Consider the following 230,686-nt stretch of genomic DNA (forward strand, 5'->3'; position numbering starts at 1 on the left):
GGTGAACCTCCGCCGGTTTCGCCCGACGGGGCAGCACGAGGACGAACCGGGCACCCCCGCCCGGCGCGTCTTCACACCACACCGCTCCCCCGTGCCGTTCTGCGGTCTCGGCCACCAGGCTCAGCCCCAGCCCCGATCCCGTCTTCGTACGTCCAGTGCCGTCGGCCCGGGCGAAGCGCTCGAAAATCCGCTCCCGGTCGGCCTCGGCCACTCCGGGCCCGGCATCGTCCACCACGATCTCCGCCGTCAGGCCGGTGAACCTCAACGTCACCGAGGTACAGCCACCGCCGTGCCGCTCGGCGTTGTCGACCAGGTTCATCAGGGCCCGGCCGATCGAGCGGCGATCGGCGAGCACCTCCAGGTCGTCGGGGGCCCGTTCCGGCCCGTGGTCCAGGTGCAGCAGGCTCTCCGAGCGGCCCGACTCGGCCAGCGCGAACCGGGCCAGCTCGTCCAGCCGGGTCGTGGTCAGGTCGACCGGCGAGGTACCGGCGTCCATCCGGGCCAGTTCGAGCAGGTCCTCCACGGTGTTACGCAGTCGCTGCACCTCGGTGTCGATCACGTCGAGCAGCTGGTGCGAGCGTTCGGGCAGATGCCGGCGCTGGGTGGTCAGCGCGTGCACCGACGTGGTGAGGGCGGTGAGCGGGGTACGCAGTTCGTGGCTCACGTCGGCGGTGAAACGGCTCTCCCGCTCGATCCGGCTGGCCAGTGCGTCGACCATGGCGTTGAACGACCCCACGATGCCGACCAGTTCCGGATCGCTGGTGGGAGGCAGACGAGTAGCCGTACGGCCACCGGCGATGGCCGTCGCGGTCTCGGCCACCCTGTCGAGCGGGCGCACCACGCGACCGGCGACCACCCAGCCCAGCATCGCCGCACCCACTGCGCAGACGCTGGCCACCAGCAGCATCACGGTGCGCAGAACGTCGAGGGTGTCGTCCAGTTCGTCGACCGAGGAGACCTCGAACACGGCCGCATCCACCGCGGGCAACGGTGTTCCCACCACGATCGAGCGCTGACCGCCCACGGTGGCCCAGGCGAAACCGGGCTGCCCCTCGACGACCAGAGTGCGCAGTGACAGCGGCAGATCCTGGTTGCCGGGGGCGAGAGCCGAGGAGTACCACTCCAGACCGACCCGCAAAAGGACGTATGTGCCCTCTCGGGGAGCCAGGTCACCGACCGCTTCGGCCGGGGACACGCCCGCGGTGAGAAGGCGCTCCCGCAGGACGGCGGCATCGGCGTAGGCCTGACGGGAGGCTGACTGGCGACGCTGTTCCAGCAGGTACTCCCGAGCGATCAGCAGCGTTGCCCCGGCCAGCACCATGGCCACCGCGACCGCTCCCGCCCCGAACGCCAGAGCGGTCCGCATGCGCAGGCCCGAGCGACGACGGCGGAACCGGAGGCGCCAGTTCATCCCTGGTCCAGGCGGTATCCCAGACCGCGCACGGTGACCACGATGCGAGGTGTGCCGGGATCGGGCTCGACCTTGGCCCGCAGCCGGCGGATGTGGACGTCGACGATCCGCTCGTCACCGAAGTATCCCCTGTCCCAGACCTTCTCGAGCAGCTGCTGACGGCTCAGCACCCGCCCGGAGGCCGCCGCGAGCTCGCAGAGCAGCCGGAACTCGGTGACCGTCAGGTGCACCGGGGCATCGTTGCGGCGCACCTGGCCGGCCTCGGGGTAGAGCACGATCTGGTCGCCGAGCGCGATCTGGGTACCCCCGGGGGCCTGGCGGTCGGGGGTGAGCACCCGACCGCGCCGCCGCAGAGCCCGTAGCCGGGCAGTGACCTCGCGGACCTCGAAGGGCTTGGTGACGTAGTCGTCGGCTCCGGCCTCCAGGGCAGCGACGATGTCGTAGGTGTCGCTGCGTGCACTGATCACCACGATCGGCACGTCCGACTGCTCGCGCACCCGGTGGATGAACGTGGTGCCGTCCATCCCACCGAGCATCAGGTCGACCAGCATCACCGTGAAGTCCTCACCCCGGGCGTGCTGCAGCGCCGTCTCGGCCCGCTCGAACTCCTCGACCTCGTAACCCTCGTCCTCGAGAACCAGGCGCAGCGCGAGCCGGATGCTGTGGTCGTCCTCCAGCAAGAGCAGCCGCATGGACCCATCGTGCCAGCTGGCGCCGGCGCTACCGGCCGACTGTCGGTCACCGGCGGATCGTCACGAAACCGCAAAGAAGCCGTCCACCCGTTCGCAAAACGCCTCGAGCAGGCTCGACGCGTGGTGTTCGAGGCAGGCAGGCGAACTCCCGGCCGCGCGAAGAACGGTCTCCGCGCGGTCCGGGTTCCGACTGCGCCCAGCCCCACGGCCGCCGACGGAGCCGGCCGCGAGCCCGTGTCGGTCCGGCTCGGCGAGCCGATCCGTTCCGCGGACGTCGCCGGGCTGCGGGCCGGGGTGGCGACGGCACTGCGATCCCCGTCGCCGACGGTCGTCGTCGACGTCTCCGACGTACGCCGGCTCTCCTCCACCACGGTGACCGCCCTGCTCTGGGCCCAGCGGCGCTGCCGGGCCCGGGGTGGGGCCGTCCTGCTGCGTGGACTCAGCCGGCAGGGTGAGCGCAGTCTGCGCCGCAGTGGCCTGGACCAGGTGCTGGCCCACGAACCGCAGTCCGAGGAACGGCGGCGAGCCACATGATCGATACCGTGCGCGCATCCCGGCCGTCCTACCCGTGGGCCCGGCCGGCCGGAGAGGGCTGGGAACCACTGATCCTGCAGCGGGACCCGGCCGTCGCGGTAGCTCTGCGCACCACGACCGGGCTGCGCCTGGTGGTGTGCGAGGCCCAGACCGAGGGGGATGCCGACCGGCTCCGGTCGAGGGTGCTGGACCGGGCCATGGCGGTGGCCGGTCTGTCCGAACTGGCCGAGGAGTTGCGGCGCGACCCGGACGAGGCCGCCTCTGGGGTGGCGGTGGCCGACCTGTCCGACGACGGCCTGCTCACCCTGCTCGTGCACGACGCCCCGCCGGCTCTGCTGCTGAGTCCGGGGCGGCCGGCCCGGCTGCTCGGGGACATGGGGGCACGGCGTCAGATCGGGGAGCGGCTGTCCCCGGCCGACCTGCTGATCGTGAACTCGGCCGGAGCGCTCGAGCGGCCCAGCGGTCTGCTCGGGGCGATCAGTACGCGGGTGCCGACCGGCCCGGAGATCGAGCACGTGCTCGACGCACTGGTCGCCCGGCCGGGCGCCGGCGCCACGGTCTGCCTACGCCGGCACGTCTGAGGTCTTCGGCGCCTTTCAGCCTGCGACCGGGCGGACGTCCCCGGCGAGTTCGGACGACAGGTCACCGGTCTCGCCGGCCAGGGCGGCGGGCCGGCCGAAGCGCCAGACATAGCCAATGAACGCCGCCCACACCACGAAGCCGATGGCGATGCGGGCCCAGGTCGGCAGCGGGGACGGGGTCACGAAGGCCTCTACCACGCCGGACACCAGCAGCACCACGACCAGGCCGATCGCGATCGTCACCATGGCGCGGCCCTCCTCGCCGATCGCCCGCGCCCGGCTGCGCGGTCCGGGATCGACCCAGGCCCAGAACACCTTGAGCCCGGCCCCGGCGGCCACGAACACCGCGGTCAACTCGAGCAGGCCGTGCGGGGTGATCAGGCCGAAGAACAGCCCCAGCCGGTCGTTCGCGGCCATCAGCCCGCCGGTCAGCCCGATGTTGACGGCGTTCTGGGCGAGTACCCAGAGCACGCCCACACCGGTGATGCCGAGCACGAAGCACAGCGCGGCCACCCAGGCGTTGTTGGTCCACACCTGGACGGCGAAGCCCGAGGCCGCGTTCTCGGAGTAGTAGTTCTCGAAGTCGTTCTGGACCAGCTGCTGGATCTGCTGCTCGGTTCCGACGGTGGCCTGCACCTCGGGGTTGGCCGCGACCCAGGCGCCGAACGCCACCGCGACCACGGCCGTGCCCAGCGCCGCGCCGAGCGCCCACCAGCGCGACCGGTACACCGCGGCGGGGAACGAGACCGCTGCCATCCGGGCGAACTCGCGGATCAGCGGCTCGTTGCCCCCGGCCACCGCGGTGCGGGCCCGGGCCACGGTGCCGGAGAGCCGGGCCACCACCCCGGCGTCGGGCGAGAACGAGCGCACGACGGAGAGATGGGTGGCCGCCCGCTGGTACAGGAGCACCATCTCGTCCACCTCGGCCCCGGAGAGCCGGCGCCGTTTCGTCAGCCGGTCCAGGCGGTCCCAGTCGGCCGAGTGCACCGCGACGAAGGCATCCAAGTCCACGGTTGCGAGCCTAACCGGGAAGACTGTCGTAGGCCCCACGTAGTCTGGCTCCTGTGATCACAGACCCGCTCGCCCCGCTGCCGGAAGAGTCCGGTGCCGCCGTCACCGGCCTGACCGGCGTCGACGAGCTGGACTTCTCCGACGAGCTGATCACCGGTGAGGCGGTGGTCCTGGAGCTGCGGCCGGCCTCGTTCATCACCCGGGCCCTGGCCGTCACCGCCGACGTGCTGGTCACGGTCGTCGGCATCCTGCTGCTCTACTGGCTCTTCTACGCCACCACCGGCGAGATCGACCCGGCTGCGGGCAGCGCGCTGGGCCTGGTCGCCACCCTGGCCGTGCTGATCGGCATCCCGATCCTCATCGAGACCCTGACCCGGGGCCGGTCCCTGGGCAAGTGGATGGCCGGTCTGCGGGTGGTCCGCGACGACGGCGGGCCGATCCGGGCCCGGCACGCGCTCATCCGCGGTCTTCTCGCGGTGCTGGAGATCTACTGGTCGCTGGGCGCCGTCGCGCTGGTCGTCTCGCTGCTCAACAAACGCGGCAAACGCCTGGGTGACCTGGTTGCGGGCACCTACGTGATCCGGGAACGGCAGCCCCGCCAGCTGCCCGCCGCCGTCCAGATGCCGCCCCACCTGGCCCCCTGGGTGCGCAACGCCGACCTCGGTCGCCTCCCCGACCCGCTGGCCCGCGCCTGCCGCCAGTTCCTGGCCCGCGCCGACCGCCTCGCCCCCGAGGCCCGCCAGCGCCTGGGCTGGTCCCTGGCCGGTCAGGTGGGCGAACTGGTCGCGCCCCCGCCCCCGCCCGGCACCCACCCCGAAGACTTCCTCGCCGCCGTCCTGGCCGAACGCCGCGAGCGCGACTTCGCCCGCCTCTGGCGCGAGTCCCAGCAGCGCGCCGCCCGCCGGGCCAGCCGCGCCGCGGCCAGCCCCCTGTCGGCCACAGGATTCGGCCTGCCTGACAACGACTGAGCGGGCAACGACTGAGCGGACGACGACAGAACCAGCGGAGTCCACCAGGGCCGGCCGAGGACGTCCGGCGACGCCCCGGGGTCTAGGCGTAGCACTGGTCGCCGGGGCTGCGGTTCGGGTGCCGCGCAGCCAGCGTTCGGCGTTCGGCGTTCGGCGTTCGGCGTTCGGCGTTCGGCGTTCGGCGTTCGGCGTTCGGCGGCCCAGGGTCTAGCCGTAACGCTCGTCGCCAGGGCTGCGGTTAGGGTGCCGCGCAGCTGGCTTCCGCGTCCGATGCCCCGGGATCTAGCCGTAGCGCTCGTTGCCGGGGCCGTGGTTCCGGGTGCCGCGCAGCCAGGTTCAGCGTTCGGCGGGCCTGGGATCTAGCCCCAGCACCGGTCACCAGGGCCGTGGTTCCGGGTGCCGCGCAGCCGGCTTCAGCTTTCGACGACCCGAGATCTAGCCCCAGCGCCGGTCACCAGGGCCGTGGATCCGGGAGCCGCACAGCCGGCTTCAGCTTTCGACGACCCGAGATCTAGCCCCAGCACCGGCCACCAGAGCCGTGGATCCGGAAGCCGCACAGCCGGCTTCAGCGCTCGACGACCCGAGATCTAGCCCCAGCACCGGCCACCAGAGCCGTGGATCCGGAAGCCGCACAGCCAGGCTCAGCGCTCGACAGGCCGGGATCTAGCCCCAGCACCGGCCACCAGAGCCATGGACCCGGGAGCCGCACAGCCAGGCTCAGCGCTCGACAGGCCGGGATCTAGCCCCAGCACCGGCCGCCAGGGCCGTGGTTCCGGGAGCCGCACAGCCGGCTTCAGCGCTCGACGACCCGAGATCTAGCCCCAGCACCGGTCACCAGGGCCGCGGATCCGGTTGCTGCGCAGCCGGTTCAGCGTTCGACGGCGAGGAGTGCATCGACCCCGATAGTTGCTGCTTGATCCGGTGCTGCACGCACGGGATGGTTCCCGAAATGCGGTGCTGCACGGACGCCATGGGCCCCAGGGTGCGGTGCTGCACGGACGGGATGGGCCCCAACGTGCTGTCCACGATGCGTGACGCCGGCTGGGCCGCGTCGGGGTCGCCCGCAGCCAGGTCACCGAAGAAATTGGCCTGAGCTCGGGGCGCGCTCATCAGGCCGCCCGCAGCCGCCTGAACTCCCGACCGGTGGTCGATGCGCTTCCCAGCGCGCGTCGTAGAGCGCGGACGGCCACGGCCACGAGTTCGTGGACCGACCAACCCGTCTCATCGCAGGATCCCTCTGGCCACCGCCTGCCTGGGTGTTGAGGCTTGTTCCTGCTGCTGGCTTGCCCGGGCAGGCAGACAATGGGGCAACAAAGTCGGGCTCTAGCAGGCTTTATTGCCCCGTTGTCCTAAGTCCGCCAGATCGAAGAACCCCGAGCGGGGGCCCACCCGACAAAACCGCGCCGGGCGCGCCCCCTCCCCGCGGGGAAGAGACGCGCCCGGCCAAGCCGATCCAGGTGCCGAGGCAGGATCAGTAGCGGTAGTGGTCCGGCTTGTACGGGCCCTCGACGTGCACGCCGATGTACTCGGCCTGCGCCTTGGTGAGCTCGGTGAGCTTCACGCCGAGCGCGTCCAGGTGCAGCCGCGCCACCTTCTCGTCCAGGTGCTTGGGCAGCACGTAGACCTGGGTCTCGTACTCGTCGCGCTTGGTGAACAGCTCGATCTGCGCGATCACCTGGTTGGCGAACGAGTTCGACATCACGAAGCTCGGGTGGCCGGTGGCGTTGCCCAGGTTCAGCAGGCGCCCCTCGGACAGCACGATGATCGAGCGGCCGTCGCTGAACGTCCACTCGTGGACCTGCGGCTTGATCTCGGTCTTGGTGATGCCCGGGATCTTGGCCAGGCCGGCCATGTCGATCTCGTTGTCGAAGTGGCCGATGTTGCCGACCACGGCCTTGTCCTTCATCCCCTGCATGTGCGTGGCGGTGATGACGTCGAAGTTGCCGGTCGTGGTGATGAAGAAGTCACCCTGGGCCAGCACGTCCTCCAGGGTGGTCACCTGGTAGCCGTCCATCGCCGCCTGCAGCGCGCAGATCGGGTCGACCTCGGTGACGATGACGCGGGCGCCCTGGCCGCGCAGCGACTCCGCCGCGCCCTTGCCCACGTCGCCGTAACCGCAGATCACGGCCACCTTGCCACCGATCAGGACGTCGGTGCCGCGGTTGATGCCGTCGACCAGCGAGTGACGGATGCCGTACTTGTTGTCGAACTTCGACTTGGTGACCGAGTCGTTGACGTTGATCGCCGGGAACAGCAGCGTGCCGGCCCGGTACATCTCGTACAGGCGGTGGACGCCCGTCGTCGTCTCCTCGGTGACACCCTTGATCTCGGCCGCGATCTTGGTGAAGCGGTCCGGGGTGGCGGTCAGCGAGCGGCGCAGCACCTCGAGGATGACGCCGTACTCCTCGCTGTCGTCCTCGGTGGTGGCGGGCACGGCGCCGGCCTTCTCGAACTCGACACCCTTGTGCACGAGCAGCGTCACGTCGCCGCCGTCGTCCAGGATCATGTTCGGGCCCTGGCCCTCACCCCAGTTGAGGATCTGCTCGGTGCACCACCAGTACTCCTCCAGGGTCTCGCCCTTCCAGGCGAAGACCGGCACACCCTGCGGGTTCTCGGGGGTGCCGTTGGGGCCCACGACGACCGCCGCGGCGGCGGTGTCCTGGGTGGAGAAGATGTTGCAGGAGGCCCAGCGGACCTCGGCGCCGAGCGCGGTCAGCGTCTCGATCAGCACGGCGGTCTGCACGGTCATGTGCAGGGAGCCGGTGATGCGGGCGCCGGACAGCGGCTTGCTCTCGCCGAACTCGGCGCGCAGGGCCATCAGGCCGGGCATCTCGTGCTCGGCGAGGCGGAGCTCGTGGCGGCCGGTCTCGGCCAGCGAAAGGTCGGCGACCTTGAAGTCGAACGTCATACCTTGTCCTTCGGCATCGTCGGATGCGGCTGGAAGACGGGGATCACCCGGTTGAGATCCAGTCGCAGGTGGGCGGGTCTGAGGCATGGCGGTGCAGGCCCTCGGAAATGCCGGGCAGGGTGAACCCGGTGAGAACGTGCGCCTTGCCAGACCCGGCGCGGCCCCTCTAGGCCGTCGGCATCACCTACGCCGGAACACGGTCCACGATAGCAATCAGGTCACGGTTCGCCGATCCGCCGGTCCGGTTTGGTTGTGCTCACCTGTGCTCACCGGGTCGCCCGAACAGCGGACGCGGGTGGTCACCCGGGCTGTCACCTGCGCCTGCGTCGGTCAGGACGAGGGCGAGGAGGCCGGGAAACCGTTCGTCGAACTCCGCGCGCCGCAGCCGGATGGTGCGCCGGGCGCCCTCGTCGCGCTGCTCGAGGAGTCCGGCCTCGCGCAGCACGGAGAAGTGATGGCTCAGCGTGGCCTTGCCCACGCCGACCTCCAGCGAACCGCACGGCAGTTCCCAGTCACCGGCCCGGGCCACGCAGCGCACGATCGAGAGGCGGACCGGGTCGGCCAGGGCGGTGAGCGCCGTCTCGATGCTCACGTCGTGGGGATGGACGTGCTGCGGTGGGCGCCGGCCGCCCACCCGGGGTGTCGTGGACATCGCCCCTCCCCTGGAACCGTCGCGCTGGAACCGGGGTCAGCCGGTCGGACGGCCAATCCTAGGCAGTGCGCCGTCAGGGAGCCGGGGTGACGCCGGAACGGCCGGCCTTGCTGTAGCCGGAGGCCCCCGGCCGGTGCCCGGGGGCGGGATCGGCCTCCGGCTGCAGCGGTGGCTCGGTGTACTGCCCGTAACGGGAGTGCTCGTTGGTGCCGGCGACCGCCTTGACCGCCTGGGCGGAACTGATCACCAGGGCGCCGACCAGGGCCAGCGAGGCGACGACGACGACCGTGGCGGCCAGCCGGGACCGCCGGGACCAGCGGCCGAACCAGCCGAAGCGCTGCGGCTCGGCGCCGTCGGGGTACTGCGTCCAGCGGTCCGGCCGGCGGCCCGCCAGAGGATGGTCGTGCGGCAGGACAGGTCGGAGCGTGCGGGGTGCGGGATGAGCGCGCACGACGGCCTCCTGACTCGAAGTGACAGATATCTGAACAAGGTGGGGCTGCGGAACGGCTCCGACGCTACCCACAGAACCCGAATCGACGGTCAAATGCCTGCTAGGCCAGCGTTATCGGCGTCCACATCGTTAAAGCACTCCTATGTCAACGGCTACCCAGCCACAAAGACCGACGACGTGCCCCCCTGCACCATCAGGGGGACACGTCGTCGTAGGGCCTTCTCGTCAGTTCGCCGGGACGCCGGCCGGCCCACCGGTGCCGCGAGCGATGTCGGGCTCGAGGAAGATCAGCTTGGCGGTCGGGACGGCGGCCCGGACCCGTGCCTCGGCCTCGTCGATCGCCTCGGCCACCTCCACCGCCGACTCCGTCGGCACCACCGCGATCTTCGCCGCCACCATCAGCTCCTCCGGCCCGACGTACAGCGTGCGGATGTGGATCACCCCGTGCACCCCGGCCCCGACCAGGGCGGTCTTGATCCGGTCCAGGTCCTCGGCCGAGGCCCCCTCGCCGACCAGCAGCGAAGACGTCTCCAGGGCGAGGATCACGGCCACCGCGATCAGCAGCAGACCGATCATCGCGCTGCCCACCGCGTCCCACCGGCCGTCGTGCGTGGCCAGCGTCATCCCCACGCCGAACAGGGCGAACACCAGACCGGTGAGCGCCGCCGTGTCCTCCAGCAGCACCACCGGCAGCTCCGGCGACTTGGTCTCGCGGATGAACCGCCACCAGTTGCGGCCCTCACGGTGCGGGGTGGCCTCGTGCACGGCGGTGCGCAGGCTGAACCCCTCCATCGCGATCGCCGCCACCAGCACGGCCACCGGGACCCACTGCCAGTTCTCGATCGGCTCCGGGTGGTCCCACTTGTGCCAGGCCTCGTAGAGGGCGAAGAGGCCACCCACGCTGAACAGGATCACCGACACCAGGAAGGCGAACAGGTACCGGGAACGGCCGTAGCCGAACGGGTGCTCCTCGTTCGGCTTCTTCTTCGCCCGTCGGCCACCGACCAGCAGCAGCACCTGGTTGCCGGAGTCGGCCACCGAGTGGATGCCCTCGGCCAGCATCGAGCTGGATCCGGTCAGCCCGAAGGCGACGAACTTGGTCGCGGCGATACCCAGATTGGCGGACAGTGCCGCGATGATCGCCTTGGAGCCACCCTCGGTGGACATGGTTCGTCGTTCTCCCGCCTCTACACAGCTGTGAGCGGGAGAAACGTACTACTTGCCCAGGGACACCGAATGTCGAGAGGGGTCTATTGCGTGCGGTCGCGCAGGTCGGCCACGTGTGGCGAGGTGAGCGGGTCGATCCCGCCGGCCAGCGCCATGTAGACCGAGGCGAAGTCGGTGAGCGAGACCAGGTCGGCCAGCCGCTCCAGCGGATGCCCCGGATCGGCCGCCACCTCGGTGACCCGCACCCCGGCGTCCTCGGCGGTGAGCCGGACCGCGTCGGCCGTGCGGGCCGTCTCCAGCCACGAACCGTCGGGCCGGTCGAGCGTGGGAGCCGCGTCGCGCAGCAGCAGCAACCGCATCTGCGGGCCGGCCGCCGGGATGTCGTCGAACTCCGGGTCGGCGAAGATGTCCGCCTCCGGCCGCCGGGCCAGGGGGCCGTCGAAGGTGGCGACCACGTCACCCGCGTCGTCCGGCAGGGCCCCGCGCATGGCCGGGACGCGGGCCGTGCGGGCCAGCATCGAGACCGCGCGCAGAGCCGCCACCCCGGTCACGTCGCCGTCACCGAGCACCACGGGCATGACCCCGGAGAGCTCGAGGGCCAGCGACTTGGCCGGGTTGACGAAGGCGTCGGACGAGGGCCGGTACTTGTCGGCCTGGGCGTCCAGCCGGTTCGCGACCCGCTCCAGCACCTCGGTCGAGGCGTCGGTCAGGCCCAGCTCGTGGGCCACCGCGACGACCGGCACGGTCAGCGACCACAGCGCCATCCGGGAGGCCCGGGCGGCCGGGGTCTCGTTGCGCGGGACGGCCACGTGCACCCCGCCGGTGCGCTCGGAGACCTCGGCGAGCGGCGAGCGGGGAGCACCGACCGTGAGCAACCGGCAGCCCCGGCGGGCGGCCTCGGCGGCGAGCCCGAGCGGGCCCGGGGCCCGGCCGGACATCGACACCGCCACGACCAGGTCGAGCGGCCCCACCCAGCCCGGCAGCGGCAGACCCCGCCGGACCGAGACCGGCACCGGGGCGCTGCTGCCGGCCATCAGGATCAGGATGTCGCCAACCACGGCCGAGCCGCCCAGGCTGGCCACCACGACCGCGCGCGGGCGGCCGTCGGCCACGATCTTCGCGATCTGGGCCTCGGCGGTGGCGGACAGGGCCATCCGGACCTGCGCCCCGGCCATCGCCAGGGCCCGCAGGCTGCCGGAGGGGTCGGCCGCGGCCAGGCCGTCGGGGTCGTCGAGCAGCTGTTCGTCCAGTGCCATCGCGCAGATTCTCCAGCGAAGCCGTCGGTGCAGTTCAGAAGCGGGCGGGCCGGCCCCTCACCGTGGTCAGGACCGGGTGCGGGCCTCGTCCACGAGCAGCACCGGGATGCCGTCGTCGACACGGTAGGCCAGGGAGCAGCCGGTGCACTGCAGCTCGGGCGAACCTTCGGGGCCGGTCCCCTCGGCCAGGGTGGAACGGCAGCTCGGGCAGCGCAGGATGTCCTGCAGCCAGGATTCGATAGCGGTCACCGGCTCATCCTGGCGCATCCCGTCGTCAGCTGGCGACCTCGGCCGCCCGGACCAGACCGAGCACCTCGTCGCGCAGCGCCGCCATCACCGCCGGGTCGGCGGCCTCGGAGTTCAGGCGCAGCAGCGGCTCGGTGTTGCTCGGGCGCAGGTTGAACCACCACAGACCGGGGTAGCTGCCCTCGCCGGCCGGGGCGTCGGCCTCGTGGCTGATGGTCAGGCCGTCGAGCCGGTCCACCACCACGCCCGGGCGGCTCTCGAAGGCCTTGGCCACCCGGGCGGTGGCCTCGTCCACGTCGGAGACCACCGAGTTGATCTCACCGCTGGGCGTGTACCGCTCGTACTGCGCGACCAGCCCGGACAGCGGGCCGTCCTGCTCGCCCAGGGCGGCCAGCACGTGCAGCGCGGCCAGCATGCCGGTGTCGGCGAACCAGAAGTCGCGGAAGTAGTAGTGGGCCGAGTGCTCGCCACCGAAGACCGCGTCGTGGTTGGCCATCTCGACCTTGATGAACGCGTGACCGACCCGGGTGCGCACCGCCTTCGCGGCGTTCTCGGCGATCACCTCGGGCACGGCGCGGGAGGTGATCAGGTTGTGGATCACCGTGGCCTCGCGGCCGGCGGCGCGCTCCTTGGCGATCTCCCGGGCGGCCACCAGCGCGGTGATCGCGCTCGGGCTGACCGGCTCGCCGCGCTCGTCGATCACGAAGCACCGGTCCGCGTCGCCGTCGAAGGCCAGGCCGAGGTCGGCGCCGTGGGCGGGCACGGCCTTCTGCAGGTCCAGCAGGTTGGCCGGGTCGAGCGGGTTGGCCTCGTGGTTGGGGAAGGTGCCGTCCAGCTCGAAGTACATCGGGACGATCTCGAGCGGCAGTTCGGGCAGGCCGATCGCGGCGCCGAGCACGGCCGGCACGGTCAGGCCGGCCATCCCGTTGCCCGCGTCGACCACGATCTTCAGCTTGCGGCGCGAGCCCAGCGGCACCAGGCCACGCAGGTGCTCGGCGTAGCCGCGCAGCGTGTCGCGCTCCTCGACGACCGGGCGGGCCGGCTCGTCGAGCCCCCAGGCCGGGTCGTCGAGCAGCTTCTGGGCCAGGTCGCGGATCTCGGCCAGACCGCTGTCCAGGCCGATCGGGCGGGCCCCGGCCCGGCACATCTTCATCCCGTTGTAGCTGGCCGGGTTGTGGCTGGCGGTGAGCATCACACCCGGCGCGTCGAGGGCGCCGCTGGCGTAGTAGAGGCCGTCGGTGCTGCACAGGCCGATCATCACCACCTCCCCGCCCTCACCGGTGACGCCGGCGGCGAAGGCCTGCGCCAGGGCCTCGCCCGTGTCGCGCATGTCCCGGCCGATCAGGACCCGGCCGGGCCGGCCGTCCGGGGTCGGGGAGAGCACCGCACGGGCGAACGCCGATCCCAGGGCGCGCGCGATCCGCTCGGTCAGCTGAGTGCCGACCAGGCCACGGATGTCGTTGGCTTTGACGATTTCGGTGAGCTGAGCCACCGGGGAAGGCTATCTGAGCCGCCACCGGCCTCGGGCCCGGAACGGACACGACCAGGTCTCGTTGGCGCGGTCCGACCCGTTCGGACGGGCCGGACCGCCACAAACGTCCTTTATCTAGTTCTTTCGGGCCTTGTCGAGCACGGAGGCGACGCTCAGGGCGTCCCCGCCGTGCTCCCAGGTGCGGTGCTCGCAGCGGTGGCAGGAGGTGAACTCCACCGGGGTGCCGTCGGTCAGGTTCATCGAGAGCCGGGTCACCCGGCTGCTGCCGCAGGCCTGGCACTGGATCTCGGACCGGTGCTCGCGCTGGGTCAGCGACCCCAGCGGGATCGACGGGCCCGCCGTACGGCCGCGGCGCCGGCCACGGGTCGGCGTGGTTGCTGCCGACGAGGCCGAGTCCGCTGTGGAGGCCCGGGACTGAGAAGTCATGGAGGGGAGATCCTTGCTTCGGACGACAGGGGAAGTGACCCACGCCGGGTAGTCACCCGAACGCAGGCTGCTGCGATGCTCCCTGTCATTCGGCGAGTCACACCGGCACCTTGAGTCACCGGAGTGTCCTGACATCCCACCCGGACCGGCGCCGAAGCAGCGAAATGCGGACTTCTCAGGTGAGGGGTTCGCCCAGGATCGGATCCTTCAGAACGCGCAGGTGCCCGCGCCGCCCGACCTCGACCGTGGACAGCTCGGCGTCGGCGTCGGGCGGGAGCTCACCGGCCGGCGGGCGGGCGGCCTCACGCACCGCGTCGGCCAGGGCCAGCAGGTCGTCGTGCGAGGGCGGCGGCGGGACGAACTCCCCCGGTGCGAGCCGGACGATCTCCCAGCCGCGAGGGGCGGTCAGCCGCTCGGCGTGCACCGCGCACAGGTCGTAGCAGTGCGGTTCGGCGTACGTGGCCAACGGGCCGAGCACCGCCGTGGAGTCGGAGTAGACATAGGTGAGCGTGGCGACCGCTACCCGCTGGCAAGCGGTCCGGGAACAACGGCGCACTCCACTCACGATTGAGAAGTTACTCCCTCATCAGACGCACCGGCCGCACCGGCGCGCCACCCGATTCGTGTCGTCGCCACCACCGGCTCCTGACCGGTGAGGACGCACTCATCTTGCCCGATCCGTCCCCGGACGTCACGGATGCCGAGCCCACAGATCACCGCGCGCACAAATTCCGGGCGGGTTCCGGGCGGATCAGAGGGCCGACGGACGTCCTCCAGTATCCTCAGCGGGTGGCCCGACCTCGCGTGATCCCGGATCCGGCCTCCCCCGGAGGCTCGTCCGGAGGCCGCCCGAAACGCCGTGACCGGCGTGGGCGCGGCATCCGCGGCCAGCTGCTCCCCCGCTCCGTCCCGGCCTGGAAGAGCCGCGCCGACCGTTTCGACGACCTGGTGCTCGACGCGGTGGACCACCTGTCCGCGCGTTGGGAGAAGGAACTGAGCGACGTCGAGTTCGCGGTGGAGGACGTACCCCCGAGCGACCCGTCGCCCTGGGAGCACGGCGAGATCCCCCTGGGCCGGTTCTTCCCCGCCGACGGCGCCCTGCCTCCCCGCATCGTGGTCTACCGCCGCCCGGTGGAGACCCGGGCCGCCGACGCACAGGACATCGGCGACCTGGCCCAGAGCGTGGTCGTCGAGCAGGTGGCCCACCTGCTCGACCTCACCCCCGAAGAGGTCGACCCGCGCTACAACCGCGACAGCTGATCACCGCAGGCCGACCCGGGTGTCGGCGACCGCCGTGGCCGGCACGTCGTCGGCCGAGGCCGGCTGCACCCCGAGCACGGTGATCGAGGTGCCCGACTCGTCCGTCGAGGTCGCCACCAGCGAAGCAGCCACCGGCCCGCCCTCCGGCCGGGACATCCGGAACGCCGCCGTCTTCTCCTCCAGCGGGAACGCCGAGCCCGTGCCCTTCTTCATCTCCACCTTCACCGGCTTCAGCTCGCGCCCCTCGGCATCGATCGGGGTGATCGTCAGGGCACTGTCCGGGCCCGCCGCCACCAGCGAGACCGTCGCCCGGCTGCCTGCGGGCAGCACCGAGTAGCCGCCGCGGTCGAGGGCCGGCACCGCCGGGGCCCAGCCGAACTCGGTGGCCTGGCGCCCGGGGCTGCCCAGGCGGCCGATCTGAGCCGCCGCGACCACCGGAACGTCGGCCTCCACCACCGCCGTGTAGGTACCCGACGCGATACCCGAGACCGGCACGTCCGCCACACCGCCGCCCGGAATGTTGAGCACTGCCGGAGTGGGCATCTCGGCCTCACCGGAAGAACTGAGCAGGCGCACCCGGACCACGGCCTCCTCACTGCCCGGCACCGCCACGCGAACCGAGGTGGAGCCGGGGGCCGCCGGATCGTCGGCCGTACGGGAGTATCCGTTGACCAACGAGATGCCCGGAATCAGCTGTCGTCGGGCCGGTTCGGCAGAGGGCGAGACCACGTCCACCCCACTGGGCACCAGTCCTCGCAGCCTCGAGTCGTGCATCCGCGCGACCACCTGACCGCTACGGGCCACCACGTGCACTGCCACGCGCTCCTGGTTCGGCGCGAGAGCGTCTACGAACAGCGGGGTCTGGCCGCCTGCGGGCACCACCACACCATCTCCGGAAGGCGCCTCCACCCGGCCGTCGGCCCCCAGCACAGTCACGTCCACCACCGCCGCCGAGGCCGTGGGGTTGGACAGCACCAGCCGCAGTCGCTGACCGGTCCGGGTGCCCCCACCGACCAGCCAGGCATCGCCGGAGGTCTGGTCGCAGCGACTCGCGGACAGCCCGCGCAGGTCGCCCTTGGCGGTGAGAGTCGACTGCACAGCGGCCAGTTCGGGCGCGTCGCCGGCTCGTCCGGCCTCCGCCGTCATCACGATCGGACCGAGGTTCCAGGTGGAGAGGCCGGCGACGGAAGCCTGCCCCTCCTCGTTCTCCAGTTCGACCCGGGTGCCCGGGTGCACCGAGAACCCGGTCTTGGGAACGCTTTCGCTCAGCTGCCGGATGGCGTCGAAGTTCTTCCCCTCGGCCTGCAGTTCGGCCTCGGCCTCCCCCTCGGAGGCCAGCAGCGCACTGATCAGCACACCGGCGTCCGGGCTGACCGCCTTCCCACCTTCGGGCACCACCAGCGTCTCGGGCCCCGAACAGGCCAGGGTGGGCACGGCCATCGCAGCCGGCAACCGGTTGGAGACGGTGCTGGAAACCGCACTGACGCCGATCTGCTCGGGCAGCATTGCGGCGCCGACCGCGATGCCCCCAGCCACCGCCAGCACTCCTGTCACCGAAAGTGCCCCACGTGCTCGCTGGTTCACGAACTCTCTTCCTCCCCAGAGTCGGCCGGAGCGTCGTGACCCGCTTCCCGGCCGCGCTCGCGGCCCTGCTGACGGACCGGACCGTCGGAAGTCTCCCCCTGGTCCGGGCGTGTTGCTGCGTCCCCACTTCGGGGGGCGACCGCCGCGCTATCGGCGGAACCCGCCGGATTCGGCGCGCTTTCGACCAGTGGTGAATCACCCGAATCGGCGGTGATCTCTGCGACCGCAGTCACATCCTCTGCGGCCGGCTCGTTCTCGTGAGAGGTACGAGGACCCGGCGGCAAGAGCGCCGGAGAGGTCGCCTCGGTGCCGGGCCGGGTCTCAAGCGGTTTTTGGACGTCCTCGAGCCCCGACGCCGTCGGCTCACCTTCGACTCCGGTCGGCTCCGGGTCGATTACGGACGCTTCCGACGACTCGGCCTCTACATCCTGGGTTTCGTGGTGGGCCGGCTCGGGCGAGGGCTCCACGTCCGGGTCGTCGGGCTGAACTGGCGTGGCGCCGGTTTCGCCGGACTCCAGGACCTCTTCGGCAACCGGCTCCTCGTCCTGAACGACGGTCTCAGGCGCTTCCTCCTGCGCCTGGACTGTCGGACGAGCCTCGGCCGCCAGCCGGGCCTGCACCGCCTGACGGGCCTGCACGGCCGCTGCTTCCGCCGCCAGCGCCTCGGCCGCCTGGCGGGCCGCCCGCCGACGCCGCCGCGAGGGCCGCTGCGCCATCGGATCGTCGCCGTCGGCCGCCTCTACCGCCAGACGGCGGGCCAGATCGGTCATCCGGGCCTGATGCTCAGCATAGGCCTGCGCCGGATCGGTACCACCCGACTGCCCTGACGTACGCGTCTTTTCGCCCCGACGCGGGCGATCGGCAGCGTCTCCCGGCCGCCGGACCCGGCGTCCGGTACTGACCGGCGGAGCGACCGAGGACTGCTGCGACTGCGGACGCCAGCCCTTCTGCGGAATGAGCAGACGGAGCCGACGACGCGGCAGGGGAACCGCGATCAGCAGAGCCAGGCCGAGAACGACGAGCCTGGTCAGGTTGTGGGCGCTGCCGGTGGCCGGCTCGTGCTGGACCGCCAGGGTGCCGCCCTCGGCCGGCAGTTCGAACGCCTGGGCCCAGCCCGCGTGAGTGGCCGGTTCGAGGGCGGACTCGCCGAGTGTGGCCTGCCAGCCGGAGTCTTCGCGCTCGCTGAGCACGAGCATCCGGCCGGGTTCACCACTGGGGATCTGCGCCGTGAAGTTGACGCTGGGAGCGGGCACGGTGGTGATGAGCTCGCCCTCGGAGGACAGCAGCCGGACCCGCGCCGGGCGGGTAGGGGCGGCCTCGTCGTCTTCCGTTCCCGACTCGGCCGCGGCGCCGGGGGCCAGTTCCACCCGCCACAGCACCTTGCCGCCGGAGTTGCTCACCCGGACCAGCCCTGGTGCCACGTCCAGGGCCGCCAGCGCGGCCTCGCTCGCCTCGGGATCGGCGGGGCGGCCGGTGAGCAGCAGCACCGAGCCGACGTCGAGGTCGGCGAAACGCTCGCGCTGGTCCTCGTCCGAGCCGGACAACAGCGCACCGATGGCCTTCAGCACCGGCTCGTCACCACCGGCCCGCGCAGCCAGCGCCGACGGCGTGAGCGAGGCCGCCGACTCCTGCCCGATCTGCGGACCACCGGTGCGGTAGAGCGTCCACCGCACACTGTTGGCCGCGGGCTGAATGGCCAGCGTGCGAGTGGCCGCCGGACCGTCGGCCTCGGCCGCCGCCACTGCGGGCAGCACCTCTGGATCGGTGCGGTGCACCCAGCGGTTCGGGCTCCCCGTCCAGCCGTCGGCCGCCCAGGAGGTCAGCACCAGCACGGGGGTAAGCACCGCCAGCGCGCCCATGGTGACCGCGCTCCAGTGCCCGAACCCGATGCTCCGCGCCCGCAAGCGGCCCGCCGCACCGTCGAGGTTCGACAGCGCCGCAGTCAGCAGTGTGAGCAGAAGCAGTGAGACGGCCGGTCCGGACCAGCCGTGAAGGATCCCGTCCGGGCCCGGACGGGTGACCACCACCGGGATCGCCACCGCCGTGACCAGCGCGGCCAGGCCGACCAGCCAGGCCAGCACGGCGATCCGGCGCCGGAGGCGGCCGGTGAGCGCGGTGAGGCCGAGCAGGATCGGCGGCACCACCACGAACACCGCCAGCGCACGCAGCCAGAGGCCGGAACCGCCGATGCCGGTGAGTTCGGCGACGATCCGGGCCAGGTCGTGCACCGGGCCGCGGTTGATGACAGCCGGGTCGGCGGGCCACAGGGCAGCGGCCCAGCCCGGCGAACCGGGCCGGTCCGTGCTGGCTCCCCCGGGCTCGGCCAGGAGCAGACGCGGGTCTCGGGCCACGGCCTGCCACCAGGGGGCGAGCAGGACTGCGGGTACGACCAGCGTCCACAGCAGCAGCCGGCGCCCGGTCCTGGCCACGGCCAGGAGCACCAGGACGGTGAAAAGGGCCGGCAGGGTCAGGGCGGGCGCGGCGGCGATCAGGACGGTGAGGCCCAGACCGGCGCCGGAGGCTGCGGCCAAGGAGGCCCGGCGGCGGCGCACCATGCCCGGCATCGAGGGGCCGAGCGGTTCCAGCGGGCGCAGGCCGACCGCCCGGGTCAGGGCGAGCGCGGTGAGCGGCAGCAGCAGGTGCGCCACGATCGCGCCGAGCCGGCCCGCCGTGACCGAGAGGATCAGCGACGGGGCGGCGGCCCAGACCAGCGCGGCCCAGGCCCGCAGAGCGCGCGAGCGGGTGAGCGCCGAGGCCGCCGCCCAGGCCGCCAGGGCGGCCAGCGGCAGGGCGCCGAGCAGCAGGAACTCGGTGCCCGCGCGGGTGGATCCGGCGAACGGCCAGGAGATCAGCGCGAGCACCAGGTCGAACGGGTCGGCGGCGGCCGAGACCCCCAGGCCGGTCGGGCGCCAGCTGGCCAGCCCGGTGGCCCAGAGCCGGCCGGCCTCGGCCGGGGCGGGGATCAGTGCGTCGCCCACCGGCACCCCGGAACCGCGCAGCAGCACCCGCAGGGCCACCAGGCCGGCGGCCCCGGTCAGGAACGCCACCAGCAGGCCGATCCGGAACGAGACCGGCCGGCGCGGCAGTTCGCGCTCGTCGTCGAACCGGATCTCGTCCTCGGAGGGGAAGGCCACCGGCGCGGGAGTGATCGGGGCGTCGTCGCGGTCCGGGTCGTCCAACGGGTGCCGGGCCTCGCCGGGTGAGGTTCCGGCTAGGTCGGTGTGATCGCGAACGTCGATCACCAGGCCCTCGGCCCCGACCGAGGTGGTCGGGGTCTGGGCGAGCTCGTCGACCCGGGGCCTGCGCACCGCCCATCCTCGGCGGGGCGCATCGGGGGCCTTCCGGCCCGGACGCGCTACCTCGCGGCCCTTCTTCCGGACCGCCGGGCGGGCTGAGGGGGGCACCGGAACGCCTGCTCCAGGCGCGGGCTCGGCCCACGCCTCCTCCTGCGCCCGTAGGTACGAGGAGAGCCGGTCTCGCCGCTGGCGCAGCGTCGGCCGGATTCCCGCCAGCAGACGCCGGTATTCGCGGCGTGACATGGTGCGCCCCTTGCGCGCCCGCCAGCGCGCCCTGATCCAGGCCACCGGGTGGCAGAGGGCCAGGAGGTACGCGGCGATCTCGCCCAGCGCACGATCGGGCTGCTTGAGCGCGAGCCGGGCCAGTGCCCGGACCACCGCCGCCGCCCCCAGCCAGACGATCAGCAGGGGCAGCAGGGGCAGGGCGACCGAGGCCAGCCGCAGGTGCACGGCGGCCCGCCGGTCGCGCAGGGCCCCGGCCGCGGCGATGCTCCGGGCCGAGCCGACACTCTTCGAAGTCCCGCGCAGACCGGACGAAGTCGCCTCGGCGTGCGCCATCACCGCCTGGGGCACCACCACCACGCGCTCGCCGGCCAGATGAGCCCGACGGCACAGGTCGAGATCGATGCGGGCGTTGCCCAGGGCCGGGTCGGGACCGCCCAGACGTTCCCAGAGGTCGCGCCGGACAAGCATTCCCGGGGTGGCCACGGCCAGCACGTCGCTGCGGTGGTCCAGCTGCCCCTGGTCGATGTCGTCCAGGTCGACCCCGGTCACCCGGGCCCCGAAGCGCGAGGTGGTGAAGCCGACGTCGAGAAGGCGGCGGCTGTCGGCCCAGCTGACCTGCTTGCAGCCGGCGATCCCGATCGAGGGACCGGCGTCGACGGTCTCGATCAGCTTCTGCAGGGCGTCCGGCGCGGGAGCCCCGTCGTCGTGCAGCAGCCAGAGCCACTCCACCGGCGGCTGGTCACCCTGGGTGGCCAGAGCTCCGGAAATCGCCAGAACAGCCGGGTTTTCCACAGCCGACCCGAGCGATCGGTGGGCCGACCCGGCCGCGGTGCTCACCGGCGTCCTCAATTGGGACCCGACGGAATCGAGAGCCGCGCGCACCGCCGGCCCGAAACCGGTCTGCGGCCCCAGCCGCACCAGGTCGGGCGTGGCGATCGCGAGCATGTCGGCACTGCCGTCGGCCGAGCCCGCGTCGACCGCGATCAGACGGTCGGGACGGCGGGTCTGGGCCTCGAGTGCATCGAGAGTGCGCGGCAGGAAGGCGGCACCGTCGTGGGCGACCAGGACGGCGGTGACCACGACCGAGGGACCCGGCTCCTGCGGGGGCTGCCAGGACGACCAGTCGATCTCCTCGTCCGGCGGCTCCAGCTCCGGGTCGACGAAAAGCAGGTCCGGCCGCCGGTTGTCGGCGCCGGACCCGGCTGGTGCTGCCTGGCCACGAGGACTCACAGCGAGATTCTCATGACAACGGGAACTGTTCGGCCGGGCTCAGACCGCCTGCTTCTTCACGCGGCGGCGCTCACGCTCGGACAGACCGCCCCAGATACCGAACCGCTCGTCCTTGGCCAGCGCGTACTCCAGGCACTCGGCCCGCACCTCGCACGACATGCAGACGCGCTTGGCCTCACGGGTGGAGCCGCCCTTCTCCGGGAAGAACGCCTCCGGGTCGGTCTGCGCGCACAGTGCCCGCTCCTGCCAGGCCAGCTCCGGGGGCAGGCCGTCGGAACTCGTGGCAACCAGGGTGAGGACATCCAGCTCGGCCGAATTCTCCGACATTTCCCCGTCGTTCGTGCTCTCGCTGATGATGATGTCACCTGCCGCCATGAGCTCGTGCACTTGGCGCCTCCCTCGACCCGGGCCCCTTTGACAGGGCGTTCCCCCCACTAAGCGTGATGGCGCGCATACGTTAGGTGATTTCCTGCTCTTGACACCAATGAAATTACACGCGTGTCGTACCCAAGGCGTCAAGCTGGAATCTGCTAGACGGCTCAAATTGACACTTGCACGAGTGCGTGCAAGAAGCGGTTTTTCACCCACCCTGATCGGGAGAAGATAGGACATCTCGCTCCGCGACGCATGGGGCGGTTGTTACCGGTGCGATCATGGTCACCGCTTCCGGGACGCACTCGCCGGAAATGGGCCGAGAAAATGTCATCCGGGCATGCGACGCTCCCCTCCCCCGTTCGTCGGGGCGAAATCCTCCGGTGCAGGTGCCAACTCCCGGTTGTGTCCGTTCGGTTCCCTGTGATGAGTCCCGATGGGTCCCGAATGATGCCCCTCACACCGATCGGATCGACAGTGCACGGCCGTATCCCCGCAATCCCCGACCGACAGGTGCGCCCCTGCACTGATGGCCCCACCCCCGATGCGGTTGGGTGCTCCCGAACCGCGATGCGAAAAGCAGTCTGAAAGGATCAAGCCATGCGCATCACGGCTTTGGCCGGTGGGGTCGGCGGCGCACGATTCCTCCGTGGCCTTCTGCACCATCTCGACTCCCTCCCGACCGGCCCGGACGGCCCGCACGAGGTCACGGTGATCGGCAACACCGCCGACGACGTCACCCTGCACGGCCTGCGGATCTGCCCCGACCTCGACACCGTCATGTACACGCTGGGCGGCGGGATCCACCCGGAACAGGGCTGGGGCCGGGCCGGCGAGACCTTCGGCGTGGCCGCCGAACTGGCCGCCTACGGGGCCGAACCGCAGTGGTTCACGCTCGGCGACCGGGACATCGCCACCCACCTCGTGCGCACCCGCATGCTCGGTCTGGGCTACCCGCTGTCCGCGGTCACCGAGGCGCTGTGCGCCCGCTGGCAGCCGGGGGTCCGGCTGCTGCCGATGAGTGACGACCCGATCGAGACCCACGTGGTGATCGACGATCCGGAGGGCGAGGCGCACGCCGACGGCACGCCCGCGGTGAAGGCGGTGCACTTCCAGGAGTGGTGGGTCCGGCTGCACGCCGCCGCCCCGGCCCGGCAGATCCTCGCGGTCGGCATCGACCAGGCCAAGCCGGCCCCGGGGGTGCTCGAGGCGATCGCCGACGCCGACGTGGTGCTGCTGCCGCCGAGCAATCCGGTGGTCTCGATCGGCACGATCCTGGCGGTGCCCGGTATCCGCGACGCGATCCGCGCGACCAAGGCGCCGGTGGTCGGGGTGTCGCCGATCATCGGGGGCGCTCCGGTGCGCGGGATGGCCGATGCCTGCCTGAGTGCGATCGGGGTGGAGACGTCGGCGGCGGCGGTGGCCGACCTGTACTCCGACTTCCTCGGTGGCTGGCTGGTGGCGCCGGGTGATGCCGGCAGCACGATGCCTGAAGGTGTTGCCCTGCGCGCGGTGCCGTTGCTGATGAGTGATGTGGAGGCGACCGCCGCGATCGCTGCGGCCGCTCTCGACCTGGCCACCCAGCTGGGATGAGCCGTCCGGTCGCCCCTGACCGGCGCGATCCGGACGAGGAGAGGCAACGATGAACGGTGAGCTGAGGGTCGTTCCGCTGCCCGGCATCGGTGAGGTGTCGGCCGGGGACGACGTGGCGGCTCTGATCCTGGCCGCCGCGGGGACGGTGCTGCAGGACGGCGACGTGCTCGTCGTCTCCAGCAAGATCGTCTCCAAGGCCGAGGGGCGCACGGTCGGGGCGCAGGACCGCGACGAGCAGATCACCGCTCAGTCGCGGCGCCTGGTCGCGGCCCGACGTACTCCAGGTGGGCTCGCCCGCATCGTCGAGGCCGCGGCTGGCCCGGTCATGGCGGCGGCGGGGGTAGACAACTCCAACGTCGCGCCGGGCACAGTGCTGCTCCTGCCGGTCGACTCGGATGCCTCCGCCCGCGCTCTGCGTTCAGCCTTGGCCGCCGACACCGGGCTCCGTCTGGGCGTGATCGTCTCCGACACTGCCGGTCGGGCCTGGCGCGATGGGCAGACCGACTTCGCCTTGGGCTGCGCCGGCCTCTCCCCCACCGAAGATCTGCGGGGTAAGAACGACACGCACGGGCAGCGCATGGAGGTGACGATCCGCGCGGTGGCCGACGAGTTGGCTGGGGCTGCGGATCTGGTGAAGGGCAAGCTCAGTGGCGTCCCCGTGGCTCTGGTGCGGGGGTACGGCGATTTCGTTCTACCAAAGGACGAGGACGGGCCGGGTGCCGCTGCATTGTTGCGTCCCGCTGCATCGGACTGGTTTCGGTACGGCCAGGTCGAGGCTGTGCGCTGGGCGCTCGGGGTAGATCCGGAATTGGTCGAGGCGCCTACGGCACCTCCCGGGCCGGTGCTGGACCGACTGCTGCGGGCAGTGGAGGTCGCCCTTGCGGCGCCGTCCCCGTTGCCGGGAGTGGCTGCGCCGGTGTGCGTGGTGAATGTGGAAGAAGCCGGGCTCTTCGTGGTGCCCGAACTTCCGGCCGACCCCGTTGCGCTCGGCGCACTGGCTCAGCGTCTCTCCGCCGCCGCCTGGTCGGAAGACCTGACGGTGACGATCACGTTGGAGCCCCGCGGGCTTCGCCTGCTACCTGGGTAGGTGCGTGGGCAGCGTCATGCGGGGTGCTCGGCGAGGCCGCTGAACGGCGTCCAGTTCCAGCAGCTTCTGCACCCGATAGCGCTGCCCTCGGTAGCACTCGATCACCTCGGCGCAGCCGGCATCGTCCATGACGGTGCCGGTCAGAGCCCAGGAGACGTTGCGGGACACGTGATAGTCGGCCCAGGAGAACGCGTCCGGGTCTCCGTGGGACCGCTGCCGGATCTCAGCCGCCGTCCAGATCCCGATCCCCGGCACGGTCCGCAGCCGTCGGGCGGCCTCGTCGTGCGACAGGCCCACGGTTTCTTCCAGCCGGCCGGCCACCTGTGCAGCGTTGAGCACCGCACGGCGGCGAGCTTCGTCTACCCCGGCCTTCAGCCATACCCACGAAGGGATCTGCCGCCAGGTCGCTGCATCCGGCGGAACGTACATACCTGACGCCTCGGACGTGGGGCCGGGCGCTGGCTCACCGAATTTCAGCACCAGAATGCGCCAGGCCCGACGCGCCTCCAGGCCGGTGACCCGTTGCTCCAGGGCGGCCGGGACCAGTGCCTCGAAGACCGCCCGGCTGCGCGGGACCCGATACCCCGGGCGGGAGCGCCAGGCCTGCACCAGCTTGGTGTGCTCGGGCCGGGGCACGAACCCCGACGGATCGTCCGCTTCCCCCAGCAGTTCCGGCACTCCGTCGAGCACCCAGTCTGCCCCCGGGCCCCAGGCCGTGGCCTCTACCTCGCCCGCGCTCGCCCGGGCGACCAGCCGCAGGAGCGCCGGGCCGTCTGGCGTACGGGTGGCGCGCCAGATCGGCGCGCCGGCCTGGGTACGGAAGCAGGGGTCGGAACCGCCCCGACGCAGGCCTGAGAGCGTCTGGTGGATGGAAATCGGTGTCCCCGGCCGCCAGACCCGGCTCGCCGACTGCACGGAACTGCTCTTGACGCTGTTGGTCTGGCCGCTCTTGGCGCCGTTGACTTTGGGCTCAGCTGTGTAAGCCCCGGCCAGGCCCGACACCTGAGTGGGCAGAACACGGCTCATCGCCCGGCGCCCCCGGCTCGGGCCACCGCCCGGACGACTACGACCGACCGAGCCGGCCGGGGCCTGCCGGGAGAAGTCGCCGCTGGAGTTCACAGGCCCAGCATGCCCTGCCAATCTGCGCCAGCGGAGGCAACCACGCGGATTGGCGGAGCCGACCCCGACATCTATCAGTGACAGATTGGTCGCAATCGGTCAGGTGATGGGACCAATGTGACGCGGGTTACTCGGGGCGACGGGGAGGCGGACTGGGTAGGTCGAGCTGACCGGTCGAGGGCCGGACTGGGTAGGTCGAGCTGCCCGGTCGAGGGCGGGCCGCAGGTAGGTCGAGCTGCCCGGTCGCGGGCGGGCCGCAGGTGGGTCGATCAGGGGTGAGCGGCCGACTGGTGCCGCCGGGCCGCCAGGATCCCCGCGCCCGCCGCGACCAGGTCGACCAGGGTGAACAGCACCCGCGACACCAGGACCACCACGACCACCTTGCCGTGGCTGTCCAGCACCTGCGCGAGCACCGCCGCCAGCGCCACCTCGCGAGCGCCGGCCCCGGCCGGAGCGATGATGATGACGAAGCCGACCGCCCAGGCCAGGGCGTAGCCGCCGATCAGCAGGATCGCGGTGGAGAGCGTGGCGTCGGCGCCCAGCGGCACACTCAGCGCGAACACCTGCAGGCCCGCGCCGATCCAGGAACCGATGGCCCAGAGCGTGGCGGTCAGGGTGCCCCGGCCGGAGGTGCGCTCGGGCAGGCCCTCTTTGCTGACGATGCGCAGGGCCCGGTCGACCAGGCGGCCCATGACGGCGGGGTGCAGCACCACGGCCAGGGGGACGACCAGGAGCACGGCCCAGCCGAAGCCGTCGGGCAGGGCCTCGGGGGCGAACGGCACGGCGATCAGCACCACGAGCAGCGCGCTGAGCACCGACAGGAGCATGCCCACGACGGTGGCGGTGGCGGTGCGGCGGCGGGGCACGTGATGGTCGCGGCCCAGCTCGGTCTGCATGACCACCGGCCACACGCTGCCCGGCAGGTATTTGCCGAGCTGGCCGACGAAGAAGATGCGGGCGGCCACCGGCAGTTTCAGGGGGGAGCCGAGGTCGGCCAGGTTGGTGCGCCAGACCATGCCGGCCAGGGCCACGTTGACCATGGTGGCCAACGCGGCGAGCACCAGCCAGCCCGGGCTGAGCTGGCTGATCGCGTCGGTGACCTGCTCGCGCTGGGAGAGCACGGCCCAGGCGGCCAGGGCCACCAGGAGCAGGCCGAAGGAGATGCGGAACCAGCGCGTGCGGCTGAGCTCACTGGCCTGACCGGCGACGGAGCCGAGCCGGGCGACGAGGGCCTTGCTGCCTGACCCCGAAGACGGGGCCGCCTCGTCAGCCGAGGCCGCGGAAGCCGGTGAACCGCTCGCGGGACCCTGCCCCGTCTGCCCCGTCTGCCCCGGGCCGCCGGCCTCGCCCGGCTGCGAAACCTCACCCGGCTCCGGCGCCCCGGCGCCCACCCGCGGGCCCGACCCGAAATCCTGGTCGGGCTTGCGTGGGTCGCCGGCCACCGGGCTCACCGCCGGGACTCGACGGAAGTCACTCCGGTGAGCGCCTCGACGTAGCGGGCCCAGGGCCCGGCCAGGTCGATGTCGGGCAGGCCGGCCCGCAACCGGTCCAGCTCACCCGGGGCGGCGAGCCGCTTCAGCGCGGCGACCAGGGCGGGCACGTCGCCCGGGGGGACCAGCAGGCCGTCCACCCCGTCCCGCACGTCTTCGCCGAAGGTACCGACGCTGGTGGCCAGCACGGGCAGGCCGTGGGCGTGCCCGAGCAGCACGTTCTGCGAGGCGGTGGCGTGCCGGTAGGGCAGGGCGAGCACATCGTGCGCGGCCAGCAGCGGCGGGACGTCGATGCCGGCCACGTAGCCGGGCTGCAGGTCGACCCGCCCGGCCAGCCCCGGGTCACCGGCCAGCTCGCGCACCCGCTCACCGGCCTGACCCCACTGCTCACCGGCCACCGTGACGGTGACCTCGGGCACGCCCTTGGTCGCCTCGAGCAGCAGGTCGTAGCCCTTGTACTCACGCACCATGCCGAGCGTGAGCACACGCAGCGGATCGCCCTCGGCGCGCGGTTCGCGGGTGGCCGCCAGGTGCCGGCCGGCCGGGTCGGGCAGGCCGCCGGGCAGGTGCGGGGCGAGCGGCACGGTGACCACCGGACGCCGGTCGAGGCCGAGTTCGTGGGCCAGGCGCGCCTGTTCGGCCGAGTGCACGACGATGCCGTCGACCGAGCGCAGCATCTGCCGGATCAGCATCTCGCCGCCCGGGTGCGTCTCGTGCGGCACCACGTTGTGGGCGATGGCCACGATGCGCGGCCGGGGCGAGCCGACCTTGAGCCCCCGCGAGGCCACCCGGATCGAGCGGACCAGGGTGAGCAGCGAGGGCACCTGGATCGGCACCACCACCACGACGATGACCAGGTCGACCTCGCGCAGGGCCTTGCCGGTGCTCCACCAGGTGTTCGGCCGGTCCCACCGCAGCGGGCGGACGGTGTCGGGGTAGGGCGGCAGGTCGGGGCCGCCGTCGGGCACGGCCTGCTCACCCGGGTAGAGCGCGTGCGGGTACAGCCGCGACCACGACACCAGCTGGACGTCGTGCCCGGCGGCCGAGAGGGCGTGCGCGGTCTGCGTGGTGTGCGCCGCCACGCCGCCCTTGAACGGGTGCGAGGGGCCCACGACCGCGATGCGCAGGCCGCCCGGGTTCACGTTCGACGCGCTTCCGTTCGAGACGAGAGAACTGGTCATCAGTAACGCCACCCCCGGCAACCGCGCCGCGCCGACCGGAAGAACAGGTAGCGGCAGGTGCGGGAGTCGCGCGTGGAGCGCGGGCCGACGAGCCGGGGCGCCGTGCAGCGCGCTGAACGGGGCGCCACGCCTCAGCCCTCGTGCACGCCGGGATCGAGCGCGCTGTCGCCCCGCGAGCGGACGATCAGGTCGGCCAGCAGGCCCATGCTGGCGATCAGCAGACCGGCCATGACCAGCAGCATGGTGTTGGCCGGGAAGTAGAACGGGTGCCGGACCATGTCGACGATCCCCTTCACGAACCCGATCGCCAGCAGCCACAGGGCCAGCGGCATGAGCACCTTGAGCGGGTCGAAGTACATGATCATCCGCAGCACCTGGAGGATGTAGCGGTAGGCGTCGCGGACGAAGTGGAACTTCGAGGTGCCGGCCCGCTTCGCGTAGTCGATCTCGACGTAGCGGATGTCGTGCTGGTTCTGCAGGAACGACAGCGTGATCGTGGTGACGCAGGAGAACCCGGGCGGCAGCAGGCGCAGGTAGGGCAGCGAGACCGAGCGCCGGAACGCCCGCAGACCCGAGTTCAGGTCGGGGATCTTCTGGTTGCTCAGCCGCTCGGCGATCTTGCGGATCAGCCACTTCGCCGGCACGCGCAGCCACTTGTGCGTGCCCTCCTCGGTGAGGCGGGCACCGACCACCTGGTCGTAGCTCGGGTCGGTGAGCAGGATCTGGACCAGCTCGGGGATGCGCTCGTTGGGGTACGTCATGTCGGCATCGGTCCACACGACGATGTCGCCGCGGGCCCGCAGGGTGCCGATGCGCCGGGCCGTGCCCGAACCGCCGTTGCGGCGGAACGCCAGCACCTGCACGCTCGGCATCCGGGTGGCGGCCTCACGCAGCACCGCCAGGGTGTTGTCGGTGCTCGCATCGTCGATCGCGAGCACCTCGTAGGGCAGACCGGAAGCGTCCATCGCGGCGGTGATGCGCTCGAGCTCGGCGAGCACGTGGTCCTGCTCGTTGTAGCAGGGCAGCACGATGGTGGCGGTCACCCCACCGGGCTCGGGCGCGACCGGCTGCCCGATCGGCTGGGGAGACGTCGGGGACTCGGGGGCCACGGGCGAAGCACTCATCGGGGGTGAGATTACCGGCTGCCGGAGGACGTTCCGGACGATGCCCGGGTCCCTGTGGATAACGGTTGGGGCAGAATCGCCCGTTGAGCCCTCTCAGGTGACGTTCGAGGCATCGGCCAGCCACACGTCGATATCGAGCCGTTCCTCACCGTCCGGCACCCGGGTGAGATAGCGCTGGTCCTCGTTCGACACCAGGTCCACCACCTGCTCGGAGGTCAGTCCGAGGGCGTCGATCACGGCCTCGCCCTGCTCGGTCGCGGCCAGCAGCACCGGGGTGTTCCCGGCCTCGGCGATCCGCCGCACGATCGGCCGGGCCGAGTCGGCCACGGTCTGCGTGTCCTCGATGTCGACGACCCGCAGCGAGGCCGCCGGCCGGTCGCAGAAACCGCGCACCACCTGCGGCCACTCGTTCGCCGCACGGTTGTCCAGGGCGACCACCACGGCATCGGCGGGCAGTTCGGCACACACCTTCTCGGCCGCCGCGACCTGCCCCTTCTCGGTGCGCTGCCCGGCCACCGGCTGAGTGGCCAGCCAGGGCGGCAGCAGCATGATCACCACGGCCACGGCCACCACCCCGGTGAGGGCGGTCGCCGTCCAGCGGCGCAGGGCCCGGCGGGACAGCCAGGCCATGGCCACGACAGCCGCGATCACCAGCGCCGGGATGACCACCGGGACCATCCGGCGGTCGGCCCACGGGTGGTCGGGGGTGATGCTGGGCCGGTACACCGACAGCACCAGGCTGCCGAACGCGACAACAGCCGGGCCGAGCCAGACCGGAACCCCGGAACGACCGATGGACGATCGGCCCGGCGACTGCGGCACCGGCACCCGGTCGGTGGCGGGCTCACCATCGGCTGTTTCGGTCGCCGTGGCCGACACCGGTTTAGCCGAGCCAGGACCACCCGACCCGACCGCACCCGTCCTCTGGTTCGGCATCGAAGCCAGCCACCAGCGCCCGGTGGCCGCCGCCAGGAAGGTGAACGTCACCCAGGCCGCCACCAGCATCACCGGGCCCAGGTACCAGCTGAGCCAGTTCAGGCTGTGCTCGGCGTACGTGCGGCCGCCGTCGACGGTCAGGCCCTGCACCGCCTGCAACGCCGCGACCACCCGGGAACCGGGGTCGTTCGGGTCCTGCCGGGTGATCATCCACAGCGGGCGGCTGGCCAGCAGCACGCCGAGCAGCGCCACAGCCCCGCCCAACAGCCACGGCCAGCGCTCCGGCCACACTCCGCTGGTCAGCTTCTGCCCCAGCGCCGACGTCTTCCCCTCACGTCGGCGCGCGATCTGCACCGCAGCCAAGCTGCCCAACCCGAGCACCACCCCACCCGCGATCAGTGGGACCAAACTGCCGGCGATCGTCCCTAGGTAAGGACGCGACAGCCAGACCGCCGGAATCACCGCGACGGCCGTGCCTCCGAGCGCCCCGACCACCAGCGGACGGGAGACCGGATGCTTGCGCAGGGCGAGCACCGCGGCTACCGGCAGCAGCATCGAGACCTCGCGCAGGGCGTCTACCCGGAACAGCCCAGCGAGCCCGAAGGTGAGCCCGGCGGCCAGGCCCAGCAGGCGGGCGTGCCGGTCGTCCAGCTGGTTCCCGGCCTTCACGGCATCCACCAGCAGCGCCGCCGCAACGGCGACGAACAGCAGGGCGATCGGTTCGGAGTAGGTAGAGCGGGCGGCGTGCAGCACCGGCTGGGCCAGGGCGAGCGAGGCCGTGGCGAGCACCGCCCAACGGGCCCCCACCAGCCGGGTGACCAGCCCGGCGAACCCCAGCAGGCTCAGCGCGGAGAAGATCGCCGGCATCACCAGCACCCCGCCCCAGCCGTTCACCCACCAGCCCAGCGAGTAGACCGCCGGAGCGCCGAGCAGGAACTGCGGAACGATGTCGACCGTGGTGCCCGCAGCCCCCGCGCTGCCGTGCACCACCTGGTAGTACGCCGGGCTGGAGAGCCGGAAGGCCGGCTCGGTCAGCGCGCCGCTACCCCCGAACGCCTCCAGCCAAGAGGGGATCGGCAGGCCATGCCGCGTGGAGATCCACTGCGTGTAGAGCGCGTACGAGCCGGCATCTCGCCGGAGCACCACGTGCTCGGCATGGGTAAGCGCGGCCCAGACCCCATGGCCGGTGGCAATTGCCAGGACCGCCGGCGCGGCCCAGCGCGGGGCGGTGCTCGCCGGGATCCAGCGCACCAGCCAGACCACTCCGGCGAAACCGGCCAGGGCCAGCGGCACGACGAGCCACGGCCGCCAGCCGCCGAACGGCACCAGCGCGGCCGCCAGCAGACCGACCACCGCCGCGAACCCGGCGGCCAGCGGCCCGGACCGGGCCAGCACCAGGCCGGAGAGCTGCTCACCGCGCAGCCCGGGAAGGGAGTCGGGGGCGGCAGGGGGTTCCGTGCTCGTCCGCTGGCTCACGGCACTCAACTTTCGGTCGTGCGGGCACCGCCGTCGGGGGTGCGGCGGTGTACGGCCAGCGGCTCTACCGGCGTCGGGCGCCAAACCTACGAGACACCTCCCGGTGCGCTCCAATCCCGCCCGTCGAACCCGTGGCGAACTGCCGATGATCAAGCCGCGCGGTGTCCCGTGATCCCCCGGACATGACGGGAGGCGCCGAACGGCACGAGAGCAAGGGTTTCGTATGCGAGGCAACGCGACGATCCATAATCTTTTGTGGCGCTGGCTTTACCGATTGACCGGCAACTCCTCTTGTAACGTCCCCCTCTCCCCGCGAGAGACCTTCTGAGGGCGCCGAGGCAGGCGGTCGGGTCCTGGACATGCAGCCCTCGCTCGGTACCCAACGGCCCCTGGGCTGGGCTGAGCTGAGCCGATCGGGCAGCGACTTCCCCGACATTCCCTAGGCTGACCCCCGTGACTCCCCAAGCCCCGGCGGACATCGCCGCGCTGATGTCGTCCCTGCTCACCGCCGACCCGGCCCGCCCCCGGGTGACCTGGTACGGGCCGAACGCCGAACGGGTCGAGTTCTCTGCCAAGACGCTCGGCAACTGGGTCGCCAAGACGGCGAACCTGCTGGTCAACGAGCTGGACTGCGAACCCGGGTCGACCGTGGCGATCGCCCTGCCGGTGCACTGGCGCAGCGTGTCCTGGCTGCTCGCGGCCTGGGCGGTGGGGGCGCACGTGGTGGTGTTCGACGAGAACCTCGGCCCGGCCCGCACCGATCTGACGTTCGACGTGCTGGTCACCGACCGCCCGACCGCCCCGCCGGAAGGCAGCACCCAGGCCGAACTGGTCGTGGTGGCGCTGCCGTCGCTGGCCACGCGCTGGACCGGCGACGTTCCCCCCGGGGCGATCGACGCGGCGGCCGAGATCAGGCTGCAGGGAGACGTGTTCACTCCCTACGCCACGGCCGGCCCCGAAGCGCCGGCGCTGACCGTGGGGGAACTGACCGTGCGCTACGGGGATCTGCTGGTGCAGGCGAACACGGCGGCGGGCGAGCCGGGGATGCGCCTGCTGACCGGAGCGGGCCCCTCCCGGGCGATCGAGGCCTACCTGGCGCCGTTGGTGGCCGGGGGCTCCGTGGTGCTGCACCACGATCTGGCGAACCTGAGCAACGAGGAACGCGAACACCTGGCCGCACAGGAGCAGGTCACCGTCACCGACCTGGGGCCCTCCCTCTAGAACTCCAAACTGAGGACGGGTCGTCCCCGACCAAGTCGGGGACGACCCGTCCTCAATTGCTGAAGCCCTTACCCGAACACGAAGCCGGGCGAGCGCAGGCCCAGCCGGTAGCGCACGTCGGCCCCGGTGAACGTCTTGGTCACCTTCTTGCCGTCGATCTTCCCGGTGACCTTCACCCCGGCCAGCCGCGAGGCCTTGCCCCGGCCGGCCACCGACCACGAGCTCACCGAGTCGAACCCGAGCTTCTTGGCGAACACCTTCCGGGTCATCCCGACGCTCCAGTTGCGGTACGGGTTGTCGGAGGCGGCGTCCCACCGGCTGTCGTCGACCGGCTTCAGGTAGCTGATCTCGTAGTTGCCCCAGACATACTCGCGGTTCTCGGTGTAGCCACCCATCGACGAGGAGTACAGCGCCTCAATGGTGCGGCCGGAACCGTCCACGATCACCTGGTCACCGGTGGCGATCACGGCCTTGCGCCAGTTGCCGCCGTAGCGGGCGTCGACCGACTCCACGTCCCAGCCCTTGTAGACCTGGTCGGAGGTGGTCGTACTGAGCACGTAGGCCCCGGCCGAGCTGCTGTACTTCGAGCTGAGGAAGGTGCGCGCGGCCACGGTCTGGGCCTTCAGCGCCTCCAGCGGCCAGGCCACCGGCACCTCACCCAGACCCATCAGGTACTTCTGCACCGCGCTCTGCCCGTCCGAGGCAGTGATCGTCTCGGTGACCTTGATGCCGGAGTCGGACCCCACGTAGCGCGCGGTGTCGTAACGGGTGGAAAGGGCCGAGGACCCGCCGTAGGGGTAGACGTTGACCACCTTGCCGGTGTGCGCGGCCGACATGACCCCGGCGTTGGGCACGAACATCCGCCGCTTGCCGGTGTGGTCGAACAGAGCGATGCCGGGCCGGCTGTTGATCGTCTTCCGGCCGACCGTCCAGGTGGTCCCCCGGGGCTGCACCACGCTACGGACGCTGCTGGACCAGCGCACGGTGCCGGTCTCGGCCTCCAGCCGGGAGGTCTTCGCCCCCGAGGCCAGGTTCAGGACCACCGGCGCGTTCAGGTCCTTCTTCACCATCGAGGCGTCGTGGTAGTAGATCTTGAGAATGGTCTTGTAGTCGCACCCCAGACGGGCAGCACCCTGGGCGCCGTACTGGCTCATGCCCATGCCGTGGCCCCAGCCGTGGCCGTAGATCTTGACCTCACCCTCCGGCACGGAAGCCTTACCGAGCTTGCCGCCCGAAGACGAAGGGCACTTGCCCTGGGCGCCGATCTCGGTGGGCGTGGAGGCGGCCACCGCGGCGGACGAGGTCGCCATGACGGCCAGTGCAGTTCCCAGGACGGTCAGTGTGATCGAGCGGGGACGGCGCATCGGGTGGGGCTCCCTCGGGTTGTGGACACAAGGGTGGCCGGGCTGATTCGTCTCAGCCGGCCACGAGGGGTCCATCGGCCGCATCCGTGCACGGGTGAGGGGTCGCCCCCGGCGCCCATCGTCCGGAGTAACCCCGAGGAGACGTAGGCAAAGTCCACGAACCAGCCGCATTCCGGCCCCCGCAGCACGCCGCCCGTCCCCTGTAGAGAGCAGTCCACCACTCTCCTGGCGCTTCTCTCGACTCCTCGGAGCTACCTTTGCCGATCTTGAGCCCAACGGAACGGGTGATGCGGAACTGTGGGTGAGCGATCTACCCACCATCACCGCACATACCCGAGGACATCCACCCGAACTCCGGTGTTCCCCGCGTTGTTGAACAAGGTGATGGCCCCCGCCGTACCGATCGGCACCAGCACCTGGTTGGAACGCGTGGCTCCCTTGGCCACCCTCAGAGCGGCGGCATTCGTGGCTGAGCGCCCCCAGGGGTAGGCCCCCAGCGCGGTACTGGAGGCGGGCTTGTCGGCAGTCAGGCTGATCAGCACCCCCGAGGCGGTGCTGGGTACGGCCGTCTGGCTACCGGTGACGGTCACCTTTTTCGGCGTCTGGTGCTTCAGCGTGGCGCTGGTGAGCAGGACCGGCTTTACCGCCGTGAACTGACCCGCCACCTGGCTGGTGATCACACCCCGTACGTCGAGCACCGCATTGGTGGGCGAACCGGAGTTCCTCAGCAACAGCTGACCGTTCACGACCGGGACGATCGCGAGATTGTCGATCGTCTCGCCCTTGCGGTAGTACAGCGTGGGCAGGTCGCCCGGACCGGCGGTCAGCGTTCCCGCGCCCGAGGGCCCGATCGCCGAGACATCAACCAGAACCGCACTGACAGTGGACGAGTCAACGCCCCCGACGGTGGCCGGGAGGACGACGGTGCGGGGCTGGCTTTCGGTCAGCAGGCCTCCCTCGGCGCGGCTGTCGAAGACCCGGGTGCCCTCCACGGCCTGGACCTGGCCGGCCTCGGGCACCTCGTCGGTGTAGTAGCCGACGATGTCGGCATCGAGCTCGGTCACCCCCTGGGCGTTCCCCACGCTGATCGAGCCGTCCGCGCCGACCCGGGTGGTGACCAGCACGGAACGGGTCACACCGGCAGGCACGGTGGCCACCGGACGGGCCGAGGGACGACCGGTCGGGTAGGCGGTCAGCGTGGTCTCGGCGGTGGCGCAGGAGGCGGTCAGGTTCAGCACCACCGAGGTGACGCCGCTGACCGGAACTCCGGCCCGGCCGAGAACGGGGATGCGCGCGTATCCGTTCGGGCCCACCCCGATGTTCAGGCCGGCGCGGGAGTCGTACAGCCGGGCCGGGGTCACCGGCACGTAGCCGCCGGCACCGTTCGAGGGTTCGGTCATCGGCTGGGCCGCCTGCTTGGGCGGAAGCACGAGAACGGTTTTCGTCACCGGCCGAGCCTTACCGGCACTGGACGACGAGGTGAGGGTGAGCGTGTAGTTGCCGGGACGGGCCGGCGTGCCGTCGGCCAGACGCCCGTTCCAGGTGGCCCGGATCTCCTTACCAGCCGCCGCCTTCCCCGAAAGGCGCGCCACTCGTCCACCATTACAAGGAGCCGTCACGTCGAGCTGCCAGCTCTGCGCTCGCAACGCCCGTGCCGTGACGGTCAGCGCACTGCCGCGTGGTGCGGTGCTTTTCGGCGTGCTCGGGTTGACCAGCGCGGCCTGCATGAGCTTCGTCGCCTTGGAACGGATCTCGTCCATGTACGAGTACAGGTACTTGCCCGGGCAGGCGGTGTGCCCGGTGTTCCGGTGCCCCATGATCACCGGGAAGGTCACCGACTTGCCCGAGGCATAACGCGAGGTGCCGCCCCCGGCCGAGACCAGCGTGGCCTTCCCCTTCGGATCACGGTGGTACTGCTGCAGTTTCCAGGCGAAGACCTTGGCCACGGCATTGACCGCAGCCGCGCTCGGGCGCGCGGTGTCGTAGTTGCCGATCATCGACACCCCGAACGTGTTCGTGTTGAAACCGCCCGCATGAGCGCCGGTCACGGCCCGCTCCAGACCTCCGCCCCGGCCTTCCCAGATCCGGCCGAACTTGTCCACGAGCACGTTGTAGCCGATGTCGCACCAGCCGCGGGACAGGTGATAGGCGTAGTCGCCGCGCAGGATCGAGGGCACCTGCGAGGCGGAGTAGCGGTTGGAACCGGCGGTGTGGTGCAGCACCCCGGCCTTGATCGTGGAAGTGAGCTCCGGGGGGCAGTTCAGCTTCGATTCGTCGGCCCCCCACTGCGCCCGGCGCAGGATGGTCGGCTCGGCCGCCTGGGCTGCACCGTAGGCACTGGTGGCGGCGATCGCGTCGTAGGCCGACGAGCCGGGGTCGACGAGTTCGAGCTTGAGGTCGGAAGGAAGCTCTCCGGAGGCCACCTCGATCCGGGCCTGCACACCCTCACTCGGACCGACGTACAGCGGATCAGTGCCGCCTCGCACGTTCTGCTTCGCCACCGCATCGTCACCGACGTCGTTGTGCAGGGCCTGCCAGCCACCCCAGACGCCGCTCTGCAGCGTGCGCACCGAGATCCGGAGGTTCTCGGCCGTGACGTCACGCCCCGGCCAGGTCACCCCCACGGTCTGGAAGTCGTCGGTGGACAGCTGCCGGGTGAGGATCGCCGGCTTCCCGGCTGCGGACGAGATACCTCGTCCCAGATCGATCTTGACGATGGACGGCTCGACCGCCCTGGGCTCGTCGGCCGTTGCGGCGGAGCTCGCCGCCGTCAGGCCGGTGAGCAGGGGCGCGACGGTGAGGCAGGACAAGAGGAAAACGGGCGCTTTACGCATGCTTGGAGTGACCCCAGACCACAGAAATTACGTTCAGTTCCACGCTAGATACTCAACGTAATTTCACTGGGGCGTGGCCATCCCCCGTCCGCCCGATGCCACCTGGTGATGGCAGCAACGGCGATCGGCCGGTCGGCCGAATCAGCTCTTCACAGGTTTCCGCAGCACCAGCAGGAAGTAGTCCCGGCGCAGATCGGCCCGCGGGTACCGGCCCAGCACGTCCTCGAACCGGGTGTAGAAGTCCTCGTCGATCGGCGTCTCGGTGAAGGCCCGGTGCGCGATCTCGAAACCGAGCTGATCGGCGTAGAACTCGTAGTGCAGCCAGCTCAGCCGGTTCACCCAGGCGTGCCCGATCGGCCGTCGCCCGCAGGCCACGTCCCACTCCCGCACCACCGCATCGGTGAAAAGCAGGTGCGGCCAAGGGAAGTAGATGTCGCGATAGCGGTGCGAGGCCTGCGGCCCGGCGTGCAGATTGGCCCGGATCCAGGCCATTCCACCCGGTTTCAGCAGATCGTAGGTGGCCTTGAGCATCGCGTAGGGGTGGGTGACGTGTTCCCACACGGTGAAGCTGATCACCCGGTCGAAGCTGTTCGCCGGGTACGGGCTCTGCACGGCCAGGTCGGCACACTCGAAATGCACCTTCTCACCGGCCAACTGGTCCCAGGGGCGGTAGTGCGTGACATCCACCCCGTGCGCGTCGCAGTCCAGGTTGTGCGCCAGTGCCCAGACCTCGAACCCGTTGCCGCAGCCGATCTCCAGTGTGCGCTGCCCGGTCAGGCCGACCATGTCGTGCACCCAGCGCACCCGTCGCTTCGCCGACTCGGCCAGCGCGGTGTCGCTGTACGAGGGCGGGCTGGGCACCAGCCGCCGGTCCTTGTACTCCTCGTTCAGCTGCTCCAGCAGAGCGATGTCGTAGACCTGCCCGCCGCCCTCACCCGTCTCGTACAGGCTGCGCACCTTGTGGCCGGATCCGGTGATGCCCTGAGGTAGTTGCCATTCCAGGCTCTCGGGCAAACTGGGGACGTTTGCCAGCCCAGTCGGTCGGCGCACCATCGGGCTGGGGTCGGCTTTCAGGACACGGGAGACCGGTCTGCGGCCCAGCACCAGGTCGCGGGTGGCGAGGGCGGCGCGGATCGCCGCCTCGTCCCGCGGCTCGGGCAGGCGCTTCAACGTGTTGAGAACGCTACGGCGCAGGTTCATCGGGCCGCCAGCCAGTCGAGGATCACCTGGGCAATGCGTGGGCCGGCCGCGCCGTCCCACAGCGGGGGCCGCTGCTCCGGCGGTGCCGGTCGCGGCCGGGCCGGCTCTGCGAGCACCTCGTCCAGGGCCGTCAGCACCCCGTCGACACCCACCAGGCGGTTGGTGCCGTGCGTGATGGTCACCGGGCGTTCGGTGTTGGGCCGCATGGTCAGGCAGGGCACGCCGAGCACGCTGGTCTCCTCCTGCACTCCCCCGGAGTCGGTCAGCACCGCGGCCGCCCCGCGCACCAGGCCCAGAAAACCGGTATAGGGCAACGAATCGAGCAACCGAACACCTGAGGACGAGTCCAGGCCCGCCTTCTGCAGTCCGGCCCGCCCGCGCGGGTGCAGCGGGATCACCAGCGGCATCCGCTCGGCCGCCTTGTGCAGCACGGAGACCAGTTCGCCGGCTGCCTCCGGCTCGTCCACGTTCGCGGGCCGGTGCAGGGTGGCCACCAGATAGCTCTCCGGCAGACCGAACTCGGCCCGGGCGGCGGCCGGGTCGAACCGGTCGAGGTGTCTGAGCAGGGTGTCGATCATCGGGTTGCCCACAAAATGGATCCGCCCGGCCGGTACCCCTTCCCGGGCCAGGTGCCCCACCGCGTCGGCGCTGGTGACCAGCAGCAGGTCGGAGAGCTGGTCGGTGACCCGGCGGTTCACCTCTTCCGGCATGCTCAGGTCGAAGCTGCGCAGCCCGGCCTCCACGTGCGCCACCGGGATCTGCAGCTTGGCCGCGACCAGGGCGGCGGCGAGGGTGGAGTTGATGTCGCCGTAGACCACCACCAGGTCGGGCCGTCGCTCGGTGAAGACCTGCTCCAGGCCGATCATCACCGCGGCGGTCTGCTGGGCGTGGCTGCCGGAGCCCGCGCCCAGGTTCAGGTCCGGCTCGGGCAGGTCGAGCTCGTCGAAGAAGACCCGGCTGAGCCGATCGTCGTAGTGCTGGCCGGTGTGCACGAGCACCTGCTCGGCCCGGCCGCGCAACGCCGCCAGAACCGGCGCCGCCTTGGGGAAGTTGGGCCGTGCGCCGGTGACGTGGACGATCCGGCTCATCGGGCCGCCCCCGGCGGGATCCCGGCCGCGATCCCGGCCACCACCTCGGTCTGGACCGAGAGTTCGGCGGCCGGGGCGGTTTCCGGAACCACCCCGGTATCGGCCCAGGAGCGCATGTCGGCGGCGAACCGTTCGCTGATCAGCGTGCGGTCGATCCGGCGGCCGGCCGCCGCCGCAGCCCGGTCCAGCGCGGCCAGATCAGCGTCCAGGCAACGGAAGACGGCATCGGTCAGCGCCTCCACCCCGTCGGGCGGATACACCAGGGCCGCCCCGCCGTCGACCACCGGCAGCGAGCCCGAGTTCGACGGGAGCAGCACCGGACGGCCGAAACTCAGGGCCAGGGCGAGCACTCCGGAGTTCAGCGAGCGCCGGTAGGGCAAGGCGACCAGGTCGGCCGCGCGCATCAGCACCTGGATGTCCGTGTCCGGCACCTGGGCCGGGAGCAGCCGCACGGCCGGATGGGCGGCCGCCGCCGTCACGAACTCCTTGGTCTCGGGTGCCTCGTCGGGCCGGCCCGCCACGATCAGCACGACCTCACCAGGCCGCGCCCGGGAGACCCGGTCCACCGCCTCGAGCAGGTCGGCAATGCCTTTGTAGGGCTTGACCGCACCGGTCAGCAGCAGGGCCACCGCCGCGTCGGGGATACGCAGGCGGCGCCGCGCCTCCACCCGGCTGATCCAGTCCGGATACACCCCCTGATAGCCGGGATGATCGCACTGGTAGAGCTTCTCGCGGGGCAGGGCGAACCAGTCCTCCACCGCCTCGACCGTGCGTGAACTCATCACGTGCACCAGGTCGGCCCGCTGCACCACCTGCTCGCGCAGCCGCACCTCCTGGGCCTCGAACCGGGCGTCGTGCGGCAGCACGTTGTGCACCGTCCAGACCAGCTTCGCGCCCCGGGCGAGGAGCTTGTCGAGCATCTCGCCGTGCCGGCCCACCGCCTCGTCGGCCGTCCGGTCGTCGGCGGCCCGGGCCAGCACCTGGTTCAGCCAGTGCAGGTGCACCACCAGCGGCACGTCACCCGGCCAGTTGCGGGTGGTGGTGAGCAGGTCGGCGGCCCGGAAAGTGGGCGCGGCGACCAGGTTCTGCGCGCCGAACCGGCTGTAGAGCACGCTCTGGAACGGGTTGCCGGTGTAGTACGGGGTGAACGGCCAGACCACCGGCTCGGGGCCCTCGACCGGCATCCGGGCCAGGGCCGAGAACGTCTCGGCGGCCCAGCCCTCGGTGCTCTGGTCGCGCCCGGGCATCGAGATCAGCATCAGCGGGCCCTCTCGGCGTAACGTTCTACGGCGAAGCGGTACACGGCGTCGAACGCCTTGCCGTTCCCGGCCCAGGTGCGCTCGCGGCGCACCCAGTCGGCCGCCTCGGTCACCTTCTTGGCCAGTTCCTGGGGGTGTCCGGCCAGATCCGCGACCACCGCGGCCAGCGAGTCCGCGTCGCCCGCGGTGAAAACACTCGCCCGGGAGAGCCCTTCGCCGGCGATCTCGACCAGCGCAGGAAGATCGCTGACCAGGACCGGGACCTCCATCGCCATCGCCTCGAACGGTTTCATCGGCGAGACCATCCGCCCGGCCCGTTCCGGCACCCGGGGCACCACGAACAGGTCGATCTGCGCGTACCAGTCGGGCACCTCGTCGAACGGCACCGAACCGGCGAACACCGCGGCCGGCCCCAGCCCGAGTTCTTTGGCCTGCTGCTCCAGTTCGGCCCGCCGACGCCCTTCGCCGACCAGCAGCACGCTGACCGCCAGGCCCTGGGCGCGTAGCTTCGCCGCGGCTGCGAGCAGCACCTCCTGACCTTCGCGGAAGTGGTCGAGGTTGCTGATGTAGCCGAGCACGAAGGTTCCGTCCAGGCCGAGCCGCGAGCGCAGTTCCGCCGAGCGCGGGCGGGGCCGGAACCGGTCCAGGTCGACCGCGTTGGGAATGACGAAGACCTTGTCCTCGGCCACCCCGTGACCGTGCACGATCTCCTCGCGCATCGGCCCGCTCAGGGTGACCACCGCGTCGGCCGCCCGCATCGCCCGGGTCTCGGCCGCGAACCGGCGCCGGTAGTACTCGGCGTGCTCGGCGTAGCGCTCGTCGGCGGTCCAGGTGGTCTCGAAGAACGAGCGCACCTCGTAGATCCACGGCAGCCCGGCCCAGTCGGACAGCGCCTGCCCGACCACCCCGAGGTCGTAGCCACGGTGGCCGGACCCGGCGTGCAGCACCTCGGGCCGCACCCGGGCCATCTGCCGGGCGAACGTGGTGGTGGTCAGCTGCACGTACTCCTCCCAGGTCACCGCCGAGAGCTGGCCGGCCCCGGGCATGACGTGGTGGTACTCGATGTCGTCGACCCACGAGGTGGGTGCGACCGCCTCGTCCTCGTCGGCCGCCGCGGGGAAGCCGGGCAGGGTGACCGCGACCGGCTCCCGCCCGGCGCCGCGGACCGCCAGGAGGGTCTCGTGGGTGCGGGTGCAGTAGCCGTTGTTGCGGTGCGGCATCGACTCCTTGGCGAGGTAGAGCACCCGGCCCGGCACCGGGGTCGGGAGCCGAGCGGGGCGGGCGCCGGGCACGCTGGGCCGCCAGGCCGCGTCGGTCTCCACCAGCCGGCCCTGCACCGCCCGCTGCAGCCGGACGTTCTTGCTGCTGGGAGCGGCCATGGCCAGCCGGGAGGCCTCGGCCACCGCGTCGGACAGCTGACCGGTGCGGGCCAGAACCTGCGAGCGCAGCCGGGCCACCCGCATGTCCATCGGGCTGCGCCGGGCCGCGTCCTGCAGCAGCCGCAGCGCGTCGTCGTGCCGGCGCTCCTTGTCCCGCCGCACCGCCGCCGCGGTCTCCGCGTAGGTGATCGCGATCCGGGCGGCCCGGCGGCTGCCCTTGGGTACGGACCTGACCTGACGCCTGAGCTTGCGCCGCCAGCGGGCGAGCGCTCCCATCCCCGGACCTCTCCTCGAACGAACGATGACCGCCGACCCGTCCGATGCGGACAGTGACTGGATGCACCGGCTCTGCGACCGCCCAGTCTGCCGTATGTTGAACCCCACCACGGTTACCGAGGGTCCACCCCTCCGAACGGCCGAGGTGGCAGAACCGAGACAGCAGCCGGTGACAAGGCTCTGAGATGCAGATGAGGACGGCGACCTCACTCGATGCGTAGCGGACCGCCCACGGTGGTGCTGGCCACCACCAACGGCAAGGGCATGGGGCACCTGTCCCGCCAACTGGCGCTGGCCCTGGCCTCGCTCGGCGGGATGGACCCGGTGATCTTCTCGCTGTCCTCAGCGGTCACCGTGGTCAACCAGTACGGCATGCGCGCCGAGTGGGCCCCCAGCTCACTGCGCAAGCAGGTGCCCCGCCGGCACTGGGACGCGTACCTGGCCGAGCGGATCACCGCGCTGGTCACCGAGACCAACGCCAGCGCGTTCGTGTTCGACGGGGTCTACCCCTACGACGGGGTGCTGCGGGCGCTGCGCCGGATGCCCGACGTGCCGTTCATCTGGAGCCGCCGGGCGATGTGGCAGAAGGGCGTCGGCGCCCGGGCCCTGCGCTACCGCCGGCTGTTCGCCGCCGTGCTCGAGCCCGGCGACCTGGCCGCGGCCGGTGACGTCGGCCGCACCGTCTACCTGGAGGACGCGCGCCGGGTCGGCCCGATCACCCTGGTCGGTCAGGTGCCCCAGCTCAGCCGCGAGCAGGCGGTGGCCGACCTGGGGCTCGACCCCGACCGGCCGCGTCTGCTGCTCACCCTGGGCAGCAGCAAGCGCAGCGACCTGTACGCCGCCTACACGCGCACGGTCGAGCAGTTCAGCGCAGCCGGCTGGCAGGTGGTGGTCACCTCCTCGCCGTTGCGCGGGCGGGCCGCCACCGCCGCCGGGCCCAAGCAGATCTCGGTGTTCCCGCTGGTGCGCTACATGAAGGCGTTCGACGCGGCGGTCTCGGCCAGCGGCTACAACGCCGTGCACGAGCTGCTCTACTCGGCCGTGCCCACACTGCTGGTGCCCAACGCCGACGCGGTCACCGACGACCAGCGCACCCGGGCCCGGATCGTGGCCAACACCGGCCTGGCCCTGTCGGCCGACCCGGACCGGCCGCGCGAGTTCGACGCCGCCCTGACCCGTCTGCTCGACGAGCGGGTGCGCAGCCGGCTGACCGCCTCCTGCCTCGACCTCGACCCGCCCACCGGCGCCACCGAGGCCGCCCGCGCAGTGATCGGCCTGGCCGCGGTCGGGGTGCCCAGCGGCGAGCGGATGGAGGCCGCCTCACTGCACGCCCAGCGTTTCGCCCGGCGCACGGTGGGCCGGGTGCTGCCGCCCGCGCTGGCCAACACCCTGGGCCGCCCGCCCCGCCTCACCCGGCCCGGCGACCTGCGCGGCCCGCTGACGGTCAGCCCGGTGCTGGCTCCCGGTCTGCAGGGGGTGCCCCAGATCAGCCGCGAGGAGCTGCTGGTCACCGACGCCCTCACCCCCGGCCTGTTCGACGGTCGCTATGTGGAGCACCTGCTGCCCGGGGCGAGCGACGACTACGTGAAGGCCCGGGCCGAGATCGCCGCCCGCTACTACCGCCTCAACGGCCGCCCGAACGCCGAGACGATTGCCGAAATCCGGACTAAGAGTGACGAAAGGGACTGGTCGGCCCTGGGCTGGCCCGCCGTGTGACCTGCTCCTGAGCAGGCATTGATTACATGCCGCCCCACCAATGCGCACAGCGTGTCACAATTCAGTCCGGGCGCCCCGGACTGAATCCGGGCGGGCAGCATCGGGGAATGTCGGGATCAGACCTTCCACCTCGAGCCGAGCGCCCGAACACGCGGCCGGCGGGCGGAAGGACCCTGAACAGATGTCGCACGACACCCCGACAGGGCCCGACGCACCCGACCTCGTGGTGGTCGGGCTCGGCTACGTCGGCCTGCCCCTGGCCCAGGAGGCCTGCCGCAGCGGCCTCCAGGTGGCCGGGCTGGACCTCGACGTGGCGGTGGTCGAGCACCTGAACTCGGGCCGCTCGCACGTCGACGACCTGTCCGACGCCGACATCGCCGCCATGCGCCAGGCCGGGTTCAGCGCCCACACCGACGCCTCGGTGGTGGCCGGCGCCCGCACCGTGGTGATCTGCGTACCCACCCCGCTGTCCGAGGACGGCGGCCCCGACCTGCGCATGGTGCTGGCCGCCACCGCCTCGGTGGCCGCCTTCGTGCAGCGCGACACCCTGGTCGTGCTGGAGTCCACCACCTACCCGGGCACCACCGACGAACTGCTGCGCCCGATGCTCGAGGAGGGCGGCCTGAAGGTCGGCCAGGACCTGTTCCTGGCCTACTCCCCCGAGCGGATCGACCCGGGCAACGACCGCTGGGGCTTCCGTAACACCCCCAAGGTGATCGGCGGCACCACCGGTGCCTGCACCGACCGGGCGGCGGCGTTCTACCGCAAGATCGTCGACGAGGTGATCACCGCCCGCGGCACCCGCGAGGCGGAGATGTCCAAGCTGCTCGAGAACACCTACCGGCACGTCAACATCGCCCTGGTCAACGAGATGACCCGGTTCTGCCACGAGCTGGGCATCGACCTGTGGGACGTGATCCGCTGCGCCGCCACCAAACCCTTCGGCTTCCAGGCCTTCTACCCGGGCCCGGGGGTGGGCGGGCACTGCATCCCGATCGACCCGAACTACCTCTCCTACCGGGTCCGGGCCGCGCTGGGCTACCCGTTCCGGTTCGTCGAACTGGCCCAGGAGATCAACCACGCGATGCCGGGCTACGTGGTGCAGCGGGTCCAGGACCGGCTGAACGACGTGGCCAAGCCGCTGCGCGGGTCCCGGGTGCTGCTGCTCGGAGTCACCTACAAGGCCGACATCTCCGACCAGCGCGAGTCGCCCGCGGTGCCGATTGCGATCCGATTGCAATCCGCGGGGGCCGACATCGCGTTCCATGACCCGTTCGTGACCGACTGGGCACTCAGCGGTGATCCGGTCCGGTCGCCGGGTGAACCGGTTGGTCACGATTTGGCACCGGAAGGTGAACCGGGCAACCCCGCCACCTCGCACGGGATGCTGCGCTGCGTCCCGGACCTCGCCGGGGCCCTCGGTCTGGCCGACATCGTCGTACTCCTGCAACGCCACTCAAGCTACGATCTCGACGAGATCGCCCGGCTCGCACCACTGGTGCTGGACACCCGCGGCGCCTTCGACAACGCAGCAGACAGTGCAGACAGCGCAACCGTGGAGCGACTTTGACCAGCATCCTGCCGATCCGGCCCGAGACGGGCGCATCGCAGCGGGCGGCAGCAAGCGCGGCCCAGTACGGGCTGGTCCAGCTCGGGGGCCGGCCCCCGCTGGGAAAGTACCTGAGTGAACTGTGGTCACGCCGCCACCTGACCTGGGAGTTCGCCAAGTCGCGCTTCCGGGCCCAGAACGAGGCCAACCGCCTGGGCATGGGCTGGGTGGTGCTGAACCCGCTGATCCAGGCCGGTGTCTACGGCCTGGTGTTCGGCCTGATCATGCCGAACAGCAGCCGCCCGGAGAACTACCCCGCGTTCCTGGTGGTCGGGGTCTTCACCTTCTCCTTCTTCTCCGGCTGCTTCGCCGACGGCGCCAAGTCGCTGATCAGCAACCGGGGCATGGTGCGGGCACTGCACTTCCCACGGGCCGTGCTGCCGCTGGCCACCGTGCTGCAGAAGATGTTCGAGCTGGTCGCCATGGTTGCCGTGATGGCGATCATCGTGATGTTCACCGGTGAGACGCCGGACCTGGACTGGCTGATGATCATTCCGGCCTACGCGCTGATGGCGCTGTTCTGCGGAGGGGTGGCCTTCCTGGCCGCCCGGCTGACCGTGCACATGCGCGACATCACCCAGCTGATCCCGTTCATCACGCGACTGTTCTTCTACATGTCCGGGATCTTCTTCATCATCGGTGAGCGCTTCAAGGACAGGGCCTTCGGGCCGCTGCTGGAGCTGAACCCGCTGAACGTCTACATCAGCCTGATCCGCTACTCGATGCTCGAAGGGCTGCGGGGGGTCGAGAACGGGATCGAGATCACCGCCACCACCTGGGCCCTGGCCGGTGGTTACGGCGTGCTGCTGTTCGTTGTTGGGTTCCTCTTCTTCTGGCAAGCCGAAGGACTGTACGGACGTGACTGAGCCGACCTCTTCCCCGCGCGGTGCGGTTGCCACCGACGTGAACGGGGAAGATCTGGAGAACACCCCTGGGCAGGACGCCCCCCAGCCGGCTGCGGCCGTTCAGGAGGAACTGCCCGCACCGCCCCGACCCCCGGCCAAGAAGGCGGCCAAGAAGGGCGTCGGCCCCTCCGGGCTGAAGAAGATCAAGACCCGGGTCCCGGCCGGTCCGCGCGAGCGGCCCACCGTGATCGTGGACAACCTGCACATCACCTACAAGGTGTATGCCACCGGCAAGGCCGCCAACGGGCGCAACGGCGACAAGAAGGGGCTGCTCTCGCGCACCCCGGGCATCCGCCGGGCCCGTGAGGTGCACGCCGTGCGGGGCATCAGCTTCACCGCCTACGAGGGCGACGCGATCGGCGTGGTCGGCACCAACGGCTCCGGCAAGTCGACCCTGCTGCAGGCCGTCGCCGGGCTGGTCCCGGCCCGCCGCGGCTCGATCTACTCGCTCGGCAACCCCACCCTGCTCGGGGTCGGGGCCGCGCTGATGAACGAGCTGTCCGGCGAGCGCAACGTGATGCTCGGCGGTCTGGCCCTGGGCATGAGCCGGGAAGAGGTCCGGGAGAAGTACGACAGCATCGTCGAGTTCTCCGGCCTCGACCCGGAGTTCCTCGACCTGCCGATGCGTACTTACTCGCAGGGTATGGCCGCCCGGCTGCGGTTCTCGATCGCCGCCTCGGTGTCCCACCAGGTGCTGATGATCGACGAGGCGCTCTCGGTCGGTGACCGGCAGTTCCAGCAGCGTAGTGAGGCGCGGATCCGCGAACTGCGGGAGTCGGCCGGTACGGTCTTCCTGGTCAGCCACGCTCTGCCGGCGATCACCAAGACCTGCAACCGGGTGCTGTGGATCCACAAGGGGAAACTGATCATGGACGGTGGCGTCGACGAGGTCATCGAGGCCTATGTCGAATCGGAGAACGGCCCCGAGTGAAGCGCGCGGGTGGGTGAGAAGGACGTGACCCAGTGGGGGTACCGCCCCGAGCCGGAGGCGGTTGAGGACGAGTCCTCGATGCCGCTGGGCACGTCCCCCTCGCCCGTCCCCGTCAGTGTCCCATTGGCCCCGAAAGCCCCACGCGTCCTGGTGATGACCGTGGTGCACGATCCGGACGACGCCCGCATCCGCTACCGCCAGCTCACCGCTCTGCTGGCCGCCGGCATGCAGGTGACCTACGCGGCACCGTTCGAGGCCTCCCACCGTCGCCCGCCTGAAGGTGTCACCGCGGTGGACCTACCCCGGGCAGCCGGGCGGCAGCGGCTCACCGCCATATCCTCGGCCCGTCGCCTGCTGCACAAGATCGGCCCCGAACACGATCTGGCCCTGCTGCACGACCCGGAACTGCTGCTCGCCGTACCCGGCCTCGACCGCCGTCGTCCCCCCCTGGTGGTCTGGGACGTGCACGAAGACACAGCGGCCGCCCTACGGATGAAGTCCTGGCTCCCCCGCGCGGTACGCCCGCTCACCGGCGCTGCTGTGCGGGCCGCCGAACGATGGGCCGAAGGTCGCTGCTCCCTGCTACTGGCCGAAGAGGGGTACCGAGACAGGTTCCGGCGGGAGCACCCGGTCGTGCCCAACAGCGTCCCTGTGCCGCTGGAGAAGCCACCGCCGCCCCAGGCGGAACGCGTGGTGTACCTCGGCCGGATCACCCGCGCCCGGGGCGCTTTGGAGATGATCGAGCTGGGCCGCCGCCTGGCCGGTGATGTGCGGGTCGAGCTGATCGGCCCGGCCGACGGCGACGTGGCCGGCCTGATCGCCCACGCCCACACCGAGGGCTGGATCGTGCACCACGGCTTCGTGCCCAACCGTCAGGCGCTGGGCCTGCTGCCCGGCTCCCTGGCCGGTCTGGCTCTGCTGCACGACGAGCCCAACTACGCGGTCTCCCGCCCCACCAAGGTGATGGAGTACATGGCCTGCGGGGTACCCGTGGTGACCACGCCCAACGCGGCGGCGGCCGAACTGGTGGGCCACTACCGCACCGGCACGGTGGTGCCCTTCGGTGATGTGGACGCGGCCGAGGCGGCGGTCAGGGCGTTGCGGGGCGACGTCGAGCGGCGCGAGCGCATGGGAGCCCTGGGCTGGTCAGCCGCCCGCGCAGATCTGGACTGGGCCCGGGACGGTCGCCTGTTCGCAGATCTGATCCGGCAGTGGAGTGTCGGCTCCCCCGTCGGCTGATCACCGACACCCGCGGGCCCCAGCACGTCTGTCACGAAGGGCCTGACAGACGTCCCCAGAGCTTTTACGGACGCTCGTGGGCACCCAAGCTCCCCGGTCACCGAAGGGGTTGGCTGGCGTCCAAACCCCTTACTGACGCCCGCGGGCACCCCAACGCTCCCAGTCACCGAAAGGGGCTTCAGGTGCCAAAAAAGCTCTTACGGACGCCCGTCAGCACTCAAGGCTTCCCGGTCGCCAGAGGGCTGCCAGGCGTTCACAAAGCTCTTACGGACGCCTGTGGGCACCCACGGTGCCGGGTCACCAGTGGGCTGGCAAACGCGCCAAAATCCTACGGACGCCCCTAGGCACCCAAGCCGCCAGACCACAGTGGGCCGACAGACGCCCCCAAACTCCTACGCACGCCCCTAGGCACCCAAGCCGCCAGACCACCACTGGACCGGCAGACGCCCCCAACTCCTACGGACGCTGGTTGGCACCCAAGGAGCCGGGTCACCGATGGGCTGGCGGGCGTCCGCAAAAGTCGCTCTCTCGGCATGAAAGCGGCTCGGTAAGGCAATGACTCTACGGCAGAAGCTCCTACGGACGCTGGTTGGCACCAAGCCCGCCGCACACTGGCAGGCGGACGGACGTCTGTAATCGGCAACCATCCAGGCCAGACGGCTCAGGAGGTGGAGGCGTCCGGCATGGTCAGGCCGGTGATCCGGCTCGGCAGCTCGGCCAGCTTCTTCGGGCTCAGCAGGAAGCCTGCACCCCAGCTGAGGTGCATGGTGGCCGTGACCACGGGCAGCCGAACCCAGGCGCCCGGGGGCAGCCCCCGGCCCTCGAACGCCGACCCCGCGCAGATCGCCACCAGGTAGCCCGCGGGCAGAACCGCGCCGGCCTTGACGCCGGCGGCGGCCAGACCGAGGCCACCGACCACACCGGCCAGCGCGATCGGCGGAGCCAGGTAGCGGAAGTTGACCGTGCCCTCGTGCCGACGCATGACCACGCGCCGCCAGCGACCGTAGAAGAAGTACTGCCGGCTCAGAGCCTTGACGGTGGAGCGCGGCCGGTAGGAGACCCGCAGCTTGGGCTGGAACCAGATCCGGCCACCGCTGCGGCGGATGCGCAGGTTCATCTCCCAGTCCTGCGCGCGCAGGAAGGTCTCGTCGTAGCCACCCACCCGCTCGAGCGCGGAACGACGGAACACGCCCAGGTAGACCGTGTCGGCCTCGCCCGCGGCGCCGCCGGTGTGGAAGGAGGCGTTGCCGACGCCCAGCCGGCTGGTCATCGCGGCGGCCACGGCCTGCTCGAACGGCGTCTCGCCCTCGGCGGCCATCACGCCGCCGACGTTGTCAGCACCGGTCTCCCGCATGGTCTCGACGGCGACGCGGACATAGTCGCGCGGCAGCATCGAGTGGCCGTCGATGCGCACCACCACCGGGTACTTGGTCTCGGCGATGGCGGCGTTCAGGCCTGCCGGGGTGCTGCCCTTGGCGTCGGGGTTGCGCACCAGCGTGATCCGCGAGTCGGCCTGGGCCAGGCGCTCGGCGATCTGGTCGGTGTGGTCCTTCGAAGGGCCGAGCGCGATCACCATCTGCAGCTGACCGGCGTGGTCCTGGTCGAGCGCGTGGCGCACGGCCTGCTCGAGGTGACGCTGCTCGTTGAGCACGCAGAGCACGATGCTCACCGGCGCGTCAGCCGGCAGCTGATCGATGCGGGAGGGGGCGCCGAGCGCCTCAGGCAGGTGGCCGTCCATGTCTCGGCCAGCCTATCCGGGGTGAAGGTGTGCCTGGTGCGCGCATCGGCGCCAGTTCTGCGCCGACTTGTCCGCAGAAGCCTCTGATCAGGCAACTCCGTACCGGGAGGGCACAGAATGTCACAGCAAAGTTATGCACGTAAGGGCGGCCGCCGCCCCGATCTTCACCTCCGGAAGCCGTACTTCCCTTCCCTCCGAACAGAAGTCGGTCCGCTCAGCAGACGGAGCGCACATCCACGGCTGCGCTGGGTGACGATGTCGCCTCCTTCGCCTCCGGTGCCGGGGCGGGCGAGATGACCGCCTCCGAGGCCGGTTCCGGATCCTGCTTCTTCACCGGTGCGGCCGTGGTGGAGGGGGCCTGGTCCTTCGCCGGGGACCCGCCCTCGAGCCGGTCGATCGTCTCGGTGACCTGACGCCGGATCTCGGCGAAGTCGGGGTGCTTGGGCACGATCACCGGCGGCACGAACTGCACGCTCTCGATCTCGTTGCGCTTGGCCTTCTGCGCCAGGTCGAGGAAGGCCGGGAGCCGGCCGGCCGGGACGTCGGTGGCGACCACCTGGGAACCGGCCGCGGCGATGCCCTGGAAGTTGCGCAGCACCTTGGCCGGGTCGAGCTGGTTGACCATGGCCGTCATCACGCAGCGCTGCCGGGCCATCCGGTCGTAGTCGCTCGTGGTGACCCGGGAGCGGGCGTACCAGAGGGCGTGGTAGCCGTCGAGGTGCTGCTCGCCGGGCTCGATCCAGCCGTGGATCTTCGAGCCGCCACCGCCGATCGGGGTGCGGGCGACGACGTTGATGTCCACTCCGCCGACCGCATTGATGAGCTCCTCGAAGCCCTGCAGGTCGATGATCACGTAGTAGTTGACCTTGAGCCCGGTGACTCCCTCGGCGGCCTGCATCATCGCCTCGGCTCCCGGGTCCTGCGCCCCGGGGAAGAGCTGCGGGTTGTCGCTGCCGTACTTGTAGATCGCGTTCAGCAGGCAGTCGTCGCCGCAGCTCCAGCCCTGCGGCAGGGCCTCCGCGGCAGGGGTGCCGGCCGGGAAGGGCACGTTCTGCAGGTTGCGGGGCAGGCTGAACAGGGCGGTCCGGCCGCTCTTCTCGTCGATGCTGGCCAGGTGGATGCTGTCGGGCCGGGTGCCGACGCGGGTCGGGCCGGTGTCGCCGCCGAGCAGGAGAACGTTGTAACGGCCGTCGACCGCGGCCGAGTCCTTGCCCGAGCCGAACACGCCGGAGAGCAGGTCGGCACCTGCCCAGACCCGGCGGCCGAGGGCCAGCGGCACGGCGAACGTGGCGATCATCAGGACGGCGGTGAGCAGGGCGATCCAGCGGCGGGAGCGGCGGCCGAGCTCGGGGGCCTGGCCGATGCGCCAGGCGTCGACCAGCAGCAGCGGCCAGGTCAGCGCACCGACGAAGAAGACCACCGCCAGAGGCCGGAGCACCCACTGGTGAGTGAACAGGCCCAGGACCCGGTCGCGGTCGGCCAGGGCGAGGAGGGTCAGGAGCACGGCCAGGCCGGCGAAGGCGAACCACAGGCGCAGCGAGACCCGGGCGACGGTCAGCCGGAGGCGGCCGAGGGGCTCGGGGCGGCGCGAGGAGGGAGACCGGCCGGTGAGCACCTGGGCGGAGCCGGGGGCGAGCAGGGTGAGCACGAGCAGGGTGATCGAGCGCCGCACCTTGAGCGCGCCGGCTCCGGGCTGCTCGGGCCGGTGCCCTTTGCGGCCCTGCGGTCCTCTCGGCCCGCGGGGGCCCTTCGGCCCGCCGCCGGACGGGCGCCGGGGAAGGGTGATCACTTCGCCCTCGCCGGAGCGCCCACCCTTCACCCGCTGGACCCGCGGGTGGCGTCTGAGTGCATGACCCGTTCCCGGTCCGGGGCGCGAAGAACGCCGAGCGGCCGGTGAACGGGAGTCGGACATTGCCTCAGTATTGCCCCGAGGCGCACCTGAGCCGGTGGACCGACACCGCCGTGTCGCGTTTCCGGCCTCAGAGATTTGCCGATATAGGCCGGACGACCGTTGCCGGGTAGGCAGTCTGGCGAGAACGGCCAGCAAAAGGTGTGTGCCCCCGACGGGGGGCGGGGGCACACATGGGCAATCCTAGCCGTCACGGACGGACGGGGACAGGGCATGTCAGAGGTAACTCACGGCTCATCCCTATCGCGCAAGGAGTAACGGTTTTGGCGGGACATTCCTGCCCGGAAGCTGAGGTACCACCCACCCGGCGGCCTTTCGCGCTACTGCACCGACGCTGCCGCCGCACCGACGACGCTTACGACAGACACCCTGTCCTAAAGCCGGCGGTCCGGACTGCGCACCCTTCCGGCTTGGCAAGACTCGCTCGAGACGTCACCGGTTCGAGCCAGGCGACCGATTCCGCAGTTGCTCGAGCATCAGCCCGTCGTGAGCAGGTGACAGGCCGAAACCCGTTTCCGAGCAAGTAGCGGTTCGTCGTCGGTACCTCCAGTGGCACCGGCCGGTCCAGCACAGATGCCCCGCCGCCGATCTACGCCCCCGAGGTGGTGGGCCGACGCCGTAGTTCCGGGCCCCGAGCACCCCCGCCGCGGGTCCCGGTGGGTGGCACCACCGCCTCGATCCTGACCATCGCCGAGCGCTTCTACTTCACCCTCGGGGGCCGGGTGCCCAGGCGGCCACCGACTTCCTCCTCACGGGCGGGGAAGGCGGGAGCCCAGGCGGCCGCCGGCTACATCCTCACGGGCGGGGAAGGCGGGAGGCCCGGCGGCCGGCTACATCCTCACGGGCAGGGAAGGCGAGAGCCCCGGCGGCCGGCTACATCCTCACGGGCGGGGAAGGCGAGAGCCCCGGCGGCCACCGGCTACATCCTCACGGGCGGGGAAGGCGAGAGACCAGGCCACCGACTGCAACCGCGCGGGCGGAGGGGCGGGAGGCCACCGCCTTCATCCGCGCGGGGGGAGCCCAGGCGACCACTGGCTACATCCTCTCGGGCGGCCATTGAGTCTGGTGCCGGCGCTGATGCCTGCAGTCGGCGTGCACTTCCACACACGACCACGACCCGCATTCACACCATGCCCGCTTCTCCAGCCAGCGCGAGCACCTCGCACCGGTCACCCACGGACGCACAGACACAGGCCTGCCCGGGGAAGGGGATACGAAGAAAATGATTCCCGGTAAAACGATAAAGCCCGGGGCTCGAAAGTTTACGGATCGTCGCATCCATCCTTACTCGAACCTCCGTTCCGACTGGATGAGCCCAGACGCTCGGCCAAGGACATCGATGGCATCAGCGACAGCGGCCCGGACTTCACGGATAGCTCTAGGCGACACTCAGCCAGGGCTGAGTGTCGGGGCTGCCCCTCCGGATCGAGCAGGAAGAGGTGTCCAGGCGACTCAGAAGAGGTGTCCGGGCCGTTCATTCACGGGCCTTTGACGAAGGCCCACGCTGAGGCGCCGGGGCCAGGGGCGGGCTGGGGCGGCGCTGGGGCGGGGCTCGGCCAGGGCAGGACCGAGCCAGAGCTAGGACCGACCCAGAGCTAGGGCAGAGCCAGAGCTAGGGCAGAGGCAGGGGCAGGGTCGCCGGGCAGGGCCAGACCAGGGCAGGGCAGGGCCGGGCCAGGCCCCCGGGCAGGGCCACCGGGCAGGGCCGGGCCACCGGGCGGGGCCGGGGGCGTTGTCGGCCCGGCCCGGTGCCCGCGGGCTTACTTCAACAGCGACCGCGCCATCACCAGTCGCTGGATCTGGTTGGTGCCCTCGTAGATCTGGGTGATCTTGGCGTCGCGCATCATCCGCTCCACCGGGTGGTCGTTCACATAGCCGGCGCCGCCGAGCAGCTGCACCGCGTCAACCGTCACCTTCATCGCCACGTCGGAGGCGTGGCACTTGGCTGCCGCTCCGAAGAAGCCCAGGTCGGCGTCGTTGCGCTCACTCTTGGCGGCCGCCGCGTAGACCATCTGCCGGGCCGACTCCACCGCCATCGCCATGTCGGCCAGCATGAACTGCAGGCCCTGGAACTCGGCCAGGTGCTTGCCGAACTGCTTGCGCTCCTTCACGTAGCCAACTGCGTAGTCGAGCGCGCCCTGGGCGATGCCCACGGCCTGGGCGCCGATCGTCACCCGGGTGTGGTCGAGCGTGCGCAGCGCCAGCTGCAGGCCCTCCGAGGGGTCGCCGACCAGCCGGTCGCCGGGCAGCCGCACGTTGTCGAAGTGCAGCTCCCGGGTGGGGCTGCCCTTGATGCCGAGCTTGCGCTCCTTGGCTCCCCAGGAGAAGCCCTCGTCGCCGGTCTCGACCACGAACGCGCCGATGTTGCGCCCGCGACGGCCGTCCGGATCGGTCACCGCCAGCACGGTGTAGTACTTGCTCTCGCCGGCGTTGGTGATCCACGACTTCTGGCCGTTCAGGATCCAGTCGTCGCCGTCGCGCACCGCCCGGGTGCGCATGCTCGCGGTGTCGCTGCCGGCCTCACGCTCGGAGAGCCCGTAGGAGAACATCGCCTCCCCGGTGGCCACCGGCGTCAGGTACCGCTTCTTCAGCTCCTCGCTGCCGCCGAGCATCAGCGGCAGCGTGCCGAGCTTGTTCACCGCCGGGATGAGCGCGCTGGAGGCGCAGACCCGGGAGATCTCCTCGATCACCAGGCAGGTGGCCAGGGCGTCGGCGCCCACCCCCTGGTAGGCCTCCGGGATGTGCGGAGCATGGAAGTCGCCCGCCTTCAGCGCCTGGTAGGACGCCTGGGGGAACTCGCTGGTCAGATCCGCCTCGGCCGCGTGCGGGGCGATCTTGCTGGTGCACAGCTCCCGGACCGCCACCTGCAGCTCGCGGTGGTCGTCGGACAGCGCGAAGTACGGGAAGTCAGCCACGTCGCTCATGCCATCGAGGGTAATCACGCCCGTCCCTCGGCGCTGCCCTCCGAAGGAGCCGAAAATCACCCGTCAGGACAGTGCCGGGACGACCTCTTTCTGGAACAGTTCCACGCCGCTGAAATCGGTTGCGACCTCGGGGAAGTACAGGATCGAGTAGTCGAGCCCGTGGCCCTGCATCTTCTGCAGCTGCTCCACGATCTGCTCGGGGGTGCCGACCAGCCCGGCGTTGCGCACGCCCTCGACCGTGCGGCTGACCGCCTCGGCGGCCATGAACGGCCGGTAGCGCTCCTCCAGGCGGGCCAGCCGGTCAGCCACCTCGGCCTCGTCGCGGCCGATCACCACGTTGTAGTCGGCGGTGCGGGTGATCTCGGCGAAGTCGCGGCCCAGGTCGCGGCAGTGCCCGGCGAGCACCTCGGACTTGTGCAGGAACGTCTCCTCGTCACCGGAGTAGTTGGTGTACGAGGCGTATTTCGCGGCGATCTTCAGGGTCTTCTTCTCGCCGCCACCGGCCACCCAGAACGGGATACCGCCCTCCTGCACCGGCCGGGGGTAGCAGAGCGCGCCGTCTACCTGGTAGTGCTCACCGGAGAACGTGGCCACGCCGTTCTCCCAGGCCTGGCGCATGATCTCGACGCCGTCGGCCAGCATCCCGAGCCGGTCTCCGGCCCCCGGGAAGCCGTAACCGTAGGCGTTCCACTCGTGTTCGTACCAGCCCGCGCCGATGCCCATGTCCAGCCGGCCGGCCGAGATCACGTCCACCGTGGCGGCCACCTTGGCCAGGTACATCGGATTGCGGTAGCCCACGCAGGTGCACATCTGGCCCAGCCGGATCCGGCTGGTGGAGGCGGCCAGCGCGGACATCAGGGTCCAGGCCTCGTGGGTGGCCTCGGAGGTGGGCACCGGGGTGGTGTGGAAGTGGTCGTAGACCCAGACCGACTCCCAGGGGCCCGCCTCGGCGAACTGGGCCACCCTGAGCATCGTCGGCCAGTGGTCGCTGACGTCGACCCCGACCAGGTCGAGCCGCCAGCCCTGCGGGATGAACAATCCGAAGCGCATACGGTCACACTACGGCCCACAACGGGCCGGCGGCCCGGCCTGAACGGAATTCGTTCAGGTCACCGGGGTGCCGGTTCGGTCCAGATCTTCAATGACGGACCTCCGTCACGGCCGCGCCCGCGGCTCCCGCAGGTGCCGCGGGTGCTGCCGGCGACAGTCGCGTCAGCTCGGCTGCCAGGATCAGGCCACCCTCGGTGGTGAGCACCGACTCGGGGTGGAACTGGAACCCGGCGACGTTGCGGCCCCTGAGGGCATGGACGAACCGCTGCTCCTCGTCCAGCGCGAGCATCACCCCGGCCGGCTCCGGCGGGGCGGTGACCGCGAAGCTGTTGTAGAAGCCGACCTGGTGCGCGCGGCCGAACAGGTCGATCCCCCGCTGCCGGCCCTGGTCCGGCACCGGCAGCCGGGAAACCGCGAGTCCCAGGCTCAGGGAAAGGATCTGGTGGCCCAGGCAGATCCCGACCGTGGGCAGCCCGACGGCCAGCCGGGCCTGGGCGAGCGAGCGCAGCGCGCGGATCCGCCGGTCCATGATGTCCCGGGGATCGCCCGGGCCGGGGCCCAGCACGACCGGATCGGAAGTACCGCTCAGTTCGTCACCCACCGGGCCGGACAGCTCTTCCCAGGAGTGCCGGCGAACCGTGAACCCCAGCGACCGCAGCAGGTGCCCGAGCATGGCAGTGAAGTCGTCCTCGGCGTCGACCACGGCCACCCGGCCACCCACCGGCTGCGACTCGACGAGACCGAAAGGCTGCATCCAGTAACGCGCCAGCGTACGGTTGCGCCCTTCCAGCAACTCCCCCAGCCGCCCTCTCCGGTGACCCTGGCCGCCTTCGGGGCCCACGGACGTCTTCAAGTTGTTGCTCTGGTTCTTCTCGATCCCGTGCAGGGCCGCCATGATTCCGGCTGCCTTGGCCCGGGTCTCGGCCAGTTCGGACTCGGGCCGCGAGCCGCGCACGAGCGTTGTGCCCGCCGGGACCCGCACCTTGCCGTCGGGGGCGATCTCGGCCGTACGGATCAGGATCGGGGCATCGATCCGGGGCCTACCCTGGTCGTCCGCGTCGATCAACGCCAGAATGCCCGCATAGTAGCGCCTTCCACGCTTCTCGTGCCGGGCGATCACGCGACACGCGTTGCGGATGGGACTTCCGGTGACCGTGGGCGCGAACATGGTGGCCGTCAGGATGTCCCGGACATCCGCCTGAGTACGGCCGTCCAGCACGTACTCGGTGTGCGTGAGGTGGGCCATCGGTTTGAGGAAGGGGCCCCTGACCCGGCCGCCGTTCTCGGTGACCATGGCCATCATCTTGAGCTCCTCGTCCACCACCATGGCCAGCTCGTCGCGTTCCTTCTCGTCGGCCAGGAAGGCCTCGAGCGCGCGCTCGCGAGCCGCCTCGTCGGCGAAACCGCCCGCCGGGTGACGTAACGTGCCGGAGATCGGGTTCATCGTCACCACACCGGCTTCCAGGCTCACGTGCCGCTCCGGAGTGGCCCCGACCAGAGTGGTCGACGGGGTGTGGAGCAGGAACGTCCAGTAGGCGTTGCGCTCGCTGCGCAGAAGCCGGTTGAGGACGCCCAGGGCGGCTCGGGCGCGAGGCTCCCGTTCGGTGTCGATGCGGCCTTCGAGGCATCGGTGGATGACGAAGTTGGATCCCTCGCCGGCCGCGATCTCCTGCTCCAGGACGTCCCGGACGATCCGCTCGTAGGTGACGTCGTCCACGTCGTACCCGTTCTCCACGAAGGTTTCCGGGCCGGAGGGCAGCAGGTTCAGGAGTTCGGCCAGGTCGACGGTGATCCGTTCGGACACCTTCAGGGCCAGGATCGGCGTGCCGTCGTCGACCACCTCGAAGCCGCGCTCGGCGATCTGCCGGAACCCGATGGCGGCGAGCACCGGCCGGTCGGCCCCGTCGGGCTGTGGGAGGTCACGCATCTCGGTGACTTCCGTCGCCTCACCGATGAGCACTTCGGCCCTGGGCGGGTTTTCGCCGTCCAGGCTCGGGCGGTGCAGCACCGCGAAGGCCGGGGCGGCCTCCAGCCGGGCCCGCAGATCGTTCGCCGGGGACTCGTGGGTGAGCTGTTGTTGCTGGTGAAGAGGCATCGGACGCCCTGTTCGGTCGGGCGGCGCCCGCCGGTTCGGTCCCGGCAGAAATGCCGACGGCCGCCTCGACGAGGCGGCCGCGATGAGAAACGAATGAGAATCGTTCAGCGCGAGAGTGGGCCGCCGGTCAGGCGGGCCACCAGAAGGTGCGGCTGATTCTCATACGTACACCGTATCGCACCCCGTTCGACAGGTGCCCGTTTCATCGACACCGATAGTCTCCCTTTCATGCGCTTATCAGTGATGGGGTGCGGTTACCTCGGCGCCGTGCACGCGGCGTGCATGGCCGACTTCGGCCACGAGGTCATCGGTGTCGACGTCGACGAACGCAAGATCGCCGACCTCACCCAGGCCAAGGCCCCGTTCTTCGAGCCGGGGCTGCCCGAGCTGTTGCGGCGGGCGATGGACTCCGGCCGGCTCTCCTTCACCACCGACGTGAACGTGCTGGCCCACGACACCGGGCAGCCCACGGTGCACTTCATCTGCGTGGGCACCCCGCAGCGGGCCGGTGAGTTCGCGGCCGACACCACGTACGTCGACTCGGCGGTCCGGGCCCTGCTGCCCCACCTGCGGCCCGGCGACCTGGTGGTGGGCAAGTCCACCGTGCCGGTCGGCACCGCGGCCCGGCTGGCCGCGATGATCAGTGCGGCGGTGCCCGGCGCGATGCTGGCCTGGAACCCGGAGTTCCTGCGCGAGGGCCACGCGGTGCAGGACACGCAGCGCCCCGACCGGATCGTCTACGGCCTGCCGCCCGAGCCGGAAGAGGCGGCGAAGGCCCGCGCCCTGCTCGACGAGGTGTACGCCAACCCGATCGCCACCGGCACGATCCCGGTGCTGGCCTCCGACTACGCCACCGCCGAGCTGGTCAAGGCGGCCGCCAACGCGTTCCTGGCCACCAAGATCTCGTTCATCAACGCGATGGCCGAGGTCTGCGAGGCGGCCGGGGCCGACGTGTCCGCGCTGGCCGCGGCGATCGGCCACGACGAGCGGATCGGGCCGAAGTTCCTCGGCGCCGGTCTCGGCTTCGGCGGCGGCTGCCTGCCCAAGGACATCCGGGCGTTCATGGCCCGCGCCGGTGAGCTGGGGGCCGACCAGGCCCTGACCTTCCTGCGCGAGGTGGACGCGATCAACATGCGCCGCCGCACCCGCATGGTCGACCTGGCCCGCGAGGTGCTGCAGGGTTCGTTCCTGGGCCGCAAGGTCGCCGTGCTGGGCGCCGCGTTCAAGCCCGAGAGCGACGACATCCGCGACTCGCCGGCCCTGAACGTGGCCGCGCAGATCCGGCTGCAGGGCGCGGAGGTCGTGGTCACCGACCCGGCCGCGCTCGAGAACGCCCGCCGCGCCTGGCCCGACCTGCACTACGAGGACAAGGTGGAGGTGGCCTGCGACGGGGCCGACGTGGTGCTGCTGCTGACCGAGTGGAAGCAGTACAAGGCGATCGACCCGGCCCAGCTGGCCGGCATCGTGCGGGCCCACAACGTGCTCGACGGCCGCAACGCGCTCGACCCGCAGCGCTGGCGGGAGGCGGGCTGGACGTACCGTGCGCTGGGCCGCCCGCGGGTGTAGGTCACAGTCGTTCTCGCAGAAGGGGTGGGCGCGTCTCGGCGTGCCCACCCCTTCTGGGTTTGTCTGGCATTGTTTGGGGCAATTCGTACCTTTGCCCTCAGGAGGCACCCGTGGTTGCGCGTCGAATCCGGTATTCAGCTCTCGCGGGCGCTGCCGTGCTGGCCGCGGGAACCGGTGCCGCCTTCCTCACCCCGGGTAATGCCACCGCTGCCCCGGCTGCCCCGGCTGAGGTCGGGCCCGCCACGGTCTACGTGGCGCACTCGGACACCGACGGCCTGGACTCCCAGGTCATCTACGAGTCGGTGGAGGGGCAGCGCAACGTGGTCACGGTGACGCTGGAGAATGCCGACGACAAGACCCGGTTCCGCTACACGATCTTCGACGACGTGGAGATCAAGCCCGGCTATGGCTGCTCGCACCCCGACGCAGCCTCCCTCACCCACGTGGTCTGCACGATCGACAACTTCGAGGCGACCGAGACCGGGCCTTACCCCTCGCTGGTGATGAATCTGGGTGACCAGAACGACGTGGTGCGGTTCGCGAACCTTGCGGGCGCGGACATCTACAACGGGTTCTCGCTGGGTGCCGGCAACGACACGTTCATGACGAACCAGACGAACACCTTCGACGGCAGCTCGGTCTGGGGCGAGTGGGGCAACGACTCGATCACCACCCGCGCGGGCTCCACGGTCGATGCGGGCGAGGGCAACGACACGGTGCATGCGCTGGGCCGCAAGGCCTTCGCGACCGGGGGCAAGGGGCACGACACGCTCTACGGCGGCGCCGGGTCGCAGGAGCTGGTCGGCTGGACCGGGAACGACGTGATCCGGGGTGGGGCCGGGGCCGACGTCATCCAGGGCGACAAGGGCAACGACACGCTCTACGGCGGGGCCGGGGCCGACGTTGTGCGGGGCAACAGCGGCAACGACCGGCTGTTCGGTGGCCCGGGCAAGGACAAGCTGATCGGCGGTCCGGGTCGGGACGTGATCCGGCAGAGCTGAATACCGGCCGGTGGCTGGGCGTTCTGGCCGGTAGCGGGGAACCGGGTTCGGCGGGCCCTGTGGGGATCAGACGGTGGGCAGCTCTGCAGCCGGGCCGGGCCAGGGCCGGCCAGCCTCCGCGCCTGTCAGACGTGGACAGCTCTGCAGCGTGGCCGGGCCGAGCCAGGCGCGGCCGGCCCCCACGTCCGTCAGACAGTGAGCAGCTCCTCGAGCGCGGCCTCGTCGAGGATGTCGACGGGTCGCACCGTGCGGCCCACCGAGGCGTAGAAGAAGGCGGCGCTCACCTGTTCCACCGGGATGCCCTGCAGTCGGGACCAGGCCAGCCGGTAGACCGCGAGCTGCACCGACAGCGCGGGCATCTGCTCGCGGGTCGGCGGCCGCCCCGTCTTCCAGTCGACCACGTCCCACATTCCGTCTGGCCGACGGAACACCGCGTCGATCCGGCCGCGCAGGGCCACCCCGGCCACCGGCGTCTCGATCGAGACCTCGACCGCCTCGGCCGTGCGCTCGGCCCACTCCGAGGCCAGGAAGTTCTGCTGCAACGTCTCCAGCCGAAGGTCTTCGTGGTCGTCGCCGGCGCCCGGCAGGTCGTCGATGTCGACCAGCGCAGCGGCCCCGAAGCGCCGCTCCAGCCAGGCGTGGAAGGCACTGCCGCGCCGGGCCTGAGGACTGGGCTGGGCCGGCATCGGACGCCGGAGCCGCTCAGCCAGGCCCTGCCGGTCTGCAGCCAGGGCCACGGCGCGGGACGCGGACAGGTGCGCGGGCAGCCGCACGGTGAGCTCACCGCTGGCGGCCGCGTCGCGCTCGGCCAGCAGCACGTCCACCTCACGGGCCCAGGCCGCCTCTTCGGTGGTCTGGGGAGCGAGCAGGCCGAAGGCATGGCTGTCGTCGGCCGGATTCAGCGGCGTCCCCGCCCTTTCGTAGGCGTTCTCACGCGCCGACCGGTCTGCCGGAACACCCGGAACACCCGCAACCCCCGCGCCCGGCGCGGTTCGCTCACCGCCGAGATCGTCCGGCGGAGGCTCGAACTCGCCGTCCGGCGCCCACTCGTCCAACGGCATCCAGTCGTCGTCCGGCGCCCAGCCCACCTCGGTGACCCCGAACTCGGTGACCTGGACCTCGGACATACCCATCTCCGAGGCGTCCACCTCGACGGCCGAACCATCCTCCAGCGCAGCCTGTTCGGCTTGGGCAGCAACGCCTTCCCGTTCACCGCCCTGGGCACTCGTCTCAGGGATCTCCTGCCCAGGCCCGGCCGTAGCGCCGGAGAGACCCCGGTCGGCACCCTGCGAACCGGCCCCCGGACCACCCGAACCAACTGGGCCGTCCGCACCCAGCCCACCCAGGCCGTCCGCACCCAGACCGTAAGAGCCGTCCGCATCAAGCCCACCCGGGCCGTCCGCACCGGTCAGATCATCCGGGCCGTCCGCACCCAGCCCACCCGGACCGTCCGCACCCAGACCGCCCCGACCGTCCCCACCACCGAGACGATCGGGGCCCTCCGCACCACCCGGACCACGGCCGTCTTCCGCAATGAACTGCCGGGTGCCGTAGAGCCGGCGCCGCTCACCACTCAGAGCCTCGATCGCCAGCCGCACGAGCTCGGCGCCGTCTTCCACGACCTCCCGCCGCTCTCCCAGCGGATCCGGCCACACCGCCATTCGTCCTTCTACCGCGCGCGGGTTCTCGGCCCCCTCGTCCGGCTGATCCGTCCACAGCCCCACCGCGATCCGCTCACGTGTGGTGGCCGCCTCGCCTGCCCCCGGCAGCAGCCCGCCCTCGGCGCGACGCAACAGTTCTCGCACCTCAACCAGGAACCGTGACGGCTCGCGCGGGGTTGATCCGTCGCCCCAGATCGCCCCGGTCAGCAGCAGCGAGTCTTTCGCCCGGGTGGCCGCCACGTAGGCCAGCCGGCGCTCCTCGGCCACCTCGTGCTCACCGCAGTAGTCCATGAACCGTTTGAGCTCGACGTCCAGCTCGTCCTGGGTGGTGGCCGCCCGGAAGTCCCACTGCGGCAGACCACCCGCGTCTCCGCGCAGGGGGAAGGGCACCGCACCGATGTCTCCGAGCCAACCCTTGGAACGCTTCGGCGCCCGGCCCGCGTGACCGGCCGGGAAGGTGCCCTCGACCAGCCCGCAGACCGCGACCACGTCCCACTCCAGCCCCTTGGAGCCGTGCACGGTGAGCAGCTGGATCGCGTCCTCGTGCTGCTCGACCACCCCGGTGTCGAGCCCGCGCTCGCGGTCCTCGGCGGCGGTGAGCCAGCCCAGGAAGGTGCCCAGGGTGGGCCGGTCGCCGCTGTCGGCGAACTGGGCCGCGACATCGGCGAACGCATCGAGATGGGCCCGGGCCGCGGCCGGGGAACGGTTGGGCTGGGCCGCCACCTCGACGTCGAGCAGCAACGCCCGCTCGGCCTCGAGCACCAGGTCGGGCAGGGGGAGTGCGAGCCGGCTGCGCAGGCCGCGCAGCACCGCGGCCAGTCGTTCCAGCCGCCGCCTGCCCTCCGCCGAGATGCCCTGCCCCTGGGTGCCTTCCCAGTCGGGCTCGGGCAGGGCGTCGATCGCGTCCACCACCGACACCTCGTCGACCGCGTCGACCTGGATGGTGGCCGACTTCAGGCCCGAGTCGGCCGGCGGCCGCACCCGGCCCTCCTCGCCCGCGCCACGCCAGGTCGCGGCCAGCTCCCGGGCCCAGGCCCCGAGGCCGTCCAGGTCGCGGGGCCCGATCCGCCAGGCCGGCCCGGTGAGCAGCCGCATCAGCGCGTCGCCGCGGGTCGGGTCGTGCACCACCTCGAGGGCGGCGCGCAGGTCGGCGATCTCAGGCACGTGCAGCAGGCCGCCCAGGCCGATCACCTCGACCGGCAGCCCGCGCCCACGCAGCGCCGCCTCGATCAGCGGGAACTGCGCCCGGGCCCGGCAGAGCACGGCCACCGAGGGCCGGTCGTTACCGGATTCAGTGTCGTGCCAGGCGAATTCGGCGATGTCGGCGATCGCCCGAGCCTCGTCCTCCAGGGTGGCGTGCCATTCCAGGCGCACCCGGCCGGGCCCGGCGTCGGGCCGCGCGGCCAGGGGCTGCACGTCGACGCTCAGATCCGGGTCGCTCCAGATCGGGGTGTGCCGCAGCGGCGCCGCCAGCTCGTTCGCCACCTGCAGGATGGCCAGGTCGTTGCGCCAACTGGTGGACAGGTGACGGGTGGCCGCCCGGCCCCCGTCGGCGGCCGGGAAGTCGAGCCCGAAGCGCTGCAGGTTGCCGGCCGAGGCACCTCGCCAGGCGTAGATCGACTGGTGCGGGTCGCCGACCGCGATCACCGGGTGCCCGCCGCCGAAAAGCTCCTGCAGCAGCACCACCTGGGCGTGACTGGTGTCCTGGTACTCGTCGAGCAGGACCACCCGGAAACGCTGGCGTTCCACCTCGCCGACCTCGGGCACGGTGCGGGCCAGCTGGGCGGCCAGTGCCACCTGGTCGCCGAAGTCGAGCACCTCCAGCTCGCGCTTGCGCCGCTGGTAGGCGGCGACCAGGGGGACCAGCGCCCGCCGCGCCTGCATCCGCTGCACGACCTGCTTGACGTCGGTCTTGGGTTTGCCGGGCACCGCGTCGCCGACGTTCTTGGGCAGCTCCTGCACCTGCTCGATGGCGGCTTCGGCGAGCGCGTCGATGCCCTCGGGATCAAGCAGGTGCTCGGCGATCTCGCCGGCCAGCCCGAGCACCGCGTCGACCACCGTGGCCCGGGCCGAGTCGACCCCGGTCATGTCGCCGTCCCAGCGCTCGACCAGCTCGTCGACGAGCTGCCAGCTACCGGCCTCGCCGAGCAGCCGCGCCCCGGGCTCGATGCCCAGGCGCAGCGAGTGGTCGCCGAGCACGGCGGCGGCGTAGGAGTGATAGGTGGAGACGGTGACGGGCAGCGCCTGAGGCGTGAGGCCCTTGCGGTGCAGTGCGCGCAGCCGGGCCCGGATGCGCTCGGCCAGCTCGCCCGCGGCCTTGCGGGTGAACGTCAGGCCGAGCACCTCGTCGGGCTGGACCAGCCCGTTGGCCACCAGCCAGACCACCCGCGCGGCCATCGTCTCGGTCTTGCCCGAGCCCGCGCCGGCCACCACCAGCAGGGGTTCCAGCGGCGCCTCGATCACCGCGACCTGCTCGGGCGTGGGCTCGGGGCGCCCCAGGGCCTGGGCGATCGCTGAGGCCGAGATGGTGCGCCGCGGAGCCGGTCTGGGAGTAGGTGCCTTGCCGCGCACCGGGCCGGCAGCGGGCTCGACCGTCGGGACATCGAGGTCGAAGCCGAGCTGCCCTTCCATCGGTGATCTCGAAACCGATTTGGGGACGGATGCGGGCACCGAACGCCCAACCTCACCCGAGCCGCCACTCACCTCGTCGAGATCCAGCTGCCCCTCCGCCGGCGCCTCCGAGCCCGGCTCCTTCGAACCCGGCTTGCGGACGGATGCGGGCGCCGAACGCCCAACCTCACCCGAGCCGCTGCTCACCTCTTCGAGACCGGGCAGCTCCGGCGGTTCCTGGCTCACTGGCCCACCTGCCGGCCCTCGTTCTGCAGCGGGCAGGTGCGCTTCACGTCGCACACCTGGCACATGGTGTTGGACTTGGCCGGGAACTCGCCCGCTGCCATCCCCTCGGCCGTGTCCTGCACCAGATCACGGGCCCAGGCCGGCTCGGCGTCCTTGGCCAGGGGCAGCTGCGACTGCACCGAGACGCTCTTGTTCTTCGTGCCCAGCTGCACCAGCATCGCGCCGCCGGAAGCCTTCCCAGCCTGAGGAGCGGCCTCACCGGGAGCAGGATCGCCCAGCAGGTCACCCACCGGATCAGCCCCCGGATCACCCGCCGGACCGCCCGGCAGCAGACCGGCCTTGGCCACCGCCCGGGCGAAGCCGCCCTCCTCGATGGTGACCTGGTAGACGCCCAGCTGCGCGTGCCGGGTCAGCTCGGCCCGGCTCGGCGCGGACTTGCCCGTCTTCAGGTCGACCACCACCAGCCGGCCCTGCTCGTCGCGCTCCAGCCGGTCGACCTTGCCGGAGATCCGCGCCCGGCCGACATCCACCTGCACGGACTGCTCGGTGGCGACCAGGGTGCGCCCCGCCTGCCGGGCGGCGGCGGCGTACTCGGCCAGCTTGGCCACCATGCCCTCGGCCCGGGCCCGCTCGGTCTCGGCCACCCAGCCGCTGCCCAGCCCCAGCCGGCTCCAGCGTTCGGCCAGCAGCGTGCGCAGCCGGATCAGGTTGCCGTCGGGCACCTCCTCGGCCAGCTCGTGCACCAGCTCGCCGAGCCCCTGCGCGGTGGACGACGGCCGACGCCCCCCGGAGGCCCCGAGGAGCCAGCGCAGCGAGCACCGGTCGAACGACTCGACCTGCGACGGCGAGACCCGGACCAGCGCGTGCGGCGAGCGCAGCGGCCCACTCACGGAAACCGGTGCCAGCCCGTACCATTCGCCGGGATCGGCGCCGGGGACCCCGGCCAGCGCGAGCCGGGCCAACTGCCGGGCCGCCCCTTCCCGCCGCGACGAGCCCGCCCGCGGATCCACCACCACCGCCCGCAGCTGGGCCACCAGGGCGGACAGCGTCATCATCCGCGGCACCTCGGCCAGCGGCCGGACCTCCTGCTCGCCGGTGACCCCTTCCGGGTCGACCAGATCGAGGAAGGTGGAGGGCATCACCTCGTCGGACCGGACCGCGGTGACCAGCAGATGGCTGCGCGGGCGGCTCACGGCGACGTGGAACAGCCGCAGCTCGTCGTCCTGAATGGCCTTGCGCTGGGCCACGAATCCCTCGTCGCCCCGGCCGTCCACCGCATCGGCCAGGCGCTGACCGCCGAGCAGCGAGTCGCGCAGGCGCAGGTCGGGCCACAGCCCCTCCTGCACCCCGGCCACCGCCACCACGTCCCACTCCAGGCCGGCCGCGCCGGTGGCGGTGACCAGGGCCACCGCCTCGTCGGTGGGGGCGCGCTCGGCCAGGGTGTCGGCCGGCACGTCCTGAGCCTCGAGGAAGTCAAGAAAGGCCTGGGCGTCGGCCCCGGGGAACCGGTCGGTGAAGCGGGCCGCGGCCTCGAAAAGGGCCATCACAGCGTCGAGATCGCGGTCGGCCCGGGTGCCCGCGACGCCACCGGCCAGCGCCGTGCGCCGCCACGACAACGCCAGCTCGGTGCCGGCCCAGATCTCCCAGAGCACCGTCTCGGGGCTGGCGTCCGGCCGGGCGGCAGCCTCGCGACCGGCCGCCAGCACGGCCGCCACCCGGCGCGCGGGTGCGGAGATGCGCGGCTCGAGCCCGGCCAGGTGCACCGGCTCGGCCAGGGCCTGCACCAGCAGCGCATCGCTGGCCCGGCCCCCGCCCGCGGCGATCTCCTCGGAACGCAGGGCCTGCCGCAGACGCCGCACGGCGATCGCGTCGGCCCCGCCGATCGGGCTGGTGAGCAGATCGCCCGCCACGTCGGCGGTGAGCTCGGCCGGGCGCAGGGCGCAGCGCAGGGCCAGACGCAGCGGCACGACGGCGATCTCGTCGCGCACCGGCACCTCGGAGGTGGGGATGGCGACCGGCACCCCGGCCGAGCCCAGCGCCCGGCGCAGCGCCGAGGTGGCCTTGGTGGAGCGGACCACCACGGCCATCCGCGACCAGGGCAGCTTCTGCTCCAGGTGCAGCCGGCGCAGGTACTGCGCGATGTAGGCGCCCTCGCGGGCGGGTGAGGCGAACACCTGCACGTCGATCGAGGCCGAGGCGGGCCCGGCGGCGGCGACCGAACGGTGCGCGGCCTTGCCCGCCGCCCCGATGCGCTCGGCCACCCGCCCGGCCACCGCCCGCAGCCCGGCCCCGTGCCGGTGCACGGTGGCCAGGGTGATGACGTGGGCCGGCGAGCCGTCGGCGCGGGTGAACTTGTGCACCGCGTCGGCCAGGCCACGGGGGCGGGCACCACGGAAGGTCTGGGTGGCCGAGTCCGGGTCTCCGGCCAGGACGATGTCGCGCCCGCCCCCGGCGACCAGGCGCAGCAGGTGCTCGGCGGCCACCGTGAGCTCGTGCGCATCGTCGACCACGATCAGCCGCCGTTGGGCCCGCTCGGCGTCGAGCAGCTCCTCGTCGTCTAGCAGCAGCTCGGCCGCCGCGTCGACGATGCCCGCCGGGTCGAAGGCGCCGGGCGTGGACAGGGCCGTGACATCGAGGTACTCGGCCATCACGTCGGCCGCGGCCAGCCAGTCGGGCCGGCCCTGGCGGGCGCCCAGCCGGCGCAGGTCTTCCGGGGTGAGGCCGCGCTCGACCGCGCGCATCAGCAGATCGCGCAGCTCGTTGCGGAAGCCCCGCAGCTGCCGGATCTCCTGGCTGGTGGCCTCGGGCCAGACCGGCGCCCGGCCCTGCCCCTGGGCGTGCCCGGCCAGCAGGTCGGCCAGCATCCGGTCCTGCTCGGGACCGGAGATCAGCCGGGGGGCGGGAGCCCCGTCGAACGAGAGGGCCCGGTGCAGCAGACCGAAGGCGTAGGAGTGCGGGGTGCGGCAGATCGGCTCCTGCAGCGTGCCCCCGATACGGGCCGACAGCCGCTCACGCAGCCGGGCCGCGGCCAGCCGGGTGGGGGCGACGGCCAGCACCGAACCAGGCCCCAGCCCGTCCCGCGAGACCCGGGCCGCGACCGTCTCGATCAGCATCGCCGTCTTGCCCGTGCCCGGGGCCCCGAAGACCACCACCGGCCCACTGCCCTGCCGCCGGCCGATCAGCTCGGCCTGGGCCGGGTCGGGCACCAGCAGCTCGGCCGGCCCCGAGCCCGGGCCGACCAGCCGGACTGCGGGCCCGGAAAGGCGGCGTTCTCGGGTCGCGGTGCTCACGGCCAACCATGAGACCACAGCCCACCGACAACATCCGCTTCGTCCGAACTGAGGCCCTGTCCGGGGCCCTATTCAGGTGACCACCGCGCCGTCTTCAGATCGACCCGCTCCCCGTCGGCCCGCAACGGCGTGCCCTCGTCCCGGTAGTGCTTCAACGCCCGCTGTTCATGGCCTGTCGGCGGAGCACCCCCGGCCCGCAACACCCGCCACCAGGGCACCAGACTCCCCCACTGCGACATCACCTTTCCCACCTGCCGGGGACCACCCCGCCCGACCAGCGCGGCCACGTCGCCGTAGGTCAGGACCCGGCCCGGCGGAATGGCGTGCACCACATCCAGGACGTCGGCCACGAACGTCTCGGCCGACGAGGCCTCCGTCTCCTCCGCCCCCTGGGCACCACCAGTCACCGCGTCCTGCGAAGACGTCACCTCAACGACCTTCCTGGGGGACGGAGCGGACATCACAACCGCCCGGGATCCTCTGTGCGACAGCATCATCCGTTCGACCGATGCCCGATGAGTAGGACGCCGGAAGGCCCTAAGCTTCCCTGACCCGGGCCCCATCCGCACACCCCATAGGCACCGCACCGCCGCCCCGGGCCGGCACCAGATCACCGAACGAGCCACCGGACATCCAGCGCCCCGACCGATCTGCGGACATGGTCTTCTCCTCGCCGACGTTCCTTTTCCTGTTCCTGCCGCTGACCCTGCTGGCGTACCTGCTGGTGCCCCTGTCGTGGCGGAACACCTGCCTCCTGCTCGCCAGCATCGTGTTCTACGTGTGGGGAGCCGGCGGCCACGTTTTCGTCCTGCTCTACGTGGCCCTGGTCAGTTTCTCCGGCGCCCGCCTGGCCGGCCAGGCCCGCCGACGGGCGGCCGACGGACGGCCGACCTCGCGCACCGCCGTGGCCGGCCTGATCCTGCTGGTCCTGGTCCCGATCGGGCTCTACAAGTACCTGCCCCCGGTCAGCGACTTCATCGCCGGCACCGCCTGGCCGGGCGCCCCGCAGATCCACTGGGCCCTGCCCCTGGGCATCTCCTTCTTCACCTTCCACGCCATCTCGTACGTGGTCGACGTGGGCCGCGGCGGCCTCACCCCGGAGCACTCCGGGCGTGACTACCTGCTCTACCTCTTCCTCTTCCCGCACCAGATCGCCGGGCCGATCGTGCGGTACTCGGAGATCGCCAAGGAGCTCAAGGACAGCCGCGAGGTCACTCTGGGCAACGCCACCTACGGCCTGACCCGGTTCGCCTGGGGGCTGACCAAGAAGGCCTACATCGCCGACTCGTGCGGTGTGGTGGCCGATGCGGCATTCAGCACCCCGGCCGGGAGTTTCGACTCCGGCACCGCCTGGATCGGGGCCGGGGCCTACGCCCTGCAGATCTATTTCGACTTCAGCGGCTATTCGGACATGGCCATCGGACTGGCCGCAATCTTCGGTTTCCGGTTCCCCGAGAATTTCCGTTCGCCCTATACCTCCACCGGCCCCGCAGATTTCTGGCGACGCTGGCACATCACCCTCTCGCGCTGGTTCCGCGATTACGTCTACATTCCTCTCGGCGGCAACCGGCACGGGATCCGCCGCGAGTACGCCGCCCTGCTGATCACCTTTCTGCTCACCGCGCTCTGGCACGGTGCGACCTGGGGATTCCTGGTGTGGGGCGGTCTGCACGGCCTGGCCCTGCTCGCCGAGCGTGTCACCGGACTGCACCGCAGCCCCCCGGGACGGCTCTCGAGGTGGCCGCGACGTGCGGCGATGGCGTTCTTCGTGGTCCTCAGCTGGGTGCCGTTCCGGGCCCCGACACTGACCGACGCGGTCGGCGTCTGGGAGGCGATGTTCGGTTTCTCGGGAGGCGCACCATCACCAGACGTCCTGATCACACTGACCCCGTGGAATCTCACCGCTCTGGGACTGGGGATGCTGGTGTTTCTCATGCCCCGGAATGTCACGGGTTTCCAGCTGGTCCACGGCGGGCATTCCGGGCAACTGCGATTCCGCTATCCGATGGCTGCGGTCACCGCGCCGGTCCTGCTCTCGGTTGCGGTGATCTCGGTGCTCTGGCTCGATTTCAGCCCGTTCCTGTACTTCCAGTTCTGATTGTTCTGCCATGCTGTGGGCCGTGGGCCGAACCATCATCCTTCCGGACGACGACGAACCCCCGAACCCGCCCGGCGAGGGCGACCGGGCGGTCGAGCCGATCGGATCGTTCGGCCGGTTCGGCTCCGGGCCCGGCGCGTCGCCTTCCCACCCGACCCCCGTGCAACATCACTCTCAGCAACGCCCGTCCGGGCTGGCCGTCCGGGTCGCCGAGCATCCCGACCGGCTCGAGGTCATCCATCACCCGGCTCCGGACCCGGCCGTGGCTGACCCCACCGAGCCCGCCGAAACCACAGAGCCCGACGAGCCCGGAGAGCCCGACGAACCGGGCCCGGCCGCCGAGGCCCCAGAACCGCAGAGCCCGGCCCCACCGACGAAAACCGGGCCCCGCTCAGCCACGCAGGAACTCGACGAACTGCTGGCCCGGTTCAGCGCCGAGCGCCGCCGCAGGCGCAGCGTGAGGGCCGCCCGGGTGCTGGTCGCCCTGTTCGCCGCCGCCCTGCTCGCGGTCTGGCTGCTCAAGCCGCCCCTGCCCTGGGGCGCCGAGAACCGTGACCGCGCCGCCTTCCCCCACGTGACCCCCTCCGGCCTGCTCAGCGGGGCCGACAGCAAGCAGACCGACGAGGCCCTGCGCGACCGGCTGGCGTTGCGCCAGTACGTCACCGAGGCGATCGGCCAGGCCTCCCGCGACCGCCTGGGCACCAGCCTCAACCCGGCCGTGGTGCTCGGCCGCCACCGGACCCCGTTCCTCTCCGAGGACTTCACCCTGCCCTGCCGGTTCGACTTCGACCCGGCCCCGGTCGACGCCGGGCTGCAGCGGCTCACCGGGATCGCGGCCGGCACCGACAAGTCGATCATGGTGGCGATCGCCCCGGACAAGTCGGCGATCATGAGCGCCGACCTCGGCTCCCGCGCCGACGCCCTGCTGGCCTGCTCCGACCAGGTGCGCCGGCAGACCGAGCAGACCTGGGGCGGGCACCCCGACGGCCCGGTGGTGATCTCCTGGGACCAACTGCAGGCGGCGCACGACACCCGGCCCGGCTCGGTCTTCCAGAAGGGCGACAGCCACTGGACCAGCGAGGGCGCCCTGGTCTGGTCGAAGACCGTGATCGACGCCCTGATCGCCCGGGACGAGGCGCCCGAGGCCCTGGCCGGGGCCCCCAAGGCGGTCCAGGTGCAGGACGAGAAGGCCGACAACGACCTCTACCGGCTGATGGGCATCTCGCGGAACACGACCGTGCCGGTCTACCAGGTCCTGCGCGACGACGTGACGATCCGGGCGAAGACCGAGAAGTCGCCGTCGGGGCGGGGAGTGGCGGTCTTCCGGGCCTGGTCCACCACCGCGCCGATGATCAAGGGCCGCACCCTGGTGGTGAACGACTCGTTCATCTCCCGCGCCGAGGGCCTGCTCGCGCCCTACTTCACCCACCTCGAGGTGATGCACTGGTCGGACTTCCTGACCGCGGTGCAGCAGGACGACCTGCCCGGGTTCGACCGGATCATCATCGAGACGGTGCAGCGGGGCTGGCCGCAGCGGGCCGGCTGGCTGGCCGAGGGGCAGCCGATGCACGAGGCCCTGGCCCGGGAACTGGCCACCCCGACGAAGAAGAAGCCGTCAGGTTCGTGAGCCGCGAAAAGCCACGAGCAGGGCGCACAACAGCACGGCCAGCAACCCGGCCCCACCTCCGTAGGTAGACACCAGGTAGGCCAGCGAGCCGGTGCCCAGCGAGTCAGTCACACTGGCCCACAACCCGACCGCCGCACCAATTCCCGCGCACGCCAGCACAATCGTCCATACTCCGATCGAAATGGCCGGGCGCAGAGCGGCTATCCGCTGGGCGCCCGGCTGCGGGGCTGTGCGCAGCCACCATCGCCCCAACACCCAGGCGATCAGCATTAACCCCAGCACACTGCTCGCGTACTGCCCCCAGCGGTACCCCGCCAGGATTCCGTGCTGTTGCGCCAGCCACGGAATGTTCTCGGTGCCCCAGCGGCCAGGGTGCGTGAACTCGTCCCACACCACGTGGGTGATCGCACCGACCCACAGCGACGCCACGACCAGGGCAATCGCGCGCGGGCTGGCCCAATGAGCACGCAGTGGCACCGGCAACTCGGGGCCGAGCCGGTCGCGCAGGGCCGACGGCGCCACGGCCACCGCCAGCGGCACGATCAGCGCCTGCCAGAGCACGAACGCCACCAGCCCCATGGCCAGGTCGAAACCCAGGATGCCGAGCGCGGAATGGCTGACCTCCGACCACCGCCAGCGCACCGGATCGGGCAGCGCCAGGTAGTACAGCAGGTCGGGACTCATGCTGCCGATCACCAGCGCAGACGGCACCAGGGGCGTGCGGAGCAGAGGAAGTACTGCTGCGGGGTGACTGCCCGTGAATGGCACTGCTTGCTCCCAACGTCACACTGACTGGGGGTTGCCCCGAAATGCGCGATCACCTACGCGGCCCCATGATCATCCCAACGCCCGGTGATCACCGGGCCAGGATCGTCCTCACCCTTGGGGACCCTCACCAGGAGGTAACCATGCTCGCGATCGCTGCCGCGGTGGTCTTCGGCCTTGCGCTCCTGCTCGACTTCGCGAACGCCGACCTCGGTGACGCGTTCACGAACACGACCCTGACGACGCTGGGCCTGTTCCTGCTGGCCCTGCACTTCGCCGGTGTCGGCGTGGGCGCCCGCAGCCGGATCGGTTCCCGTCGCTGATCCTCGCAGTCACCTCACCCCGGGCAGCGTGCTGCCCGGGGTGAACTGCTTTGCGGGTGGTTCAGTAACGCGGCTGGCTCGGGTCGATCTCGTCAATCCAGGCCAGGACGCCTCCGGGCACGTGGAGCACGTCGCTCACCCCGGCTTCCCGGGCCAGTTCGAGAGCCTGCGCCGAACGGCCCCCGCTCTTGCAGTGCAGAACCAACGGACGTCCGTCGGCGACCTCCGCAAGGAGCGCACCGACGTCTCCAGTTCGAAGCACCGACAGCGGCAAACCGACCGCCCCGGGGATCGAGGCGATCCGTCGCTCTTCGGGTTCCCGGACGTCTACCAGGACGAAATCGTCCTGCCCACGTTCGCGTCGCTCAAGTCTGTGGGCGAGCTCACCAACGCTCAGATCACCAATTGAAGACGCTGGTGGGCCTACCCCACAAAAGGCCTCGTAGTCTTCGGCGAGTTGGGTGACGGGGGCCGAATCCGGCGCCGGCCGCACCCGGATCGTCTGCCAGGTCATGCCCATCGCATCGAACAGCATGATGCGGCCCAGCAGGGGTTCGCCGACCCCGGTGATCAGTTTGATCGCTTCCGTCGCCATCACCGAGCCGATGGCAGCGCAGGTCACCCCCAGCACTCCACCCTCGGCGCAGGAAGGCACCGAACCGGGCGGCGGCGGGGTGGGGTGCAGGTCTCGGTAGGTGACCGGCTCGTACCCCTCGCCGGGCTGCGACCAGAACACCGAGACCTGCCCGTCGAAGCGGAACACCGAGCCCCAGACCAGCGGCACCCCGGCCACTGCGCAGGCGTCGCCGACCAGGTAGCGGGTGGCGAAGTTGTCGGTGCCGTCGATGACCAGGTGGTGCCCCTGGATCAGCTCCAGCGCGTTCTCCGGGGTGATCCGGGTGTGGTGGGGCTGCACCGTGACCAACGGGTTCAGCTCGGCCAGAGCCGCCACCGCGCTCTGCACCTTGGGCGTACCGGCTGCCGCTGCGGCGTGCAGCACCTGCCGATGCAGGTTGGACAGCTCCACCGAGTCGTCGTCGACCACGCTGATCGAGCCCACCCCGGCGGCGGCCAGATAAGTGAGCACCGGGCTGCCCAGTCCACCGGCCCCGACCACCAGCACCCGGGCGTTCTTCAGCCGGCGCTGGCCCGCTGAACCGAGCCCGGGCAGCAGCACCTGCCGCGAGTAGCGGGTCAGCTCGTGCGCGGTCAGCTCCGCACCGGGCCCGACCAGCGGCCTCACGGGTGCGGCCAGGGGTTGGGACGGCAGCCCAGCAGGCCCTTGGTCTGCTGCATCATCAGCGGCGCGAGTTCGCCCTTGCCGGCGCAGTACTCGTGCCCGTGCCCGAGCGCATGACCGACCTCGTGGTTGACCACGTACTGACGGTACCCCTCGCGGTTCTTCTTGTACTCGGGGATGGCCTTGACCCAGCGGTAGTTGGTGAGCACCACCCGGTCGCCGTTGCGGCAGGACAGCTTGCCCATGGTCTGCAGCGGCCGGCACAGCTCGGCCGAGGTCTGCGGGCTGGCCAGGGTGACGGTGGTGAAGGCCTGGCCGGCGTCGTCGGTGCGGGCGAAGCGCCGGGTGCCCTTCTCGGTCCAGCTGCGCCTGTCGTTCAGCGTGGCCAGGACGAAGTCGGCGAACTTGTCACCGTCGATCTTCAGGCCCTTCTCCACCTGGATCCGGACCTTGATCACCTGGCCCTTGCCGGGGGCCTTGGTGCTGCCCTTGACGGTCTGCAGCTTGCCCGAGGCCTTCCACTTCACCTTGGCCGAGAGCACCCCCGCGTTCACGTCCTTCTGAGTGAGCCCCTTGGGCAGCGACGTGGCCGGTTCGCTGGGGGCAGCGTCGGACTCACCGGCCGCCGTGGGTTCGGCAGTCGCCGCAACTGCGGATTCCGGCGGCGTGGACGACGGGGTGGAAGTCTGCGCCGAGGAGTCGTCGGACGATCCGCCGGGCAGGGCGCCGCAGCCGGCCAGGGTGAGCATCACCACCGCCAGGGGCAGGGCCATCGATGTTGCGAGCCGCTTACCCGTGCGCATCCGCCGCTTCTTCCTTTCACCCACGCCAGTTCCGCCTCGCACGCTACCCGCCCGGGTCGTGACGTCCGAGTCCGGAGGGCAGCCGGGTGACGGAGGTGACTACGGCCCGACCGGAACGGCAGGCTGGGACCCACCCAGGAACAGCCGTGACTACACCGAGGAGGCGGTTAGGGACCCGCAGGTAGCGGCTATACCCCGTTGCGTGATGATGAAACGTGGGAACGATCACCCGAATGGACGTCCCTCCCGGCGCAGAGTGTCTACTCGCGGTGGGATTTGGTAACGCCTCGTAGCCTTACAATCACTTAAAGCATCGGAATCGCGGGGGCGCAGCCGAAGCGTCTTAGCATCCGCTGACGGGCACTGATGCGGGGAGGCAAGAAATGTCGACACCAGAGGTGCGCTCGCGCGGAACCAGGCTGCCGAGAACGGCACGCCGCAGCCAGTTGCTCGGAGCAGCGCGAGAGGTATTCGTGGCCCAGGGCTATCACGCGGCGGCGATGGACGAGATCGCCGAGCGCGCCGGGGTCAGCAAGCCGGTCCTCTACCAGCACTTCCCGGGCAAGCGTGAGCTCTACCTGGCCCTGGTCGAGCAGCATTCCGCCGAGGTGGTGGAACTGCTGCGCGGAGCCATCGAGAACACCCCGGACAACAAACAGCGGGTGGCCAACGCCCTGGGCGCCTTCTTCGACTTCATCGACCGGGAGAACGAGTCGTTCCGGCTCATCTTCGAGTCCGACCTGACCAACGACCCGGACGTGCGCGGCCGGGTGGAGGCGGTCAACGACCAGTGCGGCCGGATGATCGCCGAGGTGATCCACGAGGAGACCGGGCAGCCCTGGCCGGAGTGCGAGCTGATCGGCATCGGCCTGTCCGGGATGGCCCACGTGGCCGCGCGCTTCTGGCTGCAGAAGGGGCGCCCGATGCCCCGGGAAGACGCCGTGCGTCTGCTGGCCGGCCTGAACTGGCGCGGCATCGGCGCCATCCCGCTGCACGAGGAGCGGGCCGAGGAGCGGGCCGAGGAGCGACTGGACGGCATGGCGAACCCGGTCGTCCCGGTGGCCGACCTCACCGGTCTGGGCGAGAGCCAGGAGACCGCGGGCCGGCCCTGAGACCTCTGCGCAGGCCCGCGAGCACCCCGGGCAATTCCGCTGTTGGCTAAGCCGAGCGTGCCACCGGGACCGGCAGGCCCGCTGCCGGTTAGGCTCATCCCGACCAGTCGGAAAAGCTGCGCTGCCCCGCGAGGGGGCCGGCCAGGACGGAAGGGGCCACTCGCGTGGAGGTCAAGATCGGCGTCCGGGACATCCCGCGCGACATCGTGCTGGAGTCACCCGACTCGGCCGAGTCCGTCGTGAACGCGGTCGAGGCCGCGATCAACTCGAGCTCGCTGCTGCGTCTGAAGGACGACAAGGGCCGCCTCATCGTCGTGCCGGGCACCCAGATCGGCTACGTCGAGATCGGCGCGGAGGAAACCCGCCGGGTCGGTTTCGGCACGCTGTAGCACCACCGCACCACGAACACCGCAGTACGCACCACGAAGGCGCCGTTCTCGCTGGAGAGCGGCGCCTTCGCCGTCCGGGCCGCGCTAGGCGGACAGACCCATCTGCGCCATCCGCCGGGTGTGCTGCTCGGTGATCCGGCTGAACATCGAGACGATGCCGGCCAGGCCCATGCCCGGGTGCTCCCCGGTGCCGGTGAGCAGGGTGGAGAAGGTGTCGCGGTCGGCCGCCACCCGCTGGCCCTGGCTGAGCGCCTCACCGACCAGGCGGCGGGCCCACAGCGCCAGCCGGCTGCCCTGGATCGGGTCCTCACCGATCGCCTGGCGCACCTCCTGCAGCACGAACGACGAGCGCTGGTCCGACTCCAGGGTGCCCAGCACCAGGTCGCGGGTGTCCGGGTCGAGGTAGGTGGTGATCTCCCGGTAGAAGTCCGAGGCGATGCCGTCGCCCACGTAGAACTTCACCAGGCCCTCGAGCCAGGTGGAGGGCCGGGTGCGCTCGTGGAAACCGTCCAGCGCCTCGACGAACGGGGCCATCGCCTCCTCCGGGTCGGCCCCGATCTCGACCAGACGGGCGCGCAGCCGGTCGTAGTGCGCGAACTCGGTGGCGGCGAGCCCGGCCACGGCCGCCTTGGCCGCCAGCCGCGGGGCCAGGTCCGCGTCGCCGGAAAGGCGGATGAATGCGCTCAGTTCACCGTAGGCCAGTGTGCCCAATAGGTCGACGACGGCCGCCCGGTATGCCGGATCGGTGAACCTGTCCTCCTGCTGCTCCATGGACAGGAGGGTACTGAGCCCCCCGACCAGGTAGGATCAGTCAGTTAGAGGTACCTGCTACACCTGCCAGACCCCTGTACGTGGATGACCGGTCGCTCACACGGTCGGCTTCCGAATGCCGCAGCGCGGCCCGCCGGAGCGCCTTTCTCCCTCCGCCACCCCACCGGGGTCGGCGCGGTCCGGCCCGCAGGCCAGCGCCCCCGAAGAGTTAGGCACCGCGTGTCCGCTTCATCCAGTAACCCCACCGACCGGCCGGACGAGAACCCCGCCCTCGACCTCGAGAACGCCGGCGAGATCGTCGCCGTCGTCGAGGACGAGGTCAAGCCCGGCGCCCAGGCCCCGGGCTGGGCCGACCTCGGCACCGACCCGCGCGTCACCGAGGCCCTGCTCAAGGCCGGGATGAGCGCCCCGTTCCCGATCCAGGCGATGACGCTGCCGGTGGCGATCGCCGGCAGCGACGTGATCGGCCAGGCCAAGACCGGTACCGGCAAGACCCTGGGCTTCGGCATCCCGCTGCTGCACCGGGTGGTCGGCCCGAAGGACGAGGGCTTCGCCGAGCTGGCCGCCCCGGGCGCCCCGCAGGCCCTGGCCATCGTGCCCACCCGGGAGCTGGCCACCCAGGTCGCCGAGGACCTGAAGGTCGCCTCGAAGAACCTGAGCGCGCGGATCCTCACCGTCTACGGCGGCCGGGCCTACGAACCGCAGGTCGAGGCGCTGAAGAAGGGCATCGAGGTGGTCGTCGGCACACCCGGCCGGCTGCTCGACCTGGCCCAGCAGGGCCTGCTCAACCTGGCCCACGTGCGCACCCTGGTGCTCGACGAGGCCGACGAAATGCTCGACCTGGGCTTCCTGCCCGACGTCGAGAAGCTGATGTCGCTGACCCCCGACGGCCGTCAGACCCTGCTGTTCTCGGCCACCATGCCGGGCGCCGTGGTGTCGCTGGCCCGCAAGTACATGACCCAGCCCACGCACATCCGGGCCTCCGACCCGGACGACTCCGGCGCCACCGTGCTGGCGATCGCCCAGTTCATCTATCGCGCCCACGCGATGGACAAGGTCGAGATGCTGGCCCGGCTGCTGCAGTCCGAGGGCCGCGGTCTGTCGATCATCTTCACCCGCACCAAGCGCACCGCCGCCAAGGTGGCCGAGGAACTGGCGATGCGGGGCTTCGCCGCCGCGGCGATCCACGGTGACCTCGGGCAGGGGGCCCGGGAGCAGGCGCTGCGGGCCTTCCGCAACGGCAAGATCGATGTGCTGGTGGCCACCGACGTGGCGGCCCGGGGCATCGACGTGGAGAACGTCACCCACGTGGTCAACTACGCCTGCCCGGAGGACGAGAAGACGTACCTGCACCGGATCGGCCGCACCGGCCGGGCCGGCAACACCGGGGTCGCGGTCACCTTCGTCGACTGGGACGACCTGCACCGCTGGATGATGATCGACAAGGCGCTCGACCTGGGCATCCCGGAGCCGGCCGAGACGTACTCCTCGTCCGAGCACTTCTTCGAGGACCTGAACATCCCGGCCGGGGTCCGCGGCACCCTCCCCCGGGCCTCGCGCACCCGCGCCGGCCTCGACGCCGAAGAGCTGGAAGACCTGGGCGAGACCGGCAAGCGCGGTGGCGGTACCCCGACCCGTTCCTCTGGCTCCGGCGGGTCCCGTCGCGACGCACGCGACTCGAAGGACGGCGGGCGCGGCTCGCGCTCCCGCAGCCGTACCCGGTCCGAGGGCTCCGACGAGTCCCAGGCTCCCGAGGTCACCGGCGGCGACCCGGAGACGTCGGGCGAGGAGACGCCGCGGCGTACCCGCACCCGTCAGCGTCGCCGCACCCGGGCCGGTGTCCCGGTCGAGGCGGGCGAAGCGTCCGAGACGTCCGAGGCCGTCGAGAGCGTGGAGGTCGGCGAGGCCACCGCGGTCGTCGAGTCGACCACCGAAGACGCCGACCCCGAAGGTGCCGAGGCCCAGCGCCGGCGCCGTCGTCGGCGCCGGGGCGGCCGGGGTTCGGGCTCGTCCAGCGCGGCCCCCGCCGAGAGCGCGTCGGCCGGTTCCACCGACAGCTGAGCATCGAGAACAGAAGTGGCCCGCGCCTTCCGGCGCGGGCCACTTTCGTTCCGTACCGGGTGGGTGCCGGTCGAGGGCTCAGAGTGCCTCGGCGTCGGCCTGCCCGTGCCCCGAGACGGGCGGGCGCAGGCTGGTGTGCATGCGGGAAGTGCGGGCCGGAGCGACTTTACGGCCGCCGAACCGCCAGGCCCGCAGCAATCCGTCGGCGATCCGGAAGTAGGCCCGGGCCCCCGACGAGCTGGGCGAGGTGCCGACGATGGTGGCGCCCACGCTGGGGGCCTCGGCGAACTTCACCGAGCGCGGAATCGGGTTCAGCACCGGCACCCGGTAGCGGCGCTTGACGTCGCCGAGCACGGCCCGGGCGTGCACCGAGCGCTTGTCGTACATGGTGGGCAGCAGCCCCCGCACCCGCAGCCGCGGATTGAGCAGCCGGTGCACGTCGGCCACCGTGTCCAGCAGCTGGCCCACCCCCCGGTGGCTGAGCATCTCGCACTGCAGCGGCACGATCACCTCGTCGGCCGCCGCCAGCGCGTTCAGCGTGAGCAGGCCCAGGCTGGGCGAACAGTCGAGCAGGATCACGTCGTAGGTGGAGAGCACCTCTTCCAGGCCCCGGCGCACCACGAACTCACGCTGCGGGGCCGGCAGCAGCATGGCCTCCGCCGCCAGCAGGTCGATCGTCGAGGGCACCAGGTCCATGCCCTCGCTGGTGCGCAGCCGCGCGGCCGGCAGCTCGACCTCGCCGCGGACCACGTCGGAGATCGAGTACTCCACCACGTCCGGGTCGATGCCCAGGCTGAAGGTGAGCGACGACTGCGGGTCGAGGTCGATCAACAGCACGCGCAGCCCCCGCAGCACGAACGCGGCGCCGAGCGAGGCCACCGTGGTGGTCTTGGCGACGCCACCCTTCTGGTTGGCGACGGCGATTACGCGGCCCATGCATCTGTTCCCTCCAGGCGGCGGGCCGGAAAGACCCGCTTTCAGACTATCGACTGCCTGTGTCCCGATGGGCCGTCGGTGGGCTCGACAGGCGATCAAGGGTCGAATCCGACAGTCTTTACCCCATGGCAGCGAGCGCGACGGATGACAGCTGGGAACGGAGCAGTGCCCTTCTACCTCTGACCGGGGCCGCACGGTTCGATCTCGACGAGGTCGAGCACGCCCCCGGCCGTCGCCGGCGAACCACCGTGGAAACCGCTGCCGGGCGAGCCCGACGGGCCTGGGGACAGGGACAGGTGGAGCAGACTCGAGCGCATCACGAAGAGCCGCCGCGGCTGGAGCAGTGGGACTACCTGGAGCACCCGGCCGACACCGGCCGCGCCGAGGACCACGAGGCCGAGCCGGAGACCGACCACGAGGCCGACCAGGCCGGTCAGTGGGGGCTTTTCGGCCCCCGCACGGTCACCTGGCGGGTGCACTCCGACCCGCTGATCGGCCTGGCCACCCTGCGGGCCCTGACCATGCAGGTGCTGCACCCCGAGGGCATGGCGAACGTGTTCGCCACCGCCCGCCGGGTGGACGACCCGTGGGACCGGCTGCAGTGGGCGCAGCGTCACATCGGCGCGGTGATCTTCGGCAACAGCATCGAGGCCGCGATGACCGGCGCTCGGCTGCGCGCGGTGATGGGCCAGGTCGTCGGTTTCGCCGGCAACGGTGACGAGTTCCGTGGCGACGACGAGGATCTCGTGCTGTGGATGCACTGCTGCCAGGTCGCCTCGTTCGTGGAGGTGACCCGGCGCGGTGGCCTGGCACTCACCGACGCCGAGCACGAGACGTACCTCGCCGAGCAGCTGCGCACCGCCGCGGTCTGGGGCCTGGAGCCCGACCGGGTGCCCGCCACCCGCCGCGACCTGACCCGGTACTTCCGCCGGATGCGGCCCAAGCTGCGGATGACGCACGAGGCCCGGGCGTTCATCGGCTCGCTGGTCAGCCCGGCTGTGCCCGCCCTGCTGGCGATGACCCAGCGCAACCGGCCGAACTGGGCCCCGGTGGCCGGTCTGGCCTGGTCGTCACAGCCGAACTGGGCGCGGGCCATGTACTCGTCCATGCCTGGTGACGGCGCCGGCGCACTGGCCCCGGCCGCCACCACGGTGGCCCTGCACTCCCTGCGCGACGAACTCCACCGCACCCGCCACTGAACCGTCGCGCTCAGGCGCCCACCGACGTCCTCAAGCTCTTGATCAAAAGGGCTTGAGGACGTCGGTCTGCCCGGACCGGATCGCGTCAAGTATGCGATCGGTCACGCAACGTCCCAATTCGACTCCCCTGTCTGCGGTTCTGCCACTAACCTGGGCCCGTTCCGATCTGCTCATCGAGGCGACGAGGCGGTCCGCGGATGAACCGATTGCCTGCGCCCGGCAGCCGGGCCGGAGTCGACCACGAGCTGCTCGACCAGCTCGCCGCCCAGGTGCGCACCCTGGCCGACGCCTATCTCACCCAGCCTCCGCTCGCCCTGGTCGGCCCGGTCTGGCAGCTGCGGCGCGAGGTGTTCGAGCTCCTGGAGAAGAGCCGGCGGCCCAGCCTGACCGCCCCGCTGTACTCCCTGGCCGGGCGGCTGTGCGCGCTGATCGCCCACGCCAGCGCCGATCTCGGTGATCCGGTGGCGGCCGAGACCAACACCCGCACGGCCTGGTTGTGCGCCGAACTGGCCGACGACGACTCGCTGCGGGCCTTCCTGCGCTGGGTGCAGTCGAACGTGGCCTACTGGGGCGGCGACTACCCGCTCGCGGCCCAGATCGCGCACAGCGGGCGGCGTCACGCCACCAAGGGCAGCAACCTGCTGCGCCTGGTCAGCGCGGAGGCCCGGGCCTGGGCCGCGTGCGGCGAGACCCGGCAGGTCGAGGCCGCGCTGACGGTGGCCCGGGAGGCCCGGGAGAACGACGGGGTGGACGATCAGCCCGGGGTGTTCCGGTTCAGCCCGGCCAAGGCGGCCTACTACGCCAGCGAGGCCTGGCTGGCTCTGGGTGGCGAGAGCAACGCGCGGCTGGCCGTACGCGAGGCCGGCGAGTCGCTGCAACTACTCGAGGCCGCCGTCCCCGCCCAGCGCTCCCCCGAACTCCTGGCCGCCGCCCGGCTCGATCTCTGCAATGCCCACCTGGCCCTGTCCGACCTGGACGCGGCCGCTGCCGAGCTGCGCTCGGTGCTCGCCCTGCCCGCAGACAACCGCACCGGGCCGATCGTCGGCCGGGTCGTCGCGGCGGCACGCATCCTCGAATCCGGCGTTTTCACCCGTTCGGCCCTATCGCGGGAGCTACTGGGCGAGATCGCCTTGTTCCGGGCCTATCCGGCGCGGCGGGACCTCTCCGACGCACTGAGCTGACCGAGCCGGAAGCCGTCCGTCCTCGAGGCTCTGCGAAGGGATCCGCATCGTGCCCGTTCCGAACACCTCCGCCCGCCCTCTGCAGGTCGCGGTCTGCGGCCCCCGCAACTGCACCGAACAACAGGCCGAGGCCGCCCGGCGGGTCGGGGTGCTCCTGGCCGAGGCCGGAGCAGTGGTGATCTGCGGCGGGGGCACCGGGGTGATGGCCGCGGTGGCCGCCGGCGCGCGTTCGGCGGGCGGGCTGGTGGTCGGCATCCGCCCCGGCGCCGATCGCGAGGGGGCGAGCCCGGACCTGTCGGTCACCGTGGTCACGAACATCGGAGAAGCACGCAACGCCGTCATCGTCTGGAGCGCCGACGCGGTGATCGCGGTCGGCGGCTCCTGGGGCACGCTGAGCGAGGTGGCGCTGGCCCGGCGACGCGGTGGGGTGCCGGTGGTGGTGCTGGACGGCTGGCGGGTGGTGGGGCCGGACGGCAGAACTGTGGACGACGGCATCGCCTACGTGGAGAGCGCCGAGGAAGCAGTGAGCCGGGTCCTGGTCACGACCTGACTGCGGTCCAGGCCGGTCGCTCCTCGGAGGCCGCCCGCCCTTCCGGGCAGGACCGCCGGAAGTCGCAGAACGAGCAGCCGGGGCCCGGTTTCGGCGGGAACACCGTGTCGTCCCGGCGGCCGGCGGCGAACTCGGCGTCGGCCGCGGCCGCCGCGGCGCCCAGCGCATCGGCCTCGGCCAGCTTGCGTTCCAGCCCGGCCAGGTCGTAGCGGGCCACCGCCCGGGTGCCGGTGGGCAGGTGGTGCAGCTCGACCTGCAGGCACGGCCGCCGGTAGGTGCGCGCGGTGGCGACCGCGTAGACGGCCAGGGCCAGGCTGGCGAAGGCGTCCTCCTCGGTGGGCTCGTGCCGCCCGGTCTTGTAGTCGACCACCACCAGCTCGTCGTCGCGCAGGTCGATCAGGTCGACCCGGCCGGACAGGGCCAGCCGCTCGGTGTGGGCGCTGACCGTCTGCTCCACCCCGGCCGGCTGCGCCAGCGGATCGGTCGGCGACTCGAACAGGTAGTTGCGTACCCAGTCCACGGCCCGCCGGCCTGCGGCGGCCGACTGCTCACGGTCGGCGAAACCGTCGTTCAGCCAGCGTTTGCGCACCAGCTGGTAGGCGAGCTCCGGGTCCCGGCGTTCGGGCGGGGTGGCCCACCAGTCGGCCAGGGCCGAGTGCACCGCGGCGCCGATGCTGGTGTGCGCCCAGGCCTGGCCCCTCGAGGGCGAGGGCCGGTCCAGGTAGGTGAACCGGTAGCGGCGCGGGCAGGTGCGCCAGTTGACCAGGCGGGTCGGCGTGCAGGAGTAGAGCGGTTCCGGCATGCCCAGCAGTTCGAGCTGGTCGTTCACCCGCGGATCACCCGCGACGGGGTACCGAGGGCGATGATCTTCTCCAGTACCTCCGGCGCGGTGGTGTTCTCGGCGATCCGGTTGACCTTGCCGGTGCCGTGGTAGTCGCTCGAGCCGGTGGTGAGCAGGCCGAGCTCGGCGGCCAGCCCGCGCAGCACCGCCTTGTCCGGCTCCTCGTGGTCCCGGTGGTCCACCTCCAGCCCGACCAGCCCGGCCTCGGCCAGGTCGGCGATGTCCTGGTCGGAGACCAGCCACCCGCGCTTGCCGGCCCGCGGGTGCGCCATCACCGGCACCCCGCCGGCGGCCCGCACCAGGCGCACGATCAGTTCCGCCTCGGGCGCGTGATAAGGCAGGTAGTAGGGCGAGCGGCCGTTCAGCACGGTGGCGAACGCCTCGTCCCGGGTGGCCACCGCACCGGCCTCGATCAGCGCGTCGGCGATGTGCGGCCGGCCCACCGCGGCGTCCGGCTCGCACTGCCGTTGCACGTCGGCCCAGGTGATGGCGAAGTCCTTGGACAGCCGCCGCACCATCCGCTCGGCCCGGGTCAGCCGGTCGGCCTTGGTCTGCTCCTGCTCGGCCAGCAGCGCCGGGTCGGCCGGGTCGTGCAGGTAGGCCAGCATGTGCACCCCGATCCCCCGCATCTGGCAGGAGATCTCGGCGCCGGGCAGCAGGGTCAGCCCCAGCCGCCGGGCCACCTCGCCCGCGGCCGGGATGCCCGCGGTGGTGTCGTGGTCGGTCAGTGCGACGACGTCCAGCCCGGCCGCGGCGGCCGCCTCCATCACCCCGGCCGGGGTGTCGGTACCGTCCGAGGCGCTGGAGTGGACATGCAGGTCGATTCGCACGCAGGTCAGCGTAGGCGGGGAGTGAGCGGGCCGCAGGGCAGGTCCGGCTCGGTCTCCTCGTTGCGGGCGTCGACCAGGCAGAACCGGTTCAGTAGGGCCAGCGCGGCCGAGCTCGGCCAGGCCAGCAGCCAGAGCCAGACCCCGGAGGCCTCGCCCACGTAGGCCAGGCCGCCGTCGACCGGCACCGACCACAGCGGCACCTCGTGGTCGTCGGCCTCGAGCTTGATCTCGGCCGGGTCGTGCGCCGCCTTGTCGGCCAGCATCGGGCCCGGGTCGACCCCGCGCAGCCCGGCCAGGTGCGCCCCCAGGCCGATGCCCGGCTGCTCCGCCACGAACATCAGGTCGACGGTGGGCTCCTCGTCCCCCACCTCCGGCAGCGGGTGCGGCCCGGAGACCGCGACCACGCAGGCCACCGTGCCACCGGCGCCCGCCCCGGCCCACTGCAGACCGGTGACCTCCCAGCCCTGCGGCAGCGGGCGCGGCATCCAGACCGGCACCAGCGAGTCGAGCGCGACCTGTCGGATCAGTTTCTGCGTGGGCGCCTGGGCGGGGCCGACCGGCACCACCGGGCCGTGTTCCTCACAGGTCCAGCTGGCCGTGTGCTCGCCCGGCTCCCGGGCGACCGCACCACACCGGGGGCAGGTCCGCAGAAGGGTCACACACCGACGGTTCCTTGCCCGGCGCCGCAGGTCAAGCCGCCGCGCGTGCCATCTGGTGATCCAGCGCCGAACCGGCCGCCGGGCGGCGCAGCACCCTTCGAACGGCCCAACCGGAACGGCCGCCGACCGCCGGAAAGCTCCTGAACCCGCGAAACCCCGCTGACCGGCCCCGGGCCGAGACGGCAGAATGTTGCCCATGAGCGAGAACGAACCCGTTGTGCAGGGCCCTGAGGGCGAATCCGCGAAACCTCAGGAGGTCGAGCACCGGGAGAGGCCGAACTCACCGGCCTTCCGCGCGTTCATCGCCTCCGGCTGGGCCCCGCGTCCCTCCGAGCTGCCGGCCCGCCTGCCCGCCGCGGCCTACGCCGCCGAGCGCCGGGCCCGCCTGGCCGCCGAACTCCCGGGCGAGCGCCTGGTGCTGCCGGCCGGGGTGTTCCGGGTGCGCAGCAACGACACCGACCACCGCTTCCGCCCGCACTCGGCCTTCGCCCACCTCACCGGGCTGGGCACCGACCGGGAGCCGGACGCGGCGCTGGTGATCGAGCCCACCGCCGAGGGCTTCGAGGCCGTCCTCTACGTGCAGCCGCGGGCCGAGCGCGACTCCGAGCAGTTCTACGCCGACCCCCGCTACGGCGAGCTCTGGGTGGGCGTGCGCCCCAGCCTGGAAGAGGTCGAGGCGGAGACCGGTCTGACCTGCCGCCCGCTGGCCGACCTGCGCGAGGCGGTCACCAAGGACGTGGGTGCGGTGCCGGTGCGGGTGCTGCGCGAGGCCGACCCGGGTCTGGACGAGGCGCTGGCCGAGGCCCGGGAGGCGGCCGGGGTGGACGCCGCCGAGGCGCTCACCGCCGACCACGACCTGGCCCGCATCGTGTCCGAGCTGCGCCTGGTGAAGGACGAGTTCGAGGTCGCCGAGATGCGCCGGGCGGTCGACGCCACGGCCCTCGGCTTCGCCGACATCGTCCGCGCACTGCCCGAGGCGGTGGCCTCGGTGCGCGGTGAGCGGGTGGTCGAGACGGTGTTCGAGAGCCGGGCCCGGCGCGAGGGCAACGGCGTGGGCTACGACACCATCGCCGCCTCCGGCCCGCACGCCTGCACCCTGCACTGGATCCGCAACGACGGCCCGGTGCACGAGAACGACCTGGTGCTCGTCGACGCCGGGGTCGAGGTGGACACGCTCTACACCGCAGACGTCACCCGCACCCTGCCGGTCTCCGGCAAGTTCACCGAGCCGCAGCGCCGGGTCTACCAGGCCGTGCTCGACGCCGCCGACGCCGCGTTCGCCGCCGCCCGGCCGGGCGTGAAGTTCCGCGAGGTGCACGCCGCCGCCATGCAGGTGATCGCCCGCACGCTGGCCGAGTGGGACCTGCTGCCCGGCACCGCCGAGGAGTCGCTGGGCAAGGAGGGCCAGTTCCACCGCCGCTGGATGGTCCACGGCACCAGCCACCACCTCGGCATCGACGTGCACGACTGCGCCCAGGCCCGCAAGGAGATGTACCTGGACGCCGAGCTGCAGCCGGGCATGGTCTTCACGATCGAGCCGGGCCTGTACTTCGGCCCGCACGACCTGCTGGCCCCGGAGGAACTGCGCGGCATCGGGGTCCGGATCGAGGACGACGTGCTGGTCACCGCCGACGGGGTGGAGAACCTCTCGGCCGGTCTCCCGCGCCGGCCGGACGAGATCGAGGCGTGGATGGCCTCCCTGCGCGACTGAACCACCGCCTGACCGGCGGCCGAGCGCCTTCGGTCGCCGACGACGTCCTCGAACAGCCCGCCCCGAAGCCTTCGGGGCGGGCTGTAACGCTTTGGTCGTCCCGGACGATAAGTACGAGGGCGCAGGCCTGGATGACACCGTTCGGCGCACGTGTTCACGCAGCACCGACCTGACGGTCACCCGGTCTTCGGACGGATGTCCAGCTTTCGGTCGGTACTGGTGCTACCCGAGGGTTAGCATGAGCCCGGTCGAACGCCGTTCCGGCCGCCCGTACGGCTGATCAAGGGCGCAGTCGCACGGTCGATGATGCTTTTCGGCGAAGGTCCCGGATGAGGGAGGTGAGATCGGTGCCGTCCAGAGATGACACCCCTGCCAGTACCGACTCCCCCGCGGATCGCGAGCTCCGGGCCGCCGGAGCTCCCACTGGGTTGCGCCTGACCTGACGTAGCCCACCGCGGGTCTGCCTTTGCAACGGGAGGTGACCCCCTCATGGCTCGCACGAACCGCACCGGCCTCGCCCGGTCCCTGGCCCTTCCCCGGCCTCAGCTGCGCAACGTCTACCCCGCGCTGCGCTACGGCCCCCTCGACGTGCTCAAGGAACGCATCGAGCACGAGTCCGACAAGACGGGTGGGCTTCTCGACGCCGCAGTCGACTGGGGTCTGTACTGCAACGGCCGCCGGGTCCAGTCCGGCGACTTCCCGCAGGCCGTCAAAGCGGCCCAGCAGGGCGAGGGTTTCGTCTGGCTCGGCCTGCACGAGCCCTCCTCCGAGCAGCTCGAGCAGCTCGGTGAGGTGTTCTCGCTGCACCCGCTCGCCCTGGAGGACGCGGCCAGCCCGCGCCAGCGGCCCAAGCTGGAGCGGCACGAGAGCGACATGTTCCTGGCCATGCGCACCCTGGCCTACCTCGACTCGACCGACCGCGACGCCGGTGGCGACGTGGTCGAGACCGGCGCCGTCATGGTGTTCGTGGGCGACTGGTTCGTGATCACCATCCGGCACGGCAAGGCCGCCGCGCTGGCCGGCCTGCGCCGCCGGCTGGAGGGCGACCAGGAGCAGCTGGCCCTGGGCCCCTCGGCGGTGCTGCACGCCGTGGCCGACAAGGTGGTCGACGACTACCTGGCCGTGGTCGACGCGGTCCAGCAGGACCTGGAGGAGATCGAGAGCACGGTGTTCGCCCCCCGCGGCAACACCGACATCGAGCGCATCTACCAGCTCAAGCGCGACGTGATCGAGATGAAGCGCACGGTGCAGCCGCTGGCCGCGCCGCTGCGTGAGCTCTCCGAACGGCCGCGGCGGCTGATCCACGCCGAGATCCGCGAGTACTTCCGCGACGTGTCCGACCACCTGGCCCGGGTGCACGAGCAGGTGGCCAGTTTCGACGAGCTGCTCACCTCGATCCTGCAGGCCGGTCTGGCCCGGGTCTCGATCGCGGAGAACGAGGACATGCGCAAGATCTCGGCCTGGGTCGCGATCGCCGCGGTCCCGACCATGATCGCGGGCATCTACGGGATGAACTTCGAGCACATGCCGGAACTGCAGCAGACCTGGGGTTATCCGGCGGTGCTGACGCTGATGGCGACGATCTGCGGGGGTCTCTTCCGCGGGTTCAAGCGCAACGGCTGGCTCTAGATCGAATTATGGACGCTTCTGGGCCTTGGGCGCGCTGGGGTTCGATCACGGACGTCCCCGGCTTGCGAGTGGGGCACGCCCAGCGTGTTGGTGACGGCTGGCTGAGTGGGGTCACTGCGGTGATCCCACCACCCGGCACGGTCGGCGCGGTCGACGTGCGGGGCGGCGGGCCGGGCACCCACGAGACCGACGCCCTCGACCCGACCACGCTGGTGCCCACGGTAGACGCCGTGACCCTCACCGGCGGAAGCGCTTTCGGCCTGGCCAGCGCGGGCGGCGTGCAACGCTGGTGCCTGGAGCAGGGCCTCGGCTTCGCCGCCGGCCCGGTCCACGACCCAACATCGATCCGGGTACCCATCGTGCCCGCCGCCGCAGTGTTCGACCTCGGGCGCGGCGGCGACGTACACGCCCACCCAGACGCCGAACTGGGCTACGCCGCAGCCAGTTCAGCCCGTGACCACACGCCGCGGGGCGTGATCGGGGCCGGCACCGGCGCCATGGCCGCCCGCGGCACCCTGAAGGGCGGCATCGGCACCGCGTCCATCACGCTGCCCGGCGGCGTGATGGTCGGCGCCCTCGCCGTACTCAACGCCATGGGCTCCCCGCTCGACCACACCACCGGCGCCCTGCTCGGCACCGCCTTCGTCCCGCCCGGCCTACCCCGCCCCACTCCCCCGAGCGCCGCCGAAAACGCGGTCTACCTGGCCGAACTCACCTCCGCAGCAGAAACCGCCGCCACCAACACCACCCTCGCCGTCGTAGCCACCAACGCCGCCCTCGACCCGGCCCGGGCCCGCCGCACCGCCACCGCCGCCCACGACGGCCTCGCCCGCTCCCTCGCCCCCGCCCACACCCTGCTCGACGGCGACACGGTGTTCGCCCTGGCCACAGGTCAGGTCGAGGTCGACTTCGGCACCCTGATCGCAGTCCAGGCCGCGGCCGCAGACGCAGTGATGCTCGCGGTGATGGATGCGACGCTGGAGGCGAACGGCATAGACCAGACCGCCTTCGGCGGACTGAGCGCGCCCTCCTACCGAGACCGCTTCCCCTCGTTCACCTTCTGAACCGGACCGCACACTCGGGCTCCATCCCTTCGACCTTCACCCCACCAAGCACCATCTTGTGAAGTTGCCGCGACACACCCACGACAACTTCACAAAATCCAGAAAAAGCCCGCCCCCATCAGGAACCGTGCGTTCAACGACCGGCTCTCGCCAGGCCGCGGGACGAACGAAGAGCGGCCCCTCTTCAGAAGGCAGCCCGAACTATCTACAGCCTGCCTGCGCCGCCACGCGCTGGATCGGTTGCCGCCCCGCGCCAGCTGCCCGTAACCATTTGGCGAACTCTGGCATATGCGTAACGTTTGCCCGCCCGAACGTTACACATCTGCTCGCCAAGCCCTACACAAGTCCGCCGCTCCGGCAGCCCCGCTCAAAACTTGACCGACTGTGCAGCGGCCACGCTTCGGCGCGCCCCCGACTCCCGCCCACTCGTCACGCTTTCCGGCTCCGGCTCCGGCTCCGACGTCGTCTGCGGCTGCGGCTGCGGCTGCGGCTGCGGCTGCGTGGCCTGGCCTGGCCTGGCCTGGGCGGGGGGTCGCTGAGCGAGCGGCATGCGTGATCAGCCCAGCCCAGGCCCACCTGCCCCACCCCGCAACGGCCGGCCGAACAGAGGCCGACGCATGAACCCGCCACGAATCCCGGCTACCCCTGACGCCTTTCCGGCTCCGAACTCAACCGCAGCCAAGTTCCCAAGACCAGCTCACAAGCACACCCGCTCGACAACCCCTGCCCAACACCCGACCACCCCACAAACGGCCAACCGAGCAGAAGCCAACGCATGAACCCACCACAAATCCCAGCTATCCCACGCGCCTTTCCGGCAGCGAGCCCAACCGCAGCCGAGTGACCAAGACTGACTCAAAAGCCCACCGACCCGAAGCCTCCGCCCTAAGCCTGGCCCACGGCGCAACGGCCGACTGCGAGCACTGACCGACGCATCGACTCCCCACGAATCCCGTCTACCCCCGCGCCTTCCGGCACTGAACTCAACCGCAGCCGCGTGACTAGGACCAGCTCACAGGCATACCTGCGACAACCCCTGCCCAACACCCGACCACCCGACAAACGGCCGATCGCGCAGTAGCCGACGCATGCCCCAGCCACGAATCCGGCTACACCTGGCACCTTTCCGACACCGAGCCCAACCGCAGCCGAGTGACCAAGACCGACTCATGAGCATGCCGGCCCGACAGCCTCCGCCCGACACCTGATCACCGCGCATCGGCTGACCGAGCAGTGACCGACGTATCAACTCGCCACGAATCCTGGCTACGCCTCGCGCTTTTCCGGCTTCGAGGTCGATGGCAATCGGGTGACCAAGACCGGCTCACAGGCACGCCGACCCGGCAGTCCCTGCCTCGCACCTGACCACTACGCAACGGCCGGTGCATCGACCGGCCGCGACTCCTGGCTACTCGTCGCGCTTTTCCGGCTCCGAGGTCGGCTGCGGCTGGGTGGCCTGGGCCTGCTCGCGGGCGCGCTGTTCGGCGGCCTCCCGCTCGGCCTGCTGGCGGCGGTGCTTCTCGGCGGCCTCACGGTCGGCGGCTTCGCGTTCTTCGGCGCGCCTGCGCTCGATCATCTCGCTGTAGGTGGGGCCGGTGGGGGCCTGCTGCGGCACGTCCTGCGGGGCAGGCTGGCCGGGCTGACCGGGCTGACCCGGCTGGCTGTACTGGCCGGGGCCGGGCTGACCCGGGGTGCCGTACTGACCGGGGGCAGGCTGGCCCGGGGTGCCGTACTGGCCGGGGGCGGGCTGGCCCGGCTGGCCGTACTGACCGGGGGCGGGCTGACCGGGCTGGTTGTACTGGCCAGGGCCGGGCTGACCGGGGGCGGGCTGGCCGTAGGGGCCGGGCTGCTGGGGGCTGCCCCAGGGCTGGCCCCACTGGTTCTGCGGCGGGTAGGGCTGGCCGTACTGCTGCTGGGGGTGCTGCTGCTGGGGGTACTGCCCGGGGTAGGGCTGGTGCGTCGGGGAGACGGTGGTGTCGGGGCGGTCGGGGCGGCTGCGGGGGCCGCCCTCGTCGGCCAGCTTGCCCAGCAGCTGACGCGCTGCCCCGGCCTGCTCGCTGAGGCACAGCACCCGGTACTCCCCTGCCACGATCTGGCTGGTGGAGGTGAAGTCGCGGCGGCCGCCGGTGAACGCGTAGGAGATCAGGCCGAACAGGCCGCCGAAGGCCGCACCGATCAGCATCGCGGCCAGCACGCTGAAGCCCTCGGCGCTGCCGAACAGAGAGATCAGCAGCCCGACGAAGAGACCGAACCAGGCGCCCGAGAGCATGCCCGCGATCGCCACCCGGGAGTAGGTGAGGCGGCCGGTGACCCGCTCGACCATCTGCAGGTCGACCCCCACGATGGTGACCGCCTGGACCGGGAAGTGGTTGTCGGACAAGTAGTCGACAGCACGCTGCGCCTCGACGTACGTGGCGTACTGCGCGATGGTGTCGCCACGGGGCGGGGTGGGCAGCCCGGTCTGCGACTGCGACCGGAGCGAACTGAGGTTCGACATGGTGATCATTCTCCCCGATCCCGCGGCCCCGGCGCATCCGCGCCCGGGACCACCGGGATCTCTTCAGGTGACTCGCAGTGTTCAACGACCGGAGCCGCCCGGGGAGTTTCCGCCCAGGCCGGTTGTCAGCCGAAGGCGGAATCCGCCCGCGTCAGGAGGTCGCGGCCTTGGCCGAGCCCTTCTCGGTGGTCTCGCCCGTGGTGCTCAGCACGCCACCGGCGTTCTCCAGGTGGGCCCGGACGAACCAGTGGAACTGCTCGATCTCGTGCAGGTGCCCGATCAGCAGGTCGTTGGTGACGTCGTCGAGCTCCTCGGTCTCCTCGGCCGCCTTACGGATGCTCTGGATCACACCGACGTACACCGCGTCGAGGGCGGCCAGGTGCTCGATCGCACCGGCCCGACCGATCGAGTAGTCGTCCCAGTCGCGCTGCTCCACCAGGGCGCCGGGGGTGCCCTGCGGCGAGCTGCCCAGGGTGGCGATCCGCTCGGCCACGTCGTCGGCGTAGCCCCGGATCGTCTCGACCTGCGGGTCGATCATCTCGTGGACCGAGATGAAGTTCGGCCCGACCACGTTCCAGTGCACGTGCTTCAGCGTCAGGTGCAGGTCGTTGTAGGTGTTCAGGATGCGCTGCAGCGCCGCGGCGGCGGCCGCCCCCTGCTCGATGGTCAGGCCCGGCACCGTGTAGCTGGGCGTGCCCTGGAACGCGTCCGGCTGGTTCGGGCTGATCTGCGTCGTGGTGAGCTGTTCCTTGCTGCTGGTGGAAGAGGTCGTGGTAGCCATGCGAAAAACGCTATGACCGCTGTCGTTACCACGCAGGTCGAGACGCCGGGCGCTCAGCGGGCGTACTCCTCCAGCAGCCGGCGGCCGATCACCATCCGCTGCACGTCGGCCGTGCCCTCGCCGATCAGCAGCATCGGGGCCTCCCGATAGAGCCGCTCGATCTCGTACTCGCGCGAGTAGCCGTAGCCGCCGTGGATCCGGAACGCGTCCTCCACCACCTGGCTGCAGTACTCGGCGGCCAGGTACTTGGCCATGCCCGCCTCGAGGTCGTTGCGGGCGCCGGCGTCCTTCACCTGGGCCGCCCGGACCATCATCTGGTGCGCCGCCTCGACCTTCACCGCCATCTCGGCGAGCCGGAACTGCACCGCCTGGTGGTCGGCGATGCGCCGGCCGAAGCTCTCCCGCACCTGGGCATAGTCGATGGCGAGCTGGAAGGCGCGCAGAGCCACCCCGCAGGCCCGGGCGGCCACGTTCACCCGGCCCACCTCGACCCCGTCCATCATCTGGTAGAAACCCCGCCCCGTGACCCCGCCGAGGATCTGCTCCTCACCCGTGCGCCACCCGTCCATGATCAATTCGGTGGTGTCGACGCCCTTGTAACCCATCTTGTCGATCTTGCCCGGCACACTCAGGCCGGGCGCCACCTCGCCGAACCCGGGCTCCTTCTCGACCAGGAACGTGGTCATCCCCCCGTACCCCTCACCGGTCCGGGTCAGCACCGCCACCAGGTTGGCCGTGGCGCCGTTGGTCAGCCACATCTTCTGGCCGGTGAGCGACCAGCCCGCGCCCTCCGGCACCGCCCGGGTGCGGATCGCCGCGACGTCGGACCCGCAGTGCGGCTCGGACATCGAGAAGGCCCCCCGCACCTCTCCGGTGGCCATCCGGGGCAGGTAGCGCCGCTTCTGCTCGTCGGTGCCGTGCTGCTGAAGCATCCAGGCGACGATGAAGTGGGTGTTGACGATGCCCGAGACGCTCATCCAGCCCCGGGAGAGCTCCTCGACCACCAGGGCGTAGGTCAGCAGCGACTCCCCGAGCCCGCCGTACTCCTCGCCGATGGTCAGGCCGAAGACGCCCATCTGCCGCAGGCCCTCGACGATCTGCGTGGGGTACTCGTCGCGGTGTTCCAGCTCGGTGGCGACCGGGAGGATGCGCTCGTCGACGAAGGCCCGGACGGTGCGCAGGATCTCCCGCTGCTCGTCGCTCAGCCCCTCGGTGCTCTGCAGACGCCCCATTGCTTCTGCTCCCGTCACTTGGCCGGACTTTGTACGGCCAAATGTACGTCCGCTCACCCGAACGGGTGCACACGCTGCGAATGTGAGCGACACCACTTCGTAACGCGGCGGCTCCTGCAGGTGACCGTTGAGTAGCAGGAATTCGGGCCGCAGGCTGCAGGTTCCCCCTAGGCGTGGCTCGACCTGGCCGCCCGACCAGTGACGCGGCGAGACCAAAGCAGCGCTTTGGTCGTCCCAAATCCTGGACTTGCTCGTTGACGATCCCGTTATGTGAACGTACGGTCAAGAAAACCATCCAGAGCGGCCGAGAGACCTGGCTCCAGGACGCCGCAGCAACCACCCGCCCCACCCGGGGCGGCGCCGGTGCTACCGCCAGGACCGATGGAGGAGAACATGCCAGCGCAGGTGTCGCCCCGAGGTTCCACGATCAGCTCCGCCCCCCGGCCGAGCCTGACCCGACGGGCCTACGTCGACCTGCTCCGGACCGCGAGCGCAGCCTGTCGGTGACCTAGCCGGCCCGATCCGCGCTCGCCCCACTGGAACACCAGCACGTCACCCCCCGGTGACGCCGCGACAGTCCGCGGCCTCCGGCGGCTGGCGCACGCGGTTCTGGGGTGCGCGCACCACAACCCGTCATCAGACCGTCACCCGGAGGAACCGCTCGTGAGCACCGACACCGCGCAGATCGGCGCCGGTACCGTCTTCCCGCCCCGACCCAAGCGCTCGGAGGGCCAGTGGGCCCTGGGCGAGACCACCCCGCTCACCCCGAACGAGGAGTGGAAGGCCAAGGAGGGCGGCCTGGCCGTCAAGGACCGGGTCTTCGAGACGTACGCGAAGCAGGGTTTCGACAGCATCCCCGGGGACGACCTGAGGGGCCGGATGCGCTGGTGGGGTCTGTACACCCAGCGGCGTCCGGGGATCCCGGGCGGGCGGACCACCTCGCTGGAGCCGCACGAGCTGGACGACGAGTACTTCATGCTCCGGGTGCGCACCGACGGCGGTGCCGTCGACCTGAGGCAGCTGCGCACGCTCGCCGACATCTCCACCCGTTACGCGCAGGACACCGCCGACGTCACCGACCGGCAGAACATCCAGTACCACTGGATCCGGATCGAGGACATGCCCGAGATCTGGACCCGGCTGGGCGATGCGGGTCTGATCACCACCGACGCCTGCGGGGACACCCCGCGCGTGATCCTCGGCTCGCCGGTCGCCGGAGTGGCCGCCGACGAGATCATCGACGGCACGCCCGCGGTGGAGAAGATCCGGGAACTGTTCGTCGGGGACGAGGAACTGCAGAACCTGCCGCGTAAGTTCAAGACGGCGATCAGCGGCAACCCCAACCAGGACGTGGCCCACGAGATCCACGACGTGGCCTTCGTCGGGGTCGTGCACCCCGAGCACGGGCCGGGTTTCGACCTGTGGGTGGGCGGCGGGCTCTCGACCAACCCGATGCTCGGCAAGCGGCTGGGCGCCTGGGTGCCGCTGGACGAGGTGCCCGACGTCTGGCACGGCGTGATCAAGATCTTCCGGGACTACGGCTACCGCCGGCTGCGCTCCCGGGCCCGGCTGAAGTTCCTGATGGCCGACTGGGGCCCGGACGTGTTCCGTGAGGTGCTCGAGCAGGAGTACCTGGGCCGCAAGCTGATCGACGGCCCGGCGCCGGAACTGCCGAAGGGCCGGCACGACCACGTGGGCGTGCACCGGCAGAAGAACGGCAAGTTCTACGTCGGGGTGGCCCCGGTGGTCGGCCGGATCAGCGGCACGGTGCTGGCGAAGCTGGCCGACGCGGCCGAGGCGGCGGGCAGCGACCGGCTGCGGTTCACCCCGCAGCAGAAGATCGTGATCCTCGACGTGGTCGCCTCGAAGGTGCCCGACCTGCTCGACGCGCTCGAGGAGATCGGGCTCACGGCCCGGGCCTCGGCGTTCCGGCGGGGCACCATGGCATGCACCGGGATCGAGTTCTGCAAGCTCGCGATCACCGCCACCAAGTCCACCGCCACCACCCTGGTGAGCGAACTCGAGAACCGGCTGGCCGACGTCCCCGAACTGTTCACCCTGGACGGCCCGGGCCTGACGATCAACATGAACGGCTGCCCGAACTCCTGCGCCCGGGCCCAGATCGCCGACATCGGCCTGAAGGGTGTGCAGTTGCCGAACCCGGCCGACCCGCAGGGCGAGACGGTCGACGGCTTCCAGATCCACCTCGGCGGCGGGCTCGGCGCGCACGCCGGTTTCGGCCGCAAGGTGCGCGGTCTGAAGACCACGGCGGCCGACCTGCCCGACTTCGTCGAGCGGATCGTGCGCACCTGGCTGAAGCAGCGCACCGACGACGAGTCGTTCGCGGCCTGGGTGGTCCGGGCCGACGAGGCGGACCTGAAGTGAGCTCGGACGCGCGGACGGTTCCCTACTGCTGCCCGTTCTGCGGTGAGGAGGACCTGCGGCCGGTCGCCTCCGGATCGGTCGACGGCCTCACCCGCGGTGGCTGGCACTGTCGTAACTGCCTGCGCGTCTTCAGCCTCTCGTTCCACGGACTGCACCGTCCGGAGCAGCTCGGAACCCCTGTTCCCGGTACACGTTCCACGCCCGCAGGGTCCCCCGGCCCTCGCACTGGAGAGTGACATCATGATCGGATCCCTGATCAGCCGGCCCGAGGACGTCGCGGCCGCGCTCGAGGAAGACCCGCGTGCCTTCGCGGCCGAGGCCAACCGGGTGCTCGAGGGCGCCGACCCGCTCACCGTGCTGGGCTGGGCCGGAAAGGCTTTCGGCAAGAGCCTGGTGATCACCGCGTCGATGGGCGACACCGTGCTGGCGCACCTGACCTCGCGGGCGGTGCCGGGCACCGACATGCTCTTCGTCGACACCGGCTACCACTTCGCCGAGACGGTCGGCACCGCGGCCGCGGTCCAGCACTCCTACCCGCTGCGGATGCTCAGCATCCGCCCTAAGGATTCGGTGCAGGAGCACGAGGCGCAGCGCGGAAAGCTGTACCAGACCAACCCGGACGCCTGCTGCGCCATGCGAAAGGTCGCCCCGCTGAACAATGCTCTGCGGGGTTACCGGGCCTGGGCCACCGGTCTGCGGCGCAGCGAGTCCGAGGCCCGCGCCAACACCCCGATCGTGCAGTGGGACGCCAAGCGCGACCTGCTCAAGCTGGCGCCGATCGCGACCTGGACCGACGAGGACGTGGACGCCTACCAGGACGCCCACCCCGAGGTGCTGAGCAATCCCTTGCTGCAGATGGGTTATCGCTCGATCGGGTGCGGCCCCTGCACCCGCGCGGTGGCGCCGGGTGAGGACGCCCGGGCCGGCCGCTGGGCCGGGCGCGCCAAGTCGGAGTGCGGAATTCACCTGTAGTAAAACGAATGTGGGACGTCGGTGAGCCGACCGCTCGGAGGCTCACCGACGTCCCACATTTGTTTTTGTTTCGGTTCAGTGCTTCTGCTTACCCAGCTCACGATCGAACTCGGTGTCGAAACGCTCGAGGATGACCTGGATCTCGGGGCGGGCCAGCGCCTCCTCGACCCGCTCGACGCTCTCGCCCACCTCGCCCTGCGGCTTCAGTTCGGCGTCGGTGACCTTCTCGTCCTCCGGCTTGCCGAACGTGTTCCGGGCGAACTTGACCGCGGCCGGGGTGAGCTTGCGGCCCTGGGACAGCCCGTCGGCGATGGCGGCCGAGAGCAGCCGCAGGTCCATCCCCTGCAGCGCCTCGTCGTAGGCCCGCCGCACCAGCCGGGCCTCGTCCTTGCGCCGGTCCTCTTCGGTCTGGTCGCTCAGGTAGCCCTGGGCCAGGGCGCGGTGCACCGCGCGGGAGAGCAGCACGACCTTCATCACGTCGGTCGGCACCCCCTTCACCGCGCCGAAGATCTTCACGTACTTGCGCACCGGGAAGAGGATCACCCGGCGCGGCACCGAGCGCACGTACTTCATCGCCTCGTGGAAGACCCCGCCCGCGTCGGCCCCCTCGTAGAGCGCCGCCACCTGCCGGGAGGGGTAGCTGCGGCCGCCGGCGCGCAGCGTGCGGACCACCGCGACCTGGGTGGCGCGCAGATGGATCGCGTCGTCGAGCAGCGGCACCGGGACGAACCGGGTGGCGGCCACGGCGATGCCGCAGACCACGGCCTGGCCGACCAGGGACGCGGGTGGCTTCACGGCCTCTGCACTCATGTCGTTCAACCTACTCGCGGATGAGGGGGCAGCATGTCAGCGTGGACAACGCACCCGAATCGCACCCGGTTCCGGCGCTGCCGCATCCCTTGACGGGGCAGCGTTTCCCATCTCCGGTGCCACCCGGCACCGGCTGGCCCGAGGATCCGGCCACCGCCGACACCCCGGTAGCCCGCCGCGACTCGTCCGTACGCAGGCTTTCCCGCAGCTCAGGAAACCTTGCCGAGCTCGAGGCGCGGCAGTCGGTCTGCGCTGCCTGCCCCCGGCTGGTGAGCTGGCGGGAGGAAGTTGCCCGTATGGGTCGGCGCGCCTACCGAGGGCAGCCCTACTGGGGGCGGCCGATTCCCGGCTGGGGCGATCCGCTGGCCTCCCTGCTCGTGGTGGGCCTCGCTCCGGCCGCCCACGGGGGTAACCGCACCGGCCGCGTGTTCACCGGAGACCGTTCCGGCGACTGGATCTTCGCGGCCTTGCATCGGGCCGGTTACGCGTCGCAGGAGCGCAGCGAGATCGCCGGGGACGGGCAGTCGCTGTCCGAAGTGCGTATCGCCGCCCCAGTGCGCTGCGCGCCGCCGGACAACAAACCGCTGCCGTCGGAGCGGGATGCCTGCGCGCCGTGGCTGGACCGGGAATTGGAACTACTGCCGCACCTACGGGTGATGCTGGCCCTCGGTACCTTCGCCTGGGACAGCGCCCTGCGGGCCGCCCGGCGGGCAGGCTGGACGGTCCCCGTGCCCCGACCTCGCTTCGGGCACGGCGCCCAGGTGGAACTGCTCCGGCCCGGAGCCCCTGGGATCTGGCTGGTGGGCTGCTACCACGTCTCCCAGCAGAACACCTTCACCGGCCGGCTCACCGAGGAGATGCTCGACTCGGTGATCGCCCAGGCCGGCGCCCTGACCCGCTCGTGACCCGCTGTCCGACAAGGAGAATCGATGATCCGCCCCCGCCGCTCTGCACTCTACATGCCCGGTGCGAACGAGCGTGCCCTGGAGAAGGCCAAGTCCATCCCCGCCGACGTGCTGGTGCTCGATCTGGAGGATGCCGTTGCGCCGGACGCCAAAGCGGCTGCCCGAGAGCGGGTCTGTGCCCTGGTGGCCGACCGTGCGTACGGGGAACGGGAAGTGGTGATCCGGGTGAATGCTCCCGGAACCCCTTGGCACGCCGACGATCTGCGGGCGGTGGCGCAGGCCGGCCCATCGGCGGTGTTGCTTCCGAAGGTCTCCACCCCGCAGACCGTGCTTGAGGTCGAACAGGCCCTGAGCCCGGGGCCGGAGATCTGGGCGATGCTGGAGACCCCGGCGGCGGTGCTGGCGGCCGCGCAGATCGCCGCTGCCTCGGAGCGGCTCACGGTGCTCGTGCTCGGCACCAACGACCTGGCCAACGAACTGCGGGCCGAGCCCGTCCCCGGCCGGGCGCCGCTGCTCACCGCGCTGAGCCTGGCCCTGCTCGGGGCCCGGGCGGCCGGCAAGGTGATCCTCGACGGGGTCTACAACGACCTGAAAGACGCGGCCGGTTTCGAGGCCGAGTGCGTGCAGGGGCGTCAGCTCGGGTTCGACGGCAAGACGCTGATCCATCCCTCCCAGGTGGAGCCGTGCAACCGGGTGTTCGCGCCCTCGGCCGAGCAGGTCGCCGAGAGCCGCGAGATCCTGGCCGCCTGGGACGAGGCGCTCGCCGAAGGACGAGGGGTGGCCACCGTGCGCGGGCGCCTGGTGGAGAACCTGCACGTGGCGAACGCGCAGCGGATCCTGGCGATGGCCGAGGCCCTGACCTGAGCGCCCTGGCCTGAGGGCGGGTCAGGGTTCGCGGCGCGCCCGCACCACCACCACGAGCCCCAGCAGCATCAGCACAGCTCCGGGCACCACCGCCGGGGGCGGCGCCTCGCCCAGCCAGACCCAGGCCAGCAGCGCCGCCCCGGGCACCTCCAGCAGGATGGCCAGGGCCAGGGGCGTGGGCCCGACCACCGGCAGGGCGGCGTTGAAGAAGGTGTGTCCCAGGACCTGCGCACCCAGGGTCAGCACACCGATCTCGATCCAGGTGCGGGTGCTGAAACCGGTGAGCCCGGTACCGGTCAGGAACGCCACCGGCAGCATCACCAGGGCGCACGAGGCGTAGGCGACGAGGGTGTAGAGCGCCGGGGTGGTGGTCCGCATGACCCGCTGCCCGGCCAGCACGTAGCCCACCATGGCCAGGGCCGACAGCAGCGAGAGGGCGTCCCCGGCGAGAGCCTGCGGCGAGCGCCCGGCGTCCACCCCGGTGATCGCCACCACGCCGGTCATCGAGACCGCGACCCCGATCAGCACCGGCCGGGGTACCGGCACCCGCCGGAAGAGGTCGATGGCCACCAGGAAGACCGGTGTGGTGGAGACCAGGGCGGTGGCGGCGGCCACGCTGCTCAGCCGCAGGCCGGCGAACCAGGTGGTGAAGTGGACGGCCAGCACCACTCCGGAGAACACCGACAGGCGCAGCGCTTCGGGGGTGAGCCGGCTGCGCGGGCCGAGCAGCGCCCAGGTGCCGCTGACCCCGGCGCCGACCAGGTTGCGCCAGAACGCGATCGCCACCACCGGGGCCAGGGTGGAGGCGGTCAGCGGGGCCGAGATCGAGACCCCGAGCACGCCGATCGCGACCAGGGTCCAAGCACGCAGGACAGTCACAGGAACCTCTCGCGGGCCCGCAAGTCACGGCCGCGCGGTGATCAGGTCACGTCCCGGCCACAGCTCGGTAGCAGACCGCGCGGACCGGACGGAACGGCCAGATGGGTATGGCAGTCTCGCATCTGTGACCACCCACCCCGCGTCCGGCAACGGGCAGCAGTTGCGCCGCCCGCTGTCCCCGGTCGAGGCCGCCCTGGTGGCCGAGGCGTGCAGCCGGAGCGACGTGGTGTGGCTGAAACCCGCCGGAGCGGAGCGCTATCAGGCGGTCTGGCACACCTGGCACGACGACGCGGTGGCAGTGGTCTACGGCTCGGGCGAGCAGATGCTGCCGATGCTGAGCGGCGAGGTCGAGGTGATGGCCCGCAGCAAGGACACCGGCGCTGCGGTCATCGGCTTCCTGGCCCACGTGGACACGCTCACCGCGCACACCCCGGAGTGGGACGCGGCTGCCACCGTGCTCTCGGCGGCCCGGCTGAACGCGGTCGACGTGGCCCAGCAACGCGAGCGGTGGGCCTCCGGCGCGATGATCGCGCTGCTGCGCCCGACCGCCGTCACGGTGGCCGCGGAGGGCGACGACGACACGCCCTCGGGTGCCATCGAGCCGCTCGGGGGCCCGGCCACCACCACCGGCCGCAGGCCCTTCCACTGGGGCGGGCGGTTGCGGCGGGCGCTGCGGCTGAGCCGGCGCCAGGAGAACGACCAGGACTGAGTGCGGTGACCGGCGCCACCCGTTTCCCGGCGCGCCGATTCGAAACCGTCCACCTAGTCTGAGGCGCGTGAGCGCTGCCGCGAATCGCGTGTTCGTCGCGCGGATGGCCGGGCTGGCCGTCTTCGATCCGCTCGGCGACCAGGTCGGCCGGGTCCGCGACGTCATCGTCATGTTCCGCCCCGGCAAGCCGACCCGCGTGGTCGGGCTGGTGGTCGAGGTGGTCGGCCGCCGCCGGGTGTTCCTGCCGATGACCCGGGTGACCAACATCGACGCCGGTCAGGTGATCACCACCGGGCTGGTCAACATGCGCCGCTTCGAGCAGCGCCCGACCGAGACGCTGGTCCTGGGCGAGCTGCTCGACCGCACCGTCACGTTCCGGGAGGACGGCGGCCAGGTCACCATCGAGGACGTGGCCATGCAGGCCAACCGGGCCAAGGAGTGGCGGCTGTGCCGGGCCTACGTGCGCCGGGTGCGGCAGGGCCGGTTCGCCCGCAAGGGTGAAGCCTTCGTCGTCGACATCGACGCGCTGGAGGGCTTCGGCATCGTCGAGGAACGCCAGGGTGCGGCCAACCTGCTGGCCGCCTTCGACGGGCTGAAGGCCGCCGACCTGGCCGAGGTGATCCACGAACTGGCCCCCAAGCGCCGTCATGAGGTGGCCTCGGCGCTGACCGACGACCGGCTCGCCGACGTGCTGGAGGAACTGCCCGAGGAGGTCCAGGTCGAGCTGCTGACCGAGCTGGAGTCGGGCCGGGCGGCCGACGTGCTCGAGGCGATGCAGCCCGACGACGCCGCCGACCTGCTCTCCGAACTGCCGCTGGACCAGCGCGACCAGCTGCTGGAACTGATGGAGCCGGACGAGGCCGAGGACGTGCGCCGGCTGCTGGCCTACGGCGACGACACGGCCGGTGGCCTGATGACCCCCGAGCCGGTGGTGCTGCCGCCGGACGCGGCGATCGCCGAGGCGCTGGCCCGGGTGCGGCGGGCCGAGCTGTCCTCCGCGCTGGCCGCCGCGGTGTTCGTCTGCCGGCCCCCGCTGGAGACCCCGACCGGCAAGTTCCTCGGCATGGTGCACATCCAGCGGATGCTCCGCGAGCCGCCGTCCCAGCTGCTCGGCCGGATCGTGGACAAGGACGTGAAGAGCCTGCCCGCCGACGCCACGCTGGAGCAGGTGGCCCGGCACCTGGCGCACTACAACCTGGTCTCGGTGCCGGTCACCGACGCCCAGGGCCGGCTGATCGGCGCGGTCACCGTCGACGACGTCCTGGACCACCTGCTGCCCGACCACTGGCGGGAGGATCCGGCCGACCTGCGCGACGTCGGTATGACCGGGGAGATCCCGCGTGTCGGCTGAGAGCAGGAAGAGCGTCCGTAAGCCGGCCGAGCGCCGCAAGCCGGCCGAGCGCCGCAAGCCGGCCGAGCGCCGTAAACCGGCCGACGCCCGGCCCGTCGAGCGAGAACGCGAACGCGACGAGCCGGGCGGTCTGAGCAGCCGCCTGAAGCGCTGGCAGCAGCAGTTCGTCTCCGGGTTCGAGAGCCGCGGCAGCGAGCTGGACACCCCGCTGGACGCCTCCCGGCGCAACCGGCGCAGCGGGCCCCCGGTCGACGCCGAGCGGTTCGGCCGGGCCTCGGAGAAGTTCGCCCGGTTCATGGGCACGGCCACGTTCCTGGTCGGCATGTCGGTGTTCGTGTTCGGCTGGCTGACCTGGAACTGGCTGGCCCCGGAGAACCTGCAGTTCGACCCGCGCCGGCTGAACTTCACGCTGATGACCCTGATCCTGAGCCTGCAGGCCTCCTACGCGGCGCCGCTGATCCTGCTGGCCCAGAACCGGCAGGCCGACCGCGACCGGGTGGCCGCCGAGCAGGACCGGGACCGGGCCGAGCGGGCGCTGGCCGACACCGAGTACCTGGCCCGGGAGGTGGCCGCCCTGCGGATCGCGCTGGGCGAGGTGGCCACCCGGGACTTCGTCCGCTCCGAACTGCGCAGCCTGCTCGAGGAGTACCGGCCGGCCGGTGACGGCGAGGAGAAACCCCGCTCGGCCAAGAAGAAGAGCACAGCCGGCAAGACCCCGAAGTCACCGAAAGAAGTCAGGCCGGCCTCGAACGGCTCACCCAACGGCACCCGGCCGGCCCCGGCCGGAACCGCTCGCGACGGTGTGCAGCCGGAGGATCACCGTTCCGGCTTAACAAACGACGCAGTGGTGCCGACAGAGAGTTCGTGACGACGACCCCTCCGGGCGCCGGGGTGAATGCCGGCGTACCTCGCCAGCCCGGTCCGTCGCCACAGGCTGGGCGACGCCGGCTGGGCGACGTGCTGGTCGAGTCCGGGCTGCTGAAGCCCGAGCAGCTCGAGCACGCGCTGAACGAGCAGCGTCGCCCGGACGCCCCCCGGCGCCGGCTCGGCCAGGTGGTCTCCGACCTCGGCTACGCCACCGAGCGCGACGTCGCCGAGGCCCTGGCCAAGTTGCTGGGCCTGCAGATCGTCGACCTCTCGCGCACGATGCCGGCCCCCGACGTGGTGCGCCTCCTGCCCCGCGCGGTCGCCGAGCGCACCCGCGTCCTGGTGCTCGACCGCACCCCCAAGGGCCTGCTGGTGGCCGCCACCGACCCGACCAACGTGCTCGCGCTGGACGACGTGAAGCTGTACACGCGCAGCGCGGACATCACCGTGATGGTGGCCACCGACAGCCAGATCCGCGACCAGCTGGCCCGGGCCTGGTCGCTGGGCTCGGACTCGGCCGCGGTCTCGATGGCCGAGGAGAGCGTCGAGGAGGACGAGGCCGACCTCTCCTCGATGGGCGCGACCGACGACGACGCGCCGATCGTCAAGCTGGTGAACCGGATCTTCGGTGACGCCGTGCGGCTGCGGGCCTCCGACATCCACGTCGAGGTGCAGCGCGACGTGCTGCGGGTGCGCTACCGGATCGACGGCGTGCTGCGCGACGTGATGAACGCCCCGCGCCGGATCGCCACCTCGGTGATCAGCCGGATCAAGATCATGTCGGGTCTGGACATCTCCGAGCGCCGGATCCCGCAGGACGGCCGCACCCGGATCGTGGTCGAGACCATGGCGATCGACTGCCGGATCAGCACGCTGCCCAGCCTGCACGGCGAGAAGGTGGTCATCCGGCTGCTGACCCGCGGCGACGAGGTGCCCAGCCTGGCCGCGCTGGGGTTCGAGCCCCGGCAGCTGGCCGACTTCGAGGCCTCGCTGAACGTGCCGCAGGGGCTGGTGCTGATCACCGGCCCGACCGGCTCGGGCAAGACCAACACCCTGTACTCCGCGATCGCGCAGATCAGCGATCCGGAGAAGAACATCGTCACGCTCGAGGACCCGGTCGAGGTGCAGCTGCCGGGGATCACCCAGGTCGGTGCGAACGCCAAGATCGGGATGACCTTCGCGGCCGGCCTGCGCTCGATCCTGCGGCAGGACCCGGACATCATCCTGGTCGGTGAGGTCCGGGACGAGGAGACCGCCGAACTGGCGCTGACCGCCTCGATCACCGGTCACCTGGTGCTGACCACGCTGCACACCAACTCCGCGGTGGCCGCGCTGACCCGGCTGGTCGACATGGGGGTCGAGCCGTTCCTCGTGGCCTCGTCGCTGACCTGCGCGATCGCCCAGCGACTGGTGCGCACGCCGTGCGCGAACTGCATCGCCCCCTACCGGCCCGACGCCGACACGCTGACCGTGCTCGGGCTGCTGCCCAGCGACCTCGAGGGGGCCACCCCGATGAAGGGCACCGGCTGCCCGGAGTGCGGCGGCACCGGCTACAAGGGCCGGACCGCCGTGTACGAGGTGCTGGTGGTGGACAGCACCATGCGCAAGGTTCTGATGACCGACGCCAGCGAGTCGGCGATCTCCGCAGCCGCGCGCAAGGCCGGGATGTCCACCCTGCGGATGTCCGGCCTGCAGAAGGCCCGGGAGGGCAAGACCACCTACGAAGAGGTCGTCCGGGTCACGCACTCCGACAGCGGCGAGGTGCGGGCCTGCCCCGCGTGCGGCAAGCACGTCGAGGCGGACATGATCGTCTGCCCGTACTGCGCGACCAACCTCGACCGGGGCCACTGCCAGAGCTGCGGAAGGACGGTCGAGCCGGACTGGAACACCTGCCCGTACTGCCGGGCCGGTCTACCTCACTAGCTGCGCTGCTTGATCAGCAGACCGAGCTGGTGGCCGACCTCCTCGGACAGCGCGCGCAGCTCCCGGACGTCCTCGTCGGCCCAGTTCCGGGGCTTGTGGTCGATCGCGCAGAGCGCCCCCACCACCTGGCCGTCGTCGCCGGCGACCAGCGGCACGCCCGCGTAGGCGATCACCCCGAGCTCCATGATCGCCAGGTTCTTCTTCACCAGCGGGTCGTCGTGGGCGTTGGCCACCACGAACGGCTCGCCCGAGGTGACCACGTGCTGGCAGAACGAGTGGGTCAGCGGCGTCCAGCGCTCGGACATCCACGGCTCGGCCAGCCCGAAGGCGCCGGGCAGGGCCTGGCCCTCCGTGTCGACCAGCGAGATCAGCGCCACCGGGCTGCCCAGGCGGTTCGCCGTGCGCAGGCACAGCTCGTCGAGGCCGGGTACTGCGCCCGCCGGTAGCGGGGTTCGTGGCGGGAGCTCCACCACACCTCCAAGTTCGTACGCCCGGCCCGTTCCCCCAGCCGATCGCGTTCCCGTGCACCAAGGGCTCCCCCGGTCCGGCACCATCCTCCGGCAGATCCGGCAATTGCGCGCGCTGAATCGTTATCAACCACCTTCCGGGCGGGTACCCGCCGGTGCTGAGGCCCCCGCGCAGCGTCATACAGTGGCGGTATGACAGCGCCGCTGCTCGATGCCGTCCACGCCGCCCTCGCCACGGTCAACGATCCCGAGATCCGCCGTCCGATCACCGAACTCGACATGGTCGAGTCGGTCGACGTCGACGGCGGCACGGTCCGGGTCCGGATCCTCCTGACGGTGGCCGGCTGTCCGATGCGCGACCGGCTGACGCAGGACACGAAGGCCGCGGTGGGCGCTGTGACCGGTGTCTCAGAGGTCGTGGTCGACCTGGGCGTGATGTCCGACCAGCAGCGCGGCGACCTGCGCGACAAACTGCGCGGCGGTCAGGTCACCAAGGAGAACCCGTTCACCCGGCCCGGCTCCCTGACCCGGATCTACGCCGTCGCCTCGGGCAAGGGCGGGGTGGGCAAGTCGTCGGTCACGGTCAACCTGGCCGCGGCGATGGCCGCCGAAGGGCTTTCGGTGGGCGTGCTGGACGCCGACGTCTACGGCTTCTCGGTGCCCCGCATGCTCGGCGTCGACCGGCCGCCGACCCGGATGGACGACATGATCCTGCCGCCCATCTCGCAGGACGTGAAGGTCATCTCGATCGGCATGTTCGTGCCGGGCAACCAGCCGGTGGTCTGGCGGGGGCCGATGCTGCACCGCGCGCTCGAGCAGTTCCTGACCGACGTGTTCTGGGGCGACCTCGACGTGCTCCTGCTCGACCTGCCGCCGGGCACCGGCGACATCGCGATCAGCGTGGCCCAGCTGCTGCCGAGCGCGGAGATCCTGGTGGTCACCACGCCGCAGCAGGCCGCCGCCGAGGTGGCCGAGCGGGCCGGGTCGATCGCCCTGCAGACCAAGCAGCAGGTGATCGGCGTGGTCGAGAACATGTCCTGGCTGGAGCAGCCCGACGGCACCCGGCTGGAGATCTTCGGCTCCGGCGGCGGGCAGGCGGTGGCCGACTCGCTGGGTGAGGCGATCGGTGCGCCGGTGCCGCTGCTCGGGCAGATCCCGCTCGACGTCTCGCTGCGTGAGGGTGGCGACGGTGGCGTTCCGGTGGTCCGGTCCAACCCCGACAGCGCGGCGGCGCAGGCGCTCACCGTGGTGGCGCGCAAGCTGGCCAAGCGGGCCCGCGGGCTGGCCGGCCGGTCGCTCGGGCTCACGCCCGCGGGTCGCTGAGAAGAACCGAACTTGAAGACGTTCGTGGGCACCCAGGGCGCGACGGCGGCGGTCGGTGCCCACGAACGTCTCTAGTTGGAAGCTCTGGATCGCTGGTGACATGAGTCAGGCCCGGGAATCCTCCCGGGCCTGACTCATGTCTGAGGTCGTTCAGGTGGCGTCCGTGTCGAACGCCGGGGTGCCGTTCGGATCGGCCGGCTTGGAATCCGCCGCCGAGCGCGACGGGGTGCTCTCGGCCGGACCTCGCGAGCTCTTCTTCTGTTCGAAGTCGGGCGTGAGGTCTTCCTTGTTGTAGCCGTTGTCCTTCAGGCCGAGCGGATCGTCCGGGTCCCACGCGTCGGACAGGGCGTCGCGCACGATCCTGCGCGGGTCGTACTGCCGCGGGTCGAGCTTCTGCCAGTCGATCTCGTCGAACTCCGGCCCGATCTCCTCGCGCACCTGCTTCGAGGCACCCTGAGCCATCCGCCGGAGCTCACGCACCATGCGGGCCAGGCCCTGGGCGTACTCCGGCAGCCGTTCCGGGCCGAGGACGACCGCAGCCACCGCCAGCAGGACGATGAACTCGGCCGGATTGATACCGAACACAACGCGAGACTAGGCGGTGCCGGGCGGAACTCCAACCGCCCGGTATCCCGATCCGGCCGCAACTTTCCCGCGCCCGGCCGCCCGGCTGTGACACTCAGTCGCTGGAGGCACTCAGCTTCACCTTCACGTCCTTCTCGCCGCCGCCACCGCGGCGGATGGTCAGGGTGACCTCGTCGCCCGGCTTCTCGGCGCGGATGGCGACGATCAGCTCGTCCGGCGCGGTGACCGGACGGCCGTTGAACTTGGTGATCACGTCGCCCGGCTCGATCCCGGCCGCGTCGGCGGGCCCGCCCGGAGTGACCGGCTCCTGGCCGTTCTGCGCCTTCGAGCTGACCAGGACTCCCTCACCGGTGTAGGTGGAGTCGAGGGTGACGCCGATGATCGGGTGGTCGGCCTTGCCGGTCCGGATCAGTTGCTCGGCGGTGCGCTGGGCCTGGTTGCTGGGGATCGCGAAGCCCAGGCCGATGCTGCCGCCGGTGGTGTCGGTGGTGCCCGGGACCCGGGCGATGGCCGAGTTGACCGCGATCACGTGACCGGCCGCGTTGACCAGCGGGCCGCCGGAGTTACCGGGGTTGATCGCCGCGTCGGTCTGGATGGCGTTGATGAACGCCGGGCTGTCGCCCTCACCGGCGGCGACCGGCCGGTTGAGCGCGCTCACGATGCCGGTGGTGACGGTGCCGGTGAGACCGAGCGGGGCGCCGATGGCCACCACCGGATCGCCGACCTGGACCTCGTCGGAGTCGCCGAAGCGCAGCTCCCGCAGGCCCTTGGCGCGTACCTTGACCACGGCCAGGTCGTAGGAGGCGTCGGCGCCGACCAGGGTGCCCTTGGCCTGGGTACCGTCCTGGAAGACGACCTGGATGGTGGGGTCGTCGGAACCGGCCCCGCCCTCACCGGAGACCACGTGGTTGTTGGTGAGGATGTAGCCGTTCTCGGCGTCGATCACGAAACCGGAGCCGGTGCCCTGGGACTGGCCGGCCACGACCTCGAGCGAGACCACGCTGGGGGTGACCGCCGAGGCTACCCCGGTGACCTCGCCCGCGGTCTGCTCGCGGTTGTCGCGGACCGGCTCGGGCAGGGAGACCGTGGGGGCGCGGCCGTCGGAGTCGACCACGTCGTCGTAGAGCGCGCTCCCCCCGAAACCACCGAGCACACCGGCCAGCAGGCCGACGCCGAGAGCGGCGGCGACCAGCGAGGCCCGGCCCGAGGTGCGGCCGTTGGGACGGCCGTGCGGCGCGGACGACGGCGGGCTCCAGGCCGGCGGGAAACCGGGGACGAACGGTTGGCCGTTGCCCCCGCCCTGGTTCGGGTGCTGGGCCGAGCCGTACGGGACCGGGCCGGTGGTGTTGCCGGCGCCGCTGGTGCCCCCACTGCTGTTGTTGGCGCCGCTGTTGTTGGTGCTGAACGGGCCCGGGGCCGGGTAGGGAGCGCCGACCTGGCCTGGAGCCTGGCTGGGTGCCTGGTGGGGGTTCTGGGCGTTGGCCTGCGGACGCGTGTCGCCCAGATCCGCCGTCCACGAACCGGTGGAGGAACCGCTGGGCGAGGACCAGCCACTCTGGGACGGCTGAGCCGCACCGGGGTAGGCGCTCTGCTGACCGGTGGGGACGGGCGGGGTGGGGTAGCCGCCGTACTGCTGGCCCGCCTGACTCTGCTGGCCCGCCTGACTCTGCTGCCCCGCCCGACTCTGCTGCCCCGCCTGACTTTGCTGGCCCGCCTGGCCGGTCGAGCCCTGCTGGCTCTGTCCGCTCTGGCCCTGACCGGTCGAGCTCTGTCCGGCCTGCGACTGACTCGTCGGGCCCTGGCCGCTCTGGCCCTGACCGCTCTGGCCCTGACCCGTCAGCCCTTGCTGCTCGGCCTGGGCTGCCTGCCCGTAACCCGTCTGTCCGTAGCTCGGCTGGCTCTGCCCCTGGCCATAACCGTTCTGGCCGTAACCGCTCTGCCCCTGCCCGTACGCCGAGCTCTGCCCGTACGCGCCATGGCCTCCCTGGCCGTAACCGCTCTGGCCCTGGCTATATCCGCTCTGCCCCTGGCCGCCGCGACCGTAGCCGCTCTGGGTCTGTGCACTCTGGCCGAACTGGCTCTGGGTGGGCTGACCCTGGTCACCGGCGCGGGGCGGGTAGGCCGGCCACACGGGTGCGGCGACCGACTGACCCGCGGAGGGCTGGGCCTGCTGGGCGGGCTGCTGGGACGCGGATGTGGACTGCTGCTGAGCGTGCTGCGGGGAGCGCCCGGCCGCAGCCTGCGCCTCGTGACCCGCGTTCTGACCCGCCGCACCGAACTGGCCCGGCCCGGCGTTACCGGTCGCGGGACGCTCTGCCGTCGCGTCGTTCCGGTCCGCTTCGCGTCCTGCCCCGGGCTCCGGCGCATCTGCGCGAGGGGCCCAGTAGACCTGCTCGTCCTTCTTCGACGGCTGGTCCTCGTCAGTCATCCCTGCTCCTCGCGGGTGGTGCTCATGAGAGTGCGTCCAAGGCCGGTTCGGCCGGGCTCAACTCTGGCACGCCTACCTGAGTGCGGCGCATCGGACACCGCTTCCGGAAGAACGTGGTGACGGGCACAGCGGTGCTTCGTGCCCATTGTGCTTCGTGGTCCGGACCCGACCACTCGGCCGGGCCGGCGACCGCCGGGGGCACGACGAGATCACTCGGCCGGCCTCAGCGGCCGCCCAGCACCGACCAGCTGCTCTGCGAGTCCCACGGGGTGACGTCGGTGGTGGCGATGTGCCGCACGATGAAGCTGTCCACCGGGGTGACCACGTCGGCCGGGCTGAGTGCGTGGCTGGCCACACCCCCGGCGACCCCGGCCCCGACCAGGCAGGCCGCCCCGACCAGGGTCGCGGCGACCCGGCGCTGGGGCCGGCTGAGCCCGCTGCGGCGCTGGCCGAAGGTGGAGTTGCTACGGCTGGGCGGTGCGGTGGCGGCGAAGACCCGCACGTCGTTCCGGCCGGCGGGGCGGATGCCCGCGCCGGGCGAGACGAAGGCCGGCCGGGGACTGCCGGGCACGTGCTCACGCCGGGGCGGGAGCGGACCGGCCGGGCCCCCCAGGTCGAACAGGTTGCGGAGCAGGTCGTCGCCCGGCTCCGGAACCGTCAGGCTGGCCAGACGCTGCTTCATCAGCCGCTCGACCTCGAGCGCGTCCCGGCATTCCTGACAGTCGGCGAGATGCCTGAGCGCGCGGTCGGCGGCGGCACCCTCGAGTTCGCCGTCGACCAGCTCGCTCAGACGTCCACCGAGATGACTCATTGAGCCACCTGCCCGCTGGGGGCGACGACGGTGCCCGGCGTGGTGCTGGTGGTGCTCTGGGTGAAGTCCGGGGCCGCGGGGCGCCGGTGCGCGAGCTCCTCGCGCAGCAGGGCGCGACCGCGGTGGATCCGCGAGCGCACGGTGCCCAGCTTCACGTCGAGGGTGGCGGCGATCTCCTCGTAGGACAGACCCTCGATGTCGCACAGGACGACCGCGGCCCGGAAGTCCGGCGGCAGCGCGTCGAGCGCCCGCTGGACGTCGTAGTCGAGGTTGTTGTGCTCCCAGGCCCGTTCCGGGCCGGCCTCCCGGCCGGGCAGCCGGTCGGTGACCTCGTCGGTCAGGTTGTCGAACCGGATCCGCTGCTTGCGCCGGGCCTGGTCGAGGAACAGGTTCGTGGTGATCCGGTGCAGCCAGCCCTCGAACGTGCCGGGGGTGTAGGAGGACAGCGAGCGGAAGACCCGGACGAAGACCTCCTGCGTGAGGTCCTCGGCGTCGTGCTGGTTGCCGGTCAGGCGGTAGGCCAGCCGGTAGACCCGGGCCGAGTGCTCGCGGACGATCTCGTCCCAGCTGGGCGGGGTCCAGGCCACCTCGGCGGGGGCCACCTGACCCGGGGCCACCTGGGCAGGCACGGCCTCGCGCACCACGGCGAGCGGGGCGCTGGCGGACTCTGGCGTTTTCGGCGCCTCGTGCGGCAAACCGGACCCTTCGGACGGAGCAAGGCGTGACTCACCCACGCCGCGACCCGCCCGGTCCTGCACTCGCCCACGACCGAACAGCCTCAGCGGGAACGAACCCGCAGGCATCGCGTACGCCGACACCCTGTCTCCCATCCTCGCTCACCGTGCGGGCCTCGTGCCACTCACGTGAGCGCCTCTCGCTCAAATGGTTCCAACGCCGCACCGGTGTGCTGCGTTCCCGATCTGTGTGGTGTGACGCTTCCAGCCGAACCCGAGAGTTACCTGGGAGTCCGGTCCGGGGTCGCTGATCTCCAGCTCCCCTTCCGGATGACCCGGGTCCCGCCCGGCCCACCACCGGGCCCACTGGGCCCCTCACCTTGCCCGCCACCTCGTCCCCCATCGTTCGACTGCCGTGACCACCCGCGTCCTCAATCCTGCGGGTCCCACCCGGACGCCACCATCAGGTCAACCCCCGGTCCGACCCTGAGCTACCCCCGCCGCACCGGCAGTACACACGTCCCCCGAATGCGTCTCCAGAGGTACGCCGGGTGGAGCAGGTCACCCGTCTGCAGTAGATGAGCGTCCACCGGATGGAGCACTACTCTTGGGGTGCCGGAGTGGAAACATCCGAGCCGGTCATACCGCTACACCGGAACCACACCGGACCACACCCGTCACTGGAGCCCGCGATCAAAGCCCCGACGCCCGCCAGCTGGGCCTACGCCGAGACGTTCGTCCCGGAGGACGACGTGCTGGCCCGCGCCCGCGCCCGCGCCGACGAGCTGGGGTGCATCGCGATCGCGCCGGGCGCCGGCGCCGTGCTGGGAGTGGTGGCGGCCGCGCTGCGGGCCCGGGCAGTGGTGGAGATCGGCACCGGTACCGGGGTCAGCGGCCTCTGCCTGCTGCGGGGTATGCCCGCCGACGGGGTCCTCACCACGATCGACGTGGAGGTGGAGAACCAGCGCGCGGCCCGGGAGGCGTTCGCCGAGGCCGGTATCCGCCCCAACCGCACCCGGATGATCCCCGGCCGGGCGCTGGAGGTCCTGCCCCGGCTCACCGACGGCGCCTACGACCTGGTGCTGCTCGAGGCGGCCACGCTCGATGCCGACGAGCACCTGGAGCAGGCCGTCCGGCTGCTGCGCCCGGGCGGGATGCTGGCGGTCGACAACGCCCTCCACCGCGACCGGGTGGCCGATCCGGCCCAGCGCGATCCGGTCACCACCGCGATCCGTGAGCTGGGCAAGTCCGTTCGCGAGCACAAGCAGCTCCTGCCGGCCCTGCTGCCCACCGGGGGCGGCCTGCTGCTGGCGGTGAAGCGCTGAGCGCCGGGGCGCCCGGCGACCGACGGCCGGAAACTGCCCGCAAGGAGCCGTCCGAGCAGGTCATCAGTCCGCTGATGAACTCTTCCGGCTATCGCGGGGTAGACCTGGGTCAGGTCGTGGACAACGCCGCGGCCGCATCCACGCGGGATGCTCAGAAGCAGGCGCCGCCCGCCCGCACCCCGGAACCCGAGGCTCCGGCGAACGGCGCCACGCGCCAGAATCCGCCCGAGCGAATCGATCTCACCCAGTACGACCAGGAACCCGCGCAGTACGGCAGCGACGGGCTCACCGACGAGGAACGCAGCGGCCAGTACCGCACCGGCCCGATCGACCCGAACCGCCCCACTGCACCCCGTCGGCTGATGCGCGGCGGCGAGCAGCTGAGCGTCATGGTGGGCCGGCGGCTGCTGGTCGGCATCACCTTCCTGGACGAGTCGGGCAACGTCACCAACGCCCAGCAGTTCTGTGGGCGGGTGCTCGAGGTGGCCGACGGGGTCGTGGTGGTGGAGCGCCCAGGCGAGCCCGAGCCCGCCGTCCTGCCGGCCGACGTGGCGGCCTACCGCAAGGCCCAGACCGGTCGCTACACCCTGCGCGACACCGGCCAGATCGTGATCGACCCGGACTTCGTGAGCACCTGGCAGGTCGCGGCCGTCGACGGCTGATCCGGTCGGGGTTCAGCGCTCGGGCTCTGCGTCTCCTGCGACGCCCGGCTTCAGCGCAGGCTCTCCAGCCAGCGCAGCAGCAGACGGGTACCGAAGCCCGTGCCGCCCCGGGTGACCTCGTACTCGTCGCGGTCGGAACGGGAGGGGCCGGCGATGTCGAGGTGGGCCCAGCGGGCGCCTTCGGTGAACTCACGCAGGAAGAGGGCGGCCGTGATCGCCCCACCGCCCTTGGTGGCGGCGCCGCGCCCGGGCACGTGCCGGATGTCGGCGACCGGCGAGTCGAGCACCGGGCGGTACTCCTCGACCAAGGGCAGGCGCCAGACCAGTTCGCCGCTGCTGGCGCCGGCCGCGGTCAGGGCTTCGGCCAGGCGGTCGGTGGCGCTGAAGAGGGCGGCGTGCCGCTTGCCGAGGCCGACCGAGGCAGCTCCGGTGAGGGTGGCGATGTCGACCAGGGCCTCGGGATCGAGGTTGCGCACCGCGTAGCCCAGGCCGTCGGCCAGGACCATGCGGCCCTCGGCGTCGGTGTTGAGGATCTCCACCGTCTTGCCGCCGTAGGTGGTGACCACGTCACCCGGCCGGTAGGAACTGGCACCGAAGGCGTTCTCGGCCAGCGGCAGCAGACCGGTCACCGGGCGGCGGACGCCGACCTCGGGACAGGCCAGCAGGGTGGCCAGCACCGCGGCGGCGCCGGACATGTCGGTCTTCATCGGGACCATCGACTCGCGCGGCTTGATCGACAGGCCGCCGGTGTCGTAGGTGATGCCCTTGCCCACCAGCACGACCGGCCGGCGGGCCCGGACCCCTTCGGGCCGGTAGTCGATGCGGACGAACCGCGGTGGCGTGGCGGAGCCGGAACCGACCGCCAAGAGACCGCCGAAACCCTCCTCGGCCAGCCGCGCCTCGTCCCAGATCCGGACCTCGAGGCCTGCGGCGGCCCCGAGCTCGGCGGCCTGGGCAGCGAACCAGGCCGGGTTCTTCAGGTTGGACGGTGTCTCGGCCAGATCGCGGGCGAGCACGGTGGCCCGGGCGTGCGCCCGGCCCCGGTCGAGACCCGCCTCCGGGTGCTTGCCCACCAGGGTCACCTGGGCCGCGGGAGACGATTCCGCCCGCGACTTCAGCCCGGCGCTGGGTGGGGTGTAGGCCCCGAGGACGATGCCCTCGACCACGGCGCGAGCACCCTCTGCCGATGAGCCGTCACCAAGAGTGGTCATCACATGACGACGGCCGCGGGCCGCGCGCCCGAGAGCAGCGGCGGCCCGGCGTAGATCCTGCGGAGTACCGGCCCCGATCCCGACGAGCACGAACCGCCCGGGAAGCCCGGAGGGAGCCATCACCGGCACCCGGACGATCTCGCCCGCACTGCCCTTCACCCGCTCGGCCGCGATCACCGCGGTCAGGTTCACCCCGTAGGCGGCGGCGACCTGATCGCCGTGCCGGTCCGCGACGACCGCGTCTGCGGCCTTGCGGACCGACACTGCGACCAGGTCGGCCTCCTGCGTCCCGCGCAGTGCCGAGACGAGGGTCCCGGACCTGCTCGCGACGCTGGTCTGCGGTCCCACCCGGGGCACTACCGCTACCGGTGCCGCCGCAACCATCTGTTCCTGACCTCCGTCGCCACGGCCGGTGGGCGCCGGCCGACTCAGTACTAGTTACCTACCGCCTTGAGCGCATCGCCCAGCTCACTCGCCTCTGTGGCGGACATCTCAACCACCAGCCGGCCGCCACCTTCGAGAGGAACGCGCATGACGATGCCGCGCCCTTCCTTCGTGACCTCCAGCGGTCCGTCGCCGGTCCTCGGCTTCATGGCCGCCATCTGGCTCCCCTTCCTCGGCGCGACTCCTGATCATGGAATCGCTGAATGCTAGTGGGCACAACACCCGCCGCGAACCCGTGCCAGGCACGGAGCGTTACCTCGAGCATTATCCCGCTTACCGGTTCCACTACGAAACGCGGTGGCCCCCGGCGGGGTCCGCACGCCTCATTTTGCTGCCACCCCGACCTGCGATGCAGGATTGCCGCCCGAGGGGGACTGCCTTACATCAGCCGGTGCAATTGATTTTGTCATGAGCCAGGCCGTCACGGCGTCACTCGTGACCCGGTGATCACTTTTTCATCGCGTTCCGCCTCCCGCTGCCTTCCTCGCGTGGCAGCCCTGGAAGTGATCGTTGACCAGCCCGCACGCCTGCATGGCGGCGTAGGCGGTGGTGGGCCCGACGAAGGCGAAGCCGTGCCGCTTGAGCGCCTTGGCCAGGGCGGTGGACTCGGCGGTGACGGCCGCGGCATCAGCGAGCCGACGGGGTGCCGGGGTCGGCCGGGCGGGCGCGAACGACCAGATCAGCGCATCCAGACCACCCTCGACCGTCTCCCGCACGCGCAGCACCGCACGGGCGTTCTGCACGGCGGCGTTGACCTTGGCCCGATTCCGCACGATGCCCGGGTCGGTGAGCAGCCGTTCCACGTCGTCGCCGGTGAACGCGGCGACCTTCTCGGCGTCGAAGCCGAGGAAGGCGGACCGGAAGTTCTCGCGCTTGCGCAGGATCGTGATCCAGGCCAGGCCGGACTGGAACGCCTCCAGGGTGATCCGCTCGTACAGCGGCCCCTCACCGTGCACCGGACGGCCCCACTCAAGATCGTGGTACGCCTGGTAGTCGGCACTGGCGGCCCCCCAGAAGCAGCGCCGCAGACCGTCCTCGCCAGTGACCAGGGCCGGGCGGTCAGCCACGGGCCTGCTCCTCGACCTGGCGCCCGAGCTTTCGTAGCGCCGCCCCGTACCCCGCCTTGGCCACGGCGGCGATGAGCGGGGAAGCAAGACGGGTCAGGGGCTCGGGCGGCACCCGTACCTCTTCGGTCCAGACCAGCCGGGTGACCGGAGCCGTGGACCGGTCGGCCCCGCCGGACGAGCCGGGCCGGCCAGAGAGGAAACTGCCGGACTCCCCCGAGCCACCCTGGTCGGGCGTGCCAGGTTCGGCCCAGAGTTCGGCCACGATCCAGCCCCGGACAGCCCAGCCGGTCTTGCGCACACGGAATCGCGCTGCGGGGCCCTCCGGTACAACGGGCACACCACCCGCGCCGCTCGGGCTACCTGCGCCGCCCAGACCACCTGCGCCGCCCGGACCACCTGCGCCGCCCAGACCACCTGCGCCGCCCGGACCACCTGCGCCGCTCGGGCCGCTCGGGCTACCAGCGCCGCTCGGGCCGCTCGGGCCGCTCACGGCGTCCACCACATCAACGGCGTGCGTGGCATCCACGGCGTCCACGGCGTCCACGGCGCGTGTGGCATCCATGGCATGCGTGGCGTCCACCGCGTGCGTGGCATCCACAGCGTGCGTGGCGTCAGCGGCGTTCCTGACGTTCGCGTCTGGCACAGCGTCGGGGCTTCCGGAAATGCCTGTGCCGTGCGACTGTTCCGAACCTTCGGCAGCTTGGGCCCGACTGCGAGGCGCGACGAATTCCTCGATCTCCATCGCATCGTCGAAGGCCAGCGGTCCCACTCCGGTGCGCGCCACGAACACCGATCCGGGCTGGTCGCCCGGCCCGATCACACGGATGGTGGTGAGGGGCGCGAGCTGAGCGTGGGCCGGCCAGTCGGTGAGGCGTTGCCAGACGAGTTCGACGGGCGCGGCGATGGGCACCTCGACGCGGAACTGCGCCATCAGGAACGGCCTTCGGGCTTGGTGGTGGGCATTCCACCGGACGGCGGGTCTCCGGCGCGGCGGCGAGGGCGACGCAGGGGGCCGGTGGCCGGGTTGGCGCCCGGGTTGGCGGCCGGGTTGGTGGAGGCGGGACTGCCGATGGCGGGGTTGGCTGCAGTGGCGGGCGGTTCGGCGGAAAGCGGGGTGGAACCGGTGTGGGGCAAGGAGGTTCGGGAGGTGAAGCGGTCGGGGTCGGACCAGGCGTCCGAGGCTGCGGGAACGCCCGGAGTGCCCAGAGCGGCAGGGAAGGAACCGGAGTCGGGCCCGGATGCAGGTTGCGTGGGCGAACCGGGACCCGGACCAGCGACGGGGTGAGAGCCGGTGGAAGGGGCCGCACCAGGCTGGCCGAACGAGCCGGTGGAAAGGGCCGCACCAGGCTGGCCGAACGAGCCGGTGGAAGGCTCGGCCGAGGGCCGGGAGAAGGAATCGGTGCCGTAGGTGGGCAGGGATCCGGTGCCTTGACCAGGGGTGGAGAGACTGCCCTGGGGACCGTGGGTGGGGAGAGATCCAGTGCCCTGGCCGGAAGCGGACGAGCTGCCCTCGGGGCCGTGGGCCGGAAGCGAACCCGTGCCCTGCCCAGAGGCCGACGAACTGCCCGCCGGACCGTAGGTGGGCAGAGAACCAGTGCCCTGGCCAGAACCGGACGAGCTGCCCTCAGGACCGTGGGCCGGAAGCGAACCCGTGCCCTGCCCAGAGGCCGACGAACTACCCGCCGGACCGTAGGTGGGCAGAGAACCAGTGCCCTGGCCAGACGCGGACGGAGTGCCCTGGGTGCCGCGTGTGGGCAAGGAGCCGGTGCTTCCCGGCGAGGCCGGAGATGAACCGGTGTCCGGACCCGAGCCAGGTCCCGAGCCGGGGGCTGAACCGGGGGCTGAACCGGGGGCTGCGCCCAGCGCGCCGCTGCGGGCCAGTTGCAGGCGGATGGACTTCTCTTGTGCGACCTCGGCGCGGAGCCGGTCGACCTCGGCGCCCAGCAGGTCGAGCGCCGCGTCGACCTGATCCATGCGGTAGCCGCGGAAGCCCTGCACGAAGCGCAGCGCGGCCACGTCGCGGCCGGTGACGCCGTCGGCCGGCAGGGCGCGGGCAGGGATGGTCGGGGCCGGCTCGTCGAGGCCGCCACGGATCATGCCGGTGGCCACGGCGATCACGGCGGCCACCACCGCGAGGGTGAGCAGCAGCATCAGCAAGGTCACGAAACAGATCGTCCCACGCGCTACCGACAGTTTGCCCGACGACGAGCTAGGAGCGGGGCCCGCCGTGGTCCGGCAGCACCGACCCGATCGGGGCCCGGCCGGCCCGCTCGACGTGCCTGACCTGCGGGTGCCAGCCGGAGGCGGCCTCGGTCGGCGAGGACTCGGCGAACTGCACGAGCTCGACCGGCAGCGGGGCCGGATCGACCCCGGCGCGGTCCAGGACCACCGCCAGGATCTCCGAGGCCATCACCCCCAGGTCGGCCAGGTCGCGGTTGCGGTGCTTGCGCACCCCCAGGTCGACCTGCCCGATCGCGTCCAGGCCGGCCAGCTGCACGGTGTCCATCAGCAGGGCGACCTCGACCCCGTAGCCCCCGGCGAAGGGCAGCCGGGTGAGCAGGTCGCGGCGGGCCGCGTACTCCCCGCCGAGCGGCTGCACCACCCCGCTGAGCTGCGGTGCGAACCGGGCCAGCAGGGGGCGGGCCATCAGTTCGGTCACTCGGCCCCCACCGCTGCGCTGCTCCACCGAGTCCAGCCGCAGCGGCCTTCGGTAGAAGCCCTTGACCAGCTGCACCCCGGGTTCGGTGAGCAGCGGGCCGAGCAGGCCGACCACCACCTCCGGACCGACCTCCACCAGATCGGCGTCCACGAAGACCACCAGGTCGCCGGAGGTGGCCGCGAGCGAGCGCCACAGCACCTCGCCCTTGCCCGGCAGCGGCTCCAGACCGGGCAGGACCTCGGACAGCGCCACCACCTTGGCCCCGGCCGCGACGGCCCGCTCGGCGGTGCGGTCGGTGCACCCGCCGTCCATCACCACGACCTCGTCCACCAGGGGCCCGGCCGCGAGCACCGCGCCGACCACCCCGGCGACGGTCTCCTCCTCGTTCAGGGCCGGCAGCACCACGCTGACCGTGCGACCGCGCTTGGCGTCGAACAGCTCCGAAGCCGACCACGGGACCGGCTGCCACGTCCGCCGCGCGAACCAGTCACGGACGTCCTCAGGCAGTTGCCCGGAACCACCCGCGGGAGCCGGGCCGCTCACGCCAGCCCTCGCACCGCACGAGCCGGCGGCCTTTCCCCACGGATGCTCGCCACCATGTCGATCGCCCGGCGGCTGGCGGCCACGTCGTGCACCCGGAAGACCTTCGCCCCGCACCACGCCGCCACCGCGGTGGCGGCCAGCGTGCCCTCCAGCCGCTCGTCCACCGGCAGGTCCAGCGTCTCGCCCACGAAGTCCTTGCGGGACAACGACATCAGCACCGGATGCCCGAGCCCGACCAGCGACTCGGTGCGGCGCAACAGGGCCAGCCCGTGCCAGGTGTTCTTGCCGAAGTCGTGCGTCGGGTCGAGCAGCAGCGACTCCCCCGGCACCCCCGCCTTCATCGCTCGCCGGGCACTGGCCTCCAGACCGGCCAGCACGTCGTCGACCACGCCCTCCGGCGAGGTGCCGTAGCCCACCCGGTGCGGACGGGTGCGGGGCACCGCGCCTCCGGTGTGCGAGCAGACCAGCCCGGCCCCGGACGCGGCCGCGATCTCCGGCAGCTCCGGGTCGTGCCCGGCCCAGGTGTCGTTGATCAGGTCGGCCCCGGCCGCGCAGGCCTCTCGGGCCACCTCGGCCCGCCAGGTGTCCACGCTGAGCAGCAGATCGGGGTGCGCCGCGCGGATCCGGGCCAGGAACGGCACGACCCGGCGCAGTTCCTCGGCGGTGTCCACGTCCGAACCGGGCCCGGCCTTCACCCCGCCCACGTCGACCAGGTCGGCGCCCTCGGCCTCGGCCCGGGCCACCGCCTCGGCCGCGCGGCCCTCGTCGAACATCCGGTTGCCGGCGTAGAACGAGTCCGGCGTCCGGTTGATCACGGCCATCACCACGGGCACCCCGGGCGCGAACTCCCGGCCGCCCAGCCGGAGCCGGGCGGAGGGGGCAGGAACCGTCACGGAGCGGACTCCACCTGTTCGATCACTGCGGGAACGGCGGGCAGCTCGCCCAGCCGGGCCTCGATCTGGTCGAGGGCCTCGTCGATCGTGGTCGTCCAGGCCAGCGTGTCGAGCGCCGCCTCGGACAGGAAGTTCTCGGCCGAGAGCTTGCGGATCAGGTCGTGCAGGGGGGCGTAGAGCCCGGTCGGGTCGAGCACCACCACCGGCTTGGCGTGCATCCCGAGCGACGCCGACACCCACACCTCGGTGAGCTCCTCGAGCGTGCCGATACCGCCCGGCAGGGTCAGGAAGGCGTCGGCGAACTCCTCCATCCTTCCCTTGCGCGAGCGCATGTCGGTGGTGACGATCAGCTCGTCGGCGTCGTGGTCGGCCACCTCGAGATCGACCAGGGCCTGCGGGATCACCCCGACGGTGTGCCGGCCCCCGGCCCGGACGGCCTGGGCCACCGCGCCCATCATCGAGATCGAGCCGCCGCCCGAGACCAGGTCGTGGCCCCGGGCGGCGATCGCCGCCCCTACCTCGGAGGCGAGCTCGACGAAACGGGGGTCGATCCTGACGGACGACGCGCAGAAGACACAGATCCTGGCCACCGCGCCATTGTCGCCCGGGGGCTCAGGCGCCTGCGGCGGGGTCCGGCTTCGCGGCGTGTTCGCCCTGGGCGGCCGCCATCAGGCCGACCGCCTCGTCCACGTCGTCGGTGATCGTGAGCAGGTCCAGGTCGGCCTCCTTGATCATCCCCCGGGCCAGCACCGGGCCGGCCAGCCAGTCCTTCAGGCCCTGCCAGTAGTCCGACCCCAGCAGCACGATCGGGAACGACGTGACCTTGTGGGTCTGGACCAGCACGAGCGCCTCGAACAGCTCGTCGAAGGTGCCGAAACCGCCCGGCAGGACGATGAATCCCTGGGCGTACTTGACGAACATGGTCTTGCGGGCGAAGAAGTAGCGGAAGTTGACGCCGAGGTTGACCCACTCGTTCATGCCCTGCTCGAACGGCAGCTCGATGCCCAGCCCGACCGAGACGCCACCGGCCTCGTGCGCCCCCTGGTTGGCACCTGCCATGGCACCCGGACCGCCCCCGGTCACGACCGCGAACCCGGCCTTGACCAGAGCCTGCCCGACCTGCTGGGCGAGCTTGTAGTCGGGCGCCGAGTCGGGTGTGCGGGCCGACCCGAACACGCTGATCGCGGGGCCGAGCTCGGCCAGGGCGCCGAACCCCTCGACGAACTCGGCCTGGATGCGCATCACCCGCCAGGGGTCGGTGTGCACCCAGTCGCTGGACCCGCGGCCGTCGAGGAGCCGCTGGTCGGTGGTGGATTGGGGTACCAGACCGCCGCGCCGGGTGGTCGGGCCCGAGGTGTGCTCGTCCTTGTCCATGTGAGGATCTTCCGGCTCTGCGGGGTTCGGTCGCGTGCTCATCGGCCTGACGGTAGGCGTTTCTGGCCGGGCCGCACCACCGCAGGGTCACCACGCCTCACCCGCCCCGCCCGTCACGGTTCGTCGGGGACGGTGACGCTGTGCCCACGGGTTCGTCCGGGACGAGAAAATACGTCCTGCTTCACTCGAGTCGTGCGCTCAAACCCCGATAGTGTCGGTGCGTGCGCGGTCTGCCGGAGGAGTTGACCCGGGACGGCGTGTCTCCGCTGGCGGACGTCGAAAAACTCGTCGTCGAGGGCCGGTACGGGCGCGCTGATCTCGCTCTTCGGCGACTCGAGGCGCTGATCCCGAGCCTGGCCCAGACCGCCGACGACGAGACCCTGCTGCTGGCCCTCTACGGCCGCGCGGTGCTGCTGCGCCGCCTCGGGGGCGGCCACCAGACCGCCATCGCCGCCTGTGACGTGCTGGAACGCGCTGCCCACGAACGTCAGGCCGGGCTCTGGGCGGCGATCGCCTGCGCCGCCCGGGCCCAGTTCCGGGTCGACTCCGGGGACATCGGCGGCGCCACCTCCGACCTGGCCCGGGCCGACTCCGCGCTGGCCGGCGACGAGCTGACCGAGGAGAACGGCTACCGGCTGCTGAACGGGCTGGCCGTGGTCTACGCGGGGCTGCGCCTGCAGGACCGGGCCGACGAGACCCGTACCCGGATCGAGCACACGATCGCCGCGCGCAGCCCGCTCGACCAGGCCGAGCACTGGGGCACCTGGGCCACCGAGCTGGCCGCCCGCGCGATGGAACCGCTGGCCGGGGGCGCGCAGGACCCGCAGCAGGAGTTCATGAGCCGGGCGGTCGAACTGGCCACCAAGGTCGACGAACTACCTGAGGACGCGGTGCCCGGCACCTTGCGCCGGGGGGCGAACGGTGTGCGGGCCCTGGCCGCCGCCTACCGCGGCCGGCCGTCCGAGGCCCTGCGGCTGCTCGGCCCGGACGCGTTCGGGACGGTGGGCGACCTGCCCGCGGCCGAACGGCAGATCGTCTCGCTGGCCGCGATGCGCGCCCACGCCCTGGTCGGCTCGCTGGCCACCGCCCGCAGCCTGGACGACGCGGCGATCTCGCCGCCGGCCACCCTGCCGAACCTGGTGCTCGAGGTCTGCCGCACCCGTGAGCGGCTCTGGCTCGAGACCTACGCCAACGGCGAGGTCGTGCCGGTGCTGCACCGGATGACGGAACTGCTGGTCCGGCTCGGCTGGCGCGGGATGGACCTGGTGGCCGACACGGCCCGCCAGGCGCTGGAGCACCAGGCGCTGCGCACCGAGAGCCGTACCGACGCGCTGACCGGGGTGGGCAATCGCCGGGCGCTGGACGAGGAGCTGCGGCAGCTGCTGCGCTTCGGCCCGCTGCCGCTGGCCCTGATCCTGGTCGACGTCGACCACTTCAAGGAGATCAACGACCGGTTCACCCACGTGGTGGGTGACGAGGTGCTGCGCCGGGTCGCTGCCAGCCTGTCGCTGCAGCTGCGCACCGACGACCAGCTGCTGCGGTACGGCGGCGACGAGTTCGTGGTGCTGCTGCCGGGCACCGGCGACGAAGAGGCCAACGCGGTGGCCGAGCGGATGTGTGTGGCGGTCGGCGCCCGCCCGTGGAACGAACTGGCCGACGGCCTGGACGTGTCGATCACCACCGGGGTGGCCGCGGTCTGGTCGCTGTCCGGCCGGCGGCCCGACGCCGACGCCGAGAAGCTCTTCCGGCGCGCCGACGAGCGGCTGCTGGCGGCCAAGCGCGACCGCCCGGGCGAGGAGGACGCCCGCCCGGTGTCCGCCCCGGTCTCCAGCTGGGACGACGACTCGACCGACGACGTGGCCGCGGTCTCGATGCCGCCCACGCCGACCCGCCTGCTCGGGGCCGAGGTGCTGGGGCCGCACAGCCGTCCCGGCTCGCGTCCCGCGGTGTCCCAAGGGCTCAATGGAGGACGTCGGTCCACCGACCCGGAGTTCGATCCGGCTCTGGATGCGGGTCAGGAATCCGCTCAGGACCCCGGCCGGGAGAAGAACGGCACCCCGGTGAACGGGGTGCGGCTCGGTCTGGCCCCGGCCGGCGACCCGGCGCTCGGCGACGTCCTGCCCGAGACCGAGTCCCACGACGAGAAGGACGGCGGGCGCCCCTACGGCGCGGCTGCGGAACTGCCCCGGTCGTCGGGCACCCGGCGGTCCCGGCGGGCCGCGCGGGACGCCGAGGCGGCGGGTTCGCCGGTCAACGGCATCCCGGTCGAGGACCAGGGAGCGCGCGAGGCCGAGTCGGCCGCCGCCGCGGTCGCGGCCCGGCAGGCTTCCGAGGCGCGCGAGCGGGCCGCTCGCGAGGCCCGGGCCAAGATCGAGCGGGAGCAGGCCGAGCGCGAGGCCCGGGAACGCGCCGAGCAGGAGGCCAAGGAGCGCGCTGCCCGCGAGCGCATCGAACTGCAGGCCCGGGAACGCGCCGAGCGCGAGGCCCGGGAGCGGGAGGCCCGGGAGCGGGCTGCCCGCGAGGCCCGGCAGCGGATCGAGGCCGAGCGGCGCGAGAAGGAAGAGCGCGAGCGGATCGAGGCCGAGGCCCGGCGTCTGGCCGAGCAGATCGAACGCGAGCGTCGCGAGGCAGAGGCCCGGGCCGAGGCCGAGCGGGTGGAGCGCGAGCGGCAGGCGGCCCTGGCCAAGGCCGAGGCGGAACGCCGGGAACGTGAACGGCTCGAGGCCGAGCGGCTCGAACGTGAGCGCCTCGAGGCCGAGGCTCGGGCCAAGGCCGAGGCGGAACGCCGCGAACGTGAACGGCTCGAGGCCGAAGCGCGCGCCAAGGCCGAGGCCGAACGCCGCGAGCAGGAGCGCCTGGAGCGCGAGCGCATCGAACGGGAGCGCCGCGAGGCCGAGGCCCGCGCCAAGGCCGAGGCGGAACGCCGCGAACGCGAACGGCTCGAACGCGAGCGCATTGAGGCCGAGGCCCGTGCCAAAGCTGAGGCAGAACGCCGCGAAGCCGAGGCCCGAGCCAAGGCTGAGGCCGAACGCCGCGAACGCGAGCGCCTCGAAGCCGAGGCCCGTGCGAAGGCCGAGGCCGAACGGCTCGAGCGGGAACGTCTGGAACGCGAGCGCCTCGAACGCGAGCGGATCGAGGCCGAACGGCGCGAGCGCGAACGCCTCGAACGGGAGCGGATCGAGGCCGAGCGACGCGAGCGCGAACGCCTCGAGGCCGAGGCCCGCGCGAAGGCCGAGGCCGAGCGCATCGAGCGTGAGCGTCTCGAAGCCGAACGCATCGAACGTGAGCGCGTCGAGCGTGAGCGGGCCGAGGCCGCCCGCCGGGCAGCCGAGAAGGCTGAGCAGGAGCGTCTGGAGAAGGAGCGCAAGGAGGCCCTGGCCAAGGCCGAGGCCGAGCGTCTGGAGCGGCAGCGCGTCGAGCGTGAGCGCCGCATCCACGAGGCCCGCGAGCGGGCTGCTGCGGCCCGCCGTGAGCGGGAGACCCGCGAGCGCGCCGAGCGGGAAGAGGCCGAGCGCCTGGCTCGCGAGCAGGCGGCCCGCGAAGAGGCCGAGCGCCAGCGTCTGGAAGAGGTGCGCCGGGCCGCCGAGGAGATCCGACGGGAGGCCTACGAACGGGCTGCCCGCCTGGCGGCCACCGCCTCCGGCAACACCGGCAGCTGGCCCACCACGCAGGGCCCCAACACCGGCAGCTGGATGATGCCCGGCGCCGCCGCGGTCGAGTCGCCCACCGCGCCCTCCGCCCCGCGGCCCGAGCAGATCGAGGCCGACCGCCGTTTCCAGGAGACGGCGGCCGAGATCTACCGTCCGAGCCCCAACCTCGGCCCTTCCACCGAGACGTTCCGAGCCCTGAGCGACCCGCTGAACGACCCGGTCCCCGGACCGAGCTCCGGCTCCAGCAACTCCGGCTCGGGAGGCAGCGGCTCGGGCTACCCCTCGGCCGACGCTCCGGGGTACTCCAGCGGCTCGTCCTACGGCAGCGGCTACGACGACAGTTACCGCAGCAGCTCGTCCTACCCGTCGGACTCGTCGGCGGACCGCCCGGGCAGCTCCTACGGCAGCGAGAGCCCGTACAGCAACGGCTCGTCCGGCTACCCCTCGCCCTACAGCAACGCCCCGGAAGAGCCGGCCGCCCCCTGGAGCTCGGGCTCCTCCTCCCCCGCCCCCTGGGGTCCGGAAGCCCGCGACGAGCGTCCCCGCAGCAGTTCGGGCAGCAGTTCGGGCAGCAGTTCGGGCGGGCGGTCGGCCAACGGCTGGCCCGAGGAGGACGAAGAGATCGACGTCCGCGAGCAGCCGGGGCAGGGAAAGCTGCCCGGCACCGGCCACCGCGACCCGCTGGGTCCGGGAACCTCACGCCAGGCGATCATCGACCTCTCCGCGCGCCGCCGTCACCGCAACGACTGACTCCGCCCCGGCGGCCGATGCCGAGCCCAATAGACACCCGGGCTGACTGCTGCCAGATGGGCCGACCTGGGCTGACTGACTGAGTGGGATCGGCGGGCCGCCTGGTCGTGTACCAGGCGTATACATAGAAGAAGACCGCCCCCCACCAGCACGCCCCAGGCCACCACTGGCCCAACCGGCCACCGCAGGGGCTGACCTCCGCCAGGTCGGCCCACCAGAGGTCCGCGGACCACGCCGTTCGTGTACCAGGTGTACACATCAACGAGGACCAACCCGACCACCGCCGGACCCCGCCGACCACCGCAGGCCGGCCTCCACCAAGTCGGCTAGAGGTCCGCGGGCGTTCGTGTACCAGGTGTACACATCAACGAAGAGCAACCCGTCCCGGACCCGGCCGACCGCCGCAGGGCTGACTTCCCAAGTCAGCCGGCCAAAGGTCCGCGGGCCACGCCGTTCATGTACCAGGCGTCTACATCGACGAAGACCGACCCCGCCCAGGTGGCCGAAGCCGCTCCTGCCACGGAGCCGGCACCGACAGCCGCTCCCGGCAAGAGAGGCTGACACCCGGCGACAGCGCCCGGCGTCCAAGCCTCCCCACCGAACCCGACCGGCACCGACCACCCGTCCACCGACCTCAACAAAGGGGCCCACCGGCGTCCTCAAGCTGGTTCGCCCGAGACCGCACGAGCAGGTACTTAACACTGCGCGAAGCGCCGCACACCCCCTGTCCACCTTCATCGATGAACGCTTACTGCACTCCACACGTGCGCAAAATGCCATATTGCGCTCTAATCACTCATTGATTAAGCCTATACGTGAGCAAGATGTAACAGTGCGGCACGAATCGACGGGGTGGGGCACGGAATGTTCGCGTGTGCGGTGACGGTGGGCTTGGCGCGGGCCCGCCGTGGTTGAAGGGCGAATCCCGGCTACGCGGACCAGTGCGGAGTCCGGCGACGGTGACGGGCGGAATCGAGACCTGATGACAGAGCAGCAGACCAGCGGCAGCCGACTCGACGCTTCAAGGCCCGACCGTCCGACCGACAAGACGGCGGACACGAACCCTCAGACTCCCCGGACCCCGATCAACTCCCAGCACACCCATCCGGTCCAGTGGACGGGCCGGCTGGAGTTCGACCTGACCGACAGCCGGGGCTGGCGGGTGGGCACCATCGAGGTCGTCGTGCGGATCGACACGGTGACCCTCTGGTACGGCAATCGCACTCTTGCGGTCATGCACCGGGAGTCGTTCAAGCACTGGCTGATGCGCCCGGTGGTCCCCTTCGAGTTCGACGACGTGGTCTGGTTCATGCAGGGCACCACCACCTGCCTGACCATCGACGGGGCGAACTCCTACGCGGTGCCCGACCCGATCGTCGACCACCTGTTCGCGGTGGCCTGAGCCGAGAACCTCAAGACCTACGCGACCAGCCACCGCCGCAGGGCCTCCAGGCAGGCGGTGAGATCGCTGACCGGGCACTGCTCGTCGTCCTTGTGCGCGAGCGAGGGGTTGCCCGGGCCGAAGTTCACCGCCGGGATCCCGAGCGTGGAGAACAGCGCCACGTCGGTCCAGCCGAACTTCGGTCCGGGTGTTCCCCCTACTGCCTTCACGAAATTCGCTGCCACCGGGGCGTTCAGCCCTGGTCGGGCGGCCGGCGAGGCATCCGTGACGGTGACCGTGAACCCGTCGAACAGCGAACGCAGGTGCGCCTCGGCCTGCTCCAGGCTCTTGTCCGGCGCGAACCGGTAATTGACCAGCACCGTGCACCGGTCGGGAATGACGTTCCCGGCGATCCCTCCGGAGATCCCGACCGCGTTCAGGCCCTCCCGGTAGACCAGCCCGTCGACCTCGATCTCGCGGGCCCGGTAGGCGTTCAGGACCTCGAGCACCGCCCCGGCCTTGTGGATCGCGTTCGAGCCCATCCACGACCGGGCCGAGTGCGCCGCCGTCCCGGTGGTCTCCACCTCGATCCGCATGGTGCCCTGACAGCCGCCCTCGACCACCGCCGAGGTGGGTTCGCCGAGGACCGCGAAGTCGGCCTGCAGCAGCTCCGGCCGGGTGCGGGAGAGGCGGCCGAGGCCGTTGCGCACGGCCTCCACCTCTTCGCAGTCGTAGAACACGTAGGTGACGTCGCGGGTGGGTTCGGCGACGGTCGCGGCCAGAGCCAGCGCCACCGCCACACCGCCCTTCATGTCCACCGTTCCCCGGCCGTGCAGCACCGAGCCGTCCGGGGAGAGCCAGGTGGGCAGGTTGGCCGGCTCGACCGTGATCGGCACCGTGTCGATGTGCCCGGCGATCACCACCCGCTCGGCCCGGCCGAGGTGGGTGCGGGCGACGATGCAGTTGCCGTCGCGGATCACCTCCAGGTGCCCGAGCTCGCGCAGCGCGGCCTCGACACGGTCGGCGATCAGCGCCTCGTCACCGCTCACCGAGGGGATGTCGCACAGCGCGCGCGTGAGGTCCACGACGTCGCCGGTCAGGTTCAGGGTCAGCGCGGCACCGGTCATGTCGCGACCATATCGGGCCCCACGAAACCAGATTGAGGACGCCGGCGGGCACCGATGCGTTTCGGGTACCGGTGCGCGGGTGGCTCGGTGGGCGGACCACCCTTCGCCCGCCCGTAGGATGCACGGCATGACCGAGGTGAGCCCCACGTCCCCCGCTTCCGCTTCCGCCCCCCGCCTGGCCTGGGGTTATGGCCTGGCCAGCAGCACCGAGGCCGGGGTCGTGCTGGACACCTGGTACCCGGCTCCGCAGCTCGGCGCCGCCCCGCAGGCGGCCGGCCCCTACGACGTGCCCGCCGACCTCGCCTCGCTCGAGGGCACCGACCCGCACCGCAAGGTGCGCCTGCACGTGGTGCGCACCGAGATCGACCTCGACGCCGAGCCGAAGGACACGCCGGACGCGTACCTGCGCCTGCACCTGCTCTCGCACCGCCTGGTGCGGCCCAACACGATCAACCTGGCCGGCATCTTCGGCGCCCTGCCGAACGTGGTGTGGACCAACCACGGCCCCTGCCCGGCAGACGACTTCGAGGCCACCCGGCTGCGCATCCGCGCCGGCGGCGGCCCGAACACCCGGGTCGAGGTCACCGGGATGGACAAGTTCCCGCGGATGACCGACTACGTGCTGCCGGCCGGTGTGCGCATCGCCGACGCCTCGCGGGTGCGCCTGGGCGCTCACCTCGCCGCCGGAACCACGGTCATGCACGAGGGTTTCGTCAACTTCAACGCCGGCACGGTGGGCAATTCGATGGTCGAGGGCCGGATCTCGCAGGGTGTCGTGGTCGGTGAGGGCTCCGACATCGGCGGCGGCGCCTCGATCATGGGCACGCTGTCGGGCGGCGGCAAGGAGGTCATCGCGATCGGTGAGCGCTGCCTGCTCGGGGCGAACGCCGGTCTGGGCATCAGCCTGGGTGACGACTGCGTGGTCGAGGCGGGTCTGTACCTGACCGCCGGCACCAAGGTGCAGCTGCTGTCCGAGCCGAAGGGCACGGCCGGCGACGGGGTCCCGGCCAGCAAGGAGAACCCGAAGCTGGTGAAGGCCTCCACCCTTTCGGGGGCCAGCGGCCTGCTGTTCCGCCGCAACTCCACCACCGGGGCGGTGGAGGCGCTGGCCCGCAGCGGTGGCTTCACGTTCGAGCTGAACGCGGCGCTGCACGCCAACGACTGAGTCCGGCGAGAGGCGGTCATGCAGCTTTCTCTCAGGTAGAAGCTGCATGATCGTCCGTTCGGACCGAACGACGACGGCAAGGAGGTGAGGGCGGATGAGTAACTCCGATCCCACCCGGCCCATGCCGGCCAAGGGCCCGAAAGCCGGTACGCCCCGCCCGGAACGGCCCGCTCCCGTCGGCAGCCGGCCCCCGGCCGGGTCGGACGAGCGCACCCGGCCGATGGCGCAGGAGAGCACCGATCCGTACCGCGACGACGGGGGCAGCATGGGCGGTCGCAAAGCCAAGCGCCGCAGCCCCTTCCGCGGCCCGCTGATCGCCCTGACGGTCATCCTGCTCACCGCCGGCGCCGCCGTCGGTGGCGCCTGGATCTGGCTGCAGGGCGCCGTCGGCCCGGTCACCCTGCGGGAGATCTGCACGGGCGAGTTCGAGAACGGCGACAAGCACACGCTGGAGATCGACCAGGCCGACAACGCCGCGATCATCACCGCCATCGCCGAGAAGCGTGACTTCCCGGTGCGGGCGGCCACGATCGGCGTGGCCACCGCGATCCAGGAGTCCAAGCTCCGCAACATCACCTACGGCGACCGCGACTCCGTAGGCCTCTTCCAGCAGCGCCCGTCGCAGGGCTGGGGCACCCGCGAGGAGATCCTCGACCCGATCTACGCCACCAACGAGTTCTACGACGCGCTGGCCAAGATCGGCGACCTGGACGAGCTGACCATCACCGAGGCCGCCCAGAAGGTGCAGCGCTCGGCCTTCCCCGAGGCCTATGCCGACCACGAGCCCGAGGCCCGGCTGATCGTGTCCCCGCTGGCCGGTCACTCCCCCGGCGGCTGGAACTGCGTGCTGAAGGAAGACGACCTGGCCGCCCAGCAGCCGGGCGAGAACGGCCTGACCGAGCGGGCTCTCGGAGTGCGCGCCGCCGCCAAGGAGGAGCTGGGCCGCAGCAAGTCGGAGGTCGACCAGGCCGGCACCGGCCTGACGTTCTCGGTCCCGGCCGAGAAGAACGACCGCCACGCCTGGGCCCTGGCATCCTGGGCGGTGGCCCGCGCGGATGCGCTCGGGGTGAAACAGGTTTCGCTGGCCGGGCACCGCTGGGTGCGGGCCGACTCCGGCAAGGGCTGGACGGAGACCGCCGGCGATCTCTCCGATCGCCAGGTCCAGATCACTGTTTACTGACAGCGCAGCCGGCGCCCGAGGGCGTCCTCAATTGGAAACCCTCGAGCCCCCAAACGGAACCACCGGGCGCCTCGTCGTGGAGGAGCACCCGGCGCCGAACCTGAGCCCGGTGGTCCTGACTACCCGACCACCGGGCCCTCATACGTGTATCAGCGCTCGCTGATCCCCAGGTAAGGACGTTCCGTGGCGCCGATGTAGACCTGCCGCGGACGTCCGATCTTGGTCTGCTTGTCCTCGGTCATCTCGCGCCACTGGGCGATCCAGCCCGGCAGCCGGCCGAGGGCGAACAGCACCGTGAACATCTTCGTGGGGAAGCCCATGGCCTTGTAGATCAGGCCGGTGTAGAAGTCCACGTTGGGGTAGAGCTTGCGCTCGATGAAGTAGTCGTCGCTGAGCGCGATCTCCTCGAGCCGCAGCGCGATGTCGAGCAGCGGGTCGTTCACGCCCAGACCCCGCAGGATGTCGTCGGCGGTCTTCTTGATGATGGCCGCGCGCGGGTCGTAGTTCTTGTACACCCGGTGCCCGAAGCCCATCAGCCGGACGCCGCCCTCCTTGTTCTTCACCTTGTTCATGAAGGTGTCGGGGCCGTCGGGCGACTTCTGGATCTCCTCCAGCATCTCCAGCACCGCCGAGTTGGCGCCGCCGTGCAGCGGGCCGGACAGGGCGTGGATACCGGCCGAGACCGAGGCGAACAGGTTGGCCTGGCCGGAGCCGACCAGCCGGACCGTGGAGGTCGAGCAGTTCTGCTCGTGGTCGGCGTGCAGGATGAACAGCAGGTCCAGGGCCTTGGCCAGGACCGGGTCCACGTCGTACGGCTCGGCCGGGAAGCCGAACGTCATCCGCAGGAAGTTCTCCACCAGGCCGAGCGAGTTGTCCGGGTAGAGGAACGGCTGGCCGACCGACTTCTTGTAGGCGTAGGCGGCGATCGTGGGCAGCTTGGCCAGCAGCCGTACGGTGGCCAGCTCGACCTGGTCGTGGTCGCGGATGCTGGTGCTGTCCGGGTAGAACGTGCCCAGCGCGGAGACCGCGGCCGAGAGCACCGGCATCGGGTGCGCGTCGCGCGGGAAGCCGTCGAAGAACCGCTTGAAGTCCTCGTGCAGCAGGGTGTGCCGCTGGATGCGGTTGGTGAACTCCTCCAGCTGCGACGTGCTCGGCAGCTCACCGTAGATCAGCAGGTAGCTGACCTCGAGGAAGGTGGACTTCTCGGCCAGCTCGGCGATCGGGTAGCCGCGGTAGCGCAGGATGCCGGCGTCACCGTCGATGTAGGTGATGGCCGAGGTGCACGACGCAGTGTTGGTGAAGCCCGGGTCCAGGGTGACGTAACCGGTCTTCGAGAGGAGCGAGGACACACCGAACCCGGAAGTTCCCTCAGTTGCCCGGGTCACCCCCAGGTCGAGTTCGCCGCCTGGGTAGTTCAGGGTGATCTGATCGGATCCGTCGGACATAGGACGCTCCCACGCTGGTGTCTGGGTCCAGGGTCTTGTGGCCGTGCTCCGGCGTGGTTCGCCGGGACACACGGCCTTAACGCAAGTTACCCCTCGTTGATCCGCCTGAGCCATCCGGACCAGCCGCACGGGCCGCGAGTTGCGCCACTCTTTCATCACTGACGGTCAGTGCGACGCGCACGTGCCGGGCACCCGAGGGGCCGTAGAAGTCTCCCGGAGTGACCAGGACGCCGCGCGCGGCGAGATCGGCGACGGTGTCCCAGCACGGTTCGTCCCGGGTGGCCCAGAAGTACAGGCCGGCCTCGGAGTAGTCGATCTTGAAGCCCTCGGCCCGCAGCCAGTCGCGCACGACTTCACGCCGACGGCGGTACCGCTCGCGCTGCTCGGCGACGTGCTCGTCGTCGCCCAGGGCGACCCGCAGGGCCTCCTGCACCGGCCACGGGACGATCATCCCGGCGTGCTTGCGGATCTCCAGAATGCGTTGCACCAGAACGGGATCCCCGGCCACGAAGGCGGCCCGGTAGCCGGCCAGGTTGGACTGCTTGCTGGTCGAGTAGACCGCCAGCAGACCCTCGTGGGACCCGCCGCAGACCTCCGGGTCGAGGATGCTCGGCACCTCCACGCCGTCCCAGCCGAGCTCGGCGTAGCACTCGTCGCTGGCCACCACGGCACCCACCGAACGGGCCCAGGCGACCATCTTGCGCAGGTGCTCCACCCCCAGCACCCGACCGGTCGGATTGCCCGGGGAGTTGAGCCAGAGCAGCTTGACCGCGTTCTTGCCCGGGCCCACCTGCACCGTGCCGTCGGCGGCGAGCGGAGTGGCCCCGGCCAGCCGCGCACCCACGTCGTACGTGGGATATGCCACTTGGGGATGCATGACCACGTCGCCCGGGCCGAGCCCGAGCAGGGTGGGCAGCCAGGCCACCAGTTCCTTCGAGCCGATCGTCGGCAGCACGCCGGCCGGGTCGAGGTCGGGCACGTTGCGCCGACGCGCGAACCAGGCCGCGACCGCCTCCCGCAACGGCGGCGTGCCGTAGGTCTGCGGGTAGCCGGGCGCGTCAGACGCGTCGGCCAGGGCCTGCCGGACCAGCTCGGGCGTGGGGTCGACCGGGGTGCCGACCGACAGGTCGACGATCCCGCCCGGGTGCTGCCCGGCCTGGTTCTTGAACGGCGTCAGCCGGTCCCAAGGGAAGTCGGGCAGCACCGGGGCGGCCACTACTCGGCCTGCGGGGGCAGCGCGGCGATGAACGCGTGGTCCTTGTTGATCAGGCCCATCTTGGCCGCCCCGCCGGGCGAGCCGAGGTCGCCGAAGAACTCGACGTTGGCCTTGTAGTAGTCGCCCCACTGGTCCGGGACGTCGTCCTCGTAGAAGATCGCCTCCACGGGGCAGACCGGCTCGCAGGCACCACAGTCCACGCACTCGTCGGGGTGGATGTAGAGCATCCGTTCCCCCTCGTAGATGCAGTCGACAGGGCACTCCTCGATGCAGGCCTTGTCCTTCACATCCACGCAGGGCTGCGCGATGACGTAGGTCACGTCCGTCCTCCTGGTCTGGCCGCCCTGGTCGCTCTCCGGGGCGTCTCGTCGCCGTGGCCGCGCATACCGGCCCGGCCCAGTATCTCTGATCGGTCGTGCCCGTGTCGCCGAAGGGTTACCTCATGAAAGGGTCCCCGGATGAATGCGCGCTCGAGCGAGGAGTGGGCCGCGCACGTCGGCTCGCGGGTGGTGGTCCGGCTGCGCGACGGCGACGGCCTGCGGGACGTGCTGGGCGAACTGCTGGCGGTGGAGGGGCAGACCCTGCGGGTGCAGGGCCGCCGGGGCCCGGTGAAGGTGCAGCTCAGCTCGGTGGTGGCCGGTAAGCCGGTTCCCCCGAAGGCGGGCCGGGCGGCGCCCCCGCACCAGGCGCTGTCGGTCGGCGACCTCGAGCTCCTGATGGCCCGGCACTGGCAGGCCGAGGAGCAGGACTGGCTGGGCGGCTGGCTGCTGCGGGCCAGCGGGGGTCACACCAACCGGGCCAACTCGGTGCTGCCGGTCGGCGAGCCCGGCATGCCGCTCGACGTGGCCCTGGTGGAGGTCGTGGACTGGTACGCCGAGCGCGGGCTGCCCCCGGTCGCCACCGCTCCCGAGCCCCGGCTGGACGACGCGGACACCGACCAGCTGCTGGCCGCCACATCGCTTTTCGAGTCCGCGGGCTGGCGCCGGGTCACTCCCACGCTGGTGCTCACCGCCCCCGTGGCCGAGCTCCGCGCCCTGCAGGCGAGGCTGGGCGGCGCAGTGCTGCCCGAGGGGCTGGAGATCGACCTGGCCGACGAACCGGACCCGGCCTGGCTCAGCCAGTACCGCTATCGCGGGCAGGCGGTGCCCGAGCACGGCATCCGGTTGCTGACCTCCGCGCCGCAGCAGGTGTTCGCCTCGATCCGGACCGCCGAGGGCGAGGTGGCCGGCGCTGCCCGGGGCTCGCTGGCCGAGGGCTGGAGCGGGCTGACCGAGATGAAGGTGGAACCGCAGTGGCGCCGCCAGGGTCTCTCGCTGGCCCTGATCGGCGCAGTCGCCGAGTGGAGCCGGCAGCACCGCGCCCAGTCGATGTTCCTCCAGGTGGCCGAGGACAACGACGCGGCCCGGGCGAGCTACGCCCGGGCCGGGTTCGGTCTCCACCACCGGTACAGCTACCTCACGCCGTAGGTGGCTCGGGCAGGTTGGCGGCGATGTCGCGCAACCCCACCCGGGCCTGGTCCAGGGCCACCTCCAGGTCGACCATGAACTGACCGCACTGCCCGGCCCGCCCGGCCCGGGCCTCGGCCTCGATCTGCCGGGCGATCTCGACCACCCGGTCGGTGCCCAGGTTCAGCCCCGCCCCGGCCAGGCTGTGGGCGTGCAGGTAGGCGGCCTCGGAGTCGTCCGCCCCGACGGCCAGGCTCAGCCGCTGGAAGAGGTCGACCGTCCGGGACAGGAACGAGGTGATGATGTCCCGGACCAGTTCGACCTCGAACTCGGTCCCCTCGCCGAGCAACTCGGCGATCCGCTCGTCCGTGGTGCTGATGGCTGGTACCTCCTGAGACTCCTGCGGCGATTGGACCCGGGCGGCCGGACGGGCGCCGGACGGCCGTTCCTCCACCAGGTTCTCTGCGGGCGGGCCCGCCTGACGGGGAACGGCCGGTAGCGCGGGCCGGTGGGGTCCTTCCTCCAGAACCCCGACCGCGCTCGCGGTCTCCACGGCCTCGACGGTCACGTGCTCGCTGTCGCGGACGGCGGCGATCCGGTCTCGCACCGCCGAGTAGTGCGGCTGCATCGGCCGGGTCTTCTCCGCCCGGCCGGCCGGGGGCTCGTCCTCGGTGGTGCGCAGCCAACGGTTCAGCGTGGCCTGCAGCGTGGTGGAACGCACCGGTTTGGCGATGAAGTCGTCCATCCCGGAGTCGAAGCACCGGCGCCGGTCGGCCGCGAAGGTGGCCGCGGTCATCGCGATGATCGGCACCTCCCGGGTGGCCGGGCGACGGCGCAGCTCCACGGTCGCCGTGTAGCCGTCCATCACCGGCATCTGGCAGTCCATCAGGATCGCGTCGTAGCTGTGCTGCTCGGTCATCGCCAGCGCCTGCTCACCGTGCCCGGCCACGTCCACCTGGTAGCCCAGCTGCGACAGGATGCCCAGGGCGACCGTCTGGTTGATGTCGTTGTCCTCGACCAGCAGCAGCCGGAACCGCTCCCGGGCGGTCTCGACCGGCCGCACGGTCTGCGCCCGCGGCGGCGGGTCCTCGGAATCGGCCTCGTCCGAAGGGGTCTCCGGGCCGGCCGGCTCCAGGGCCGGCAGGCTGACCCGGGTCAGAGCGCCGAAAAGGTCTGACTGGCGCACCGGTTTGGTCAGCCGGGCCGCGATCCCGTGCGCTGCGGCGGTGTTCTCGTCCACCTCCGCCCCCGAACTGACCAGCACCACCGGCAACCCGGCGAGGGCCGGCACCCGGCGGATCTGCTCGATCAGCGTGATCCCGTCCTTGTCCGGCATGTGCATGTCCACCACGGCCAGGTCGTAGCCGCCGGCCGGGGCGGAGCGGTGGGTGAGCATGTCCAGCGCCTCGTCCGCCGACCCGGCCGCCACCGGCCGCATCCCCCAGCGGGTCAGCTGGGTGGTCATGACCAGCCGGTTGACCTCGTTGTCGTCGACCACCAGGACCGCCAGCCCGCGGGCGTCACGACCGCGCACCGAGCGGCCCCAGTCGGCCGCCGGGGCGAACACCAGCTCGGCCACGAAGGTGGCCCCGGTGCCCAGCTCACTGGTGGCCCGGATGGTCCCGCCCATCAGGTCGGCCAGCCGTCGGCTGATCGACAGGCCCAGGCCGGTGCCGCCGTAGGCCCGGCTGGTGCCCTCGTCGGCCTGCCGGAACGGCTCGAACAGCTCCTCCAGCCGGGCCGGCTCGATCCCGATGCCGGTGTCGGTGACCGCGAAGCTGACCGTGACCAGCCCGTCCTGACGGGCCGGGCCGGGCGTCACCGAGATCGAGACCCCGCCCTGCTCGGTGAACTTCACCGCGTTGTGGGTCAGGTTCAGCAGGATCTGCCGCAGCCGCCCCGGATCCCCGCTCAGCGCGAACGGCGCCCCCGGCTCGTAGTCCACGTCCAGTTCCAGGCCCTTGGCGGTGGCGTTCTGCCGGACCAGGGTGACCACGTCGTCGACCACGTCCTCGAGGCGGAACTCGACCCGGTCGAGCATCAGCCGGCCGGCCTCGATCCGGGAGAAGTCGAGGATGTCGTTGATCACCGTGAGCAGGGCGTCGCCGGCCGTGCGCACGCCCTCCACGTAACGCCGCTGGGTCTCGGTCAGCGGGGTGCCCAGCAGCAGGTCGGTCAGGCCGATCACACCGTTCATCGGGGTCCGGATCTCGTGGCTCATGGTGGCCACGAACTCGGACTTCAGCCGGGACGCCTCGACCGCCTGGTCGCGGGTCTCGGCCAGCGCGTTCTGCAGCTCCTTCTGCGCCGTGATGTCCCGCCCGACCGCGTAGATCAGCCGGCGGTCCGGGTCGGAGGCCGCCGTCCACAGCAGCGTGCGCACCTCCTCCTCGAGCACGTAACGGTTCTCGAAGGTGGCCACCCCCGGCTCGGCGGCCAGCCGGGCCAGCTGGTCGGCCACCCGGCGGCGGTCGTCGACGTGGAAGACCTCCTCGAAACGGCGGCCCAGCAACTGGTCCGGGCCGATCCCGAGCCCCGCCGACCAGACCGGGTTGGTCTGCACCAGGTGGCCCTCGAAGTCGGCCACCGCCATGAAGTCGGTGGAGAGCTGGAACAACTGCTCCACCTGGTCGCGGGCGCTCAGCCGGCCGGTCACGTCCTGCAGCGAACCCCAGATCTCCCCCGGCCCGCCCGCCCCGCCGCTGATCCGGAACGTGCACTCGACGATCCGCCGGCTGCCGCCCGGGCCCCGGGTGCGGGCCAGGAACACCTGCGGTTCCCCGGTCCGGACCAGCTCATCCAGCCGCGCAGCGGTCTCCGGCTCGCTCTCGGCCACCAGGAACGGCGCCAGCGCCCGGCCGGTCAGCTCCTCGACCGGGACCCCGAGCAGTTCCTCACCGCCCACCGAGCAGAAGTCCACCGTGCCGTCGGGTTCCAGGCTCAGCAGGACACCGGGTGAGGAATTGGCCAGATCGACCATCCGGCGCTGGTTCTCCAACAGCGTCCGGTTGGCCTGACGGGTGGCCCCGATCGCCCGGCGGCGAAGGGCGGCCACCACCCACGCGGCGACCAGCAGCACCGCCCCGGTCCCGATCGCGGTGGCCCGGAAGTAGACCGCGGGCCGCATCGCGACGGTCTCGCTCTCCTGGGCGACCACCCGCCACTCGTAACCGCTCCCGGCGTCCGGGGCGGAACTCGAGGCGACGATCTGGCCGCTGCCCGCCTGCACCGTGCGGGCCCGGGCGAGCCGGGTGGCCGGGCTGAGGTCGTCCTCGGCGACCGCCCCCTCGCTGTCGGCCACCAGTTGCCCGGCCCCGTCGACCACGCTCAGCCGCACGCCCCGGCCGGTCGCGTAGGACTCGACGTAGCGCTGGTAACCGGTGATCTTCCGGGACATCCCGACGTATCCGAGCAACTCGCCGGAGGTGTCACGGATCGGCACGGTGATCGAGCTGACGTCGTTGCCGGAGATCGGGCTGCGGAAGACCGGGGAGATCGAGTACCCGGAGTCGGCGTCGATCCGGGGCACCCAGGACTGCTCGCTCAGGTCGTAGCCGTAGGGCACCCGGTCGGGCAGGTCGCCCACCACCCGGCTGCCCGCGTCCAGGATCACCACCGTGGAAATGTCGGTCCCGGCCGCCTCGAGAGTGCGCAGCACCTGCCCGACCGACTTCTGGGAGGCCTCCGCGGACGGGTCCACGAGGGCCTCGGCCAGCTCGGCGTCGGTGGCCACCGAGCCGATCAGGGCGGCCAGGGCGGCGGTCTGCTCCCGCAGGAACACGTCGGCCAGGTCGGCCGTGTTCTGCATCTCCCGCTCGGCGTTGGAGCGCACCATCCGGTCGTAGGAGATCACCGCGGCCGTGATCGGCACCACGATGAGCACGGCGAGCAGGACGAGCACGCCGACGAACCGTCCCCGGTGCCGGTCGTCGCCGGGACGGTCCCGGGCGGGCTCGGCCGGGGTGGTCGCAAGGGTCACCCGGGTCCGATCGACATCCCGTGTGCCGGGGTGAAGCGCTCGGGAGACACTTCGTGCGGGCCCGGCCGCCTCCTCAAGATCGCCCACCGGCCCGCCGACACACCCTCACGGACGAGTGTGACTCCTAGGTGGGGACGGCGTGTTATGGCCCGGGTACTGGTGGTGGACGACGATCCGGACACCGTCCGGATCGTCACGTTCAGGCTGCAGTCGAACGGGCACCGCGTGATCGGCACCACCTCGGCCCAGACGGCGCTGCAGGCGGTGTCGGAGCGGGGCCGGCCGGACGTCGCCATCCTGGACGTCACGATGCCCGAGATGAGCGGGATGGAACTGCTCGTGCACCTGCGGGCGATGGAGGGCAGTGACAACCTGCCCGCCATCTTCCTGTCCGCCCGGGTCTACGAGAACGACATCGAGGCCGGTCGCGCGCTGGGCGCGACCTATCTGACCAAGCCGTTCATCGCCTCGGCGCTGCTGCGCGCGATCGACGAGGCGATCGTCCCCACGTTCGACTCCTGGTGAGCCGCCCGGCTCAGTCCCGGTCGCCGGCCCGGGCCTCGCCGCGGGAGGGCTTGTCCCGGTCCTGGTCGTCGCGCGAGCCCGGTTCGGGACCGCAGATCACTTCGTCCTCGGCGTTGTAGACGGCCTTGAAGGTCTCCGTCTTCTCCACCTTGTCCGAACCCGGACGGCGGAACGTACGGGTGATCGATACGTCGAACCCGCCGTTGGCGCCCTGGGCCACACAGCCCGGTGAGTCGTCGTAGTGCGTCTCGGGGCTGCGCAGGTTGCTGCGCTCGCTCTTGCCCGCGGTGATGTCCCAGTACTTGGTGCCGTAGAAGCTGACCGTGACCTGTGAGCCGACCGAGGCCTTGATCAGCACCGCCGTCTTGGTGTCGTTCTTCCACTTCAGGTCCACGGTGGGCCAGTTGACGGTGGCCTCGCGGCCCTCCGGGTAGCGGGAGATGTAGAACGAGTGCGGCTTGTGGTAGACGTCCTCGAGTCCGGCGAAGAACACGTTGTTGAAGATGGTGGTGGCCATCTGCGAAACGCCACCGCCGTAGTCCTTCACCAGCCGGCCGCCGCTGATCGCGGGGGCCGGGTTGTAGCCCTTCTCCGGCGTCCGCTCGCCGAGAACCTCGTTGAGGCTGAAGGTCTCGCCCGGCAGCACCAGGGTGCCGTCCACCGCACGCCCGGCGATCTGCAGGTTCTCGGTGCGCCCGGCGTCGGCGGTGAGGTTGGTCGAGAAGGTCGAGATCCTCTCCTTCACGCCGAGCTTCTCCGCCTTCTCGGTGGTCAGTTCCGGCTTCTGGGCGGAAGTGGGCACCTCGGCCACCCGCTGACCGGCGTCCGCGGCCACCAGCGGCTCGCGCACCTGATCGGCCAGGGCCGCGGCCTGCACGGTCACGCCGTCCTTGCCCGGAATCACCCGGGGCTTGCCGTTCTCCACCACGATCCGGGCGTCGACCGGCTCCTTGGCGATGTCCTTGCCGCCCTCGTCCAGCACCAGCTTCTTCAGCTTCTTGCCGTCGACGGTCAGGTCGAGCTCGCCGTCCTTGGCCTTGAAACCCAGTAAGGGAGCGATCTGTTCGGGGGTCAGCTCGACCTCGGCCGATCCGACCCGCACGGTGAGCGGGCCGGAGACCGCGGGCTCGGCCTGCTCGGCCAGCACCTTCTCGGCGTCGGCGGTGGTGATCGCCGGGGCCTTGGGCTGCACCGGCACGTCCACCTCGCCGGTGAGCCAGCCCGCCCGCACCACATCGGCGGCGCTGTCGCTGATCTCGTAGCCGTCGGTGGAGGGCGTAACCTTCGGCTCGGTGCCCTCGAAGGACACCTTCGCGTTCTTCGGCTCCTCACCGGAGTCCTTGCGGAAGGCGTCCAGGCCCTTCTCGATGGCCTCGTCGCTCAGCCCCGGATCAGCCTCCTCGGCGCCCCCGCCGGCCATCTTCTTCCAGAGCGAGACCGGGTTGACGGTGAAGCCGGTGAGCCGGTCGGCCACCGCTCCGGCGTCCAGGGAGAGACCCAGATCGCCCACCGGAGTGGCCTTCTCGTCCTTGCCCTCGGAAGCCGTGAGCACGACCTTGCCGTCCAGATCGGCGAATGCCCGGTCGAGGGTGTTTACGGCCTCGGTCTTGTTCATCCCGCCGATCTGCACCCCGGCCACACTGGTGCCGTCGGCGATCCGGCCCGACTCCATCCAGGCGAAACCCAGGTAGGCGGCCAGTGCGCCACCGGCAGCGGCCGCGCTGATCAGCAGGGTCTTGCGGCCGCCAGGAATGCGGCTGGACGGGCCCGCGGGCGAGCCGTAACCGTTGTCGCTGCCGGATCCGTTCGCGGGGCCGGAGTTCGGGTCCCGATCTCCGGGCGGCTGCGAGTTCGCCGCCGACCAGCCAGAATTGAAGACGTCGGTGGGCCTCACGTCGTCGGCCGGGGGTTGGTCGGGTCGCTGGCTGTTGGCGCCCGGGGCGGGCGCGAAAGCGGGCCGTTCCTGCGGGTGCGAGCTCGGCTGCTGACCCTCGGACTCGCTCTCCGGGTCACGGCCCGGGCCCGCGTTCGGCCCGGCTTCCAACTCAGGACGGTCTCCCGGACCGAAGTTCGGTGCGCCGCCCGGCCCACGCCCGGCGCCGGGGAAGGGCTCCGACTGCGAGCCACCACGCCCCTGGCCCTGACTCTGCGCCCCCGCGGGCCCGGAGCCGACCGCCCGCGGGGCAGCGAAACTCGGAGTGGGCATGGGCGCCGGCATCGCCGCCGGCCTCATCGCCGGCCGACCCCCCGGCAGCCCGCCAGCACCTTCCGGCCGGGCACCCGGCAGCCCGGCAGCACCCTCCGGCCGGGCACCCGGCAGGCCACCAGCACCGTCCGGCCGCCCACCCGACGCACCATCGGACGAGCCACCCGCACGCCCGCCCTGAGCACCCCGACCCCAACCATCCGACGCGCCATCCGCACGCCCACCAGGCGCACCATTGGACCGCCCACCGGAACCACCACCGGCCACACTCGGCGCCCAGCCACCCTGCCCATTGCCAGAGCGACCACCAGACACACCGTCGGACCGCCCATCAGACCCGCCGCCCGGCCGCTCACCCGGCGCGCCCGGGGACCGATCACCCGGCGCGTCTCCCGACCGCCCAACCGGAGCCCCTGGGGACCAACCACCAGAGCGACCACCATCGGACCGACCAGACTCGCCACCCGACGCGTTCCCCGGCCGCCCGCCGGCCCAACCACCAGACTCACCACCCGGGGCGCTCTGAGCCCAACCATCCGAAGAGCCAGCCCCACGCCCACCCGAAGCACCGTTGGACCAGCCATCAGACTGGCCCGCCGCACGCCCACCCGGCGCGTCACCGGACCGCCCTCCAGACTGGCCACCCGACGCACTACCCGGCCGCCCGCCGGCCCGGCCACCGGACCAGCCGCCGCCCGCCGCATCGGACCGGCCGCCAGACTCGCCGCCCGAAGCGCCCTGAGCCCGACCATCCGAAGGGGCAGCCTCACGGCCACCCGAAGAACCACTGGGCCAGACACCAGACTGAGCAGCCCCACGCCCACTGGGCGCGTCACCGGACCGCCCGTCAAACTGGCCACCCGACGCACTACCCGGCCAGCCACCGGACCAACCGCCAGCCGCACCATCGGAACGGCCACCTGACTCGCCGCCCGGGGCGCTCTGGGCCCGGCCGTCCGAAGAGGCACTGCTGCGTCCGCCCGGCGCACCTTCGGACCAGCCGCCGGAGGTCCTACCGGGACGCCCGCCTGACGCTCCATCAGTCCGCCCACCAGACGCGCCCGCCTGCGCGCCGCCCGCTGGCTGCCGCCCGGGGGCACCCGCAGCGCGGTTGCCCGAGTTCGCGGGGTTGTCCTGGCTCACCGAGGGGCCCGAGTCATGCCTGACCGTCGGGGTGTCTTCACCCGACAGATCCTTCGGCTCGTCGCCGCCGCCCTGCACCATCGGCAGGGGCTGGGTGGCGTCCACAGGGGGCTGCGTCATCGCCGACCCCGATCGCCGGCGGGCTGATTGCCCGATTCGTCCGCGGGGATGGGGGGCCGCGCCGCCAGCGGGGTTTCTGCCACCGGGTCATGGTACGACGGAGCGTCACCGAAACGGCTGTGTCGCATTGTGATCCGTGATCGAACCGGTAACGAATCAGCCCTGCCCCCGGCGACATGTCTAGATCCGGGCGTATGCGCCCCGGTGGTAGAGCAGCGCCCCGGCCCGGTCGCCCGGCACCGAGGCGGCCACCACCTCGCCCAGCACGATGTTGTGGTCGCCGCCGGGGTAGACGTCCGTCGTCCGGCACTCCAGGGTGGCCACGGCCTCGTCGAGCAGGGCAACACCGGTCTCAGGGCCCCGATGGTGCGGGATCCGGTCCAGCTGCCCGATCAGCGGCCGACCGCGATTGGCCAGCCAGTCCGCCACCGGCCGCTGCCCGGAGTCCAGCACGCTGACGCCCCAGACCCCGGCCTCGACGACCGCGTCGTGGAAGCGGGCCTCCCGCTCCACACAGACCAGCACCAGCAGGGGATCCAACGACACCGAGGTGAACGCGTTGACCGTCATCGCATGGTCCAGGCGCCCTTCCAGGCTGGTCACCACGCAGACCCCGGTGGCGAACCGCCCCACCGCGCGCCGGAACGTTCCCTGATCCACAGCCATGCTCTCCACCCTAAGCGGCCCCTCCGCACGACCTACAGGCGCCGGTCCACCTGCCGATCGCGCAGGTCGACGGTGTACGCGGCGCGGGCCCGGGACAGCACCCGCTCGATCTCGCCGCCGATCAGCTCGTGCTTCTCCAGCAATGCGTCACGCAGCGCCTCGACCAGGTGCCGGTTCTGCTCCAGCAGCTCCCGGGTGGCCTGCTTGCGGGCGGTCAGCAGCTCCTCCAGCATCCGGCGGCCCTCGCCGTCGCCCATCACCCGGCCGACCAGGTCGCCGCCGTCCGCTCCGCCCGAGGCAGCGAACGAGATCAGGGTGTCGGACATCCCCGAGGCCCCGATCATCTGCGCAGCCACCGTGGTCGCGTAGGTGAGGTCCCCCGCCGGCCCGGTCGAGACGTCCCCGAAGAACAGCTCTTCGGCCACCTGACCGCCGAACGCGATCGAGATCAGGGCGCCCAGCTCGGAGCGGGAACGGGTGTACACGTCGTCGCGGTCGCCGTGGGCCAGCAGCCCCAGCGAGTTCGCCCGCTTGACGATGGTCAGGATCTCCAGCCGCCGGTGCGGGGCGAGCAGCCAGGCGGTGACCGCGTGCCCGGCCTCGTGCGTGGCGATCAGCTGCAGCTCGTGCTCGGTGTAGCCGACCGGCTGCCCCAGCCCGACCTCGGTGACCAGCCGGGCGTGCTCGACGTCGCTCCAGGACATCCCGTAGGCGCCCCGCCGCACCGCGTTCACCAGGGCCTCGTCCAGCAGGTTCTCGATCTTGACCGGGCTGTACCCCTGGGTGACCCCGGCCAGCGCGTCCCGGTGCTCCCCGTCGGCCAGCTCCGCCTCGTGCGCCTTGCGGGTCAGGAAGTGGTCGATCAGCTCCCGGCGGCCGGCCTTGTCCGGCAGCCCGAACGTCATCCGGCGGTCGAACCGGCCCGGTCGCAGCAGCGCCGGGTCGAGCGCGTCGGCCCGGTTGGTGGCCGCGATGACCATCACGTTCACCGGCTCCGGACGAGGCCGCGGAAGCTGGCGGCCGACCGGCATCAGCAGGTTGATCCGGTCGACGCCCCAGCCGAGGACCCGCTGCGCGGGAGTCAGCTCGTCGAACGACTGCATCTGCACCAGCAGCTCGTTCACCACCGCACCGACGTCGCTGCTGACCATCCGCTCGACCTGGAGGCCCGGCGCCACCGCCGGGTTCGCCATGGCCAGACCGGTGAGCCCACCACAGTCGCTCATCCCGGACGTGACCATCGGCGAACCGGTGGCCGCGGCCCGGGTCACGCCGCCGCGGGCCAGGGCGATCGCGTCGATCTCCTCGATGAACGCGATCGCGCCGCCCTCGCGGCGGGCGGCCTTGCGCAGCTCTCTGAAGAACGAGCGGATCTTGCGGCCGGTGGCGCCGTAGTAGGAGGACTGGAACGCGGTGGCCGAGACGAACAGGAACGGCACCCCCGCCTCGGCCGCCATCGCCTTGGCCATGAGCGTCTTGCCGGTCCCGGGGGCGCCCTCGAACAGCAGCCCACGCCGGGCCGTGCCGCCCATCCGGCTCCGGAAGGTCATCGCCGAGCGGAACAGCTCCAGCGAGCGGCGCACGTCTTCGGCCACCGGAGCCAGGCCCTTCACGTCGCTGATCCGCACATCGCTCTGCCCGGGCCGGTAGAGCACGTGCGGCGAACGCCCGGTGAGCGTCATCGTGCCCGCCGACACCGCCAGCATCAGCGTGAAGAAGATGATCACGGTGAGCAGGAACGGGTCGACCGCGGGCAACGCCGGCAGGATCGGATTGCCGGTCAGGTAGCGGGCCCAGCACCAGGCCGCCACCACGACCCCGGCGAGCAGCACCCGGCTGAGCCGCCGCCGCTGACCCTTGGCCCGTTCGCGGTCCACGTCGTCCAGCACCGTGTCCTGGAAAGCCCGCTCGTCCCGCAGCACCCGGCGTCCCGGCAGCACCGTCTCGCTCGCCAAACCGTCCTCCAAAGTCGTGATCGGACCAGGAGACACCGCGAACCTTGCCAGATGCTGGCGGAGCGTGATCGTTCACCCACCCGGCGGTCAGCCGACCGCCCGGAGGCACTACGCGCGCGCACTCAAAGTGACCGGGCGCCTACCGACTCAGGCGAAGAGGTCGGTCTCCCGACCGAGCTCGTCCCGCGTCCCGCCTGCGGTACCCCGCACCAGGCGGTAGAACTCCAGACCCATCACCGGCTGGCTCAAGTCGTTGCTGAGCGCGAAGTAGGTGCCGTTCGGGCTGACCTTCACCTGGGTGACGTGGGCGCGCAGGGCCTCGACCTTGGCGGCGGTGAAGGCGGTGGCGTCGATCGCGGCGGTGACCTGGTCGTCCGGCACGACCATGCTGGGCAGCCGGTCTTCCGGATCAGGCCCGGTGTAGTCCTCGCCCATCCCGTCGCGCAGGGTGCGCAGCGCCTCGCGGGTCAGGGTCTCGGGCATGACCGTCCAGTAGACCTTCGGCACCACCCAGGGCGCCTCGTCGTCGGGCCCGGCCAGGGCGGCCAGTTCGATCCCCCGCATCATCACCAGGTGGGCCTGCACGTGGTCGGGGTGGCCGTAACCACCGCCGGGCTCGTAGCCCACCACCACCTGAGGCCTCAGCTCACGCAGCAGGGCGGCCAGCCGTTCGGCCGGCTCCTCCACGTCGACCAGCGCGAAGGCCCCGGCGGGCGGGTTGGGCGAAGGCACGACCCCGCCGTCGTGGTCGTAGGCCATGCCCGAGTCGGCGTAGACCACTCCCCCGTCGGCCCGCACCTCTTCCGCCGGCCGCCCCGGGACGGAGGGGTCGCCGAGGAATCGGTGGTCGCGTACCCCCAGCGCCGTCATGGCCGAAGCCAGCTCCCCCACCCGGTACTCGCCCAGGCGGTCCGGGTGCGCCAGGTGGGCCAGCTCTGCCGGGATCACCTCGCCCTGCTCACCTCGGGTGCAGGTGACCAGCGTGACCTCCACGCCCTCGGCGGCGTACTTCGCCATGGTGGCGCCGTTGCCGATCGTCTCGTCGTCGGGGTGGGCGTGCACGAGGACGAGGCGCCTGAGGTCGTCGGTCATGCCGCCATTCTCGCCCACAAACTGAAGACGTCGGTGGGCACCCGAGGTGCTCACCGACGTCTTCAGTTGGTGCAGTTTCGTTCAGACCTAGGCCGCAACTCCCGGCCGGGAGGGCGTGTCGCCCGGGAAGTGGCAGGCCGCGCTCGCCCCGGAGGAAGTGAGCTCGAGGCCGGGATCGACCTCGGCGCACACCGACTGCGCCTTCCAGCACCGAGTGCGGAACCGGCAGCCCGAGGGCGGGTTGGCCGGGCTCGGCGGGTCACCCTCCAGCACGATCTGGTTGCCCTTGCCGCGCATGCTCGGGTCGGGGTTCGGCACGGCCGACAGCAACGCCTTGGTGTAGGGGTGCTGCGGGTCGTTGTAGACCTGCTCCTTCTCGCCCAGCTCGACGATCCGGCCCAGGTACATCACCGCCACCCGGTGCGAGATGTGCCGCACCACCGACAGGTCGTGGGCGATGAAGATCAGCGAGATGCCCAGCCGCCGCTGCAGGTCCTGCAGCAGGTTGATGACCTGGGCCTGGACCGACACGTCGAGCGCGGAGACCGGCTCGTCGCAGATCAGCAGCTTCGGGTTCAGGGCCAGGCCCCGGGCGATCCCGATGCGCTGACGCTGACCGCCGGAGAACTGGTGCGCGTAACGGTCGATGTGCTCGGGCGACAGGCCGACCAGCGACATCAGCTCCCGCACCCGCTCGGTGCGCTTCTCCTTCGGCACTGCGTCCGGGTGGATCTGCAGCGGCTCGGCGATGATGTCGCCGACCGTCATCCTCGGGTTCAGCGAGGTGTACGGGTCCTGGAAGATCATCTGGACGTCGCGGCGCATCGCCTTGAGCTTGGAGCCCGAGGCCCCGACCATCTCCCGGCCGGTCAGCGAGATCGACCCGGAGGTCGGCGTCTCCAGACCGATCAGCAGCTTGGCCAGGGTGGACTTGCCGCAGCCGGACTCACCGACCACGCCGATCGTCTCACCGGGGTAGACCTGCAGGTCGACCCCGTCGACCGCCTGGACGGCGCCGACCTGGCGCTTGACCACGATGCCCTGGCGCAGCGGGAAGTGCTTGACCAGGCCGCGGACGGTCAGGATGGGCTCGGTCCCGGTCACGGTACCGGTGCCCCCGGTGGTTTCAGCGGACACCATGGGAGACCACCTCCTCGGCGAAGTGACAGGCGGAGTAACGGGTTCCGTCGAGCTCGACGGCCGGCGGCGGCGGGTCCTGCCGGCAGATGTCCTCGGCCCGCGGGCAGCGGGCGGCGAACGGGCAGCCCGGTGGGATCCGCAGCAGGCTCGGCGGCAGGCCGGGGATGGCGTAGAGCCGGTCGCCGGCCCCGGTCAGCCGCGGCATCGACTCCAGCAGACCCACCGTGTAGGGGTGGGCCGGGCGGGAGAAGACGTCGACCGCGGGACCGTGCTCGACGGTCCGGCCGGCGTACATCACGCTGATCACGTCGGCGGTCTCGGCCACCACGCCGAGGTCGTGGGTGATCAGGATCAGGCCGCTGCCGGTCTCCCGGCGCATCTCCGCCAGCAGCTCCATGACCTGGGCCTGGACCGTGACGTCGAGGGCGGTGGTGGGCTCGTCGGCGATGATGATGTCCGGGTCCAGCGCGATCGCCATGGCGATCATGATGCGCTGGCGCATACCCCCGGAGAACTGGTGCGGGTAGTCGGTGACCCGGGCGGCGGCGCCCGGGATCCGCACCTTGTCCATCAGCTCGACGGCCTTCTTCCGGGAGTCCTTGCGGGACATCCCGCGGTGGACCTGGAAGAGCTCGCCGATCTGCTCACCCACCGTGTACACGGGGTTGAGCGCGGACAGGGCGTCCTGGAAGACCATGGCGATGCGCTGACCGCGGTACAGCCGGCGCTCCTTCTCCGGCATGGTCAGCAGGTCTTTCCCGCGGAACTTGATCGTCCCGGAGGTGATCTCGGCCGGCGGCATGTCGAGGATGCCCATGATCGCCTGCGCGGTCACCGACTTCCCCGAGCCGGACTCGCCCAGGATGGCCAGGGTCTGGCCCCGGGCGAGGTCGAGGTCGACCTTGTTGACGGCCTGGGCGGCCCCGTCGCGGGTGCGGAACACCACGCTCAGGTCGCGCACCTGCAGCAGCGGCTGGCTCTCGTCGACGTCGGGCTTCCCGTCGGCCGAGCCCAGGTTCTCGGTTCTCTGGCTGAACATCCGCTCGCTCACATCGTCTTCGGGTCGAGGGCCTCGCGGACGACGTCGCCGAGCGCGATGAAGGCCAGCACGGTCAGGGAGAGGAACAGCGCCGGGAAGAGGAGCATGTGCGGGGTGTTGCGGATGTACGCGGCGGCGTCGTTGATCGCGATGCCCCACGAGACCACCGGCGGCTGCAGCCCGATACCGAGGAACGACAGGGTCGCCTCGGCCCCGATGTAGCCACCCAGGCTGATCGTGCTGATCACGATCACCGGGGCGACCGCGTTCGGCAGGATGTGCTTGCGGATCATCCAGCTCCGGCTGGCCCCGAGCGCCCGGGAGGCGGCCACGAAGTCGGCCTGCTTGACCTGGATCACCGCGGACCGGGCGACCCGGGCGGTGGACGGCCAGGACAGCGCCGAGATCGCCAGGGCGACCTTCAGGATGTTCAGGAAGTCGCTGGTCGGCGGGGTCGGGATCGAGCTCAGGATGATGATGCTGCCGAGCAGGATCGGGATACCGATGAAGATGTCGGTGACCCGGGAGAGCAGGATGTCGACCCAGCCGCCGTAGAAGCCGGCGTAGATGCCCATCCCGGCGCCGACGACCAGCGCCATCAGGGTGGACAGCGTGCCGACCATGATCGACGCACGGGCCCCGAACATGGTGCGGGCGTAGACGTCACAGCCCTGCACGTCGTAGCCGAACCAGGCGTCCGCACTGGGCTCGCCGCGGGAGCGGCCGGCCTGGCAGTCACGCGGGTCGGCGTTGGTGAACAGGCCCGGCCAGATGGCCATCACGACCAGGACCGCGATCAGCACCAGCGCGCCCCAGAACACCCAGGACCCCCGCAGGGTCTCCCAGGCGTCGCCGGCCAGGGTGCGCGAGCGGCCGGCCTCGGCGACCGCCGCGGTGGGGGTGCCCGGAGCACCCTCGACGGTGTCGAGCGCAGCGAGGTTGTCGGGTTCACTCATAACGGATCCTTGGGTCGAGCCGGGCGTACAGCAGGTCCACGAGCAGGTTCACCAGCAGGATCACCAGAACCACGAGCGTGGTGACACTGACGACGGTGGCGTTCTCGCGGATCCGCAGTGCGTGGTACAGCAGTCCGCCGAGTCCCTGGATGTTGAAGACACCCTCGGTCACGATCGCGCCGCCGAGCAGGATGCCGACGTCCGCGCCGATGTAGGTGATCACCGGGATCAGGGAGTTCCGGATCACGTGCTTGCGCAGCACCATGCCGCGGGGCAGGCCCTTGGCGATCGCGGTGCGCACGTGGTCGGCCTTCAGCGTCTCCAGCAGGCTGGCCCGGGTGAGTCTGAGCACGTAGGCCAGCGAGAGACAGGCCAGGACGAAGCCCGGCAGGATCAGGTCCCCCCAGGGAGCCCCGTAGCCCACCGTCACGCTGAACAGGCCGGCCTTGACGCCCAGCACGTACTGCAGCACGTAGCCGATGACGAAGGCCGGAAAAGAAATGGCCACAAGGCTGGAGAACAGGAAGAATCCGTCGAGGTAGCCGCCCTTGCGCAGGGCCGCCGCGATCCCGAGCCCGATGCCCAGGAAGATCTCGAAGAGGATGGCCACCACGGTGAGCTTGACGGTGATCGGGAAGGCCGCGGAGGCCTCCTCGAGGACGGTCGAGCCGGTCGAGGTGGTGCCGAAGTCGCCCTGCAGCATGTTCCAGAGGAAGTGCAGGTACTGGATGGGCAGAGCCTCGTCCAGGTGCAGCCGCTCGGTCTCGGCCTGGATGAACGCGTCCGTGCAGGGGCGCTGACCACATCGACTGGCGAACGGGTCGCCAGGGATGGCCCAGGCCATCGCGTAGATGAAGAACGTGGTGCCGATCAGCACCGGAATCATCATCAACAGGCGTCTGACGATGTAACGCCCCATGGCTTTCGCCTACCCTTCATGGGTTTTTGCCCGACAATCGGCCGGCCCCGCGATGTGGCTGCAGGACCGGCCGGTCGTGAGTCGCGCTATTCGCGATAGTGCGGTTCTTCCTGAGGTACCACCCCGCCCGTGCTGGGGCGGGGTGGAACCGGGGACTTACGTGATCTCAGCGGCGAGCGGTGATCAGCTCTTGACCGCGACGCTGCTGAGGTCGATGGTGCTCTTCGGCGTGGTCTTGACGTTGGTCAGCCGGTCGGACCAGACCGCCTGCTGCGCCTGGTACCACAGCGGGATGATCGTCATGTTCTCGGCCAGCCGGGCCTCGGCGGCCTGGTAGTCGGCGTACGCCTCTTCACCCTCGGCGGCGTTGGCCTTCTTGATCAGCTCGTCGAACTGGGTGTCGGAGAACCGGCCGTCGTTGGAGCCCGCACCGGTCGCGTACAGCGGCTCGAGGAAGTTCTGGATGTGCGGGTAGTCCATCTGCCACCCGGTCCGGAACATGTTGTCCATCTTGTCGCTGGTCACGTCGGCCCGCAGGGTGGCGAAGTCGACGTAGGCCTTGGCGTTGCACTCGACCTCGAGGGCGTTCTTGACGCTGTTGCAGATCGCCTCGGCGGCTTCCTTGTTACCCGGGCCGTCAGCGTTGTAGCTGTACGAGAACGGACCCTTGAACTTGGACTTGGCCAGGTACTCCTTGGCCTTCGCCGGGTCGTAGGTGCAGAACTCGCCACAGGCGCCGGCCTTGTAGCCGTCCACCACCGGGGAGACCCAGCCGGTGGCCGGGGTACGGCCGCCGTTGTACACCGACTTGGTGATGGTCTCCCGGTCGATCGCCAGGGACAGCGCCTTGCCGATGTTCGGGTCGTCCTTGAAGCGGTCGCTGTACTGCGGCAGCGTCGCGGTCTGGATGACACCCACGGCCTTGTTCAGGAAGTGGTCGGGCCGGTCGGTCTGGTACTGGTCGTCGACCAGGTTGGCGGCCGGGACCTGGTCCATGAAGTCCAGGTTGCCGGCGAGCACGTCGGAGTAACCGGCCGAGTCGGACGTGTAGGTCTTGAACACGGCCTGGGCGATCTGCGGCTTGTCCTCGCCCTTGTACCCGGACCAGGCGTCGAGCGTGAAGCCCGTGTTGCCGTCACCCGCGGTGATCTGGAACGGGCCGTTGCCGATCGGCTTCTTGCCGAAGGCCTCCGGGTCGTCGAAGAACGCCTGGGGCAGCGGGAAGAAGGCGGTGTAGCCGACCATCGTCACGAAGAACGACTGCGCGCTGGCGAGCTTGACCGTGAACTCGGTGTCGCTGACCTTGGTCAGGCCACTGAGCTTGTCGGTGTCGGGCTTCGGGGCCTCCTTCGGGCCGTCCTCGTCGGGGTCGGCCGGGTTGATCTCGGCGTAGCCCTCGAAGGAGGAGAAGAAGTAGTTGTTCAGCGCCGCGTTGGGGCCGTAGGCCGTCCAGTTCCAGGCGTTGATGAAGCTGTCCGAGTTGACCGGGGTGCCGTCCTGGAAGGTCTGGCCTTCCTTCAGCTTCACGGTCCAGGTGATGTTGTCGTCCGACTCGATCGACTCGGCCATCGACATCTCGGGGGCGGCCGTGTCGGTGTTGTAGTCGACCAGGCCACGGAAGACGTTGTCGAGGATGTTGCCACCGCCGACCTCGTTCGTGTTGCCCGGGACCAGGGGGTTCTGGGGCTTCACGTTGTAGACGCTGATGGAGGCGTCGCTGTTGGTGCTGCCGCCCCCGTCACCCTCGTCGTCGCTGCCGCCACCGCACGCGGTCAGGGCCAGGGCCCCCGCCACGAACAGAGCACCCGCAGCAATCAGCCTGCGCTGCTTCACTCGTCGTTCTCCTTAGGTTTCCGACATCACGGCTCGAGCCGGGCGCTGGTCGCACACGACCCGTCCAAGCGCCTGCACTCTTGGTACCGGATTCGGGACACGATAGGCGTTCGCAGCTGATTACGATCCGGACAAGGATGCTTCGTCAACAGCTGCTCGGCACGATGAAACCACGTTCGAAAAGCCGTTCCGACCGGACGATCTTCGGCGTCGTCGCGGTCGGTCGCACAGGCAACTACCGACCGTTCCGGTCGGACAAGGCGCGGCCACGGGAAGGTCTCGAAACCGACACAATGCCCTCGCGCACTAGCTCAGACCAGGCGAAACGGACAAGCAAATATCGACCCGTGACGTTGAACACATGCCGACGCACAGGCAACATCAATTTACCTGCCGGACACAAATCTTGCACACGCGGAAGCCCCGCCCCCCAGATGGACTGCAGGAGACGGGGCTTCAGCGAAAGATCGGCGAGCGGTCCGGTCACCGCCCGTTCGACCCGTACGGCCTAAGGCCCGACCTAGCCCCGCTTGGCACGGGCGGTGGCCCGGGCCCGCTCGGTGGCGTCCAGGATGACCTTGCGGATGCGCACCGCCTCAGGGGTCACCTCGACGCACTCGTCGTCGCGGCAGAACTCCAGGCACTGCTCCAGGGAGAGCTTGCGCGGCGGCACCAGGCGCTCGAAGTTGTCCGCGGTGGACGAGCGCATGTTGGTGAGCTTCTTCTCCTTGGTGATGTTCACGTCCATGTCGTCGGCCCGGGAGTTCTCCCCGACGATCATGCCTTCGTAGACCATGGTGGTCGGCTCCACGAAGAGCGTGCCGCGCTCCTGCAGGTTGGTGATCGCGAACGCGGTCACCGCGCCGGCCCGGTCGGCCACCAGCGAGCCGGAGGGACGGGTGCGCAGCTCGCCGACCCAGGGCTCGTAGCCCTCGAACGTGGCGTGGGCGATGCCGGTGCCGCGGGTGTCGGTGAGGAACTCGGTCCGGAAACCGATCAGGCCTCGCGAGGGGACCAGCCACTCCATCCGGATCCAGCCGGTGCCGTGGTTGGACATCTGCTCCATCCGGCCCGCGCGGACCGCCAGGAGCTGGGTGATCGCGCCCATGTACTCCTCGGGGGCGTCGATGGTCAGGCGCTCGAACGGCTCGTGAACCTTGCCGTCGACCTCCTTGGTGACCACCTGCGGCTTGCCCACGGTGAGCTCGAACATCTCCCGGCGCATGGTCTCCACCAGGATGGCCAGCGCCAGCTCACCGCGGCCCTGCACCTCCCAGGTGTCGGGACGCTCGGTGTTCAGCACCCGCATCGAGACGTTACCGATCAGCTCCCGGTCCAGCCGGTCCTTGATCAGGCGGGCGGTGACCTTGGTGCCCTTGACCGTGCGGCCGGCCAGCGGCGAGGAGTTGGCGCCGATGGTCATCGAGATGGCCGGCTCGTCGACCGTGATCAGCGGCAGCGGGTGCGGGTCCTCGGCGTCGGCCAGGGTCTCGCCGATGGTGATCTCCGGGATACCGGCGATGGCGACGATGTCACCCGGGCCGGCCTCCTCGGCGGGCTCACGGGTGAGAGCCTTGGTGATCATCAGCTCGGTGATCTTCACCCGGCTGACCGTGCCGTCCTGCTTGCACCAGGCCACCTGCTGGCCCTTGCGCATCGTGCCGTTGTGGATCCGGCACAGGGCCAGACGGCCCAGGAACGGCGAGGCGTCGAGGTTGGTGACGTGCGCCTGCAGCGGCATCTTGTCGTCGTAGGACGGCGCCGGCACGGTGTCGAGCAGCACCTGGAACAGCGGCTCGAGGTTCTCCGAGTCGGGCAGCTCGCCGTTGGCCGGGCGGTTCAGCGAGGCCCGGCCGGCCCGGCCCGAGGCGTAGACGATCGGGAAGTCGAGCGCCGCGTCCGGGTCGAGGCCGGTGCCGTCGAGCAGGTCCATGAACAGCTCGTAGGTCTCGTCCACGACCTCGGAGATCCGGGCGTCGGGGCGGTCGGTCTTGTTCACCACCAGGATCACCGGCATGTGCGCCTGCAGCGCCTTGCGCAGCACGAACCGGGTCTGCGGGAGCGGGCCCTCGGAGGCGTCGACCAGCAGGGCGATCGCGTCGACCATGCTCAGGCCGCGCTCCACCTCACCGCCGAAGTCGGCGTGGCCGGGGGTGTCGATGATGTTGAAGGTGACCCCACCGTCGGGTGCGCCCGGACCGGAGTACCGCACCGCAGTGTTCTTCGCGAGAATGGTGATGCCCTTCTCGCGCTCCAGGTCGTTGGAGTCCATCGCCCGGTCGTCCACGTGAGCGTGGTCGCCGAAGGAGCCGGTCTGCCAGAGCATGGCATCGACGAGCGTGGTCTTTCCGTGGTCGACGTGGGCGACAATGGCGACATTGCGCAGGTCGTCACGGGTCTGCGTAGGCATGCGAAAGGCCGATCCGGTTGGGGGGTGATGACTCTCCATGTTACCCGCGCCTCAGCGGGCCTGACGTTCCTCCGCCAGAGCGGTGAGCGCGGTGACGATCGGCACGTCCGCGGGCAGCCAGCCGACCTCACCCCAGCGGCCCAGCGGCAGGTGCCGCAACTCGTCGTGCACCTCGATCGGGGCGGGCTCGCCCTCGGTCACCCGGACCAGCCAGACCCGCATCCGGTGGCTCGGCGGCAGGTCCCAGCCCAGCCCGTTCGGGGCCGGAAGTTCCTCCCCCACCTCGACCTTCACCCCGAGCTCCTCGGCCAGCTCCCGGTGCAGGGCCTGCAGCGGCTCCTCCCCCGGGTCGACCTTGCCGCCGGGCAGTTCCCAGCCCCCGGCCAGGTGCGGCGGCTCGGTGCGGCGGGCGGCCAGGAGCACGGTGGGGCGGCGCAGGTCGTCGACGACGGCCGCGCCGACCACCAGAACGGGCTGGAATGTGTCAGTCACGGCGAGCAGCATCCCAACGTTGCGTGACCGGTGCACGAAGGCGACCCGACCCGGCCGTGAATCCGGGCGGGATTGTGATCCACGTCCTACGCTGAGGCCATGCCTGAACTGCTGACCATGCAGGAGCTGGACACCGCCCTGGTGGGGCTGCCCGCCGTGCACAAGTCCGGTACGTCACTGCTGCGGGTGCGGGTCAAGGCCCCCGGGTTCCCCCAGGCGGTGGAGCTGATCTCCCGGGTGGCGCTGAGCGCCGAGGAGATGAACCACCACCCCGACGTCGACCTGCGCTTCGACAAGGTCACGTTCACCCTGAGCACGCACGTCTCCGGCGGGGTGACCGCCCTCGACGTGGAGCTGGCCCAGCGGATCATGGTGCACGTCGACGCGGTGGGCGCCGAGGTGCTGCCCCCGGCCGCCCGGGTGGAGCTGGCCATCGACACCGCCGACGCCGACGCGATCCGGCCGTTCTGGAAGGCCGGCCTGGGCTACGTGGAGCGCCGCGGCGACGAGGGCGTCGAACTGCACAACCCGGACGAGGTCGGCCCGGTGGTCTGGTTCCAGCCCAGTCAGGAGCCGCGGACCCAGCGCAACCGGATCCACTTCGACGTCTACGTCGCCTTCGACGAGGCCCCCCGGCGGGTGGCCGAGGTGGTCCAGGCCGGCGGCCGGCTGGTCACCGACGAGTTCGCCCCGGACTGGTGGGTGGTGGCCGACGCCGACGGCAACGAGCTCTGCGTCTGCACCCAGTAGGGCCGGATCAGGGCGCCGGCGCCGACCAGGTGTCGGCGTTCCAGGTCGGTCCGGCCCAGCTGGGGTTGTACTGCACGTTCTGCACCTGGGCGGACGTGGCCAGCAGGGCCGGGTAGGCGAACAGCGGCACCGTGGCGATGTCCTCCCACAACGTGGTGTCGAGCTGCTCCAGCAGGCTGAGCTGCCGGTCCGGGTCGAGCTCCGAGTACAGCCGCTCCAGCAGCAGGTCGACGTTCTTGTTGCGGTAGCCGATGTAGTTCTGCGTGCCCTTGCTGACATAGATGCTGTATGTCTGGCTGAGCATGGCCGAGCTGGTCCAGGCGTACAGCGCCGCGTCGAAGTCGCCGCGCTTGAGCTCGGAGGAGAAGAACGTGTAGCTGCCCCCGTCCTCGATCTTGAAACCCGCCTTTTCGCAGGACTTCTTGATCAGCTTGACCTCGGTCTCCCGGCGCAGGTCGGGGGCCAGGTAGGCGATCCGGACCTTGGTGCCGGTCTTCTTGGTCTGCTTCAGGATCTGCCGGGCACCCTCCACGTCCACCTCTGCGAACGCCTGCCCACCGGTCGCCGCGGTCTGCTCGTAGCCCTCCTGGAAAGGTGTCCGGAACCGCGACTGCAGCACCTCGGCCTGCGGGTTCACCGGTTTGATGAGCTCGTCCAGGATCTGCTGGCGGGGAAGGCACTTGGCGAACGCCTGGCGCAGGGCCCGCGAGCGGAACTTGCCCTCGAAGTTGAAGTCCAGGTGTTCCCAGACGAACGAGTCGTGGTGCGAGACCCGCACCGCCTCCCCCGCCGCCCCCAGCGTCTTCAGCATCGCCTCGGTCGGGGTCGGGTCGATGACCTGCACCTCGCCGTCGATCAGGGCCTGGGCCTGCTCGTCCTCCGGGATCATCCGGATCACCACGTTGCGGGCCGCGGGCACGGTGCCCCACCACTTCGGGTTCGGCTCCAGGGTCAGCGCCTCGCCGGGTTTCCAGGAGGCCACCTGGTACGGGCCCGCACTGGGGGCCAGCGCGGTGTCGTAGCGGCCGTCGGTGAACACCCAGGCGGTGTTGTAGAACCGGCCGAGCTTCTGCATGGTGGCGCTCTTGCCCTGCTCGGCCGCGGCGATCACGTCCTTCACCCCCGAGCCCTTCTCGGCGATGTGCGCGGGAAGGATGGTGCCGGGGCCGAAAAGTGAGGTCCAGTCGGCGAAGACCCGGTCGAAGGTGACGGTGAAGCTGCGGTCGCCGTCGGCACACTCCGGCCGGGAGACGTCGGCCCAGGCGGCCGGGGTGAAGGCGGAGAACGCGGTGAGCTTGGTCCCGGTGTACTGGTCGCGCTTGCCGGTGGGCCACTTGCCCACGTTGGCGGCCCAGGCCAGTACCGCGTCGTCGCAGTCGAGGGGTTCACCGTCGGACCAGACCGCTTCTTCGGCGAAGGTGTACTGCACCGTCTGGGGGTTGCTGCTGACCTGCTCGAAGGAGCCGAAGTCGGTGTCGGGCACCCGCTCGCCGTCCGGCCCGAAGTACCAGAAGCCGCGCAGCACGTGGTTCAGCACCACGGCGTTGGCCGGGTTGGCCTGCTCGGCGACATTGTTGTTGTAGGAGGAGAACTCGCGGGCCGAGGCGTAGCTGATCGAGATCGGCGCAGTGGTGGGGGTGGCCGAGGCGCTGCCCCGTTCCCCGTCGGGTGTACGGGAGCTCTCGTCCGCCTCGTCGTCACCGCCCGAGCAGGCGGCGAGCGCCAGCACGACGGCGGCGAGCACCGCGATCCACGACCGGCCCGGCATCGAACGGCTCAAGCGGAGTTCCTTTCCCGAGCGACGTCTCACCGGGGGTACCCCCTCGACCATCCTGTCCAATAAATCCACTAGCGCCCAGATCCGCAAGGCAGGCGACTGCCTGTTACCGACCTGTGACGCTGCGATGACCAAAGGTACAGATCTGACCGCTGAGGCGGCACACCCGTCTGGAAGGTACGGTTGATCACTCCGGCAGGCTCAGGACGGAGGCGGACGATGGGCCGAAAATGGCATCCCGTGCGTCCTCCGGTCGAACGTTGCCCGATCCACAGCAAGAACATCTACCCCAGCTCGGCCGTGGCCGGCATCAAGGCCCGCGAGGTCGAGGCCAAGGAGGGGCTGGAGTCCGGCGCGATGGACACGTTCTACTGCGAGGACTCCAAGGGCTGGCACATCGGCCACCGGTCGATCCGGGCCCGCATCGAACGCAAGTGGTCGGTCTGAGGAGACAACCGGTGGACGTAGAACGGATCCGCTCGCACTTCCCCGCGCTGGCCGAGGGGGCGGCGCACTTCGACGGCGCCGGGGGCACCCAGACGGCCGACGTGGTGGGCGACGCGGTGCGCGACACGATGCTGTCGGCGATCTCCAACCGTTCCACCTTCACCCGGGCCGAGCAGCGCGCCGAACAGGTGGTCGCGCAGACCCGCGGGGCGCTGGCCGACCTGCTCGACGCCGATCCCGGCGGGGTGGTGTTCGGCCGCAGCATGACGGCGCTCACCTTCGAGTTCTCCCGGGCGCTGGCGAAGACCTGGCGGCCCGGCGACGAGGTGGTGCTCAGCCGGCTCGACCACGACGCGAACGTGCGGCCGTGGGTGATCGCGGCCGAGAACGCCGGGGCCACGGTGCGCTGGATCGACTTCGATCCGGAGACCGGCGAACTGGAGGACGTGTCGGCGCACCTGGGTGAGCGCACTCGCCTGGTCGCCGTCACGGGTGCGTCGAACCTGATCGGCACGCGGCCGGCGCTGCGGCCGATCGCCGATGCGGTGCACGCCGCCGGAGCCCTGTTCTACGTCGACGCCGTGCACCTGGCCGCCCATGCGCCGGTCTCGCTGGCCGAGTTCGGCGCCGACTTCCTGGCCTGCTCGCCCTACAAGTTCTTCGGTCCGCACTGCGGGGTGGTCGCGGCCGCCCCGGAACTGCTGGCCGAGCTGCACCCCGACAAGCTGGCCCCCTCGTCGGACGCGGTGCCGGAGCGGTTCGAGCTGGGCACGCTGCCGTACGAGCTGATGGCCGGCGTCACGGCGGCGATCGACTTCCTGGCCGGGCTGGAGCCGGAGGCGACCGGGAGCCGGCGGGAGCGGATCGTCACCTCGATGACGGCGGCGGCCGCGCACGAGGACGCCCTGCGGGCGAAGATCGAGGCCGGGCTGGCCGAGCTGAACGCCCTGAGCCCGCTCACGGTGTGGTCCCGGGCCGCCGAGCGCACCCCGACGCTCCTGGTCACCTTCGCCGAGCACGAGGCCGCCGACGCCTACCCGTTCCTGGCCGAGCGCGGCGTCAACGCCCCGGCCGGTTCGTTCTACGCCTACGAGACGGCCCGGCGGCTCGGCCTCGGCGCGGCCGGGGGCCTGCGCTTCGGCCTGTCCGCCTACAACAACGACGAGGACGTGGACCGGCTGCTGGCCGGCCTGCGCGAGTTCCTCAGCCGCTGACCCGCCGTAGGTACCACTGCAGGCCGCCCATCGCCGCGTCGAGCCCGGCGGTGGCCACGACCAGCGAACGTCCCACTCCCCGGGCTGCCGGGGCAGCACCGCCAGACAGGTGAGGACCCAGGCGGAGTTGACTGCGGCAGACCGGCCGAGCGCGGTCGGCGTCGGGTTCCGGGCGGCCGCCGCCAGCAGCGCCGAGCTGGCCAGAAGCGCCCCGGTCACCCAGGGCCGGGAACGCCCCGAGGGATCGACGAGCCGGTAGGCCGCGGGTGCGGCGGTCACTGCGGCCCCCGCGGCCAGACAGCCCAGTGAATCGAGATTCAGGACCAGTCGCCGCGGTTCCATCGGCCGGCTACCGCCGCAGCGAAGGGGCCTGGGCGCAGCGCAGTACCTCGAGGAACTCCTCGGGGTGCAGGTCCGAGTCGGCCAGCCGCGGCTTCTCCTGGCAGGCCTGCAGGCCGGCCAGGACGATCTCGAGCGAGCGCCGCCACAGGTCGGGGCGCACCGCGCGGCAGCCGTCCATCACCGGGCCGACCATCAGCGGGATCATGCCCAGGTCGTACGAGGTGATGCCGGGCCGCAGCACCCCGGCCGCGTGCCCGCGGGCGACGATCTGGTCGATCAACGGCAGCAGACGGGCCCGGCAGGTGGTCATCGTGTCGCTGGTGACGTTGAACATCAGGAACTCTTTCAGCCCCCGATTGCCGGCCTGGACCTCCAGCGACCGGGTCACGAACGTGACCAGGCCCTGCCACGCGTCCTCGACCTCCAGGGCACGCTCGGCCAGCTCGACCACCTGGTCCACGTCCTCGGCGAACAGGGCCTCGAGCAGGGAGTCCTTGTCGGGGAAGCGGCGGTAGACGGTGCCCACCGCCACGTCGGCCGCCTCGGCCAGCTGGTCGTGACTGACGCCGAGCCCCTGCTCGGCCAGCAGCGTGCGGGCAGCCGTGAGGATCCGCTGGCGGTTGCGTTCAGCGTCTTTCCGCAGCGGCCGGCACATGCGTCCCCGGTCCTCACCCATCGCCTGAGTGTACCTGCCGTGGCACTTTCGGGCGAGAAAAGTTGAGAACCCGTTTTAAAGTTGACAGGCCTCTCCACATGGGGGCTATGGTCGTACCGTTCTCGATGTCGAGAGCTTCCTCCACTTGGACTCGCGGCGAGCGACTGCCGGGCGGAACGCCCGAAGGGCCGCGGCCCTCCCAGACTTCCTTTCCACGAAATGGACCACCATGACGTCTGTAGACAGCGTCGGTCAGGTGCCGGCCGAATCCACGGCCGAGCAGCCTGCCGCCAGTGATCCCCGCCGGTGGTGGGCGCTCGCGGTGATCGCCGTCGCCCAGCTGATGGTCGTGCTCGACGCGTCCATCGTGAACATCGCCCTCCCCTCGGCCCAGGCCGACCTGAACATCAGCGACGCCAACCGGCAGTGGGTGCTCACCGCCTACGCCCTGGCCTTCGGCGCCCTGCTGCTGCTGGGTGGCCGCATCGCCGACTACACCGGCCGTAAGCGGATCTTCCTGATCGGCCTGATCGGCTTCGCCGGCGCCTCCGCCCTGGGCGGCGCCGCGGTGAACGACCTCATGCTCTTCGGCGCCCGTGGTCTGCAGGGCCTGTTCGCCGCCCTGCTCGCCCCCGCCGCCCTGTCGCTGCTGCAGGTCAGCTTCACCGACGCGAAGGAGCGCGCCCGCGCGTTCGGCGTCTACGGCGCGGTCTCCGGCACCGGTGCGGCCATCGGCCTGATCCTCGGTGGTGTGCTCACCGAGTACCTCAACTGGCGCTGGACGCTGCTGGTCAACGTGCCGATCGCGATCCTGGCCGCGGTGGCCGCGGTCAGCGTGGTGCGTGAGAGCAAGGCGCACGGCGACACCCGTTACGACGTGCCGGGTGCGGTGCTGGTCAGCGGTGGTCTGGCCGCCCTGGTCTACGGCTTCACCCAGGCCGCCGAGGCCGCCGACGGCTGGAGCGCCACCAGCACGATCACCTGGCTCGTGGTGTCGGCCGTGCTGCTGGTCGGCTTCGTGGTCTGGGAGACCCGCACCCACCACCCGCTGCTGCCGCTGCGCGTGGTGCTCGACCGCAACCGGGGCGCCGCCTTCGCCTCGTCGCTGCTGATCGGGGCCGGGCTGTTCGCCATGTTCCTGTTCCTGACCTACTACTTCCAGCAGAACCTGGGCTACAGCGCGATCAAGTCCGGCTTCGCCTTCCTCCCGTTCAGCGCAGGCATCATCGTTGCCGCCACAGTGGCCAGCAGCCTGATGCCGAAGGTCAACCCCCGGGTGCTGCTCGTGGTCGGCGGGGCGATGGCCACCGGTGGCCTGGCCCTGCTCACCCAGATCGAGGCCGACAGCAGCTGGCTCACCCTGGTCCTGCCCGCCGAGATCCTGATCAGCCTGGGCATGGGTCTGTACTTCGTGGTCTCGGCCAGCGTGGCCCTGGCCGGGGTCGAGGAGCACGACGCCGGTGTCGCCAGCGCCATGCTGAACACCTCGCAGCAGATCGGTGGGGCGCTCGGGATCGCGCTGCTGAACACGTTCTTCGCCAGCACGGTGACCGACTGGCTGGCCGAGCACATGGGCTCCGGCTCGCCCGAGCAGCTCGCCGCCCAGGCCTCGATCCAGGGCTACCACGTGGCGTTCTGGATCGGTGCCGGCTTCATCGGGGCGGCCACCTTGATCGTGCTGGCCCTGGTGAACGCCCGCAGCAAGGACCTGAGCACCGAGGGCATGGTTCACGCCGGCTGAGGTGACAGCCGGTCATCACAGGCCGGGGACGACGGTGAGCCCAGTGGAGGGACCTGGGCTCACCGGCGTCCTCAGTTCTTTTGCTCTTCGATCTCGGCGGTGAAGCTCAGCACCGCATCGGCCAGCGGGCCGGTGACCGGCCCGGAGAGCGCGTGTCCCATGCCGGGAACGGTTACCAGGCGGGCATTCCCGATCGTGTCGGCGATGTACCGGGCGTGCGGCGGCGGATTGATCGGGTCCTCCGGGGCCTCGACCACCAGCACCGGCACCTGTACGGCGGCCAGTTCCGGCCCGCGGTCCAGCCCGTCCTGAGCGGCCCGGGCGTGGGCGGTGGACGAGCGGTCGTGACCGGTGTGCTCGATGATCCGTCGTTCGAGGCGCTCGAACTCGGCCGGGTCGAACGAGAGCGCGCGCCCGTTCAGCATGCGCCAGTGATTCACCCGGAACGCCAGCTCCGCCTCGGGTCCGCGCTCGTCGCCCAGGTGTTCCCACAGCTCGAGCAGCTCCGGCTGCGGCCCGGGCAGACCGGCGCTCTCGTCCAGCCAGGCCCCCAGCGCGGCAGTGGCGAAAACGGTGGCGCTGAGTAGCCTTTCCGGATGCTCGAGCAGGAGCACCTGCACCAGGGTGCCACCCAGCGACATGCCGACCACGTGCGCCCGGTCGATGCCCAGCCCGTCCATCAGCTTCACCACGTCGGCGGCCAGATCGGTCAGCGGGTAGGGGTGCTCGTCGAAAGCCCAGGTGGAACGGCCGGTGTCACGATGGTCGTAGCGGATCACCCGATGCCGGGCGGCCAGCCGCGCGACGAGCTCGTCCGGCCAGGTCACCCCGCTCGCGTTCGCACCCATCACGAGCACCAGCGCAGAACCCGCACCCTGCTCCTCGGCCCACAGCGTGTAGTCCGGACTCACCGGCACCTGATGCTCCATGGGCCGTCACGCTAACAACCCCACTGCTCACCGGCTCGGATTTATTATCTGAAACGCACCGGCCCCGACTGCCACGATGGCCCGATGACCAATGAGGATCTCAAGGCCGACCTGCACAACTACCTGAAAGAGGGGCGCACCGCGCTGCTCTGGAAGCTCGAGGGCCTGTCGGAGTACGACCTGCGGCGCCCGCTGGTCCCGACCGGCACCAACCTGCTCGGGCTGGTGAAACACACGTCCAACACCGAAGCCGGCTATTTCGGCTCGGTGTTCGGGCGGCCCTGCCCCGCCGAGCAGTTCCCCTGGGGCGCCGAGGACGAGTCCGACGACCCGAACATCGACATGTACGCCGCCGAGGACGAGACTCCGCAGCAGGTCCTCGAGCGCTACCGCCAGGTGTGCGAGCACGCCGACGCCACCATCGAGGCCCTTCCCCTGGACGCACCCGGCACGGTGCCGTGGTGGCGGGGCGAGCGCAGTCAGGTCACCCTGCACCGCATCCTCACCCACATGATCGCCGAACTGCACCGGCACGCGGGCCACGCCGACATCGTCCGCGAACTGATCGACGGCGAGGCCGGGCACCGGCCCGAGAGCTCCAACCTGCCGGACAACGACTGGTCGGCCTATCGGGAGCAGCTGGAGGCCCTCGCCCTGCGGTTCCGCGAGCAGCCGGCCTGATCTCACTGGCTGAACCAACAGTGGACGGTTCTGGGCACCGATCGGTGCCCAGAACCGTCCACTGTCGGTTGCCTTTCAGCTCTGGGTGGTCACGCTCAGCGGCCACCACGACGGGAGCATCTGAACGTAGACGCTCAGGAAGTCGTCCACCGACAGGTCCGGGCGCTCCAGCCAGCCCGCGATCGCCCCGACCGTGCCGTCGGCGACCAGCCGGGCCGCGATGTCGGCCGCCGCGTCGTCGGGCACCCCGGCCACCGGCATCTCGATCCGTACCCGGGCCAGGTCGAGCAGGATCCGGCTGGACTCGAGGAAGTGCGAGCCGAGCATCGAGCGCAGGCCCACCTCGGAGGTGTAGGCCAGGTCGCGCCGGTAGATCGCGATGTGGTCCTCGATGTGCCGCATCACGCCCTGGGTGACCTCGGTGGCCACCACGGCCAGGTCGGCCCCGGTCTCGGCCAGCAGCGGCTCGCGCAGGGCGTCGAGATCCACCAGCAGGGCCTGACGCAGCAGGTCGTCGGGCGACGAGGCGTGCTCGTAGAAGGTGGATCGGTGCACCCCCGCCTCCCGGGCCAGCTCGGACACGCTGACCTGGGAGACCGGTCGTTCCTCGGCCAGCCGGAGCACGGCCTGGTGCAACCGCTCCCGACTCCGGCGCTGCCGTGCGTCCATTCGAGACCCTCCCGGGATTGTTTCCCGACACTTGTCGGTTATCTTGATGTCAACAGAACACATTGCCAAGGGCGGACGATCTCCCGACTGACCGTTCTCCCCCGGCTCGTCAGGACGGAGAACCATCATGGCCACTTACGACGTAGCGGGTCGTTCGGCGATCGTCACCGGCGCGGGCGCCGGGATCGGCCGCGCCATCGCACTGCTGCTGGCGGCGAACGGGGCGAGCGTCATCGTCTCGGACATCAAGCCGGACGACGCCGACCAGGTCGTCAAGGAGATCGCGGCGGCCGGCGGCACCGCCCGCGCCTTCGCCGGTGACGTGAGCGACCGGGACGTGAACTTCGCCCTGGTCGAGGCCGCGCAGGAACTGGCGCCGCTGGGCATCGCGGTGAACAACGCCGGGATCGGCGGGCCCAGCGCCCCGGTGGCCGAGTACACCCCGGAAGCCTGGAAGCGCGTCCTGGACATCAACCTGAACGGCATCTTCCACGGCCTGCAGGCCCAGGTGCCGGCCATGCTGGCGAACGGCGGCGGCTCGATCGTCAACATGGCCTCCATGCTCGGCTCGGTCGGCATCGCCGGTAACGCCGCCTACGTGACCACTAAGCACGCGCTGCTCGGCCTGACCAAGAACACCGCCCTGGAGTACTCCGGCCAGGGCATCCGGGTCAACGCCGTGGGCCCGGGGTTCATCAGCACCCCGGCGGTGGACGCCAGCCTGACCCCCGAGACCCAGCAGTACCTGGCCGGCGAGCACGCCCTGAAGCGTCTCGGCCGGCCGGAAGAGGTCGCCCACCTCGTCGCCTTCCTGGCCTCGGACGCCGCCAGCTTCGTCACGGGTAGCTTCCACCTCGTCGACGGTGGATACACGGCGCACTGAGCACATTTTGCACGACCGGGGAATCTCCGGCCCAATCGCCGGGCCGGACCTTCCCCGGTCCAGCCGGTTCTTAGCCCAGCGTTAGGCCTTTTGGCTCATCGCACTTAGCGTCTCTGCTCCTAGGGTCGGCGACCGTGACCCGTCGGAACAAGCGCATCGCCGGATTCCTGGCCGCCATCGCCCTGGCCGTGGCCGGGCTCGGCTACGTGGGTCTGCGCACCCAGAGCCCCTCCGCCAGTGCGGCCGAAGCCGGCCTGCTCCGTGTGCAGCAACCAGGTACGTCAGCCACCGCCTCGCCCACCCCGGTTCCCGCCGACGCGGCGGCGAAGCGGCTGGCCGAGAAGGTGGCCCGCACCAAGAAGGTGCTCACCGCGCGGGCGAACAAGGCCCGGGCGACGAAGCCGAAACCGGCCCCCACCACCACACCCACCACGGCACCGACCAGCCCGGCCCCGACCGCGCCCGGCACGGCCAAGAAGGGCGCGGCCACCTGGAACCAGGACGGCATCAGCGCCTCGCTCAAGGACTCGGGCGTGAGCTGGTTCTACAACTGGGCCCCGGACCCGCAGGGCATCCCGGCCCCGGCCGGCGTCGAGTTCGTGCCGATGATCTGGGGCGCCGACGCGGTGAACGAGAGCACCCTGGCCACCGCCAAGAGCAACGGCGACACCCTGCTCGGCTTCAACGAGCCGGATCTGGGCGAGCAGTCGAACATGACGGTCGAACGCGCCCTGGAACTGTGGCCCCAGCTGCAGAAAACCGGCCTGCGGCTGGGCAGCCCGGCCGTCGCCTGGGGTGCCGACCAGAACGGGCAGTGGCTCGACCGGTTCATGAAGGGCGCCGACAGCAAGGGCTACAAGGTCGACTTCATCACGCTGCACTGGTACGGCTCGGACTTCAACCCGAAGAACGCCACCCAGCAGCTGAAGTCTTACGTCGAAGCCACCTACGCCAAGTACCGCAAGCCGATCTGGCTGACGGAGTACTCGCTGATGAACTTCGGCAGCGGGCCCAAGTTCGCCTCCCCCGCCGACCAGGCCGAGTTCGTGCGGCTCTCCACCGAGATGCTCGAGAGCCTGGACTACGTCGAGCACTACTCCTGGTTCGCCTTCCCCACCTCGAAGAACGGCCAGGACGAGACCGGCCTGTACCGTCCGGGCGGAGCGATCACCGAGCCCGGCAAGGCCTACCGCTCAGCCGGCTCCTGATCCCGCCTCCACCGACTGCCGGCCCGGCGAGGCTTCCCCTGAAGTTGCCTCGCCGGGCCGGTGACCGAGTACGGCCGCCGCTCTTCGCAGTCAGCTCCACAGGCCCACCACCGAACGGAAGTCGTCGACGATCGGCGACACCACCTCGTCCATAATTTTCTGGATCTCGAGACTGGAAGGGGTGCCGGACTCCTCGCTCCAGGCGACGAGTACCTCCAGCCCGTGAGCCAATTCGGGCCTCACCTGGCTCCAGACCCGGGCCGCGGTCCCACGATCGGTGGTCCAGATCCCGTCGTGCACGCTGACCAGCCCGGACAGCGCCAGCAACGTCTTACGAGCCATCTTCCTGGCCAGCCCCTGAGTTTCGCCGCGCTGCAGAGCTTCACGCCAGGCCTCGGCCCGCCTGGCGATGTCGCCGTTGAAACCCCGCGCGGCCAGGGCATCGGCCTTAAAAGCCGGCCAGCCGGCGCTGAGGTCGGGCCCCGCCAAGAGCACGCAGTAGTGCCGCAGAAAGACCCGGTTCCCGTACGCCTCGTCCCCCTCCCCCAGCAGATCTTCGGGCGACGACACACTGACTTCGACGGCGCGCACCAACCCGGGCGGCGCATCTCTCAGCACGGGACCGGGCCCGACACTCAGCAGATCCAGATCCGAGACACCCGGCCGCGCCTGCCCAGTGGCCACCGAGCCGTACAGATACAGCGTCCCCTCGGTCATGCTCGCGGTGATCGCGCGAAGGGTGGGCTCGAAGATCGCCGGCACCCGCTCCCGGGCCACCCCGGTCACGATCGTCCCGTCGACCCCGATGCCCTCGTCCGGATCCAGCACTCCACCACTCCTCGTCGACCAGAGCCTGATGCCTACAGCCCGCACGGCTTTGCCTGCTCTCAGCCGCCCGGGCAGTCGCTGCTGTCACCACCGGACCGACAGACTGCGACCGGATAAGGGGGCGGCGCCGACTCCGAACGGGGCAGGGGAGTCAGATCATCGGGACAGTGGATGCGCTCTGCTTCGCCTCGATAGTGCGTGAACTTCAAGCGGTAACAGGCATCCCAAGCATCCTGGTGCCGGCGCAAGCCAAAGGTGGGACTGTCCAGGGCATCCTGGTGATGGTGAATCACCAGCTCGGCCATCCAGTCCAACAGATCGCTGGGCTCGAGGTCCTCGGCCCGCAGCACCGCCCACTGCCCCTGCGGCTCCTGCTGGTCGAGCACCGCATTCAGCAGGCCGGCCGCCGACCTCTGCCGGGGATAGCTCACCGCATCCGCCATCCGCTGGGCCGACTCATCCAGAGCCCGGTCCCCCTCAGGCCGCCCGAGCCACCACATCGTCACGGACACCACCGCAGCCACGAGCACGACAGCCACAGCCCACTTCCGTTTCCGCACTCGGCCCTCCTGGGATCGCCGCATCACGTGCCGATCGAACCACTCAGGGAGACGCCACACAGCCGTCTCTCATCCTTTCGGACAGAGTCGGGTGTGCCGCTGCCGGAGCCTTATCCACAGCAGAGCCAAGAGTTTAATGTGTACACATGGGACATTGAGTACCGTTTGTACATGATCGAGGTACCCCGCCTTTCCATCCGGGCCGTGCGCGAGCGCCTGGCCGATGTCGTTGACGAGGCGGAGCGGGACCGGCCGACGATCATCCTGCGTCGCGGCCGACCGGTGGCTGCGGTCGTTCCCCTCGAAGTTCTGCAACGCTTCGCCGAACTGGAGGAACGCGAGATCAACCGGATCATCGACGAGCGCGCTCAGGCACACACCGCGAACAGCGCGAATCCGGTCCCACTCGAAGACGTCCTGCGTGAGACGGTTTCGCGTGAGCGATGATTACCGGGTCCTGATAGCCCCGGATGCCCGCCGGGAGATCCGAGCGCTGCCTCGCCCGGCGGCTCTGCGAATCCTGCGAAAGCTGCTCGACACCGAGACCGATCCCCGCGGCTTCCGACCTGCCCCGCCCGGAAAGGGCCCGGTCTCGCTCATTTCTCACCCTGAGCACTATGCCCTGCAGGTCGGTGACCACCAGGTGCTCTACACGATCGAAGGCCTGCAGGTGATCGTCTGGGCCCTGATCGCCGCCATCGCGTAGGCACAACAGAAAGGGATGCCGATCAGTCAAGCGCTGGTCGGCATCCCTTTTCTGTCAGGTGTCAGACGTTGAAGCGGAACTCGACCACGTCGCCGTCCTGCATGACGTAGTCCTTGCCCTCCATCCGCACCTTGCCCTTGGCCTTGGCCTCGACCATCGAACCGGCCTCGATCAGGTCGTCGAAGCTGACGATCTCGGCCTTGATGAAGCCGCGCTGGAAGTCGGTGTGGATGACGCCGGCGGCCTGCGGGGCGGTCCAGCCCTGGCGGATCGTCCAGGCGCGGGACTCCTTCGGGCCGGCCGTGAGGTACGTCTGCAGGCCGAGGGTGTGGAAGCCGACCTTGGCCAGCTGGTCCATGCCGGACTCGTTCTGCCCCACGCTGGCCAGCAGCTCGGCGGCCTCCTCCTCGTCCAGCTCGATCAGCTCGGACTCCAGCTTGGCGTTGAGGAAGATCGCGTCCGCGGGGGCGACCAGGTCACGCATCTTGGTCTGCAGCGCCTCGTCGGACAGGCCGTCCTCGTCCACGTTGAACACGTAGATGAAGGGCTTGCTGGTCATCAGGGTGAGCTCGCGCAGGTGCTCCATCTCGATGCCGGCCTTCGCGGCGCCCTTGGCCAGCGTGGTGCCCTCTTCGAGCAGTTTCTGCGCGGCGACGGCCGCGTCGAGCACCGCCTTGTCGGCCTTCTTGCCCTTGACCTCTTTCTCGAGGCGGGGAATGGCCTTCTCGAGCGTCTGCAGGTCGGCCAGCATCAGCTCGGTGTGGATCACCTCGATGTCGTCGGCGGGGTCGACCCGGCCGGCCACGTGCACCACGTCGTCGTCGACGAACGCGCGCACCACCTGGCAGATCGCGTCGGCCTCGCGGATGTTGGCGAGGAACTTGTTGCCCAGGCCCTCACCCTCGCTGGCGCCCTTGACGATGCCCGCGATGTCGACGAACGACACCGTGGCCGGGATCTGCTTCTCGCTGCCGAACACCCCGGCCAGCTTGCCGAGCCGCTCGTCGGGCAGCGGGACGACGCCGACGTTGGGCTCGATCGTGGCGAACGGGTAGTTCGCCGCGAGCACCTCCGCCTTGGTGAGGGCGTTGAAGAGCGTCGACTTGCCGACGTTCGGGAGACCGACGATGCCGATGGTGAGTGCCACGCGCCCAGGTTACTGGCCAGCGCGAGGAGTCCCGAATTGCGGACGTCGGTGGGCACCGGCGGCGGTCGGGCGCCGGTGCGCGGGTGTCCGACAGACAGCAATTGTGGACGTCGGTGGGCAAGGAGGGCGGGATCCGGCGGCACCGGGCATCAAGACTGTCGGTGCCACCTGACATCGTGAACGTATGACGACTTCGGTGGGCTTCCTGCTCGGCCTGATCCTGGGCCTGGCCCTGGCCACGGCCGGGGCGCTGGCGGCCTTCCGCCCGCTGCTGCAGGCCCGTCAGGCCGGGCTCGAGGCCGAGCGTGACCTGCTGCGCGAGCGCATCACCGATCTGGAGGCCGCCGCCGGGCAGGATCACGAGCTGGTGGCCACGCTGTCCCCGCTGGCCGCCACCCTGCAACGGGTCGAGAAGCAGGTGCAGACGCTGGAGCGTGACCGGGTGGAGCAGTTCTCCCGGCTCGACGAGCACCTCAGCGCCGTGCACGCCTCCGGCGAGTCGCTCCGCGCCCAGACCGCCGCGCTCGCCGGGGCTCTGCGCTCCCCCACCTCTCGCGGCGCCTGGGGCGAGGTGCAGCTGCGCCGTGTGGTCGAGCACGCCGGCATGCTCCCCCGGGTCGACTTCCTCACCCAGGCCTCGGGCACCACCCCCGACGGCGCCGGCGTCCGCCCCGACCTCCTGGTCAACCTGCCCGGCGGCAAGTACGTCGTGGTCGACGCCAAGGCCCCGCTCGCCGCCTTCCTCGAAGCCAGCGAGAAGGGCGAGGCCGCACTCACCGCCGCAGCCGGGGCTCACGCCAAGGCCCTGCGCGCCCACGTCGACTCCCTGGCCGCCAAGGAGTACTGGACGGCCTTCCAGCCCACCCCCCAGCTGGTGATCTGCTTCGTGCCGGGCGAGGCCTTCCTCGCCGCCGCCTGCACCGCCGACCCCAGCCTGCTCGAGCACGCCATGGCCCGGCGCGTCGTCCTGGCCACCCCCACCACCCTCCTCGCCCTGCTCCGCACCATCGCCCTCACCTGGCAGTCCGAGGCCGTCAGCGGCAACGCCCGGCACCTGCTGGAGATCGGCACCGAGCTCTACCGCCGCCTGGCCGGCCTCGGCGAGCACGCCGGCAAACTCGGCCGCGACCTGCACCGGGTGGTCGAGGACTACAACGCCCTGGTCGGCGCCCTCGAGCGCCGGGTCCTGGTCACCGCCCGCAAGATGCAGGACCTCGACCTGGTCGACCACGACATCCCCGCCCTGGCCCCCCTCGAGTCCAGCCCCCGCCCCCTCACCGCCGAAGAGCTCATCACCGGCCCACCTAGCACAGCCCCCGACACGCTGGACCTGGTAACTCGCCACGGCCGAAGAGAACTCCGCCCCGAACAACCCACCTTCAGCCCGGAAAGCCCACTGGACCACCGGCCACACTGACCCCCAGTACAAGCCGCAGCCCAGGAAAGCCCAGTCAGCAAGCGACCAAGCCGCACATCACCCGCACGTTCGATCAGCCGCACACACGGTCGCCCACCACCCGGCCGCTCGTACACTCGGTCGGCCGCCTGCTCGCTCGGCCGCCCCGTTCGGTCGGCCGCGCACTCAGGCGGCCCCACGCTCGGTTGGCCGCACTCTCGCTCAGCCGCCCAGCTCGCTCAGCCGCCCAGCTCGCTCAGCCGCCCAGCTCGGTCAGCCGCCCAGCTCGGTCAGCCGCACACTCGTGCGGGCCGCCTGCTCAGCCGCCCGCACATTCGATCGGCCGCCCGCGCACTCGGCCGCCCCCTCAGGCCCCCGCACCCTAGGTCGCCGCCGTGCTCTCGGTCGGCGGGACGTCGGTTGGCCGCACGTTTCGTCGGCCGGATGCTCAGTTGGCCGCATTCAGTCGGCCTCCCCCTCAGGCACCCGCACGTTCGATCAACCGCACACATGGTCGCCCACCACTCGGCAGCTCGCCCGCTCGGCAGCTCGGCCACTCGGCCACTCGCCCACTCGCCCACTCGCCAGCTCGACCGCTCGACCGCTCGACCGCTCGACAGCTCGACAGCTCGCCCACTCGGCAGCTCGGCAGCTCGGCAGCTCGGCACTCGGCAGCTCGCCCATTCGGCAGCTCACCTACTCGGTCGGCCGCCTGCTCACTAGACCGCCCCCTCAGACGCCTGCGCGTTCGATCGGCCGCAGGGCACGCTCAGGCACCCGCACCCTAGGTCGCCGCTGTTCGCCGCACTGCCTTGATCGGCCGACCCCCGATCGCCCACTGCCTGCCAGGGCCACCCGAACCCGCCGGCCGCAGCACATCCCGACCAGACCGATCCAACAGGCTCACCGGCACAGTCCCGTTCAAGGGCATGGTGGTAAGTCGCTGCCGTAGCGAGGAGGTGCCGGTGGTCGTCTGGCAAGCCGTTCGGAAGCCCGCGTAGCGGTGTTGTTCTACGCGTCCTCCCGAACGGCGCAGTCCAGACGGCCACCGGGTGCCCCGCAGTTGGCATGGGCTCACGGAACATGACCTAGCTAGTAGCCGACGCTCTTCAGCGCGTGGCTGATCTCCTTCTCCCGGAAACCTTCGTAGTCCAGCTGGGTGCGCAGTTCGTCGCGTGAGAAGGACGTCAGCTCGAGGTAGCTCGCGGCGGATTCGGCGGCCTCCTTGTTCCACAGCTTTGCACTGCCCACCTGATCGATCGCGAAACCGGTCTGCCCGGCTGTGAATCCCTCGAACTTGAGCTGCTTGGCCAGGCCCTTCTCGGAGAATGCGCCGGTCTCGAGATAGCTTTCGGCCGACTCCGCGGCTTCGTCGTTCCACAGTCCGGGGCTTCCGGTCTCGGCTACGGCGAACTTGGCCTCCTTGGCCGAGTAGCCCTCGAACTTGAGCTGCTTGATCAGGCCCTTCTTCGAGAAGGCGCCCGTGTCCAGGTAGCTTTCGGCCGATCCGACGGCGTTCTGCTGGCCGAGGCTCCATCGGGACTGCTCGGATTCTTCGGCGTCCTTCTGTTCGACGGTCGGCTCGTCGGAATCCTTGGGCTTCGATTTCTCAGCTGAGTCCGGGGCTCCGGCCGAAGCGGCGCCTGACTTGGAGGCGGCCGCGTCGTCACCGTCGCCCGAATCTGGCGTGGAGAGGGCGATCACGGTGCACACGACCGCGAAGACCCCCGGGAACAGGAACCGCTTCTTCTGGTACCAGGATCGCTTGTTCGGTGGGCGGGGAGGATTCTGCTGGGGCGGCGTGTAAGGGGCACCCTGCGCCTGCCCCCAAGGTTGTGGGTAGCCGCCCGGTTGATGGTCGGGCTGGTGGCTTGGTTGATGGCCCGGTGGATAGGCCGCCTGCTGGTAGCCGGGCTGCGGATATGAGGACTGTCGGTATCCAGCCGCCTGTCCGTAGCCAGACCCCGAGCCCTCGGGCTGAGCGTTATGGGGCTGCCGGTACCCGGTCTGCGGAGCAATGAACTGCCTGTAGCCGCCCGGCCCGTATCCACGTTGCGACCCGTCGGGCTGCACATCATCGGGCCGCCCGTAACCAGACTCCGAGCCGCCGGGCGTGTTATCGACCCGGGAATCAGGCTCCCATCCGGGCCGTTCGGCTGCCGGGATCGAGGCCCGGTCATCGGACTGCTGATAGTAAGACGGCCGGTAACCGGACTCCTGAGCATCAGGCTGTCCGTAGTGCGGCTCCGGGTATCCATTGGGCGGCTCATAGTCGGACCGGTAGTCAGGCTCCGAGTCGGGCCGCCCGTAACCCCATTCGTCATCGCGAGGCTGTTCATAGCCGGACTGCCCGTACTGAGCCCCCGCCGGCGGCACAGCATTCCCCTGCTTGTAGACCGCCTGGCGCTCCTGCTCATTGGGGCCGCCGTACCATTGACCAGGCGGCCGTTGCTGGTTCCGGTCGTCACCTGGGCGTGGGTTGGCATGCTTCACGGCGACCCCTCGAGGGAATTCTCAAAAGTGATGTCTCTTCGCCATCGCCGCGTCCACCCCCAGTGCTACACCGGTCACAGCTTTCATCCGTTCAGCGCGTAACACATTGGCCGTTCGGATGAATGCGCCTACAACGAACCCCAGTCCTTCGACACCCGCAGCAGGTGCTCGCGCACGGCCGCCAGGGGTTGCTGCGTCTCCTCGCCGGCCCGCCAGGCCAGATAGCCGGTGTTCAGGGGCAGCTCTTCTCCGCGATGCAGCATCTGGATGCTTCCGGCCTCCAGCGCCGGCCGGGCGATGTACCGGGGCAAGACGCTGATTCCCACGCCGGCCGCGACCGCCGCCAGCACGGCCCGAAGGTCCGGCACGGTGAGGGCGACGCGGTTGGGCGGACGCTGGCCGAAAAGGGTTCGCCAGTAACGCCGCACGATCGGCAGATCGTCTGCGTAGGCGACCAGGGGCAGGTGGGCCAGGGCGGCCACGGGGCGGGTCTGCAGTTCGGCCGGGTCGATCGACCGGGCCTGGGAGGCCGTGCCCACCAGCAGGAACTCCTCGTCGAAGAGCGGGACGGCGGCGAGGCCGGGCCGCTTGGGCCGGACGGCCGAGACCACGAGGTCCAGTTCCTGTTCGGCCAGGGCGGTGAGCAGGTGCTCGGCCTGCCCGAGGGTGATGTGCACCTGCAGACCGGCGCCGAGCAGCGGAGCCAAGGAGGGCAGGACCCGTAGAGCCATGATCTCGGCCGGGCCGCCCAGGCGAAGCGACCCGACGACCTCGGACGGCTCGACGGCCTCGGGGCGCAGGACTTCGCGTAGACGCCCGAGGGGTTCACCCACCTGCGCGGCCAGGCGCTCGGCGGAGGCGGTGGGCCGGGTGCCGCGGCGGGACCGTTCGAACAGTTTCAGCCCGAGCCGGGTCTCCAGCCGGGCGATGCGATCGGTCAGCGCGGGCTGGGAGACCCCCAGGTCGGCGGCCGCCGCGGTGATCGAGCCGCGCTGGTAGACGCGCATGAAGGCTTCGAGCAAGTCAAGCTCCTGCATACCGCCAAGCATAGAAAAGCTGATGACCCGCCCGGATGATCACGGGGCGCCGTGAGCCTTGTCCCGGTACGAATGACCCAGACCCACCGACGACGAAGGAGCACCGCAACCGTGGCCAAGATTCTGATGGTCCTCAGCGCGGCCGACAGCCTGACGCTGGCCGACGGCACCGCCCACCCGACCGGCTACTGGGCCGAGGAGGTGGCGCGCTCGCACCAGGTGCTCACCGAGGCCGGCATCGCGGTGGACATCGCCACGCCGGGCGGTCAGGCGCCGACGGTCGACCCGGTGAGCCTGGACGAGCGAGGCGGGGTGAGCGAGCAGGACGCGGCGGAGTACCGGAAGTACCTGGCGGCGCTGGATCTTGACCAGCCGAAGGACCTGGCCCGGGTCTCCGGCCCCGACTACGACGGGGTGTACCTGCCCGGCGGCCACGCGCCGATGACCGATCTGGCCGACAACGCCGACCTGCGCCGCATCCTCGGCCGGGCCCTGCGCAAGGACCAGGTGGTGGCGACGCTGTGCCACGGTGCGGCCGGGTTGCTCAGCCTGCCCGCCGAGGACCTGAGCGAGCGCCGGATCACCGCCTTCACCGACGAGGAGGAGAACCAGGGCGGCCTGGGCGAGAGGTCCCCGTGGTTCCTGGCCGGCCGACTGGCCGAGCGTGGGGCCGCTCTGGAGACCGGGGCGGCCTGGAGCGACACCGTGGTGGTAGACGGAAAACTGATCACTGGGCAGAACCCGGCCTCCAGCGCGAGCACCGCCCAGGCCGTGGTCGAGGCGCTGAAGGACATCCCGAACGGCACTGCCCGCGATCTGCACGGCCCCGCGCACATCCAGCGCTACCGCCAGACCAAGGGCGAAGACGGCTACTTCTGGCGCTACGGCACCGAGATCCTGCTGCTGGACACGATCGGCAACAAGTCCGGCGAACCGCGCACGCACGCGCTGATCTTCCGCAAGTTCGGCGACGCGTACCTGGTGGTCGCCTCCAACGGCGGCACCGACGCCCCGCCCGCGTGGTTCCTCAACCTGCAGGCGCGGCCCGACGTCCGGATCCAGGTGAAGGACAAGCTGATCCCGGTCCGCGCCCGGGTGGCCACGGCCGAGGAGAAGCCCGCGATGTGGGCCGAGATGACCGACGCCTGGCCGGACTACGACGACTACCAGGCCCGCACCGACCGTGAGATCCCGGTCGTGGTGCTGGAGCCCACGGGCGAGGCCGAGCCGGCCTGACCCGAACCCATCTGAGACGCAAGGCGAACCGACGCGCCGTCGGTGCCCAAGAGCGTCTTCAAACAAGGGACGCCCGTGGTGGCCACCCACACCAAGGTGGCCACCCCGGGTGTCTGGGTTCTCAGGCGACCATGCCGTGCGGGTCGATCACGAACTTCTTCGCCGCCCCCTGGTCGAAATCGGCGTAGCCCTGCGGGGCTTCGTCGAGCGAGATGACGGTGGCGTTGACCGCCTTGGCGATCTGCACGCGGTCGTTCAGGATCGCCTGCATCAGCCCGTAGTTGTACTTCATCACCGGGCACTGACCGGTGACGAACGAGAGCGACTTGGCCCAGCCGGTACCGAGACTCAGCGACAACGAGCCGACTTTCGCCGCCTCGTCGATACCACCCGGATCGCCGGTGACGTAGAGCCCGGGGATGCCCAGCGCGCCGCCGGCTGCGGTGATCTCCATCAGTGAGTTCAGCACCGTGGCCGGAGCTTCCTGAGCGGCGCCCTCGCCGTGCCCTCGAGCCTCGAAACCGACTGCGTCCACTCCGCAGTCGACCTCCGGCACCCCGAGGATCTGCAGAATCTGCTCCTTCGGGTCGCCCTTGGACACGTCGACCACTTCGCAGCCGAAACTCTTCGCCTGCGCCAGCCTTTCGGGCACCAGATCACCCACGATGACCACCGCGGCACCGAGCAACTGGGCTCCGGCCGCCGCCGCCAGACCGACCGGACCGGCCCCCGCGACGTACACCGTGGAGCCCGGTTTCACGCCCGCCGAGACCGCCCCGTGGAAACCGGTGGGGAAGATGTCGGACAGCATGGTGAGGTCGGTGAGCTTGGCCAGCGCCTGGTCCTTGTCGGGGAACCGCAGAAGGTTGAAGTCGGCGTACGGCACCATCACGTACTCGGCCTGACCACCGACCCAGCCGCCCATGTCCACGTACCCGTAGGCGGCACCGGGCCGGGCCGGGTTCACCGTGAGGCAGATCCCGGTCTTGCCCTCCTTGCAGTTGCGGCACCGGCCGCAGGCGATGTTGAACGGCACCGAGCACAGGTCGCCGACCTTCACGAACTCCACGTCGGAGCCGACTTCCACGACCTCACCGAGGATCTCGTGGCCGAGCACGAGATTCGCCGGGGCGGTGGTGCGGCCGCGGACCATGTGCTGGTCGCTGCCGCAGATGTTGGTGGTGGCGACCTTGAGAATGACGCCGTGGTTGCACTTCCGGCCGATGTTGTCCGGATGCACCCCCGGCCCGTCCTGCAGTTCCAGCTTGGGGTAACTGATCTCCTGGACCTCGACCTGGCCGGGGCCCATGTACGCAACGCCTCTGTTGCCTGCCATCAGCGATCAACCTCTTTGTCGAACGACGGCGACGGATCAGCCCATCAGAACACGTCGGACGAACCGGGCATAGACCGCTGCGGCAGGCGATCCGCAGACCCTCTCCGATCGGAGAGGGTCTGCGGGCCGGCTACGAAAAGCTCAGGCCTTCTTGGCCGCGGCCGCGGCCTTCATGTCCCGGCGGATCTCCTTCGGCAGCGAGAACAGCAGGTCCTCGTGGGCGGTGACGACCTCTTCGGTCTCGCCGTAGCCGCGCTCGGCCAGCCAGGCCAGCACGTCCTGCACCAGGATCTCCGGCACCGAGGCACCCGAGGTGACGCCGACCGTGGTGACGCCCTCCAGCCAGGCCTCGTCGATCTCGGCGGCGTAGTCGACCCGGTAGGAGGACTTCGCGCCGTACTCCAGCGCGACCTCGACCAGGCGCACCGAGTTCGAGGAGTTCTGCGAGCCCACCACGATCACCAGATCTGCCTGCGGGGCGATCTTCTTGACCGCGACCTGACGGTTCTGGGTGGCGTAGCAGATGTCGTCGCTCGGCGGGTTCTGCAGGGTCGGGAACTTCTCCCGCAGCCGGCGCACCGTCTCCATCGTCTCGTCGACCGACAGCGTGGTCTGGGAGATCCAGACCACCTTGTCCGGGTCGCGGACCACGACATTGTCCACGTCGTCGGGGCTGTTCACGATCTGGATGTGCTCGGGCGCCTCACCCGCGGTGCCCTCGACCTCCTCGTGACCGGTGTGGCCGATCAGCAGGATGTCGTAGTCGCTGCTGGCGAAGCGCACGGCTTCCTTGTGCACCTTGGTGACCAGCGGGCAGGTCGCGTCGATGGTCTTCAGTTGGCGGCGGTCGGCGGCGGCGACCACCGCGGGCGACACCCCGTGGGCCGAGAAGACGACGATGGCGCCCTCGGGCACGTCTTCGGTCTCGTTCACGAAGATCGCGCCGCGGGCCTCGAGCGAGGTGACCACGTGCCGGTTGTGCACGATCTCCTTGCGCACGTAGACCGGGGCGCCGTGCACCTCCAGCGCCTTCTCGACCGCCAGCACCGCCCGGTCGACCCCGGCGCAGTAGCCGCGCGGGGAGGCCAGCAGCACACGCTTGGTGCCCTCGCTGCCGACAGGGGAGGTGGGGGCCGTGGAGGCAGTGCTCGATGCGGTCACGTCGTCCATGGTAAGTGCGCTGGCCGGGGCCGATAGCGTGGGTGGGTGAGCAGTACGCCCCGGAAGATCCCGGCCACAGCGGGTGAGACGAGCGCCGAACAGCCCTGGCCCGTGCGGCTGCTGTCGGCCAAGCTCACCGACTACATCGCCCGGGCGCCGGGGGTCTGGGTCGAGGGGCAGGTGGTGCAGCTCACGCGCAGACCGGGGCAGAGCACCTGCTATCTCACCCTGCGCGATCCGGACGTGGACCTGTCGTTCAACGTGAGCACCCACGTGCGGGTGCTGGACGCGCTGCCCACCCCGTTGCAGGACGGCTCCCGGGTCGTCCTGCACGCCCGTGCCCAGCTGTTCCCGCGCCGCGGTTCGCTGAGCCTCTTCGCCGACCAGATCCGCCCGGTCGGAGTCGGTGAACTGCTGGCCCAGCTGGAGAACCTGCGCCGGGTACTGGCCGCCGAAGGACTGTTCGCGGCCGCCCGCAAGCGCCCCCTGCCGTTCCTGCCCACGGTGGTCGGGCTGGTCTGCGGGCGGGCCTCGGCGGCGGAGCGCGACGTGGTGGAGAACGCCCGGCGGCGCTGGCCGGCCGTGCGGTTCGAGATCCGGCCGGTGGCGGTGCAGGGGCCGAAGGCGGTGGAGGACGTGGTGGGTGCGTTGCGCTCGCTGGACGCCCTCGAAGAGGTGGACGTGATCGTCGTCGCCCGGGGTGGTGGCTCGGTCGAGGACCTGCTGCCGTTCAGCAACGAGGGCCTGCTGCGGGTGGTCTCGGCCTGCCGCACCCCGATCGTCAGCGCGATCGGGCACGAGGTGGACAAGCCGCTGCTCGACCTGGTGGCCGACTGGGCCGCCTCGACCCCGACCGACGCGGGCAAGCGGATCGTGCCCGACGTGGCGGCCGAACTGGAGGGCGTCGCCCAGCTGCGCCGCCGGGCCTCTCAGTCTTTGAGGACCAGGGTGGCCAGGGAGGTCGAGTCGGTGGCGGCTCTGCGGTCGCGGCCGGTGATGGCCGACCCGCACCGCCTGCTGAACGCCCAGTCCGACCTGGTCGCCGTTCAGCGGGAGCGGGCCGCGCGGGCCCTGGGCAACCGCCTCTCGCACGCCCGGCAGGACGTGGACCACCTGCGCCAACGGGTGCGCGCGTTGTCGCCGCTGGCCACCATGGAACGCGGGTACGCCGTGGTCCAGCGGGCCGACGGCCAGGTGGTGCGCTCGCCCGCCGAGGTGTCGGCCGGTGAGTCGTTGCGGCTGCGGGTGCACGCCGGCGAGATCGCGGCCCGGGTCACCGAGTAGGTGGCTGAGCAGAACGAACTATGGACGATTGTTGTCGGTGGGCGCGGATAGGCTCACAAAGGTGACCCCGCCTCGACAGAAGAAGACCGCGCCGGCCGACACCTCGGCAGACTCTGCCGAGCAGGCTGGTTCGCCGGGGGCGACTGCTGACTTCGAAGCGGACTCAGGAGCGGGCGCAGCGGATCCGGACGCGAGCGGGGCCGCGGCTGCCCCGGCTGCGGGGCCTGAAGCTGCGGGGGCTGGGGCGGCGGCTCAGCCTGATGCGGCCGAGCTTGAGGCGGTTGAGGCGGCTGATGCGGCAGCGGCCTTCAGGGCCGAGGCGGCTGCGCTCGACGCGGAGCTGGCGAAGCTCTCCTACGAAGAGGCGCGCGACGAACTGGTCGGGGTGGTGCGGCGGCTGGAGAGCGGCGCCGAGACCCTGGAAGGGTCGCTGGCCCTCTGGGAGCGCGGCGAGGCGCTGGCCCGGCGGTGCGAGACGTGGCTGGCGGGGGCCCAGGCGAAGCTGGACGCGCGACTGCCCGCCGACGGCTGACCCACCTCGGTCCGGAAGACCTCAGGCGGACCGCTTCTCCTCGTCCGACCGACTCTGAGCGGGCCCACCCTTTCCGCCGACGCCCAATGTCCCACCGCTCCTGGCCGACGCTGAACGCCCCCGCACCCTGCGTCGACACCAAGCGGGCCTCACCCTTTCCGCCGACGCCCAATGTCCCACCGCTCCTGCCCGACGCTGAACGCCCCCGCACCCTGCGTCGACACCAAGCGGGCCCCACCTTCCCACCGACGCCCCACGCCCCACTGCTGCCGGCCGACGCTGAGCCCCCGGTTCCGCATCGAGTTGAGCGGCCTAGCTTTCCTCGGCGAAGGCCGACGCCCCCAGCTCCCTCTGTCGACGGCGAACGGCCCCTACCTCGCCGCACCCGACGTCCAAAGAACCCATCTTTCCTGGCCGACGGCAAACCGCCTCTACGCCTGCCGGCCGACTTCCCTCCCCCAGCCGACTCGGTCCAGGGCTGGGTCAGGCCTGCGCCCAGCCCTCGATCTGCGTGCGGGTGGGCGGCTGGGCCCCGGCCTGGGTGCAGGTGTACGCGGCCACGCGCACGGCGTGGGTCAGCATCGGGGCCAGGTCGGCGGCGGGCTTGGTGCGCAGTTCGCCGATCGAGTCCGGGGTGAGCAGGCCGGCCTGGTCGAGGGCGTGCAGCAGCCCGGCCATCAGCGCGTCTCCCGCCCCCACGGTGTCGGCCACCTCGATCTTCGGCGCCGTCACCTCCACCAGCCCCGAGGCCAGCACCCCGACCGCGCCCCGGCCGCCCCGGGTCAGCACCACCAGGGCCGGGCCGCTGGCCCGCCAGGCCTCGATCACCTGCAGCGGGTCGGCCCCGGGCAGCAGCCACTCCAGGTCCTCGTCGCTGACCTTGACCACGTCGGAGGCCCGCACGATGCGCTCGATCCGCTCCAGCGCGGCCGCCCGCTCGCCCATCAGCGCGGGCCGGGCGTTGGGGTCGTAGGAGATCACCACCCGGCCGGCGTTCTCCTCGACCAGGCGCAGGACGTCCTCGCCACCGGGGCTCAGGGTGGCCGCGATCGAGCCGGTGTGCACCGCCCGGGCGTCGATGACACCGATGTCATCGGGTAGAGCCCACTGCAGGGCGAAGTCGTACGTGGCCACCCCCGCGGCGTCGAGAACGGCGGTGGCGGTGGAGGTGGGGCTGTCGGTGACCGAGCCCTCGGCCAGCTCCACCCCGGAGCTGCGCAGGTGCTGCACGATCTGGGCACCCCGGGCGTCGTCGCCGATCCGGGTGAGCAGACGAGTGCCCACGCCGAGGCGGGCCAGACCGAGCGCGACGTTGGCGGGGCTGCCGCCGGGATGCTCGACCGCCGGCCGTCCCGGCGCGGAGACGATGTCGACCAGGGCCTCACCGATGACCAATACCTCGTCCAACGCCGCCTCCTCGCGATGTCTTTCCAGGCTCCTTCGAGCCCGTCCCCCAGACTCTAGGGCCACCCGGTTACACAAATACCCGGTGGGGGCGCGACCATAGGGGCGTGACCGAGACGCCCAGCACCCCCGCCGGACCGGCTCCTCAGGTCGTCGGCTCGGCCGCGGCCCGTAGCGCCGAGCACCGCCGCAAGTCCCTCAGCACCCGCCCGAAAGACATGCTGCTCTCGATGGCCGTGATCGTCGGCATCGTGCTGGTGCTGCTGCTCCTGGTGCCCCGGCCGAACGAGGTGCCCACCCGCAGCATCGATCCGGCGTCCGCTGCCGTCGGTGCCCAGGCCGACCTCGGCTTCACCCCGGTGGTGCCCGAGCTGTCCGAGGGCTGGACCCCGCGCGCCGCCGGCCTGCAGCTGAAGGCGACCGACGACGTCACTGCCTGGCAGCTCACCTACACCACGCCGAGCGGCACCTACGCGGGCGTGCAGCAGGCCGAGAACCCCACCGAGGCCTGGGAGTCGCGGCAGGTCACCGACGGCAAGGAAGACGGCACCGAGAACGTCGGCGGCCTGGAGTGGGTGAACCGCAGCCGCACCGACCGGGGCACCACCAGCTGGGTGCACCGCGGCGACAACGGCATCACCACCATCGTCACCGGCACCGCCGACGAGACGCAGATGGCCCAGTTCGCCACCGCCGTGGCCGCCGAGCTGGACTGACCCTCAGCGGCTGAGGTCAGAACGGGCCGTCGACCGGCTGAGCCCGGCCCAGGTGTCCAGGTCGGCCCGCCGCCGGTCCAGCTCCGCCCCGATCGCCTCGACCGCGTCCGCCCCGAGCGCCAGCCGCAGCGAGGGCTCGGCCTCACCGAGGGCCGTGACGACGGCCGCCGCAGCCTGGTCCGGATCGCCCGGCTGCGAGCCGTTCATACCGTCGACCGCCTGCCGCACCGGCCCGACGGTCTCGTCGTAGAGCCCACTGTCCGGGCTGACCTGGGCCCGCGCCCCACCGAAGCTGGTCGCGAACGCCCCTGGTTCGACCACGAGCACGCGGATGCCGTGCGGCCGGACCTCGGCGGCCAGCGAGTCCGACAGTGCCTCCAGGGCGAACTTGGCCGAGCAGTACGCACTGAACCCGGGCGGTGAGACCTGCCCACCCATCGACGAGATCTGCACGATCGCGCCGCTGCGGCGGGCGCGCATCCCGGGCAGCACGGCCTGGACCAGGGCCACCGGCCCGAAGAACATCACGTCGAACAACTGCCGTAGGGCCTCGTCCTGCAGTTCCTCCACCGCTCCGACCGAGGCCAGCCCAGCATTGTTCACGAGTACGTCGATCCCGTCGAAGTGCTCGGTCGCGGTCTGCACGGCCGACTGGGCCTGCCGGGTGTCGGTCACATCGAGGGGCAAGGCCAGGACCCGGTCCGGATGGGCCTCGACCAACGACGCCAGAAGCTCGGGACGGCGGGCGGTGGCCACGACGTTGTCGCCCGCCTCCAGCGCGGCCCGGACGAGAGACTGCCCGAAGCCGGCGGTGGAGCCGGTGATGAACCAGGTTCGCGTCATGCCCGGGACCGTAAGCCGGTCTGCGGAGTGGGCGGAAACAGCAATTCCGGCGACCGGTACAGGCTTAGGCTGTGACGGGTGACGGCCTCCCTGCCCGACCTCCGCGTGTTGCGATCGTTCGCCGTGGTCGCCGAGGAGGGCAGCATCAGCCGGGCCGCGGTCCGGCTGCACCTTTCCCAGCAGTCGCTCTCCCAGCAGATCCGTAGCCTGGAGCGGGACGTGGGTGCCGAGGTCCTGCACCGGTCGAGCCAGGGCGTCACGCTCACCGCTGTCGGCGAGATCCTGCTGCGGGAAGGACTTCCGCTGCTCGGCGCCGGTGAACGACTGACGGCCACGGTCGGCCGCCGGGTCCGCGGAGAAGGGGTCGCACTCCGCGCGGGGTTTCTGTCTTCGCTGGCCAACGAGGTGATGCCGGCGGTGCTCACGCAGCACGCGACGCGCTGCCCGGAGGTAGAGCTCGGCACCGCTGATCTGCCGATCGCCGACTTGGTGGCGGGGCTACGAGAAGGGCGTTTGGACGTGGCGGTCGGACGGCCGCCCTTGGTGGACGACGTGGTCACTCACGTTCTCGGGTCAGAACCGGTGGTGATCGCCCTGCCCGCCGGGCACCGGCTCGCCGCCGCCCCCAGGCTCACGCTGGCTGACCTGGCCAACGAGAACTGGGTGCTGACGCCGCGCAGTTCCTGGGCTCCCTGGCACCGCAAGTACGACGCGGACTTCCGGGCCGCCGGGTACGAACCCCGGGTGGTCCAGCGCAGCACCTCCCCCCAGGGCCTGCTCGCCCTGGTCGCAGCCGGGGTGGGCATCACCCGGCTGGCCGCCTCGGCCCAGAGCCTGCGCAGCGGTGGGGTGCACTTCGTCGAACTGGACGGCGAACGCGCGGTGATCGCACTACTCACCCCGCCCGGCCCGCTCTCCCCCGCCGGGCAGCAGTTCCGGGCCACGGTCCGGGCCGCCCTGGAGGCCGAGCTCCCCGACTTCCGGGCCGCCTGAGGCGAGCCGCCGGCACTGCCGCCCACCAGCGTCCTCAAACCGGTCTTGTCTTCCGCCGCACACTCGAGTAGACAGTGTCTACGCGACCAGCCGCCGGGAGGCGACCCATGCTCTTCAGACTGATCCGGCTCGTCCTGACGCCGGCGGTGTGGCTCTTCGGGCGCCCGGTGGTGAAGGGGCGGGAGCACCTGCCCCGCACCGGCCCGGTCATCGTTGCCGGTAACCATCTTTCGTTCTCCGACTCACTCTTCCTGATCCTCGTGGTGCGTCGGCCGGTGGTGTTCCTGGCCAAGAACGAGTACTTCACCGGGCGCGGACCACTCGGGTGGCTGCAGCGGGGGTTCTTCGCCGCGGCCGGGCAGATCCCGGTCGACCGCAAGAACCCGGGCCGCGCCGCCGGTTCGTTGCAGCAGGCCGTGAGAATCCTTGAGCAGGGCAAGGTCTGGGGAATCTTTCCGGAAGGCACCCGCTCCCCCGACGGCCGCCTGCACCGGGGCAAGACCGGCGTGATCCGGGTTGCGCTGGCCACCGGCGCTCCCGTCGTGCCAGTGGTGCTGCGCGGAACCGACCGGGTCAATCCGCCGGGCACCACGATCTGGCGGCCGGGCCGGGTGCACATCACCTTCTGCCCGCCGCTCGACCTGAGCTCCTACCGCGAAAGGCCGCACAATCAGGCACTTTTTCGCGAGATCACCGATGAGCTGATGCAGATTCTGGCCCGGCACAGCGGGCAGGAGTACGTTGACGTCTACGCGGCGAAGGTGAAGAGCGACGGGCGGTAGGGAAATTTGACCTCGTTGGAGCAGCGGCTGGTCGAGGTCGGCGTAGAGGTTCTGGAGAGCGGTGGGCCGGAGCACCTGGGCCTGCGTGAGATCGCGCGTCGGGCAGGCGTTTCCCACGGGGCGCCGCGCCGCCACTTCCCCACCCATCGGCTGCTGCTGGTTGCCATCGCCCGGGCCGGGCTGGTCGATCTGACGGCCGAACTGTCGTCAGCGCTGCCTCCGGCCGGGCCGGCCGACGAACGTCTGATCGCGGTGGCGAACGCCTACGTCGGGTTCGCCGAGCGGCGGCCGGAGATGTTCCGCCTGATGTTCCGCCACGACATCCTGGCCGACCGGCAGACCTCACGCAGCGGAAGTTCGCTGCGCGAGATCTGGCTGCCGCTCCTGGCCGAGGTCGCCCAGGTGATCGAGACCGGCTTTCCGGCCGGGCCGGACGCCGGTGAGCGGGCCCTGCTGATCTGGAGCCACGTGCACGGCATCGCCACCCTGGCCACCGGGCTGACCCTCGAACCGGCCGGGTTCGAGGGCCGGGTCGCCACCCTGGTCGAGCGGGCCGTGCGGGCCCAGCTGACTAGCCCCTGACCTCCAGGCCCGGGCGGCGCTGGATGCTCATCGCCATCGGCTTGGTGACCTCGGCGAAGAAGTCGTTGCCCTTGTCGTCGACCACGACGAACGCCGGGAAGTCCTCCACCTCGATCTTCCAGACCGCCTCCATGCCCAGCTCGGCGTACTCCAGCACCTCGACCTTGCGGATGCAGTCCTGGGCCAGGCGGGCGGCCGGGCCACCGATCGAGCCGAGGTAGAACCCGCCGTGCGCGTTGCAGGCGTCGGTGACCGCCTTGGACCGATTGCCCTTGGCCAGCATCACCATCGAGCCACCGGCGGCCTGGAACTGCTCCACGTAGCTGTCCATCCGGCCGGCCGTGGTGGGCCCGAACGAACCGGACGCGTAGCCCTCCGGCGTCTTGGCCGGGCCGGCGTAGTAGACCGCGTGGTCGCGCAGGTACTGGGGCATCGCCTCACCCGCGTCGAGCCGTTCCTTGATCTTGGCGTGGGCGATGTCGCGGGCCACCACCAGCGGGCCGGTCAGCGAGAGCCGGGTCTTCACCGGGTACTTCGTGAGCTCGGCGCGGATCTCGGCCATCGGCCGGTTCAGGTCGATCCTGACCACGTCGTCGTCGAGGTGCTCGTCGGTGGTCTCCGGGAGGTACTGCGCCGGATCGGTCTCCAGCTGCTCCAGCCAGATGCCCTCGGCGTTGATCTTGCCCAGCACCTGGCGGTCGGCGCTGCAGCTCACCGCGACGGCCACGGGCAGCGAGGCACCGTGCCGGGGCAGGCGCACCACGCGCACGTCATGGCAGAAGTACTTGCCGCCGAACTGGGCGCCGATGCCGAACTGCCGGGTCAGCTCCAGCACCTGCAGTTCCAGGTCGAGGTCGCGGAAGCCGTGCCCGGTGGGCGAACCCGTGGTGGGCAGGTTGTCGAGGTACTTGGCGCTGGCGTACTTGGCCGTCTTCAGGGCGAACTCGGCGCTGGTGCCGCCGACCACGACGGCCAGGTGGTACGGCGGGCAGGCGGCGGTCCCCAGCGAGCGCAGCTTCTCGTCGAGGAACTTCACCATGCGCTCGGGGTTCAGCACCGCCTTGGTCTCCTGGTACAGGAACGACTTGTTGGCACTGCCCCCGCCCTTGGCCATGAACAGGAACTTGTAGGAGGTCTCGTGCCCGGCCTGGGTGTCGGCGTAGAGCTCGATCTGCGCGGGCAGGTTGGAGCCGGTGTTCTTCTCGTCCCACATGGTCAGCGGCGCCATCTGCGAGTAGCGCAGGTTCAGCCGGGTGTAGGCGTCGAAGATTCCCCGGCTCAGCGCCTCCTCGTCGGAGACCGACCCCGGCGCGGAGAGCACCTGCGTGCCCCGCTTGCCCATCACGATGGCGGTGCCGGTGTCCTGGCACATCGGCAGCACCCCGCCGGCCGCCACGTTGGCGTTGCGCAGCAGGTCCAGGGCCACGAACCGGTCGTTCGGGCTGGCCTCGGGGTCTTCCAGGATCCGGGCCAGCTGGGCCAGGTGCGCCGGGCGCAGGTAGTGCGCGATGTCGTGCATCGCGGTGTCGGCCAGCAGGGCCAGGGCCTGGGGCGACACCTCGAGGAAGGGGCGGCCGGCCGCCTCGATCGTGCGGACACCGTCGGTGCCCAGCAACCGGTAGGGCGTCTGGGTGTCCGGCGCGGTGGGGAGCAGATCGGAGTATGCGAACTCAGGGGCCATGACGAAATACTAGGCACCTGTCCGGTCAGGTTGTACGGCCCCGCGGGAGTTCGCCCGCACGGATTCAGACGGGGGCCGCGACCACGGTGATCACCCGGTCGATCTCCTCGATGATCGCCCTGGTCGGCGCCCCGGAGGAGGCGATCCGCCGGATCTCCAGGAGCTTGTTCAGCGTGGCCCGGTCGGCCTGGGCGAGCACCTCCTCGGCACGCTTCTCGGCCAGTTCCCGCTCGGCCTGCTCCCGGCTGACCTGGCCCCCGTTGAAGAGCATCTCCAGGGCGGCCATCAGCCGGGTCAGCACGCTGTGCACGGCGTCGGCGGCGAACCCGCCCAGCAGGGCGACCGCGGGCCGGGCCAGGCCGGACAGGGTGTCGTCACCGGCACCCAGCGGCACCAGTTCGGCGATCACCAGACCGGCCGCCATGCCGAGCAGGATGCGCTGCAGGAAGGTGTGGTCGAACTCGGGGTCGTAGCTGCCCCGGGCCACCTCGCGGCCGGCCCGGTAGAGCGCGGTCAGCCCGGCTCCGAGGGCGGCGGCGGTGAGCAGGAAGATCTCGCGCAGCAGGAGGGTGCCGAAGTCCGGCTCGCCCTCGCCCAGGCCGGTGCCCGCGCTCGCCTCGCGGGCCTGTGGCACGGCGGCCAGCAGCACGAACGCCACCAGGAAGGCCAGCGTGGCCGCCATCAGCCAGCGCACCAGCGGCACCGTACTTCCGGCCGGGCTGAGTCCTCCGGACAGACTGACGTTGCGGAACAGGCCCTTCCGGGGCCCGGGTACCGCGACCGGGCCGGCCTGGCGCGGGATGCGCCCGCCGACGACCTTGCCCGGGCGCCGGCCCTCGCGGTAGTTGTGCAGCAGCTCCAGGGTGGCCGGCCGCGCCGGGGCGACGATCCGGCTGAGCTCGCGATGGGCGCGCACCAGTGACTCGGTGGCCAGCATCCGGTCGGCGTCGGTGGGAGCGGCGTTCCAGCCGTCGGCCCCGACCACGCCTACCCCGGCCAGGTCGACCACGGTGTTGCGGTCCCTGACGGCCTCGAACATCCAGGCCTGGGGGGCCGGGGTGAGGCCCAGGTCGAGAACGTGGGCGAGCATCACCTCGACCTGCCGGCGCAGGCGCTCGACTTCCTGTCCCTTACCCGGCTCGATGCTGCTGAGCGCGGTCAGTGTTGTCTCCGGAACCACCACGTTCCCCTTTCACAGGCTCCTTATGTGACTGAACGTAAGGGATCGGTAGCGGATTGTTTCGCATCTTTGGGGTGGCAGGAGGAAAGTAGGGTGTTCGGTCCAGACCTGCCGCCCCCTGCTCTGCCCCTCCACAAAGGTCCCAGGCTGTCCCAACCGCACCGGCACTCACGGGAGTTGCTGATCCGGGCCACAAAACGGCGTTTCCCACCGCCCGCGTCACCGAGCGAGGGGACACCGCGAGCGTGTCGCAAACCGGCGTGTCGGCGTGTCGCGCACTGAACCGGCACTCACCCGGCAAGTCCGCTCGGACGTCCGGCCGGGAGGCCGGAACGCGCGGAAGCGTTGTAGCTCACCGTTGACCAGTGCTCGCCGAGCGGAAGAATCAGGGGACGATGTGCAGGCTCCGGCAAGGGAGCTCCGGAAGAGAACGACGAGGGTGAGCGCGAACATGGGTACTGACGGGATCGAGCTGGACGCCGCCGGGAGCCTGGCCGAACTTCTGGACGGCAACCGGCGGTTCGTGAACGGTGAGGTCGCACACCCCAACCAGGACGTGCACCGCCGGGCCGGGCTCACCGGGGGGCAGCGGCCGTTCGCCCTGATCTTCGGCTGCGCCGACTCCCGGGTGGCCGCCGAGATCATCTTCGACCGCGGGCTGGGCGACCTGTTCGTGGTGCGCACGGCCGGTCACGCGGTGGACAACGCCGTACTCGGCTCGATCGAGTTCGGCGTCGACGTGCTGGAGATCCCGCTGGTGATCGTGCTCGGCCACGACAGCTGCGGAGCGGTCAAGGCCACCATGGAGGCGCACGACAGCGGCCGGATGCCCTCGGGCTACCTGCGCAGCGTGGTCGAGATGCTCAGCTCCAGCGTGATCGGCGCCCGGCTGCAGGGGCACGGCGAGATCAACGAGATCGTCGCCGACCACTCGGTCCAGGTGGCCCAGGAACTGCCCGAGCGTTCCAGCGTGATCGGCCGCCGGGTGGCCGACGGCCGGCTGGCGATCGTGGCGATGGAGTACGCCCTGGCCGACGGTCAGGTGCGGGTGCTCAGCAGCACGATCGGGACCGCCCAGGATCCGCAGGTCGCCTGAACGACCGAGTTTCGTCACCCTGTGCGATCTTGTTAGCGTTGCGTAGTCAGATGCCAACGCTGACCGGGGAGCGCGGGATGACCGGAGAACGACCCACCGACGCCGGGCACGAGGCCGTGGGGCAGGCGCTGCTGGTCACCGTGGCCGGCGCCGGAGCGCTCACCGCGGCCTCGCTCGGCCTGATGGTGCTGGGCGGCCTGGAACGTCTGCTGGCCGTCTGGTCCGCCCTGACCTGAATCACCTCGACTGGAGTGGCCGAGCGGACGCCGCCGGGGTGAGGATCGGGTATGGCCAACGAAGACATGCGCGTCGAGCACGACACGATGGGCGAGGTCCTGGTTCCCGCGAAGGCCCTGTGGGGAGCCCAGACCCAGCGTGCCGTGGACAATTTCCCGATCAGCGGGATCCGGATCGACCCGGCGGTGATCGCCGCCCTGGCCCGGATCAAGGCCTCGGCGGCCCGGGTCAACGCCGGTCTCGGCGTGGTGGAGAAGGACGTGGCCGAGGCGGTGGTCGCGGCCGCCACCCGGATCGCCGAGGGCGAGCACGCCGGCGAGTTCCCGATCGACGTGTTCCAGACCGGTTCCGGCACCTCGACCAACATGAACGTGAACGAGGTCGTGGCCACCCTGGCGAGCCGGGAGCTGGGCCGCAAGGTCCACCCGAACGACCACGTCAACGCGTCGCAGTCGTCCAACGACACGGTCCCCACCGCGGTGCACGTGGCCGCCACCGGCGCCGTCGTGCACGACCTGCTGCCCGCTCTGGACCAGCTCGCGAGCTCGTTCGAGAACCTCGCCGAGCGAACGAAACACGTGGTCAAGGCCGGGCGTACGCACCTGATGGACGCCACCCCGGTCACCCTGGGCCAGGAGTTCGGCGGCCACGCGGCGCAGATCCGGCGGGGGGCCGAGCGGATCCAGGGCACGCTGGTGAGGGTGGCCGAGGTCCCGCTGGGCGGCACCGCGGTCGGCACCGGGATCAACACCCCGCCCGGGTTCGCCGCGGCTGTGATCGCGGATCTGGCCAGCAGCACCGGGCTTCCGATCACCGAGGCCCGGGACCACTTTGAGGCGCACGGTTCTCGCGATGGGCTGGTCGAACTGTCCGGCGCACTGCGGGGTCTGGCGGTCAGCCTGACCAAGATCTGCAACGACCTGCGCTGGATGTCGTCCGGTCCGAACGCCGGGCTGGGCGAGATCCACCTGCCCGACCTGCAGCCCGGTTCCTCGATCATGCCGGGCAAGGTGAACCCGGTGATCCCCGAGGCGGTGCTGCAGATCTGCGCCCAGGTGGTCGGGCACGACGCCACCCTGGCCTGGGCCGGGGCCAGCGGCAACTTCGAGCTGAACGTGATGGTGCCGGTGATCTCCCGGTCGCTGCTGGAGCAGATCCGGCTGCTCAGCAACGGTTCGGCGCTGCTGGCCACGCGGGTGGTGGACGGTATCGAGCCGGACGAGCGCCGGGCCCGGGAGCTGGCCGAGTCCTCCCCCTCGATCGTGACCCCGCTGGCCCGGCCGCTGGGCTACGAGGCGGCCGCCAAGATCGCCAAACACGCGGTGGCGGAACGGATCACGATCAAGGCTGCGGCTCTGGCGCTGGGCGTGGTGGAACGCGGCGAGCTCACCGAGGCACAGCTGGACGAGTTGCTCGACGTGAGCACGATGACCCACCCCTAGGTATCAGACGGGGGTGCTCACGGCTCTTCCTGCGGTGAGCACCCGAACGCCGAACGGCGCCCTCCGGGAGAGGGCGCCGTTCAGGTTGTTCAGATGCTCAGTACCAGCCCACGCTCTGACTGTGACCCCAGGCCGCGCAGGGGGTGCCGTAGCGGTCGGCGATGTAGTCGAGGCCCCAGCGGATCTGGGTGACCGGGTTGGTCTGCCAGTCGGAACCGGCCGAGGCCATCTTGCTGCCGGGCAGCGACTGCGGGATGCCGTAGGCGCCCGACGAGGGGTTGGTCGCCTGGTAGTTCCACTGGCTCTCCTTGGTCCACAGCGAGTCCAGGCAGGAGAACTCGGAGGAGGACCAGCCCCGGTCGGCGAGCATCACGCGGGCCGCGGACTTCGGGTCGCGCTGCGCGTTGCGCAGGGCCCGCTCGCGGCGCTCCTCGGCCTTCTTGATCCGGTCGGCCGCGGCCTTCGCCTGGGTGTACTGCGAGAGAGCGGCCTTCGCCTTGGCCGGCGAGGCCTCCTTGACCGCCTCGTTCTGCTCCTCGGCCTCGGCCGCGGCTTCGAGGGCGGCCTGCTCGGCGGCGGCCTGGTCGGCCGCCTCCTGCTGCTGGACCTTCTGCTCCGCGGGCGTCAGCTCGAAGGCTGCGGCGGCGGAGCTGCCGTTGCCCCCGTCGATCGGGGAGGCGTTACCGGCGAGCTGGGTGACCGCCACGCCCTCAGCGCCGACGACCAGCGCCATGACCAGCAGCCGGGCCGCGGTGGACTTGCCGCGGCCGAGGAAGCGCTTGGGCGCCTCGGGGGCGGGGGCGGATTTTCGGCGACCCGGGTCGACCTCGGGGGTGGTGCCGCTGAGGTCGAGACCCCACTCGCCCGGGTCGACCTCCTCGGCGGCCGGTGCCCGCAGCGGGATCGGCGCGGTGGGCGGCGACGGGATGAGGTCGGCCTCGGTGAGCTTGCGGCCGGCCGGCGTGCGATCGGGGATCGCGATCGGGATCAGCGGCGCCTGCTGCTCGGGCTTACGGAAGGCGCTCTCGGAGACCGGGCGCGGCACGGGCATGTCGATGCCGGCCGGGCGCCAGGGGTCGGTCTGCGGGATGGGCAGGACGGCGGGCGTGGGCGCCACCGCGACCGGGTAGCGCGCCTGGAGCGTGTTGCGGCGGGCGGCCTCGGCGCTGCGCAGCGCGCTGGCCGGGGCCGGCGGGCGCTGCTGGCGGGCGGCCGGGGCCCCCGAGGGGCGGCTGCCGCCGGACGGGCGGCTGCTCGACTGACGACGGGTGGCGGCGCGGGCCTCGGCCCGGCGCAGCTCCGATCGCTTGGGATACGTCTTGGTCTCGCCTCGGACCGAGGTGGGCACCCCTCCTGTGCTCAACCACAAGTCCGCGAGGTCGTCGTCCTTTTCAGACCCAACGGTTGCCGTCACGGCGACTACCGTGGCGAATCGGGACGGCAAGCACAAGTCTCCTGGTGAGGGTTAATAAAGGTTTGACGTCGATCAGACGTATCTGCCGACCGTGGGTGACTTGGTCCCACGGAGGGTGATTCCACCCGGGGCAAACGGAACCGGACCCTCCCACCACGGAAGGGTCCGGCTGCGGTTGGCGAAGAATTCGATCAGTACCAGTTGTGCGCGCGCGAGTGCGCCCAGGCACCGCACGGGCTGCCGTAGCGGTCCTCGATGTAGTCCAGCCCCCACTTGATCTGGGTGGCCGGGTTGGTGCGCCAGTCCTTGCCGGCCGCCGACATCTTGCTGCCGGGCAGGGCCTGCGGGATGCCGTAGGCGCTGGAGGAGGGGTTGTCGGCGGTGTGGCGCCAGCCGCTCTCCTTGTTCCACAGCTTGACCAGGCAGGTGAACTGGCCGGACTTCCAGCCCCGCTTCGCCACCATCTCCTTGGCGATCTGGCGGGAGTTGCCGGGGGTCTTGCGGGCCGCCTGCTTCAGCGCGGCCTGGTGGGCCTTCTTCGCGGCCTTCTTCTCGGCCGCGGCCTTCTCGGCCGCCTTCTTCTTGGCGGCGATGTCGGCCTTGCGCTGCTGGGCCGCCGTGTCGGCCGCCACCTGGGCCGCGGCGACCTGGCCGGCGGTCCGGAACTGGGTGGTGGTGTGCAGACCGGCCAGCGGGGAGGCCGCCAGGGAGGTGTTCAGGAGGGCGGGGTTGGCGACCGCCAGGCCGCCGCCCGAGCCGCCGCCGACCCCGCTGAGCGGGGTGTCGGTGAGGGCGGTGCTGGAGCTGGTGAGGGTGATCCGGCCGGAGAGGTCCAGATCGGCGCCGTTGAGGCCGGCGCTCGAGGAGTCGCTGGCCTCGGCGGAGGTGCGGGACTGCGGGGTGGTGGCGACGACCGTGCCGGAGACGGCTCCGAGGAGCATGACCACCGAGAGGGAGCGCAGGGCGCTGGGAACCACGAAGGGCCTTTCGACGGTGCACCCTGGGTCGCGGCGCATCTGGGTCACACCGCTCCGGGCCCGCCGGTACCCACGATCGGCACCGCACTGACACCACAGGGGCCCGCAGGATCCGGACGGACCCGGCTCGGAAGATGACCGTGAGGTGGCCACCAGATGAACCGGAGGGTCCGCCGTCACCCACAGGAGCGGGGTGCTGACGGATTCACCGTGCAAGCGCGACCGCCGAAAACTCAAACGAACTACAGGGCTGTAATCGCTCTCCGTATATTTTCGTGACAGTTCTATTACCCACGGTTGGCTTTGTGACGGTCCTCACGGACGACCGGGTGAAGTTCGCAAGATGTTGATCAACCCGTTCCGGCGCAAGGATTTCCGCGTTTTCCCGAGGATTTCGGAAGCAGATTCCGCTATCGGCGAAGAGCCCGGGCCGCTCGGATTGTCCGCGACCGGCGGTAGCCGAAAGCAACCAAACGCGCCGGAGCCCGGCGCCCGGGATCTGGTCCCGGGCGCCGGGCTCCGCGCTCGCCCTCTACCTCAGGGCACGAAGTTCTCCAGCAGCTCGGTGACCAGAGCGGCCACCGGCGACCGCTCGGAACGGGTCAGCGTGATGTGGGCGAACAGCGGGTGCCCCTTCAGCGCCTCGATCACCGCCGCCACCCCGTCGTGCCGGCCGACCCGGAGGTTGTCGCGCTGGGCCACGTCGTGGGTGAGCACCACCCGCGAGTTCTGCCCGATCCGGGACAGCACCGTGAGCAGCACGTTGCGCTCCAGCGACTGGGCCTCGTCGACGATCACGAAGGCGTCGTGCAGCGAGCGGCCGCGGATGTGGGTGAGCGGGAGCACCTCCAGCATGCCCCGGTCCATCACCTCCTCGACCACCTCGGGCGCGACCAGCGCGCCGAGGGTGTCGAACACCGCCTGGGCCCAGGGGTTCATCTTCTCGGCCTCGGTGCCCGGCAGGTAGCCCAGGTCCTGCCCGCCGACCGCGTAGAGCGGGCGGAACACCATGATCTTGCGGTGCTGACGGCGCTCCAGCACCGCCTCGAGCCCGGCGCACAGGGCCAGCGCGGACTTGCCGGTGCCGGCCCGCCCGCCCATCGACAGGATCCCGATCTCCGGGTCCAGCAGCAGGTCGATCGCGATCCGCTGCTCGGCCGAGCGGCCGTGCACGCCGAACACCTCACGGTCGCCGCGGACCAGCCTGACCTTCTTCTCCGGGGTGACCCGGCCCAGGGCCGAACCGTTCGGCGAGACGATCACCAGGCCGGTGTGGCAGGGCAGGTCGCGGGCCGCGTCCAGCTCCAGCGTCTCCCCCGCGTACAGGGCGCCCACCTCGGCCGCGTCCAGCTCCAGCTCGTCCAGGCCGGTCCAGCCCGAGTCGACCGCCAGCCCGGCCTGGTACTCCTCCGCGGCCAGCCCGATCGCCGAGGCCTTGATCCGCATCGGCAGGTCCTTGCTGACCAGCGTGACCGACTGCCCCTCGGAGGCCAGGCTGCGGGCGACGGCCAGGATGCGGCTGTCGTTGTCGGCGCCCCGGAAACCGTCGGGCAGGACCGCGAGGTCGGCGTGGTTGAGCTCGACCCGCAGGGTGCCCCCGTGCTCGCCGATCGGCAGCGGCGCGTCCAGCCGTCCGTTCCCGGTCCTCAGGTCGTCGAGCAGGCGCAGGGCCTCTCGCGCGAAGTAACCGAGCTCGGGGTGGTTGCGCTTGCCCTCCAGCTCGGTGATCACGACGACCGGCAGGACCACCTCGTGCTCGGCGAAACGGTGAATCGCCTTCGGGTCCGACAGCAGGACCGAGGTGTCGAGCACGAACGTCCGGCCACCCTGATCGGGCTCGGCGGCAGGCACGTCCGAAGAGGACCGGGTGAAACTCGCGGGCAATGCCACGGTGACTCCCCTCGCTGGAGGATGACGAGCGCCTAGCCAGGCAACGACGTATTACCTGACGGCAAGCGACGCTACGCGAGACACCACCGTCGCTATCCGGGGCACCTGTAGTCAACCCATTGCGCGTAAACGGATTCGCCGGAGGGGGTGACGAATTCGATCTGGACATCCGGCCCGGGATCGCCGAAGCCCGGCCCGGAGTCAGCGAATCCGGCCGTGTCCAGGGCGGAGGCCCGTCGGGCAACGGTATTCGCCTTATCACGGCCAGGTTACGCCCGGGAACGTTTCGGCCCTCTGCCGGATGAGCATCGTCGAATCCGGAAAGACCGAATAATGTCCGGTGAAGGGGTGCCGGAATTCGCCGGGAAGGGGGATGCTGGTTCTTCGGCGTGGCGCTCTTCGGGCGAAGGGCGACCACCGCACTGGAGACGGATGTGCGCGCCGCGCGCGCCACCCGTCCTTTGGTTGTTGTTCTCTTTCCCGCTACTTGCCGTAGCGCCTCTCGCGCTGGGCGTACTGCCGCAGCGCGCGCAGGAAGTCGACCTTGCGGAAGTCGGGCCACAGCGCCTCGCAGAACGAGAACTCGCTGTGCGCGCTCTGCCAGAGCAGGAAGCCGGACAGCCGCTGCTCGCCCGAGGTACGGATCACCAGGTCCGGATCAGGCTGGCCCTTGGTGTAGAGGTGCTCGGCGATGTGGTCCACGTCGAGGATCTCGGCGAGCTCCTCGATGGTGGTGCCGCGGGCGGCGTGGTCGGAGAGCATCGCGCGCACCGCGTCGGCGATCTCGCGGCGGCCGCCGTACCCGACGGCCACGTTCACCATCCGGGGGCAGCCCACCTCACGGGTCTGTTCCTCGAGCTCCTTGAGCCGGTTCGCGGTGCCCGAGGGCAGCAGGTCGAGCGCGCCGACCGGATGCACCTGCCAGCGCCCGGTGTCGGCGATCTCCCCGGCCACGCCCTCGATGATCTGCAGCAGCGCGGAGAGCTCACCGGTGGAGCGGCCGGTGAGGTTGTCGGTGGACAGCAGCCACAGCGTGACCACCTCCACGCCGACCTCGTCGCACCAGCCCAGGAACTCCAGGATCTTGGCCGCGCCGGCCCGGTGACCACGGCTGGCGTCCAGCCCGGAGTTCTTGGCCCAGCGCCGGTTCCCGTCGAGGATCACCCCGATGTGGCGCGGGACCGAGGCGGGCGACAGGCTTGCCGCGACGTTGCGCTGATAGGCGCGGTAGACCAGCCGGCGCAGTCCCATGCGCCTCACGGTAGCGCTGTCCGGAGGCCGGGATGTAGCGAAGTGCCCGTTCTTCAAGCACTCGGCGCATTCTCGAAACGCGATAGTGACATCTGGAGATGCACGCATGCGGTCAACCGTTCCGTCAAGGGTCCTGGACCCCCGAAATCCCGAGTGGTTCGCCCACCGCGCAGTGACAGGCTCCGCGGTTAGTCTCGTGAGATGACGGAGTACCAGGAAGCTGACCCCCGGGACGACCGTGGTTCACGTACGGGACGTGAGCTGATCGACTCCGGCAAGGAACACATCGAGGCCCGGATCGAGGCCGGGCGGGAGCGGATCGGCCGGATCGAGGAGTCGATCGAGCACCGCCTCGAGGAACTCAAACCGAAACTGCGCGGCTGGCTGCACGCCGGCACGTTCCCGCTCTCGGTGCTGCTCGGCGCGATCCTGGTGATCCTGGCGCCGGACGAGCGCACCCGGGTCTCCACCGCGATCTTCGCCGTCACCGCCTCGATGCTGTTCGGGGTGAGCGCGCTCTACCACCGCCGCAACTGGGGCCCCCGGGCCGGCGCGGTGCTGAAGCGGCTCGACCACGCCAACATCTTCCTGATCATCGCCGGCACCTACACCCCGTTCAGCGTGCTGCTGCTGCCCTCCGGCCCGGCCCAGACCCTGCTCTGGATCGTCTGGACCGGCGCTCTGCTGGGCGTCGCCTTCCGGGTGCTGTGGATCGGGGCCCCGCGCTGGCTGTACGTGCCGGTTTACATCGCCCTGGGCTGGGTGGCCCTGGCCTACGTGCCCGGCCTGCTGCACGGCGGCGGGCTGGCCGTCTTCGCCCTGGTCGTGGTGGGCGGCCTGCTGTACACGGTGGGCGGCGTGGTCTACGGCCTGAAGAAGCCGAACCCCAGCCCGCGCTGGTTCGGCTTTCACGAGGTCTTCCACGCCTTCACCGTGCTGGCCTTCCTGGCCCACTACACCGGCATCAGCCTGGCCGCCTACAGCTGATCGGCTCCGGGGCCGGCCTTGCGCACCTTCTCCACCTCGGCCATCGCCGAGCGCAGGTCGGCCAGCCAGGTGCTGGTGTTGTCGCCGACCAGGCGCACGCACCAGGCCAGCGCGTGCGCCCGGGACCGGGCCACCCCGGCGTCGACCAGGGTGTCCAGCACCAGCCGCTCGGGCTGACGCAGCCGGGTCATCACCGGCACCGCGAGACTGGTGAAGATCTCGGTCTCCCCGCCCGCGGTGACCGCCCAGGCCACCTTGCGGCCGAAGCGGTGCTCGGCCTCGCGGGCGACCTGGATGCGGCGGTCGCGGGTCTCCTCGCGGAACCGGGCGATGTGCCCGGCGATCGCCTCGGCCCGGGCGGCGGCCCCGGCGTCGTCGCCCTTCTCCGCCTCCCGCTCGCTGCCCGCCGGGGCGCCAATGGTCAGCCGCACGAGGATCTCCTCGCGGTCGGTGGTGACCTCGGCCGGGGGCTCGTTCCACTCCTGCGGCAGCCGCGCGCCGAACCAGGCCTTCACCGCGGCGTCCTGCCCTGCTCTCTGCTCATCGCTCATGCATCGATGATTACTCGCTTACACAGTCCGTGCAAGCGTGTAATCACGGCTTCGCCCAGGGCAGATCACTCCTGCTCGCTGCCCCGGCACGGCATCGATGTCAGACGGCGTTCGCCGAACGGGCAGACGCGCGCAATCAGAGCGCTACCCTGTGCTCATGACCACACAGCGCAGCGGCAAGGTCACAGATCTGAGCGTTGTGATCGATCCGGCCACGACCACCTGGGTGCCCGGACGGTCCCAGGAGGGCCTCGACGACCGGCTCGAGGTCGCCGTCCTCGAGCCCGGCAACCGCATCGCCGTCCGCGACGCGACCAACCCCGCCGGCCCGGCCCTGGTCTTCAGCAGCTCCGACTGGCAGGGGCTGCTCGGTGGCCGGCCCAGCCTGGTCGACCTGCGCTGAGCCGTTCCGGGTTCAGGGCTCGACGGTCAGCTGGTGTCCCAGTTCTTCCACGCTCGAGGCGGGCAGGCGGCAGACGAACTCCCGGCAGACGAAGGCCCGGGCCCGGCCCTGCGGGCTCAGGGTGCGGCCGGCCAGCAGCGGAACGCCGGGTGAGTCCGGCAGGCCGATGCTGATCACTGTGCCGGGGGTGGTGGCGGCCAGTGCGGCGTGGTGCAGTTCGGCCCGCAGAGGATCGTCCTCGGCGCCGACCACCGCGACCTCACGGGGGCCGTCGAGCCGGGCGACCGCGACCGCCAGCGCCCAGCCGAAGGCCTGCGGCGCGTGCCCGCCCACGGCCCCGCAGGCGGCCAGGCAACGGTCGGCGGCCTCGCGGGCGCGGTGCGAACCGGTCAGTGCGGCGTAGCTGAGCAGAGCTCCGGCCGCCGCGGAAGCGCCTGAGGGATAGGCGTTGTCGGTGGGATCGGCCGGGCGGCGCAGCTGCAGCAGGGCCGGGTCGGTGGAGTCCTTGGCGGTGTCGTGCACCCCGTCCTCGTCGATGAACTGCTGCATCACCACCTGGAGCAGATTTCCCGCGGTGGCCAGCCAGCGCACCTCACCGGTGACGCAGTGCAGGGCGAGCAGACCCTCGGCCAGGTCGGCGTAGTCCTCGAGCACCCCGACCGAGGCACCGTGCGCACCGTGCCGGCTGACCCGGTACAGCCGCGGCACCACCCCCGAGCCGTGAATGTGCACGCGCAGCACCAGACTCGCGATCCGTTCGGCCGCCTTCACCAGGTCGGGCCGCTCCAGCAGCGCGCCGGTCTCGGCCAGCGCCGCGATCGCCAGCCCGTTCCAGGCGGCGACCACCTTGTCGTCGCGACCCGGCTGAGGGCGGGCCTCGCGCACCGTCCGGAGCTTCTCCCGGATCCCCTGCCAGCGCGCCGCCGCGAACGGGTCGGCCCAGACGTCCTGGGCGAGCTGGGCGGTGGAGGCGCCCCGCTCGAAGGTGCCGGGGCGGCCGACGCGCATCAGCGCCGCGGCCCAGGCCCCGTCTTCCGGGCCGAGGTGGGTGAACAGGTCTTCCGGGGTCCAGACGTAGGTCCGCCCCTCCTCACCGTGCACCTCGCCGGTGGCCTCGTCCTCCACCGGGGTGTCGGCATCCAGCGACGAGGCCAGGCCGTGCTCGTCGGTGAGCAGAGCGGACAGCATCCAGTCGCAGGTCTCGAGCGCGATCCGCGCCCCCACCGGCTCACCGGTCAACCGCCACCAGTGCAGGTAGACGCGGGCCAGCTGGGCGTTGTCGTAGAGCATCTTCTCGAAGTGCGGCACCACCCAGGCCGCGTCCACGCTGTAACGCGCGAAGCCCCCGGCGATCTGGTCGTACATGCCGCTGCGGGCCATTGCTCGCAGGGTGCGCCCGGCCAGGTCGCGCGAGGCCCGGCCGCCGGAGGTCTCCGGTTGCGCTGCGGCGTAACGGATCAGGAACTCCAGCACCATCGAGGGTGGGAACTTGGGCGCACCACCGAACCCGCCGTGCTGCGGGTCCTCGGAGGAGACCAGTTTCTGCAGGGCGCTGGTGAGCGTGTCCCAGTTCGGCGGCTCGGCCCCGGCGCTGCGCGGCACGGCCTGGTCGGCGAGGGCGCGCGAGATCCGCCGCCCGGCGTCCTCGACCTCGCCCCGGCGTTGCCGCCAGGTGTTCGAGACCGCGGTCAGCAACTGCCGGAACGAGGGCGTGTTGCCCACCGGTCGGGGCGGGTAGTAGGTGCCGGCGTAGAAGGGGACGCCCTTGGGAGTGAGGAAGACGGTCATCGGCCAGCCGCCCTGGCCGGTGAGCGCCTGGGTGGCGGCCATGTAGGTGGCGTCCACGTCGGGGCGTTCCTCGCGATCCACCTTGACGTTGACGAACAACGTGTTCATCAGGTCGGCGACCTCGGGGTCCTCGAACGACTCGTGGGCCATCACGTGGCACCAGTGGCAGGCCGCGTAGCCGACGCTCAGCAGTACCGGGCTGTCCCGCCGGACCGCCTCCTCGAAGGCGGCCTCGCCCCACTGCCACCAGTCGACCGGGTTGTTCTTGTGCTGGAGCAAGTACGGACTGGTCGCGTACTCCAATCGGTTCGCCACGATGACAAGTTCTCACGTCACTGGCTGTAACGCCCCCGGACGCGCCCAGCACAGGACGAACGCCGCCGCCCGGGTCGGGTGAACGGCAATCAGGGGGCGATTCCTCCGGAAAGCGCCCTATATTGCTGGCAGGGGGACGGCAAATGGGGAGGGGACCATGAAACGTGCGTGGATGTTGGGTGCGGCAGTCGCTCTGGCGCTGGGCACCGCACTGACCGGCTGTTCGGATCAGCTGGGCGATCGGGGTGGGGACGAGGGCGCGCCGCCCGACAAGATCTCCGACGTGGACTACATCGAGGTCTACCGCAACGCGGACAACTTCCCCAACATCGCCCGGATCTGTATCCGCGGCATCGCTTTCGCTTCCACGTCGAGCGGCGTGCGGGGTGAGAGCGGTTATGCCGCACCGTCTCTGCTCCGCTTGCCCGAGTGGGATCAGACCTGTCCCGGGGCGGTAGCGCCTACGCCGACGGCGTCCCCGACGCCCACGGTCAGCCCGAGCTGAGAGAACTGCTTACGGACGTCGGTTAGGACGTCCGTCGTCGGCTCACCTCGGGGAGCAAACCGGTCTACGGACGCCCACCACCGACGTCCGTAGACCGGTTCGCCCCCGAAAACGAAACCCGCTTACGGACGCCCGCCACGAACGTCCATAGATCAGTTCACCCCAGGAACGAAACCCGTTTACGGACGCCCGCCACGGGCGTCCGTAGGTCGGTTCGTCTCAGATGACCGGCGGGCGACCGGCCTTGGTCATCCGCCAGACCGCGCGCCAGCCCATCCGCCGCCGCGGACCGCTCTCCTGGGTCAGGCCCTGCCAGTAGCCCTTGAGCATCTCCATCGCGTCGTCCTTCGCCCGCAGGCGCAGCGCCGAGATGGTGAACCAGACCGCCACGTAGACCACGCCGATCGGCATCGGCAGGTTGCGCCGGGCCAGCCAGACCCGGTTGCGGGCCGAGAACCGGTGGAACACGCTGTGCCGGGTGGGCGCGATCACCGGGTGGTTGACCACGATCTCGCCGTCGTAGCGCACCCGGTAGCCCGCGTCCCACACCCGCCAGGCCAGTTCGATGCCCTCGTGCGCGTAGAAGAACGGCGCCGGCCAGCCCTGGGTGGCAGTGAACACGTCACGCCGCAGCGCGACCCCGCCCTCCCAGACCGCGGCCACGTCGCTGCTGCGCGCGGGATCGCCCACCCGCAGCCGCGGCGTCCACCGGCGGGGGGCGGGCAGGCCCTCCGGGTCGGCGACCCGGGGCTGGATCAGACCCAGGCCGGGCTCGTCGGTGAACCGCTGGGCGAGCCGGGCCAGCACGTCGGACGTGGGCAGGAAGGCGTCGTCGTCGAGGAAGAAGAGGTACTCGCCCTCGACGTGGGGCACACCCGCGTTACGCCCGGCCGGGATGCCGAGGTTCTCCGGCAGAGCCACCCCGCGCACCCCCTCGGGCAGACCGGTGGGCTGCCAGCCGTTGCCGACCACCACCACGTCGGTGACCACTCCCCGCTGGGCCAGCACCGACACCACGGCGCGGTTCAGCGCCTCGGGCCGGCTGCCCTGGGTGAGCAGGACAACCCCGTAACGGGCGACCGGGAGCGGTTTCAGGGTGTGCGACGCGTCGTGACTGATCATCGCGCTCACCGCAGCCGCGCCGAGGACAGGACCGCCGCGAGGTGACCGACCACGGTGACCAGGGCGGCCGCGACCAGGGCGAGGAGCAGGGCCGAGGTGGCTGCGTGGGTACCCAGCACCAGGTCGGCCACGGCCGCGGCGAGCACCAGCAGCGAGAGCTCGACGGAGTGGAAGACCCGGTGGAAGGGGAAGAGTTTGGCGATCCGGCGGAGGGTGCGCACGGCGCCCGCGCTGGGCACCCGGACCTGCTCGGCGTCTTTCATCGCCGGCATTCCGGCCTGTCCGCGTGAAACGTGCACGAGATCGTTCTCCACCTTGTTCAGGGCCACCAGCAGAGCCAGCAGCGCACCGAGGAACAGCGCCGGGTGCGCCAGCGCCTCGAGCAGCCCGGACCCCCAGCCCTCACCGGTCTGCACCACCACGGAACCGAACCCGTCGCCGTTCGCCACCCGGAAACCGAGGGCCAGGGCGATGCCGCACTCGGCGACGTAGTGGCCGACCCGGTCGAGGTAGACCCCGACCGGTGAGGACGTCCCGCGCCAGCGCGCCACCTCACCGTCGGAGCAGTCGAGCAGCATCTGAAGCTGCACCAGCAGCGCGGCCAGCAGGGCCCCGGCGATGCCGACCCAGGCGGTGGACAGCGCGGCGAGGGCGGCCGCGGTGATCATCAGCCAGGTGACCTGGTTGGCCGACAGCCCCAGGGCCAGCAGCGGCCGGGTGAGGTAGGGCGAGATCTGCCGCAGGTAGGCGTGGGCCACCCAGTGTTCGGCGGCCGCCCGGGTGCGCACGTGCTCGGGCTGGCCGACCCGGCGGAGCTCGGCGATGCTGGGCCCGCTCATCGCGTGACTCCGATCCATGACTTGAGACTTGCCCCGGCCGAGGTCACTGCGACCACGGCGGTGAGGGCCCACAGGCCCCCGGTGACCCAGTCCTCGGCCTCGACCGGCAGCAGGAGGCCGGGCAGGAAGACGAGGACCCCGAAGGCCGCCAGACGTAGGTCGGCCCCGATCAGCAGCGGACGGGTCCCGTCGTCGACCCCTTCACGGACCCCGTAGGCCTGGAGGTAGTGGGCGACGGCGACGACCGCGAGAAGCATCACCGCGGCGCCGTGCTGCGCCTGCACCGCGGTGCTCAACAGGTACAGGACCGCCAGTTCGGCCACTGCCACCAGAGCCGGCGCGATCACCGCGGACCGGCCGCGCAGCCGCTGCAGCACCGCCCCGAACCAGGGCCCGGTGTCGGCGGCGATCTTCGGCACCTGGTCGCCCACCAGCGACCGGCCCCGCGAGGCCAGGGCGGCGATCAGGTAGACGGCCGCGGCCAGACCACCGGCGCACAGCACGATCAGCGTGGTCCTCGGGGTGAACAGGGCGGCCCCGACCGAGAGCACCAGGAAGCGCTCGGCGATCGGGAAGTGGCCGATCCGCTTGAGCCAGCCGGCCGCACCGTGGGTGTCGGTGGCCGAGACCCAGCCCTGCGGCAACCGGACCCGGGCGGCCGGGGCGGTCCAGACCGGCCTGAGCGCCGGCGCGGGATCGAGCTGCTGCCGGCGCAGGGCCCAGCCCAGGTCGGCCAGGCTGCGGAAGGTCTGGACACCGATCGCCAGCGCGGCCAGCGGCCACAGGTCCTGGTCGGCCTGGGTACCGGCGAGGGCCAGGCCGAAGACGACCGCGAACTCCTTGATCCGGTCGGTGCTGGCGTCGAGCCAGGCGCCGAACCGGGAGAACCGGCGGCGGTAGCGGGCCAGCTCGCCGTCGACGCAGTCGATCACCACGCACAGCTGCAGGACCACGGCCCCGATCACCGCGGGCAGCCGGTCGCCGGTGGCGATCAGCGCGGCGGCGGCCAGGCCGAGGGCGAACGAGACGGCGGTGACCTGGTTGGGGGTCAGGCCCAGGCGCTCGGCCCGGTCGGTCAGCCGCCAGGAGAGCTTGCGCAGCACGAAGGTGGAGAAGAATCCGTCGCCCCCGCGGGCCGCCTCACGCAGCCGGACCCGGCGTTCGGGCAGCTGGGCCAGGGCCTGCTCGGCCGCCTCGAGCTCGGCCGCGTCGGTGGGCCGGGCCCAGACGTAGCCGCCGATCGGGACCGGCCGGACGGTGACACCGGCCGCAGGCAGGCGCTGGGCCAGCTCCCGCAACAGGCGGTCGGGAGCAGCCGGGTCGAGCTCGTGCACCAGGCCGGACGCGGCCGGACGGTCGGCGGCGGCGATCCGGATGACGTCGAGGAACTCGAAGGTGTCGTCCGGCCCGGCGGGCCCGGACAGAGCGGCCGTGTTCAGCCGCGGATCGTCCAGAAGGGCACCCAGGACTGTGCCGTTCGTCACCAGATCGACCGGGACCAGAGCCACCGGGCGGCGCGGGACGGCGTTGGAACCCATGCCGTGCGCCTCGCCCTCGGCCGATGCCGGGGTGTGCGGTCCCGGCCGGCCGGCCACCGCGTGGGCCAGCGCCTCGGTGCCGCCCAGGCTGCTGACCGTGACCACCTGCTCGTCGGCCACGATCACGCCCTGTGCGGTCAGCGCCGCCCGCAGGGCGTCCCGGCGGGACGGCCCGGCGCCGTGCAGGTCGAGGAGAACGATGTCCAGACCGGCTGCGTCGAGACGGCTCACGGCTTCACCGCCCGTCTCGGCGCCGACCGGGGCACCGGTGGATTCAGCCGGGGTGCGGTCACAAACAGTGACAGCAGCGCTTGCGCGCCGCCTCAGCACCGCATCGGCCGAGCGTCCCTGCGTATCCACCCGCTGACGTCCGTTCTCTCGGTCTCGAGTCGACCGACATTAGCACTGTGTTCATGTGCAGGTCGCCTGTTCGCCCGGTGGCATTCCCCGGTTGTACGGCCGAGGGGGGATGACCCACCGTCAGACCGAATCAGTCTCGGCCGCTACGGATCACGCACCGCAACAGAACACGGCTCCACTCACTCGTCCGGGCGCTGTAACAATCTGAACGGCCAGGGACGATCAGGCAAACGGGCCGAACTTCCGGATGATGGCCGGGATGCCCGGGCGCCTTATGCTTCCGGCCGGTCCCTTCCCCCGCACGACCGATCCCCGAAAGGCCCCAGACCCCCGATGGCGCTGCCGAAGACCGTCTCCAGCTTCCTCCGATCGCCGAACCCGGCCACGTTCGGGGCGCTGGCCAACACGATCAACAACAAGCGGCGCTCGATGGGCCGTCGGGCGGGCAAGGCGCGGGGGCCGAAGCTGAACCGGGTGCCCGAGGGCCCGGCCCCCGCGGCCGAGGTGGTCGTCTACTTCGCCGAGGACCGGCGCAAGATGTACCAGCTGGAGCAGTGGCTGCCGGTGTTCGAGGAGCTGCACCGCCGGCACCCGGTGGTGATCGTGATGCGGTCGCGGGCCTCGTTCAACAACCTGAGCGAGCGCACCCCGCTGCCCACCGTCTACACCCGGCGCCTGGCCGACGTGCTGGAGCTGTACGACGAGCTGGACCCGAAGGTCGCGATCTACGTGAACAACGGGGTCGCCAACTTCCAGTCGCTGGCCGTCGCCTCGATCCTGCACGTGCACGTGAACCACGGTGAGAGCGACAAGGTCAGCATGGTGTCCAACCAGGCCAAGGCCTACGACCGGGTGTTCGTGGCGGGTGAGGCGGCCGAGCGCCGGCACGCCGCCGCGCTGATCAACTTCGACCCGGCCCGGCTGGTCCGGACCGGCCGGCCCCAGCTCGACCTCAAGTTCGAGCCGGTGCTGCCGCCCTCGGCGCGGCACACCGTGATCTACGCCCCCACCTGGGAGGGCGAGAACGACTTCAACAACTACACCTCGGTCGACCGCTACGGGGTGGCGATCGTCCGGCAGCTGCTCGCCCGGGACGACGTGCGGGTGGTCTACCGCCCCCACCCGCGGGTGGCCAGCAGCACCACGCTCGAGGTGGTCGGCGCCCACCAGGAGATCCTGTCGCTGATCGAGCAGGCCGATCCCGCGGGCGGGCACGCGACCGCGATGGAGGGCTCGATCCTGGCCCTGTTCCAGGAGTGCGACGCGATGGTCACCGACGTCTCCAGCGTCGGCCTGGACTTCCTCTACCTGCGCAACGACGCCCCGCTGTTCATCACCGACCGGCGCGACGACCCGGCCCAGCTGGCCGTGGACGCCCCGATCTCCGGCGCCTCGGACGTGATCGACTCCACCAGCATCGGCCGGTTCGGCGAGGTGCTGGCCGTCCGCCTGGCCGAGGACTCGCGGATGGACGAGCGGATCGCCATGCGGCGCTTCTACTTCGGCGACATCGCGCCCGGTGAGAGCACCCAGCGCTTCCTCGACGCGGTCAGCGAGGTCGCGGCCACCCGCGACGCGATGATCGCGCGCCTGCCGCACCGGCAGACCCACGCCTCGGCCGCGGCGGCCGCCTCCGGCGACGCGGTCGGCGATGTGACGCCGCAGGAGGCGGCGGAGGTTCAGAACGAAACGCCGACCGTGGACGAGTCGACGTCGGCCGAGTCGGTGGCGCAGCAGCGCCCCGACCTGGTGGCCGGCCACTGATCAGCGTGTCTGACAAGGTTTTCGGACCCGGCCTGGCCATCGCCTCGCACCGGGGTTTCGGCAAGAACGTGGCCGGCTGGCCGGAGAACTCGCTTCCAGCTTTCCAGGAGGCGTTGCGGCACGGGGTGCCCTGGCTGGAGGTGGATGTCCGGCGCACCCGGGACGGCGGGCTGTTCGTGCACCACTGGCCCAGCGTCGGGCCTGAGGACGGGCGTTTCGTCTCCGACCTGAGCACCGAGCAGGCCCTTCGGGCCGGGCTGCTGGCCCTGCCGGACCTGCTCGAGGTGCTGACACCCGAGGTCGGGATCATCTTCGACGTGAAGACGGCGCTGGAGGACGCGCTGCTGCCGCCGTCCGAGGACACCACCGCCCTGCTGCTGCCGACTCTCGAAGCCGAGCGCGATCGTCCTCTGCTGGTGACCTCTTTCGACCCGGCCTCGCTGCTGTTCGTCGGGCAGGAGATGCCCGGGGTGCCGCGCGGGCTGATCACCTGGATCTCGTTCCCGATCCGCAAGGCCGTGCCGGCCGCCGCCCGGCTGGGCGTGGAGGTGCTCTCCGCGCACTGGAAGTCGTTCGGCCCCAACGGCACCGACTCGGCGCCGCACCACCGCCCGGCCGAGTACGCGATCGACGTCGCGCACCGGGCCGGACTGGAGGTGCTGGCCTGGTCGCCGGTGATGGGACCGGCCGCCGAGCTGGCCGCGGCCGGGGTGGACGCGCTGGTCGTCGACGACGTGCCCGGCGGTCTGGCCCTGGCCCGGAGCCTGGCTTCCTAGCTGCCCTGGCTCCCGGCCTGGGTCTCCTGACCCGCCGCCTGCTCGGCCCGGTCGCGCTCGTCGGCCAGGAACTTGGCCTTGCGCATGTGCCCGGTCATGCTGCGGATCAGCAGCACGGTGACGCAGGCGAGCACGAAGACGGTGAGGAACCCGGCGAAACCCGGCGAGACGATGTCCGGATCGGGCACCCGAACGGCGTCGGGCTCGGTCGAGGCGGCCATCAGCACGGCGGAAATCACTGCATCACACCCAGTTCGTCAGACTTTGGCCCGGTCGCGGATGCCGGCGAACAGGTCGTCCTCCGGCAGTTCCGACTCCACCAGACTACGCGCCAGCTCGAAGTCGTCGGTCGGCCACACCTCGGCCTGCACGTCGTTCGGGATCGCGAAGAACCAGCCGTCCGGATCGATCTGGGTGGCGTGCGAGCGCAGCGCCTGGTCCCGCCGCTCCATCCAGCCGACGATGTTGACCTGCGTGGTGATCTTGCGGTCCGGCGGGCGGTTGCCCTCGTCGCGGGCCTTCAGCCACTCGGCGAACGGCGACTCCTTGCCCTGCGCCAGCAGGGCCTCGTGGAACGCCATCATCCGGCCGTAGGAGAACCCCACGTCGTAGTAGAGCTTGAGCGGGGTCCACGGCTCACCGCTGTCGGGGTAGCGCGTCGGGTCGCCGGCCGACTCGAACGCCTCGACCGAGACCTTGTGGGTCATGATGTGGTCGGGGTGCGGGTAGCCGCCGAGCTCGTTGTACGTGGTGATCACGTGCGGGCGGAACTCGCGCACCAGGCGCACCAGCGGCGCCGAGGCCACCTCCAGCGGCTGCAGGGCGAAGCAGCCCTCCGGCAGCGGCGGCAGCGGGTCGCCCTCGGGCAGACCGGAGTCGACGAAGCCCAGCCAGTGGTGGCGCACCCCCAGGGCGGCGGCCGCGTTGGCCATCTCCTTGCGGCGCAGCTCCGGCAGGTCGCGCTCGACCTCGGGGTCACCCTGCAGCTTCGGGTTCAGCACGTCGCCGCGTTCACCACCGGTGCAGCTGACCACCAGGACGTCCACGCCCTCGTCCACGTACCGGGCGAGGGTGGCCGCCCCCTTGCTGGACTCGTCGTCGGGATGCGCGTGCACCGCCATGAGCCTGAGCTGCTCGGCCATGCCGGGGTCCTCCTGAGGTGAGAATTCGGGTGAGGATGGACCGGCCGGGCGCCACCGGTCTCCCCCACTGGCGCGCACGACCCCATCTGAGTGGACAATCATGTCGGACGCCCGGGCATTCCCGGACCACCGCCCCAGGCAGAGGGAAGTACGTGACCACGCCAGCCCAGACCCCGGCCGACGACTCCCACCTGGCCGAGCGCTACGGGGAGCGGCGCCCGCCGAACCGCCGGCTGCTGATCGGTCTCGGGGCCGCCGCGGCCCTGGTCGCCCTCGCCTTCACCTTCTGGGTCACCGTGATCGACCGGTCGAAGATCACCTGGCAGGACCACAGCTTCTCGGTGCGCTCGGCCTCCGAGGTGGTGATCACCTTCGACGTCCAGCTGCACGCCGGAGCCACCGGCGCGGTCTGCACCGTGCACGCGCTGAACGCGGTCAGCACCGAGGTGGGGCTGCGCGACGTCACGGTCGAGGGCGGGGCCGACCACCGCGCCCGGATGACGGTGACCGTCCCCACCAGCGAAGAGGCCACCACCGGCCTGGTCCGGGGATGCGTCGCCCGGTAGGAACCCGCTCCGTCGGTTCTCCGTTGCACCCTGCACCTGCAATCCGGGCTTTCTTGTTAAGCTCAAGGTTTCGTCCGGACGCCGTCGCCGCCGAAAAAGAGCGGCCTCAATGCGACCACAGAAGGAGATGCCCCGTGAGCGAGACCGGTGCTGCCGTCGCATGGCTGACCCAAGACGCCTATGACCGGTTGAAGAAGGAGTTCGAGTACCTCTCGGGCGAGGGCCGGGTCGAGATCGCCAAGAAGATCGAGGCCGCCCGCGCCGAGGGTGACCTGAAGGAGAACGGCGGCTACCACGCGGCGAAGGACGAGCAGGGCAAGCAGGAGGCCCGCATCCGTCAGCTGCGTCAGCTGCTGGAGACCGCGCAGGTCGGCGAGGCCCTGGCGAACGACGGCGAGGTGGCCTCCGGCAGCGTGGTCACGATCGACCTGGCCGGCGAGGAGATGACGTTCCTGCTCGGCAGCCGCGAGGTGGCCGGTGACACCGACCTCGAGGTCTACAGCGAGAAGAGCCCGCTGGGGGCCGCCATCGTGAACCACAAGGTGGGCGAGACCACGTCGTACACCGCGCCGAACGGGCGTGAGATCAAGGTGCGCATCCTCGAGGCCAAGCCCTTCACCGGCTGAGCGGCCGTCCTCGGTCTCTGGCGGCCGGTCCCCGCAACCCGGGTGACCGGCCGCCCGGTTTTGGGCGCCCTGCGCAGCCTGGGATGATCTGACCCATGTGCGGGCTCGCCGGTGAGGTGCGGTTCGACGGGGCCCGGGCCGACGTGCCCACGGTGGACCGGATGACGTCGACCATGGCCGACCGGGGCCCGGACGACACCGGCCTGTGGTCGCACGGGCGGGTGGCCCTGGGGCACCGCCGGCTGCGGCTGATCGACCTCTCCGACGCCAGCGCCCAGCCCATGGTCGATCCGGCGGCCGGCCTGACCGGCGTCCTCAACGGGTGCATCTACAACTACCGCGAGCTGCGCACCGAACTGGCCGCGGCCGGTCACCGGTTCTTCTCCGACGGCGACACCGAGGTGGTGCTCAAGGCGTACGCGCAGTGGGGCACCGGCTTCGCGCAACGGCTGATCGGCACGTTCGCCGTGGTGATCGTGGAGAGAGACAGCGGCCAGGTGGTCCTGGCCCGCGACCGGCTCGGCGTGAAACCGCTCTATCTGGCGCCTTTCCCGGGCGGACTACGGCTGGCCAGCACCCTGCCCGCACTGCTGGCGGCCGGCGACGTGGACACCTCGATCGACCCGGTGGCGCTGGCGCACTACCTGAGCTTCCACAGCGTGGTGCCCGCCCCGCGGACCATTCTGGCCGGGGTCCGCAAGCTGCCCCCGGCCACGGTGCGGGTGTTCTCGGCCGACGGCTCGAGCACCGATCACGTGTACTGGCAGCCGGATTTCAGCCGCCGACCGGAGCATGCGGCCTGGTCCCAGAGGGATTGGCAGCAAGCTCTGCTCGAGGCGCTGGGCACCGCGGTGCGGCGCCGTACGGTGGCCGACGTCGAGGTCGGGGTGCTGCTGTCCGGCGGGCTCGACTCCAGCCTGGTGGTGGCTCTGCTGGCCACGGCCGGGGGCGAGCGGCTGCGCACGTTCTCGATCGGTTTCGAGGGCCGGCTCGGCGACGAGTTCCGTTACTCCGACCTGGTGGCCGAGGCCTACGGCACCGACCACCAGCGCATCCGGGTGGGTGAGGTGGATCTGGTGCAGCCGGTCGAGGCCTGCATCGCGGCGATGCCGGAGCCGATGATCAGCCACGACTGCGTGGCCTTCTACCTGCTCAGCCAGGTGGTGGCGGCGCACTGCCCGGTGGTGCAGACCGGTCAGGGAGCCGACGAGGTGCTCGGCGGGTATCACTGGTACCCGCCGTTCGCCCAGGTCGGCCGGGGTGCGGCGCTGGCCACGTACGACCGGGTGTTCCTCGACCGCCCGAGCGCCGAGCTGGCGGCGGTGATCTCGCCCGATCTGCTGGTGCGCGACGCCGATCCGTTCCTGCGCGGGCTGGATCCGGCGCGGGCCTGGCTGAGCACGCACTTCGACCGGCCCGGGGCGCAGACCGCGGCCGATGCGGCGATGCGGATGGACACCACGGTGATGCTGGTGGACGACCCGGTGAAGCGGGTGGACTCGATGACGATGGCCCACGGTCTGGAGGCGCGGATGCCGTTTCTGGATCACGAGTTCGTGGAGCTGGCGGCGGCCTGCCCAGTGCCTTACAAGCTGGCCGGGGGTGGCAAGGGGGTGCTGAAGCAGGCCGCGCGGGGGTTACTACCGAGGGCGGTGATCGACCGGCCCAAGGGGTATTTCCCGGTGCCGGCGCTGGTTCGGCTGCAGGGGAAGCTGGCCGAGAGGGTCAGGGACACGCTGGAGTCGCCGGAGGCGCGACGGCGGGGGTTGTTCCGGCGGGAGTATGTGAGCGAGCTGCTGCGTGACCCCAACGCCGCCGTCACCCCGCTGAACGGGAACAAGCTGTGGCAGCTGGCTTCTCTGGAGATGTGGCTGCAGGCCCGCGGCATCTCGGCCTAGCTTCACTCCCCCCGCACGGTGCCCTGCGAGGCGCTGTTCTCTTCCGGGGTCTCCGGCCCGACGAGGCCTTCGGTCACCGTCTCGTCGTCGCTGTCGCGTGACTCGTCGGCCAGCGGCCCCATCTGTTCCTCACTGGGTTGCAGGTGGTCGTCGTCCGGATCCCGCCCGGCCAGGTACTCGCCGATCACGTTCACCACGGCCACCAGCGGCACGGCGAAGAGCGCCCCGACGATGCCGGCCAGCAGCACCCCGGCGGCGATCGCCATGATCACCGCCAGCGGATGCACCCGCACCGCCCGGCCGAGCAGGAACGGCTGCAGGACGTGGGCCTCCAGCTGCTGCACCCCGATCACGATGGCCAGCATGATCACCGCGTCCCAGAACCCGCCGGCGACCAGGGCGACGAGCACCGCGGCGGCCCCGGAGACCAGCGCGCCGACGATCGGCACGAAGGCGCCGAAGAACACGACCATGCCCAGCGGGAAGGCGAGCGGCACCCCGAGCAGCGCGGCCCCGATGCCCACCCCGACGCCGTCCACGATCGCCACGATCACGGTGGCCCGGACGTAGGCGGTGAGCGTGGCCCAGGCCCGAACGCCGGAGCCGCGGACCTTTTCGCGGGTGGCGGCCGGGAACAGGCTGACCACCCAGGCCCACATCCGGTCGCCGCCGGACAGGAAGAAGTAGGTCGCGAAGAGCACGATGAAGATGCCGGTGAGCACGTGCCCGGCGGTGTTGGTGACCTCCAGCGCGCCGGAGACGATCTCGCTGCCACCACTGCCGCCGCGGATGCTGTCCTGGATGCTGGCTACGTACTCGTCGAGCTGGTCGTTGGTCAGGTTCAGCGGGCTGTTGGCCAGCTGCTGCTGCAGTTCGGTGATGCCGTCGGCGGCGTCGTCCCGCAGATTGTCGAAGCCGCTGACTGCCTGCTGCCCGATCAGCGCCACCAGCCCGGCGACGAACACCAGGGTGAGCACCACGGTCAGCAGCGCAGCGGCGGCGTTGGGCAACCCAATCTTGGTCTCGGAACGGGCCAGCGCGCGGTGGACGGGCTTGAGCAGCGCCGAGAGCATGAGCGCGACCAGCAGCGGCACGAACAGCACCTGGTACTGGTTGAAGATCCGCCAGAGCAGATAGATCGTGCCCGCGATCAGCAGCACCCGCCAGGCCCAGGCGGCACTGACCCGCAGCCCGTGCGGTAGTTCGTCGGGGCGCACCCGGGTCGGGTCGTCCTGCTCCATGCTCACCCATCCCATACTGCCCGGTGTGCCGTGATCGGCGCGGCGACCCCGCCGTGTCGTCCGCTTCACCCAGGGTGTTCCGGGCCGGGGTGCAGTCCCGCCGAGGCGAGGCGCCGGGCTGCTTCGGGGCTCAGCCGGTCGTGCAGAAGTCCGGCGGCGAAGAGCGTGTAGCGCACATCGACCGCTGCGGTGGCCTTTTCGGGCACGGCCCACCCACCGGCGTGGTCGGCGAAGAGCGGTTTGAGGACGTCGGTGCGCCCCTTGGTATCGGCGTGACGAAGAACTCCCCCGCTGCCCACGACCAGACCGATCCGACGCAGAGGGCGAGGGGGACTACCGGGGCGCGTGGGTCGCCCGTGGCGGCGGACGGCGATGAGGACAGCCAGCTGGGCCAGTTGCCGGTCGAGCGCCTGGTCGCCCCGCCCCAGGCTGCCTGACTGCTGATCACTGTCACCGCGACCGGACTGCCCCACCTGACCTGGGCTTTCCCAGACTTGAACCCCGTCTCCTGGCTGCCCGGACGAGCTCGGAGCCGGGGCCTCCTCGACCAGACCAAGTGCGTACTGCCGCAATTCTTGGGCCTGTTCCAGCTCGATCAGCCCTTCGGCCAGCGCTGCCTCCACCACCCCGACCGCCCCCGACCGGACCCCCAGATCCCCCTCGACCGTGCGCGCCGAGAACCAGTCCCCCGCCGCCCACTGCCCGGCCCCGGTCTCAGGACGCTCGCCCGCCTCCTCCGCCGGCACCACCGAGTACACATCCGTGGTGGCCCCGCCCACGTCGACCATCAGCAGCCCCCGCCCACCCGCGAGCACCTCCACCCCGGTGAGCACCGCGTCTGGTGTCGGTGCGCTCACCAACTGGGCGAACGAACGTCCATTGATTCGAGAGCCCTTGCGGGACAGACCCTTACCGCCGATGACATGCCGCAGGAACGCCTGCCGGATCGCCTCCCGGGCCGGACCGGGCTCAAGAGTGCCGATCCGGGGCAGCACGTTGCCGGCGATCGTGACGGTGCGACCCCGCCGACGCAGCTCGTGCGCAGCGGCGTCGGCGGCATCGCGGTTGCAGGCGAGAACGACCGGAACGGGCAGCCGGGCAATTCCGAGGCGCCGAGCGTTGTGCACGACCACATCGGCGTTGCCCCCGTCGGTGCCGCCGGTGAGAAGGATCAGGTCGGGCCGGGCCGCGCGCAGCGACTCGACGGCAGCAGCATCCAGAGGACCGGAACTGAGATGCACCACCCGGCCCCCCGCCGAGAGCGCCACCCGCTGCCCCGCCTCGGCCGTGACCAGCCGCTCGTGCCCGACCACGGCCAACCGCAGACCGCCGCCGGCGCTGGAACAGGCCACGATCTCGGCCGCCTCGACCTCGGCCGCACCAATCCCGGCCACCCGGACACCATCGGCGACCTGGCCCTCGCCAAGACCCCGATCAGCCTTGGCCGCCGCACCGATCAGTGCCCGGGCGATGGCGTCCCGCACCGCCGCGATCCCGACCACGACATCGGGCAACGTGGTCGGGTGCTGGCCCGTGCCGAGCACCTCTCCCGAGACCACGTCGACCAGCACACCCTTGGTGAACGTCGACCCGACGTCCACGCACAAGACCAGTTCCCGCACCGTCACCCCCCGCACCGTTGCGGGCCCAAAGCGCTCACCCGCTGACCGCCGACACCAAGTGCCTCGCGAACACTCACCCGCTCACCGGCCGCCCACGCCTGGTGCCCGACAGGCCACTGACCCACCCGCCGGCGCCCACGCCTGGCACCCGACAGGCCATGACCTACCCGCCGACTGCCACGCCAAATGCGCGACAAGCCGCCTGCCTGCCGACGTCAACAGCCAGCAGGCCACGCAACCACACACCGACCACCGGGCCTGGTACCCGACGGGCCACTCACCCGCCCGTCAGCCAGCCACCGGCACCAGGTGCCCGACAAGCCACTCACGCGCCCAGCGGCCACCGGCAACACATGCCCGACAGGCCACCAACCCGCCCGCCAGCCAGCCACCGGCACCAGGTGCCTGACAGGGCCACTCACCGCCTGCCGACCACCAACATTGAGTGCCCGGCAGGCCACCTGCTCACCCGCCGGTCACCCGTCGTTCAGAAGCAGCTGGTCAGCCCAGCGCCTGCTCCAGGTCCGCGACCAGGTCGGAGGCGTCTTCCAGGCCCACCGAGACCCGCACCAGGTCGTCCGGCACCTCGAGCGCCGATCCGGCGACCGAGGCGTGGGTCATCTGGCCCGGGTGCTCGATCAGCGACTCGACCCCGCCCAGCGACTCGGCCAGGGTGAACACCTGCGCCTTGCGGCAGACCTCGAGCGCCGCCTCTTTCCCGCCCGCGACCTGGAACGACACCATGCCGCCGAACCGCCGCATCTGCTCCACCGCGGCCTTGTGCCCGGGGTGGTCGCCGAGCGCGGGGTAGAGCACGCGGGTGACCTTGGGGTGCCGGGTGAGCATCTCGACGATCTTCTCGGCGTTGTCGCAGTGCCGTTCCATCCGGACGGCCAGGGTTTTCAGGCCGCGCTGGACCAGCCACGAGTCGAACGGGCCGGACACCGCGCCCATCGAGTTCTGGTTGAAACCGATGCGCTCGACCGCACTTTCACCCAGGCCCGAGATGCCGCCCATCCACGGCGCGAGGGCGCGGTCGGACACGATGGCCGCCCCGCCGACCACGTCGGAGTGGCCGCCGCAGTACTTCGTGGTGGAGTGCACGACGATGTCGGCGCCCAGGCTCAGCGGCTGCTGCAGGTAGGGCGTGGCGAAGGTGTTGTCGACGACCAGCAGGGCACCGGCCTGGTGCGCCACCTCGGCCAGGGCCTCGATGTCGGCCACCGAGAGCAGCGGGTTGGTCGGGGTCTCGACCCAGACCAGGCGGGTCTTGCCGGGCTCGATCGCGGCGCGTACCGCGTCCACATCGGTCAGCGCGGCGGGCGTGTGCCGGACCCCCCAGGGCTCGGCGACCCGCGCCACCAGGCGGTAGGTGCCGCCGTAGGCGTCGTCCGGGATGACGATGTGATCACCCGGGCGCAGCAGCGAGCGGAGCACAGCATCCTCGGCGGCCAGGCCGGACGCGAAGGCGAAACCACGGGCCGACCCGTCCGGCGCCTCGAGCGCTGCCAGGCAGTCTTCGAGGGCGGTGCGGGTGGGGTTGCCCGAGCGCGAGTACTCGTAACCCACCCCCAGCCCCTGCCGGAGACCGCCCACACCGTCCTGCGCGTAGGTGGAGGTCTGGTAGATCGGGGTGACCACCGCGCCGGTGGCCGGATCGGCCTCGGACCCGACGTGGATCGCCCGGGTCGAGAACCCGGCCTCTGACCAGCGGGGACTTCCGGAATTGCGAGTCGGCTCGTTCACAGGCCCCAAGCTACTACCGAGCGCCGACAAATCTGCCCGAGCCCGCCCCCGGCAGCGGGAACGGACGGGGGCCAGACTTGGTTGTGATCGATGGCGCGGGACCGATCGTTCCGCCCGAAGCATCAGGAGGTCAGAATGATTTTCGGCAGCAGGTCGAAGAGCACGATGGTCGAGCGGGAGAAGGCGCTGCCCGGCCGGGAGAGCCGGCCGTTCACCGTGCCGGCCCGCCACGCCGTTCTGGGCACCCCGCTGGAGGGCCCGTGGCCCGAGGGCACGCAGGTGGTCTACCTGGCCATGGGCTGCTTCTGGGGTGCCGAGAAGACGTTCTGGCAGACGCCGGGCGTGGTCACCACCGCCGTCGGCTACATGGGTGGTTACACCCCGAACCCGACCTACGAGGAGACCTGCAGCAGCCTCACCGGCCACACCGAGGCCGTGCTGGTCGCCTACGACCCGGCCAAGCTCAGCCTGGACACGCTGCTCAAGACGTTCTGGGAGTCGCACGACCCGACCCAGGGCTACCGCCAGGGCAACGACCTGGGCACGCAGTACCGCTCGGCGTTCTACTGGACCACCGACGAGCAGCGTGAGGCCTACCAGGCCAGCCAGAAGGCCTACCAGGCCGCCCTGGACAAGGCCGGCTTCGGCCACATCACCACCGAGTCCCGGCCGGCGACCGACGCAGGCACCTTCTGGTACGCCGAGGACTACCACCAGCAGTACCTGAAGAAGAACCCGAACGGCTACTGCCCCGACCACGGCACCGGCGTCACCTGCCCGATCGGCGTGGGCGTGCTCTACGGCACGGGAGTGAAGGCCGAGTAGTCATCCAGGCCGTGCCCGCCACGAAGCGGGCACGGCTACGGGTCAGGTGGCTACGAAACTCTTGAGCCGACCGGCAATAACCGCCAGATCGTCGAGTTCGCCGGAAGCAATGGCCATCACCAGGTCAAAAGCATCGTCATCGGCCGGCGCGAGCTCCACACCGTTCTTGGCACAGAACACGTAGGTTCCCAGCCACGCCAGTCGTTTGTTGCCGTCGACCAGTGGATGGTTGGACACCAAGGAGTGCAGGAGCGCCGCCGCCTTGGTCAGCAGGTCCGGATAAGCCTCCTGCCCGAACATCCCGGCTCGGGGCCGGTTCACGGCAGCGTCCAGCAGACCGATGTCCCGCACCTGGACCGGCCCGCCGACGGCGTACCGGGAGATCAGCAGGGCCTGCTCGACGCTCAGGTAGCGGATCATTCGCCGAGACGGCGCAGGAGATCGGCGAACTTCGTGGCTCCCGCAGCCGCAAGCTCTTCGGTCTGCGCGTCGTCATCGGCCCGGAGCAGGTAATCGCTGATCGCGGCCTGAGCCACCTGCTGCATGCTCCGGCCCTCTCGCTCGGCCCGGCGCCGAAGGGCCTCGGACTGCACATCATCAAGACGCAGGGTCATTGCCATGCCTGACATGATACCAACCTGATACCACTCGCTCCGCTTCAATTACCCGTCGAGTGCGAGGACTACCACCAGCAGTACCTCTACAAGAACCCGAACGACTACTGCCCCGACCAGGTCTGATCACAGTGCCCAGCCTTCCAGGGGGCGCAGGGCATCAATCCGCCAGTAGCAACGTGAACCGAATAATGGGTCGATGTCTCCCTCAGCGGCCACACCCGTCGTCTACCTCCTGAGCGGCCTCCCCGGTTCCGGTAAGTCGACCTACGCCCGCGGCCTGGAGCGAACCGGAGTGACTCGCCTGTGCGTGGACGAGCTCGTGCAGGCGCAGCACGGCAGGCCGGGCAAGGACTACCCCGGGCACGAGCAGCCCGCTCGCGAAGCACCGATCCTGGCCGAGGTCCGGAAGCAACTCGCGCGACTGGTGCTGGCCGGGCGGTCTGTGGTCCTGGACCACGGCCTGGGTCTGCGCAGCGACCGGGACGACTACAAGAAACTGGTGACCGAGTCGGGTGGTCAGTGGCGTCTGCTGTACTTCCAGGTCGAGCGCTCAGAACTGTTGCGGCGACTCTCGCTCCGAAATGCTCAGGAAAGCTCCGGCATCATGACGGTCGAGACGCTGGACTGGATGATCAGGACGTCGGAACCCTGCGAAGGGGAGGGCGAGGAACTGGTCACCGTGAGAGACGCCTAGGCTCGGCCAGACACGTTCGCGATGGAGGTCAGAGCCCATGTTCACCCTCCGGCCCAACCTTCCCCAGGCCCTTGCCAAGGCCGAGCAGACCGTCCCCAATGAGCCCGTCGACTGGCTGAAACACCCGCCGCACAACGCTCATCGCCTGGATCGCACCGTCCAGCTCCCCGACCGGGCCTCCATCACCGAGTGCGGCAGCGCCCTGCTCAACTGGGAGGTTCACCGCCTGGCCGGGCTGCGCACGCTGGCGAGCGGGCCGGCCCAGCCGGGGGCAACCGTGGTGCTCGGAATGCGAATGGGCCCGGCCTGGGCGGTGGCGCCGTGCCGGGTCATCGAGGCGGTGCAGACCGAACAGCTCGTGGCGTTCAGCTATACCGCCTTGCCCGGTCATCCCGAGGCCGGGACGGAACGCTTCGCCTTTGTGCGCGACGAGAGAGGTGCGCGATTCGAAGTGAGCGCGGTGAGTCGACACGTGTTCTGGGGCAGCCGCCTGGTGCCTTTCCTGGCTAATTTCGTTCAGGGGCAGGCCACGGAAAAGTACCTCCGGGCCGGTCACTCACTGGTGAACGATTAAGGCACCCTCGGCTTACGGGTGGTAGCGGTCCCCGTCGGCCAGCACGGCCTCGGCAATGTCAGCGGGAAACATGCTCCGGATCGAAGGCCCATAGTACGAACCGTCCTGAGGGAAGGTGACCGTTTCCCCATCGACCTTGACCGGGGTGGAGTAGCCCGAGTCGCCGGCCTGACAGTCGGCCCAGACGTAGTCGGCCGTACCCACTTCTCGCAGCAGGCGCACAGCGCAAGAAGCCTGGGGGTCGACGGCCAGCAGCGTGGCGATCCGGGCCTCTTCCCGTTGCACGCCGGGCTCGGCCCGGTCAGGCAGCGCGATCGACGGCTCACCCCCGCCGCAGGCCCCCAGCAGAACGCACGTCCCCAGCACCACCGACCAGCCGAATCGGAACATACCGATCACCTTACGAAGGAAAGGGCTGTCCAGCCGTAGCCGGACAGCCCTTTCTTCTGACCAGTGAGGATCAGGTGGCCGAGACCCAGCCCATGCTCAGCGCGCCGAGCATGACCAGGCCGAGCACGATCCGGTAGGCCACGAACACGTAGACGCTGTGCCGCTCCACGAACTTCATCAGCCAGGCGATGATCGCGAAGCCGACCACGAAGGCGACCAGCGTGGCCACCGTCATCTGGGCCACGCCGGGGCCGTCGCCCGCGGTCACGTCCGGCAGGGTGAACAGGCCGGAGGCCACCACGGCGGGGATCGCCAGCAGGAACGAGTAGCGCACGACCACGACGCGCTTGAGGCCGATGGCCAGGCCGGCGGTGATCGTGCCGCCCGACCGCGAGACGCCGGGGATCAGGGCCATCGCCTGGGCGAGGCCGAGGATGATGCCGTCCTTCACGGTCAGCTCGTGGAAGTCGCGTTCCTGGCGGCCGAACCTCTCGGCCAGTCCCAGGAAGATGCCGAAGACGACCAGCATGGTGGAGACCAGCCAGAGGTTACGGGCGGGCTCCTTGATCGCGTCCTCGAAGAGCAGGCCCAGCACGCCGATCGGGATGGTGCCGAGGATGACCAGCCAGGCCATCTTGTACTCGAAGGTCTGCCGCAGCGAGGGGCTGACGAAGCCCTCGAGCCAGGTGATGAAGAGCTTCCAGATGTCCTTGGCGAAGTAGATCAGGACGGCCGCCTCGGTGCCCAGCTGGGTGACGGCGGTGAACGCCGCGCCCGCGTCCCGGTCGAAGAACACCTCGGACACGATCCTCAGGTGCCCCGACGACGAGACCGGGAGGAACTCGGTCAGGCCCTGCACCAGACCGAGGACGATCACCTCTAGCCAGCTCACGGCGCTCTGTACCCCTTCGTTCCGGCATGCACCCGCGCCTGCCGGTGCAGGGATGCCACATGAGATCCCCGGCTGCGTCGCCGGAGACGATGTTCGGTCGCACACCGTGTGGGCGCAGAGGTTTTTCCTCGCGGGGACGGTGGCCAGCCGACCATACACGCCTTAACGGACCGTTAGGCAAACTTGCTCATTACCCGAAAACGCCCGTCAGACGGTAACCATCAGGCGACACCCCCGGTGCGGCAAAAGTTCCCGGGCACCCCCGTTCAGGGGCAGAACGGAACTGCCCGCCACGCCATCACCGCGCCAGGTAAGGGAATTCGGCGGTATTCACCCGACGAACGGGTGAGCAGCGGCCGCTACTCACCCGTTCAGTCCATTTCTCCCCCGCCGGGCCCGGTGTTTCCGCCCAGTGCCTGATCGCAGCCGGATCGTGATCAGGTTCTAATCTTCGGCAGCCGGATCGTGAGACGGCTTTCCGGCGCCGGAGTGCAGGAGTTCCAGTTCCGCCAGCACGTCGGCCTCGGCCCGGTCGAGCGACACCCCCAGGTCGCTGAGCAGGCCCTGCCCGTTCTCGAACTCCAGCACCGCCAGCAGCAGGTGCTCGGTGCCGACGTAGTTGTGCGCGAGCCGCAGGGCGGTGCGCATGGTCAACTCGAGCACCTTCTTGGCGCCCGGGTCGTAGGGCACCATCTCCGGTGCATCGGCCACTCGTGCGGGTAGCGCGGCAGTGGCCACCTCTGCGAGTCGCTCGGCCGTGACCCCCTGCCGGGCGAGAACCGTGAGCGCCAAGGTGTCCGGCACCGCCGCCAGGCCGACCAACAGGTGGGCGGGCAGGGTCAGGTCGTTGCCGGCCGCCAGCGCCGCGTCGTGCGCCTTCATCACCACCGAACTGGCCCGCGGGGTGAAGCGGCTGAAGCCGTCCTTCAGGTCGATCGGCTGAGCATCGGCCTTGGGCACGAACCGCTTCTGGGCGGCCTGCTTGCTGACCCCGATGCTGGTGCCGATCTCCGTCCAGGAGGCGCCGGAGCGCCGGGCCTGGTCGACGAAGTGGCCGATCAGATGGTCGGCGACCTCGCCGAGGTAGTCACCGACGACGACCGCACCGGAGAGCTGCTCCAGCGGGTTGTCGTGGGCCTTCTTGATGCCCTGGATGAGATCGTCCAGGCGCACGCTACGTGTCGTCGAGCTGGATTCCGTCATACGTCAACCCTAGGTTGACGCAAGACGGTCGTCAACTATTGGTTGACGCGATCGGCTCAGGCGGCGCGGGTGAACATGGGCTGGCCGTCCCGCTCGAGCAGCTCGTCGAGTTCCTCGTCGCGCAGTGTTCCGGTCAGGCCGAGGGCATCGGGGAACAGGTGCAGCCCGGGAGCCGGACGCGCCACCTGCGGGCGCCGAGGGGCAACGGCCAGGGCACCAACAATGGACGAGGGTGCGCCGGCAAGGCCGTCGAGTGCGGTTTGCGGGGTGGCCGGGTCGACGGTCGGAGCAGGCGTGCCGGAGGCACCCGCGATCGCCGGGTCCCGGGTGGTGCGCGACTGGTAGACCGTGCCGATGTAGATGCCGGCCAGCAGCGCCAGACCGCCCGCGATCTGCCCACCACCCAGCGGCTCGCCCAGGACGACGATGGCGATGGAGGTGGCCACCAGCGTCTCGAGGTTCAGGAAGACCCCGGCGATGTGCGGCTCGACGCCGGTCTGCCCGTAGGCGAACAGGGTGAACGGCAGCACCGTCCCGAGCACCGCGAGCGCCAGGGCGGCGAGCAGCGCCGCGCCGTTCAGCCCGTCCTGACCGGGCACCGGGACCGATTCGGTGATCAGGGCGAACGGCAGCACCGCGACGGCCGAGGCGAGGAACTGGGCCGCGGTCACGGCGACCACGTCCTGGCCGGGCAGCAGCCGGGCCTGGACGATGGTGAAGGTCGCGCCGATCAGCACCGAGCCCATCACGATCACGTCGCCGAACAGCGTCGCGTCACCACCGCCGGCCCCGGCCACCACCACGATGCCGGTCAGCGAGAGCGCGAACCCGATCCAGGCGACCGGCCCCACCTTGGCGGCGTTGAAGACCACGGCGAGCACCGCCACGATCACCGGGACCGAGCCCAGCAGCAGGGCGGCGTGGGTGACGCTGGTCCGCTCGAGGCCGATGTTCTGCAGCAGCACGCAGGCGCCGTACCCGAACGCACCGTAGAACCACAGCGCAGGCCGGACGGCGCGCAGGTTCGGGCGGACCACGGCCAGGATCACCAGACCGGCGACCGCGAAGCGGAACACCGTGAGCCAGGCCGGGCCGAAACCCTCGAAGGCGGCCTTGCTCAGCGGGACGGTGGTGCCCCAGGTGATACCGGCGATGGTCAGGGCGGCGAGGGCGGAGGTGCGGCGATCGGCCAGGAAGGCACGCGGACGGGCGGAGAACATGGTGACATCGTGCGCTGCACACGTCGATAAATCGGACACTCGGATGAGTTGCCAACTATTATTTGGCCCCATGGCCGTCGAGCTTGACGAAATTGACGTAAAACTCCTCACTCAGCTCCAGCAGGACGCCGATCGGACGAACCTCGAGCTGGCCGAGCTGGTCGGGCTCTCCCCCGCCGCCACCCTGCACCGGGTGCGGCGGCTGAAGGAGAGCGGCGCCATCCGGATCATCAGCGCCCGGGTCGACGCGGCCGCGGTCGGCTTCCCGCTCACCGTGTTCATGTCGGTCACCACGGCCAACGCCCGGGCCACGGAGCGGTTCGAGCGCGAGGTGCGCGAGCTGCCCCAGGTGATCGCGGCCGACACCGTGGCCGGTGAGATGGACTACTGGCTCACCGTGGTCGCCCGGGACGTGGAGGACCTGGAGCACACGCTGACCCGGATCGCCACGCACGGCGGCGGCCGGGTGGTCACCTATCTCCGGCTCAAACAGCTGAAACCGCCCACCCCCCTGCCCCTTCTGCCGAGCACGGCGGCCCGACAGAGGCGCAGGGGGTGACCGCGACTCAGCGCCCCGTGCGCGGTTCGCCCGGGTAGGTACCGAAGTACCAGCTGTTGCCCTCCGGGTCCTCGGCGGCGAAATCGGTTGACCCGTAGTCGGTCTGCCTCAATTCGGTGGTGATCCGGGCACCGCCCGCCCGGGCCCGCTCGATCAGTTGCTCGATCCCTTCCGGCACCACCACGTAGCAGCTGAACGCCCCCGGCGGGACGATCGGCCGACCGTCGTCGCGGGCCGACCCGAGCATCACACCCCCGCCGTGCGGCCAGCTCAGCTCGGCGTGTTGCACCACCTCGCCCTCTCCGTGCACGGCCGTCTCCTCGAAGCCGAAAGCCTGCACCAGGAAGGCGATCAGGCCGCGGGCGTCACGAGCGGAGAAGGTGGGCCAGACGGTGGGCGGTGGCAGGCTGGGCGTTTCGGTCATGATTCCTCCCGATCCAGGTTGAGCCAGCCCCTCCCCTTCGGACCGGCACTGTCACTGTGCCGCAGCTGCCATCATCCGGTCTTGAACGTTTCGGAAGGAAGATCGAGAGACCCGCCGGGCCTCTCCTCGGCCAGCCACCGGCGCGGGGGCAGGCCCGCCATCTCGGAGAACTCCCGGCTCAGATGGGCCTGGTCGGCATACCCGCACTCGGCCGCCAGCCGGGCCAGCCCGGCCGGCCCGGAGCCCGGGTCGCCGAGCCGTCGGCGGGTGACGTCGAACCGGGCCACCCGGCCGGCCGCCTTCGGGCTGAGCCCGATCTCGGCGGTGAACCGATAGGCCAGATTGCGCGGACTCCAGCCGACCCGACGGGCCAGGTCGGCCACCCCCAGACCTCCGTGCGAGGCCAGCAGCAACTGCCAGGCCCGCACCACCTCGGCGGCCGGGCCACTGTCACCGCGATCGAGACGCTCGAGGAAGAATCGGTCGAGCACCCCGAACCGTCCGGGCCAGGTCGATGCTGCCCGCACCTGCTCGTGCACCTCGACGCCGTCCCGCCCGAGCACATCGGTCACGGTCAGGTTCTCGCCCCCCAGTTCACCTCCGGGCAGGCCGAGCAGACGGCGGCAACCCAACGGCGAGAGAGCCACCTGGATGCCGGACTGTGCCCCCTGGTGAACGATCAGGGCTGGCGTGCGGTGCAGTCCTCCGAGGTACGTGTCGTAGCTACCCCCGGGATGTCCCTCCGGCAGCGCCGCCGCAACCATGGGCTCGTCGAGCGTGAAGATCAGCGTGAGCCAGGGCGAGGGCAGGCCGCGGTGCCGGCCCGGCGCCGATCCGCGCTGACGGTAGCCGGAGTACCAGGGGATGTACGTCTTCAGCGGGGTAGCGGGAGCGCGGTGCAGCAATTCGTCGACGAACTCCACCCGACCATCCTGGCCGCTCAGCGGCCTCGGTGCCCACGAACGTCCTCAAGCCCAAAAGAAAGTCGCGAGCCCCCGGCGGGGACTCGCGACGAGAACGGAACACCCGGCGAGCGGGCGGCTCACCCGGCTCAGCAGTTCACCCCGTTGTCCGGGTGCAGCGGATGAGTGGGTTCGAAGTGGCTGGGGTCGAGCCCACGGGAGTCCTGGCCGAACCAGGGGGCGAGGGCGATGGTGGCGGTCAGGAGCAGAAGCAGAATGAAGAAAGCCATAGGTCCATTGTGACGATTCTGGCCTTGCATCACATAGCCAATTTCTGAAGACTGGCCACATGCCCCTCGCCAAGAAGCAGCCAATCCAGCAGCGTGGCCGGGTCAGCGCCCGTGAGCTGATGCCATTGCTGACCGATTGGCGTGCCTCGGCCGTCGGCATCCCGGGCTACCGCGCCCTCGCCGACCGGCTGCGCCTGCTGGTTCTGGACGGGCGTCTGCCGGTCGACACGGTGCTGCCGTCGGAGCGCACCCTGGCCGATGCCCTGCAGACCAGCCGCACCACCACCACCTCGGCCTACCGGCTGCTGCGGGAGTCCGGCTTCGCCGAGGGCAGCCAGGGCGCCGGCACCTGGACCACGCTGCCGCGCGACAGCAAGCTGGAGTCGCCGATCTGGCCGGAGCACCTGAGCGGGGAGGCCGACCCGACCGGCGCCAACGGCGACTTCTCCTCCGCCGCGCTGGAGGCCCCCGCCGAGCTCTACCCCGCCTACCAGGCCGCCCTGGCCGAGATGCCCCGCTTCCTGCCGGGCAACGGCTACGTCACCAGCGGTCTGCCGATGCTGCGCGAGCGCATCGCCGAGCGCTACACCGAGGCCGGGCTGCCCACCACGCCGGAGCAGATCCTGGTCACCAACGGCGCTCTGCAGGCGCTGCACCTGGTGCTCGGCGTGGTGATGGAACGCGGCGACCGGGTCCTGGTCGAGCACCCCACCTATCCCGCGGCCGCCCAGGCGATCCGGGCGGCCGGGGGCCGGTGCGTGCCGGTGCCGGTCGAGGACGGGTGGGACGTGCAGCGGATGGGCACCCTGATCCGGCAGACCGGCGCCCACCTGGCCTACCTGATGGTCGACTTCCACAACCCCACCGGCGACCTGCTGGACGAGGCGGGGCGGCGACAGCTGGGGGCGATGGTGGCCGACACCGGCTGCCGGGTGATCGTCGACGAGACCATGCGCGACCTCGACCTGCGCACCACGCTGCCGGCCGCCCGCGCGGGCCGGCCGGCTCCCGACCCACTGCCGATGCCCCGCCCTCTGGCCGCCTTCGCCCCGGCCGAGCACGTGATCACCCTGGGGTCGGCCTCCAAGACCTTCTGGGGCGGCCTGCGGATCGGCTGGATCCGGGCCTCGCAGCCGCTGATCCGCCGGCTGGCCCTGGCCCGCGGCAACGAAGACCTGGGCGGGCCGCTGCTGGAGCAGCTGGCCACCGCGCACCTGCTGGAGAACGCGGAGCCGATCCGCCGGCACCGCCAGCAGTTGCTCGCCGACCGGGCGATCGCGCTGCACGACGCCCTGCGGGTCAACCTGCCCGACTGGACGGTTCCGCTTCCCCAGGGCGGGCTCTCGCTCTGGTGTCACCTGCCCGAGCCCCGCAGTTCCCAGGTCGCCGCGGCGGCCCGGGCGCTGGGCATCTGGCTCACTCCCGGGCCCCGCTTCGGGCTCGACGGGGCGTTCGAGGCGCGGATCCGGATGCCTTTCGCCCGGCCGGTGGCCGATCTGGTGCCGATGACCGAGGTGCTGGCCCGGGCCTGGCGCGCTCGCGGGCGCGCGCACACCTTCGACGACGACCTGACCACGGTCTGACGGTCCGACCTCACATCTGCCCTCGCCCAAACGTCTACAGGGGTAGAGGGGCCTGTCCCGCCAGCCGTAACCGAAGGAGCACCCGTGACCACGACCTCGTCCGGCTTCGTCCCGTTCACCGACGAGCGGCCCGACGACACGCCCTGGCCCGCGATGAAGTGGCCGATCGACCACGGCGTGGTGCTGTCGGGCGGCGTGGTCATGTTGTCGCAGTTCACCGAGGCCGACGCTGAGGCGCTGTTCGCCGCCCTCGACCACGACGCAGTCTGGGCCCACGTCCCCGGCCGTCCCGCAGACGCAGACGCCCTGGCCGCAGCGGTGAACCGGCGCATGGCGGTGCGCGGTGACGTGGCCTGGGTGGTCCGGCTCCGCGAGGCCGTGGGCGATCTGCCCGCCGGGGCCGTGGTGGGCACCACCTCGTACCTCGACGTGGTGCCGGAGGCGGCCCGGCTGGAGATCGGCTGGACCACCTACACCCCGGCGGTGTGGGGCGGGCCGGTCAATCCCAGTGCCAAGTTCGTGTTGCTGCGTCACGCCTTCGAAGAGCTGGGGGCCGGCCGGGTGCAGTTGAAGACCGACGTGCGCAACCACCGTTCGCAGCGCGCCATCGCCCGGCTCGGGGCCCGGCCGGAGGGGGTTCTGCGGCGCTATCAGCCCCGGGCCGACGGCACGATGCGGGATACCGTGATGTTCTCCGTCATCGCCGAGGAGTGGCCTGCGGTGAGTTCCGGCCTTCAGCGGCGTCTTGACTCCTAGAGTCCCGTCCCGAGGAGAGCAGCATGTGCCGCAACATCCGCACCCTGGCCAACTTCGAGCCGCCCGCCACGCACGACGAGATCGGTGCGGCGGCGCTGCAGTACGTCCGCAAGATCGCCGGCACCACCGCCCCCTCACGGGCCAACGAGGAAGCGTTCGCCCGGGCGGTCGCGGCGATCACCTCGATCACCCACGAACTGCTCGACGAACTGGTCACCACCGCCCCGCCGAAGAACCGTGACGCGGAGGCGGCCAAGGCGCGGGCGCGCAACGAGGCGCGGTTCGGCCCTCGGTGAGATCGGGCTGAGAAATTGAGGACGGGTGGTGGGCCTCGGGCGCGAACGCCCGATTGCGTTCGGGCCGGGTTCGGGTCAGGTCCGGGTCGCGTTCGGGTTGAGCTCGGTGCCGACCACCCACAGAGGTGCGGCGGGCTCCGAAGAGGCGCGCAGACGTCCACAATTGGGGTCGGCTCGCGCTTATTCCCGATCACGCTCCCGGCTGAAACCGCGATCGGGGGCGCGGACCAGGTGTCAGCCGGCCGCTCGCCGACGTAACGTCGGGGCGTGACGATCTCCCCAGATCCGCGTCCTGAAGACGTCCGGGCCGGCCGCTGGCCGGACCACCTGCCCACCACGCTCGGTGCCCTGCGGGCCTCCGGGCACCGGCACCGCACGGTCAAGCAGGAGATCGCGGCCAACCTCCTGGAACTGATGCGCACCGGCAAGCCGCGGTTCCCGGGTGTGGTCGGCTTCGACGAGACGGTGCTGCCCGATCTCGAGCGCGCCCTGCTGGCCGGCCACGACCTGGTGCTGCTGGGTGAGCGCGGGCAGGGCAAGACCCGGCTGATCCGTACCGTGGTCGGCCTGCTCGACGAATGGACCCCGGTGATCGAGGGCGCCGAGCTGAACGAGCACCCCTACGACCCGATCACTCCGGCCTCGATCCGCCGCGCCGCCGAACTCGGTGAGGAGCTGCCGGTGGCCTGGGTGCACCGGGAGTCGCGCTACGCCGAGAAGCTGGCCACGCCGGACACCAGTGTCGGCGACCTGATCGGTGACGTGGACCCGATGAAGGTGGCCGAGGGCCGCACCCTGGGCGACCCGGAGACCATCCACTTCGGCCTGGTGCCGCGCATGCACCGGGGCGTGATGGCGGTCAACGAGCTGCCCGACCTGGCCGAGCGGATCCAGGTTGCGCTGCTGAACGTGCTGGAGGAACGGGACGTCCAGGTCCGCGGCTACGTGCTGCGGCTCGATCTGGACCTGCTGCTGCTGGCCAGCGCCAACCCGGAGGACTACACCAACCGCGGGCGGATCATCACCCCG

Annotated in this window: 197 protein-coding genes and 1 pseudogene (2 of these 198 running past the window's edge); 81 read left to right on the forward strand and 117 right to left on the reverse strand. The window is 71.1% G+C overall.

The annotated features are described in order from the left end of the window. Both LWF15_RS05015 and LWF15_RS05020 read right to left on the reverse strand, forming a co-directional pair. Positions 1–1,411: the 5' portion of a HAMP domain-containing sensor histidine kinase gene (locus LWF15_RS05015; protein ID WP_232809169.1), read on the reverse strand. 5 nt of this gene lie to the left of the window's left edge; the window shows 1,411 of its 1,416 coding nt (coding positions 1–1,411); it begins with the start codon at positions 1,409–1,411; its stop codon lies off the left edge, out of view. Beyond that, complete coding sequence (locus LWF15_RS05020; RefSeq protein WP_232809170.1) at positions 1,408–2,103, reverse strand: response regulator transcription factor; 696 nt, start codon at positions 2,101–2,103, stop codon at positions 1,408–1,410. The genes LWF15_RS05015 and LWF15_RS05020 overlap by 4 nt, the downstream gene beginning before the upstream one ends. A gap of 120 nt (positions 2,104–2,223) precedes the next feature. On the opposite strand from LWF15_RS05020, the gene LWF15_RS05025 reads away from it, so the two are divergent. Both LWF15_RS05025 and LWF15_RS05030 read left to right on the forward strand, forming a co-directional pair. Further along, entirely contained in the window at positions 2,224–2,637 is a 414-nt protein-coding gene (locus LWF15_RS05025; RefSeq protein ID WP_232809171.1) for an STAS domain-containing protein, read from the forward strand. Between the two features lie 8 nt (positions 2,638–2,645). Continuing rightward, entirely contained in the window at positions 2,646–3,218 is a 573-nt protein-coding gene (locus LWF15_RS05030) for a hypothetical protein (RefSeq protein WP_232809172.1), read from the forward strand. Positions 3,219–3,233: 15 nt separating this feature from the next. Here the strand turns inward: LWF15_RS05030 and LWF15_RS05035 are convergent, their stop codons facing one another. Next, the gene (locus LWF15_RS05035; protein ID WP_232809173.1) at positions 3,234–4,229 is read right to left on the reverse strand and encodes a stage II sporulation protein M; all 996 of its coding nucleotides are present in this window, start codon (positions 4,227–4,229) and stop codon (positions 3,234–3,236) included. 53 nt (positions 4,230–4,282) lie between these two features. Between LWF15_RS05035 and LWF15_RS05040 the strand changes: the two genes are divergently transcribed. Continuing rightward, positions 4,283–5,197: an RDD family protein gene (locus LWF15_RS05040; RefSeq protein WP_232809174.1), complete on the forward strand. Its 915-nt coding sequence runs from the start codon at positions 4,283–4,285 to the stop codon at positions 5,195–5,197. An 831-nt stretch (positions 5,198–6,028) separates the two neighbouring features. Here LWF15_RS05040 and LWF15_RS05045 read toward each other — a convergent pair. The 10 genes from LWF15_RS05045 to LWF15_RS05090 form a co-directional block, all read right to left on the reverse strand. Then, the gene (locus LWF15_RS05045; protein ID WP_232809175.1) at positions 6,029–6,307 is read right to left on the reverse strand and encodes a hypothetical protein; all 279 of its coding nucleotides are present in this window, start codon (positions 6,305–6,307) and stop codon (positions 6,029–6,031) included. A gap of 361 nt (positions 6,308–6,668) precedes the next feature. Continuing rightward, positions 6,669–8,105: an adenosylhomocysteinase gene (gene ahcY, locus LWF15_RS05050; RefSeq protein ID WP_232809176.1), complete on the reverse strand. Its 1,437-nt coding sequence runs from the start codon at positions 8,103–8,105 to the stop codon at positions 6,669–6,671. Between the two features lie 256 nt (positions 8,106–8,361). Further along, a complete protein-coding gene (locus tag LWF15_RS05055) occupies positions 8,362–8,757 on the reverse strand; it encodes an ArsR/SmtB family transcription factor (protein ID WP_232809177.1) in 396 nt (131 codons plus the stop codon). A 73-nt stretch (positions 8,758–8,830) separates the two neighbouring features. Continuing rightward, positions 8,831–9,208 carry a hypothetical protein gene (locus LWF15_RS05060; RefSeq protein ID WP_232809178.1) on the reverse strand — a complete coding sequence of 126 codons (378 nt, stop codon included), beginning with the start codon at positions 9,206–9,208 and terminating at the stop codon, positions 8,831–8,833. Positions 9,209–9,433: 225 nt separating this feature from the next. After that, positions 9,434–10,375: a cation diffusion facilitator family transporter gene (locus tag LWF15_RS05065; protein ID WP_232809179.1), complete on the reverse strand. Its 942-nt coding sequence runs from the start codon at positions 10,373–10,375 to the stop codon at positions 9,434–9,436. A gap of 83 nt (positions 10,376–10,458) precedes the next feature. Continuing rightward, a complete protein-coding gene (locus tag LWF15_RS05070; protein WP_232809180.1) occupies positions 10,459–11,631 on the reverse strand; it encodes an SIS domain-containing protein in 1,173 nt (390 codons plus the stop codon). Positions 11,632–11,697: 66 nt separating this feature from the next. Further along, a complete protein-coding gene (locus LWF15_RS05075; protein WP_232809181.1) occupies positions 11,698–11,880 on the reverse strand; it encodes a Trm112 family protein in 183 nt (60 codons plus the stop codon). Positions 11,881–11,905: 25 nt separating this feature from the next. Next, positions 11,906–13,369, reverse strand: coding sequence for a phosphomannomutase/phosphoglucomutase (locus LWF15_RS05080; RefSeq protein WP_232809182.1), 1,464 nt, complete (start codon positions 13,367–13,369; stop codon positions 11,906–11,908). 114 nt (positions 13,370–13,483) lie between these two features. After that, a complete protein-coding gene (locus LWF15_RS05085; protein ID WP_232809183.1) occupies positions 13,484–13,795 on the reverse strand; it encodes a hypothetical protein in 312 nt (103 codons plus the stop codon). Positions 13,796–13,970: 175 nt separating this feature from the next. Continuing rightward, on the reverse strand, positions 13,971–14,360 hold the full coding sequence (locus tag LWF15_RS05090; protein WP_232809184.1) for a DUF3499 domain-containing protein: 390 nt from the start codon (positions 14,358–14,360) through the stop codon (positions 13,971–13,973). A gap of 224 nt (positions 14,361–14,584) precedes the next feature. Here LWF15_RS05090 and LWF15_RS05095 point away from each other — a divergent pair, with 224 nt between their 5' ends. After that, positions 14,585–15,055, forward strand: a complete 471-nt coding sequence (locus LWF15_RS05095; RefSeq protein WP_232809185.1) for a metallopeptidase family protein — start codon at positions 14,585–14,587, stop codon at positions 15,053–15,055. On the opposite strand, the gene LWF15_RS05100 is transcribed toward LWF15_RS05095, so the two are convergent. From LWF15_RS05100 to LWF15_RS05110, 3 genes are read right to left on the reverse strand one after another with little or no spacing between them, the layout of a single operon-like run. After that, positions 15,056–16,639, reverse strand: a complete 1,584-nt coding sequence (locus tag LWF15_RS05100) for a DUF5719 family protein (protein WP_232809186.1) — start codon at positions 16,637–16,639, stop codon at positions 15,056–15,058. Further along, positions 16,636–21,390, reverse strand: a complete 4,755-nt coding sequence (locus LWF15_RS05105) for a glycosyltransferase family 2 protein (RefSeq protein ID WP_232809187.1) — start codon at positions 21,388–21,390, stop codon at positions 16,636–16,638. Before LWF15_RS05105 ends, LWF15_RS05100 begins: the two co-directional genes overlap by 4 nt. 39 nt (positions 21,391–21,429) lie before the next feature. Continuing rightward, on the reverse strand, positions 21,430–21,717 hold the full coding sequence (locus LWF15_RS05110) for a WhiB family transcriptional regulator (RefSeq protein ID WP_232809489.1): 288 nt from the start codon (positions 21,715–21,717) through the stop codon (positions 21,430–21,432). 645 nt (positions 21,718–22,362) lie between these two features. On the opposite strand from LWF15_RS05110, the gene cofD reads away from it, so the two are divergent. Both cofD and cofE read left to right on the forward strand, forming a co-directional pair. Then, on the forward strand, positions 22,363–23,355 hold the full coding sequence (cofD, locus tag LWF15_RS05115; protein WP_232809188.1) for a 2-phospho-L-lactate transferase: 993 nt from the start codon (positions 22,363–22,365) through the stop codon (positions 23,353–23,355). Positions 23,356–23,404: 49 nt separating this feature from the next. Next, entirely contained in the window at positions 23,405–24,442 is a 1,038-nt protein-coding gene (cofE, locus tag LWF15_RS05120; RefSeq protein WP_232809189.1) for a coenzyme F420-0:L-glutamate ligase, read from the forward strand. On the opposite strand, the gene LWF15_RS05125 is transcribed toward cofE, so the two are convergent. From LWF15_RS05125 to LWF15_RS05145, 5 genes are all read right to left on the reverse strand, one after another. Next, positions 24,431–25,561: a DNA-3-methyladenine glycosylase family protein gene (locus tag LWF15_RS05125; protein ID WP_232809190.1), complete on the reverse strand. Its 1,131-nt coding sequence runs from the start codon at positions 25,559–25,561 to the stop codon at positions 24,431–24,433. The genes cofE and LWF15_RS05125 overlap by 12 nt on opposite strands. A 269-nt stretch (positions 25,562–25,830) precedes the next feature. Then, a complete protein-coding gene (locus LWF15_RS05130; RefSeq protein ID WP_232809191.1) occupies positions 25,831–27,012 on the reverse strand; it encodes a lysylphosphatidylglycerol synthase transmembrane domain-containing protein in 1,182 nt (393 codons plus the stop codon). Then, positions 27,009–28,232 carry a glycosyltransferase family 4 protein gene (locus LWF15_RS05135; RefSeq protein ID WP_232809192.1) on the reverse strand — a complete coding sequence of 408 codons (1,224 nt, stop codon included), beginning with the start codon at positions 28,230–28,232 and terminating at the stop codon, positions 27,009–27,011. The genes LWF15_RS05130 and LWF15_RS05135 overlap by 4 nt, the downstream gene beginning before the upstream one ends. Positions 28,233–28,363: 131 nt before the next feature. Next, the gene (locus tag LWF15_RS05140; RefSeq protein WP_232809193.1) at positions 28,364–29,356 is read right to left on the reverse strand and encodes a glycosyltransferase family 2 protein; all 993 of its coding nucleotides are present in this window, start codon (positions 29,354–29,356) and stop codon (positions 28,364–28,366) included. A gap of 93 nt (positions 29,357–29,449) precedes the next feature. Further along, positions 29,450–31,768 (reverse strand): hypothetical protein, encoded by a 2,319-nt coding sequence (locus tag LWF15_RS05145; RefSeq protein ID WP_232809194.1) that lies wholly within the window; start codon positions 31,766–31,768, stop codon positions 29,450–29,452. A 453-nt stretch (positions 31,769–32,221) separates the two neighbouring features. Here LWF15_RS05145 and LWF15_RS05150 point away from each other — a divergent pair, with 453 nt between their 5' ends. Continuing rightward, complete coding sequence (locus tag LWF15_RS05150) at positions 32,222–32,989, forward strand: TIGR03089 family protein (protein ID WP_232809195.1); 768 nt, start codon at positions 32,222–32,224, stop codon at positions 32,987–32,989. A gap of 68 nt (positions 32,990–33,057) precedes the next feature. Here the strand turns inward: LWF15_RS05150 and LWF15_RS05155 are convergent, their stop codons facing one another. The 6 genes from LWF15_RS05155 to LWF15_RS05180 form a co-directional block, all read right to left on the reverse strand. Next, positions 33,058–34,353 carry a SpoIID/LytB domain-containing protein gene (locus tag LWF15_RS05155; RefSeq protein ID WP_232809196.1) on the reverse strand — a complete coding sequence of 432 codons (1,296 nt, stop codon included), beginning with the start codon at positions 34,351–34,353 and terminating at the stop codon, positions 33,058–33,060. A gap of 320 nt (positions 34,354–34,673) precedes the next feature. Continuing rightward, positions 34,674–37,187, reverse strand: a complete 2,514-nt coding sequence (locus LWF15_RS05160; RefSeq protein ID WP_232809197.1) for an N-acetylmuramoyl-L-alanine amidase — start codon at positions 37,185–37,187, stop codon at positions 34,674–34,676. A gap of 141 nt (positions 37,188–37,328) precedes the next feature. After that, positions 37,329–38,387 (reverse strand): class I SAM-dependent methyltransferase, encoded by a 1,059-nt coding sequence (locus LWF15_RS05165; protein WP_232809198.1) that lies wholly within the window; start codon positions 38,385–38,387, stop codon positions 37,329–37,331. Then, on the reverse strand, positions 38,384–39,475 hold the full coding sequence (gene wecB / locus LWF15_RS05170; RefSeq protein ID WP_232809199.1) for a non-hydrolyzing UDP-N-acetylglucosamine 2-epimerase: 1,092 nt from the start codon (positions 39,473–39,475) through the stop codon (positions 38,384–38,386). Before wecB ends, LWF15_RS05165 begins: the two co-directional genes overlap by 4 nt. Next, positions 39,472–40,734 carry a glycosyltransferase gene (locus tag LWF15_RS05175; RefSeq protein WP_232809200.1) on the reverse strand — a complete coding sequence of 421 codons (1,263 nt, stop codon included), beginning with the start codon at positions 40,732–40,734 and terminating at the stop codon, positions 39,472–39,474. Before LWF15_RS05175 ends, wecB begins: the two co-directional genes overlap by 4 nt. After that, positions 40,734–42,389 (reverse strand): glycosyltransferase family 4 protein, encoded by a 1,656-nt coding sequence (locus LWF15_RS05180; RefSeq protein ID WP_232809201.1) that lies wholly within the window; start codon positions 42,387–42,389, stop codon positions 40,734–40,736. Before LWF15_RS05180 ends, LWF15_RS05175 begins: the two co-directional genes overlap by 1 nt. Positions 42,390–42,602: 213 nt before the next feature. Between LWF15_RS05180 and LWF15_RS05185 the strand changes: the two genes are divergently transcribed. The 5 genes from LWF15_RS05185 to LWF15_RS37310 all read left to right on the forward strand — a co-directional run bounded on the left by LWF15_RS05185 (position 42,603) and on the right by LWF15_RS37310 (position 48,789). Next, complete coding sequence (locus LWF15_RS05185) at positions 42,603–44,105, forward strand: glycosyltransferase (protein ID WP_232809202.1); 1,503 nt, start codon at positions 42,603–42,605, stop codon at positions 44,103–44,105. A 181-nt stretch (positions 44,106–44,286) separates the two neighbouring features. Further along, positions 44,287–45,675, forward strand: coding sequence for a nucleotide sugar dehydrogenase (locus LWF15_RS05190; RefSeq protein WP_232809203.1), 1,389 nt, complete (start codon positions 44,287–44,289; stop codon positions 45,673–45,675). Further along, entirely contained in the window at positions 45,672–46,580 is a 909-nt protein-coding gene (locus LWF15_RS05195) for an ABC transporter permease (RefSeq protein WP_232809204.1), read from the forward strand. Before LWF15_RS05190 ends, LWF15_RS05195 begins: the two co-directional genes overlap by 4 nt. Beyond that, positions 46,573–47,550 (forward strand): ABC transporter ATP-binding protein, encoded by a 978-nt coding sequence (locus LWF15_RS05200; protein WP_232809205.1) that lies wholly within the window; start codon positions 46,573–46,575, stop codon positions 47,548–47,550. Before LWF15_RS05195 ends, LWF15_RS05200 begins: the two co-directional genes overlap by 8 nt. A 24-nt stretch (positions 47,551–47,574) precedes the next feature. Further along, positions 47,575–48,789 carry a glycosyltransferase family 4 protein gene (locus LWF15_RS37310; RefSeq protein ID WP_232809206.1) on the forward strand — a complete coding sequence of 405 codons (1,215 nt, stop codon included), beginning with the start codon at positions 47,575–47,577 and terminating at the stop codon, positions 48,787–48,789. 661 nt (positions 48,790–49,450) lie between these two features. Here LWF15_RS37310 and LWF15_RS05210 read toward each other — a convergent pair. The 5 genes from LWF15_RS05210 to LWF15_RS05230 all read right to left on the reverse strand — a co-directional run bounded on the left by LWF15_RS05210 (position 49,451) and on the right by LWF15_RS05230 (position 58,505). Further along, complete coding sequence (locus LWF15_RS05210; protein ID WP_232809207.1) at positions 49,451–50,527, reverse strand: glycosyltransferase family 2 protein; 1,077 nt, start codon at positions 50,525–50,527, stop codon at positions 49,451–49,453. 214 nt (positions 50,528–50,741) lie between these two features. Then, entirely contained in the window at positions 50,742–52,316 is a 1,575-nt protein-coding gene (locus LWF15_RS05215; protein WP_232809208.1) for an LCP family protein, read from the reverse strand. 1,880 nt (positions 52,317–54,196) lie between these two features. Beyond that, entirely contained in the window at positions 54,197–55,360 is a 1,164-nt protein-coding gene (locus tag LWF15_RS05220; RefSeq protein WP_232809209.1) for an acyl-CoA dehydrogenase family protein, read from the reverse strand. Between the two features lie 63 nt (positions 55,361–55,423). Next, complete coding sequence (locus tag LWF15_RS05225) at positions 55,424–56,410, reverse strand: LLM class F420-dependent oxidoreductase (RefSeq protein ID WP_232809210.1); 987 nt, start codon at positions 56,408–56,410, stop codon at positions 55,424–55,426. Positions 56,411–56,498: 88 nt separating this feature from the next. Beyond that, on the reverse strand, positions 56,499–58,505 hold the full coding sequence (locus tag LWF15_RS05230) for an anthranilate synthase family protein (protein WP_232809211.1): 2,007 nt from the start codon (positions 58,503–58,505) through the stop codon (positions 56,499–56,501). Positions 58,506–58,733: 228 nt separating this feature from the next. Between LWF15_RS05230 and LWF15_RS05235 the strand changes: the two genes are divergently transcribed. Together LWF15_RS05235 and LWF15_RS37315 are read left to right on the forward strand one after the other, a co-directional pair. Next, the gene (locus LWF15_RS05235; protein WP_232809212.1) at positions 58,734–60,071 is read left to right on the forward strand and encodes a UDP-glucose dehydrogenase family protein; all 1,338 of its coding nucleotides are present in this window, start codon (positions 58,734–58,736) and stop codon (positions 60,069–60,071) included. Positions 60,072–60,181: 110 nt separating this feature from the next. Then, entirely contained in the window at positions 60,182–61,072 is an 891-nt protein-coding gene (locus LWF15_RS37315; protein ID WP_232809213.1) for a calcium-binding protein, read from the forward strand. A gap of 188 nt (positions 61,073–61,260) precedes the next feature. On the opposite strand, the gene LWF15_RS05245 is transcribed toward LWF15_RS37315, so the two are convergent. The 3 genes from LWF15_RS05245 to LWF15_RS05255 form a co-directional block, all read right to left on the reverse strand. Further along, on the reverse strand, positions 61,261–65,364 hold the full coding sequence (locus tag LWF15_RS05245) for an ATP-dependent helicase (protein WP_232809214.1): 4,104 nt from the start codon (positions 65,362–65,364) through the stop codon (positions 61,261–61,263). Positions 65,365–65,585: 221 nt separating this feature from the next. Further along, complete coding sequence (locus tag LWF15_RS05250) at positions 65,586–68,879, reverse strand: ATP-dependent helicase (protein WP_232809215.1); 3,294 nt, start codon at positions 68,877–68,879, stop codon at positions 65,586–65,588. Between the two features lie 68 nt (positions 68,880–68,947). Then, positions 68,948–69,307, reverse strand: coding sequence for an MGMT family protein (locus LWF15_RS05255; RefSeq protein ID WP_232809216.1), 360 nt, complete (start codon positions 69,305–69,307; stop codon positions 68,948–68,950). Positions 69,308–69,537: 230 nt separating this feature from the next. Here LWF15_RS05255 and LWF15_RS05260 point away from each other — a divergent pair, with 230 nt between their 5' ends. After that, positions 69,538–70,977 carry an MBOAT family O-acyltransferase gene (locus LWF15_RS05260; protein ID WP_232809217.1) on the forward strand — a complete coding sequence of 480 codons (1,440 nt, stop codon included), beginning with the start codon at positions 69,538–69,540 and terminating at the stop codon, positions 70,975–70,977. Positions 70,978–70,999: 22 nt separating this feature from the next. Further along, positions 71,000–72,604, forward strand: a complete 1,605-nt coding sequence (locus LWF15_RS05265) for an alginate O-acetyltransferase AlgX-related protein (protein ID WP_232809218.1) — start codon at positions 71,000–71,002, stop codon at positions 72,602–72,604. Here LWF15_RS05265 and LWF15_RS05270 read toward each other — a convergent pair. After that, complete coding sequence (locus LWF15_RS05270; protein ID WP_332879873.1) at positions 72,593–73,372, reverse strand: DUF4184 family protein; 780 nt, start codon at positions 73,370–73,372, stop codon at positions 72,593–72,595. The genes LWF15_RS05265 and LWF15_RS05270 overlap by 12 nt on opposite strands. Positions 73,373–73,512: 140 nt before the next feature. On the opposite strand from LWF15_RS05270, the gene LWF15_RS05275 reads away from it, so the two are divergent. Continuing rightward, complete coding sequence (locus LWF15_RS05275) at positions 73,513–73,692, forward strand: hypothetical protein (protein ID WP_232809219.1); 180 nt, start codon at positions 73,513–73,515, stop codon at positions 73,690–73,692. A gap of 61 nt (positions 73,693–73,753) precedes the next feature. Here LWF15_RS05275 and moeB read toward each other — a convergent pair whose 3' ends face one another. Together moeB and LWF15_RS05285 are read right to left on the reverse strand one after the other, a co-directional pair. After that, positions 73,754–74,935, reverse strand: a complete 1,182-nt coding sequence (gene moeB, locus LWF15_RS05280) for a molybdopterin-synthase adenylyltransferase MoeB (protein ID WP_232809220.1) — start codon at positions 74,933–74,935, stop codon at positions 73,754–73,756. Further along, positions 74,932–75,735, reverse strand: coding sequence for a DUF3152 domain-containing protein (locus tag LWF15_RS05285; RefSeq protein WP_232809221.1), 804 nt, complete (start codon positions 75,733–75,735; stop codon positions 74,932–74,934). The genes moeB and LWF15_RS05285 overlap by 4 nt, the downstream gene beginning before the upstream one ends. A 383-nt stretch (positions 75,736–76,118) precedes the next feature. Between LWF15_RS05285 and LWF15_RS05290 the strand changes: the two genes are divergently transcribed. Both LWF15_RS05290 and LWF15_RS05295 read left to right on the forward strand, forming a co-directional pair. Further along, positions 76,119–76,847, forward strand: a complete 729-nt coding sequence (locus LWF15_RS05290; RefSeq protein ID WP_232809222.1) for a TetR/AcrR family transcriptional regulator — start codon at positions 76,119–76,121, stop codon at positions 76,845–76,847. Positions 76,848–77,011: 164 nt separating this feature from the next. Next, on the forward strand, positions 77,012–77,236 hold the full coding sequence (locus LWF15_RS05295) for a DUF3107 domain-containing protein (protein WP_232809223.1): 225 nt from the start codon (positions 77,012–77,014) through the stop codon (positions 77,234–77,236). Between the two features lie 84 nt (positions 77,237–77,320). On the opposite strand, the gene LWF15_RS05300 is transcribed toward LWF15_RS05295, so the two are convergent. Further along, positions 77,321–78,007 carry a ferritin-like fold-containing protein gene (locus LWF15_RS05300; RefSeq protein ID WP_232809224.1) on the reverse strand — a complete coding sequence of 229 codons (687 nt, stop codon included), beginning with the start codon at positions 78,005–78,007 and terminating at the stop codon, positions 77,321–77,323. Between the two features lie 219 nt (positions 78,008–78,226). Here LWF15_RS05300 and LWF15_RS05305 point away from each other — a divergent pair, with 219 nt between their 5' ends. Continuing rightward, a complete protein-coding gene (locus tag LWF15_RS05305; RefSeq protein ID WP_232809225.1) occupies positions 78,227–80,068 on the forward strand; it encodes a DEAD/DEAH box helicase in 1,842 nt (613 codons plus the stop codon). Between the two features lie 78 nt (positions 80,069–80,146). Here LWF15_RS05305 and LWF15_RS05310 read toward each other — a convergent pair whose 3' ends face one another. Next, positions 80,147–81,004 carry a ParA family protein gene (locus tag LWF15_RS05310; protein ID WP_232809226.1) on the reverse strand — a complete coding sequence of 286 codons (858 nt, stop codon included), beginning with the start codon at positions 81,002–81,004 and terminating at the stop codon, positions 80,147–80,149. A gap of 296 nt (positions 81,005–81,300) precedes the next feature. Between LWF15_RS05310 and LWF15_RS05315 the strand changes: the two genes are divergently transcribed. The 3 genes from LWF15_RS05315 to LWF15_RS05325 all read left to right on the forward strand — a co-directional run bounded on the left by LWF15_RS05315 (position 81,301) and on the right by LWF15_RS05325 (position 83,934). Further along, on the forward strand, positions 81,301–82,203 hold the full coding sequence (locus LWF15_RS05315; RefSeq protein WP_232809227.1) for an oxygenase MpaB family protein: 903 nt from the start codon (positions 81,301–81,303) through the stop codon (positions 82,201–82,203). A gap of 197 nt (positions 82,204–82,400) precedes the next feature. Beyond that, entirely contained in the window at positions 82,401–83,384 is a 984-nt protein-coding gene (locus tag LWF15_RS05320; protein WP_232809228.1) for a hypothetical protein, read from the forward strand. Positions 83,385–83,433: 49 nt separating this feature from the next. Further along, positions 83,434–83,934: a TIGR00725 family protein gene (locus LWF15_RS05325; RefSeq protein WP_232809229.1), complete on the forward strand. Its 501-nt coding sequence runs from the start codon at positions 83,434–83,436 to the stop codon at positions 83,932–83,934. Here LWF15_RS05325 and LWF15_RS05330 read toward each other — a convergent pair. Genes LWF15_RS05330 through LWF15_RS05340 form a run of 3 tightly spaced genes read right to left on the reverse strand, consistent with a single transcriptional unit; the run spans position 83,924 to position 86,264 of the window. Beyond that, positions 83,924–84,763, reverse strand: coding sequence for a RecB family exonuclease (locus tag LWF15_RS05330; protein ID WP_232809230.1), 840 nt, complete (start codon positions 84,761–84,763; stop codon positions 83,924–83,926). The genes LWF15_RS05325 and LWF15_RS05330 overlap by 11 nt on opposite strands. Next, entirely contained in the window at positions 84,760–85,605 is an 846-nt protein-coding gene (locus LWF15_RS05335) for a PHP domain-containing protein (protein WP_232809231.1), read from the reverse strand. The genes LWF15_RS05330 and LWF15_RS05335 overlap by 4 nt, the downstream gene beginning before the upstream one ends. Before the next feature lie 5 nt (positions 85,606–85,610). Then, the gene (locus tag LWF15_RS05340; RefSeq protein ID WP_232809232.1) at positions 85,611–86,264 is read right to left on the reverse strand and encodes a DUF6758 family protein; all 654 of its coding nucleotides are present in this window, start codon (positions 86,262–86,264) and stop codon (positions 85,611–85,613) included. A gap of 196 nt (positions 86,265–86,460) precedes the next feature. Between LWF15_RS05340 and LWF15_RS05345 the strand changes: the two genes are divergently transcribed. From LWF15_RS05345 to LWF15_RS05355, 3 genes are all read left to right on the forward strand, one after another. After that, the gene (locus tag LWF15_RS05345) at positions 86,461–87,975 is read left to right on the forward strand and encodes an aminopeptidase P family protein (protein ID WP_232809233.1); all 1,515 of its coding nucleotides are present in this window, start codon (positions 86,461–86,463) and stop codon (positions 87,973–87,975) included. A 489-nt stretch (positions 87,976–88,464) separates the two neighbouring features. Further along, positions 88,465–89,604 carry a magnesium/cobalt transporter CorA gene (corA, locus tag LWF15_RS05350; protein ID WP_232809234.1) on the forward strand — a complete coding sequence of 380 codons (1,140 nt, stop codon included), beginning with the start codon at positions 88,465–88,467 and terminating at the stop codon, positions 89,602–89,604. A gap of 8 nt (positions 89,605–89,612) precedes the next feature. Then, positions 89,613–90,668: a P1 family peptidase gene (locus LWF15_RS05355; protein ID WP_232809235.1), complete on the forward strand. Its 1,056-nt coding sequence runs from the start codon at positions 89,613–89,615 to the stop codon at positions 90,666–90,668. A gap of 1,408 nt (positions 90,669–92,076) precedes the next feature. Here the strand turns inward: LWF15_RS05355 and LWF15_RS05360 are convergent. The 3 genes from LWF15_RS05360 to LWF15_RS05370 all read right to left on the reverse strand — a co-directional run bounded on the left by LWF15_RS05360 (position 92,077) and on the right by LWF15_RS05370 (position 95,178). Further along, entirely contained in the window at positions 92,077–93,165 is a 1,089-nt protein-coding gene (locus tag LWF15_RS05360; protein ID WP_232809494.1) for a general stress protein, read from the reverse strand. Between the two features lie 151 nt (positions 93,166–93,316). Beyond that, complete coding sequence (locus tag LWF15_RS05365) at positions 93,317–93,946, reverse strand: Dps family protein (protein ID WP_232809236.1); 630 nt, start codon at positions 93,944–93,946, stop codon at positions 93,317–93,319. A gap of 53 nt (positions 93,947–93,999) precedes the next feature. Then, positions 94,000–95,178 (reverse strand): acyl-CoA dehydrogenase family protein, encoded by a 1,179-nt coding sequence (locus LWF15_RS05370; protein WP_232809237.1) that lies wholly within the window; start codon positions 95,176–95,178, stop codon positions 94,000–94,002. Positions 95,179–95,841: 663 nt separating this feature from the next. Here LWF15_RS05370 and LWF15_RS05375 point away from each other — a divergent pair. Further along, positions 95,842–97,563, forward strand: a complete 1,722-nt coding sequence (locus LWF15_RS05375) for a nitrite/sulfite reductase (RefSeq protein ID WP_232809238.1) — start codon at positions 95,842–95,844, stop codon at positions 97,561–97,563. A 240-nt stretch (positions 97,564–97,803) separates the two neighbouring features. Further along, a complete protein-coding gene (locus LWF15_RS05380; protein ID WP_232809239.1) occupies positions 97,804–98,535 on the forward strand; it encodes a phosphoadenylyl-sulfate reductase in 732 nt (243 codons plus the stop codon). 75 nt (positions 98,536–98,610) lie between these two features. On the opposite strand, the gene LWF15_RS05385 is transcribed toward LWF15_RS05380, so the two are convergent. Beyond that, entirely contained in the window at positions 98,611–99,345 is a 735-nt protein-coding gene (locus LWF15_RS05385; protein ID WP_232809240.1) for a hypothetical protein, read from the reverse strand. 41 nt (positions 99,346–99,386) lie between these two features. Here LWF15_RS05385 and LWF15_RS05390 point away from each other — a divergent pair, with 41 nt between their 5' ends. Both LWF15_RS05390 and LWF15_RS05395 read left to right on the forward strand, forming a co-directional pair. Further along, entirely contained in the window at positions 99,387–100,250 is an 864-nt protein-coding gene (locus LWF15_RS05390; protein ID WP_232809241.1) for a uracil-DNA glycosylase, read from the forward strand. Positions 100,251–100,274: 24 nt separating this feature from the next. Next, entirely contained in the window at positions 100,275–101,114 is an 840-nt protein-coding gene (locus tag LWF15_RS05395; RefSeq protein WP_232809242.1) for an HpcH/HpaI aldolase/citrate lyase family protein, read from the forward strand. A 21-nt stretch (positions 101,115–101,135) separates the two neighbouring features. Here the strand turns inward: LWF15_RS05395 and LWF15_RS05400 are convergent, their stop codons facing one another. Then, on the reverse strand, positions 101,136–101,993 hold the full coding sequence (locus LWF15_RS05400) for a DMT family transporter (RefSeq protein ID WP_232809243.1): 858 nt from the start codon (positions 101,991–101,993) through the stop codon (positions 101,136–101,138). Positions 101,994–102,117: 124 nt separating this feature from the next. Between LWF15_RS05400 and LWF15_RS05405 the strand changes: the two genes are divergently transcribed. The 4 genes from LWF15_RS05405 (at position 102,118) to LWF15_RS05420 (ending at position 106,843) form a co-directional block, all read left to right on the forward strand. Next, entirely contained in the window at positions 102,118–102,702 is a 585-nt protein-coding gene (locus tag LWF15_RS05405) for a hypothetical protein (protein WP_232809244.1), read from the forward strand. 67 nt (positions 102,703–102,769) lie between these two features. Then, positions 102,770–104,053 (forward strand): magnesium transporter MgtE N-terminal domain-containing protein, encoded by a 1,284-nt coding sequence (locus LWF15_RS05410; protein WP_232809245.1) that lies wholly within the window; start codon positions 102,770–102,772, stop codon positions 104,051–104,053. Positions 104,054–104,249: 196 nt separating this feature from the next. Beyond that, entirely contained in the window at positions 104,250–104,921 is a 672-nt protein-coding gene (locus tag LWF15_RS05415; protein WP_352396502.1) for a DUF1003 domain-containing protein, read from the forward strand. Beyond that, positions 104,918–106,843, forward strand: coding sequence for an ATPase, T2SS/T4P/T4SS family (locus LWF15_RS05420; RefSeq protein WP_232809247.1), 1,926 nt, complete (start codon positions 104,918–104,920; stop codon positions 106,841–106,843). The genes LWF15_RS05415 and LWF15_RS05420 overlap by 4 nt, the downstream gene beginning before the upstream one ends. Here LWF15_RS05420 and LWF15_RS05425 read toward each other — a convergent pair. Then, positions 106,840–107,313 (reverse strand): GAF domain-containing protein, encoded by a 474-nt coding sequence (locus LWF15_RS05425; RefSeq protein WP_232809248.1) that lies wholly within the window; start codon positions 107,311–107,313, stop codon positions 106,840–106,842. The two genes, LWF15_RS05420 and LWF15_RS05425, sit on opposite strands and share 4 nt — an antisense overlap. Positions 107,314–107,502: 189 nt before the next feature. Here LWF15_RS05425 and LWF15_RS05430 point away from each other — a divergent pair, with 189 nt between their 5' ends. After that, complete coding sequence (locus LWF15_RS05430) at positions 107,503–108,633, forward strand: Mrp/NBP35 family ATP-binding protein (RefSeq protein WP_232809249.1); 1,131 nt, start codon at positions 107,503–107,505, stop codon at positions 108,631–108,633. Between the two features lie 150 nt (positions 108,634–108,783). On the opposite strand, the gene LWF15_RS05435 is transcribed toward LWF15_RS05430, so the two are convergent. From LWF15_RS05435 to sigE, 4 genes are all read right to left on the reverse strand, one after another. Then, complete coding sequence (locus tag LWF15_RS05435) at positions 108,784–109,218, reverse strand: twin-arginine translocase TatA/TatE family subunit (RefSeq protein ID WP_232809250.1); 435 nt, start codon at positions 109,216–109,218, stop codon at positions 108,784–108,786. A gap of 94 nt (positions 109,219–109,312) precedes the next feature. Then, complete coding sequence (locus LWF15_RS05440; RefSeq protein ID WP_232809251.1) at positions 109,313–111,646, reverse strand: S1C family serine protease; 2,334 nt, start codon at positions 111,644–111,646, stop codon at positions 109,313–109,315. A 223-nt stretch (positions 111,647–111,869) separates the two neighbouring features. Further along, complete coding sequence (locus LWF15_RS05445) at positions 111,870–112,457, reverse strand: anti-sigma factor family protein (RefSeq protein ID WP_232809252.1); 588 nt, start codon at positions 112,455–112,457, stop codon at positions 111,870–111,872. Beyond that, complete coding sequence (gene sigE, locus LWF15_RS05450; protein ID WP_232809253.1) at positions 112,454–113,152, reverse strand: RNA polymerase sigma factor SigE; 699 nt, start codon at positions 113,150–113,152, stop codon at positions 112,454–112,456. Before sigE ends, LWF15_RS05445 begins: the two co-directional genes overlap by 4 nt. Positions 113,153–113,724: 572 nt before the next feature. Between sigE and LWF15_RS05455 the strand changes: the two genes are divergently transcribed. After that, positions 113,725–114,456: an O-methyltransferase gene (locus LWF15_RS05455; RefSeq protein ID WP_232809254.1), complete on the forward strand. Its 732-nt coding sequence runs from the start codon at positions 113,725–113,727 to the stop codon at positions 114,454–114,456. Between the two features lie 74 nt (positions 114,457–114,530). After that, positions 114,531–115,118 (forward strand): hypothetical protein, encoded by a 588-nt coding sequence (locus LWF15_RS05460; protein WP_232809255.1) that lies wholly within the window; start codon positions 114,531–114,533, stop codon positions 115,116–115,118. Positions 115,119–115,168: 50 nt separating this feature from the next. On the opposite strand, the gene LWF15_RS05465 is transcribed toward LWF15_RS05460, so the two are convergent. The 9 genes from LWF15_RS05465 to LWF15_RS05505 all read right to left on the reverse strand — a co-directional run bounded on the left by LWF15_RS05465 (position 115,169) and on the right by LWF15_RS05505 (position 123,351). After that, the gene (locus LWF15_RS05465) at positions 115,169–116,677 is read right to left on the reverse strand and encodes a leucyl aminopeptidase (RefSeq protein ID WP_232809256.1); all 1,509 of its coding nucleotides are present in this window, start codon (positions 116,675–116,677) and stop codon (positions 115,169–115,171) included. 86 nt (positions 116,678–116,763) lie between these two features. After that, positions 116,764–116,931 (reverse strand): DUF3117 domain-containing protein, encoded by a 168-nt coding sequence (locus LWF15_RS05470; protein ID WP_214156703.1) that lies wholly within the window; start codon positions 116,929–116,931, stop codon positions 116,764–116,766. 297 nt (positions 116,932–117,228) lie between these two features. Continuing rightward, positions 117,229–117,840 (reverse strand): DNA-3-methyladenine glycosylase I, encoded by a 612-nt coding sequence (locus LWF15_RS05475; protein WP_285617728.1) that lies wholly within the window; start codon positions 117,838–117,840, stop codon positions 117,229–117,231. Next, positions 117,833–118,771, reverse strand: a complete 939-nt coding sequence (locus LWF15_RS05480) for an SRPBCC family protein (RefSeq protein ID WP_232809257.1) — start codon at positions 118,769–118,771, stop codon at positions 117,833–117,835. Before LWF15_RS05480 ends, LWF15_RS05475 begins: the two co-directional genes overlap by 8 nt. After that, positions 118,771–120,003 (reverse strand): DivIVA domain-containing protein, encoded by a 1,233-nt coding sequence (locus LWF15_RS05485; RefSeq protein WP_232809258.1) that lies wholly within the window; start codon positions 120,001–120,003, stop codon positions 118,771–118,773. The genes LWF15_RS05480 and LWF15_RS05485 overlap by 1 nt, the downstream gene beginning before the upstream one ends. 46 nt (positions 120,004–120,049) lie before the next feature. Continuing rightward, a complete protein-coding gene (locus LWF15_RS05490; RefSeq protein WP_232809259.1) occupies positions 120,050–121,042 on the reverse strand; it encodes a glucosyl-3-phosphoglycerate synthase in 993 nt (330 codons plus the stop codon). Beyond that, positions 121,039–121,863 carry a dihydropteroate synthase gene (gene folP / locus LWF15_RS05495; protein WP_269809695.1) on the reverse strand — a complete coding sequence of 275 codons (825 nt, stop codon included), beginning with the start codon at positions 121,861–121,863 and terminating at the stop codon, positions 121,039–121,041. The genes LWF15_RS05490 and folP overlap by 4 nt, the downstream gene beginning before the upstream one ends. A 68-nt stretch (positions 121,864–121,931) precedes the next feature. Then, positions 121,932–122,525, reverse strand: coding sequence for an LOG family protein (locus LWF15_RS05500; RefSeq protein ID WP_232809261.1), 594 nt, complete (start codon positions 122,523–122,525; stop codon positions 121,932–121,934). A gap of 22 nt (positions 122,526–122,547) precedes the next feature. Then, positions 122,548–123,351, reverse strand: coding sequence for an LOG family protein (locus LWF15_RS05505; RefSeq protein WP_232809262.1), 804 nt, complete (start codon positions 123,349–123,351; stop codon positions 122,548–122,550). 179 nt (positions 123,352–123,530) lie between these two features. Here LWF15_RS05505 and LWF15_RS05510 point away from each other — a divergent pair, with 179 nt between their 5' ends. Next, positions 123,531–127,709, forward strand: a complete 4,179-nt coding sequence (locus tag LWF15_RS05510; RefSeq protein ID WP_232809263.1) for a GGDEF domain-containing protein — start codon at positions 123,531–123,533, stop codon at positions 127,707–127,709. A 982-nt stretch (positions 127,710–128,691) separates the two neighbouring features. Then, on the forward strand, positions 128,692–129,111 hold the full coding sequence (locus LWF15_RS05515) for a hypothetical protein (RefSeq protein ID WP_232809264.1): 420 nt from the start codon (positions 128,692–128,694) through the stop codon (positions 129,109–129,111). Positions 129,112–129,128: 17 nt separating this feature from the next. On the opposite strand, the gene dapE is transcribed toward LWF15_RS05515, so the two are convergent. After that, positions 129,129–130,217, reverse strand: a complete 1,089-nt coding sequence (gene dapE, locus LWF15_RS05520; protein WP_232809265.1) for a succinyl-diaminopimelate desuccinylase — start codon at positions 130,215–130,217, stop codon at positions 129,129–129,131. 127 nt (positions 130,218–130,344) lie between these two features. On the opposite strand from dapE, the gene dapD reads away from it, so the two are divergent. Then, positions 130,345–131,382, forward strand: coding sequence for a 2,3,4,5-tetrahydropyridine-2,6-dicarboxylate N-succinyltransferase (dapD, locus tag LWF15_RS05525; RefSeq protein ID WP_232809266.1), 1,038 nt, complete (start codon positions 130,345–130,347; stop codon positions 131,380–131,382). A 94-nt stretch (positions 131,383–131,476) separates the two neighbouring features. Continuing rightward, positions 131,477–132,562 (forward strand): hypothetical protein, encoded by a 1,086-nt coding sequence (locus LWF15_RS05530; RefSeq protein ID WP_232809267.1) that lies wholly within the window; start codon positions 131,477–131,479, stop codon positions 132,560–132,562. A 149-nt stretch (positions 132,563–132,711) separates the two neighbouring features. Here the strand turns inward: LWF15_RS05530 and LWF15_RS05535 are convergent, their stop codons facing one another. From LWF15_RS05535 to fdxA, 3 genes are all read right to left on the reverse strand, one after another. Continuing rightward, the gene (locus tag LWF15_RS05535; RefSeq protein ID WP_232809268.1) at positions 132,712–134,007 is read right to left on the reverse strand and encodes a citrate synthase; all 1,296 of its coding nucleotides are present in this window, start codon (positions 134,005–134,007) and stop codon (positions 132,712–132,714) included. Between the two features lie 76 nt (positions 134,008–134,083). After that, a complete protein-coding gene (gene dapC / locus LWF15_RS05540; protein ID WP_232809269.1) occupies positions 134,084–135,223 on the reverse strand; it encodes a succinyldiaminopimelate transaminase in 1,140 nt (379 codons plus the stop codon). Then, a complete protein-coding gene (fdxA, locus tag LWF15_RS05545) occupies positions 135,223–135,543 on the reverse strand; it encodes a ferredoxin (RefSeq protein WP_232809270.1) in 321 nt (106 codons plus the stop codon). The genes dapC and fdxA overlap by 1 nt, the downstream gene beginning before the upstream one ends. Positions 135,544–135,681: 138 nt before the next feature. Between fdxA and LWF15_RS05550 the strand changes: the two genes are divergently transcribed. Continuing rightward, positions 135,682–136,689 (forward strand): GNAT family N-acetyltransferase, encoded by a 1,008-nt coding sequence (locus LWF15_RS05550; protein WP_232809271.1) that lies wholly within the window; start codon positions 135,682–135,684, stop codon positions 136,687–136,689. On the opposite strand, the gene LWF15_RS05555 is transcribed toward LWF15_RS05550, so the two are convergent. Further along, positions 136,679–140,647 (reverse strand): response regulator, encoded by a 3,969-nt coding sequence (locus tag LWF15_RS05555; RefSeq protein WP_232809272.1) that lies wholly within the window; start codon positions 140,645–140,647, stop codon positions 136,679–136,681. The two genes, LWF15_RS05550 and LWF15_RS05555, sit on opposite strands and share 11 nt — an antisense overlap. A 144-nt stretch (positions 140,648–140,791) precedes the next feature. Here LWF15_RS05555 and LWF15_RS05560 point away from each other — a divergent pair, with 144 nt between their 5' ends. Beyond that, positions 140,792–141,172 (forward strand): response regulator, encoded by a 381-nt coding sequence (locus LWF15_RS05560; protein WP_232809273.1) that lies wholly within the window; start codon positions 140,792–140,794, stop codon positions 141,170–141,172. A gap of 10 nt (positions 141,173–141,182) precedes the next feature. Here the strand turns inward: LWF15_RS05560 and LWF15_RS05565 are convergent, their stop codons facing one another. The 12 genes from LWF15_RS05565 to LWF15_RS05620 form a co-directional block, all read right to left on the reverse strand. Then, positions 141,183–143,378, reverse strand: a complete 2,196-nt coding sequence (locus tag LWF15_RS05565; protein WP_232809274.1) for a VanW family protein — start codon at positions 143,376–143,378, stop codon at positions 141,183–141,185. Positions 143,379–143,401: 23 nt separating this feature from the next. Then, positions 143,402–143,626, reverse strand: a complete 225-nt coding sequence (locus LWF15_RS05570; RefSeq protein ID WP_232809275.1) for a hypothetical protein — start codon at positions 143,624–143,626, stop codon at positions 143,402–143,404. A 1,195-nt stretch (positions 143,627–144,821) separates the two neighbouring features. Then, positions 144,822–145,307 carry a flavin reductase family protein gene (locus LWF15_RS05575; protein WP_232809276.1) on the reverse strand — a complete coding sequence of 162 codons (486 nt, stop codon included), beginning with the start codon at positions 145,305–145,307 and terminating at the stop codon, positions 144,822–144,824. Positions 145,308–145,339: 32 nt separating this feature from the next. Continuing rightward, positions 145,340–147,262 (reverse strand): AAA family ATPase, encoded by a 1,923-nt coding sequence (locus tag LWF15_RS05580; RefSeq protein WP_232809277.1) that lies wholly within the window; start codon positions 147,260–147,262, stop codon positions 145,340–145,342. 147 nt (positions 147,263–147,409) lie between these two features. Continuing rightward, positions 147,410–148,354: an N-acetyl-1-D-myo-inositol-2-amino-2-deoxy-alpha-D-glucopyranoside deacetylase gene (mshB, locus tag LWF15_RS05585; RefSeq protein WP_232809278.1), complete on the reverse strand. Its 945-nt coding sequence runs from the start codon at positions 148,352–148,354 to the stop codon at positions 147,410–147,412. Between the two features lie 87 nt (positions 148,355–148,441). After that, positions 148,442–149,494, reverse strand: a complete 1,053-nt coding sequence (locus LWF15_RS05590) for an ABC transporter ATP-binding protein (protein ID WP_232809279.1) — start codon at positions 149,492–149,494, stop codon at positions 148,442–148,444. Beyond that, entirely contained in the window at positions 149,481–150,533 is a 1,053-nt protein-coding gene (locus LWF15_RS05595; RefSeq protein ID WP_232809280.1) for an ABC transporter ATP-binding protein, read from the reverse strand. Before LWF15_RS05595 ends, LWF15_RS05590 begins: the two co-directional genes overlap by 14 nt. Positions 150,534–150,541: 8 nt before the next feature. Further along, entirely contained in the window at positions 150,542–151,489 is a 948-nt protein-coding gene (locus LWF15_RS05600; RefSeq protein ID WP_232809281.1) for an ABC transporter permease, read from the reverse strand. Next, entirely contained in the window at positions 151,482–152,408 is a 927-nt protein-coding gene (locus LWF15_RS05605; protein ID WP_232809282.1) for an ABC transporter permease, read from the reverse strand. The genes LWF15_RS05600 and LWF15_RS05605 overlap by 8 nt, the downstream gene beginning before the upstream one ends. A gap of 183 nt (positions 152,409–152,591) precedes the next feature. Then, positions 152,592–154,241 carry a peptide ABC transporter substrate-binding protein gene (locus tag LWF15_RS05610; RefSeq protein WP_232809283.1) on the reverse strand — a complete coding sequence of 550 codons (1,650 nt, stop codon included), beginning with the start codon at positions 154,239–154,241 and terminating at the stop codon, positions 152,592–152,594. A gap of 520 nt (positions 154,242–154,761) precedes the next feature. After that, on the reverse strand, positions 154,762–156,651 hold the full coding sequence (gene typA / locus LWF15_RS05615; protein ID WP_232809284.1) for a translational GTPase TypA: 1,890 nt from the start codon (positions 156,649–156,651) through the stop codon (positions 154,762–154,764). 51 nt (positions 156,652–156,702) lie between these two features. Beyond that, a complete protein-coding gene (locus tag LWF15_RS05620) occupies positions 156,703–157,155 on the reverse strand; it encodes a (deoxy)nucleoside triphosphate pyrophosphohydrolase (protein WP_232809285.1) in 453 nt (150 codons plus the stop codon). An 87-nt stretch (positions 157,156–157,242) separates the two neighbouring features. Between LWF15_RS05620 and LWF15_RS05625 the strand changes: the two genes are divergently transcribed. Beyond that, positions 157,243–157,893 (forward strand): 4a-hydroxytetrahydrobiopterin dehydratase, encoded by a 651-nt coding sequence (locus LWF15_RS05625; protein WP_232809286.1) that lies wholly within the window; start codon positions 157,243–157,245, stop codon positions 157,891–157,893. Positions 157,894–157,900: 7 nt separating this feature from the next. On the opposite strand, the gene LWF15_RS05630 is transcribed toward LWF15_RS05625, so the two are convergent. Then, positions 157,901–159,673 (reverse strand): ABC transporter family substrate-binding protein, encoded by a 1,773-nt coding sequence (locus LWF15_RS05630; RefSeq protein ID WP_232809287.1) that lies wholly within the window; start codon positions 159,671–159,673, stop codon positions 157,901–157,903. A gap of 237 nt (positions 159,674–159,910) precedes the next feature. Here LWF15_RS05630 and LWF15_RS37320 point away from each other — a divergent pair, with 237 nt between their 5' ends. The 3 genes from LWF15_RS37320 (at position 159,911) to LWF15_RS36025 (ending at position 161,590) form a co-directional block, all read left to right on the forward strand. Continuing rightward, positions 159,911–160,117 carry a hypothetical protein gene (locus LWF15_RS37320; RefSeq protein WP_232809288.1) on the forward strand — a complete coding sequence of 69 codons (207 nt, stop codon included), beginning with the start codon at positions 159,911–159,913 and terminating at the stop codon, positions 160,115–160,117. Between the two features lie 11 nt (positions 160,118–160,128). Continuing rightward, positions 160,129–161,331 carry a cysteine desulfurase-like protein gene (locus LWF15_RS05640; RefSeq protein ID WP_232809289.1) on the forward strand — a complete coding sequence of 401 codons (1,203 nt, stop codon included), beginning with the start codon at positions 160,129–160,131 and terminating at the stop codon, positions 161,329–161,331. Positions 161,332–161,458: 127 nt separating this feature from the next. After that, a complete protein-coding gene (locus LWF15_RS36025) occupies positions 161,459–161,590 on the forward strand; it encodes a hypothetical protein (RefSeq protein ID WP_269809598.1) in 132 nt (43 codons plus the stop codon). A gap of 90 nt (positions 161,591–161,680) precedes the next feature. Here the strand turns inward: LWF15_RS36025 and LWF15_RS05645 are convergent, their stop codons facing one another. After that, entirely contained in the window at positions 161,681–162,349 is a 669-nt protein-coding gene (locus tag LWF15_RS05645; protein WP_232809290.1) for a TetR/AcrR family transcriptional regulator, read from the reverse strand. 208 nt (positions 162,350–162,557) lie between these two features. Between LWF15_RS05645 and LWF15_RS05650 the strand changes: the two genes are divergently transcribed. After that, the gene (locus tag LWF15_RS05650; protein WP_232809291.1) at positions 162,558–164,069 is read left to right on the forward strand and encodes an MFS transporter; all 1,512 of its coding nucleotides are present in this window, start codon (positions 162,558–162,560) and stop codon (positions 164,067–164,069) included. Positions 164,070–164,140: 71 nt separating this feature from the next. Here LWF15_RS05650 and LWF15_RS05655 read toward each other — a convergent pair whose 3' ends face one another. Further along, positions 164,141–164,998: an alpha/beta fold hydrolase gene (locus tag LWF15_RS05655; protein WP_232809292.1), complete on the reverse strand. Its 858-nt coding sequence runs from the start codon at positions 164,996–164,998 to the stop codon at positions 164,141–164,143. An 84-nt stretch (positions 164,999–165,082) separates the two neighbouring features. Between LWF15_RS05655 and LWF15_RS05660 the strand changes: the two genes are divergently transcribed. After that, on the forward strand, positions 165,083–165,679 hold the full coding sequence (locus LWF15_RS05660; RefSeq protein ID WP_232809293.1) for a DinB family protein: 597 nt from the start codon (positions 165,083–165,085) through the stop codon (positions 165,677–165,679). 75 nt (positions 165,680–165,754) lie between these two features. On the opposite strand, the gene LWF15_RS05665 is transcribed toward LWF15_RS05660, so the two are convergent. Continuing rightward, positions 165,755–166,348 carry a TetR/AcrR family transcriptional regulator gene (locus LWF15_RS05665; protein WP_232809294.1) on the reverse strand — a complete coding sequence of 198 codons (594 nt, stop codon included), beginning with the start codon at positions 166,346–166,348 and terminating at the stop codon, positions 165,755–165,757. A gap of 127 nt (positions 166,349–166,475) precedes the next feature. Between LWF15_RS05665 and LWF15_RS05670 the strand changes: the two genes are divergently transcribed. Then, entirely contained in the window at positions 166,476–167,231 is a 756-nt protein-coding gene (locus LWF15_RS05670) for an SDR family NAD(P)-dependent oxidoreductase (RefSeq protein ID WP_232809295.1), read from the forward strand. A 134-nt stretch (positions 167,232–167,365) separates the two neighbouring features. Next, positions 167,366–168,439, forward strand: coding sequence for a glycoside hydrolase family protein (locus LWF15_RS05675; protein WP_232809296.1), 1,074 nt, complete (start codon positions 167,366–167,368; stop codon positions 168,437–168,439). A gap of 90 nt (positions 168,440–168,529) precedes the next feature. Here the strand turns inward: LWF15_RS05675 and LWF15_RS05680 are convergent, their stop codons facing one another. Both LWF15_RS05680 and LWF15_RS05685 read right to left on the reverse strand, forming a co-directional pair. Further along, the gene (locus LWF15_RS05680) at positions 168,530–169,267 is read right to left on the reverse strand and encodes a nucleotidyltransferase domain-containing protein (RefSeq protein WP_232809297.1); all 738 of its coding nucleotides are present in this window, start codon (positions 169,265–169,267) and stop codon (positions 168,530–168,532) included. A gap of 59 nt (positions 169,268–169,326) precedes the next feature. Beyond that, entirely contained in the window at positions 169,327–169,806 is a 480-nt protein-coding gene (locus LWF15_RS05685) for a hypothetical protein (RefSeq protein WP_232809298.1), read from the reverse strand. Between the two features lie 192 nt (positions 169,807–169,998). Between LWF15_RS05685 and LWF15_RS05690 the strand changes: the two genes are divergently transcribed. Together LWF15_RS05690 and LWF15_RS05695 are read left to right on the forward strand one after the other, a co-directional pair. Continuing rightward, on the forward strand, positions 169,999–170,274 hold the full coding sequence (locus LWF15_RS05690) for a type II toxin-antitoxin system Phd/YefM family antitoxin (RefSeq protein ID WP_232809299.1): 276 nt from the start codon (positions 169,999–170,001) through the stop codon (positions 170,272–170,274). Continuing rightward, positions 170,264–170,533 carry a type II toxin-antitoxin system RelE family toxin gene (locus LWF15_RS05695; RefSeq protein WP_232809300.1) on the forward strand — a complete coding sequence of 90 codons (270 nt, stop codon included), beginning with the start codon at positions 170,264–170,266 and terminating at the stop codon, positions 170,531–170,533. The genes LWF15_RS05690 and LWF15_RS05695 overlap by 11 nt, the downstream gene beginning before the upstream one ends. A gap of 61 nt (positions 170,534–170,594) precedes the next feature. Here LWF15_RS05695 and ychF read toward each other — a convergent pair whose 3' ends face one another. After that, on the reverse strand, positions 170,595–171,680 hold the full coding sequence (gene ychF / locus LWF15_RS05700; RefSeq protein ID WP_232809301.1) for a redox-regulated ATPase YchF: 1,086 nt from the start codon (positions 171,678–171,680) through the stop codon (positions 170,595–170,597). 184 nt (positions 171,681–171,864) lie between these two features. Between ychF and LWF15_RS05705 the strand changes: the two genes are divergently transcribed. Next, positions 171,865–173,097, forward strand: coding sequence for a DNA recombination protein RmuC (locus tag LWF15_RS05705; RefSeq protein ID WP_232809302.1), 1,233 nt, complete (start codon positions 171,865–171,867; stop codon positions 173,095–173,097). 1,071 nt (positions 173,098–174,168) lie between these two features. Here the strand turns inward: LWF15_RS05705 and LWF15_RS37325 are convergent. Beyond that, complete coding sequence (locus tag LWF15_RS37325) at positions 174,169–175,569, reverse strand: Ltp family lipoprotein (protein WP_232809303.1); 1,401 nt, start codon at positions 175,567–175,569, stop codon at positions 174,169–174,171. A 128-nt stretch (positions 175,570–175,697) separates the two neighbouring features. After that, complete coding sequence (locus tag LWF15_RS05715; RefSeq protein WP_232809304.1) at positions 175,698–176,606, reverse strand: LysR family transcriptional regulator; 909 nt, start codon at positions 176,604–176,606, stop codon at positions 175,698–175,700. Between the two features lie 126 nt (positions 176,607–176,732). Between LWF15_RS05715 and LWF15_RS38065 the strand changes: the two are divergent. Together LWF15_RS38065 and LWF15_RS38070 are read left to right on the forward strand one after the other, a co-directional pair. Beyond that, a pseudogene (locus LWF15_RS38065) lies at positions 176,733–177,374 on the forward strand (type 1 glutamine amidotransferase domain-containing protein); the annotation flags it as partial. Positions 177,375–177,398: 24 nt separating this feature from the next. Beyond that, a complete protein-coding gene (locus LWF15_RS38070; RefSeq protein ID WP_352396498.1) occupies positions 177,399–177,842 on the forward strand; it encodes a nitroreductase family deazaflavin-dependent oxidoreductase in 444 nt (147 codons plus the stop codon). A gap of 121 nt (positions 177,843–177,963) precedes the next feature. Here the strand turns inward: LWF15_RS38070 and fdhA are convergent, their stop codons facing one another. Then, on the reverse strand, positions 177,964–179,178 hold the full coding sequence (gene fdhA / locus LWF15_RS05725; RefSeq protein WP_232809306.1) for a formaldehyde dehydrogenase, glutathione-independent: 1,215 nt from the start codon (positions 179,176–179,178) through the stop codon (positions 177,964–177,966). Between the two features lie 141 nt (positions 179,179–179,319). After that, on the reverse strand, positions 179,320–180,348 hold the full coding sequence (locus LWF15_RS05730; protein ID WP_269809599.1) for a 4-hydroxy-3-methylbut-2-enyl diphosphate reductase: 1,029 nt from the start codon (positions 180,346–180,348) through the stop codon (positions 179,320–179,322). A 36-nt stretch (positions 180,349–180,384) separates the two neighbouring features. Between LWF15_RS05730 and xseA the strand changes: the two genes are divergently transcribed. Beyond that, positions 180,385–181,623, forward strand: a complete 1,239-nt coding sequence (gene xseA, locus LWF15_RS05735) for an exodeoxyribonuclease VII large subunit (RefSeq protein WP_232809308.1) — start codon at positions 180,385–180,387, stop codon at positions 181,621–181,623. Between the two features lie 61 nt (positions 181,624–181,684). Continuing rightward, on the forward strand, positions 181,685–182,155 hold the full coding sequence (locus LWF15_RS05740) for an exodeoxyribonuclease VII small subunit (RefSeq protein WP_232809309.1): 471 nt from the start codon (positions 181,685–181,687) through the stop codon (positions 182,153–182,155). Positions 182,156–182,638: 483 nt separating this feature from the next. Here the strand turns inward: LWF15_RS05740 and LWF15_RS05745 are convergent, their stop codons facing one another. Beyond that, the gene (locus LWF15_RS05745; RefSeq protein ID WP_232809310.1) at positions 182,639–183,562 is read right to left on the reverse strand and encodes a carbohydrate kinase family protein; all 924 of its coding nucleotides are present in this window, start codon (positions 183,560–183,562) and stop codon (positions 182,639–182,641) included. A gap of 104 nt (positions 183,563–183,666) precedes the next feature. Between LWF15_RS05745 and LWF15_RS05750 the strand changes: the two genes are divergently transcribed. Continuing rightward, entirely contained in the window at positions 183,667–184,275 is a 609-nt protein-coding gene (locus tag LWF15_RS05750) for a DUF4245 domain-containing protein (protein WP_232809311.1), read from the forward strand. A gap of 3 nt (positions 184,276–184,278) precedes the next feature. Here the strand turns inward: LWF15_RS05750 and LWF15_RS05755 are convergent, their stop codons facing one another. Continuing rightward, positions 184,279–185,118 carry an oxidoreductase gene (locus tag LWF15_RS05755; protein ID WP_232809312.1) on the reverse strand — a complete coding sequence of 280 codons (840 nt, stop codon included), beginning with the start codon at positions 185,116–185,118 and terminating at the stop codon, positions 184,279–184,281. Positions 185,119–185,196: 78 nt separating this feature from the next. Between LWF15_RS05755 and LWF15_RS05760 the strand changes: the two genes are divergently transcribed. The 3 genes from LWF15_RS05760 (at position 185,197) to LWF15_RS05770 (ending at position 187,475) form a co-directional block, all read left to right on the forward strand. Next, positions 185,197–186,111: a LysR family transcriptional regulator gene (locus LWF15_RS05760; RefSeq protein ID WP_232809313.1), complete on the forward strand. Its 915-nt coding sequence runs from the start codon at positions 185,197–185,199 to the stop codon at positions 186,109–186,111. A gap of 107 nt (positions 186,112–186,218) precedes the next feature. Next, positions 186,219–186,893: a lysophospholipid acyltransferase family protein gene (locus tag LWF15_RS05765; protein ID WP_232809314.1), complete on the forward strand. Its 675-nt coding sequence runs from the start codon at positions 186,219–186,221 to the stop codon at positions 186,891–186,893. A gap of 15 nt (positions 186,894–186,908) precedes the next feature. Then, the gene (locus tag LWF15_RS05770; RefSeq protein WP_232809315.1) at positions 186,909–187,475 is read left to right on the forward strand and encodes a TetR/AcrR family transcriptional regulator; all 567 of its coding nucleotides are present in this window, start codon (positions 186,909–186,911) and stop codon (positions 187,473–187,475) included. Here the strand turns inward: LWF15_RS05770 and LWF15_RS05775 are convergent. Further along, complete coding sequence (locus LWF15_RS05775; protein ID WP_232809316.1) at positions 187,465–189,156, reverse strand: fumarate hydratase; 1,692 nt, start codon at positions 189,154–189,156, stop codon at positions 187,465–187,467. The two genes, LWF15_RS05770 and LWF15_RS05775, sit on opposite strands and share 11 nt — an antisense overlap. Before the next feature lie 64 nt (positions 189,157–189,220). Beyond that, on the reverse strand, positions 189,221–190,336 hold the full coding sequence (locus tag LWF15_RS05780) for a hypothetical protein (protein WP_232809317.1): 1,116 nt from the start codon (positions 190,334–190,336) through the stop codon (positions 189,221–189,223). Between the two features lie 439 nt (positions 190,337–190,775). On the opposite strand from LWF15_RS05780, the gene LWF15_RS05785 reads away from it, so the two are divergent. Genes LWF15_RS05785 through LWF15_RS05795 form a run of 3 tightly spaced genes read left to right on the forward strand, consistent with a single transcriptional unit; the run spans position 190,776 to position 193,111 of the window. Next, on the forward strand, positions 190,776–191,432 hold the full coding sequence (locus LWF15_RS05785) for a carbonic anhydrase (RefSeq protein WP_232809318.1): 657 nt from the start codon (positions 190,776–190,778) through the stop codon (positions 191,430–191,432). 50 nt (positions 191,433–191,482) lie between these two features. After that, positions 191,483–191,668 (forward strand): hypothetical protein, encoded by a 186-nt coding sequence (locus tag LWF15_RS05790; RefSeq protein ID WP_232809319.1) that lies wholly within the window; start codon positions 191,483–191,485, stop codon positions 191,666–191,668. A gap of 51 nt (positions 191,669–191,719) precedes the next feature. Next, positions 191,720–193,111: a class II fumarate hydratase gene (locus LWF15_RS05795; protein WP_232809320.1), complete on the forward strand. Its 1,392-nt coding sequence runs from the start codon at positions 191,720–191,722 to the stop codon at positions 193,109–193,111. Positions 193,112–193,208: 97 nt separating this feature from the next. On the opposite strand, the gene LWF15_RS05800 is transcribed toward LWF15_RS05795, so the two are convergent. The 4 genes from LWF15_RS05800 to LWF15_RS05815 form a co-directional block, all read right to left on the reverse strand. After that, complete coding sequence (locus LWF15_RS05800) at positions 193,209–194,459, reverse strand: aggregation-promoting factor C-terminal-like domain-containing protein (protein WP_232809321.1); 1,251 nt, start codon at positions 194,457–194,459, stop codon at positions 193,209–193,211. Between the two features lie 257 nt (positions 194,460–194,716). After that, positions 194,717–195,541 (reverse strand): aggregation-promoting factor C-terminal-like domain-containing protein, encoded by an 825-nt coding sequence (locus LWF15_RS05805; RefSeq protein ID WP_232809322.1) that lies wholly within the window; start codon positions 195,539–195,541, stop codon positions 194,717–194,719. Between the two features lie 498 nt (positions 195,542–196,039). After that, positions 196,040–197,353, reverse strand: coding sequence for a PhoH family protein (locus LWF15_RS05810; RefSeq protein ID WP_352396496.1), 1,314 nt, complete (start codon positions 197,351–197,353; stop codon positions 196,040–196,042). A gap of 522 nt (positions 197,354–197,875) precedes the next feature. Continuing rightward, positions 197,876–198,643, reverse strand: coding sequence for an isoprenyl transferase (locus LWF15_RS05815; RefSeq protein ID WP_232809324.1), 768 nt, complete (start codon positions 198,641–198,643; stop codon positions 197,876–197,878). A gap of 201 nt (positions 198,644–198,844) precedes the next feature. Here LWF15_RS05815 and trhA point away from each other — a divergent pair, with 201 nt between their 5' ends. Then, positions 198,845–199,630, forward strand: coding sequence for a PAQR family membrane homeostasis protein TrhA (gene trhA, locus LWF15_RS05820; protein WP_232809325.1), 786 nt, complete (start codon positions 198,845–198,847; stop codon positions 199,628–199,630). Here trhA and LWF15_RS05825 read toward each other — a convergent pair. Further along, a complete protein-coding gene (locus LWF15_RS05825; RefSeq protein WP_232809326.1) occupies positions 199,621–200,181 on the reverse strand; it encodes a hypothetical protein in 561 nt (186 codons plus the stop codon). The genes trhA and LWF15_RS05825 overlap by 10 nt on opposite strands. 157 nt (positions 200,182–200,338) lie before the next feature. Here LWF15_RS05825 and LWF15_RS05830 point away from each other — a divergent pair, with 157 nt between their 5' ends. Continuing rightward, positions 200,339–200,584, forward strand: coding sequence for a DUF397 domain-containing protein (locus tag LWF15_RS05830; RefSeq protein ID WP_232809327.1), 246 nt, complete (start codon positions 200,339–200,341; stop codon positions 200,582–200,584). Positions 200,585–200,596: 12 nt separating this feature from the next. Here the strand turns inward: LWF15_RS05830 and LWF15_RS05835 are convergent, their stop codons facing one another. Further along, positions 200,597–202,687: a thioredoxin domain-containing protein gene (locus LWF15_RS05835; RefSeq protein ID WP_232809328.1), complete on the reverse strand. Its 2,091-nt coding sequence runs from the start codon at positions 202,685–202,687 to the stop codon at positions 200,597–200,599. A gap of 157 nt (positions 202,688–202,844) precedes the next feature. On the opposite strand from LWF15_RS05835, the gene LWF15_RS05840 reads away from it, so the two are divergent. Beyond that, positions 202,845–203,192 (forward strand): hypothetical protein, encoded by a 348-nt coding sequence (locus LWF15_RS05840; protein WP_232809329.1) that lies wholly within the window; start codon positions 202,845–202,847, stop codon positions 203,190–203,192. Positions 203,193–203,411: 219 nt separating this feature from the next. Here LWF15_RS05840 and LWF15_RS05845 read toward each other — a convergent pair whose 3' ends face one another. Genes LWF15_RS05845 through LWF15_RS05855 form a run of 3 tightly spaced genes read right to left on the reverse strand, consistent with a single transcriptional unit; the run spans position 203,412 to position 206,922 of the window. Beyond that, positions 203,412–204,314 (reverse strand): glycosyltransferase family 2 protein, encoded by a 903-nt coding sequence (locus tag LWF15_RS05845; protein WP_232809330.1) that lies wholly within the window; start codon positions 204,312–204,314, stop codon positions 203,412–203,414. A 5-nt stretch (positions 204,315–204,319) separates the two neighbouring features. After that, positions 204,320–205,153, reverse strand: coding sequence for a CDP-alcohol phosphatidyltransferase family protein (locus LWF15_RS05850; RefSeq protein ID WP_232809331.1), 834 nt, complete (start codon positions 205,151–205,153; stop codon positions 204,320–204,322). Further along, positions 205,150–206,922, reverse strand: a complete 1,773-nt coding sequence (locus tag LWF15_RS05855; RefSeq protein WP_232809332.1) for a CDP-alcohol phosphatidyltransferase family protein — start codon at positions 206,920–206,922, stop codon at positions 205,150–205,152. The genes LWF15_RS05850 and LWF15_RS05855 overlap by 4 nt, the downstream gene beginning before the upstream one ends. A gap of 462 nt (positions 206,923–207,384) precedes the next feature. Here LWF15_RS05855 and LWF15_RS05860 point away from each other — a divergent pair, with 462 nt between their 5' ends. Both LWF15_RS05860 and LWF15_RS05865 read left to right on the forward strand, forming a co-directional pair. Then, positions 207,385–208,815 (forward strand): CDP-glycerol glycerophosphotransferase family protein, encoded by a 1,431-nt coding sequence (locus LWF15_RS05860; RefSeq protein ID WP_232809333.1) that lies wholly within the window; start codon positions 207,385–207,387, stop codon positions 208,813–208,815. Positions 208,816–208,820: 5 nt separating this feature from the next. Further along, positions 208,821–209,591, forward strand: coding sequence for a glycerophosphodiester phosphodiesterase (locus LWF15_RS05865; RefSeq protein ID WP_232809334.1), 771 nt, complete (start codon positions 208,821–208,823; stop codon positions 209,589–209,591). On the opposite strand, the gene LWF15_RS05870 is transcribed toward LWF15_RS05865, so the two are convergent. Together LWF15_RS05870 and mca are read right to left on the reverse strand one after the other, a co-directional pair. Further along, on the reverse strand, positions 209,588–209,830 hold the full coding sequence (locus tag LWF15_RS05870) for a hypothetical protein (protein WP_232809335.1): 243 nt from the start codon (positions 209,828–209,830) through the stop codon (positions 209,588–209,590). The genes LWF15_RS05865 and LWF15_RS05870 overlap by 4 nt on opposite strands. Positions 209,831–209,848: 18 nt before the next feature. Next, positions 209,849–210,733: a mycothiol conjugate amidase Mca gene (gene mca, locus LWF15_RS05875; protein ID WP_232809336.1), complete on the reverse strand. Its 885-nt coding sequence runs from the start codon at positions 210,731–210,733 to the stop codon at positions 209,849–209,851. Positions 210,734–210,885: 152 nt separating this feature from the next. Between mca and LWF15_RS05880 the strand changes: the two genes are divergently transcribed. From LWF15_RS05880 to LWF15_RS05890, 3 genes are all read left to right on the forward strand, one after another. After that, positions 210,886–211,299: a DUF4307 domain-containing protein gene (locus LWF15_RS05880; RefSeq protein WP_232809337.1), complete on the forward strand. Its 414-nt coding sequence runs from the start codon at positions 210,886–210,888 to the stop codon at positions 211,297–211,299. Positions 211,300–211,433: 134 nt separating this feature from the next. Beyond that, positions 211,434–211,925, forward strand: coding sequence for a transcription elongation factor GreA (gene greA / locus LWF15_RS05885; protein ID WP_232809338.1), 492 nt, complete (start codon positions 211,434–211,436; stop codon positions 211,923–211,925). Between the two features lie 95 nt (positions 211,926–212,020). Continuing rightward, a complete protein-coding gene (locus LWF15_RS05890) occupies positions 212,021–213,823 on the forward strand; it encodes an N-acetylglutaminylglutamine amidotransferase (protein ID WP_232809339.1) in 1,803 nt (600 codons plus the stop codon). Between the two features lie 2 nt (positions 213,824–213,825). Here LWF15_RS05890 and LWF15_RS05895 read toward each other — a convergent pair whose 3' ends face one another. The 3 genes from LWF15_RS05895 to LWF15_RS05905 form a co-directional block, all read right to left on the reverse strand. Next, positions 213,826–215,064 carry an AI-2E family transporter gene (locus LWF15_RS05895; RefSeq protein WP_232809491.1) on the reverse strand — a complete coding sequence of 413 codons (1,239 nt, stop codon included), beginning with the start codon at positions 215,062–215,064 and terminating at the stop codon, positions 213,826–213,828. Positions 215,065–215,129: 65 nt separating this feature from the next. Continuing rightward, positions 215,130–216,692: a glutamate mutase L gene (locus LWF15_RS05900; RefSeq protein ID WP_232809340.1), complete on the reverse strand. Its 1,563-nt coding sequence runs from the start codon at positions 216,690–216,692 to the stop codon at positions 215,130–215,132. Positions 216,693–217,187: 495 nt separating this feature from the next. Beyond that, entirely contained in the window at positions 217,188–218,432 is a 1,245-nt protein-coding gene (locus LWF15_RS05905; protein ID WP_232809341.1) for a cystathionine gamma-synthase, read from the reverse strand. Positions 218,433–218,567: 135 nt separating this feature from the next. Between LWF15_RS05905 and msrA the strand changes: the two genes are divergently transcribed. Next, complete coding sequence (gene msrA, locus LWF15_RS05910) at positions 218,568–219,257, forward strand: peptide-methionine (S)-S-oxide reductase MsrA (RefSeq protein WP_232809342.1); 690 nt, start codon at positions 218,568–218,570, stop codon at positions 219,255–219,257. A 42-nt stretch (positions 219,258–219,299) separates the two neighbouring features. On the opposite strand, the gene LWF15_RS05915 is transcribed toward msrA, so the two are convergent. Continuing rightward, positions 219,300–219,677, reverse strand: coding sequence for a type II toxin-antitoxin system death-on-curing family toxin (locus tag LWF15_RS05915; protein WP_232809343.1), 378 nt, complete (start codon positions 219,675–219,677; stop codon positions 219,300–219,302). Then, the gene (locus LWF15_RS05920; protein ID WP_232809344.1) at positions 219,674–219,877 is read right to left on the reverse strand and encodes a DNA-binding protein; all 204 of its coding nucleotides are present in this window, start codon (positions 219,875–219,877) and stop codon (positions 219,674–219,676) included. The genes LWF15_RS05915 and LWF15_RS05920 overlap by 4 nt, the downstream gene beginning before the upstream one ends. A gap of 193 nt (positions 219,878–220,070) precedes the next feature. Here LWF15_RS05920 and LWF15_RS05925 point away from each other — a divergent pair, with 193 nt between their 5' ends. Both LWF15_RS05925 and LWF15_RS05930 read left to right on the forward strand, forming a co-directional pair. After that, positions 220,071–220,568 (forward strand): AAA family ATPase, encoded by a 498-nt coding sequence (locus LWF15_RS05925; protein WP_232809345.1) that lies wholly within the window; start codon positions 220,071–220,073, stop codon positions 220,566–220,568. A 37-nt stretch (positions 220,569–220,605) separates the two neighbouring features. Then, positions 220,606–221,142, forward strand: a complete 537-nt coding sequence (locus tag LWF15_RS05930; protein ID WP_232809346.1) for a DUF1990 family protein — start codon at positions 220,606–220,608, stop codon at positions 221,140–221,142. A 12-nt stretch (positions 221,143–221,154) separates the two neighbouring features. On the opposite strand, the gene LWF15_RS05935 is transcribed toward LWF15_RS05930, so the two are convergent. The 4 genes from LWF15_RS05935 to LWF15_RS05950 all read right to left on the reverse strand — a co-directional run bounded on the left by LWF15_RS05935 (position 221,155) and on the right by LWF15_RS05950 (position 224,847). Further along, on the reverse strand, positions 221,155–221,532 hold the full coding sequence (locus LWF15_RS05935; protein WP_232809347.1) for a hypothetical protein: 378 nt from the start codon (positions 221,530–221,532) through the stop codon (positions 221,155–221,157). A gap of 70 nt (positions 221,533–221,602) precedes the next feature. Next, positions 221,603–222,424: an undecaprenyl-diphosphate phosphatase gene (locus tag LWF15_RS05940; RefSeq protein WP_232809348.1), complete on the reverse strand. Its 822-nt coding sequence runs from the start codon at positions 222,422–222,424 to the stop codon at positions 221,603–221,605. A 444-nt stretch (positions 222,425–222,868) separates the two neighbouring features. Further along, entirely contained in the window at positions 222,869–223,627 is a 759-nt protein-coding gene (locus LWF15_RS05945) for a Clp protease N-terminal domain-containing protein (protein WP_232809349.1), read from the reverse strand. A gap of 56 nt (positions 223,628–223,683) precedes the next feature. Further along, on the reverse strand, positions 223,684–224,847 hold the full coding sequence (locus LWF15_RS05950; protein ID WP_232809350.1) for a DMT family transporter: 1,164 nt from the start codon (positions 224,845–224,847) through the stop codon (positions 223,684–223,686). Positions 224,848–224,917: 70 nt separating this feature from the next. Between LWF15_RS05950 and LWF15_RS05955 the strand changes: the two genes are divergently transcribed. Next, positions 224,918–225,406 carry an Lrp/AsnC family transcriptional regulator gene (locus LWF15_RS05955; RefSeq protein WP_232809351.1) on the forward strand — a complete coding sequence of 163 codons (489 nt, stop codon included), beginning with the start codon at positions 224,918–224,920 and terminating at the stop codon, positions 225,404–225,406. A 7-nt stretch (positions 225,407–225,413) separates the two neighbouring features. Here the strand turns inward: LWF15_RS05955 and LWF15_RS05960 are convergent, their stop codons facing one another. The 3 genes from LWF15_RS05960 to LWF15_RS05970 all read right to left on the reverse strand — a co-directional run bounded on the left by LWF15_RS05960 (position 225,414) and on the right by LWF15_RS05970 (position 227,022). Further along, a complete protein-coding gene (locus LWF15_RS05960) occupies positions 225,414–225,830 on the reverse strand; it encodes a VOC family protein (protein WP_232809352.1) in 417 nt (138 codons plus the stop codon). Between the two features lie 71 nt (positions 225,831–225,901). Next, a complete protein-coding gene (locus LWF15_RS05965) occupies positions 225,902–226,753 on the reverse strand; it encodes a helix-turn-helix domain-containing protein (protein ID WP_232809353.1) in 852 nt (283 codons plus the stop codon). A 128-nt stretch (positions 226,754–226,881) separates the two neighbouring features. Beyond that, complete coding sequence (locus LWF15_RS05970; RefSeq protein WP_232809354.1) at positions 226,882–227,022, reverse strand: hypothetical protein; 141 nt, start codon at positions 227,020–227,022, stop codon at positions 226,882–226,884. A gap of 59 nt (positions 227,023–227,081) precedes the next feature. Here LWF15_RS05970 and yczR point away from each other — a divergent pair, with 59 nt between their 5' ends. The 4 genes from yczR to LWF15_RS05990 all read left to right on the forward strand — a co-directional run. After that, complete coding sequence (gene yczR / locus LWF15_RS05975) at positions 227,082–228,605, forward strand: MocR-like transcription factor YczR (RefSeq protein ID WP_232809355.1); 1,524 nt, start codon at positions 227,082–227,084, stop codon at positions 228,603–228,605. 84 nt (positions 228,606–228,689) lie between these two features. Further along, positions 228,690–229,361 carry a GNAT family N-acetyltransferase gene (locus LWF15_RS05980; RefSeq protein ID WP_232809356.1) on the forward strand — a complete coding sequence of 224 codons (672 nt, stop codon included), beginning with the start codon at positions 228,690–228,692 and terminating at the stop codon, positions 229,359–229,361. A 23-nt stretch (positions 229,362–229,384) separates the two neighbouring features. Next, positions 229,385–229,657, forward strand: coding sequence for a DUF2277 domain-containing protein (locus tag LWF15_RS05985; RefSeq protein ID WP_232809357.1), 273 nt, complete (start codon positions 229,385–229,387; stop codon positions 229,655–229,657). A 267-nt stretch (positions 229,658–229,924) separates the two neighbouring features. Continuing rightward, positions 229,925–230,686 carry the 5' portion of a magnesium chelatase gene (locus LWF15_RS05990; protein WP_232809358.1) on the forward strand. 696 nt of this gene lie beyond the right edge of the window, so the window shows 762 of its 1,458 coding nt (coding positions 1–762); its start codon is at positions 229,925–229,927; its stop codon lies beyond the right edge, outside the window.

Source organism: Kineosporia rhizophila (assembly GCF_021277265.1).
Lineage (GTDB): Bacteria > Actinomycetota > Actinomycetes > Actinomycetales > Kineosporiaceae > Kineosporia > Kineosporia rhizophila.

Excerpts from the sequence above, each read along its gene's own strand:
- LWF15_RS05600 (WP_232809281.1), bottom strand. The coding sequence starts at position 151,489 with ATGAGTGAACCCGACAACCTCGCTGCGCTCGACACCGTCGAGGGTGCT.
- LWF15_RS05185 (WP_232809202.1), top strand. The coding sequence starts at position 42,603 with ATGCGTAGCGGACCGCCCACGGTGGTGCTGGCCACCACCAACGGCAAG.
- LWF15_RS05275 (WP_232809219.1), top strand. The coding sequence starts at position 73,513 with ATGCTCGCGATCGCTGCCGCGGTGGTCTTCGGCCTTGCGCTCCTGCTC.
- LWF15_RS05605 (WP_232809282.1), bottom strand. The coding sequence starts at position 152,408 with ATGGGGCGTTACATCGTCAGACGCCTGTTGATGATGATTCCGGTGCTG.
- LWF15_RS05550 (WP_232809271.1), top strand. The coding sequence starts at position 135,682 with ATGAATGCGCGCTCGAGCGAGGAGTGGGCCGCGCACGTCGGCTCGCGG.
- LWF15_RS05895 (WP_232809491.1), bottom strand. The coding sequence starts at position 215,064 with ATGGAGCAGGACGACCCGACCCGGGTGCGCCCCGACGAACTACCGCAC.
- LWF15_RS05135 (WP_232809192.1), bottom strand. The coding sequence starts at position 28,232 with ATGACCAGTTCTCTCGTCTCGAACGGAAGCGCGTCGAACGTGAACCCG.
- folP (WP_269809695.1), bottom strand. The coding sequence starts at position 121,863 with ATGGCCGTGATCAACCGGACGCCGGACTCGTTCTACGCCGGCAACCGG.
- LWF15_RS05085 (WP_232809183.1), bottom strand. The coding sequence starts at position 13,795 with ATGACTTCTCAGTCCCGGGCCTCCACAGCGGACTCGGCCTCGTCGGCA.
- LWF15_RS05955 (WP_232809351.1), top strand. The coding sequence starts at position 224,918 with ATGGCCGTCGAGCTTGACGAAATTGACGTAAAACTCCTCACTCAGCTC.
- LWF15_RS05765 (WP_232809314.1), top strand. The coding sequence starts at position 186,219 with ATGCTCTTCAGACTGATCCGGCTCGTCCTGACGCCGGCGGTGTGGCTC.
- LWF15_RS05845 (WP_232809330.1), bottom strand. The coding sequence starts at position 204,314 with ATGATCAGTCACGACGCGTCGCACACCCTGAAACCGCTCCCGGTCGCC.
- LWF15_RS05560 (WP_232809273.1), top strand. The coding sequence starts at position 140,792 with ATGGCCCGGGTACTGGTGGTGGACGACGATCCGGACACCGTCCGGATC.
- cofD (WP_232809188.1), top strand. The coding sequence starts at position 22,363 with ATGCGCATCACGGCTTTGGCCGGTGGGGTCGGCGGCGCACGATTCCTC.
- LWF15_RS05165 (WP_232809198.1), bottom strand. The coding sequence starts at position 38,387 with ATGAACCTGCGCCGTAGCGTTCTCAACACGTTGAAGCGCCTGCCCGAG.
- LWF15_RS05920 (WP_232809344.1), bottom strand. The coding sequence starts at position 219,877 with ATGGCAATGACCCTGCGTCTTGATGATGTGCAGTCCGAGGCCCTTCGG.
- LWF15_RS05175 (WP_232809200.1), bottom strand. The coding sequence starts at position 40,734 with ATGCTGATCTCGATGCCCGGGCGCGACCAGAGCACCGAGGGCTGGGCC.
- LWF15_RS05620 (WP_232809285.1), bottom strand. The coding sequence starts at position 157,155 with ATGCTGCTCGCCGTGACTGACACATTCCAGCCCGTTCTGGTGGTCGGC.
- fdhA (WP_232809306.1), bottom strand. The coding sequence starts at position 179,178 with ATGGCAGGCAACAGAGGCGTTGCGTACATGGGCCCCGGCCAGGTCGAG.
- LWF15_RS05230 (WP_232809211.1), bottom strand. The coding sequence starts at position 58,505 with ATGCCTCTTCACCAGCAACAACAGCTCACCCACGAGTCCCCGGCGAAC.
- LWF15_RS05070 (WP_232809180.1), bottom strand. The coding sequence starts at position 11,631 with ATGGCACTGGACGAACAGCTGCTCGACGACCCCGACGGCCTGGCCGCG.
- LWF15_RS05795 (WP_232809320.1), top strand. The coding sequence starts at position 191,720 with ATGGCCAACGAAGACATGCGCGTCGAGCACGACACGATGGGCGAGGTC.
- LWF15_RS05235 (WP_232809212.1), top strand. The coding sequence starts at position 58,734 with ATGCGCTTATCAGTGATGGGGTGCGGTTACCTCGGCGCCGTGCACGCG.
- LWF15_RS05370 (WP_232809237.1), bottom strand. The coding sequence starts at position 95,178 with ATGGGGCGTCTGCAGAGCACCGAGGGGCTGAGCGACGAGCAGCGGGAG.
- typA (WP_232809284.1), bottom strand. The coding sequence starts at position 156,651 with ATGCCTACGCAGACCCGTGACGACCTGCGCAATGTCGCCATTGTCGCC.
- LWF15_RS05815 (WP_232809324.1), bottom strand. The coding sequence starts at position 198,643 with ATGGGACTGCGCCGGCTGGTCTACCGCGCCTATCAGCGCAACGTCGCG.
- LWF15_RS05020 (WP_232809170.1), bottom strand. The coding sequence starts at position 2,103 with ATGCGGCTGCTCTTGCTGGAGGACGACCACAGCATCCGGCTCGCGCTG.
- corA (WP_232809234.1), top strand. The coding sequence starts at position 88,465 with ATGGCTCGCACGAACCGCACCGGCCTCGCCCGGTCCCTGGCCCTTCCC.
- wecB (WP_232809199.1), bottom strand. The coding sequence starts at position 39,475 with ATGAGCCGGATCGTCCACGTCACCGGCGCACGGCCCAACTTCCCCAAG.
- LWF15_RS05180 (WP_232809201.1), bottom strand. The coding sequence starts at position 42,389 with ATGGGAGCGCTCGCCCGCTGGCGGCGCAAGCTCAGGCGTCAGGTCAGG.
- LWF15_RS05950 (WP_232809350.1), bottom strand. The coding sequence starts at position 224,847 with ATGTTCTCCGCCCGTCCGCGTGCCTTCCTGGCCGATCGCCGCACCTCC.
- LWF15_RS05470 (WP_214156703.1), bottom strand. The coding sequence starts at position 116,931 with ATGGCGGCCATGAAGCCGAGGACCGGCGACGGACCGCTGGAGGTCACG.
- LWF15_RS05890 (WP_232809339.1), top strand. The coding sequence starts at position 212,021 with ATGTGCGGGCTCGCCGGTGAGGTGCGGTTCGACGGGGCCCGGGCCGAC.
- LWF15_RS05960 (WP_232809352.1), bottom strand. The coding sequence starts at position 225,830 with ATGACCGAAACGCCCAGCCTGCCACCGCCCACCGTCTGGCCCACCTTC.
- LWF15_RS05345 (WP_232809233.1), top strand. The coding sequence starts at position 86,461 with ATGAGCGAGAACGAACCCGTTGTGCAGGGCCCTGAGGGCGAATCCGCG.
- LWF15_RS05565 (WP_232809274.1), bottom strand. The coding sequence starts at position 143,378 with ATGCCCACTCCGAGTTTCGCTGCCCCGCGGGCGGTCGGCTCCGGGCCC.
- LWF15_RS05775 (WP_232809316.1), bottom strand. The coding sequence starts at position 189,156 with ATGGCCCCTGAGTTCGCATACTCCGATCTGCTCCCCACCGCGCCGGAC.
- LWF15_RS05625 (WP_232809286.1), top strand. The coding sequence starts at position 157,243 with ATGCCTGAACTGCTGACCATGCAGGAGCTGGACACCGCCCTGGTGGGG.
- LWF15_RS05755 (WP_232809312.1), bottom strand. The coding sequence starts at position 185,118 with ATGACGCGAACCTGGTTCATCACCGGCTCCACCGCCGGCTTCGGGCAG.
- LWF15_RS05660 (WP_232809293.1), top strand. The coding sequence starts at position 165,083 with ATGACCAATGAGGATCTCAAGGCCGACCTGCACAACTACCTGAAAGAG.
- LWF15_RS05210 (WP_232809207.1), bottom strand. The coding sequence starts at position 50,527 with ATGGACGGCCACCTGCCTGAGGCGCTCGGCGCCCCCTCCCGCATCGAT.
- LWF15_RS05595 (WP_232809280.1), bottom strand. The coding sequence starts at position 150,533 with ATGTTCAGCCAGAGAACCGAGAACCTGGGCTCGGCCGACGGGAAGCCC.
- LWF15_RS05535 (WP_232809268.1), bottom strand. The coding sequence starts at position 134,007 with ATGTCCGACGGATCCGATCAGATCACCCTGAACTACCCAGGCGGCGAA.
- LWF15_RS05140 (WP_232809193.1), bottom strand. The coding sequence starts at position 29,356 with ATGAGTGCTTCGCCCGTGGCCCCCGAGTCCCCGACGTCTCCCCAGCCG.
- LWF15_RS05730 (WP_269809599.1), bottom strand. The coding sequence starts at position 180,348 with ATGGACGACGTGACCGCATCGAGCACTGCCTCCACGGCCCCCACCTCC.
- LWF15_RS05850 (WP_232809331.1), bottom strand. The coding sequence starts at position 205,153 with ATGAGCGGGCCCAGCATCGCCGAGCTCCGCCGGGTCGGCCAGCCCGAG.
- dapD (WP_232809266.1), top strand. The coding sequence starts at position 130,345 with ATGACCGAGGTGAGCCCCACGTCCCCCGCTTCCGCTTCCGCCCCCCGC.
- LWF15_RS05110 (WP_232809489.1), bottom strand. The coding sequence starts at position 21,717 with ATGTCGGAGAATTCGGCCGAGCTGGATGTCCTCACCCTGGTTGCCACG.
- LWF15_RS05155 (WP_232809196.1), bottom strand. The coding sequence starts at position 34,353 with ATGCGCCGTCCCCGCTCGATCACACTGACCGTCCTGGGAACTGCACTG.
- LWF15_RS05300 (WP_232809224.1), bottom strand. The coding sequence starts at position 78,007 with ATGGAGCAGCAGGAGGACAGGTTCACCGATCCGGCATACCGGGCGGCC.
- LWF15_RS05985 (WP_232809357.1), top strand. The coding sequence starts at position 229,385 with ATGTGCCGCAACATCCGCACCCTGGCCAACTTCGAGCCGCCCGCCACG.
- LWF15_RS05715 (WP_232809304.1), bottom strand. The coding sequence starts at position 176,606 with ATGCAGGAGCTTGACTTGCTCGAAGCCTTCATGCGCGTCTACCAGCGC.
- LWF15_RS05360 (WP_232809494.1), bottom strand. The coding sequence starts at position 93,165 with ATGTCGAACCTCAGTTCGCTCCGGTCGCAGTCGCAGACCGGGCTGCCC.
- LWF15_RS05945 (WP_232809349.1), bottom strand. The coding sequence starts at position 223,627 with ATGACGGAATCCAGCTCGACGACACGTAGCGTGCGCCTGGACGATCTC.
- LWF15_RS05530 (WP_232809267.1), top strand. The coding sequence starts at position 131,477 with ATGAGTAACTCCGATCCCACCCGGCCCATGCCGGCCAAGGGCCCGAAA.
- LWF15_RS05385 (WP_232809240.1), bottom strand. The coding sequence starts at position 99,345 with ATGAGTGCAGAGGCCGTGAAGCCACCCGCGTCCCTGGTCGGCCAGGCC.
- LWF15_RS05440 (WP_232809251.1), bottom strand. The coding sequence starts at position 111,646 with ATGACTGACGAGGACCAGCCGTCGAAGAAGGACGAGCAGGTCTACTGG.
- LWF15_RS05480 (WP_232809257.1), bottom strand. The coding sequence starts at position 118,771 with ATGGCGCAGTTCCGCGTCGAGGTGCCCATCGCCGCGCCCGTCGAACTC.
- LWF15_RS05055 (WP_232809177.1), bottom strand. The coding sequence starts at position 8,757 with ATGTCCACGACACCCCGGGTGGGCGGCCGGCGCCCACCGCAGCACGTC.
- trhA (WP_232809325.1), top strand. The coding sequence starts at position 198,845 with ATGACGGAGTACCAGGAAGCTGACCCCCGGGACGACCGTGGTTCACGT.
- LWF15_RS05830 (WP_232809327.1), top strand. The coding sequence starts at position 200,339 with ATGACCACACAGCGCAGCGGCAAGGTCACAGATCTGAGCGTTGTGATC.
- msrA (WP_232809342.1), top strand. The coding sequence starts at position 218,568 with ATGATTTTCGGCAGCAGGTCGAAGAGCACGATGGTCGAGCGGGAGAAG.
- LWF15_RS05365 (WP_232809236.1), bottom strand. The coding sequence starts at position 93,946 with ATGGCTACCACGACCTCTTCCACCAGCAGCAAGGAACAGCTCACCACG.
- LWF15_RS05790 (WP_232809319.1), top strand. The coding sequence starts at position 191,483 with ATGCCAACGCTGACCGGGGAGCGCGGGATGACCGGAGAACGACCCACC.
- LWF15_RS05665 (WP_232809294.1), bottom strand. The coding sequence starts at position 166,348 with ATGGACGCACGGCAGCGCCGGAGTCGGGAGCGGTTGCACCAGGCCGTG.
- LWF15_RS05805 (WP_232809322.1), bottom strand. The coding sequence starts at position 195,541 with ATGCGCCGCGACCCAGGGTGCACCGTCGAAAGGCCCTTCGTGGTTCCC.
- mca (WP_232809336.1), bottom strand. The coding sequence starts at position 210,733 with ATGGCCGAGCAGCTCAGGCTCATGGCGGTGCACGCGCATCCCGACGAC.
- LWF15_RS05930 (WP_232809346.1), top strand. The coding sequence starts at position 220,606 with ATGTTCACCCTCCGGCCCAACCTTCCCCAGGCCCTTGCCAAGGCCGAG.
- LWF15_RS05655 (WP_232809292.1), bottom strand. The coding sequence starts at position 164,998 with ATGGAGCATCAGGTGCCGGTGAGTCCGGACTACACGCTGTGGGCCGAG.
- dapE (WP_232809265.1), bottom strand. The coding sequence starts at position 130,217 with ATGACCGGTGCCGCGCTGACCCTGAACCTGACCGGCGACGTCGTGGAC.
- LWF15_RS05160 (WP_232809197.1), bottom strand. The coding sequence starts at position 37,187 with ATGCGTAAAGCGCCCGTTTTCCTCTTGTCCTGCCTCACCGTCGCGCCC.
- LWF15_RS05575 (WP_232809276.1), bottom strand. The coding sequence starts at position 145,307 with ATGGCTGTGGATCAGGGAACGTTCCGGCGCGCGGTGGGGCGGTTCGCC.
- LWF15_RS05395 (WP_232809242.1), top strand. The coding sequence starts at position 100,275 with ATGATCCGCCCCCGCCGCTCTGCACTCTACATGCCCGGTGCGAACGAG.
- yczR (WP_232809355.1), top strand. The coding sequence starts at position 227,082 with ATGCCCCTCGCCAAGAAGCAGCCAATCCAGCAGCGTGGCCGGGTCAGC.
- LWF15_RS05310 (WP_232809226.1), bottom strand. The coding sequence starts at position 81,004 with ATGGGCCGCGTAATCGCCGTCGCCAACCAGAAGGGTGGCGTCGCCAAG.
- mshB (WP_232809278.1), bottom strand. The coding sequence starts at position 148,354 with ATGACCGACGACCTCAGGCGCCTCGTCCTCGTGCACGCCCACCCCGAC.
- LWF15_RS05260 (WP_232809217.1), top strand. The coding sequence starts at position 69,538 with ATGGTCTTCTCCTCGCCGACGTTCCTTTTCCTGTTCCTGCCGCTGACC.
- LWF15_RS05670 (WP_232809295.1), top strand. The coding sequence starts at position 166,476 with ATGGCCACTTACGACGTAGCGGGTCGTTCGGCGATCGTCACCGGCGCG.
- LWF15_RS05355 (WP_232809235.1), top strand. The coding sequence starts at position 89,613 with ATGGACGCTTCTGGGCCTTGGGCGCGCTGGGGTTCGATCACGGACGTC.
- LWF15_RS05970 (WP_232809354.1), bottom strand. The coding sequence starts at position 227,022 with ATGGCTTTCTTCATTCTGCTTCTGCTCCTGACCGCCACCATCGCCCTC.
- LWF15_RS05840 (WP_232809329.1), top strand. The coding sequence starts at position 202,845 with ATGAAACGTGCGTGGATGTTGGGTGCGGCAGTCGCTCTGGCGCTGGGC.
- LWF15_RS05045 (WP_232809175.1), bottom strand. The coding sequence starts at position 6,307 with ATGAGCGCGCCCCGAGCTCAGGCCAATTTCTTCGGTGACCTGGCTGCG.
- LWF15_RS05935 (WP_232809347.1), bottom strand. The coding sequence starts at position 221,532 with ATGTTCCGATTCGGCTGGTCGGTGGTGCTGGGGACGTGCGTTCTGCTG.
- LWF15_RS05860 (WP_232809333.1), top strand. The coding sequence starts at position 207,385 with ATGGCGCTGCCGAAGACCGTCTCCAGCTTCCTCCGATCGCCGAACCCG.
- LWF15_RS05285 (WP_232809221.1), bottom strand. The coding sequence starts at position 75,735 with ATGCGCACGGGTAAGCGGCTCGCAACATCGATGGCCCTGCCCCTGGCG.
- LWF15_RS05065 (WP_232809179.1), bottom strand. The coding sequence starts at position 10,375 with ATGTCCACCGAGGGTGGCTCCAAGGCGATCATCGCGGCACTGTCCGCC.
- LWF15_RS05220 (WP_232809209.1), bottom strand. The coding sequence starts at position 55,360 with ATGAGCGACGTGGCTGACTTCCCGTACTTCGCGCTGTCCGACGACCAC.
- LWF15_RS05460 (WP_232809255.1), top strand. The coding sequence starts at position 114,531 with ATGAACTCTTCCGGCTATCGCGGGGTAGACCTGGGTCAGGTCGTGGAC.
- cofE (WP_232809189.1), top strand. The coding sequence starts at position 23,405 with ATGAACGGTGAGCTGAGGGTCGTTCCGCTGCCCGGCATCGGTGAGGTG.
- LWF15_RS05320 (WP_232809228.1), top strand. The coding sequence starts at position 82,401 with ATGAACCGATTGCCTGCGCCCGGCAGCCGGGCCGGAGTCGACCACGAG.
- LWF15_RS05445 (WP_232809252.1), bottom strand. The coding sequence starts at position 112,457 with ATGAGTCATCTCGGTGGACGTCTGAGCGAGCTGGTCGACGGCGAACTC.
- LWF15_RS05225 (WP_232809210.1), bottom strand. The coding sequence starts at position 56,410 with ATGCGCTTCGGATTGTTCATCCCGCAGGGCTGGCGGCTCGACCTGGTC.
- LWF15_RS05915 (WP_232809343.1), bottom strand. The coding sequence starts at position 219,677 with ATGATCCGCTACCTGAGCGTCGAGCAGGCCCTGCTGATCTCCCGGTAC.
- LWF15_RS05590 (WP_232809279.1), bottom strand. The coding sequence starts at position 149,494 with ATGGTGTCCGCTGAAACCACCGGGGGCACCGGTACCGTGACCGGGACC.
- LWF15_RS05505 (WP_232809262.1), bottom strand. The coding sequence starts at position 123,351 with ATGAGCACGCGACCGAACCCCGCAGAGCCGGAAGATCCTCACATGGAC.
- LWF15_RS05925 (WP_232809345.1), top strand. The coding sequence starts at position 220,071 with ATGTCTCCCTCAGCGGCCACACCCGTCGTCTACCTCCTGAGCGGCCTC.
- LWF15_RS05245 (WP_232809214.1), bottom strand. The coding sequence starts at position 65,364 with ATGGAAGGGCAGCTCGGCTTCGACCTCGATGTCCCGACGGTCGAGCCC.
- LWF15_RS05690 (WP_232809299.1), top strand. The coding sequence starts at position 169,999 with ATGATCGAGGTACCCCGCCTTTCCATCCGGGCCGTGCGCGAGCGCCTG.
- LWF15_RS05290 (WP_232809222.1), top strand. The coding sequence starts at position 76,119 with ATGTCGACACCAGAGGTGCGCTCGCGCGGAACCAGGCTGCCGAGAACG.
- LWF15_RS05645 (WP_232809290.1), bottom strand. The coding sequence starts at position 162,349 with ATGGGTGAGGACCGGGGACGCATGTGCCGGCCGCTGCGGAAAGACGCT.
- LWF15_RS05430 (WP_232809249.1), top strand. The coding sequence starts at position 107,503 with ATGACAGCGCCGCTGCTCGATGCCGTCCACGCCGCCCTCGCCACGGTC.
- LWF15_RS05650 (WP_232809291.1), top strand. The coding sequence starts at position 162,558 with ATGACGTCTGTAGACAGCGTCGGTCAGGTGCCGGCCGAATCCACGGCC.
- LWF15_RS05515 (WP_232809264.1), top strand. The coding sequence starts at position 128,692 with ATGACAGAGCAGCAGACCAGCGGCAGCCGACTCGACGCTTCAAGGCCC.
- ahcY (WP_232809176.1), bottom strand. The coding sequence starts at position 8,105 with ATGACGTTCGACTTCAAGGTCGCCGACCTTTCGCTGGCCGAGACCGGC.
- LWF15_RS05705 (WP_232809302.1), top strand. The coding sequence starts at position 171,865 with ATGACGACTTCGGTGGGCTTCCTGCTCGGCCTGATCCTGGGCCTGGCC.
- LWF15_RS05825 (WP_232809326.1), bottom strand. The coding sequence starts at position 200,181 with ATGAGCGATGAGCAGAGAGCAGGGCAGGACGCCGCGGTGAAGGCCTGG.
- LWF15_RS05190 (WP_232809203.1), top strand. The coding sequence starts at position 44,287 with ATGTCGCACGACACCCCGACAGGGCCCGACGCACCCGACCTCGTGGTG.
- LWF15_RS05455 (WP_232809254.1), top strand. The coding sequence starts at position 113,725 with ATGGAGCACTACTCTTGGGGTGCCGGAGTGGAAACATCCGAGCCGGTC.
- LWF15_RS05380 (WP_232809239.1), top strand. The coding sequence starts at position 97,804 with ATGATCGGATCCCTGATCAGCCGGCCCGAGGACGTCGCGGCCGCGCTC.